This is a genomic window from Promicromonospora umidemergens, assembly GCF_024171995.1.
GTDB lineage: Bacteria > Actinomycetota > Actinomycetes > Actinomycetales > Cellulomonadaceae > Promicromonospora > Promicromonospora umidemergens.
On record NZ_JAMTCT010000009.1, the window covers coordinates 1 to 205480 of the forward strand.

The 205480-nt window shown below is 70.5% G+C and carries 173 protein-coding genes, 1 rRNA gene and 9 pseudogenes; 110 read left to right on the forward strand and 73 right to left on the reverse strand.

Annotated elements, in window-relative coordinates:
• Nucleotides 1-3: 3 nt before the first annotated feature.
• A complete protein-coding gene (locus APR04_RS15330) occupies nucleotides 4-1314 on the reverse strand; it encodes an ISL3 family transposase (protein ID WP_253871651.1) in 1311 nt (436 codons plus the stop codon).
• 185 nt (nucleotides 1315-1499) lie between these two features.
• On the opposite strand from APR04_RS15330, the pseudogene APR04_RS30575 reads away from it, so the two are divergent.
• The 3 genes and pseudogenes from APR04_RS30575 to APR04_RS15345 form a co-directional block, all read left to right on the forward strand.
• Nucleotides 1500-1697 (forward strand): annotated as a pseudogene (locus tag APR04_RS30575) (glutathione-dependent formaldehyde dehydrogenase); the annotation flags it as partial.
• Nucleotides 1698-1748: 51 nt separating this feature from the next.
• Nucleotides 1749-2441: a zinc-binding dehydrogenase gene (locus APR04_RS15340; RefSeq protein WP_253871652.1), complete on the forward strand. Its 693-nt coding sequence runs from the start codon at nucleotides 1749-1751 to the stop codon at nucleotides 2439-2441.
• A gap of 51 nt (nucleotides 2442-2492) precedes the next feature.
• Nucleotides 2493-3056, forward strand: coding sequence for a type 1 glutamine amidotransferase domain-containing protein (locus tag APR04_RS15345; RefSeq protein WP_253871653.1), 564 nt, complete (start codon nucleotides 2493-2495; stop codon nucleotides 3054-3056).
• A gap of 452 nt (nucleotides 3057-3508) precedes the next feature.
• Here APR04_RS15345 and APR04_RS15350 read toward each other — a convergent pair whose 3' ends face one another.
• The 4 genes from APR04_RS15350 to APR04_RS15365 all read right to left on the reverse strand — a co-directional run bounded on the left by APR04_RS15350 (nucleotide 3509) and on the right by APR04_RS15365 (nucleotide 8101).
• Nucleotides 3509-4123, reverse strand: coding sequence for a recombinase family protein (locus APR04_RS15350; RefSeq protein WP_253871654.1), 615 nt, complete (start codon nucleotides 4121-4123; stop codon nucleotides 3509-3511).
• A gap of 95 nt (nucleotides 4124-4218) precedes the next feature.
• The gene (locus APR04_RS15355) at nucleotides 4219-5472 is read right to left on the reverse strand and encodes a TniQ family protein (protein WP_253871655.1); all 1254 of its coding nucleotides are present in this window, start codon (nucleotides 5470-5472) and stop codon (nucleotides 4219-4221) included.
• Nucleotides 5469-6401, reverse strand: a complete 933-nt coding sequence (locus APR04_RS15360) for a TniB family NTP-binding protein (protein ID WP_443703148.1) — start codon at nucleotides 6399-6401, stop codon at nucleotides 5469-5471. Before APR04_RS15360 ends, APR04_RS15355 begins: the two co-directional genes overlap by 4 nt.
• Nucleotides 6398-8101 (reverse strand): TnsB C-terminal domain-containing protein, encoded by a 1704-nt coding sequence (locus tag APR04_RS15365; RefSeq protein WP_425569944.1) that lies wholly within the window; start codon nucleotides 8099-8101, stop codon nucleotides 6398-6400. Before APR04_RS15365 ends, APR04_RS15360 begins: the two co-directional genes overlap by 4 nt.
• Nucleotides 8102-8256: 155 nt before the next feature.
• On the opposite strand from APR04_RS15365, the gene APR04_RS15370 reads away from it, so the two are divergent.
• Nucleotides 8257-9147: an SDR family oxidoreductase gene (locus tag APR04_RS15370; RefSeq protein ID WP_253871658.1), complete on the forward strand. Its 891-nt coding sequence runs from the start codon at nucleotides 8257-8259 to the stop codon at nucleotides 9145-9147.
• 739 nt (nucleotides 9148-9886) lie between these two features.
• Here the strand turns inward: APR04_RS15370 and APR04_RS15375 are convergent.
• Both APR04_RS15375 and APR04_RS15380 read right to left on the reverse strand, forming a co-directional pair.
• Nucleotides 9887-10369 carry a ferritin-like domain-containing protein gene (locus tag APR04_RS15375; protein WP_253871659.1) on the reverse strand — a complete coding sequence of 161 codons (483 nt, stop codon included), beginning with the start codon at nucleotides 10367-10369 and terminating at the stop codon, nucleotides 9887-9889.
• Between the two features lie 809 nt (nucleotides 10370-11178).
• Nucleotides 11179-11580 (reverse strand): four-helix bundle copper-binding protein, encoded by a 402-nt coding sequence (locus APR04_RS15380; RefSeq protein ID WP_253871660.1) that lies wholly within the window; start codon nucleotides 11578-11580, stop codon nucleotides 11179-11181.
• A 642-nt stretch (nucleotides 11581-12222) separates the two neighbouring features.
• Between APR04_RS15380 and APR04_RS15385 the strand changes: the two genes are divergently transcribed.
• On the forward strand, nucleotides 12223-12534 hold the full coding sequence (locus tag APR04_RS15385) for a hypothetical protein (protein ID WP_253871661.1): 312 nt from the start codon (nucleotides 12223-12225) through the stop codon (nucleotides 12532-12534).
• A gap of 155 nt (nucleotides 12535-12689) precedes the next feature.
• Here APR04_RS15385 and APR04_RS31305 read toward each other — a convergent pair whose 3' ends face one another.
• From APR04_RS31305 to APR04_RS15395, 3 genes are read right to left on the reverse strand one after another with little or no spacing between them, the layout of a single operon-like run.
• Nucleotides 12690-13148: an NAD(P)-binding domain-containing protein gene (locus APR04_RS31305; RefSeq protein ID WP_372496121.1), complete on the reverse strand. Its 459-nt coding sequence runs from the start codon at nucleotides 13146-13148 to the stop codon at nucleotides 12690-12692.
• 7 nt (nucleotides 13149-13155) lie between these two features.
• Nucleotides 13156-14061: a glycosyltransferase family 2 protein gene (locus APR04_RS15390; protein WP_253871662.1), complete on the reverse strand. Its 906-nt coding sequence runs from the start codon at nucleotides 14059-14061 to the stop codon at nucleotides 13156-13158.
• A 54-nt stretch (nucleotides 14062-14115) separates the two neighbouring features.
• The gene (locus APR04_RS15395) at nucleotides 14116-15042 is read right to left on the reverse strand and encodes a glycosyltransferase family 2 protein (RefSeq protein WP_253871663.1); all 927 of its coding nucleotides are present in this window, start codon (nucleotides 15040-15042) and stop codon (nucleotides 14116-14118) included.
• Between the two features lie 850 nt (nucleotides 15043-15892).
• Here APR04_RS15395 and APR04_RS15400 point away from each other — a divergent pair.
• The 4 genes from APR04_RS15400 to APR04_RS15415 all read left to right on the forward strand — a co-directional run bounded on the left by APR04_RS15400 (nucleotide 15893) and on the right by APR04_RS15415 (nucleotide 18655).
• Nucleotides 15893-16312, forward strand: a complete 420-nt coding sequence (locus APR04_RS15400) for a CBS domain-containing protein (protein WP_253871664.1) — start codon at nucleotides 15893-15895, stop codon at nucleotides 16310-16312.
• 18 nt (nucleotides 16313-16330) lie between these two features.
• Complete coding sequence (locus APR04_RS15405; protein ID WP_253871665.1) at nucleotides 16331-17443, forward strand: FUSC family protein; 1113 nt, start codon at nucleotides 16331-16333, stop codon at nucleotides 17441-17443.
• A 107-nt stretch (nucleotides 17444-17550) separates the two neighbouring features.
• Nucleotides 17551-17703: a hypothetical protein gene (locus tag APR04_RS15410; RefSeq protein ID WP_253871666.1), complete on the forward strand. Its 153-nt coding sequence runs from the start codon at nucleotides 17551-17553 to the stop codon at nucleotides 17701-17703.
• A gap of 283 nt (nucleotides 17704-17986) precedes the next feature.
• Nucleotides 17987-18655: a PAS and ANTAR domain-containing protein gene (locus APR04_RS15415; RefSeq protein ID WP_253871667.1), complete on the forward strand. Its 669-nt coding sequence runs from the start codon at nucleotides 17987-17989 to the stop codon at nucleotides 18653-18655.
• Nucleotides 18656-18803: 148 nt separating this feature from the next.
• Here APR04_RS15415 and APR04_RS15420 read toward each other — a convergent pair whose 3' ends face one another.
• From APR04_RS15420 to APR04_RS15475, 11 genes and pseudogenes are all read right to left on the reverse strand, one after another.
• Entirely contained in the window at nucleotides 18804-19199 is a 396-nt protein-coding gene (locus APR04_RS15420) for a DUF6766 family protein (protein ID WP_253871668.1), read from the reverse strand.
• Nucleotides 19196-20203 (reverse strand): annotated as a pseudogene (locus tag APR04_RS15425) (IS5 family transposase). Before APR04_RS15425 ends, APR04_RS15420 begins: the two are co-directional and overlap by 4 nt.
• A 311-nt stretch (nucleotides 20204-20514) precedes the next feature.
• On the reverse strand, nucleotides 20515-20946 hold the full coding sequence (locus tag APR04_RS15435) for a zf-HC2 domain-containing protein (RefSeq protein ID WP_253871670.1): 432 nt from the start codon (nucleotides 20944-20946) through the stop codon (nucleotides 20515-20517).
• 1152 nt (nucleotides 20947-22098) lie between these two features.
• Nucleotides 22099-22752, reverse strand: a complete 654-nt coding sequence (locus APR04_RS15440; protein ID WP_253871672.1) for a dienelactone hydrolase family protein — start codon at nucleotides 22750-22752, stop codon at nucleotides 22099-22101.
• Nucleotides 22742-24052 (reverse strand): erythromycin esterase family protein, encoded by a 1311-nt coding sequence (locus APR04_RS15445; protein WP_253871674.1) that lies wholly within the window; start codon nucleotides 24050-24052, stop codon nucleotides 22742-22744. The genes APR04_RS15440 and APR04_RS15445 overlap by 11 nt, the downstream gene beginning before the upstream one ends.
• Nucleotides 24052-24732, reverse strand: a complete 681-nt coding sequence (locus APR04_RS15450) for a phosphoribosyltransferase (RefSeq protein ID WP_253871676.1) — start codon at nucleotides 24730-24732, stop codon at nucleotides 24052-24054. Before APR04_RS15450 ends, APR04_RS15445 begins: the two co-directional genes overlap by 1 nt.
• Nucleotides 24733-24914: 182 nt before the next feature.
• Nucleotides 24915-25148: a hypothetical protein gene (locus tag APR04_RS15455; protein WP_253871678.1), complete on the reverse strand. Its 234-nt coding sequence runs from the start codon at nucleotides 25146-25148 to the stop codon at nucleotides 24915-24917.
• A gap of 104 nt (nucleotides 25149-25252) precedes the next feature.
• Entirely contained in the window at nucleotides 25253-25621 is a 369-nt protein-coding gene (locus APR04_RS15460; protein ID WP_253871680.1) for a PRC-barrel domain-containing protein, read from the reverse strand.
• 131 nt (nucleotides 25622-25752) lie between these two features.
• Nucleotides 25753-25968: pseudogene (locus APR04_RS15465) on the reverse strand (glutamate-cysteine ligase family protein); the annotation flags it as partial.
• A 639-nt stretch (nucleotides 25969-26607) separates the two neighbouring features.
• Nucleotides 26608-27270, reverse strand: coding sequence for a hypothetical protein (locus tag APR04_RS15470; RefSeq protein ID WP_253871682.1), 663 nt, complete (start codon nucleotides 27268-27270; stop codon nucleotides 26608-26610).
• Nucleotides 27271-27721: 451 nt separating this feature from the next.
• The gene (locus tag APR04_RS15475) at nucleotides 27722-28252 is read right to left on the reverse strand and encodes a hypothetical protein (protein ID WP_253871684.1); all 531 of its coding nucleotides are present in this window, start codon (nucleotides 28250-28252) and stop codon (nucleotides 27722-27724) included.
• A gap of 389 nt (nucleotides 28253-28641) precedes the next feature.
• Between APR04_RS15475 and APR04_RS15480 the strand changes: the two genes are divergently transcribed.
• Entirely contained in the window at nucleotides 28642-28806 is a 165-nt protein-coding gene (locus tag APR04_RS15480; RefSeq protein WP_253871686.1) for a hypothetical protein, read from the forward strand.
• 583 nt (nucleotides 28807-29389) lie between these two features.
• On the opposite strand, the gene APR04_RS15485 is transcribed toward APR04_RS15480, so the two are convergent.
• From APR04_RS15485 to APR04_RS15515, 7 genes are all read right to left on the reverse strand, one after another.
• Complete coding sequence (locus APR04_RS15485) at nucleotides 29390-30847, reverse strand: neutral/alkaline non-lysosomal ceramidase N-terminal domain-containing protein (RefSeq protein WP_253871688.1); 1458 nt, start codon at nucleotides 30845-30847, stop codon at nucleotides 29390-29392.
• A 64-nt stretch (nucleotides 30848-30911) separates the two neighbouring features.
• Nucleotides 30912-31688 carry an SDR family NAD(P)-dependent oxidoreductase gene (locus APR04_RS15490; protein WP_253871690.1) on the reverse strand — a complete coding sequence of 259 codons (777 nt, stop codon included), beginning with the start codon at nucleotides 31686-31688 and terminating at the stop codon, nucleotides 30912-30914.
• Nucleotides 31689-31758: 70 nt separating this feature from the next.
• Entirely contained in the window at nucleotides 31759-32670 is a 912-nt protein-coding gene (locus APR04_RS15495) for an SMP-30/gluconolactonase/LRE family protein (RefSeq protein WP_253871692.1), read from the reverse strand.
• Between the two features lie 84 nt (nucleotides 32671-32754).
• Nucleotides 32755-33813, reverse strand: coding sequence for an ABC transporter permease (locus APR04_RS15500; protein ID WP_253871694.1), 1059 nt, complete (start codon nucleotides 33811-33813; stop codon nucleotides 32755-32757).
• Nucleotides 33810-34718: an ABC transporter permease gene (locus APR04_RS15505; RefSeq protein WP_253871697.1), complete on the reverse strand. Its 909-nt coding sequence runs from the start codon at nucleotides 34716-34718 to the stop codon at nucleotides 33810-33812. The genes APR04_RS15500 and APR04_RS15505 overlap by 4 nt, the downstream gene beginning before the upstream one ends.
• Before the next feature lie 113 nt (nucleotides 34719-34831).
• Entirely contained in the window at nucleotides 34832-36346 is a 1515-nt protein-coding gene (locus APR04_RS15510) for a sugar ABC transporter ATP-binding protein (RefSeq protein WP_253871699.1), read from the reverse strand.
• A 15-nt stretch (nucleotides 36347-36361) separates the two neighbouring features.
• Nucleotides 36362-37330: a substrate-binding domain-containing protein gene (locus APR04_RS15515; RefSeq protein ID WP_253871701.1), complete on the reverse strand. Its 969-nt coding sequence runs from the start codon at nucleotides 37328-37330 to the stop codon at nucleotides 36362-36364.
• Nucleotides 37331-37608: 278 nt separating this feature from the next.
• On the opposite strand from APR04_RS15515, the gene APR04_RS15520 reads away from it, so the two are divergent.
• Entirely contained in the window at nucleotides 37609-38340 is a 732-nt protein-coding gene (locus APR04_RS15520; RefSeq protein WP_253871703.1) for a FadR/GntR family transcriptional regulator, read from the forward strand.
• A 79-nt stretch (nucleotides 38341-38419) separates the two neighbouring features.
• On the opposite strand, the gene APR04_RS15525 is transcribed toward APR04_RS15520, so the two are convergent.
• Nucleotides 38420-39499, reverse strand: coding sequence for an NADH:flavin oxidoreductase/NADH oxidase (locus APR04_RS15525; protein ID WP_253871705.1), 1080 nt, complete (start codon nucleotides 39497-39499; stop codon nucleotides 38420-38422).
• Between the two features lie 176 nt (nucleotides 39500-39675).
• On the opposite strand from APR04_RS15525, the gene APR04_RS15530 reads away from it, so the two are divergent.
• Nucleotides 39676-39981 carry an ArsR/SmtB family transcription factor gene (locus APR04_RS15530; RefSeq protein ID WP_253871707.1) on the forward strand — a complete coding sequence of 102 codons (306 nt, stop codon included), beginning with the start codon at nucleotides 39676-39678 and terminating at the stop codon, nucleotides 39979-39981.
• A gap of 56 nt (nucleotides 39982-40037) precedes the next feature.
• A pseudogene (locus tag APR04_RS15535) lies at nucleotides 40038-40355 on the forward strand (aldehyde dehydrogenase family protein); the annotation flags it as partial.
• 53 nt (nucleotides 40356-40408) lie between these two features.
• Here the strand turns inward: APR04_RS15535 and APR04_RS15540 are convergent.
• Nucleotides 40409-41173: an SDR family NAD(P)-dependent oxidoreductase gene (locus tag APR04_RS15540; RefSeq protein ID WP_253871709.1), complete on the reverse strand. Its 765-nt coding sequence runs from the start codon at nucleotides 41171-41173 to the stop codon at nucleotides 40409-40411.
• A gap of 32 nt (nucleotides 41174-41205) precedes the next feature.
• Nucleotides 41206-42375 carry a mandelate racemase/muconate lactonizing enzyme family protein gene (locus APR04_RS15545; RefSeq protein WP_253871711.1) on the reverse strand — a complete coding sequence of 390 codons (1170 nt, stop codon included), beginning with the start codon at nucleotides 42373-42375 and terminating at the stop codon, nucleotides 41206-41208.
• Nucleotides 42376-42665: 290 nt separating this feature from the next.
• Between APR04_RS15545 and APR04_RS15550 the strand changes: the two genes are divergently transcribed.
• Nucleotides 42666-43994 carry a GntP family permease gene (locus APR04_RS15550; RefSeq protein ID WP_253871713.1) on the forward strand — a complete coding sequence of 443 codons (1329 nt, stop codon included), beginning with the start codon at nucleotides 42666-42668 and terminating at the stop codon, nucleotides 43992-43994.
• A gap of 61 nt (nucleotides 43995-44055) precedes the next feature.
• On the opposite strand, the gene APR04_RS15555 is transcribed toward APR04_RS15550, so the two are convergent.
• From APR04_RS15555 to APR04_RS31320, 5 genes and pseudogenes are all read right to left on the reverse strand, one after another.
• Nucleotides 44056-44856, reverse strand: a complete 801-nt coding sequence (locus APR04_RS15555) for an aldolase/citrate lyase family protein (RefSeq protein WP_253871716.1) — start codon at nucleotides 44854-44856, stop codon at nucleotides 44056-44058.
• Nucleotides 44841-45230: pseudogene (locus tag APR04_RS31310) on the reverse strand (FAA hydrolase family protein); the annotation flags it as partial. The gene APR04_RS15555 and the pseudogene APR04_RS31310, both read right to left, overlap by 16 nt.
• A gap of 60 nt (nucleotides 45231-45290) precedes the next feature.
• Nucleotides 45291-45485 (reverse strand): annotated as a pseudogene (locus APR04_RS31315) (alpha/beta hydrolase fold domain-containing protein); the annotation flags it as partial.
• A gap of 102 nt (nucleotides 45486-45587) precedes the next feature.
• Nucleotides 45588-45878 (reverse strand): hypothetical protein, encoded by a 291-nt coding sequence (locus tag APR04_RS15565; RefSeq protein WP_253871720.1) that lies wholly within the window; start codon nucleotides 45876-45878, stop codon nucleotides 45588-45590.
• A gap of 39 nt (nucleotides 45879-45917) precedes the next feature.
• Nucleotides 45918-46103: pseudogene (locus tag APR04_RS31320) on the reverse strand (HNH endonuclease); the annotation flags it as partial.
• 1353 nt (nucleotides 46104-47456) lie between these two features.
• Between APR04_RS31320 and APR04_RS15570 the strand changes: the two are divergent.
• Nucleotides 47457-48143, forward strand: a complete 687-nt coding sequence (locus APR04_RS15570; RefSeq protein ID WP_308292358.1) for a PAS and ANTAR domain-containing protein — start codon at nucleotides 47457-47459, stop codon at nucleotides 48141-48143.
• A 47-nt stretch (nucleotides 48144-48190) separates the two neighbouring features.
• Here APR04_RS15570 and APR04_RS15575 read toward each other — a convergent pair whose 3' ends face one another.
• Both APR04_RS15575 and APR04_RS15580 read right to left on the reverse strand, forming a co-directional pair.
• Nucleotides 48191-48391, reverse strand: coding sequence for a VOC family protein (locus APR04_RS15575; RefSeq protein WP_253871722.1), 201 nt, complete (start codon nucleotides 48389-48391; stop codon nucleotides 48191-48193).
• Between the two features lie 253 nt (nucleotides 48392-48644).
• Entirely contained in the window at nucleotides 48645-49667 is a 1023-nt protein-coding gene (locus APR04_RS15580; protein ID WP_253871724.1) for a LacI family DNA-binding transcriptional regulator, read from the reverse strand.
• 187 nt (nucleotides 49668-49854) lie between these two features.
• Between APR04_RS15580 and APR04_RS15585 the strand changes: the two genes are divergently transcribed.
• From APR04_RS15585 to APR04_RS15600, 4 genes are all read left to right on the forward strand, one after another.
• The gene (locus APR04_RS15585; RefSeq protein ID WP_253871727.1) at nucleotides 49855-51159 is read left to right on the forward strand and encodes an ABC transporter substrate-binding protein; all 1305 of its coding nucleotides are present in this window, start codon (nucleotides 49855-49857) and stop codon (nucleotides 51157-51159) included.
• 122 nt (nucleotides 51160-51281) lie between these two features.
• On the forward strand, nucleotides 51282-52190 hold the full coding sequence (locus tag APR04_RS15590) for a carbohydrate ABC transporter permease (protein ID WP_253871729.1): 909 nt from the start codon (nucleotides 51282-51284) through the stop codon (nucleotides 52188-52190).
• A gap of 7 nt (nucleotides 52191-52197) precedes the next feature.
• Nucleotides 52198-53085, forward strand: a complete 888-nt coding sequence (locus tag APR04_RS15595; protein WP_372496123.1) for a carbohydrate ABC transporter permease — start codon at nucleotides 52198-52200, stop codon at nucleotides 53083-53085.
• Between the two features lie 49 nt (nucleotides 53086-53134).
• The gene (locus APR04_RS15600; RefSeq protein ID WP_253871733.1) at nucleotides 53135-55060 is read left to right on the forward strand and encodes a glycoside hydrolase family 127 protein; all 1926 of its coding nucleotides are present in this window, start codon (nucleotides 53135-53137) and stop codon (nucleotides 55058-55060) included.
• A gap of 84 nt (nucleotides 55061-55144) precedes the next feature.
• On the opposite strand, the gene APR04_RS15605 is transcribed toward APR04_RS15600, so the two are convergent.
• On the reverse strand, nucleotides 55145-58279 hold the full coding sequence (locus tag APR04_RS15605; RefSeq protein WP_253871735.1) for a family 43 glycosylhydrolase: 3135 nt from the start codon (nucleotides 58277-58279) through the stop codon (nucleotides 55145-55147).
• 336 nt (nucleotides 58280-58615) lie between these two features.
• Here APR04_RS15605 and APR04_RS15610 point away from each other — a divergent pair, with 336 nt between their 5' ends.
• From APR04_RS15610 to APR04_RS15640, 7 genes are all read left to right on the forward strand, one after another.
• Nucleotides 58616-63343: a galactose-binding domain-containing protein gene (locus APR04_RS15610; protein WP_253871737.1), complete on the forward strand. Its 4728-nt coding sequence runs from the start codon at nucleotides 58616-58618 to the stop codon at nucleotides 63341-63343.
• Between the two features lie 14 nt (nucleotides 63344-63357).
• Nucleotides 63358-65607 (forward strand): glycoside hydrolase family 127 protein, encoded by a 2250-nt coding sequence (locus APR04_RS15615; protein ID WP_253871739.1) that lies wholly within the window; start codon nucleotides 63358-63360, stop codon nucleotides 65605-65607.
• Nucleotides 65604-67547 carry an Ig-like domain-containing protein gene (locus tag APR04_RS15620; RefSeq protein ID WP_253871742.1) on the forward strand — a complete coding sequence of 648 codons (1944 nt, stop codon included), beginning with the start codon at nucleotides 65604-65606 and terminating at the stop codon, nucleotides 67545-67547. The genes APR04_RS15615 and APR04_RS15620 overlap by 4 nt, the downstream gene beginning before the upstream one ends.
• 27 nt (nucleotides 67548-67574) lie before the next feature.
• Nucleotides 67575-68201, forward strand: a complete 627-nt coding sequence (locus APR04_RS15625) for a hypothetical protein (RefSeq protein ID WP_253871744.1) — start codon at nucleotides 67575-67577, stop codon at nucleotides 68199-68201.
• Nucleotides 68202-68295: 94 nt separating this feature from the next.
• Nucleotides 68296-69327: a WxL protein peptidoglycan domain-containing protein gene (locus tag APR04_RS15630; protein WP_253871747.1), complete on the forward strand. Its 1032-nt coding sequence runs from the start codon at nucleotides 68296-68298 to the stop codon at nucleotides 69325-69327.
• A gap of 130 nt (nucleotides 69328-69457) precedes the next feature.
• The gene (locus APR04_RS15635; RefSeq protein ID WP_253871750.1) at nucleotides 69458-70891 is read left to right on the forward strand and encodes a GntP family permease; all 1434 of its coding nucleotides are present in this window, start codon (nucleotides 69458-69460) and stop codon (nucleotides 70889-70891) included.
• A complete protein-coding gene (locus APR04_RS15640) occupies nucleotides 70888-71394 on the forward strand; it encodes a gluconokinase (RefSeq protein WP_253871752.1) in 507 nt (168 codons plus the stop codon). The genes APR04_RS15635 and APR04_RS15640 overlap by 4 nt, the downstream gene beginning before the upstream one ends.
• Before the next feature lie 22 nt (nucleotides 71395-71416).
• Here APR04_RS15640 and APR04_RS31055 read toward each other — a convergent pair whose 3' ends face one another.
• A complete protein-coding gene (locus APR04_RS31055; protein ID WP_253871755.1) occupies nucleotides 71417-72712 on the reverse strand; it encodes a cytochrome P450 in 1296 nt (431 codons plus the stop codon).
• Nucleotides 72713-72882: 170 nt separating this feature from the next.
• Between APR04_RS31055 and APR04_RS15650 the strand changes: the two genes are divergently transcribed.
• Nucleotides 72883-74082, forward strand: a complete 1200-nt coding sequence (locus tag APR04_RS15650) for a sulfotransferase family protein (protein ID WP_253871757.1) — start codon at nucleotides 72883-72885, stop codon at nucleotides 74080-74082.
• Between the two features lie 97 nt (nucleotides 74083-74179).
• On the opposite strand, the gene serA is transcribed toward APR04_RS15650, so the two are convergent.
• Complete coding sequence (gene serA, locus APR04_RS15655; RefSeq protein ID WP_253871758.1) at nucleotides 74180-75418, reverse strand: phosphoglycerate dehydrogenase; 1239 nt, start codon at nucleotides 75416-75418, stop codon at nucleotides 74180-74182.
• A 47-nt stretch (nucleotides 75419-75465) separates the two neighbouring features.
• Complete coding sequence (locus APR04_RS15660; RefSeq protein WP_253871759.1) at nucleotides 75466-77757, reverse strand: HelD family protein; 2292 nt, start codon at nucleotides 77755-77757, stop codon at nucleotides 75466-75468.
• Nucleotides 77758-77878: 121 nt separating this feature from the next.
• Here APR04_RS15660 and APR04_RS15665 point away from each other — a divergent pair, with 121 nt between their 5' ends.
• The 5 genes from APR04_RS15665 to APR04_RS15685 all read left to right on the forward strand — a co-directional run bounded on the left by APR04_RS15665 (nucleotide 77879) and on the right by APR04_RS15685 (nucleotide 83009).
• Entirely contained in the window at nucleotides 77879-79261 is a 1383-nt protein-coding gene (locus APR04_RS15665; RefSeq protein WP_253871760.1) for a PP2C family protein-serine/threonine phosphatase, read from the forward strand.
• The gene (locus APR04_RS15670; protein WP_253871761.1) at nucleotides 79258-80907 is read left to right on the forward strand and encodes a sensor histidine kinase; all 1650 of its coding nucleotides are present in this window, start codon (nucleotides 79258-79260) and stop codon (nucleotides 80905-80907) included. The genes APR04_RS15665 and APR04_RS15670 overlap by 4 nt, the downstream gene beginning before the upstream one ends.
• A gap of 93 nt (nucleotides 80908-81000) precedes the next feature.
• Nucleotides 81001-81420, forward strand: a complete 420-nt coding sequence (locus tag APR04_RS15675; protein WP_129783750.1) for a response regulator — start codon at nucleotides 81001-81003, stop codon at nucleotides 81418-81420.
• A gap of 166 nt (nucleotides 81421-81586) precedes the next feature.
• The gene (locus APR04_RS15680) at nucleotides 81587-82516 is read left to right on the forward strand and encodes a proteasome assembly chaperone family protein (RefSeq protein ID WP_253871762.1); all 930 of its coding nucleotides are present in this window, start codon (nucleotides 81587-81589) and stop codon (nucleotides 82514-82516) included.
• A gap of 289 nt (nucleotides 82517-82805) precedes the next feature.
• A complete protein-coding gene (locus APR04_RS15685) occupies nucleotides 82806-83009 on the forward strand; it encodes a cold-shock protein (protein WP_116674592.1) in 204 nt (67 codons plus the stop codon).
• A gap of 54 nt (nucleotides 83010-83063) precedes the next feature.
• On the opposite strand, the gene APR04_RS15690 is transcribed toward APR04_RS15685, so the two are convergent.
• On the reverse strand, nucleotides 83064-84041 hold the full coding sequence (locus APR04_RS15690) for a spermidine synthase (protein WP_253871763.1): 978 nt from the start codon (nucleotides 84039-84041) through the stop codon (nucleotides 83064-83066).
• A gap of 100 nt (nucleotides 84042-84141) precedes the next feature.
• Here APR04_RS15690 and APR04_RS15695 point away from each other — a divergent pair, with 100 nt between their 5' ends.
• The 3 genes from APR04_RS15695 to APR04_RS15705 all read left to right on the forward strand — a co-directional run bounded on the left by APR04_RS15695 (nucleotide 84142) and on the right by APR04_RS15705 (nucleotide 86462).
• The gene (locus APR04_RS15695) at nucleotides 84142-84609 is read left to right on the forward strand and encodes an SAV_6107 family HEPN domain-containing protein (RefSeq protein WP_253871765.1); all 468 of its coding nucleotides are present in this window, start codon (nucleotides 84142-84144) and stop codon (nucleotides 84607-84609) included.
• A 79-nt stretch (nucleotides 84610-84688) separates the two neighbouring features.
• The gene (locus APR04_RS15700; RefSeq protein WP_253871766.1) at nucleotides 84689-85930 is read left to right on the forward strand and encodes a DNA polymerase IV; all 1242 of its coding nucleotides are present in this window, start codon (nucleotides 84689-84691) and stop codon (nucleotides 85928-85930) included.
• Nucleotides 85931-86036: 106 nt separating this feature from the next.
• Nucleotides 86037-86462 carry an SCO2097 family morphological protein gene (locus APR04_RS15705; protein WP_253871769.1) on the forward strand — a complete coding sequence of 142 codons (426 nt, stop codon included), beginning with the start codon at nucleotides 86037-86039 and terminating at the stop codon, nucleotides 86460-86462.
• A gap of 180 nt (nucleotides 86463-86642) precedes the next feature.
• Here the strand turns inward: APR04_RS15705 and APR04_RS15710 are convergent, their stop codons facing one another.
• From APR04_RS15710 to APR04_RS15720, 3 genes are read right to left on the reverse strand one after another with little or no spacing between them, the layout of a single operon-like run.
• Complete coding sequence (locus APR04_RS15710; RefSeq protein ID WP_253871772.1) at nucleotides 86643-88937, reverse strand: transglutaminase TgpA family protein; 2295 nt, start codon at nucleotides 88935-88937, stop codon at nucleotides 86643-86645.
• Complete coding sequence (locus APR04_RS15715; protein WP_253871774.1) at nucleotides 88934-90247, reverse strand: DUF58 domain-containing protein; 1314 nt, start codon at nucleotides 90245-90247, stop codon at nucleotides 88934-88936. The genes APR04_RS15710 and APR04_RS15715 overlap by 4 nt, the downstream gene beginning before the upstream one ends.
• Nucleotides 90248-90267: 20 nt before the next feature.
• Nucleotides 90268-91317 (reverse strand): AAA family ATPase, encoded by a 1050-nt coding sequence (locus APR04_RS15720; RefSeq protein ID WP_372496116.1) that lies wholly within the window; start codon nucleotides 91315-91317, stop codon nucleotides 90268-90270.
• Between the two features lie 402 nt (nucleotides 91318-91719).
• Between APR04_RS15720 and mraZ the strand changes: the two genes are divergently transcribed.
• The 4 genes from mraZ to APR04_RS15740 all read left to right on the forward strand — a co-directional run bounded on the left by mraZ (nucleotide 91720) and on the right by APR04_RS15740 (nucleotide 95917).
• Nucleotides 91720-92190: a division/cell wall cluster transcriptional repressor MraZ gene (mraZ, locus tag APR04_RS15725; RefSeq protein WP_253871776.1), complete on the forward strand. Its 471-nt coding sequence runs from the start codon at nucleotides 91720-91722 to the stop codon at nucleotides 92188-92190.
• A 174-nt stretch (nucleotides 92191-92364) separates the two neighbouring features.
• On the forward strand, nucleotides 92365-93408 hold the full coding sequence (gene rsmH / locus APR04_RS15730; protein ID WP_253871777.1) for a 16S rRNA (cytosine(1402)-N(4))-methyltransferase RsmH: 1044 nt from the start codon (nucleotides 92365-92367) through the stop codon (nucleotides 93406-93408).
• On the forward strand, nucleotides 93405-93833 hold the full coding sequence (ftsL, locus tag APR04_RS15735) for a cell division protein FtsL (RefSeq protein WP_253871778.1): 429 nt from the start codon (nucleotides 93405-93407) through the stop codon (nucleotides 93831-93833). The genes rsmH and ftsL overlap by 4 nt, the downstream gene beginning before the upstream one ends.
• A complete protein-coding gene (locus tag APR04_RS15740) occupies nucleotides 93830-95917 on the forward strand; it encodes a peptidoglycan D,D-transpeptidase FtsI family protein (protein ID WP_253871779.1) in 2088 nt (695 codons plus the stop codon). Before ftsL ends, APR04_RS15740 begins: the two co-directional genes overlap by 4 nt.
• A gap of 12 nt (nucleotides 95918-95929) precedes the next feature.
• On the opposite strand, the gene APR04_RS15745 is transcribed toward APR04_RS15740, so the two are convergent.
• Entirely contained in the window at nucleotides 95930-96577 is a 648-nt protein-coding gene (locus tag APR04_RS15745; protein ID WP_253871781.1) for a TetR/AcrR family transcriptional regulator, read from the reverse strand.
• A gap of 90 nt (nucleotides 96578-96667) precedes the next feature.
• Between APR04_RS15745 and APR04_RS15750 the strand changes: the two genes are divergently transcribed.
• Genes APR04_RS15750 through APR04_RS15775 form a run of 6 tightly spaced genes read left to right on the forward strand, consistent with a single transcriptional unit; the run spans nucleotide 96668 to nucleotide 105023 of the window.
• Nucleotides 96668-99256 (forward strand): beta-d-glucosidase, encoded by a 2589-nt coding sequence (locus APR04_RS15750; RefSeq protein WP_253871783.1) that lies wholly within the window; start codon nucleotides 96668-96670, stop codon nucleotides 99254-99256.
• Between the two features lie 50 nt (nucleotides 99257-99306).
• Nucleotides 99307-100977, forward strand: coding sequence for an ABC transporter substrate-binding protein (locus tag APR04_RS15755; protein ID WP_253871786.1), 1671 nt, complete (start codon nucleotides 99307-99309; stop codon nucleotides 100975-100977).
• On the forward strand, nucleotides 100977-102050 hold the full coding sequence (locus APR04_RS15760) for an ABC transporter ATP-binding protein (protein ID WP_253871787.1): 1074 nt from the start codon (nucleotides 100977-100979) through the stop codon (nucleotides 102048-102050). The genes APR04_RS15755 and APR04_RS15760 overlap by 1 nt, the downstream gene beginning before the upstream one ends.
• Nucleotides 102047-103030: an ABC transporter permease gene (locus tag APR04_RS15765; protein ID WP_253871789.1), complete on the forward strand. Its 984-nt coding sequence runs from the start codon at nucleotides 102047-102049 to the stop codon at nucleotides 103028-103030. The genes APR04_RS15760 and APR04_RS15765 overlap by 4 nt, the downstream gene beginning before the upstream one ends.
• Nucleotides 103027-103944, forward strand: a complete 918-nt coding sequence (locus APR04_RS15770; protein ID WP_253871791.1) for an ABC transporter permease — start codon at nucleotides 103027-103029, stop codon at nucleotides 103942-103944. Before APR04_RS15765 ends, APR04_RS15770 begins: the two co-directional genes overlap by 4 nt.
• A complete protein-coding gene (locus APR04_RS15775; RefSeq protein ID WP_253871793.1) occupies nucleotides 103941-105023 on the forward strand; it encodes an ABC transporter ATP-binding protein in 1083 nt (360 codons plus the stop codon). The genes APR04_RS15770 and APR04_RS15775 overlap by 4 nt, the downstream gene beginning before the upstream one ends.
• A gap of 341 nt (nucleotides 105024-105364) precedes the next feature.
• On the opposite strand, the gene APR04_RS15780 is transcribed toward APR04_RS15775, so the two are convergent.
• Entirely contained in the window at nucleotides 105365-105835 is a 471-nt protein-coding gene (locus tag APR04_RS15780; RefSeq protein ID WP_253871795.1) for a hypothetical protein, read from the reverse strand.
• Nucleotides 105836-105955: 120 nt separating this feature from the next.
• Between APR04_RS15780 and APR04_RS15785 the strand changes: the two genes are divergently transcribed.
• The 19 genes from APR04_RS15785 to APR04_RS15875 all read left to right on the forward strand — a co-directional run bounded on the left by APR04_RS15785 (nucleotide 105956) and on the right by APR04_RS15875 (nucleotide 128768).
• Nucleotides 105956-107554: a UDP-N-acetylmuramoyl-L-alanyl-D-glutamate--2,6-diaminopimelate ligase gene (locus APR04_RS15785; protein ID WP_253871797.1), complete on the forward strand. Its 1599-nt coding sequence runs from the start codon at nucleotides 105956-105958 to the stop codon at nucleotides 107552-107554.
• A gap of 58 nt (nucleotides 107555-107612) precedes the next feature.
• Nucleotides 107613-109073, forward strand: a complete 1461-nt coding sequence (locus tag APR04_RS15790; RefSeq protein WP_253871799.1) for a UDP-N-acetylmuramoyl-tripeptide--D-alanyl-D-alanine ligase — start codon at nucleotides 107613-107615, stop codon at nucleotides 109071-109073.
• On the forward strand, nucleotides 109070-110152 hold the full coding sequence (gene mraY / locus APR04_RS15795; protein WP_253871801.1) for a phospho-N-acetylmuramoyl-pentapeptide-transferase: 1083 nt from the start codon (nucleotides 109070-109072) through the stop codon (nucleotides 110150-110152). The genes APR04_RS15790 and mraY overlap by 4 nt, the downstream gene beginning before the upstream one ends.
• Nucleotides 110149-111630, forward strand: coding sequence for a UDP-N-acetylmuramoyl-L-alanine--D-glutamate ligase (gene murD / locus APR04_RS15800; protein ID WP_253871803.1), 1482 nt, complete (start codon nucleotides 110149-110151; stop codon nucleotides 111628-111630). Before mraY ends, murD begins: the two co-directional genes overlap by 4 nt.
• A 36-nt stretch (nucleotides 111631-111666) precedes the next feature.
• Nucleotides 111667-112890: an FtsW/RodA/SpoVE family cell cycle protein gene (locus tag APR04_RS15805; RefSeq protein ID WP_253871805.1), complete on the forward strand. Its 1224-nt coding sequence runs from the start codon at nucleotides 111667-111669 to the stop codon at nucleotides 112888-112890.
• Nucleotides 112891-113003: 113 nt separating this feature from the next.
• Complete coding sequence (gene murG / locus APR04_RS15810) at nucleotides 113004-114167, forward strand: undecaprenyldiphospho-muramoylpentapeptide beta-N-acetylglucosaminyltransferase (protein ID WP_253871807.1); 1164 nt, start codon at nucleotides 113004-113006, stop codon at nucleotides 114165-114167.
• Nucleotides 114164-115684 carry a UDP-N-acetylmuramate--L-alanine ligase gene (murC, locus tag APR04_RS15815; RefSeq protein ID WP_253871809.1) on the forward strand — a complete coding sequence of 507 codons (1521 nt, stop codon included), beginning with the start codon at nucleotides 114164-114166 and terminating at the stop codon, nucleotides 115682-115684. Before murG ends, murC begins: the two co-directional genes overlap by 4 nt.
• Nucleotides 115684-116736, forward strand: coding sequence for a cell division protein FtsQ/DivIB (locus APR04_RS15820; protein WP_253871811.1), 1053 nt, complete (start codon nucleotides 115684-115686; stop codon nucleotides 116734-116736). The genes murC and APR04_RS15820 overlap by 1 nt, the downstream gene beginning before the upstream one ends.
• A 225-nt stretch (nucleotides 116737-116961) precedes the next feature.
• On the forward strand, nucleotides 116962-118314 hold the full coding sequence (gene ftsZ / locus APR04_RS15825) for a cell division protein FtsZ (RefSeq protein WP_253871813.1): 1353 nt from the start codon (nucleotides 116962-116964) through the stop codon (nucleotides 118312-118314).
• Between the two features lie 37 nt (nucleotides 118315-118351).
• Complete coding sequence (locus APR04_RS15830; protein WP_253871815.1) at nucleotides 118352-119143, forward strand: purine nucleoside phosphorylase YfiH/LACC1 family protein; 792 nt, start codon at nucleotides 118352-118354, stop codon at nucleotides 119141-119143.
• 269 nt (nucleotides 119144-119412) lie between these two features.
• Nucleotides 119413-119883, forward strand: a complete 471-nt coding sequence (locus tag APR04_RS15835; protein ID WP_253871817.1) for a cell division protein SepF — start codon at nucleotides 119413-119415, stop codon at nucleotides 119881-119883.
• Nucleotides 119884-120044: 161 nt separating this feature from the next.
• A complete protein-coding gene (locus tag APR04_RS15840; RefSeq protein ID WP_253871819.1) occupies nucleotides 120045-120323 on the forward strand; it encodes a YggT family protein in 279 nt (92 codons plus the stop codon).
• 265 nt (nucleotides 120324-120588) lie between these two features.
• Nucleotides 120589-121233: a DivIVA domain-containing protein gene (locus APR04_RS15845; RefSeq protein WP_253871821.1), complete on the forward strand. Its 645-nt coding sequence runs from the start codon at nucleotides 120589-120591 to the stop codon at nucleotides 121231-121233.
• A 181-nt stretch (nucleotides 121234-121414) separates the two neighbouring features.
• A complete protein-coding gene (locus tag APR04_RS15850; protein ID WP_253871823.1) occupies nucleotides 121415-121882 on the forward strand; it encodes a TraR/DksA family transcriptional regulator in 468 nt (155 codons plus the stop codon).
• 560 nt (nucleotides 121883-122442) lie between these two features.
• Complete coding sequence (locus tag APR04_RS15855; RefSeq protein ID WP_253871825.1) at nucleotides 122443-122820, forward strand: hypothetical protein; 378 nt, start codon at nucleotides 122443-122445, stop codon at nucleotides 122818-122820.
• Nucleotides 122821-123059: 239 nt separating this feature from the next.
• Nucleotides 123060-123686 (forward strand): signal peptidase II, encoded by a 627-nt coding sequence (locus tag APR04_RS15860; RefSeq protein WP_253871827.1) that lies wholly within the window; start codon nucleotides 123060-123062, stop codon nucleotides 123684-123686.
• Complete coding sequence (locus APR04_RS15865) at nucleotides 123686-124615, forward strand: RluA family pseudouridine synthase (RefSeq protein ID WP_253871829.1); 930 nt, start codon at nucleotides 123686-123688, stop codon at nucleotides 124613-124615. The genes APR04_RS15860 and APR04_RS15865 overlap by 1 nt, the downstream gene beginning before the upstream one ends.
• 62 nt (nucleotides 124616-124677) lie before the next feature.
• Complete coding sequence (gene dnaE, locus APR04_RS15870; RefSeq protein WP_253871831.1) at nucleotides 124678-128226, forward strand: DNA polymerase III subunit alpha; 3549 nt, start codon at nucleotides 124678-124680, stop codon at nucleotides 128224-128226.
• Nucleotides 128223-128768 carry an NUDIX hydrolase gene (locus APR04_RS15875; protein ID WP_253871832.1) on the forward strand — a complete coding sequence of 182 codons (546 nt, stop codon included), beginning with the start codon at nucleotides 128223-128225 and terminating at the stop codon, nucleotides 128766-128768. Before dnaE ends, APR04_RS15875 begins: the two co-directional genes overlap by 4 nt.
• Nucleotides 128769-128864: 96 nt before the next feature.
• Here the strand turns inward: APR04_RS15875 and APR04_RS15880 are convergent, their stop codons facing one another.
• The 4 genes from APR04_RS15880 to hisD form a co-directional block, all read right to left on the reverse strand.
• Nucleotides 128865-129518, reverse strand: a complete 654-nt coding sequence (locus tag APR04_RS15880) for a hypothetical protein (RefSeq protein WP_253871833.1) — start codon at nucleotides 129516-129518, stop codon at nucleotides 128865-128867.
• Between the two features lie 122 nt (nucleotides 129519-129640).
• Nucleotides 129641-130315 carry a hypothetical protein gene (locus APR04_RS15885; protein WP_253871834.1) on the reverse strand — a complete coding sequence of 225 codons (675 nt, stop codon included), beginning with the start codon at nucleotides 130313-130315 and terminating at the stop codon, nucleotides 129641-129643.
• A gap of 324 nt (nucleotides 130316-130639) precedes the next feature.
• Complete coding sequence (locus APR04_RS30585) at nucleotides 130640-135040, reverse strand: S8 family serine peptidase (RefSeq protein ID WP_301312573.1); 4401 nt, start codon at nucleotides 135038-135040, stop codon at nucleotides 130640-130642.
• Nucleotides 135041-135296: 256 nt separating this feature from the next.
• The gene (hisD, locus tag APR04_RS15900; protein ID WP_253871835.1) at nucleotides 135297-136622 is read right to left on the reverse strand and encodes a histidinol dehydrogenase; all 1326 of its coding nucleotides are present in this window, start codon (nucleotides 136620-136622) and stop codon (nucleotides 135297-135299) included.
• 39 nt (nucleotides 136623-136661) lie between these two features.
• Between hisD and APR04_RS15905 the strand changes: the two genes are divergently transcribed.
• A complete protein-coding gene (locus tag APR04_RS15905; protein ID WP_372496117.1) occupies nucleotides 136662-136910 on the forward strand; it encodes an RNA-binding S4 domain-containing protein in 249 nt (82 codons plus the stop codon).
• A gap of 3 nt (nucleotides 136911-136913) precedes the next feature.
• Here APR04_RS15905 and APR04_RS15910 read toward each other — a convergent pair whose 3' ends face one another.
• Nucleotides 136914-137318, reverse strand: a complete 405-nt coding sequence (locus APR04_RS15910; protein WP_253871837.1) for a pyridoxamine 5'-phosphate oxidase family protein — start codon at nucleotides 137316-137318, stop codon at nucleotides 136914-136916.
• 93 nt (nucleotides 137319-137411) lie between these two features.
• On the opposite strand from APR04_RS15910, the gene APR04_RS15915 reads away from it, so the two are divergent.
• Nucleotides 137412-138734 carry a carbohydrate-binding protein gene (locus APR04_RS15915; RefSeq protein ID WP_253871839.1) on the forward strand — a complete coding sequence of 441 codons (1323 nt, stop codon included), beginning with the start codon at nucleotides 137412-137414 and terminating at the stop codon, nucleotides 138732-138734.
• A gap of 91 nt (nucleotides 138735-138825) precedes the next feature.
• On the opposite strand, the gene APR04_RS15920 is transcribed toward APR04_RS15915, so the two are convergent.
• On the reverse strand, nucleotides 138826-139500 hold the full coding sequence (locus APR04_RS15920) for a class I SAM-dependent methyltransferase (protein ID WP_253871841.1): 675 nt from the start codon (nucleotides 139498-139500) through the stop codon (nucleotides 138826-138828).
• 82 nt (nucleotides 139501-139582) lie between these two features.
• Between APR04_RS15920 and APR04_RS15925 the strand changes: the two genes are divergently transcribed.
• From APR04_RS15925 to APR04_RS15955, 7 genes and pseudogenes are all read left to right on the forward strand, one after another.
• Nucleotides 139583-142117 carry a RecQ family ATP-dependent DNA helicase gene (locus APR04_RS15925; RefSeq protein WP_253871842.1) on the forward strand — a complete coding sequence of 845 codons (2535 nt, stop codon included), beginning with the start codon at nucleotides 139583-139585 and terminating at the stop codon, nucleotides 142115-142117.
• A gap of 81 nt (nucleotides 142118-142198) precedes the next feature.
• Nucleotides 142199-143392, forward strand: coding sequence for a histidinol-phosphate transaminase (locus APR04_RS15930; RefSeq protein ID WP_253871942.1), 1194 nt, complete (start codon nucleotides 142199-142201; stop codon nucleotides 143390-143392).
• Nucleotides 143389-143988: an imidazoleglycerol-phosphate dehydratase HisB gene (gene hisB / locus APR04_RS15935; RefSeq protein WP_253871843.1), complete on the forward strand. Its 600-nt coding sequence runs from the start codon at nucleotides 143389-143391 to the stop codon at nucleotides 143986-143988. The genes APR04_RS15930 and hisB overlap by 4 nt, the downstream gene beginning before the upstream one ends.
• Nucleotides 143989-143993: 5 nt before the next feature.
• The gene (locus tag APR04_RS15940; protein ID WP_253871844.1) at nucleotides 143994-144599 is read left to right on the forward strand and encodes a hypothetical protein; all 606 of its coding nucleotides are present in this window, start codon (nucleotides 143994-143996) and stop codon (nucleotides 144597-144599) included.
• A gap of 1 nt (nucleotide 144600) precedes the next feature.
• Nucleotides 144601-145245 (forward strand): imidazole glycerol phosphate synthase subunit HisH, encoded by a 645-nt coding sequence (gene hisH / locus APR04_RS15945; protein WP_253871845.1) that lies wholly within the window; start codon nucleotides 144601-144603, stop codon nucleotides 145243-145245.
• 93 nt (nucleotides 145246-145338) lie between these two features.
• Nucleotides 145339-146061 (forward strand): annotated as a pseudogene (gene priA / locus APR04_RS15950) (bifunctional 1-(5-phosphoribosyl)-5-((5-phosphoribosylamino)methylideneamino)imidazole-4-carboxamide isomerase/phosphoribosylanthranilate isomerase PriA); the annotation flags it as partial.
• A gap of 137 nt (nucleotides 146062-146198) precedes the next feature.
• Nucleotides 146199-146927, forward strand: coding sequence for an SseB family protein (locus tag APR04_RS15955; RefSeq protein WP_253871846.1), 729 nt, complete (start codon nucleotides 146199-146201; stop codon nucleotides 146925-146927).
• A 92-nt stretch (nucleotides 146928-147019) separates the two neighbouring features.
• On the opposite strand, the gene APR04_RS15960 is transcribed toward APR04_RS15955, so the two are convergent.
• The 3 genes from APR04_RS15960 to APR04_RS15970 are packed head-to-tail and all read right to left on the reverse strand — an operon-like array spanning nucleotide 147020 to nucleotide 148691.
• The gene (locus tag APR04_RS15960) at nucleotides 147020-147769 is read right to left on the reverse strand and encodes a S1C family serine protease (protein ID WP_253871847.1); all 750 of its coding nucleotides are present in this window, start codon (nucleotides 147767-147769) and stop codon (nucleotides 147020-147022) included.
• Nucleotides 147766-148314 (reverse strand): hypothetical protein, encoded by a 549-nt coding sequence (locus APR04_RS15965; protein ID WP_253871848.1) that lies wholly within the window; start codon nucleotides 148312-148314, stop codon nucleotides 147766-147768. Before APR04_RS15965 ends, APR04_RS15960 begins: the two co-directional genes overlap by 4 nt.
• The gene (locus APR04_RS15970) at nucleotides 148314-148691 is read right to left on the reverse strand and encodes a DUF1844 domain-containing protein (protein WP_253871849.1); all 378 of its coding nucleotides are present in this window, start codon (nucleotides 148689-148691) and stop codon (nucleotides 148314-148316) included. Before APR04_RS15970 ends, APR04_RS15965 begins: the two co-directional genes overlap by 1 nt.
• A 93-nt stretch (nucleotides 148692-148784) precedes the next feature.
• Between APR04_RS15970 and APR04_RS15975 the strand changes: the two genes are divergently transcribed.
• From APR04_RS15975 to APR04_RS15990, 4 genes are all read left to right on the forward strand, one after another.
• Nucleotides 148785-151841: an alpha-mannosidase gene (locus APR04_RS15975; RefSeq protein ID WP_253871851.1), complete on the forward strand. Its 3057-nt coding sequence runs from the start codon at nucleotides 148785-148787 to the stop codon at nucleotides 151839-151841.
• A 195-nt stretch (nucleotides 151842-152036) separates the two neighbouring features.
• Nucleotides 152037-153323 carry an ABC transporter substrate-binding protein gene (locus APR04_RS15980; protein ID WP_253871852.1) on the forward strand — a complete coding sequence of 429 codons (1287 nt, stop codon included), beginning with the start codon at nucleotides 152037-152039 and terminating at the stop codon, nucleotides 153321-153323.
• A 10-nt stretch (nucleotides 153324-153333) separates the two neighbouring features.
• Nucleotides 153334-153534 carry a hypothetical protein gene (locus APR04_RS15985; protein WP_253871854.1) on the forward strand — a complete coding sequence of 67 codons (201 nt, stop codon included), beginning with the start codon at nucleotides 153334-153336 and terminating at the stop codon, nucleotides 153532-153534.
• The gene (locus APR04_RS15990) at nucleotides 153531-156713 is read left to right on the forward strand and encodes a GH92 family glycosyl hydrolase (protein WP_253871857.1); all 3183 of its coding nucleotides are present in this window, start codon (nucleotides 153531-153533) and stop codon (nucleotides 156711-156713) included. The genes APR04_RS15985 and APR04_RS15990 overlap by 4 nt, the downstream gene beginning before the upstream one ends.
• Before the next feature lie 56 nt (nucleotides 156714-156769).
• On the opposite strand, the gene APR04_RS15995 is transcribed toward APR04_RS15990, so the two are convergent.
• Entirely contained in the window at nucleotides 156770-157690 is a 921-nt protein-coding gene (locus APR04_RS15995; RefSeq protein WP_253871859.1) for a zinc-binding dehydrogenase, read from the reverse strand.
• A gap of 52 nt (nucleotides 157691-157742) precedes the next feature.
• Here APR04_RS15995 and APR04_RS16000 point away from each other — a divergent pair, with 52 nt between their 5' ends.
• Nucleotides 157743-158381 (forward strand): TetR/AcrR family transcriptional regulator, encoded by a 639-nt coding sequence (locus tag APR04_RS16000; RefSeq protein ID WP_253871861.1) that lies wholly within the window; start codon nucleotides 157743-157745, stop codon nucleotides 158379-158381.
• 11 nt (nucleotides 158382-158392) lie between these two features.
• Here the strand turns inward: APR04_RS16000 and APR04_RS16005 are convergent, their stop codons facing one another.
• The 3 genes from APR04_RS16005 to APR04_RS16015 all read right to left on the reverse strand — a co-directional run bounded on the left by APR04_RS16005 (nucleotide 158393) and on the right by APR04_RS16015 (nucleotide 161520).
• On the reverse strand, nucleotides 158393-159346 hold the full coding sequence (locus tag APR04_RS16005) for a glycosyl hydrolase family 18 protein (protein ID WP_253871863.1): 954 nt from the start codon (nucleotides 159344-159346) through the stop codon (nucleotides 158393-158395).
• Between the two features lie 187 nt (nucleotides 159347-159533).
• Entirely contained in the window at nucleotides 159534-160991 is a 1458-nt protein-coding gene (locus APR04_RS16010; protein ID WP_253871864.1) for a catalase, read from the reverse strand.
• A 97-nt stretch (nucleotides 160992-161088) separates the two neighbouring features.
• Nucleotides 161089-161520: a Fur family transcriptional regulator gene (locus APR04_RS16015; RefSeq protein WP_253871866.1), complete on the reverse strand. Its 432-nt coding sequence runs from the start codon at nucleotides 161518-161520 to the stop codon at nucleotides 161089-161091.
• A 314-nt stretch (nucleotides 161521-161834) separates the two neighbouring features.
• Here APR04_RS16015 and infC point away from each other — a divergent pair, with 314 nt between their 5' ends.
• From infC to APR04_RS16060, 9 genes are all read left to right on the forward strand, one after another.
• A complete protein-coding gene (gene infC, locus APR04_RS16020; RefSeq protein ID WP_253871868.1) occupies nucleotides 161835-162944 on the forward strand; it encodes a translation initiation factor IF-3 in 1110 nt (369 codons plus the stop codon).
• A 104-nt stretch (nucleotides 162945-163048) separates the two neighbouring features.
• Nucleotides 163049-163243, forward strand: coding sequence for a 50S ribosomal protein L35 (rpmI, locus tag APR04_RS16025; protein ID WP_253871869.1), 195 nt, complete (start codon nucleotides 163049-163051; stop codon nucleotides 163241-163243).
• Between the two features lie 68 nt (nucleotides 163244-163311).
• The gene (rplT, locus tag APR04_RS16030) at nucleotides 163312-163695 is read left to right on the forward strand and encodes a 50S ribosomal protein L20 (RefSeq protein WP_253871871.1); all 384 of its coding nucleotides are present in this window, start codon (nucleotides 163312-163314) and stop codon (nucleotides 163693-163695) included.
• A 54-nt stretch (nucleotides 163696-163749) separates the two neighbouring features.
• The gene (locus tag APR04_RS16035) at nucleotides 163750-164595 is read left to right on the forward strand and encodes a TrmH family RNA methyltransferase (RefSeq protein WP_253871873.1); all 846 of its coding nucleotides are present in this window, start codon (nucleotides 163750-163752) and stop codon (nucleotides 164593-164595) included.
• Nucleotides 164596-164606: 11 nt separating this feature from the next.
• Nucleotides 164607-165152, forward strand: a complete 546-nt coding sequence (locus tag APR04_RS16040; RefSeq protein WP_253871875.1) for a VanZ family protein — start codon at nucleotides 164607-164609, stop codon at nucleotides 165150-165152.
• A gap of 72 nt (nucleotides 165153-165224) precedes the next feature.
• Nucleotides 165225-165821, forward strand: coding sequence for an RNA 2',3'-cyclic phosphodiesterase (gene thpR, locus APR04_RS16045; RefSeq protein WP_253871877.1), 597 nt, complete (start codon nucleotides 165225-165227; stop codon nucleotides 165819-165821).
• Between the two features lie 361 nt (nucleotides 165822-166182).
• Complete coding sequence (gene pheS / locus APR04_RS16050; protein WP_253871879.1) at nucleotides 166183-167250, forward strand: phenylalanine--tRNA ligase subunit alpha; 1068 nt, start codon at nucleotides 166183-166185, stop codon at nucleotides 167248-167250.
• A 1-nt stretch (nucleotide 167251) separates the two neighbouring features.
• Nucleotides 167252-169828, forward strand: coding sequence for a phenylalanine--tRNA ligase subunit beta (gene pheT, locus APR04_RS16055; protein ID WP_253871881.1), 2577 nt, complete (start codon nucleotides 167252-167254; stop codon nucleotides 169826-169828).
• On the forward strand, nucleotides 169821-170714 hold the full coding sequence (locus APR04_RS16060; RefSeq protein ID WP_253871883.1) for an SDR family NAD(P)-dependent oxidoreductase: 894 nt from the start codon (nucleotides 169821-169823) through the stop codon (nucleotides 170712-170714). The genes pheT and APR04_RS16060 overlap by 8 nt, the downstream gene beginning before the upstream one ends.
• Nucleotides 170715-170805: 91 nt before the next feature.
• Here the strand turns inward: APR04_RS16060 and APR04_RS16065 are convergent, their stop codons facing one another.
• Nucleotides 170806-172047: a GDSL-type esterase/lipase family protein gene (locus APR04_RS16065; RefSeq protein WP_253871885.1), complete on the reverse strand. Its 1242-nt coding sequence runs from the start codon at nucleotides 172045-172047 to the stop codon at nucleotides 170806-170808.
• A gap of 184 nt (nucleotides 172048-172231) precedes the next feature.
• Between APR04_RS16065 and APR04_RS16070 the strand changes: the two genes are divergently transcribed.
• Both APR04_RS16070 and APR04_RS16075 read left to right on the forward strand, forming a co-directional pair.
• Entirely contained in the window at nucleotides 172232-174115 is a 1884-nt protein-coding gene (locus APR04_RS16070; protein ID WP_253871887.1) for a glycoside hydrolase family 15 protein, read from the forward strand.
• The gene (locus tag APR04_RS16075; RefSeq protein WP_253871889.1) at nucleotides 174115-175161 is read left to right on the forward strand and encodes a glucose 1-dehydrogenase; all 1047 of its coding nucleotides are present in this window, start codon (nucleotides 174115-174117) and stop codon (nucleotides 175159-175161) included. Before APR04_RS16070 ends, APR04_RS16075 begins: the two co-directional genes overlap by 1 nt.
• 3 nt (nucleotides 175162-175164) lie before the next feature.
• Here APR04_RS16075 and APR04_RS16080 read toward each other — a convergent pair.
• Nucleotides 175165-175443, reverse strand: a pseudogene (locus APR04_RS16080) (LLM class F420-dependent oxidoreductase); the annotation flags it as partial.
• Nucleotides 175444-175556: 113 nt separating this feature from the next.
• Between APR04_RS16080 and APR04_RS16085 the strand changes: the two are divergent.
• Nucleotides 175557-176333, forward strand: coding sequence for an LLM class F420-dependent oxidoreductase (locus tag APR04_RS16085; RefSeq protein WP_253871891.1), 777 nt, complete (start codon nucleotides 175557-175559; stop codon nucleotides 176331-176333).
• Nucleotides 176334-176348: 15 nt separating this feature from the next.
• A complete protein-coding gene (locus tag APR04_RS16090) occupies nucleotides 176349-176888 on the forward strand; it encodes an HAD family hydrolase (protein ID WP_253871893.1) in 540 nt (179 codons plus the stop codon).
• A 265-nt stretch (nucleotides 176889-177153) separates the two neighbouring features.
• Here APR04_RS16090 and APR04_RS16095 read toward each other — a convergent pair whose 3' ends face one another.
• Nucleotides 177154-177633: a GNAT family N-acetyltransferase gene (locus APR04_RS16095; protein ID WP_253871895.1), complete on the reverse strand. Its 480-nt coding sequence runs from the start codon at nucleotides 177631-177633 to the stop codon at nucleotides 177154-177156.
• The gene (locus tag APR04_RS16100; protein ID WP_253871898.1) at nucleotides 177630-178184 is read right to left on the reverse strand and encodes an AAA family ATPase; all 555 of its coding nucleotides are present in this window, start codon (nucleotides 178182-178184) and stop codon (nucleotides 177630-177632) included. The genes APR04_RS16095 and APR04_RS16100 overlap by 4 nt, the downstream gene beginning before the upstream one ends.
• A gap of 280 nt (nucleotides 178185-178464) precedes the next feature.
• Here APR04_RS16100 and APR04_RS16105 point away from each other — a divergent pair, with 280 nt between their 5' ends.
• Nucleotides 178465-178896, forward strand: coding sequence for an SRPBCC family protein (locus APR04_RS16105; protein WP_253871900.1), 432 nt, complete (start codon nucleotides 178465-178467; stop codon nucleotides 178894-178896).
• A 9-nt stretch (nucleotides 178897-178905) separates the two neighbouring features.
• On the opposite strand, the gene APR04_RS16110 is transcribed toward APR04_RS16105, so the two are convergent.
• From APR04_RS16110 to APR04_RS16120, 3 genes are all read right to left on the reverse strand, one after another.
• Nucleotides 178906-179664 (reverse strand): methyltransferase domain-containing protein, encoded by a 759-nt coding sequence (locus tag APR04_RS16110; protein WP_253871902.1) that lies wholly within the window; start codon nucleotides 179662-179664, stop codon nucleotides 178906-178908.
• A 156-nt stretch (nucleotides 179665-179820) separates the two neighbouring features.
• Nucleotides 179821-181215 carry a family 43 glycosylhydrolase gene (locus APR04_RS16115; protein ID WP_253871904.1) on the reverse strand — a complete coding sequence of 465 codons (1395 nt, stop codon included), beginning with the start codon at nucleotides 181213-181215 and terminating at the stop codon, nucleotides 179821-179823.
• Between the two features lie 164 nt (nucleotides 181216-181379).
• Nucleotides 181380-182363, reverse strand: coding sequence for a quinone oxidoreductase family protein (locus APR04_RS16120; protein ID WP_253871906.1), 984 nt, complete (start codon nucleotides 182361-182363; stop codon nucleotides 181380-181382).
• Nucleotides 182364-182397: 34 nt separating this feature from the next.
• Between APR04_RS16120 and APR04_RS16125 the strand changes: the two genes are divergently transcribed.
• A complete protein-coding gene (locus APR04_RS16125) occupies nucleotides 182398-182898 on the forward strand; it encodes a GNAT family N-acetyltransferase (protein ID WP_308292359.1) in 501 nt (166 codons plus the stop codon).
• Nucleotides 182899-182928: 30 nt separating this feature from the next.
• Here the strand turns inward: APR04_RS16125 and APR04_RS16130 are convergent, their stop codons facing one another.
• The 3 genes from APR04_RS16130 to APR04_RS16140 form a co-directional block, all read right to left on the reverse strand.
• Nucleotides 182929-183189: a Txe/YoeB family addiction module toxin gene (locus APR04_RS16130; RefSeq protein WP_253871907.1), complete on the reverse strand. Its 261-nt coding sequence runs from the start codon at nucleotides 183187-183189 to the stop codon at nucleotides 182929-182931.
• Nucleotides 183186-183440, reverse strand: a complete 255-nt coding sequence (locus APR04_RS16135; RefSeq protein WP_253871908.1) for a type II toxin-antitoxin system Phd/YefM family antitoxin — start codon at nucleotides 183438-183440, stop codon at nucleotides 183186-183188. Before APR04_RS16135 ends, APR04_RS16130 begins: the two co-directional genes overlap by 4 nt.
• A 162-nt stretch (nucleotides 183441-183602) precedes the next feature.
• On the reverse strand, nucleotides 183603-184247 hold the full coding sequence (locus tag APR04_RS16140; protein ID WP_253871909.1) for a hypothetical protein: 645 nt from the start codon (nucleotides 184245-184247) through the stop codon (nucleotides 183603-183605).
• A 167-nt stretch (nucleotides 184248-184414) separates the two neighbouring features.
• Between APR04_RS16140 and argC the strand changes: the two genes are divergently transcribed.
• From argC to APR04_RS16205, 13 genes are all read left to right on the forward strand, one after another.
• A complete protein-coding gene (argC, locus tag APR04_RS16145) occupies nucleotides 184415-185497 on the forward strand; it encodes an N-acetyl-gamma-glutamyl-phosphate reductase (RefSeq protein ID WP_253871910.1) in 1083 nt (360 codons plus the stop codon).
• Nucleotides 185494-186678: a bifunctional glutamate N-acetyltransferase/amino-acid acetyltransferase ArgJ gene (gene argJ, locus APR04_RS16150; protein ID WP_253871911.1), complete on the forward strand. Its 1185-nt coding sequence runs from the start codon at nucleotides 185494-185496 to the stop codon at nucleotides 186676-186678. Before argC ends, argJ begins: the two co-directional genes overlap by 4 nt.
• Nucleotides 186675-187634 carry an acetylglutamate kinase gene (gene argB, locus APR04_RS16155; RefSeq protein WP_253871912.1) on the forward strand — a complete coding sequence of 320 codons (960 nt, stop codon included), beginning with the start codon at nucleotides 186675-186677 and terminating at the stop codon, nucleotides 187632-187634. The genes argJ and argB overlap by 4 nt, the downstream gene beginning before the upstream one ends.
• A complete protein-coding gene (locus APR04_RS16160) occupies nucleotides 187631-188911 on the forward strand; it encodes an acetylornithine transaminase (RefSeq protein WP_253871914.1) in 1281 nt (426 codons plus the stop codon). Before argB ends, APR04_RS16160 begins: the two co-directional genes overlap by 4 nt.
• Nucleotides 188908-189837 carry an ornithine carbamoyltransferase gene (argF, locus tag APR04_RS16165; RefSeq protein WP_253871916.1) on the forward strand — a complete coding sequence of 310 codons (930 nt, stop codon included), beginning with the start codon at nucleotides 188908-188910 and terminating at the stop codon, nucleotides 189835-189837. The genes APR04_RS16160 and argF overlap by 4 nt, the downstream gene beginning before the upstream one ends.
• Nucleotides 189837-190346 (forward strand): arginine repressor, encoded by a 510-nt coding sequence (locus tag APR04_RS16170; protein WP_253871918.1) that lies wholly within the window; start codon nucleotides 189837-189839, stop codon nucleotides 190344-190346. Before argF ends, APR04_RS16170 begins: the two co-directional genes overlap by 1 nt.
• A 50-nt stretch (nucleotides 190347-190396) precedes the next feature.
• Nucleotides 190397-191626 carry an argininosuccinate synthase gene (locus APR04_RS16175; protein WP_253871920.1) on the forward strand — a complete coding sequence of 410 codons (1230 nt, stop codon included), beginning with the start codon at nucleotides 190397-190399 and terminating at the stop codon, nucleotides 191624-191626.
• Between the two features lie 119 nt (nucleotides 191627-191745).
• Nucleotides 191746-193146 (forward strand): argininosuccinate lyase, encoded by a 1401-nt coding sequence (argH, locus tag APR04_RS16180; protein ID WP_253871945.1) that lies wholly within the window; start codon nucleotides 191746-191748, stop codon nucleotides 193144-193146.
• A 30-nt stretch (nucleotides 193147-193176) separates the two neighbouring features.
• Entirely contained in the window at nucleotides 193177-193731 is a 555-nt protein-coding gene (locus APR04_RS16185; protein ID WP_253871922.1) for a uridine kinase family protein, read from the forward strand.
• Nucleotides 193732-193795: 64 nt separating this feature from the next.
• Nucleotides 193796-195733, forward strand: a complete 1938-nt coding sequence (locus APR04_RS16190) for a protein kinase domain-containing protein (protein WP_253871924.1) — start codon at nucleotides 193796-193798, stop codon at nucleotides 195731-195733.
• A gap of 104 nt (nucleotides 195734-195837) precedes the next feature.
• Nucleotides 195838-196200 (forward strand): PadR family transcriptional regulator, encoded by a 363-nt coding sequence (locus tag APR04_RS16195; RefSeq protein WP_253871925.1) that lies wholly within the window; start codon nucleotides 195838-195840, stop codon nucleotides 196198-196200.
• On the forward strand, nucleotides 196200-197546 hold the full coding sequence (locus tag APR04_RS16200; protein ID WP_253871928.1) for a permease prefix domain 1-containing protein: 1347 nt from the start codon (nucleotides 196200-196202) through the stop codon (nucleotides 197544-197546). Before APR04_RS16195 ends, APR04_RS16200 begins: the two co-directional genes overlap by 1 nt.
• A gap of 22 nt (nucleotides 197547-197568) precedes the next feature.
• Nucleotides 197569-198231: a DNA-3-methyladenine glycosylase gene (locus tag APR04_RS16205; protein ID WP_253871930.1), complete on the forward strand. Its 663-nt coding sequence runs from the start codon at nucleotides 197569-197571 to the stop codon at nucleotides 198229-198231.
• 76 nt (nucleotides 198232-198307) lie between these two features.
• Here APR04_RS16205 and APR04_RS16210 read toward each other — a convergent pair whose 3' ends face one another.
• Together APR04_RS16210 and APR04_RS16215 are read right to left on the reverse strand one after the other, a co-directional pair.
• Nucleotides 198308-199285 (reverse strand): ATP-grasp domain-containing protein, encoded by a 978-nt coding sequence (locus APR04_RS16210; RefSeq protein WP_253871932.1) that lies wholly within the window; start codon nucleotides 199283-199285, stop codon nucleotides 198308-198310.
• Nucleotides 199286-199451: 166 nt separating this feature from the next.
• Complete coding sequence (locus tag APR04_RS16215; protein ID WP_253871934.1) at nucleotides 199452-200768, reverse strand: MFS transporter; 1317 nt, start codon at nucleotides 200766-200768, stop codon at nucleotides 199452-199454.
• 305 nt (nucleotides 200769-201073) lie between these two features.
• Between APR04_RS16215 and tyrS the strand changes: the two genes are divergently transcribed.
• The 4 genes from tyrS to APR04_RS16235 all read left to right on the forward strand — a co-directional run.
• On the forward strand, nucleotides 201074-202333 hold the full coding sequence (gene tyrS, locus APR04_RS16220; protein ID WP_253871935.1) for a tyrosine--tRNA ligase: 1260 nt from the start codon (nucleotides 201074-201076) through the stop codon (nucleotides 202331-202333).
• Between the two features lie 154 nt (nucleotides 202334-202487).
• Entirely contained in the window at nucleotides 202488-202751 is a 264-nt protein-coding gene (locus tag APR04_RS16225) for a hypothetical protein (RefSeq protein WP_253871936.1), read from the forward strand.
• A gap of 40 nt (nucleotides 202752-202791) precedes the next feature.
• On the forward strand, nucleotides 202792-204615 hold the full coding sequence (glmS, locus tag APR04_RS16230) for a glutamine--fructose-6-phosphate transaminase (isomerizing) (RefSeq protein ID WP_253871937.1): 1824 nt from the start codon (nucleotides 202792-202794) through the stop codon (nucleotides 204613-204615).
• Between the two features lie 758 nt (nucleotides 204616-205373).
• A 16S ribosomal RNA gene (locus tag APR04_RS16235) occupies nucleotides 205374-205480 on the forward strand; the annotation flags it as partial.

Sequence of the window (205480 nt, forward strand, 5' to 3'; positions counted from 1 at the left end):
GGCTCATCGCAATCGAGGGTGTAGGTGGGGTCTGAATCCTCCGCTTTCGAGCAGGCTGCGGGCAACATAGTTCGTGAGGTTTCGGAAGCCGAGAGCAGAGCCGCGGAGATGCTCGAGACGGCCGTTGATCGCCTCGGTGGGCCCATTACTGGTTCCGGGGCGGTCGAAGAACGCGAGTACGTCGGTGGCGCGTTGCTTCAGGGTTCGTCCGAGGCGACGGATCTCGACCAGCGCGGCGGGAACACCGCTGGTGACGGAGTCAATGACGGATCGCATCATCGCCTTCCCCTTGTGCTTGTCGGGTTCCCGGTAGGCAGCGATCATGCGCTGGTAGATGCCCCAGGTCGCTTCGACTTCCACGTGCTCCGCGATGACGAACACGGCCTCGAGTCGAGCGTGCTGCTTGTCGGTGAGCAGGTTCGCGCCGGTGTGGAGGGTGCGGCGGGCCTTGTAGAGCGGGTCGCCAGCGCGGCCACGATGCCCAACAGTGGCCTGTTGGACGCGTTGCCGGCAGCGATCCAATCCGTCGCCAGCGAGGCGGACGACATGGAACGGGTCCATCACCGGGACCGCGTCGGGAAGCTCTTCGGCGGTCGCGGTCTTGAACCCGGTGAACCCATCCATCGCGACGACCTCGATCCCGTCCCGCCAGGGTTTCGGACGACCAGCGAGCCATTGCTTGAACACGGCTTTGGAACGTCCTTCGACCATGTCCAACAGCCGCGCCGGGCCTGTCTTATTCCGTGTCGGGGTGAGATCGATGATCACAGTCACGTACTTGTCGCCGAACCTCGTGTGCCGCCAGACGTGTTCATCGACGCCGATCGTGGTGACCCCGTCGAACCGTGCGGGGTCATCGATCAGCCGGCGCTTGCCTTCAGTGATGATCGCGCTATTCGCGGTATGCCACGACACTCCGAGACCGGCAGCGGCCCGGGAGACGGTGAGATGGTCGACAACGATCGCTCCCAACGCCCACTCGATCCCGCCGCGAGAGATCTTCGCTCGCGGCGGTGCCGCCCTCGCCGTGTCCTGCCGCCACGCGCGTCGACAGTGATCGCATCGGTAGCGGCGCACCCGGACCAGCAGTGTTGTCGGCCGGTGCCCGAACGGCTCGTGTGCCAATCGGCGCATTACGGTGTCGCGCGGGACGCCCTCGGTCCCGCATTTGCGACACCATGGATCCGGCTCGGCGACGCGGCACTCGATCACCGCCCGATCCGGTTCGAGGTGCTGCCCGACGGCGACGAGGCCGAGCTCGTCGAGTCGGCAGAACATGGTCAGATCGGGCGCGGCGAAGGTAGCGTGGGACACGTCGAGGTCTTTCGGACGGTGAGTGTGAGAACTTCCATCCTGGAAGACCTCGACCCCTATCCGGAAACCGACGTCGCTACACCCTCATCTGCGAAGAGCCATTTATGGCACGGACTACAAGTCCCGTGGCAGGGCGACAAGATTTATGGCACGGACTACAGGATTAATGGCAACGGACAAAGGTCGGCGACCGCGTCGTCGTCTGCTCGTTCATCAGTTGCGGGAAGTGCTGGTACTGCCAGAACAAGCTGTTCTCGCTGTGCGACAACGGCAACCCGAATCCGGCGATTCCCGAGGCGCTGTGGGGTTACCCTCCCGGCGGCTGCTTCGGCTACTCCCACGCCCTCGGTGGGTACGCCGGCAGCCACGCCGACTACATCCGCGTTCCCTACGCCGACCAGGGGGCGTTCGCCGTCCCCGACGGCGTCGATGACATGACGGCCCTGTTCGCCTCCGATGCCGCCCCCACCGGGTGGACAGGCGCCGATCAGGCCGGGGTGAAACCCGGCGACGTGGTCGCCGTGTGGGGCGCCGGTGGTGTCGGGCAGATGGCTGCGGCCGCGGCGCAGCTGATGGGCGCCGAACGCGTCATCGTGATCGACCGGCTCGACAACCGGCTCAAGCAGGTCCAACAGCACATCGGTGCCGAGACACTGAACTACGAGCAGACCAACATCGCGGTCGAGCTACGCGAACTCACCGGCGGCCGCGGCCCGGATGTGTGCATCGAGGCGGTGGGAATGGAGGCCCACAGCGACGGCCCGGGCTACCTCTACGACCAGGTCAAGCAGCAGCTGCGCTTGCAGACCGACCGCCCCACCGCCGTGCGCCATGCCATTCATGCCTGCCGCAAGGGGGGAACCGTGTTCACTCTCGGCGTCTTCGCCGGAGTCGTGGACAAGTTCCCCCTCGGTGCGGTGATGAACAAAGCACTCACCCTGCGCGGCGCCCAGCAACACGGACACCGCTACATCCCCAGCATCCTCGAGCACATGGCCCGCGGCGAACTCAAAACCGACCACCTGGCCACCCATGTGATGCCGCTGGACCAGGGTCCGCGCGGCTACGAGATGTTCAAGAACAAGGACGACGGCTGCGTCCGAGCGGTCTTCCGGCCCGGCGGGTGACCTCGCCCGGCTTCCGCCCGTCCTGTACTCGAATCGATTTGGAGGCTTCCCATGGCACAGGAACTGCACGGCAAGAAGATCGCGATCCTCGCCGCCGACGGCGTCGAGCGCGTCGAACTTGAGCAGCCGCAAGGCGCGCTGCACGGCGCCGGCGCGACGACCGAGCTGCTCTCCATCCACTCCGGCGAAATCCAGGCGCGGCAGTTCGACCTCGTCTCGGCCGGCACCTTCCCGGTCGACAAGCAGGTGCAAGACGCCTCCGTCGACGACTACGACGCGCTGCTGCTGCCGGGCGGCACGGTCAACCCCGACCAGCTGCGCACGAACAGCGACGCGGTCGACTTCGTCAAGGCCTTCGTGGCCACCGGCAAGCCGGTCGCCAGCATCTGCCACGGTCCCTGGACGTTGGTCGAGGCCGACGTCGTGCGCGGGCACCGGCTGACGTCCTGGCCCAGCGTGCGCACCGATCTGCGCAACGCCGGAGCGGAGGTCGTCGACCAGGAGGTCGTCGTCGACGGCCAGTTCACCACCAGTCGGGGGCCACAGGACCTGCCGGCCTTCTGCCCCGCGATCGTCGAGCAGTTCGCAAAGGCCCCGCAGCCCGTGTCCGGCTGAACCGAGCGGCGACCCGCACGTTCATAGTCCAGACAGCGAATCCGTTGACCGGCGCCACCCGGTCCCCGTCCCCGCGCCCTGACATTGGGCATCGCCGGGGGCTTCCGCTCGCTGCCGCCACTGGCGTTCTGGCTCTCGCGTACGACTCTGCCCCGGTCAAGAGTCGCTACCGACGCCGGCCGGGTGTTCCGCAGCCCGTCGCCCTGGGCAAGTTCTCCCGCGGGAGTCCAGCGACACGGTGAGGTAACTTCCGGTGCTGCGCTGTGCATGACGTGGCCCGCGGGCACACTCGTCACCCGATCCGACGTCCCGTAAGACGAACGGGCGCCGGGATGCGCGCACATCTACGACCAGCACCGCACGAGCGCCCGGCCCCGGCGTCCCGGTTGCCCCGTCCGGTGAGTGTCGCCGGGACGGGGCCGGCATACGGCACCGACACGGATGGCATCGTTCTACCGGCGGCCGAGGATCTTCTTGCCGTCGTCTCGAAGCTCACCGGAGGGTGAGACGTGCCGGTAGAGGGTCTGGCGGGTGATGCCCAGCTCTTTGCACAAGGCGGCGACGTTGGTGTCGGGCTGGCCCATGGAGGCGGCGGCGAGACGGACCTTGGCAGGGGTCATCTTGAACGGGCGCCCGCCCTTGCGTCCCCGGGCGCGGGCGGAGGCCAGCCCGGCGACGGTGCGTTCGGAGATCAGGGCCCGTTCGTACTCGGACAGGGCGGCGAAGATTCCGAACACGAGCTTGCCTGCGGCCGTGGTGGTATCGATGGCCGCGCCCTGCCCCGTGAGGACCTGCAACCCGACGCCCCGGGCGGTGAGGTCATCGACGATGGTGACCAGGTGGCGCAGGTTCCGCCCGAGGCGGTCCAGCTTCCACACCAACAACGTGTCCCCCTCGCGCAGCCCCTTCAGGCAGGCGGCCAGCTGGGGCCGGTCATCCTTGGCGCCGGAGGCGTGGTCCTCATACACCCGCTCGGGGTCCACGCCGGCCGCGACCATCGCGTCGCGTTGCAGGTCCGTGGTCTGCGACCCGTCGGCCTTCGAGACCCGCACGTACCCCACCAGCATTCCGACTCCATCACGTATACGACCATTTACATGACAACACCGACTGGGCGTACAAGCCGGACGCGCGTGTTACGTAACCAATCACCTATTCTAAGTCACGCGAAGGGGCTGCGTCGGTCAAATGTGACAGCAGTCTTCCGGCCGGTCTGCGTCTCGCGAGCACGCACCTCGGCCAGCGTCGATGGGAGGTGTTTGCCGGGGATACCGAGGGCGATCAGGTCCTCGCGGGTGCGCTGAAAACTCGCCTCGCTGCGGGTCATAGAGGTGAGGATGGTCAGCAACTGCCTGCCTGCGGCGGGGTCGTCCTGTGCGAGGGCGATCGACCCGTTCATTGCGTCTCTGGCCTCCTTCCAGTAATCACGCGGTGCAGGGGCCGGTGGCGTGCCGTCGGGAACGGGCCGGTGGGGCTCGGGCGTCAGGAGCGGTGCCAGGGTGCCGTGAGCGGCGACCTCGCCGGCTTGGACCAGATGCAGGGCGGTGGCCGCGGCTTCGAGGAACATCTGCTGTTGGTTCCAGGGCAGCGCCTCGTACGAGCACCAGCGACCTACGAGGCCGGCGCGGACGGGTTGGCCGGTCGTCCGCCAGATGTATTGCAGGGTGCGCCGGGAGCGGGTCCGCAGCGTCGAGACGGGGGTGGATAGCTCGTCGATGAGCGTGCGTAGCAGCCGGAACCACACGCCGACGTGCACAGAGCGGCGGGGCACGGTGACCGTGCCTGTGCGAAGGCCCTGCTGGGTGCGCCGGTCCATGGCGATGACGGCTTCCGGTGCGGCCGTGGCCTGGGTGTTCGCCTCTTGCCACGCGAGGAACGTCCCCGCGGCGCCGATGGTCGGCACCAGTGTGCAGCCGTGCTTGGGACAGCTCAGCGTCAACGGGAGCTGGGAGACGAGGGTGAAGACCGGCGCGGCAGCCATGCAGAGTGGGCAGGCTCGGCGCAGGGGCTCGGCGGTGGGCACCCAGGCCCGCCAGCCGGGCACCCGCTGGCGACGTCGTTCCTTGGTGGTAAGGAGCACCGAGTCCTGGTGGACGTAGGTGTCGAACGCCGCCCCCGGTTCCGGCTCCGGGTCGAGCGTGTCCAGGAGCCAGGGCACCTGGCCGGCGATGGTCAGACGGTGCACGTCGCCGAGGGGCACGCCGGTGCGCTCGGCCAACGCGAGCAGCACTGCGGCCGGTGGGTCCAGGTCCAGAGCGCCGCGCTTCCGCAGGGGAGGGTCGGTTCCAGGTGGGGCGAGGTCATGCCGGAGCAGCTCTTCGACCTCCATTCTGTAGAGCTCGGCCAGCCGGGTCACCCAGGACGACAGCGCCTCGTCGTCGCGCGGTGGCGGGTGGAGCGGCCAGCGGCGCCTCATGCGAGTTCGCGCTCGAACATCCGCCGTCGTTCGGTGGGACCGACGTAAGGCGCCATGAGCAGAGTGCGCTGGTTGATCGCCTCCTCGCCGGACTCGATCGCGGCCACTGCAGCGTCAGTCAGCAGATGGGCGAGCTCGCCGATGGTGCCCTCGCTGCGGGTGAGCAGGTAGCGGGCCATGTCCTCGGTGGCGATGGTCGAGCGGCGGCGCAACGGAAAGGCAGCGGCGAAGCTGGCCAACAGCGAACGCGCCTCCTCATCCGGTTCCCACCGCGGCAGAGTGAAGGGCTCAAAGCGGTTCTCCAACTGGTCATCGGAGCGGATCGCCAGATACGCCTCCCGGGTACCGACCCCGACCAGCGGGATGCGCAGCTCGTTGCCCAGGAACCGGATCAGGTTGAGGAACTCCCGCCGGGCCTCACCGCGCCCGGCAAGGACGTTGTGCAGCTCGTCGATGACCAGCACCCGCACCTCGACCGCGCGCAGCAACGACAGCGCGGCCTGCTCCAGATCGGCCAGGCGCTGGCGCGTGCGCAGCGGTGCTCCCATCGCGGCCAGCAGCGCGACGTAGAACCTGATCACCGAGGGTTCCGAGGGCATCTGCACAGCCAGCACCGGCATCTGCTCACGATCGGAGTGAGATGTGGGCGGGTGGAGGCGGCGGAACTTCTCGATGATCATCGACTTGCCGTTGTTCGTCGGGCCGATCAGCAGCAGGTTCGGCATGCGCTGCTTGCCCGGCCACGCGTACAGCGTCTCCAGCCGGTCGAGGGCCGCGGTGGCGCGGGAGTAGCCGATCCACCGGTCAGCGCGGACGTGCCGTAGCCGCTCCTCCGCCGGTAGCCGGGCCACCGACCGGGTGCGGGCGTGCAGATGATCCAGGTTCTCACCCGCGGCCTCCTCGCCGGTCCAGTTCTGGCTCTCGCTCACCACTGCTCGATCTCCTCGAATGGAACCACGGAACCCGAGCCAGAGGCGCCGGCAGTGTCGTCAACGGGGGCCGGAGTGTCACCGGGCGGCGGCGCCACGGTGGGCTTGGCTCGTGGGGACGCGGGGCCCGCTTGGTTGCGGCGTTCGGCGTTGCGGCGGGCCTTGCGCGTGGTGGAGCGGGCGGTGTCGGTGACGGTGCGCATTTGCTCGACCATCCGGAACAGCGCCCCCTCGTCCACCTGTGCTCGGCCCTGGTCGCGGAGCCGCTGCAGTGCCGCGCGGTGCTCCCACACGCTCACCGCCGGGTACGACAGGGTCCGGTAGGGCACCGGCAGGTAAGACCCGCCCTCGGGATCGAGGACCCAGATGCGGCTGAGGTCGCGCGGGTCGCGGCGGATCATGAACCGGCCCAGTCGGTCGCGGCGGGCGATCCACGGCTTGAGGGCGTCGCTGAAGTAGTGCACGTGGTCGATGACGAACCCAGTCCGGGTCAGGGTTCGGCGGAACACCGGCAGGAAGTCCACCAGGAACACGCTCTCATTGGCCACCGTCACCGCAGACGTCGCGGCATTGCCGGCGGCCCAGCGGGCCTGCGGGGTCTGCCCGGTCGTGCCGTGGACTTCGCCGTGATAGCTCGCCACCGCCAGGGCCAGCCACTTCTCCAGTTCTGCGACCGTCAGCACGGCCTTGGCATTGGAGTCGTAGCTGCCACGCTGGGCCGGGTTGGAGAACGTCGTGCCGGGCAGCTCGTGAACCATCTCCATCAGCGTGCCGATGACCCGCTCGACGATGCCGCCGTAGTGCGGGCGTCCCAGGGGCCGGTAGCGCAAGGTGATGCCGTGCTCCTGACAGCCCCGCCGCAGGGCCTCGCTCTTGAACTCCGCGGCGTTGTCCAAGAACAGCTCGCCGGGCTTGCCGGCCATCGGCCACTCCACCTCGATCCCGAGGCGCTCCAGCCAGGTCCGCTTGTCGGTGACCATGTGCGCCAGACACAGCCCGACCGACAGCGACGAGGGCGCCTCCAAGGTGATCACCAGGCCCACGAGGGACCGAGAGAAAACGTCGATCGCGACTGTCACGTACGGCCGGCCGATCGGCAGGCGGTGCCGCTCGTCGACCACGATCAGGTCCACCACGGTGTGGTCGACCTGGACCTGCTCAAGGACGCCGGTCACCGGCGGCACCCGGCCACCGGCTGACTCCAGCGACCGGGCCGCGTCTGGCCCCTCGCGGGCCGCTGTCCCGGCGTGTGGGTCAAGGGCGTCGATGCGGCGCACGATCACGCCGCGTGAGGGAACAGGCAGGCCCCGGGTGCGGCACGTCCGCGTGATCTCGCGGTGGACTGCTGCGGTCTTCTTCCGCTGCCGCGTCAGGTAGTGCTTGCGCAGCGCCTCCCGGATCACCGCCTCAACCTCGGCCGGCAGTCGCTCCCCGCCGCGGCCGCCGCTGGAGCGACCCGGGATCAGGTCTGAGACCACGCCCTGTCCCTCGCGCCACCGCCGCAGCAGGACATAGACCTGCCGCCGCGAAATACCCAGCTGCTCGGCGACAGCCTCCACCGCTTCCCCGCCGGCCGTTCCGGCCTTCGCCAGCGGGCCGATCGCCTCGGCTCGGCGGACCGCCAGCGCCCACACCTCATCGGAGACGGTCAACAGACCGCGCTCCGGAATCAGGTCATCGTCGACCGTCTCGTCGTGCACAGGACTATGGAACAACGCACCGGTCATGCACACCTGTACGGACACGCCGGCAGATCGCACTCGTGTGCACAGAGTCCGAACATGCAGGTCACCTACGCAGACGACTTCGGACATTGACATGGATGTTCCGCTTGACGTCGACGGGGGAGTTGGACATGTCGGACCAGACCACGCCGCAGGATCCCAGCACCCAGTACCCGCGACCGGAGCAGCCTGCGGACGACCTGCAGCCGCCGGGTCGCACGGGCGACATGTCGCAGGAGCCGGATCACGGGGAGTCCACCTATCGGGGATCCGGCCGGCTGGACGGCAAGCGGGCGCTGATCACGGGTGGTGACTCCGGTATCGGGAGAGCGGTCGCGATCGCTTTCGCGCGCGAGGGCGCCGATATCGCGATCTCCTACCTGCCGGAGGAGGAGCCGGACGCCAGGACGACGGCGCACTGGGTCGAGGACGCGGGCCGCAAGGCCGTGCTGCTGCCGGGCGACATCCGGGACGAGGAGTTCTGCCGTCGGCTGGTCGCCGACGCGGTGGACGGGCTCGGTGGGCTCGACATCCTCGTGAACAACGCCGCGTACCAGATGTCCCAGGACGAGGGGCTGCGCGGCATCACGACGGACCAGCTCGACCGGGTGCTGAAGACCAACGTCTACGCGCTGTTCTGGATCACCAGGGCGGCGCTGGACCACCTGCCCGAGGGTGGGTCGATCATCAACACGACGTCGATCCAGGCGTTCGAGCCGAGCCCCCAGCTGCTCGACTACGCCACGACGAAGGCGGCGATCCTCAACTTCACGAAGGGGCTGGCGCAGCAGCTCGCGCCGGAAGGCATCCGCGTCAACGCGGTGGCGCCCGGGCCGATCTGGACGCCCCTGATCCCCGCCACGATGCCGGAGGAGAAGGTGGAGCAGTTCGGCGGCGACACGCCGTTGGGCCGCCCCGGCCAGCCCGCCGAGCTGGCGCCGGCGTACGTGTTCTTCGCGTCCCAGGAGTCCAGCTACATCACCGGGGACCGCATCGGTGTGACGGGCGGCCGGCCACTGTAGCGGGGCCGGGAATCGACGGCGGACCACCCGGCACGGTCCATACCCGCACAGCGGTGCACCCACGGGCGCGACACCGCTCTACTCGAGTGTCCGCTGTGGGCCGCGGTCGTCCCGCGCGGTCGCGGACGAATGCCATCGTCGAGTCGCGGACGTCCACCTCGCTGATGCGGGTGCCGCGGGTGGCCAGGTGCCGGTCATGACGTGCCGGTCGGCGACCGCCGTCGAGCGCCAGGTCTGCAACCCTTGCTGGCTCCAAGTCTTGTCGACGGCTACGGACATTGGCTGGAGCCAGCGCTGGCGCTGCTCGTCGCGGATCCCGAGGGCGAGGTGGCTGTGCGGCATGGCCGGTGACCGCCGAGCGACGTCGTGAACTGCGCAGGGCCGCCGAACACCTGGCCAGCCAGACGGCGACGTGCTCGACGTGGCGCTGGTTGAAGTTCGCGAACACCGGCGCCAGCGACTCGTCGGCAACGACCCGTTCATATAGAGCGTCGCTCAGTCGGCGCAGGACGGGCATCCCGCCCAGTGAGTCGTAGAGCGAGGGCTCTTTCTCCATGACGGTTTGCCTATCGAGCCAGACTGTGGGTCCTAGCGTGACGCCGGCCGGGGCCAGCCATGACGGCCGAACTAGGGCCGCATGAAGGCCATACAGGCACGGGAGTTCGGCTCGGGGCATCACCATGGCTCTGGTGCGGGCGATCTCGACGGAGGAACCGCGTTGTCCTAGTTTGCCGCCGGGCTACATGGCGTCAGCGAGCGCGCTGCGTACCGCGCCCGGCAGCTTCTGTTCGAGGAAGCGTGCCATGGCTTCTTCCTCGCGCAGGATGTCGGTCAGGCGGATGGCTACATCTTCCGCGCCGATCTGGTCGCATGCGTCGATGAGAGCTCGGTAGCAGGCGATCTCGAAGTGCTCGGCGGCGTAGTCGGCGAGTGCGTTCTTGACCATGGTGTCGTGCATGGGCCGGTTGGCCATGCCCTGCATCGTCCCGAACATCTTGGCGACGGTGTCCTTGCTGCCGGAGACCTCGCCGCCGAGTGATTCGATGCAGCCGCGTACTGTCTGCGCTTGTCGCCGGGTCTCCTCGGCGTGCTGTTCGATGCGGGTCTGGACCTCTGGGTCGCCCTCGGCGTCCTTCGCGTGGCGGACCAGGACTTCTTCCAGGGCCAGTTCCATCGCGTGGGCGTCGTTCAACCAGTCGATGACCTTCTCGCGTGCTGTCATGGCGTACCTCCGTGGTTACGGGCGGGGCTGCTGCCGTGCTCGGCGATTTGCGTCTCGCTGCGCGCACTGCGGGTGCCGGCCGTGTTCTGGGCCTGGTTCCACGCTAGGCAGAACACGCCCACTGGCAACCGCGATCCCGGCCACGCATGCTCGTCGTCGGGACGCGGTTACCTGGTGCGTTGAACGTGCCGGGTCCTGTCTGGTTGCGATCAAACCCCTACCGATGCAGACTCGACGGCGGGTCCCGTGAACCGCAGAATCTCAACGGTCTTGCGGTCGCGGGACTCACCAACACAGAAGCATGTCCAAGTTGCGCCGATTACACGAGGCGTCGTCGCGTAACCGTGGCTGTCGGCGGTTCGAGTTCGCCGCGACGATGCCCTGCCCGATCCCTGGCCGGACTTCTGGGCACCAGCGACACGAACGCGGCTACCTGGGTCTGGCTGCCCGCGACCGGGCTCTCCATCCAGCACTGCGCGGTTGACCCGGGTCTATCCAGCGGCACCATTCGCGACGGACAGCGGCTCGGTATCGGCCAGGGAGGGGCGCCATCTGATCTCGGGCGTCACGTCGACGTCGATTCCGTGGCGAGGCGGACTGCTATATGGCTAGCGACCACGTTCTCGGCTGACGCCTGCCGCCCTGGCAGCTTGCCCGGCATTGGGATCGGACAGGTGGCGCAGGGAAGGCAGATTAGAAGTAACGGAGCAAGCCGCTTCACGGTGATCGGCTCCGGGTCGGCGGCAGGACCAGATCTCGACCAGGCACTGCTGCGCCGGCTCGACCTCCGCCCGGGAAGATGAGCGAGGTCAGCCGATGGTCCTCAGCAATTCCCGGCAGGCGGCCTCGCATGTGCGGCATGCTTCAGCGCACACCCGGCAGTGCTCGTGCATGCTCGCGTGCTGCTCGCACTCGTCCCCGCACGCCTTGCACGCGGCGATGCATGCCTCCAGCAGCGCGCGACTGATGTTCGCGTCATAGCCGGTGTGCCGCGACAGCACACGAGCGGTCGCGTCGCAGACGTCGGCGCAGTCCATGTTGGTCCGGACGCACTTGCGCAGGTCAGCCACCGTGTCCTCGCTGAGACACGCGTCCGCGCACGCGGTACACGCCTGGGAGCACTCGACGATGGTCTCGATCGCGCTCGCCAGCAGCGTGCGGTCCAGGTTCATCGACTTCGGATAGGTTTCGAGCATCTCGCTGGTCTTCATGGCGTCTCTTCTCAGGATCCGATGAGGCGCCGCTACCGTCGGGCCACGTCGCCGCTTTCGTCTTCACGGTAAGAACGCACCTCGCGACTCGCAATCAGCGCAGCCTTGGGTCCAGCTTCAGGCTGCCCGGCCCGGGCGTCGGTCCCTGGACTCCGGTGCCGCGAGTTCCCGGGGCGTTCGTGTGCCAATGCCGGGGCCCCTTCCGGCGTGTATCTAGTCTGTCTGGTGCACTGGGGGCGCGGCTCATTTCTGCTTGAGCCGTGTCCCGGTCCCGGTCCTGACGCGGGTCGTCCGTCGCTTGCCCGAGCACCTCGGGTCCGGCCATCCAGTAGCGGTCGGGGTATGCCGCTACTATCTCCGCCGCTCTGGCCCCTGCGATCGCAGTACCCTGGATGCTGCTCACGCAGTGGTTCGGGTTCCGATGGGGGTCTTGTAATGGACCATCGCACGCCAGGACCCGGAGGCGCGTCGCTTCGACCGCGCCGTGCAGATGTACGCCAACCCCTGATCGCCACCACTCACCGTGCCTTAAAATCCGGTATATACCATTCTGAACCGGACGTACCTGGTCGAGCTCATGATGCCGGGAGCCGCTCGCTGCGGGTGGCGGAAGCAGTGCGCGAGTGTCTCGCACCGTTGAAGGTGTCGGAGGTCGTTGAGCTGGTGGTCGAGTACGTCCTGCTCGGCACGGCACCGGAGGTCCTGGCGACGGTGGGGGAGCAGCCGGTTGGCGCCGACATGGTCGCCAGGCCGCACGCCACCTGGCCGGCCGAACGCGTGAGCGCCGTCACCGACCTGCATTCCGGATGGACCGGGCCTGACGCCGAAGCTGCACGGCTGACCGTCTACCGAATCGCGCCGGCCGACGTGCTCGCCCGGTTCGGGCAAGTGCTGCACGCTGCCGCGGCACGCCGGTTCGACCGCGTCGCGGTGCAGATGTACGCCAACCTCTGACCGGCTCCGTGCTGACGTCGAAGTCGAAGCCACCGCGCAGCACCCGTCGCACGGTCCCGGGTCCGCGCGCAGCGACAGCGGGTGCTTGATGGCACGCACTCTCAGGTCGTGGAAGGGCTGGCCGATCGTGGTCAGCGGGGGAGGGGCGCTCCGGCTCAGTTGAACTGACCCGGCGTGCCTGTCTTGTGTCCCTCGACGTGGGGGCACAGTGCCTGGATGGTCGCGGCCCAAGGGGCGCTGCGGCACGCTGACGTTGTGCTGCCCCGTGACAGGTGCACGGTTCGGCCGCTGTGGACCAGCTCCAACGCGATCTGATAGCCCGAGTTTCCGCCACCGACGACCAGGACGGTCCCGTTGGGTAGTTGTGCCGGTCGCAGATACTCGCTGCTGTGGAGCTGGGCGACGTGGCCCGAGAGGTAGCGGGCGGCCTCCGGGACGGACGGGGTCTGGAACGGACCAGTGGCCACCAGACGTGAGCGGCTTCCCACGGTCCCGCGGTCGTCTCCGCGCTGAACCCGCGTCCTGTACAGCGCAGCGCCGCGACCCGCGTACGGCCTCCACCGGGAGGTGCACCCATCGGCAAAAACACGCCCTACGGAAGCTGACCAGTGAATCGCGGGCTCAGCTGACGTAGCTGCGAGCCGTCGACGACCGCTGGGCGTCCTCGAGCGCGAGGAACCTCTCCTCGGCGTGCGGGGGCAGCGGCGTGCGCTCCCGCAGGACCCATGATGCGCCGCGGAGCGCGTGCCAGATGCCGGCCGCGGAGACGCGGTCGCGGGGCAGGGATCGCAGGACGTTCCATGTCCGGCGCAGCGCGGCGGGTAGGGGACGCCGCAACCAGATGAACCACAGCGTGTTGCGGATGCCGTCCCGGCGTCGGCGGTGCGGGTCGCGGACCTTGGACGGGTGGTGGTGGATGGCGATGGTCTCGAGGAAGCACAGTTCCCAGCCGGCCACGGAGAGGTCAGCGGCGAGGAGCTCCTCCTCGCCGCCGAGCCAGATCCGGGGGTGGAATCCTCCGATGGCGCGAAACGCGTCCCGGCGGACGACGGAGGCGCCGGCGAGGAAGCTTCCCAGCGCGGGCCCGGGCAGGTCTGCGGCTGTGGGTACTGGCGAGTGGCGCAGCTCGGCGACGATCGGGTCCTCCTGTCCGCGTGGCTCCACGATGATGCGCCCGGTCAGCACGGCGGCGCGCGGGTGCGCCTGAAGCACGTCGGCCGCCTCGCGCAGGGAGCCGGGCTCCCACCACGTGTCGTCGTCGCAGAACGCGACGTAGGGGGTGTGGAGGCGGTCGACGCCGACATTGCGGCCCACGGCGCCGAGGTTCGTGGGGCTGGCGACGAGCTCCGCCCACGGGTGCTGGGAGCGGATGGCGTCCGCGGTCCCGTCGTGGGAGGCGTTGTCGACGACGAGGACGCGAGGCTGCTCGGGCAGCTCGCGGAGCCGGGCGAGTGCGCCCAGCACCTCGTCTCGCCGGTTGTGCGTGATGACGACGACGCCGATGCGGGCGTCGGGTTGCCGGGTCATGGGGTCCTCCAGGGACGAAGGGGCAAGCCGGGAGTGGACGGCGGCGCCGGCTGGTCAGGGGACCGTCGGCTCCCTCACGCCATCGGGGGTCACGCGGTTGAGCATCTCGATGTCAGCCAGTACGTCGGGTGGGAGCAGCCGCCGACGCCAGACGGCCTGCGGCAGCCGGGCGACGGCGTCGAGCACGCCGAGGCGCCCTGGAGCTCCCGCCCGTAACTCCGCCGTGACGCGCTCGGCCACTGCGTCCCACGGCAGGCGCATCGCCGCGGTGAGCACCCGCGACCGCGCCAGGCCTCGCTGGCGGCGCTCGGCGGCGTCGCGCCGCGGAGACGGGTGGTGGTGGACGGCGGGACCGGCCAGGTACACCAGCGCCCAGCCGCGGGCGGTGAGGTCCCACGCCAGGCGCTCCTCCTCGCCCGGGAACCGGATGACGTCGTCGAACCCGCCCGCCTCGAGGAACGCGGACCGACGGAGCATCACGGCGCACGCCATGAATCCGAGGATGCGGGGGCCGGGAAGCGTCCCGTCCCGATGTGGCAGCGGGGACGCGGAGAGCACGGCGGAGAAGGGGTCGGGGAGCTCCTCGTCTCCCACGAAGGTGTCCACGTTCGCGAGGGCGACGCGCGGCGCGGCCTCCAGCGCGTCCGCCGTCGCTCGTAGAGCCCCCGGCGCCCACCACGAGTCGTCGTCGGCGAAGGCGACGAACGGGGTGCAGGCGCGCAAGGCCCCGACCGTTCGTCCGGCCGCGGCGCGGTTCTCGCCAAGCTCGACCACCTCCACGTGGGGGTGGGTGCGGCGGACCGCGTCGGGAGTCCCGTCGGTCGACCCGTTGTCGACCAGGACCACGGGGGCCCGGTGGTGGCCGAGGCTGCGCAGCAGTTCCTTACGGCGGTTGCGGCTGGCGACGACGACCGTGACGCGCGCGTCCTCCATCGTCGGCCGGTCGCCTGCCAACCGGTGGTGGCGCTCAAGTCCGGGCATCCGGTTGTCCTCTCGTGGGTCGGCACGGCTGCGGGTGGGCGGGACCTGCGGAGGGCGCAGCACGGCGCCGGGGCCCAGGTCACTGCAGGTACCGTCGCTCGAGGCTCGCGACGCCGTCGTATACGGATGGCGTCCCCGAGGCAGTGACCGATCTGAGCCCAGCGTCTGATGAGCCTGACCTCGACCACCCTGCGTGCTTCGACGCCCCCGGTGTTCCTTCAAGTGGTGCGGCTGCGCGGTTGTGGAGAGCACCACGCCGCCGCACTTCGACGCTACGGAGGTCGTCTTGCACTCGCATCCAGAGGAGGCCCGCCACCGGCGTCAGGTGACGCCTTGCGGGAAGCATTGGTTCGGTGTGCGGTTCCGGGGTTCCCGTGACCGCGATGGCGAACCGTCTCCGGCCTAGCGTGACCGGGAGCGACGTTTCCCGGCGCTCGCGGTGTGAGCCTTGAGCAGTGGGACTCTCTCCAGCGCTCTGCCCCTCGCACGCTCGCCAAGCTCAACGTCTTCGATTTCGTGGTCACCGTCGCGCTGGGCTCGACGCTGCCGACGACCCTCCTCAGCGCCGACGTCGCCTGGGCAGAGAGGGTGACGGTGTTCTTCGTGCTCGTCCCGCTGCAGTTGCTCGTGTCCTGGAGCACCTCGCGCACCAGGCGCGGGCGGGAGAAGGCTCCGGGGGATTCGCGATACCTGGAGCGAAGCGCTCAGACGGTCCGCTGCGGCGACGATGATGCCGAGCCGCACCGACAGGATGCGAGCGTTGCCCCAGCGCGGCACGGTGGGAAAGTCGGCAAAGCAGCCCACCGTCGGCCCTACCCCAGGGACGTCGCACCGAGGGAAGGAGCGCGACATGGCGCAGCAGACCGTCGCCGATGTCATGACCCCCGAGCCGACCACCATCGGCATGTCCGAGACGCTCGAGACCGCCGCCCGGACGATGGCCGCACAGGACGTGGGCGCACTGGTCGTGCAGGCCGGGACCACGACCGTCGGCATCGTCACCGACCGGGACCTCGTCGTCCGCGGCCTGGCCGAAGGGCTCGGGCTCGAAGCGATGGTCGGCGAGGTGGCGAGCGAGGATCTGATCTCCGTCGGGCCCGACGTCCCGGTCGAGGTAGCGGTCGAGCTCATGCGCGCCGCCGCCGTCCGGCGGATCCCCGTGATGGACGACGACGTACCGATCGGGATCGTCTCGATCGGCGACCTCGCAGCCGAGCGGGACCCGATGTCGGCCCTGGCCGACATCTCCGAGGCACAACCGAACGCCTGAGCCGTGCGAGGCGTAGACGTGGTCGAGTTCCGGCAGACGCTGACGGTGCCCCGGCCGCGCGGCGTCGTCGCGGCCGCCCACCGCGCCTGGCTCAGCCACCCGCGATGGGCGCTCGCCGTCAAGGGAGCGTTCGCGGCGAGCCTGGCCTGGTCCGTGGGACTCGTCGCGCCCGCGCCGTTCGCCGACTACCCGTACTACGCGCCGCTGGGGGCCGTGCTCGCCACGACCAGCACCGTCGTGCGTTCCGTCCATGACTCCCTCCAGTCGGTCGCCGCGGTGCTGGTGGGCGCGATCATCGCCCGCGGTGTGGCCTTGCTGCCCCTTCCCGGACTGCTGGAGCTCACCGTGGTGGTGGGCATCGCGCTCCTGTGCGTGGGCTGGCGCATCTTCGGCGACATGGGCAGCTGGACCGTCATGTCCGCGATCTTCGTGCTCATCCTCGGCAGCGGTGATGCGGACTACATCGGTTCCTACGCGGGGCTGATCGTCGTGGGCGCTGCGATCGGCATCGGCGTCAACCTGCTGTTCCCGCCCCTGCCGCTCACCCCGTCGGAGCTCGCGCTCGGCCGCCTTCGCAGCGGGGTCGCCGAGCAGGTCGAGTCCCTGGCGAACTGGCTCGAGCAGCAGGGGCCCCTGGATCACGACGAGTGGGAACGCCGCCGCCAGGGGCTGTACCCGACCATCGAGAGCGCGCGTGCGGCGGTGGCCCAGACACGTGAGGCATCGCGCGCGAACCGGCGGGCACGGCGCAACAAAGGCTGGATGGCGTCCCAGACGCGCCGCGCCGGTGCGCTCGGGACCTCGGCAGAAGTGGTCGAGGAGATCGTGCGCCTGCTCGTTGTCTGGGAGAGCGAAGGGCTTAACGACCTAGCGCTCGGGCAGCAGCTACGACCGGAGCTCGCTGGCACGCTGCGCGCCTTCGCCTCCGCCGTGCACTCGGCTCAGGTCCGAGACAAGGAGGGCGACCCTGAGGCCGGCGCAGCGGCTGATGCGGTTCGCCGGCTCGACGAGTCGCTCGAAGAGTTTCGTGAGGCCGTCCGCGAGGCCCAACGCTCGTCGCAGTACGACTACTTCGTGGCGGGCGCGCTCATCATCAACCTCGACCGCGGCGCTGACGCCCTGCACATCTGACGGACACGAGGCGTCAGACAGCAAGCGAACCGACGCCTCGGTGTCGGCGGGGGACGGCTTGAGCGTGCAGCTGAAGAACTGGGCCCCTACGGAACACCTTGACGGGTTTGATCGGCAGCCGCTTCTGGACCTTTTCCAACGTAACGCGAGAGTTCCCGCGCGGCGCCCTTTCCGCGCAAGACCTGACCGAGCACGATGCCGTCGCTCGACCAGCCGGCACCGACCTCGCACAGCACTTCCTGGACGACGACGTCGCCTGATCCGAATAGACCGGAGTGGCCTAGTCGTGGGTACCAAACTGCGGAGGCAGGCCATCCGGCCTTTCGCCTACGCCATGGTGTGGAGACGCGCCCATCGCCGAGCCGATGTTCACGCACCTCTAGAAGCGCGCCGGCGGCCCGCGGTGGAACCGTTGCACCATGACGCACACACCCCGGCCGCCGATCTCTAAGAACGCCGGTGCCGTCCTCGTTGCCGCCCACTGCTATAGTCATCCGTGCGGTCAGGAAAGGGCCGTCGCGCAATGTTGTTGACGGAGGACTGATGAACCAGCCCTTGCACGACGTCCCGCTCGAACATGTTCTGGCACTCGGTGATCACACACAGACAGGCCAGTACCGCGTCGACCTGGCGACCGAACAATGGTGGTGGTCCGACGAGGCCTACCGCATCCACGGCTTCGAACCGGCGGAAGTCGACCCCACCACCGCCATGATCCTCGCGCACAAGCACCCCGATGACCGCGAGCGTGTCCGACACGTGCTCGAGGTCGCCTGGCGCACCGGCGAGCCGTTCGCGACCGCGCACCGCATCGTCGATGCCAACGGCCACGACCACGTCGTCTCGATCGTCGGCAAAGGCCAGCGCGACGACAGTGGTGACGTGGTCGAGCTAGTCGGATACTTCCTCGACCTGACCCGCAGCGTCAGCCGCTTGGCCGCCACAGAGGCAGACACCGCCATCCGCGCCGCGGCACGCAGCCGCCGCGACATCGAGCAGGCCAAGGCCGCCGTTGGGCAGGTGCTCGGCGTCGACGACGAGGAGGCCCTCAAGGTGCTGCGCCACCACTCGAACAACAGCAACGTCCCACTGAGAGACCTCTCCAGGTGGCTCGTCGCTCACTCCCGTACAGCGCCCCGCGCCGTCGCCTCGTCCCCCAGCTATCTGCTCGACCTGCTGCGTCATCCCCGACCGGCAGTGACCGGAGTCTGACCCTCGCTGCCCAGAGAGCAGCACACTTGGCGTCTGACGCCTTGGCGCCCACTCGCTGCCGCGCAAACTCTGGGCTCGCACCGTCGGAGGGAACGGTCGTCCGCCACCTGGCCCTCAACCGCGCCGGTCGACGTACGCGGCGGCGTCACTAGCTCTTGCCGTCCGCTCGGGCCCGCATGTCGCGGACGAATCGTGCGGGTTCGATACCCCTGTCCTCCAGAAGTGCGTCCACCTTTGCCTCGACCCGCTCCTCGCCCTCGCGAGACTGCGACGACCCCCAGAAGTAGAACAGCATGAGACCGGCTGCCTGCCATATGAGCTGGAGGAACTCCGACTGCCAGTTCTCGAACGTGGAGGACAGGAACTGAGGGAAGAACTCCGACCAGGAGAACGACGAGCCGTGCTGGTCGGCCTCGTTCCGGACCGCGATCGCCTGGAACACGAACTGGCCGGCCCACGACACGAGGAACAACCCGGCCGTCACGATCCCGAAGGAGTAGGCGCGGTGGAACCGCGGGCGGGACTTCGCTGAGCTGTCACTCATGGCGATCTCCTCTTCAACCACTCGTGACCGGCGAATACACCGCCGATCCGGCTGGAGAATCCCACTTCTCGAGACTCACGCCGTGAGCGTCCGCAGACGACGCGCCTCGTCACGCTAGGCCGGGCACAAACGGATCGCCACCGGAGATCACGGGAGCCGCCGTAGCCATAGCGTCGAAGCGCGGCAGCGTGGTGCTCTCCACAGCCATGCCGCCGCACCATCCGGTCGGCCGGTGGTCGCCCGCCGGCCGAGCCCTTGCGCTGTCGGGCGGCGGTCGTGTCCTTCTTCTCGGGGATCACGGTCTTGATGCCCCGCCCGCGTAGGTGCTTGCGGTCGGGCCGGTGGCGTAGGCCCGGTCCGCGAGCACCGCTTCGGGGCGGGTGCGTGGTCGGCCCGGCCCGGTGCGCGGGACGCGGATGTCGGCCAGGACCTCGAGCAGCATCGCGCCGTCGTTACGTTGCCCGCCGGTGACCACCGCGGCCAGCGACCTGCCACGTCCGTCGACCGCGTGGTGGATCTTGGTGCTCAGTCCGCCACGGGAGTGACCGATGCCGTGACCTGCCGGTTCGCGGTCCCCGCCCAGCGGGCTGTGGACGAAGTCAGTGGGGAGGTTCGTGTAGTTCGAGACCGCCCCCTGTGTCCTGCTCCGGGCGTGTGGTGTTCGTGCCGTGCTGGTGGGCCCGGTTGATCGTGGCGTCCACCGACACGGTCCAGTCAATCTTTCCGTCCGTGTCGGCCTGAGCGAGCAGCCGGGACAGCACGTTGTCCCAGGTGCCGTCTCCGGCATACCGGCGGTGTCGTTTCCAGACCGTGCGCCAGGATCCGAAGTGTTCGACGGGCAGGTCCCGCCACGGGATCCCGGTCCCGTACCGGTAGACGATCCCTTCGACCACGCGACGGTTGTTCCAGAACGGGTGTCCGCGCCGGCCCGTGTTCGACGGGAGCAGGGGCTCGATCAGTTCCCACTGCTCATCGGTCAGCGACTGGTATCGAGAAGACGTCACGTCCCGAGTCTGCCGCGCACCTCACCACACATATGGGAGACACGCCCTAGCTGAGCCAAGGCCGTGGCGTTCGCGTATGCCACGAAAGCGGCCAGGGCCAACTCAAGGAGTAGGCCCGCCCCGGACGCCTGAGCGGCCGGTGCGATCGCGGCGAAGACCCCGGTTCCGGTCATCGACCCCAGGCCGATGACCACCGCGTCGACCGTACCCAGTCGCCGGGCGAGCGCCTCGTGGCTGCTCACCTGTCGACCGACGCCGCGATCTTGGGTGAGCGGTGTTGCACGCGCCACCCAACCCAGCACCCGCTCGCGTCAGTGCTGCCACGCGGCCTCGGACTGGTTCTCGTAGTGCTCGTAGGTCGTGGCCAACGCCGTGCCGACGAGGTCTTCGGTGGGGCCGGCCCGAGTGATGGTCAGTGTTGAGGAGTTGGCCGGACTGCGACGTGTCCAGGAGGCTTCGCGGATGTCGATGAAGACGCGGATGCACTTGGCGCAGCCATCCATGTGAACTTCCAAGCGGTGCACGCGGCGGGGCGGGAGGCGTCTTGTGAGGTAGTCGTGCATGGCGGCACGTGTTAAGCGGCACTGTGGCTCGTTGATGCCGCGGACGTGAGCGGTGGGGGATGCGTCGTGATCGGGGGCCAGGTTGGACGGTGGGGCGTCGACCATGAAGACGTTGGTCTGGCCATCGACGTCAAGCACGGCGCACAGGTCGTCGATACTGAGATCACCTGTGATGGTCACGCGAACTGCCCCCTGTGCGCACAGCGTCCGGTTTCGACCGGCTAGGGCCTAGTTTTACCGTTGATGAGGATTCATCGCACTATGGCTGTGATATGCCGCTTGTTCGAGCCAGTCATGGACATCGGTCCTCCCCGACTCCGGTCTTTGCGGACGAGCTGCAGTCGGCGTGAATGCACGTGCCCGTGAGATGTCGCCGGGTGGAACAGCGATGGAGCCGAGCAGTCTGAACCGGAGCTGGGTCGTGCCGCCGTCAGCCACCTATGGGCGGACCAGAGCGGGAACAGGAACGCGACGAGCAGGGCGAGTGCGAGCGCGCCGACCATGAGGTCGAGCGTAAGGATGGCCTGGTGGGGTAGCAGCGCGCTGCCGGTCAGGTGCCGGTCCAGAGTCTTGGCGGCGCCGACGAATCTGCGGACCATGCCTACCACACACCACGCTTGCCCAGTCCGAGTCTCATGACGAGATTCTCGCGACCGGCCGGGCCGTGTCGACAACTGGTTCGAGGACGTTGTCATCCCGGATTTCCGGGAACTGCGGGGGAGGTGAGGAGGCCGTTTAGCTGTCACTGTCCGCGAGGGCCAGGTCGCCCAGCAAACTCGTCAGGTGATGGAGGTTCAGGTCCCGACCGTACTCGTCGCCGAGTTTTTGGTCCGGGTTGCTGTCCTCATTCCGGGCCGGGACCTCTCCAGGATCATCGTCGCCGGTGGGATTCGGGTGCATCTCGGGCGCGGGCGTAGAACCCGCAGGGGTGCCTGGTGGTGGCGTGCGACGAGGGTGTCCAGGAGGAACCGGTCCGCTGCGCCGACCCCGCCGGCCACGGCCACGGCCACGGCCATTCCGAGGGTGAGTGTGAGGGTGGTCATGGGCGTCGACGACGACGCGGGCATGGACGCCCCGACACAGCTCACCACCGGGATCTCGATACGCCGTGCGCCCGGGGTGGCCCCGTGACAGCGGCTCGACCGGCCGTCCGGGGCCGGGACTGACGGATCGCCGGGAACCGGCTGCGGCGCGCCTGGTGGAGAGCGGCTGGGCTAGGTGGCGAGGATTACGACGTTTTCGGTGTACTGCTGCGTGGTGCGGTCGAATGTTCCGCCGAGGTCACCGACCGCGCCTAAACAGAGAGAACTCCTGATCAGTACGCGACGTTGTTCACTGCGGCATCCAGCGTTCGAGCCACTCGACACTCGCCGTGATGACCTCGTCCAGAGCGCCCGGTTCCTCGAACAGGTGGGTGGCTCGGGGCACGATCCTCAACTCGTGGTCTGCTGCGAGCTGCGCGGCGGCCTGCTCGTTCAGTTCGATCACTACGTGATCCTCACCGCCCACGAGGAGCAGCGTGGGTGCCCTGACACGCGAGAGATCGTCGCCGGCGAGGTCCGGTCGGCCGCCACGGGAGATCACAGCGTGGATCTGCTGCGGTCGTGCTGCCGCTGCGCGCACCGCAGCAGCAGCGCCTGTGCTGGCCCCGAACGTGGCGATCGGGAAGCGGGCAGTCTCCTCCATGGTCCCGAGATGGTCGACAGCAGCGACGAGCCGCGCAGACAGCAGGGAGATGTCGAACCGCCACTGCCGGGTGATCAGGTCCACCTGCTCCTCGTGCGGGGTCAGCAGGTCCATGAGCAGGGTGGCGAAACCGGCCCGGTGCAGTCCTGCCGCGACATACTGGTTGCGGCTGCTGTGCCGGCTGCTGCCGCTGCCGTGGGCGAACACCACGGCGCCACGAACCACGGCAGGCACGACGAGGTCCCCGTCGACCGCCCCGCCGTCGGCTGGGAGGCGGACAGCACGTGCTTCAGCGTCCATGTGGCCAGGTCTCCATCTCTCCGGCCGCGACACGGGTGCCGCGGAGAGGTGACAGCGCGCGGGTGCGGTCGAACCAGCAGAAGGCGTCGTAGCGACGGCCGAGCACCGTCTGCACATAGTTGCCCCACCGCTCGGCGTCCGGGTGGTAGACGACACCGATGGCGCGGTGGTCGCGCGCCTCGCGCAGCCAGTCCGGAAGGTCGTCGGGAAAGACAAACAAGGCTGCCGGTTCCGCCAGTGCTTCATGCAGCAGGGCCTCGGTGCTCCCTGCCCTCGCCTCGGGCACCGTCATCGTCTCGGTGCGTGCGCCCCACTGACCGGCGGCGGTCACCGTCCCACGGTGGCTGCCGAAGCCGACCAGGACGACATCCTGCTCGCCGTACCTCTCCCGGACGAGCTGACCGACGTTGACCATCCCAGCAACTGCCATGTCCGTGTGGCGCGCATCGCCGATGTGCGTGTTGTGCTCCCAGACGACGGCCTTGACCGGCCGTCCATCGGCTCGGCCGCGGTGATGTGTCATGAGACGGTCCAACGTCTCGACCATGTGACGGTCGCGCACGTTCCACGACGACGAGCCGCCGCCAACCATCGCCCGGTAGTAGGCCTCCGCGCCAGCCACGACCGCAGCGTTCTGCTCCGCGTTGAACCGCTCGTCGCGCGAAGCCACGCCCTGCGGCGAACGGCCGGGGAGAAGGTCTGCGAGCATGGCCACCACCTCGTCCTGGCAGCTCGCCGGGACCAGCCGGGTCGCACGGGCGTAGGCCTGCGGGTCCTCGGCATAGGGACCGAAGCAGTCCAGGGCGGCCATCGCGGCGTCGACGTTGCCCGGCTCGTGCTCGTGCAAGTAGTCCAGCGTCGCGTACAGCGAGTCCCACAGGCTGTACACGTCGAGCCCGAAGAAGCCGACCCGTTGCGCGTCCGGGAGCGCCTGATTGTGCTCCCGCAGCCATCGGGTGAAGCCCACTACGTCGTCATTGGCCCACATCCACGTCGGCCAGCGCTCGAACGCGGCGAGGGCATCGGCGGGGTCCTTTGGCGCCTCGCTGGACCCGATGACGGAGAGGTTGACGCCGTAGCAGTCCGGCCAGTCGCCCTCGACGCCGACGAAGCTGAAGCCCTTCTCGCTGATGAGCCGGCGGGTGATCGCAGCACGCCAGTCGTAGAACTCGTGCGTGCCGTGCGACGCCTCACCGAGCAGCACGTAGGACGCGTCCCCGACGCGGTCCATCAACGGGTCGAGATCAGCCTCCGAGCGCAACGGGCCCGCCTGACGCTGGATGTCCTCGGCCACGCTCATCAAGGCGACCTTCCTGTGCTGTCGGAGGCGCCGGCCAGAGCGGCCCGCACCTCGTCGTCCTGCGTCTGACGGAAATTTAGATATCCCTGGCCGACGCCGTAGAAGGGCGAGGGCGTCTGGACGCAGACGACCTCGTCGGCCTCGCGCTCAAGCTCCGTACACGCCCTGGAGGAACCGATGGGGACCGCGACCACCACGCGGGCGGGATCGTGGTGGCGGATCGCGGTGATAGCTGCCAGTACGGTCGACCCTGTGGCAACACCGTCATCGACCAGGATGACGACCCGATCGCGGACGGCGGTCGCCGGCCGGCCGTCCCGGTAGACGCTCTCCCGCCGACGCAGCTCTTCGAGCTCCGACCGGTAGACGACATCGAAGTCCGCCTCGGAAATCTGCGCCTGGGTGAGCACCCGCTGGTTGTGGACGACCTCCACGTCGCCACCGACGCCTGCGATCGCGCCCATCGCCAGCTCGGGTTGCCCGGGCAGCCCGAGCTTGCGTACCACGACGATGTCCAGCGGGGCTCCCAGTGCTTCGGCGATGGGAACCGCGACCGGCACGCCACCGCGGGGCAGCGCGAGAACGACGACGTCCCTGCGGTCCGCGTACCCGGCCAGGCGACCGGCCAGCGCACGACCGGCCTCCTGGCGATCTACGTAGGGTCTCGCGTCGCTCGGCATGTGGTATCGCTCTCCTTCTGCGGTCACATTCACCGTTCGACCCGTTCCGGTAACCCAGCCCGCGCGCCCGCGCGTCAGAACAGGCGCCGAGGGAGGGCACCGCGCTCACCAGACAGGGGCGGCGGGCGGGCCAACCGCCGCGCGGGCCGACCACCGTCTGGTGGCGGCCCGCGCTCGAGTCGTCAGCCCTTGAGCCGGCTGAGCAGGAGTCGCTTGCCCTGCTCGGCCCCCTTGCGGCTCTCGCCCTGGGCACGGCGGAACAGCTCCGCGAGCTCGGTGTCGTTGTCTCGCTCGGCGTCCTGGATGTAGATCTCCAAACGCAGCGCGTTGTCCAGGCACGCCTGGGTGAACCACAGGATGTTGTAGTCCTTGTCCTTGGTTCCCGTGACGTTGCCGGTCTCTTCGTCGTTAGCCATGGTGGCGTTCCCTCCTCAGTGCTTCACTTCGACACGGACACAGCACACCGGCCAGCCGAGATCGTGTGCGAGATCGCGGCCGATCAGCGAGCGGCTCGGACGGCTCAGATACCTCGGCTGTACAGGCCGCCGTAGTAGCCCCCCAGCTGATCCTGGTAGGCCACGTCCTGCCCCCACCTGCGGTTCTCCAAAGGCGGGGAGTCCTTGATCTGGTCCTTCGTCAGGTCCACGTGGACAATCTGCGCGTCCCAGTCGATCCGGGTGATTGTCCCGGCCGGCAGGATGACCTTCTGCCCGAAGATCCACGGGCCGGTGTCGACCACCACGTGGCTGGTGTCCACATCGATGCTGGCGTCGTCGATCTTGCCGATGTCCCCGTCGGTGGCGTGCACCTCGAACCCGACCAGATTGCGATCTGCCGTCTCCAGCCCGGTGCGGTCGGTGAAGTTCCAGGGGTCCCAAGCCGTGCCCATCGTGTCCTCCCTAGGTAGAGCAGCGCTCTTGCCCCCACGCTGCCCTGCCTTTTCGAGGGTCGCAACTGGCGGCGCTGGGGCCTGCCTGGACGTGACCGCCTCGTCGGCCAGAAGCCGCCCTGGCGGATCACCGTCAGCTGCTCGGTCAGCGTCGCGCAGGGCGGTCCGACGACCTCGACCTGCTCCTGCTGGATCTCCACCGTCAGCCGGTGCGGCCCCGTCGACCCGGCCTGCTCCACCACACTCTCGCCGCACGCGAGCGGTCGCCGCGTCTCCGGGTCGACCACCAGCAACTCTTCTTCCACGCCGAACGTACGCACGGCAACACCTCCCCGAGTACGGGCCATCTTTGGCCCACAGGGCCGCACTCGCAGCACGACGGCGGTCGTAGGGAACCCGACGTCGCGCCGCTCGTCAGCCAGACAGCGTGCCGACCGCTCCAGGTGTGTTTGCACTGCGGCACGGGATCACCGAGACCGACCTGAGCTACTTCGCTCCGGACGCGCGCACGAACATCCCGGCACGAGCCCCGACCTCGAACCGGGCCAGCCTCGAGCCCGTCCCGACATCACCGTTACCCTGGACGAGTGCCCGACGATCGTCGCGCGCATCGGCGAGCAGTCCCACCCGGGCAACTCGCTACGTCGGCCATCCTCGGTCGGCGACTTCGAAGCCTCAACCGGTCCCAAGTCCCAGTGGAGTCCCAGCCGCTCGCGGCCAGGGATGAACCCCCAGGTCAGGACCGGTATGCACAGTTCAACAATATGAGGTGCGGTCATCGTGATGGTTCCGTTCGAGGGTTGCTGTGAAGGGTTGCTCTCGAAGGATCACGCGGTGGCCGCACTACGTCTCGTCGAAAACGACGATCCCGGCGACCGCGCTACACCACTATCAGGGACTCAACTGGTCAGGGGAACTTCCACGGTTTGCACCGTGGATGCGTCTTGCTTAGCCGCGCCGCTCTCCACGTCATCCGGCTGTATCGGTCAACCCCGATCAGCCCTTTCAAGCTCGTACACGACCCGCATCCGGTCCGTGACGTCGTTGAGGTCTTCAGTGTGGATGCTGAGGTAGCCACTGCGGTTCCTGAGGATTTGCTTGGCTTCGGTCTTGGCCCAGAAAAGTCTGTCGATCCAGCTCTGGAAGGTCCTGCCCGATGCACGGGCATAGGCGAGAGCTGCCTCAGCGGCGTCATGTTCGGCGCGGTCCTCCAGCACGACGTGAAGGTCGATGTCTCCGAAGTCTGTGGCTCCCTGGTCCAGTAGCGAGCCAAACAGTGAAATCCTCTCGATCCACACAGGCTTGCCTGGATCGGAGTTGTACGACGCTGCTCGGTCTAGCACGCCGGCGAGAAGCGCCTCTGCCTTTGCGCGGTTGATCGGCTTGAGGAACGAGGCTCCGGCCAGGCCGCTGCCAAGAAGTGTCGTGTTCCACCACGCTTCGGGCTCGCCGTCGTACTCGAGGGATTGGTGCGTGACGTACCCACCGGACTCGAGCTGGTGGAGAAGCCGGTCGGCCTCCGCGACGTCGACCTTGACGACGTGCGCGATGTATTCGGTGCGCGTCCAGTCGACCAAGCAGGCGCGCGCGAGTGCGCGTGCGACGCCGGGCTCGATCCCCGCTACGGTCACTCCGCGCTGCACTCGCATGGGCCAACGATGGCACGGGCGCTGGCGCCGAGCCGGAAACGAGAGGCTCGCGACTGGGCACCTCAATGCTGCCGACGTGGGGCACTCTCATGAAGTCGCAGGTCAGCACCCCATTCGTGCCATGCCCGCCGGTGTCCGCGCAGGTCAGGGGCTCGATTCGTGTCAATGTCCCGATCCGGATCCCGAACCCCTGGATCCTGACGCGAATGTGACACGAGTTGATACGCTGAGGTACGTCCAGCGATGTCTGGATACGGGAGTCCCGGGAATACGCTCGGTGCTCTAACCAGCAAGAATACGTCTGACCTGCTCGAGTGCCCGCACCCCAGAAGTCACACGGAGAAGTACTTCGCTTCTGCGTGATGGAGCACGATCGCGTCTGTCGTCATTGGGGTCTGGTGCGCGTCTTCTAGACCTACTGGTCCGCATAACGGCCGAATCGCTTCGGATCTCAAGACCGTCTCGGGACGATCACTGAGTGCCGCGTCTTGACATCGTCGCCTGTGCCGAGAGTGACCAACATTCGCACGTCCGGGCTGACGTCTGAATGGATCCCTTTGGTGGCGTGGATCAGTTTCCAGGCGTCCTGCATTCGCGCGTACCAGGTCTCGGTCTCGCCCGGAGGCAGACGGAACGGAAGATCCGGTCCGATGGAGTTGCCGAGCGGATGGAACGACACCCCACCTCGAACCAGTGCCACGCCGTACTTGTCGATCCTGACTGTCGCTCGTCCGACGTTCGTCACAGCGATGCCGATTACTTCCTCGCCAGCGAATCCGCCGGATGCCAACTGGTCGAGCCTTCTCGGCTGGCGGTCACCCCCGACCTTGCCGGTAGCTGCGAGACGGCCAGAGTGAAGCCCGTGGACGAGAGCGACCCGTACACGTCGGCCGTCATACACCCACGCGAACGCCTGCCAGCCCACAGAAAGGCTCGCGACGAGCAGGCCAAGGCTTCCTACGATGAACCCTGCGAGTTCCATAGCAGGGACCCTATGTTGAGCCACCGACATTGAATCGGTCCCCGGCTGAACGTCTGTCGAGGCGGCAGCCGACATAGAGCAGGACCTGGGCGCCGAGCAGCCGTGACGCGACGGCAAGCAGGGGGCGGAGATCAACTTCTGCGTCTGCTTCGAATTGGTTGTGGATTTCGCCCCCCGATCAGTCGCGGGGCCCGGTGATGTCCGCGCTCTACGAAGGCGTCCAATCGAGGTCGGCCTGACGGTCGCACTCGCGGGTCTGGTGTGTGTGACGCATCCGCCGGACGCGAACTAATGGACAAACCGCTGGCCTTCTCGACGTGCGCGATGCATTCGGTGCGGGTAACTAGAGAGGCAGCGCGCGGTCGACCACGACTTCCATCATTCTGGGGATGGTCCACATCGCCGGCTGCGCTGTCGTCTATCTCCTCGCCGGATACGGCGCGCGGCGCGTGCTGACTACCCGGCCGACTGCAGTTCGGGTGGTCACGCGCGCCTCCGGCGCGGCCATGATCCTGATCGGATCTCTCCTCATCGTCGAGAAGGTGCTGATGTGAATGAACGAAGAACGCAGGCGGCAGACGCCGCAGGAACGCTTGCAGCTGAGCCAGGCCGCGATCAAGCGAGTGCGGAGCAGCTGTGCCCGCCAGGGCCAGGCCCTAGCAGGTGGAGCAATGGAGGCGCACGAGCAGTCCCGTCTACGGGTGCCGAGATTTCCGCTCTCCTCGTGACTGGCGCTTCGGGCTGTCCACGACCTGACGTCGAGGTGAGAGGCCTGGCGGCACGGCGGTCGACTCGCGGGGGGGCTGGCAGTCGACGGCGGTTGACCCACTCTCCATCGGCGCCCACGCCAGGCCCGAACCCCGCATGGACTCGTGGAACGGGTCCTCCGGACCGATCTCGCCGCCCGGACGACCGTGCCGGTGAACGCGGGATCGGTAGATCGCGGCCCTCGTCTGCCGAAGGGCGACTACACCGTCCAGGTAACTGTGACCGGCGAGCAGCCTGCCTGGTTCAGGGAGAACAGCGAACGTTTCGGTCCGATGGACACGTTCGCGTTGATCAAGGAGCTGATAGTCCTGGAAAAACACCGTCGTGACGCTGGTCGCGCGATGGCGTTCCCAGCGTCACGGAGCGGTCTCAGCGGCTCTGGTCGGCGTACTGCTCGACGAGGCCGGTCACGCTCTGGACGAGTCCGTTCTCGGCGCAGCCGGGCTGAAGCTTGGAGGTCAACGCCTGGAACGTCTGGTGGTACTCGGACTCGTTGTCCAGGACGTAGCTGGAGGGGGCGTGACCGCCGCTGACGGTGACGACCATGGTCTTGGTCAGGGGCGACTCCTCTTTCACGCGCAACCCGATCTTGGTGTAGATCTCGGCGTTGACCGTGGTCAGGGCGACGTCACCGATACCGAGCAGACCGGTGCGCAGAGTGACGTCCGGTCCGTCGGTGTACTCTCCGGGAACGCCCTCGCGAGCGTCGTCGAGACGGGTGCGGCCCGGGCAGGTGACGCTGTCGGCAGTACCCCAGATCTCGGGTGTGGCAGTGTGCTCTGTAGTGGTCGACATCACGCGGATGGCTTCTTCGCCGAGGACCACGCCCAGGGAATCGATGTAGCGGAACAGGTCCCGCAGGACCTGGGTGTCCGCCGGTCGGCCCGGCCTGCTGCGCAGTGGTGCCTCGATGTCCTCCCGGACCAGCTCGTAGCCCGTGATCTCCGCGCCGCTGCGTGAGGCGAGCATGTTGGTCCCGGCCCGGAGCGAGCGGGGGTTCTGGTCGCCGGCGGCGCCCTGGTTGTACACCGCGACCATCTCGTCGCCGAATGCCTTCTCGATGTATCTGCTGGTCGCGGCGGGGAAGTCGCCGGTGGTGTGCGCGGCGAGGTAGGCGTTGACCGGGTGCATCGCATAGCTGAGGTAGGCCGCGATGGGTGAGCCGTCGGGGCGCACGAACGACAGCACGGCGAGCTCCGTGTCCGTCACCGCGTCCAGATTCGCCGCCTGGGTCCACTTCTTGGTGGCCGGGTTGATGGTGTCGCGGTTCACGTTGAGGTAGGCGTCGCCAGAGCCGTAACCCATCAGGGCGGGTTCCATCTTCGAGGAGGCATCCTTTACGGCCCGCACCATGACGTCGCCGACGAAGTCCTGCCCGTAGCGGCCACCACCCGGGTTCTCGACGGTTCCCGGCGGTCGGTCGCTGTGGGTGTGGGTGCTGGAGATTATGACGTTCTCAACCGGTGTCTTCAGCTCCCCGGCAACCCGCTTGACGGCGTCCTGCCAGACCGGGTCGGCGATGCCGCTGAGGTCGGCGCCGATCAGGGCGGCGCGCTTGCCCTTGTTCTCGAAGACGATGGCGCGCACAAAGAGCTTCTCGTGGTCGTACTCGTCCAGCGCCGGGAACTCGGGATCGGCTGCCGGCGAGATATCGATGCGCGCGGCGCCGGCCCGCAGCACGTTCTTGCCCTTGTCAGGGGCTGTCCGAGCCTGCTCGGTGGTGGTGGCGGGCACAGTGGCCGAAGCCGCCGTGAGCAACGGCGCCGTGCCAAGGGCTACTGCCGCGGCGGCGGCGACGTAGGCAGCGCGAACTCTCGAGATCCGCATGGATGGGTTCCTTTCTCGGGTCTGCCCGGAGGCAGAAGGAAGGTGCTGAGTGAGCCTGGCGGAGTCAGGTCATGATCTGGCCGCCGGTGACGTTCAAGGCTTGCCCCGTCATCGCGCTGCTCTCGTCGGATGCGAGGAAGCTCACGACTGCGGCGACCTCACCCGGCTCGATGAAGCGACCCATCGGGCTGCCCGCCTCCCATTCGCGGCGCACGTCCTCGACTGGCCTGCCTTCGGCCTCGGCGTGCGACTGCATGACCTTCTCGATCCTGTCCACCTCGACAGGTCCCGGGCATACGGCATTCACGCGGATCCCATCCTCGACGAGCTCCAGGGCGAGCGTCTGGGTGAGGCCGAGCAGCGCCCACTTGCTGGCCACGTAGTCGGCGCGGTACGGAAGCCCACGACGGGCCACGTTGCTCGCGATGTTGACGATTTGGCCACCGCCGTCCGCGGCGAGCAGCGGGATCAGCTCGCGGGTCACGAGCATCGTCCCGGTGAGGTTCGTGGCGATGGTGCGCTGCCAGCTCGCCAGCGGCATGTCTTGTACGAGCTGTGCCTCGCCGTTGATGCCCGCATTGTTCACCAGGACGTCGAGCGAGCCGCCGCAGATCTCGGCGACACGCTCGCCGAAGGAACGCACGCTGCCCTCGTCGGTGATGTCGCAGTGCACGTGGTGGGCCTCGGCCCCCGCCGCCTGTACCAACGTCAGCGTCTCGTCGACCGGCTGTACGTCGGCGAGGACCAGTCGCGCCCCGCTACGGGCGAAATCCGCGGCGATGTGCTGGCCGATGCCCGCTGCGCTGCCGGTGACGACCACTGTCCGGGTCTTGGTTGTCATGCTGTTCTACTCCTAGGTTCGAGGACGAGGTGCGTGCTGATGAGGACCCGTGGTCCCGGTCGTGCGCGGTCTAGCACATGTAGGCCGGGCGGTTGCCAGCAACCGTCGTCCGGATCCGGTACACCGAGGTCAGTGCGGTGATGTAGAGGGTCTTCCAGTCGTCGCCGCCCCAGTTCAGGTTCGCCGCCTGCTCGGGAACCTCGATCGTCCCGAGCCGTTCGCCGGACGGTGTGTAGACCCAGATGCCGCCCGGTGCGGTGACGTAGACGTTGCCCAGCTCGTCGACCTTCATGCCGTCTACATAGGCGTCGTCGCGGGCAGGGGTGAGGCTGATGCCCTCCGCGAACAATCCGGCGTCCCGCAGCGGCCCAGACCGGTTGGCCATGTCGAACGAGCGGATGTGTGCGCGGACGGTGTCGCCTACGTACAGGACAGACTGGTCGGGGGAGAGGCACAAGCCGTTCGGCTGCTCCACGTCGGCGACGAGCAGCTGTGGCTCGCCACCCTCCGGAGGTATCCGGTACACGCCACGGTGCTGCTGCGGGACGTCCCGGACCACTCCGACGGTCGGCAAGGTGCGGCCGAAGCTGGGGTCGGTGAACAGAATGCCGCCGTCACGCATGACCACCACGTCATTCGGACTGTTGAGCTCGGCACCTGACCAGTGCGCGGCGATCACCTCGCGCTCGCCGAGTGGAACAGCCGTTCGGGTCACGGTGCTCGTGGCATGTTCGCAGACGATCAGCCGTCCCTCGTTGTCGAGCGTCATTCCGTTGCCTTTGCCGTTGGGCGAACGGACGACCGACTGGCCGACGTCCGGACTCCAGCGCATGAGCCGGTCGGCGGTGATGTCGCTGAACAGCAACGCCCCGTCGGGCAGCCACACCGGGCCTTCGGTGAAGACGCAGCCGGTGACGATCTGTTCCATCTCGGCGGTGGGCTCGACGAGCTCGTCGATGCCCCTTGTCGGTCGGACGGTCATGCCTGCCTCACTGTTCCTATGAGCTGGAGGGGGTGGTGTGCGGGGATTGCGGTGGTGCACTCCGCGCACTGGGGCCACCTGGCGTCAGGGCGTGGCGCCACTGCGCCGTCCGAGCCGGAGGGTCGCGCCGACGGCCACGAGAATGATGACGCCCTGGACCGCGGTCTGCAGGTACTGGGAGACGCCCAAGATGTTCAGGAGGTTCCCCACCACCGCGAGCACGAGCACGCCGAGCACGACGTCGCGCACACGCCCGGCACCGCCTGCGAGGCTCAGCCCGCCGACGGCGACCGCGGCGATCGAGTCGAGCATGAAGCTCTCCCCGTCTGACGGCAGCACCGTGCCGGTCCGTGCCAGGAACAGCATCCCGGCAACCGCGGCGAACAAGCCGGCTGTCGCGTAGACTATGATCTTCACGCGGGGCACGCTCACGCCGCTCAGCCGCGCGGCCGTCTCGTTACCTCCCACGGCGTAGACCATGTGACCGTACTTCGTCCGGCCCAGCAGGACGGAGGCCAGGACGATGAAGAGGACCCAGACCAGCACGGGCGCGGGCACGAACAGCACGTTCGCGTCACCGAACCCCTGGATGCGCTCGTCTGGCTCGGTCACCGGCGCTGCGCCCGTGGCAAGGAAGGTGACGCCCACGACCAGCAGATAGGTCGAGAGGGTGACGATGAAGGGCGGGACGGGCGTGAACCCGACCACGAGCCCGTTGAGGACGCCGACGGACAGGCCCACCGCGAGACCGGCGAGGATCGCCAGGGGCAGTGGCAGGTGCGGCATGAAGGTCGCCTCGACCGAGCTTGCCCCACCGGTGACCATAGCTGCCAGGATCGCCGTCGCCCCGACGGACAGGTCGAGGCCCTTGCACAGCACGGCGAAGGCCTGGGCCAGAGCGAGAACACCGATCACCGAGCTCTGGAAGAGGACGGTTGTCAGGTTCGACGGTCGGATGAAGACACCATCGGTGAGAACTACGGAGACAACGACGAGGGCGCCGAGAACCCAGAGCATCGGGCCACCCGGCAGTGACCGGATGCGGGCCACACGCGCGGCGTGCTCGTCGCTGGTCGGCAGGTTGCCCTTGGTCTCGCTGCTGGAGCCCGGCCGGGCGGTGACGCCTGCGTTCGGTGCGCTCATGAGGCTCTCCTTGCCTGTCCTCGACGCTGCACGAAGAGGGGAATCGTCACGGCGGACAGGATCAGCACCGCCTTGAGCACGTTCTGCAGATAGGTGTCGACGTTCACCAGGTTCATCACGTTGGCGAGCATCAGGTAGATCAGCACGCCCAGCGCGACTCGCAGCACGTTGCCGGCCCCGCCGAGCAGGCTCACACCGCCGATCACGACGACGGCGATGCTGTCGAGCTCCCAGCCCGCGGCGATTCCCGGGCTACCGCTGCTGGATCGGGCGGCGAACAGCACGCCGGCCAGGCCGGCGAGGCACCCCGACAGCAAGTACGCCTTGAGCTGTACCCGCGCCACCGGGACGCCGGCCAGCCGGGCAGTCTCGAGATTGCCTCCGACGGCGTACCAGTGGGTGCCGGTGCGGGTGAACCGCAGCAGGAGATGGACGAGTACGACGATCGCCAGCCAGACGAGGGCGACCAGCGGCACTGGGCCGACATGGGCCGCGTGGAAGGCGACCAGCTGGGCGTCACTGATGACGATGCCCTGGTTGTCGATCGTGAACGCAAGCCCGCGCGCGATACCGAGCACGGCGAGCGTCGCCACGAACGGCGGTATCCGTGCCCAAGTCACGGCGAGGCCGCTGACCGCTCCCATCGCACCGCCCGCGAGGACGGCCACAGGGATGGAGAGCAGCCCGAACTCGGCGATCGTCGAGGCTGTGACCATGGTGCTGAGCGCGACCACGGACCCGACCGACAGGTCGAAGCCGCCCGAGATGATGACGACTGCCTGTCCGACCGCGAGGATGCCGAGCACCGCCGCCTGCTGCAGGATGCTGTTCACGTTGAAGGTGGTCAGGAAGTTCGGGCTGGCGATGAACCCGAGCAGGACGACGCCCACGAAAAGCGTCTCCACGGCGTGCTCTCCGAGGATGCGCCTGCTGCGCCCGGCGACCCGTGACCACGTTCCGCTGGTGGTCTCGGTCGTGGCTCGCTGGTCGCCAGGCGACGAGGTGGTCGTGCCGCCCATCATGCGACCGCCGCCGACGTGGGGACCGCAGCCTCCATGATTGCCTCCTGGGTTGCTTCGTTGCGGGAGAGCTCGGCGGTGACTCGGCCCTCGGACATGACGATCACCCGATCGCTCATCCCGAGGACCTCTGGCAGGTCGGAGGACACCATGACGATGGCGACACCGTCCTCGGCCAGCCGGTTCATGAGGGCATAGATCTCGCTCTTGGCCCCTACGTCCACACCGACTGTCGGCTCGTCAAGCAGGAGGACGGAGACTCCGCGAGCGAGCCACTTGGCCAGGACGACCTTCTGCTGGTTGCCGCCGCTGAGGAACCGCACGGGCTGAGCGGGTGACGGCGTCCGGATCGCGAAGTCGTCGATGAAGCGCCGGGTGACACGACGCATCGCACCGGGACGCAGGAACGGTCCCCAGGAGAGCGAGTCGATCGAGGGGAGGGTGACGTTGTCCTGCACCGAGCGGCCCAGGACCAGGCCCGCGCCACGTCGGTCCTCTGGCACGAGCCCGATCCCGTGGGCGATGCCCGCCCGGGCCGAACCGCCGGCCAGCCGCTGTCCCTCGACGGCGACCTCTCCGTCGTCGGGGGACAGGTCGCCGAAGATGCCCGACAGGAGCGAGCTCCGCCCCGCACCGACTAGTCCAGCGATGCCGAGGATCTCACCGTGTCGGACGTCGAAGGAGACGTCCTGGAACCGTCCCGCGGCCGTCAGGCCGCGTACCGAGAGCGCCACCGTCTCGCGTGCGGCGGGCACCTTCCCGAACTGGTCGGTCAGGTCGCGCCCGACCATCGACCGGATCATCGCCGGGATCGAGGTATCCCGGACCTCCGTGGTCTCCACACCCCGGCCGTCACGCAGCACCGTCACGCGGTCTCCGAGCTGGATCACCTCGTCGAGCCGGTGTGAGATGTAGATGATGCCGATGCCCCGGTCGCACAGCGTGCGGATGATCCCGAAAAGGCCGGACAGCTCGTGGTCACTGAGCACCGCGCTCGGCTCGTCCATGATGAGCACCCGGTTCTCGCGTGTGAGCGCCTTGGCGATCTGCACCAGCTGGGCGTTCGCGGCCGAGAGATCGGCCACGCGGAGGTCCACCGCAAGGCCGACGCCGAGATCGTCGAGCACATGGCGCGCCGATCGGCGCATGCCTCGCCGGTCGAGAGTGCCGTACCGGGTGCGCGGCTCATGGCCGAGGTACATGTTCTGCCAGACCGTGAGGTCGGGTACGAGGTCCGTCTCCTGGTAGATCGCTGATATCCCCAGCTCATGGGCCGCAGCCGGCCGGAGCTCGTTGTGCGTATGCCCGGCGACCTCAATCGTTCCCTGGGTGGGCTGTTCCGCACCGGTAAGGATGCGCGTCAGGGTCGACTTCCCCGCGCCGTTCTCGCCGATGAGGCAGTGCACCTCGCCCGCACGCAGGTCGAGGTCGACACCCTTGAGGGCTGCCACACCCGCATAGTTCTTGGTGATGCCCACCATCCGCACGAGCGCGTCGGGCACTGCTGAGTCCATGTGTTCCGTCATGAGTCAGCAGCAGTTCAGGTTCTGGGCGCGGAGCTCTTCGATCCGGGCCTTGATCTGCTCGGTCGCGTCTTTGGTGCCGATCTGGTACTCGGTCTTGGGCAGCAGGATCTTGGTGTCCTCGAGCGTGCCCTCCTGGGCCGCGCGCCAGGTCTCCATCGTGATAGCGCCGTACTGGGGCGGGGTCGAGATCGTGTAGTACATCTCGCCGGCGAGCATGGCCTCCAGCCCGGTGCGCTGGGCGTCCTTGCCCCAGACCCAGGGGAAGAGCTCGGTCCTGTCGGCGGCCTTGATCGCCTGGATCGCTCCGAGCGCGGACTCGTCGTTGTCCGCGACGACGCCGTCGATCGTGCCGGCGTCGAAACGCTGCAGGAGGTCCTCCATGCACTTGCGACCAGGCTCGGCGGCGTACAGACCGTCGCAGGAGCCGGCGATCTCGATGCCTGGGTTGTCGGCCAGCACCTCGTCGATGCCTTCCTGCATATCGATCACGGGGGAGGAGCCGGTGGTGCCGGTGATGTGGACGATGCGCCCCTTGGGAGCACCGTTCTTCTCGGTGAGGCCTGCGACGATGCTTTCCGCGACCTTCCTGCCGGACTCGACGAAGTCGATCGTGATCAGTGCCTCGTACTGGCCCTCGCCCGGCGTGCCGGGAAGTTCGCGGTCGACCACGATGAGCGGCACTCCGGCCGCGTCGGCCAGGCCCGGAACGGGCGCCAGCGGTTCGTACTGCACCGGTGCCACGACCAGCAAGTCGGGCTTGCGAGCCAGCAGGTCGTTGACGTCCTGGAGTTGCTTCGCGACGTCGTCGTTCGCCGAGGCCTGGATGAACGTGCATCCCGCCGCCTCGACCTGCTCCTGCATGTCGCGGGAGTTCTCCACGCGCCATTCACCGCTGAGTGATCCCTGTGAGTAGGCGACGGTGCAGTCTCCGCCACCGTCGGCTCCTGTACTGCTGCCGTCAAGGGCTTCCATGGCGTGGGATTCTGCAAGGAGCTGCAGCACTATGCGCCAGAAGGCGAGGAAGTGGCGCCGTCCACAGGCTAGGCTCACTCTGTAGCGGGGTGCCAGAAGAGATCAGAGGACTCTGTAACAGCTCAGGATTCCTGCCCCGGGCGGTACGGCGCTGTTGGCGCAGCGCTCGTTCGTACGGCTCCGTGGCCGTTCGTCTCTGCCCAGAGAGCCGGGCCTTCCCGTAGGCAACCCGCGCTAAACTCACCTAGGCGTCGTCGAGTGCACAGGAGCGAATCGAGTTGGCCACGAGTGAGCATCGAGTCCCGCGCAAGCGGCTGTCCGACCGGGTGGCCGACCAGCTGGAGGCACTGATCGTCGCCGGTGAGTTCCCGGTCGGGAGCAAGCTGCCTGCGGAGCCGGAGCTCGCGCAGCGGTTCGAGGTGGGTCGGAGCTCGATGCGCGAAGCGGTCCGTACGCTTGCAGCGGCGGGCTACCTGCGAAGCACGCACGGTAGCGGCGTGTACGTGACGAGCGACCGGTCCAGCCGGATTGGCCCGCTCGACCTGACGCTGGCCGGCGGGTACACGATGAGCGACCTGTTCGAGGTGCGTATCGCGATCGAGAGTACGACCGCCGAGCTGGCCGCTCGCCGGCTGACCGACCATCACCTGGAGCTGCTGCAGTCGATCCTGACCGCTGCCGGCGACGCGGAGGCGACCCAGGAAGAGTTCGTCCGGCTCGACGGCCGTTTTCACCGGCAGGTAGCCGAGGCGAGCGGCAACCCGCTGTTGCTGCTCGTATGGGACTCGTTCGCGGCGCAGCACGAGGAGTACTCGCTCAAGGTCATCGGCATGCCCGGCCGCCAGGAACGTGCGCACGCGGACCATGTGGCCATCGCGGAGGCCATCGCCGAGCGGGATCCCGAACGGGCTGGCCGGCTGGCCGGCGATCATGTGCGCACCGTCCAGGCCGAACTGAAGTCCCAGCCCGCAAGACCTGCCGTCGTGCGACAGCCCCGCTCGGCGGGATAGCCGGTCGAGGCTGTCATGGGGCTGCGTCGGGCGCGTGTTCGCGCACGGCGCATTCACTTCGCCGGCCGACGGGTCCGGGTCAGCGGTACGCGCGCTCGTACTGGGCGGGCTTATACGGCAGGTCGTAGCGGAGGGCCTCGGCTGCGCGGATCGGGAAGTTGGGATCGCGCAGCGACTCACGGCCGACGAGGACGACGTCTGCCTGCCCGAGCGCGACGATCTGCTCCGCCTGGAACGGGTTGTCGATCATCCCGACAGCGGCGACCGGCAGCCCGGTCGTCTGCTTGATGGAGGTCGCGAACGGGAGCTGATAGCCGGGTCCGACCGGGATTCGGGCGTCGGCGACGTTCCCGCCGGTCGAGACCGAGATGAGGTCGGTGCCGTGCTCGCCGAGCCACGCTGTCAGACGTTCGGTCTGCGACAGGTCCCAGCCGCCCTCTATCCAGTCGGTGGCGGAGAGGCGAACGACCAGCGGGACGTCTTGCCCCACCTCGGCACGGATGGCGTCGACGGTCTCGAGGAGCACGCGGGAGCGGTTCTCGAGCGACCCGCCGTACTCGTCGGCGCGCTGGTTCGACAGCGGGGAGAGGAACTCGTGCAGCAGGTAGCCGTGAGCGCCGTGGATCTCGAGAATGTCGAACCCGGCGTCGACGGCGCGGCGTGCCGCTGCGGCGAAGGCATCGACGACCTCTCGGATGTCATCGGTCGTGAGCTCGGTGGGTACGGCGAGCCCGCTGAATGCGATGGGGGAGGGGCCGACGGGCTGCCAGCCGCCGTGCTCGGCGGGGACGTTTCCGTCGGGGTGCGAGCCCCACTCGCGCCAGGTGGACGCCTTTCGGCCGGCGTGCGCGAGCTGGATGCCAGCCTTGGCGCCCTGGGAGCGGATCAAGTCGGTGACGCGCTGGAACGCGTCGCGCTGGGTGTCGTTCCACAGGCCGAGGTCCTGGGGGCTGATGCGCCCCTCTGGGACGACACCGGTGGCCTCGACGACGACAGCGCCGGCGCCCCCGCGAGCGAGTGATCCGAGGTGCATGAGGTGCCAGTCGGTGGGGACACCGTCTTGCGCATCGACGGCGTACTGGCACATCGGCGGGATCCAGATCCGGTTGCGGACCTCAAGCCCGCGGATGGTGATGGGGTCGAAGAGTGCGCGAGTCATGTGTCGCTTCCTGGTTGCGGTGGGGGTGCTCGACGAACGGGACGCACGATGAAACTCACGGTCACGCCCGGGTCTTTCGGTCAGCCGACTTGTACGGCACCAGCCGTAGTACGTTGGAGATCGTAGTATGATAGGTACCATACCAAGAAACCTTGCGGCTAACTGAGGAGAACATGGTGGTTCGGATCCTTGAGCACCCTGGGCGCGACGCGATCACGATCGACGGCGTGCTGTCCGCCCTTGCCGACCCTGTCCGGCGCTCGATCGTGTCGCAGCTCGCCGACGGGCACTCCGAGCAAGCGTGTATCGCGTTCGACCTGCCCGTGACAAAATCGACGTCCACCCACCACTTCCGGGTCCTGCGCGAAGCGGGGGTCATCACACAGCGCTACCGCGGCACGGCGATTCACAATGACCTGCGCAGGGAAGACCTCGACTGCCGGTTCCCTGGTCTCCTCGACTCGGTGCTCATGGCGGGCTGAGCGCGCGGACGCCCGGCGGGTGTCCGGCAGGTCGAGAGCCGCGGCGCGGCCTGCACACCGGTGGTGCGGCACTGGGTCGGTCCGGCTCGTTCTTCGTCGCCGCCGTACTGTCGAGCGTGCAGCAGGAGCGCGATCCTCCGCGAGGAGATCTTTGGCCCGGTGCTGGCGATCGTGCCGTTCGACGACGAGGACGAGGCCATCCGGCTAGCGAACGACGCCGAGTACGGCGCGTCTCCTACGTCTACACCCCTGACTTGGCCCGCGGGCAACGGATGATCGAACGGTTCGAGACTGGCATGACGGGTCTCAACACCGGCATCGTCTCGGACGCCGCTGCGCCGTGCTGTGGGTGGAAGTCGTCCGGCCTGGGCCGCCGCGCACCTCGGGCCATCTGGCCCGCTCCCGACCCGGTCGAGTCGAACCACGCTCAGTGGAAGTGCTGGGCACCATTGATGTCGATCACGGCTCCGCTGACGAACGCGGCATCGTCGGAAGCCAGCCAGCGCACGGCTCCGGCGACGTCGTCCGGGCGGCCAGGGCGGCCGAGCGGGATTCCGGCCACCGTGCGTGCCTTGGACTCGGGAGTCGTGAACGTGTCGTGGAACGGCGTCGCCTCGATGAAGCCGGGGGCCAGGGCGTTCGCCGTGATTCCCTGCGGGCCGAGCTCTGTGGCGAGCGCCCGCGTGAAGCCGAGCACGCCGGCCTTGGCGGTCGCGTAGGCGAGCGCGCCCGGGTGGCCGCCCGTGTGCCCGGCGAGCGAGGCGACATTGATCACGCGCCCGCTTTCGTGCCGTGGCAGGTGGTTCACGGCGTGGTGGGTGAACAGGAACATGCTGTCGAGGTTGACGGCCAGGACGGTGCGCCAACGCTCGAGATCCAGCTCTGCCAGCGTCGCCCGGCCGACCAGCCCGCCCACGTTGTTGACGAGCACGTCCAGCCGTCCCAGGTGGTCGACAGCGGCGTCGACAGCGCGGCGGACCTCCGGTTCTGACGTCGCGTCGACCTGGACCGCGAGCGGCTTGCCGCCGCCCCGCCCGAGCGCGGCCAGCACGTCGTCGTCCGGTACGTGCGTGCGGTAGGTGACCACGACGCTCGCGCCGGCCTCGGCGAGCGCGCGGGCGATCGCGGCGCCGATACCGACGCCGCCGCCCGTGACGAGCGCGGCGCGGCCGGAAAGGGGCGGGGTGCTCATGGTGATGCTCCTCGTGGGGTGGGTGCGGGCGGTCAGGCGGTCCGGTACCGCTCGACGACTTCCATGTTGACCTCGATCCCGAGGCCAGGTCCGGAAGGCACGGCGACGTGCCCGTCCTCAAGGATGGCCGGGTTGACCAGGAGATCGTCTCGGAGCGGGTTGGGGGTGCGGTCGAACTCGATGACGGGTTCGTTCTGCAGCGGTACGGCGCTGTACCCGTAAGGGGTGAGGGGGAGCGTCGCGCAGACGTGCAGCCCGGCGCTCAGTGCGACCCCGCTGCCCCACACGTGCGGCACCGTGCGCAGGTTGTACGTGGAGGCGAGCGTGGCGATCCGCTGCACCTCGGAGATACCGCCGGCCACGCAGATGTCGGGCTGGACGATGTCCACGCAACCACCCGTGATGAAGTCGCGGAACCCGTAGCGCGTGTACTCGGCCTCACCACCCGCGACGGGTACGTCGATCGCGGCGCGCACCCGGGCGTACCCGGCGCGGTCCTCCGGGGGCACAGGCTCCTCGAAGAACTCGAACCGGGCTTCCTCGAGCACCCGACCCATGGCTATCGCAGCGCTGGACGTGTAGGCGTGGTTGGCGTCGGCGAGCAGGCTGAAGTCGTCGCCGAGGGCTTCGCGGACGGCGGCGACGCGCAGGGCGTCCTCGCGTACGGGCAGCAGGCCGACCTTCATCTTGAGCATGGAGAACCCGGACTCGGCGTACCGCGACACCTCGTCCTGCAGCGCGGGAAGATCGCGAGCCGGGTCGAGTCCGGTGTGCCGGTAGTAGCCGCCCGTGCCGTAGGCGCGCACGCGCTCACGGAACCGCCCGCCCAGCAGGGTCGAGACGCTCACGCCCAGGTACTTGCCCGTGAGGTCCCAGAGCGCGATGTCGATCGCGCTGATGGCCTCGATGTACGTGCCCTTCTGGCCGTAGTCCCTGGTCGAGGCATAAAGGTGCTCCCACACCACCCCAGGGTCGGTGGTGTCGAGCTCGAGCAGACGCGGGCCCAGGACGGCGTCGACGGCCGCCTGCACGGGTTCGGCCGGGCCGTACTGACCGCCCTCGCCCCAGCCCACGACACCATCGGTGGTGGTGAGTCGCACCAGCAGGCTGTTGCGCTCGGGAAACTCCGCCTGCGAGGAATAGAAGCGCTCAGCTCCCAGGGGCACCTTCAGCACGAACGTCTCAACCCGGTCGATCTTCATCTCGCTCCTCTGCTCGAACGCCGCCAGCATTGTCCTGACGACCTCTCGAAGGACCCTAACAGGTCATCTGATGACTTGAGCCGGTCGTTGATGCGGACAATTCGTTCATAATTGGTGGAGGTCACGGAGTTGACCCGGGTATCGGACGCCCGCTACGGTGCGAGTCATCTGAGGAGTCGAAAGCGTCCAACGGCGGACCGCCCTGCAGCATCCATCGTCGCCCCGACCCTCAGAGCTCCTTCAGACCGGGGCCGCTCGCGCGGCCCCCACCCCGGAAGCAGGTGGCGATGATGTCGGCAGCATGGCTGATCATCGATTTCGTTCTGGTCTTCGTGGCGATCGCGTTGCTGATCGTCCGGCTCAAGCTCAACCCGGCGCTCGCGCTGCTCCTCGGGACGATCGTCCTGGGACTCACCACGGGCGTACCTGCCGCCGACGTGGTCGCCGGGATCAACGAGGGTTTCGGATCCCTCATGGCCGAGGTCGGCCTGCTGATCTCGCTCGGTGTGATCATGGGCCTGCTCATGTCGAGCTACGGAGCGGTCCAACGGATTGTGCGCGGAATCCTCAAGATCTTCGGGACCAGGGGATCGCCGTACGCCTTCGGGCTCACGCTCTCCACGCTCACCCCCGCGATCTACTTCGACGTCCTGCTTGTCCTCGTCGCCCCGATCGCGCGTCGCGTGGCCCGGATCACGGGCCGGCCCGTCGCGTCGCTGGCGGGCCCGGTAGCCATGGGTCTCGCTGCGGGTAACGCCCTCGTCATACCCGGCGCCGCAATGCTCGCGTACCTCGGGACGCTCTCCCTCTCGCCGAGCGACGTGCTGGTGCCAGGGTTCCTTGTCGCCGTCCCCGCCGTCGCGGTGTCGATCTTCCTTTATGTCGGGGCGATGGAGCGTCTGGGGTGGTGGGATGCCGCTCGGGACGAGGAGGTCGTCGACGAGCAGATCGAGGTCGAGGCTGAGGACACCCGTCTGCCGTCCATGGCGGTCGCCCTGGCGCCGGTGCTCGTGGTGCTCGTGCTCATTATCGCCGCGATCGTCGCGCCCCTGGCGGGGGTGGACAACGCGGTCGTCGAATTCGTCGGGAGCCCCGTCATCGCGCTCTTCGCAGGGGCCCTCACCGCTCTGGTCATCACTACACGGCGGTCTGGGCTCGCAGGCCAGGCCGACGTGGTGAACAAGGCGCTGGAGACGGTCGGCACCATCCTCGTGGTGACCGCTGTGTCGGGTTCACTCGGTCAGATCATCGCTGGCACCGGCATGCAGGACGTGCTGGCTAATCTCTTCGAGGCGAACTCCGCCCTGCCGCTGCTGGCCGTCTGGTTCGTCGCCGCGGTCATGCGCATGGCCATCGGCGGGCAGACCGTCGCGGGCATCACCGCGATCAGCATCATCGCCCCGCTGGTCGACGGGCTCGGCCTCAGCCCGGTGCTCGTGGTCCTCGCGGCCGGTGCCGGCGGGATCTTCGGCGGGCAGTTCAGCGACAACGCCTTCTGGATGCTGCGCAGCCTCTTCGGGCTGTCCACCCGCGGAACGCTCAAGACCTACACGCTGGGGCAGTCGACGCTGTCGGTCGTTGCACTCCTCCTCGTGCTGGCCGCCGACATCTTCGTCTGACGGACACCTCCGCGCACGGCCGTGGATACGGTCCTGACCGGAAGCGGTCCTGTGACGAGTGTCAGTAGCTGGCACGCCGAGGAACGGCCGAACCGTCGAAGCGCGCTGAGAGTGCCTCGGAGCCCCGGGCGAGCAGCGCGACGTCTGCACCGACGAGCACGAACGAGGCACCAGCCGCGAGGTAGGCGTCAGCGACGGCCGGGTCGAACGCGTTGACCCCGACCGGGACGCCGGCGCCGCGCACGATATCGAAAGTGCGCAGCACGGCAGCCATCACGTCCGGATGAGTCTGCTGTCCCAACAACCCCATCGAGGCCGCGAGGTCCGACGGCCCGACGAAGACGCCGTCCACGCCGTCGACGGCAGCGATCTCGGCTGCCGCCTCGACTCCGGCGACGTTCTCGATCTGGACGAACAGGGAGACGTGCTCGTCGGCGGAGGGGAGGTAGCCGTCGACCCGGTTCCAGCGGGCCGAGCGGGCGAGCGCCGAGCCGACGCCGCGGTGGCCGCGTGGTGGATAGCGCACAGCCTGGACGGCGGCGCGCGCCTCGTCAGCCGACGCCACCATGGGGACGAGCAGGTTCTGTGCGCCGAGGTCGAGCACCTGCTTGATGGTCACCGGATCGTTGGCGGGCACGCGCACCACGGGTACCGGCGGGTAGGCGGCAACCGCCTGGAGCTGGGCGAGCACGGAGCCGAGCCCGTTGGGTCCGTGCTCCATGTCGATCAGCAGCCAGTCGAGGCCGCCGCCGGCGCAGATCTCGGCGACGAGCGGGCTGCCGCTGCAGACCCACATCCCGGCGAGCGGGCGGGTTGCGTCCGTCAGGGCGGTGCGGAAGGTCAGGTTCAGACGAAGTGGCACGTAAGGGTTCCCATCTGTCCGTAGTCGCACAGGACGCTGCCGCCGGGGGTTACCCACATCGGCCGGGTGAACGAGCCCGACAGGATGATCTCGCCGGCTTCGAGCCGTGCCCCGTGCTGGTGGAGCTTGTTGGCGAGCCATGCGACACCGTTGGCGGGGTGGTTGAGTACCCCGGCGGCGACCCCTGTCTCCTCGATGGTCTCGTTGCGATAGAGCAGGGCGGAGACTCGCCGCAGGTCCACCCGGGCGGGCCGGGTCGGGTTGCCGCCCAGGATCATGCCGCCGTAGGCGGCGTTGTCTGCGATCGTGTCGACGATGGTCCGGCCCTCGAGCTCGATGTGCGAGTTGAGGATCTCCAGGGCGGGGGTCACGTACTCAAGGAGCGCGTTCCATCCGGTCTTGTTCGAGGAGCTGTCCCAGATGCCGACCCTGCGCATCTGCTGAGCAGACGGCGAGTCGTTGCGGTCGTCGACCATCGGCGTAAGGAGCAGCTGGGCCAGGACCGCCGGGCCGTTGCGGTCACGTGCCATCAGAGTGACGCCTGCCGCGAGGTCACCGCCGGCGCTCGCCCCACCGACGACGATGCGTTCGGGTCGATGTTGAGCTCCTCGGCGTGATCCGACACCCACACCAGACCCGCGTAGCAGTCCTCGACGGGACCCGGGTGGGGTGTCTCGGTGCGAGCCGGTACTCGACCGAGACCACGGTCATGCCCGCCACGAGACATGGGCTCAACTGCTGCCGAGCGGCTCGGCGGCGAGCCAGCGTTGAACGAATGCGCGGCCTTCGGCCGTCAGCCGGTACGGCTGCTCCATCATTCCCGGCGTTACGAACATCGCGGACTTCCTAGGCAACGGCTCAAGGAATCCGTCCCGAATGAGGTACATGAGCAGGATCTCTAAGTTGCCAAGGAGATCGATCGTGTCCTTGTCAGGTCGATCCGCGAAGTGGAGCAGCACGCGGCGTTCCAGGTCTCCGTACCGCTGGCTAATGACGCTGAGGTTCGCCTTGTACTGCTTCATTGCTTGCCGATCGATCGGCGACCTGGGGGCGTCGTACCGAGCGTGGCATGTTGGGCATAGTGCAATGAGGTTGTCGAACGAATGGTTCTTGACGACTGACCACGGCACGATGTGCGCGAGCTCGACGGGCACCTGTCGGCAGGTAGGAATCGCGCATCGATGACCAGCCTCGACTAGGAGGTCGCGCCGCATATGCGCTGGGATGTCGTCGCGACCGGCTGCCATGATCCGAAGGTATCCGAGGTCACCTGGATGTACCTCCACCTAAGCACTGGGTGCACGCCGGTGACCCCGCCACCGGATACGCGGCCACGGGCGACAATTTGCCACGACCCGTCCTGCGTCGAGGCGAGCAGGGGGACCGCTGCACGGATAGGTGACGGACGGATGGGGGCTGAGCACGGTCGACCCACGCCGTGCTCCTGACAAGCGCCGGCCACGCCAGGCTCTGACCTGCGGAAGTGCATGTGGGGCGCTACGATGAGAGCCGATCCAGCAGGGTGTGCTTTCCATTGGGTGCTGAGTCGAGCAACAGGAACACACCCGCGACTCCCGGCCGGGCGCGTCGGGGGAGGGGGGGTCGGCGTCCGACTCGGCGCATCGCGCGATCCGATGTCGGACCGGAACCCCGACGTCGTGAGAGTCATCTCGCCGGACGAGGCACTGCACCGTTTGTTGAACCACTCGGACCGAATCAGGAGATCGGCACGGCGAAGGTCGCCAGGACGCTTGGCCTCATCAACGCTCGTCGTTCTGCAATCTGTGCTCCGCTGGCTCTTGGCGTAGTGTCCATCTGGCGCCGCAACCTCGCGACGCCAACATCATCAGAACCCGCCGCTGTCGAGCTGATCCTCATCGGTGGGGGAGCGGTAACGCAGCTCTGATTCCCCCATGGTTCCCCCACAGCCCTCGGGCTGATAGCGAACCAGCAGGTCAGGGCAACAATGCACAGTTCAACGTCTGAAGCCCAGCATTCTCGGGCCCGGTCGGGTCTATCGACGAGGTTTCGGCGCCCAGGGGGTCTAACGCTCTGATGGTCCCGTTCCTGAGTGCGAGCTCTTGGCTTGGGGGAGCGGAACAGAATTGGCGCCGCGGACGCTCGCCGCCGGAGACAGTTGGCTGACACGGTTCGTGACACAGTTGCCCGCCTCCGTGCCCGCCTGACACGCGGAATGACACACTTGCAGCACCCATCGACGCTTACGGTTGCCCACTGTCGCGTCGGCGTGGCACTCTGGGTCTTCCAGTCCGGGAACGGCGGAATTTAGCCGTTCTGGCCGTCCAACTCGGCCGACAGCACGGATTCGAAACGCGCCTCGCGAGTGACAACGGCGGCTTCCTGCGGAACAGAAGATGTTCCGCCGCAAGTCCGGCTGATCCTCGGTGGAGGCCGCTGACCTGGTATCTGGCCAGGTCGGCGGCCTTTGTCGTGTCCCGTGCCGTACCTGGGGAAAGCGCGGTGCGACTTGGTCGGCAGGCGATCCGGACGGCCACGTCAGGCTATTCTGACCACCACCTGGTCCTGTGCCCCCGTCAGTAGGGGCATCGGCCGTACGACTCAGCCCCCAGAGGACCCCCGTGAACACCAAACCCGGCCCCGGCCAGCCGCCGATGGACAACGATATTGAGAAGGCGCTCGCCGGAGGTGCCAGGCAGCCGGTCGGGCGGTACCGGCTCGACCTGGCGACAGGCGAGTGGGCCTGGTCGGACGAGGTCTACGTGATGCACGGCTTCGAGCCGGGTGACATCGTGCCGACGACGCCTCTCATGCTCGCGCACAAGCACCCCGACGACCGGGCCCGGGTCGACGGTGTCCTGCGACGTGCGGCCGAGACAGGGCAGCCGTTCAGCTCGGTGCACCGCATCGTGGATGCCGCAGGCAGGACCCGCACGCTGGCCGTGACCGGTCAAGGGCGGCGTGATCCCACGACGGGCCGGGTGACCGAGCTGTTCGGGTACTTCATCGACGTCACCGAGTCACATCGTGAGGCGGCGGCGCGTGAGGCGACGGCGTCGATCCAGGCATCGGCGGAGCGGCGGGCCGATATCGAGCAGGCCAAGGGCGTGCTCATGGTCATCTACGGTCTGGCCGAGGAAGCGGCGTTCGACCTCTTGCGGGAGGCCTCCAACCAGACCAACGTGGCCGTCCGGGACATCGCGTACTCGCTGGTGAACCTGTTCTCCGGACCGGACGTCACGGAGTTCCCGACAACTGAGGCGATCGACAAGTTCCTGGCCGACCCGGTCCTGCCGAACGACATCTGACCAACGGTTCCGGCGGTGCGGCAGCGTGGGGGCTGCCCGGCCGATGCTCAGCGGCCGGTGTACGCGTCCGCGTGGTCGGGCGTGGGTGGGATCGGCTGGATCACGTCGAGCAGCACGCCGTCGGGTGCGGCGACGATGAAGTGCCGCTGCCCGAATTCCTCGTCCCGGAGCGGCAGGAGCGTCTCGAGGCCGGTGCGGCCTGTCAGGCGGGCGTGGACCTCATCGACGTCGTCGACCTTGAGGTTCACGACCACACCTAGCGGTAGCGCACGGTAGCCGTGCGGGACCGTGGTGTGGTCGTGGGCGAGCAGCGCGAGCTCGAACGTGGGTGGCTCAACGGCCGGAGAGCTTGGCCGCGCGGGACGCGGCCCACCGTGTGCTCGACCAGCTGTTGGTGGCCGTCGTCAGCTGACCCGCGACCTTGCACGCCGGGCACATCGCCTGGCAGGACAGCCCGCGGCTCGCGCCGGCGGCGGATCTCGTGAGTCGCTCCGAGGTGTATCAAGGAACCGGGATCGACGACTCCCGCGTCACGATCCGGCAGGGCAGCTCCTCGATGCCGGACGCCGCACGCCCCTCGATCGCCTCGAACAGGCGTCGCGCGGCGATCCGGCCCACCTGCTCCAGGTTCATGTCGACGCTGGTGAGCTGCGGCCGGGTGTTCGTCGTCAGTACCGCCCAGTTGTCGAACCCGATGACCGAGATGTCACGCGGGACGTCCCGCCCCGACTCGCGCAGAGAGTCCAGGACACCCCTGGCGATCTGGTCGCTGCCGCAGAAGAAGCCGTCCACGTCCGGGTACTGGTCGAGGATCATGCTGGCCACCCCGCGGCCCCAGCCCTCGCTCCACGACCCGAAGAACGTGCGCCCTCCCACGAGCTCCAGGCCGGCGTCCCGCATGGCCTGCTGCGCCCCGCTGGAGCGGTCCTGGGCGGCCTGGTAGGAAGCGTCGCCCGTGACGTGCGCGATCCGACGGCGGCCGCAGGCCAGCAGGTGGTCGATCGCGAGGCCGCCCGCCTCGACGTTGTTGGCGGTGATGGAGATGTCGGCCGGGTTCTCGGAGGGCGCGTACGCGTAGACGACGGGCACGGGGAGGTCACCCGTCAGTGGTGGCCGAGGATCGGTCCGGGACCCGACGACGATCAGCCCCTCGACCCGGCGGGACAGCAGAGCGCGGATGTGGTGCTGCTCCCGGATCGCGTCGCCACGGGCATCGCACAGGAACACGGAGACCTGGCCGGCGCCGAAAGCGTCCTCCGCGCCCATCAGCACGGGGATCGAGAAGCGGCCTTCCAGGTCGGACGTGAGCAGGCCGACGGTGCCGGTCCGGCCCTGGAGCAGTCCGCGCGCCACCGCGTTCGGAGCGAACGAGAGCTGCTCCGCGGCTTCCAGCACCCGGGTGCGGGTCTCGGCGCGGACCTGGGCGCGACCGTTGATGGCCTTGGAGGCGGTGGCGATCGAGACCCCCGCGAGGCGGGCGACGTCGGTCAGGGTGGCGGTGCGCGGGGTCTCGGCCGAAGCCATGGCTTCCTCCTGGAAAGTCGATGCCGAACCTTACCGAAAAGGTGTAACACAATCGTGACGGCTGTTCGTCCTTGACGTGGTGTGGCGCCCAGTCTACTGTCACAGAAAGCCTTTTCGGGCGGTTTCGGCAATGGAGCGCCACCGCTCACCAACCGGCCGACTGACGACGAAGTCAAGGAGACTGATGATGGCTACCCACCGCAGGGCGAGCGCGAGGCTCGTTGCCTCCTTCCTCGCAGCAGGGCTGGCGAGCACGGCGCTCGCCGCCTGCAGCGCGTCGGACGCGAACGGCGGTACGCAGGAGGCGGAGGTCACCGCCGAGGGCGTCGACGACGGCACGGAGCTCACGCTCTGGACCCGTGCACCGCTGGAGCAGCAGGCGAACCTGCTCGTCGAGGCGTACAACGCGTCGCACGAGAACCAGGTCGAGCTCACCGTCGTTCCGAACGACGACTACGTGGCGAAGGTGGGCGCAGCAGCGGGCAGCGACAGCCTGCCGGACCTCTTCGCCGCCGACATCGTGTACGTGCCCAACTGGGTGCAGCAGGGCCTCTTCGCCGACGTGACCGACGCCGTCGGCGAGCTGGACCACGCCGACCAGATCAACAAGGGCCACCTCGAGGGAGGCACGCTGGACGGCCGGCAGCACGTGCTGCCGTTCGTCCTCGACGTGTCGGTCATGTTCTACAACAAGGACCTCTACGAACAGGCCGGCCTGGACCCCGAGCAGGGTCCGACGACGCTGGCCGAGTTCAGCGACCACGCCAAGGCGGTCGACGGGCTCGGCGGCGACGTGTCCGGCACCTACTTCGGCGGAAACTGCGGCGGCTGCCTCGTCTTCACGTGGTTCCCCCAGGTCTGGGCCGGGGGAGAGGACGTGATGAACGCCGAGGGCACCGAGTCGCTGCTCGCCGGCGACGCCGCGCAGGAGGTGTACGGCGTCTGGCAGGACCTCGTGCAGTCCGGCGCGGTGGGCGAGGGGTCGAAGGAGGAGACCGGCGCGACGTGGACCGGTCCGTTCCTCGAGGGCGAGGTCGGCGTGATGCCGTTCCCCGCCACCATGCTCGCCACGGCGGACGAGGCGCTCGGTGAGGTGGGTGTCGCCCCCATCCCTGGGCCCGACGGCGGGGCGTCCACCTTCGTGGGCGGCGACGGCATCGGCATCTCCAAGGACTCGGAGCAGGCCGACCAGGCGTGGAACTTCATGTCCTGGCTCATGTCGGAGGAGGCGCAGGTCGAGGTGCTCGCGAAGAACGGCGACGTCGTCTCGCGGGGCGACCTGGCCGAGAACGAGTACTCCGCCAAGGACCCACGGGTCCTGGCGGTCAACGAGATCGCGTCGGAGGGCCGCACGCCCCTCGCGATCAACTTCCAGCAGGCGTTCAACGCTCCTGGCAGCCCGTGGGTGACCATGGTCCGCAACGAGGTGTTCGGCGAGGGCGGCGCCGTGGAGACGGACAACGAGGAGATCACCGCGGTGCTGGCGCAGTAGCCGCCCGCAGACGTCCGTCTGCGTGGTCCCGCCGCCGGAGAGGCCGGCGGGACCACGTACCGAAGTGAACGAGGAGCCACCCCGTGCCCGCGAACCTTTCAGTCCGCCCGTCCGTCAGACCCGTGAGAACCACCAGACCCGCCCTCGCCGCCGTAGCGCGGCGCCGGGCGCTGCACGGCTGGGCCTACGCCGCGCCGACCGCGGTGCTCGTGATCGGCCTCTTTGTCATCCCCGTCCTGCTCGTCGGCCAGATGTCGCTCTCCGACTGGCCGTTGCTGTCCGGGAACCAGGGGGTCAACGCACCACAGAACTACCTGGACGCCGTCGGGCACCGGTACTTCTGGGACTCGGTGGTCTTCACCGTGAAGTACACGGTGATCGCCACCGTGCTGCTCATCGGCCTCGGCCTGGGCTTCGCGCTCCTCGTGCAGGAGTCGAGCCGCTGGACCGCCGTGCTGCGCACGTCGATCCTGGTGCCCAGCGCGCTCGGGCTGGCGTCCGCCTCGCTGCTCTTCTACGCGCTGTACTCGCCACAGGTCGGCCCGCTCTCGCCGGTCCTGCAGACGCTCGGCCTCGCCGACGGCCCGGTGACCTTCCTCGGGACGCCGGACAGCGCGCTGTGGTCCACGGTGTTCCTCGTGGTCTGGCGGTTCGCCGGCTTCTACATGCTGCTGCTCATGGTGGGGCTCCAGGGCATCCCGCACGAGGTCCTCGAAGCCGCTCGGATGGACGGCGCGAACCGCTGGCAGACCTTCGTGAGCGTCACGCTGCCGCTGCTGCGCCCGTCGCTGGCCCTCTGCACGGTCCTGTGCGTCACGGGTTCGCTCCTGGCCTTCGACCAGTTCTACATCCTGACCAAGGGCGGGCCGGACAACAGCACGCTCACGGTCGTCCAGCTCATCTACAACGTGGCCTTCCAGGGCCAGAACGACCTCGGCGTCGCTGCCGCGCTGTCGATCGTCGTCCTGGTCGTGCTCGTCGTCGTGAACGTGGCCCAGCTGCGCGCCATGCGCACCGGCCGGGAGGACTGACATGACCATGACCGCACCCGCACCGACCTCCGCCCGCCCGCAGCCCCGCCGGCGCCCTGTCGCCCCACGGGCTCGCCTCGCCGGGATCGCTCTGCGGACCCCGTACTGGGTCCTCACCGGAGCGCTCGCCCTCGTCTTCGTCTTCCCGCTGATCTGGGCCGGGGTCGCGTCGGTGGCGCCGCAGCCCGGCAGCAGCCAGGTCGACGGCTGGGGCTTCGGCAACTACGTCACCCTGATGGAGTACCAGGCGGGGCTGCCCCAGTACCTGCTCAACTCCACGCTCGTGTCCGGCATGACCGTGCTCTTCACGCTGACGGCGTCGGTGCTTGGCGGCTACGCGTTCTCGCGCTTCCGGTTCCCGGGCCGGGACGTGCTGTTCCTGCTCACGCTCGCCATCCTCATGGTGCCGTACGCGACCCTGCTCATCCCCCTGTACGTGATGCTCAACGCCGTAGGCCTGCAGAACACGCTGGTCGGCCTGTCGCTCGTGCTCACGGTGTTCCAGCTCCCGTTCGCGACGTTCATGATGCGGATCTCCTTCGACGCCGTCCCGCGGGAGCTCGACGAGGCGGCGCTCGTGGACGGCTGCTCGTCGTTCCGCGCCCTGCGCACCGTGCTGCTGCCCGCGGTCAAGCCAGGGGTCATCACGGTCGGCCTGTTCGCGTTCCTCGCGGCCTGGAACGACTTCGTCGCGCCGCTCATCCTCATCTCGGACTCCGACAAGATCCCGCTCCCGCTGGCCGTGGCGAACCTCCGTGCGCAGGTCATGGGCATCGTGGACTACGGAGCCACCGAGGCGGGCGTCGTCGTGATGGCCCTGCCGTGCGTCGTGCTGTTCCTCCTGCTCCAGCGGCACTACGTCCGCGGCTTCATGTCCGGGGCGCTCAAGGGCTGACCGTCCGTTACCCCCAGTTCGTCCGTCCACCCCTCTCGGAGGTCTCCGCATGCTCTTTCCGACCGGACACCGTGGCGCGGCCACGCCCGCGCCAGTCGTGCCCTCGACCGGGCGGCTCCAACCACTCGGCCTCGACCAGGTACGCATCACCGGTGGCCCGTGGGCCCGCCGCCAGGAGGTGAACGCCGCAGCCACCCTCGCGCACATCGAGCACTGGCTCGAGCGGGAGGGCTGGCTCGGCAACTTCGACCTGGCGGCTGCCGGCGGGCCGGCGGCGGGCCGGCGCGGCCGGGAGTTCAGCGACTCGGAGGTGTACAAGCTCCTCGAGGCCATGGCCTGGGAGCTGGGCCGACGGCCCGACGCCGACCTGGAGCACCGGTTCGGCGCGATGGTGCGCAGGGTCGCCGCCGCCCAGGAGCCGGACGGCTACCTCGGCACGAGGTTCGGCAGGCCCGGGCAGGAGCCCCGCTACACCGACCTGGAGTGGGGGCACGAGCTCTACTGCCAGGGCCACCTCTACCAGGCGGCCGCCGCACGGGCCCGCACCGGGCGCCCCGGCGACCTCCTGGTCGAGGTCGCGCGGCGCAGCGCCGACCACGTGTGCGCGACCTTCGGTCCGGACGGCAACCAGGGGATCTGCGGTCACGCGGAGGTCGAGGTGGGCCTTGCCGAGCTCGGGCGCGCCCTCGGCGAGCCGCGCTACCTCGCCCAGGCGGCGCTGTTCCTCGACCGGCGCGGGCACGGCGTCCTGGCCGACATCGAGTTCGGCCGCTCCTACTACCAGGACGACGTCCCGGTGCGCGACGCCGAGGTGTTCCACGGGCACGCCGTGCGGGCCAACTACCTGGCCGCCGGCGCGGTCGACGTGGCGGTCGAGACCGGGGACGAGAAGCTGCTCGACGCCGTCGCCGGGCAGTGGGCTCGCACCCAGGCGCGCCGGACCTATCTGACCGGCGGGCAGGGGTCGCACCACCAGGACGAGGCGTTCGGCGACGACTGGGTGCTGCCCCCGGACCGCGCGTACTCCGAGACGTGCGCGAGCGTCGGCTCGGTCATGGTGTCGTGGCGGCTGCTGCTCGCGCGCGGCGGCGCCCAGTACGCCGACGCGATCGAGCGTGCGCTGACCAACGTGGTGGCGACCTCCCCGGCCCACGACGGGCGGTCCTTCTTCTACGCCAACACGCTGCACCAGCGGGTCCCGGCCGAGCACGTGGCCACGGACGAGGTGAGCAAGCGCGCCGAGGCGTCGCTGCGCGCACCGTGGTTCGAGGTTGCCTGCTGCCCGCCCAACGTGGCGCGCACGTTCGCGAGCGTTGCCGCCTACGTCGCGACGGTCGACGACGGCGGGGTCCAGCTCCACCAGTACGCGCCGGCCGAGATCCGGGCGACGCTCCCGTCGGGGGAGCAGGTGGCGCTCGACGTCGTGACCGGCTACCCGGACGACGGCCGCGTCGAGGTGCACGTCGTGGACGCGCCGTCGGGCGACTGGACGCTCACCCTGCGCGTGCCGTCCTGGTCGCCGTCGGCCCGGGTACGGGTGGACGACGGGTCCGACCGCGTGGTGGGCCCCGGCTTCGTCGAGGTGCCCGGCCCGCGTTCGGGTGCCGTCGTGACGCTGGATCTCGACGCCGCCCCGCGGTTCGTCGTGCCCGACCCCCACATCGACGCGGTCCGTGGCTGCGTGGCGGTCCAGCGCGGCCCGCAGGTGCTGTGCCTCGAGTCGGTCGACCTGGACGAGGGCGACGGCGTGGACGACGTCGTGGTGGATGCCTCGGTCCCGCCGTGGGAGGTGGACGGCACGGTGTACGTCCGGGCCGGGATCCTCGGGGCGAGCGACGGCGGATGGCCCTACGCGGCGACGGACGACGCGGCGCCGCGGCCCCGGCCCGAGCTGCGCGACGTGCCGCTCGTCGCATACCACGACTGGGCCAACCGCGGCCCGGCAACGATGCGCGTCTGGCTACCTGCGCTCTGACCCCCGACACGGGTGGTCGGTAAAACGTCAGGAGATCGGCAACCCGAGTTGCCGATCTCCTGACGTCTTACCGATCACATCGGGTTAGCAGCTCACCCCCACGTAGGGAGCCGTGATCTCGCGGGTCACCGCGTCGCCGTCGACCTCGCCGGTGACCCGGACCGTGACGCTGTCATCCTCGACCTGCCCAGCGCGGGTCGCGAAGGACTGGTACGCGGCCTGTCCTGGCGCGACGGCCGTGACCTCGCGGGTGCCGTACGGCGTGCCGATCCGGACGTCCACCGCGCTGTCGTGGTCGTTCACCGCACGGACCGCCAGGGTGGCGCTGCCTGCCAGGCAGCGTGCCTCTGCGGTGACCGTCACCGCCGGCTCGGCGGGCCCGCCCGCACCCGGATCGTCGGCGAGCACTCGCCACTCGGTCGCCGCGACCGCCGAGTAGGACGTCCCGTCGCCGTTCGCGTGGATCGTCGCCCGCAGGCGTGAGGTCGTGACCGGCTCGAACGTCATGCGGTTGAGCTGGTCCGTACTCGTGCCGCCCGGCGACGGGTCGGCCACCGGCGCCCAGTCCTGCGCGGTCTCGTCCCAGTAGGACAGCTCCCAGGAGTCGGGCCGGGCCACGCCCGCGCCGGTGCCCTGCGGCTGGTCGGCCCAGAACTTGATCTCCGCGGCGGTCAGCCTGATCGGCCGGGGCCAGGAGTACTGGGCCCACCGGGTCGCCGGGTTGCTGCCCGACCACGTGCCCCAGAGCTGAGCCTGCGGCGGGCTCGCCGGGTCCAGCTCGTCGTTGAGCGCCAGCACCGAGTTCCAGCCGGCCGTGTACGACGCCGTCGGCGTGGCCAGCGGTGCGACGTTGCCGGTGAGTGGCCCGCTGAGGTCGGCGGGGATCGTGATCGTCCGGGCGGGCTCCGTGTTGCCGGCCCGGTCCGCGGCGCGGTAGCGCACGTCGTGGCGGTCGGTGTTTCCGGCGGGCACCGGCCCCTCGTACGGTTCGAACGCCCCGCCGTCCACCGCGACCTCGATGAGCGCGACGCCGGAGGTGCCGTCCGTGGCGGTCACCGAGACGGTGCGGGCCCGCTCGTCGAGGGCCGCCGTGCTCCGCGGAGCCGTCGCGTCGATCCGGACGTCCAGCTCGGCCGGCGGTGACACGTTGCCGGCGCGGTCGGCGGCCGCCGCCGTGACGGTGTGCTCGCCGTCGCCCGCGACGTCGACGTCGGTGTACCGGACGGGATCGGTGACCACAGGGTCGCCGCCGTCGACCGAGGTCGTGAGGACCACCCGGCCACCGCCGTCGTCGGTGCCCGCGACGCGGGTGCGTACCGCGGACCGGAACCACCCGTCGCTCCCGGCGCTGCCGATCGGGGTGAGGGTCACCTCCGGCGGCGTCTCGTCTCCCGCGGTGTCGGCCGGGTCGACGACGGTCACGGTGGTGGTCACACGGCCCGCGGCGTGGCCGAGCACCGAGCCCTCCACGGTGATCTCACCCGGTGCGGCCACGTCCTCGGCAGCGAGCGCGTCCCAGTAGGCAGGTACCCGGAGGGTGTGCCCGCCGGGGTAGGTCGCCGTGACGGTGCCCGGCAGCTCCGTCTCGCCCACCTCGACGGTCATCCGCTCCGGCGTCACGTCGTCGGCCTGCTCGGCCAGGACCTTCCACTCCTCGACGGCGACGCCGGAGTAGGTGGAGCCGTTGGTCGACGCGTCGAAGACCGCCCGGAGCTGGGTGGTGGTCACGGCGTCGAAAGACGTCGGCTGGAAGCCGGAGGTGCCGGTCGGGTACCCGTCGGCCCCCGGCACGTCCGTCCAGGCGTCCGCGTCGGCGTCCCAGTACTGGAGGCGCCAGGCGTCCGGGGCCGCCACCCCGACGCCCGATCCCTTCGGCTGGTCGTTCCAGAACTCGATCTGCGACCCGGACACCCGGACCGGCTGGTCCCAGGTGTACTGGACCCACTGCTGCGGCGGGTTGTTCCCGGTCCACGTGCCCCACATGTCCGGCGGCAGCGGGTTGGGGCGCACGATCTCGTCGTTGAGCGCCTTGATCCAGTACTGCGTCGGCACCGGGTCGTTCGAGACGGTGACGCGTGCCTCCTGCGCGATGTTCGCCCGGGGCGTGCGGTCGGGCTGCTTCGGCGGAGTGGTGGTCACCGGCAGCATCCGCGGCGGGTCCTGGGTGTCGTCCCACTCGATCGGGTCGATCGCCACCGAGCGCCGGAAGTGGTTGCCGCCCTCGGCGTCGGCCGTGTGATAGGCGATCCACCACTCGCCGTTCAGCTCGACGATGCCGGGATGGCTCGTCGTCGACGAGACCGGCGGGAGGACGGTGCCCCGGTAGGTCCACGGGCCCTCGGCCGACGGCGCCGTCGCGTACGCGATGCACGCGTGGTAGTTCGCGGGCGTGCACCGGCTGGTGGGACCGGCGTCGTTGCCCGCGTACGCCAGGTAGTAGGTGTCGTCGCGCTCGAAGAGCCACGGCGCCTCGAAGAACCCGGTGAGGCCCGTGACAGGCCGGACGTCGCCGACGGGGGTCTTCATGTCCTGCCCCAGCTCGACCTGGCGCAGGTTGCCGAAGCTGCCCCAGTACATGTGCACGCGGCGGGCTTCGCCCACGCCGTCCACCAGCACCGTGGGGTCGATGTTGTGGATCGTGTTGGGGGCCGGGAGCCGCTGGGAGACGATCGGCCCGCCCGCGTGGTCGGTCCAGGGCCCGGTGGGAGAGTCCGACACCGCCACGCCGATGCCGAACTTGTCGCTCGCGCCGCTGGCCGCCTCGTGCACCGGGACGTACCAGTAGTACCGGCGGTCGACGCCCTGCTGGACCTCGCCCGCGTAGGCACGCCCCGGCGTCGCCCACGAGAAGACGTCCTCCGGACGCATCAGCGACGGGTGGTGCGTCCACTCGCCGGCGTCGACGTCCGAGGTCACGAACGCGCCCCACTCGTTCATGACGAAGTCGTTGCGCGTGGGTCCCGCCTCGTCGTGGCCCGTGTAGACGTAGAGCTGGTCCGCGCCGGTTTCGTTGCCGGGCGTACCTGCCGGGACGACCACCGGGGCCGGGTCCGCCGAGTAGTAGCTCCCGTCGGCCAGGATCGGGTTCTGCGTGCTGGTGATGCCGACCGGATCGGTCGTCTGCGCCGTCGCCGGCACGGCCGTCACGGCGAGCCCGGCGGCGAGGACCGCCGCGAGGGCGCCTGCCGTGGCCGGCCTTCCTGCTCGGATCTGTCTCATGCGTGTTCTCCTGTCGTGGCACTTCGTCGTGGCACTGCCGCACTGACGCGCCGACCCTGCCACAGCCTGGTGCCGCCAACAATGGGTTTCGGTAGTTTTCGGCGTGTGCACGGGCCGCACGGGTGATCGTGCACCGAAAACACCGAAAACCATTGCCGGAGCCGCCGGGTGATGCTTCACTGGTCCGCGCCGGGCTCCTCGATGGCGAGCGAGCCGGCGGGAACCACCTGGCGGACACCAACGCGAGCCGGGGTGGGGAGCGCAGCGATGCGCAGCCTCCGCCCGAGCGGCGCGCCGTCCGTCCGACTGCCTGGCCGTCGACGGAGAGGACATGTGATGTCGGCACGAACACGAAGGGGCGCGGTCGCAGCCACCGCGGTGGCGGCGCTGGTCGCCTGCGGGAGCCTGGCGCTGCTGCCGCCCGCCGCTCATGCGGCGTCGCCGGTCCTGCCGGGGAACGAGGGCGACGTCGGCGTCTACACCGACGGGCTCACGGACTCCCTGGACATCGGAGACCCGGTGTACCGCAACCTCGATACCGTCGAGGCCGCGCTCGACCCCGGTGTCCCGTACACGGCTGACAGCATGTACCAGTCGATCTTCGACGCCGACGTCGCCGCAGGCGGCACCGACTTCTACCTCGACCGCGTCCTGGGCGTGAGCGGGACGGCGGGCAACGCCGTGCTGCAGACCCGCGGTCGCACGCTCTACCTGCGCGGCGGGTCGAGCTGGAGCACCATGGGCTTCGCGGGGAACGCGTTCGCCGGCGGGCCGAACAACCTTGGTGACCTCTACACGATCACGGTTCCGGGGCAGACCGTCAGCGAGGAGGGCGGCGCCAGGTTCAACGCGCCCAGCCACGCCAAGGCCCGGTACTCGATCGGCTCGACCGGGGTGACCGCGGACCTGCGCAAGCTCATCACCCACGACAACACCGCGCTGTCGGCGCTCACGTTCACCAATCCCGGCAGCAGCGACGTCACCTTCACCGTCCGCGCCCAGTCGCCGGTCGCCCGGTCGGCTGCCGACGCCGACGACGAGCTGACCGGCACGCGCACCCTGACCAGCGGCGCCAACAACGGGCTGGTCGACACGCCGTGGTCGTCCGTGACCGTCGGCCTGAAGGCCGATGGCTTCACCCGTAGCGGCAGCGCCCTCGACCGCGAGGTCACGGTCCCGGCGGGCGGGTCGATCGACCTGTCGGTGGTCGGCGGCCTCTACTCCGACGCCCTGCCCGACGGCGAGGCGCAGCTGCGCGACCTCGCGGCGATGGAACCCAGCGCCGCGTTCCGGACCGGCGTGACCGCGTTCAACGAGCGGTGGGCGGCGGACATCCCGTACATCGACGTGCCCGACCCGGCCATCGAGAAGGCGATCGTGTACCGCTGGTGGGGCGAGCGGTACAACAGCCTGGACGCGAACGAGCCCGGCTACGTGTACCAGTACCCGACCACCATCGAGGGCGTGCACCTGTACCAGAACTCGGTGGTGCTCACGCAGCCGATGCATCTGCAGGACACCAAGTGGATCCGTAACCCCTACCTCGCGTACGGCCAGGTCCTGAACGTCGGTGAGCTGTCCGGGTCGTCCGCCCTGCTCGACAGCCCCGGGCACACGAGCTGGAACAACCACTACTCCCAGTACCTCGGCACGGCAGGGCTGGAGGCGTACAACGTGCACGGCGGCGGCCCCGACGTCGCCGAGCGGTTCGCCCACTACTTCGAGCAGGACGGCGTGGGCCAGCTCGAGCACTACGACGGGAACGACGACGGCCTGATCGCGTACGACACCAACTACATGCCGGGCAACGACTCGGACGCGATCACCTTCGGCTACCCGAAGGCGAACGCGGGCGCTCCCGGGGCGCGCACGATCGAGCGGCCGGAGTCGGCGTACGTGTGGGGCGCGTTCGACGCGGCAAGCAAGCTCTACGAGATCGCCGGCGCGGACCCCGCGAAGGTCTCCGGTACGGCCGCAGAGGCGGACCGCATCCAGCAGGCGGTGCTCGACAACCTCTGGAGCGAGGAGACCCAGATGTTCCTCGCCGGCACCTCGCACGGGGCGACGTCGGCGGCGTCGTCGGGCGGCAGCGCGAACCCGCTGCCCGAGGCGGAGCGGGACCTGATCCCGGCCAAGGAGTCGAACCTCTACGACGTCTACGCGCAGAACCTCATCCCGGAGGACGAGTGGGAGAAGTACGTCGACGGGTTCCGGTTCCTGCGCTACGGCGACAACTTTCCGATCTTCCCGTTCTACACGGCCAACCAGTACGACCGGGCGAAGTTCGACATCGGTGGTTCCAACAACTTCTCGAACATCAACTTCACGGTCCAGTACCGCGGCGTGCGCTCGGCGCTGCGCCACTACGACCCCGAGCAGCGGTACATCACCCCGGAGTACGCGGCCAAGCTGCTCGACTGGATGGCATGGAGCATCTATCCGAACGGTGACGCGCGCGTGGCCAACCAGGCCGAGTACTACTCGGGCTGGGACGCGGAGACGAAGACCTACAACCGCAACAACCCCAACCACGTGATGCTCGGCAACATGAGCTACATCTTCGTCGAGGACATGGGCGGCCTCCAGCCGCGCTCGGACGACAGACTCGAGCTCTCCCCGATCGACCTCGGCTACGAGCACTTCATGGTGAACAACCTGCGCTACCACGGTCACGACGTGTCGGTCGTCTGGGACCCGGACGGCACGCACTACGGTCTCGGCGCCGGCTACTCGCTATTCGTCGACGGCGAGCGCAAGGTGTCCGCCGAGAAGATCGGCGCCTTCGTGTACGACCCGGCCGCCAACGAGGTGGTCGAGGCCGACGCGGGCATCGGCGCCGTCGTCGTCGCCGACCAGGGCACCGACCTGCCGACGGCGGTCGACACCCCGATCGAGGACGAGCGCGTCGTGTCGTACCTGAAGACGGCGGGCATCGACCTCACCGAGGAGTCGGCGAACCTCGCCGAGGGCGCGACGTTCAGCTCGTCCGCCACCCAGGACGGCGCCCGCCCGACGCCGTGGCGCAACTTCCACACCCCCGGCTACTCCGGCAGCTCGATGAACCACACCCCGGGCGCGATCGCGGCCACCGAACGGCCCGTGTCGCTGGACGCCGTGACCGACGGCGTGACGGCGAACGAGCCCTATTGGGGCAACCACGGGACCGACGGCGACACCGGCTACGTCGAGCTCGACCTCGGCGAGCCGGTGCCGGTCGACAATGTCAAGGTCTGGTTCGTCAGCGACCGCCAGGAGGGCGGGTACGCGCAGCCGCAGCGCTACTCGATCCAGGTTCCGGACGGCCAAGGGGGCTGGACGGCCGTCCCTGAGCAGGCCAAGGCACCGAAGGTCCCGGGGCCCAAGCTGAACGAGGCGCTGTTCCCGACCACCACGACGGACCGCGTCCGGGTCGCCTTCACGAACGCGTCCGGCCACTGGACGGCGATCTCCGAGATCCAGGCGTTCGACTCCGGCCGGCCGGTGCCTCCGGTGGTGAACGACCCGCCGTCGGTCAGCGCGACGTTCGACGACAGCGCGGACGGCAACCTGTCCACGCAGCTCGTGGCCACCGCCACCGACGACGGGCTCCCGGACGACGGCGAGCTCACCTACGGCTGGGAGACCGTCTCGGCGCCCGACGGCGCCGGCGTGATCTTCGCCGACGACGGCGCGCTCACCACCCGGGTGACCGGCACCGTCCCGGGCGAGTACGTGTTCCGCTTCCGCGCGACGGACGGAGAGCTCACCACCGCCAGGGACGTCACGGTGACGCTCGCGGAACGCGAGACGACCGCCGAGTTCGGGCGGCTCGCCACGATCACGACCAGCGGCGCCTCCCCGTGGGAGAACCCGCAGCGGGTCAACGCCGAGTCGACGCCGGCGAGCTCGAGCCCCGGCGCGGGCAACGGCTGGGGCACCTGGGGCCAGGCACAGAACGGCACGAGCCAGGCGCAGGCCGCCTGGATCCAGTACGCGTGGAGCGCGCCGGTCCAGGTCAGCTCGACGGACATCTTCTGGTACGACGACACGGGCGGCACCAGGACCCCGCGCGCCGACACCTACGCCGTCGAGTACACGACCGACGGTGAGACGTGGAGCCCGGTCACGCTCGCGGACGGGGAGTCGTACGGCGACGCGCTCGCCCGGAACGAGTACAACCACCTCGCCTTCGAGCCCGTGGAGGCGAGCGCGCTGCGGGTCAGGATCTGGGGTGTGCAGACCGGCGGCGCGGGGACCGGCGTCCTGCGCTGGCGCGTCAACGGCGACACGGTCGACTCGGTGGCGAGCCCGGTGCTCCTGCGGACCACCACCGGCGTCGTCCCGGAGCTGCCCGCGCAGCTCGACGTCGTCTACTCGGGCGGTACCCGCGGGACGCTGCCGTTCACCTGGCAGGAGATCACGCCGGCGATGGTCGCCGAGACCAACGTCGAGCCGTTCGTGGTCCACGGCACCAACGCCGAGTACGGGCTGCTCGCCGAGGCGCGGGTGTACGTGCGACCCGAGACGGCGCAGGACGGCATCGCCATCCAGGGCGCCGAGAAGTTCGAGCGCGAGGTCCAGGTGGGCGAGCTGCCGGACCTGCCCACCCGGGTGGCCGTGTCGTACAACGACGGGTCGCGCGACAACCAGGCGATCGGCGTCGTGTGGGACTTCGACGAGTCGGTGGTCCAGGAGCCGGGCGTGCACGTCATCACCGGGCAGCTCGTCCTGCCCGACTACGTGAGCGAGGCGGGGACCACGCAGACCACGCTCACGCTCACCGTGCTGGGCGACCCCGCCGAGGGACCGGCGGTCACCGCGACCGCCGAACCCCGGTGCCTGGCCGGCAAGGTGACGCTAGCGGTCCGGGCGGTCAACGACGAGGACGGCCCGCTCGACGTCACGCTCGCCACCGCCTTCGGCACCAAGGAGGCCTCCGGCGTCGAACCCGGCGCGGCGGCCTACCAGTCGTTCGCCGCCCGCGCCGGTTCGGTCGACGCAGGGACCGCGACCGTGACGGCGGACGACGGCGCCGGCCGCACCTCCGAGACGAGCGTCGACTACCCCGCACTCACGTGCGGCTGACGGAAGGGACCACCATGCACGGTTCACCAGAGACCCCCGGCGTCTCGCGCCGGTCGCTGCTCCGGATCGGAGCAGCCGGCCTCGCCGGGGGCGCGACAGCCCTCGGCCTCGCCGGCGGGGTGGCCTCGGCCGCCCCGCCCGTGGCGGCGCAGCAGGCCGCCGCACGCCTGCCACGCCGCTACCTGCGCCTGCTGGACCGGTCCGCCGTCTCCGACCGGTGGCTCGCGACACCGTTCCCGCTCGCCGACGTCACCCTCGCGCCGAGCGTCGCCACCCGGTCCCAGGACCAGCTCCTGCACCTGCTCCGGGTCTATCCGGTGGACCGGGTCCTCGCGGTCTTCCGCCGCAACGCCGGCCTCGACACGTGGGGCGCCAACCCGCCCGGCGGCTGGGAGGGCTTCGGCCACGAGAACGAGGAGGCCTGGGGGCCGGACGACTACCCGGGCCGGGCCGACGTGCAGACCGCCAACCTGCTGCGCGGGCACTACGGCGGGCACTTCCTGTCCGCGCTCGCGCTCGCGTGGGCCTCCACCGGCGAGCAGGTGTTCAAGGACAAGGTCGACGAGGTGGTCGCCCGGCTGGGCGAGGTCCAGGCGGCGCTCGCGGCGACGGGCCGGTTCAGCCACCCCGGCTTCCTTGCCGCGTACGGGGAGTGGCAGTTCAGCCAGCTCGAGAAGTACGCGCCGTACGGTGAGATCTGGGCTCCCTACTACACGTGCCACAAGATCATGGCCGGCCTGCGGGACGCCTACCAGGTCGCCGACAGCGACCAGGCGCTGGAGATCCTGACGCCGATGGCGGACTGGGTCTCCGGCCGGCTCGACCCGCTGCCCGCCGACCAGCTGACGCGGATGTGGGGCATCTACATCGCGGGCGAGTACGGCGGCATGAACGAGGTGCTGTGCGACCTCGCGGCGATCACGGGGGAGGACCGGTACCTCGCCACCGCCCGGAAGTTCGACCTGACCCCGCTGGTCGACGCCTGCGCCGAGGGCACAGACACCCTGAACGGCAAGCACGCCAACCAGCACATCCCGCAGTTCCCCGGCTACCTCAAGGCCTACGAGCAGACGGGCGAGCAGCGCTACCTCGACGCCGTCACCGGGTTCTGGGGCATGGTCGTGCCCGGCCGCACCTACGCGCACGGCGGGCACGGGGAGGGCGAGCTGTTCGGCCCGCCCAGTACCGTCGCCGGCGACATCGGGGCCCGCAACGCCGAGACGTGCGGCACCTACAACATGCTCAAGCTGTCCCGGCTGCTGTACCTGCACACGCTCGACCCGAAGTACCTGGAGTACTACGAGCGCGGCCTGCTCAACCACATCGTCGGCTCCAAGCGGGACACGCAGTCCGACACCAGCCCCGACGTCACGTACATGTACGGCGTGAATCCCGGCACCCGCCGCGAGTACGGCAACACCGGCACCTGCTGCGGCGGCACAGGGCTCGAGAACCACGTCAAGTACGCCGACACCGTGTACCTCCGGTCCGCCGACGGCACCGCGCTGCACGTCAACCTCTACCTCGCCTCGACGCTGGACTGGCCGGAGCGGGGCCTGCGGGTGGTCCAGGAGACCGAGTACCCGAAGGCCGGCTCGACCCGCCTGACGTTCGAGGGCTCCGGCGAGCTCGACCTGCGCCTGCGCGTACCCGGCTGGGTGCGCAAGGGATTCACCGTCCAGGTCAACGGCGCGGTCCAGGACCTGGACGCGGTTCCGGGCACCTACGTGAGCATCGCCCGCACCTGGGCGTCCGGCGACGTGGTCGACGTCGACATGCCGTTCAGCGTCCGCGCCGTGCCGACCGTGGACGACCCTGCCGTCCAGAGCATCGAGTGGGGCCCGACGGTCCTGCTCGTGCGGGACCCGGCCACGAGCTACCTCGACATCTCCCTCTACAGCCACATGGGCCTCGACGGCACCCCTGACAGCGCATTCGAGGCCACCGGCGACGGCTACTTCCGGCTCGGGGACCGCGTCCTTGAACCCGCGTGGTCCGGCAACCACACCACGTACCACATGTACGTGCGCCGCACGGAGCCACGCGTCGTGTTCGCGGGCCTGGACAGCGGGGTGGCGAATGCCGCCCGCCCCGACGGCACCACCCTGCTCGACGCCGTCTGGGCCGACGGCGGCTTCGCCACCCGGGGGGACTTCCTCGCCCGCGTGCAGAGCACCACCGAACAGTTCACCGACCAGGGCCTGATCAGCCGGCGCGACGCCCAGCGCGTCCTGCTGACCGCGGGCAAGGCGAGGATGGCATGACCACACCACGCACAGCCGTCGCACGCCGCGCGACCTCCGTCCTCGGCGCGCTCGTCCTCGCCCTGACCGGCCTGAGCTCCGCGGTCGCGGTGCCGTCAGCTGCTCCGACGACGGCCGCCGGAGCCACCGCGGCGGAGCCGGCCAACGTCGCGCTCCTCGCCACGCCGAGCGCCAGCTACACCGCCTCCTGGAACCGCGTCGCCGCCGTGAACGACGGCGCGGGCGTCAGCACCGGCGGGTCGCACGAGGACACCTGGGCGACCTGGGGCGAGGACCCGCGCCCCGCGCGCCAGTGGCTCGAGCACACGTGGGAGGTGCCTGTCCGGGTTGACCGGTCGGCCGTGCGGTTCTGGTCGGACGGGACGGAGCCCAACGGCGACAACGTGCGCGTGCCCACGTCCTGGACGATCCAGTACTGGGACCAGGACGCCGAGGCGTTCGCTGACCTGCCCGCGCCGAGCGGCTTCCCCACGGACCGCCTAGGCCTGAACGAGACCAGCTTCGAGCCCGTCACGACCACCCGGCTGCGGGCCACGTTCCAGGCGCTCGCGGGCGGCCCGGAGGAGACCTACTCGGCGATCGCGGTGTCCGAGTGGGAGGTCTGGGGTACGGGCGGCGTCGTCGAGCCGGACCCGGAGGACCCGTTCGGCCCGATCGACCACACACCGGTGCACGTCCCGACGCAGGTCGGTGTGCTGCCGGAGCTACCAGCACGGATCGACGCCGTCTACGAGGATGGCCGGGTCGTGCGGGTCGCGGTGACCTGGGCGGACGTGACGGCGGACGACGTCACAGAGGCCGGGTCCTTCCCGGTCTCCGGCACGTCGCCCGACCTGGTGGAGCCGGTCGAGGGCACGGTGTACGTCAGGGACGGCGACCCAGGCCCCGTTGCCGCCGTCGACAACGTCGCGGTGGTCACCCTCGCAGGGACCGCGCCGCTGCTCCCGCCGACCGCCACAGCTCAGTACGAGGACGACTCGCGCGACAGCCGCATCCCGGTCACCTGGGACGACGTCGACGCGGCCGGCTACGCGGCGGCGGGCGGCATGTTTTTCGTCGCCGGCGACGTCGAGGGCACGGACGTGCCGGCGGAGGCCGTGGTGTTCGTGCTCGAGCCGGACACGGCGGGGGACACCACCCCGCCTTCGGTCACCCTGACCGCAGAGCCGGTCGCCGCGCCGTCCGGCTGGTACGTGCGGCCCGTCACGGTCACCGTGCGGGTGAGCGACAACCGGGACCCGGAGCCACGGGTCGAGGTGGCGGTCGACGGCGGGGAGCCGGTCCCGTACACGGGACCGTTCGCCCTGGACGGCGACGGCACGCACACCGTGCGCGTGCTGGCCACGGATGCGGCAGGCAACGTCGGCGAGGCGCAGCGGGACCTGCGGGTGGACACCACGGCGCCCGTGACCACCGCGAGCGTCGAGAACCTCGGTTCGAGCGTCGAGATCACGCTCGAGGCCACGGACGGCGACGGTTCCGGCGTCGACCGGATCCAGTGGGAGGGGCCGGGAACGTTCTGGGGCACCTACACCGGGCCGTTCACCCGGACGCTGACGGACACGGAACAGGTCATCGAGTTCGCGGCCACCGACGCGGCGGGCAACCCGGAGGAGCGCAGGTCGCTGACCCTGCCCGCCGCCGGGGCCGAGCTGCCCGTGACCGCAGAGGCCTCCGCCCGCTGTGTGGCGGGCACCGTGCATGTCGCCGTCCGGGCGGTCAACGCGTCGGACGTCCCCGTCGACGTCGTCCTGACCACCGAGCACGGCTCGCGCGAGGTGACCGGCGTCGAGCCGGGCGACAGCGCGTACCAGTCGTTCGCGACCCGTGCCGCGGCGGTACCGGAGGCCACCGCGTCGGTGACCGCCACCGGCACGGTGGACGGCTCCGCCGTCACTGTCCGGCACGACCTGGCGCTCGCCGCGCTGTCCTGCGTCTGACCAGAAACCACGGAGAGAAGAGACACCATGATGAACCGCCACACCACCCAGCGGATCGCAGCGGCAGCGGCGAGCCTGGCAGTCGCGACGGTCGGCGGCCTGGCGACCACCGCCATGGCCGCGGAGGGCGACGACACCGGCGTCGGCCTGTCCGTGACCATCGAGGACAACACCCCGGGCGCTCTGAGCATGTCGGTGGCGCCGAACGACGGCGTCGTCCTCGCAGAGGAGGGCTCCGACGCAGAGGCCCGCCAGTTCGTGGGCAGCCTGCCCACGGTCACGGTCGCCGACACCCGCGACGCCGAGGACGTGCCGGAGGGCTCGTACTGGGCGGTCGTCGGCCAGGCGAGCGAGTTCACCGCCGAGGGGCGCGAGCCGATCGGCCCCGAGTACCTCGGCTGGGCGCCGCGCCTGCTGACGCCGTCGCCGTCGGGCGACATCGCGGCGGGGGAGCCGGTGTCCAGCGTGCTCCCGGACGGCTCGGGCGGTGCCGCCGTCGGTCTTGAGGGCCAGGAGCTGCTCCTGTCCACGTGGGCGGCCGGCTCCGAGGCCGGTCCGTGGGACGTGACCGCGGACCTGACGCTGCGCACGCCCGCCGACGTGCCCCCCGGCGAGTACTCGTCGGTCCTGACCCTCTCCCTCTTCGAGGGCTGAGCCACCACCTCGTTGAGTGCTGGATATTTGCGCTCGATCGGTTCGAAAGACCGCAGATATTCAGCACTCAACGAAGTCCTCCGGAGGGTTTTGCATGTTCGTGTTCAGCGTGGTCAGGGGTGTTGTGGGGCTCGTCGCCGCGGTACTGGTGGTGACGGCGGTGCCGGTGTCCGCCCCGGCGCAAGCGGCCGACGACGACCGTGTCACCTGGTCGGTCGTGCCGGCGGACGCGTCGGGTCCGGACGGGCGTCGCGTCGTCGACCTGGAGCTCGAGCCCGGCGAGCGAGCGACGGAGCGCGTGGCCGTGACCAACCACTCGGCGGACGAGGTGACGTTCGCGCTGTCGGCCAACGACGGGTACCTGACCGAACGGGGCAGCTTCGACATGCGGCCGTCGGCGGTCCCGCCCACCGACGGCGGGGCGTGGATCACCGTGCCCTCCGAGGTGGTCGTCGGACCGGGGGAGACCGAGGTGGTGCCCTTCGAGGTCACGTCGCCGGCCGACGCCGTACCCGGTGACCACCCGGCGGGCGTCGCCGCCTCGGTGCTGTCGGGCGGCGAGATGCAGGTCGAGTCGCGGGTCGGGGTCCGCGTGAACCTCCGCACCCCCGGGGAGGTGGTCGCCTCGATGGACGCCAAGCTGCTCGACACGTCCTTCACCCAGGGGCGTGGCCTGCTCGAACCCGGCGAGCTCGTGGTGCGGTACGCCGTCGTCAACGACGGGGCGGTCGCGCTGCGCACCACGTCGCAGGTCCGCGCGGAGAGCACGTTCGGCGGTCCGGCCGCGGCCGCACCCACCGGTGAGACGCTCGAGGTGCTGCCCGGCGGCCGCCGCGAGGTGACCGTGACGGTGCGGGGTGTCTGGCCAGTGGGGCCGTTCGGCGTCGAGGCCGTCGTCAGCGCCGCCATGGCGGAGGGCGGCCCGGACGTGCCAGTGCCTGCCGACGTGACTCTCGCCGACACCGCGTGGGCCCTGCCGCTGCCGCACCTCCTGGTGCTGCTCGCCCTGACGCTCGTCGCGTGGGCGGTGCGCCGGGCGCTCCGCGTGCGCAGGGCCCGGCTCGACCGGCTGCTCGAGCGGGCCCGCGCGGAGGGGCGCGCGGAGGCCATGGCGCCGGCGGGCTGACGTCGGTCGGCCCACGGCGCACGGCAGCGACCTGGCAAGACACCCGGTCGTGCCGCCTTGCTGCCGCGATCTGCCCTGCTACTGTCGGGACGATCATGATGGACCAAGGAATGACCGCGAGGAGACGGCGATGACCGAGATAGAGCCGGTCTACGGGGCAGGCACCCTGCTTCTGATCGCAGCGGCGGCGGTCGCTGTGCTTCTGTTCCTGATCATCAAGCTCAAGCTGCACGCGTTCGTCGCGCTCGTGCTTGTCAGCCTCCTCACCGCGGTCGCCGCAGGGATCCCCGTGGCGGACATCCCCGATGCGCTGCTGAGCGGGTTCAGCGGGACGCTGGGCTCGGTGGCGCTGCTGGTGGGATTCGGCGTCATGGTCGGCAGGCTGCTGGAGACCACCGGCGGCGCGCAGGTCCTGGCCGACACGCTCATCGCCCGGTTCGGTGAGAAACACGCTCCGCTCGCCCTCGGCGTCGCCGCGCTCATCTTCGGCTTCCCGATCTTCTTCGACGCCGGCCTCGTGGTGTTCCTGCCGATCATCTTCACCGTCGCGCGACGGTTCGGTGGCGGCATCCTGCGCTACGGGCTGCCCACCGCCGGGGCGTTCGCGGTCATGCACGCCGTGGTGCCACCGCACCCCGGGCCGGTGGCTGCCGCGGACCTGATGGGCGGGAACATCGGCCTCACACTCCTCATGGGTGTGCCCGTCGCGGTCGGCGCCTGGTTCCTCGGCGTCCACTACGTGGCCCGCTACCTGGGCGCCCGGTACCGCGTCGACGTCCCCGACGCCGTCTTCGGCCGGATGAACGGCGGCCGGGACCAGGACGCTGACGGGGGCACCGGAACGGGCGGCGGGACGACAGCCACCGCCACCCAGGCACCGCCCCGGTTCGGCACCGTCCTGCTCATCCTGCTCCTGCCCCTGGTGCTGATCTCGCTCAACACCGTCGTCAGCACCCTCGTCACGGCTGGCACCATCGCGGACGACGCGGCCTGGGCGAACGCCCTGACGCTCATCGGGCAGACACCCATCGCCCTGCTCATCACCGTGCTGGTCGCGCTCGCCGCGCTGTCCCGCGGCCGGTTCTCGATGGCCCAGGCGACCAGCATCCTGGACGACTCGCTCGGCCCGATCTGCTCGATCATCCTCATCACCGGTGCCGGCGGGATGTTCGGCGGGGTGCTCCGGGCCAGCGGCATCGGCTCGGCGCTCACCGAGTCGTTGTCCGGCCTGGGCATCCCGATCCTCCTGCAGGCGTTCTTCATCGCGACGGTGCTCCGGGTCGCGCAGGGCTCCGCGACGGTCGCCCTGACGACGACGGCAGGACTGATCTCGGCACAGGTGGCGGCCGAGGGCCTCAGTGACGTGAAGATCACGCTGCTGGTGTTCGCGGTAGCCGCGGGTGCGACCGTCCTGTCCCACGTCAACGACTCCGGGTTCTGGCTCGTGAGCAGGTTCTTCGGCATGGACGTCAAGACGACGCTCAAGACCTGGACCGTGCTGGAGACGACGCTGGGCGTCGCCATCTTCCTGATCGCCGCGCTGCTCTGGCTCGTGACCGGATGAGCCAGCCGCGCCACCTCGTCGTCATGGGCGTCACCGCGACGGGCAAGACCACCGTCGGCCGCGCGCTCGCGGAGGCGATCGGCGGCTTGTTCGTCGAGGGCGACACGTTCCACCCGCCGGCGAACATCGAGAAGATGTCGGCAGGGATCCCCCTCGACGACGACGACCGGCGCCCGTGGCTGCGGGCGCTGGCCCACGAGATCGCTCGGGTCGACGCGGCCGGCGAGCTCTCGGTCACGGCCTGCTCGGCACTGCGCCGGCCGTACCGCGACTGGCTGCGCGAGGGTTATGCCGGTCTGTTCTTCGTGCATCTCGACTCGACGTTCGACGTCCTGCTCGACCGGATGAAGCGCCGGACCCACTTCATGCCGCCGTCGCTCCTGCAGTCCCAGCTCGACACCCTGGAACCGCTGGAGCCGGACGAGGCGGGTGCCGTCATCGACGACAACCAGACCGTCGACGCCGTGTTCGCGGACGCGCTCGCCGCGGTCCGGGCGGCCTGACGGTCCGGGTCGCTCCGAAGGCCTACCGCGCGAGCTCCGGCGACCCGGAGGGCCAGCTCCCTGGCGACGGCTGGCTGAGCGGAGACGGGAAGGTCACCGGCAGCCGAGCGGGGAAGCGCATCCAGGGGCTGGTCGCCCACTCGACCTTTTCGGGGTCGCCGACGAGGGTCACCTGCAGGCGCTGCAGCAGCTCCGCGACCGCGATCCGCGCGATGACGCGCCCGAGACGCGGTGCGGGGCATCGGTGCGGGCCCGCGCCGAACGACAGGTAGGCGCGGTTTCCTACCGTGTCCCACGGATCGGCGGACTGGACCAGCGGGTCGTGGTTGGCCGCATGCACCCCGACGATCACCGCCGCCCCGCGTTCGACCAGCTTGTCGCCGATCGTCACCTCGCGCGTGGCGAACCTCGGCATGAGGTTGGGGTTCGTCGTCGAGCGCCACAGGACCTCGTCGAGCGCGTCGTCGATGTGCAGCCGGCCCCCGGAGACGCGGTGGGAGAAGCGGGGGTCGCTCAGGACCAGCGCGAGCGTCTGCGCGATCCAGGCCATCAGCGCCTCGTTGGCAGCAAGGGTGATGGCGGTGAGGGTCTGAGCCCGTTCCAGGTCGCTCTCGAAGTTCTCGTGCACGGCCAGGACCCCCGCGATGTCCTGGGTGCCGAGCTTCCTGCTGTGGACGATGTGCCCGGTGACGATCTCCAGCAGCTCGGCGGTCCGCTCACGGGCCGCGGCGCCGGACTCGAAGATCGCCCGGGTGATCTCCTGCAGGCGCTGCGCCTGCCCTGGTTCGAGCCCGTCCAGCTCGGACAGCACGAGGAACGGGACGACCGCTGCGTACTCGGCGACCAGGTCGGCGCGTCCGCGGTCCTCGAACCGGTCGATCAGCATCCCGCACAGCCGACGGGTGATCGCGGCCGTGCGGGTCTCGTCGACCTGCGACAGCGCTTCGTCGACGGGTGGCCGCATGCGGCCGTGCTTGGCGCCGTCGGCGTCGGCGAGCGTGGGTTTCGGGGCGCGGGGGAGCATCAGATGGAGCGCCGACTGCGGGCCGAGCAGGTTCTCGGCATGCCCGTGCCAGATCGAGGGGTCCTTGATGAAGGTGCGGTCGTCCCGCAGCACGCCGACCGCCTCGTTGTGGCCGAGCACCAGCCACGCCGGTACGCCTGGCTCCAGGTCGACCGGGGCGACGGAGCCCCATCGCTCGCGCAGCCGCTCGTACACGGCGTTCGCGTCGGCTGCCGTGGTGGTCTCCACGAGAAGCGTGCGGTCGGTGGTGTCGCGCAGCCGCACCAGCGGTTCCGACGGCGGTCGTGCGGTCACGGTTCCCCTCTCGTCGGCGCCCTGAACCGGGCCATGTGACGCCGGGTACAAGTCCTCGTTCGGGATGCTAACGGACGAATGCTCGGGTGGCGCCACCAGTTGGGTCACGATACGGGTCAGCCGTGCGAGGGTGCTTGTCGCCGGGCGGCGGTCTCGGCAGGATGTGCGGCATGTCCAAGGCCACACCGCTGCTCCGACTCCTCAACGTGCTGCTCGCACCGGGTATGCGCACCCGCAAGGATCCCGACGCCGTCTTCGACCGCCTGCTCGAAGAGGTGCAGCGTGGCCGGGTGCCGCTCGGCGCCGACGACCTGGCCGAGGTCGACGGCCTGCGCCTGCTCCTCGCCGACCACGCCGGGAACCCGGACCTGAGCGGTCTCGGCTGGATGAGCACCCAGGACCAGATCCGCGACCGGCTCCGCAACCGGGCTGCCGTCCACGACATCCAGGCGAACCACCCCGAGGTGCGGGACGAGCCGGTGACGGCTCCCGTGTTCGTCGTCGGGCTGCCCAGGACCGGCACCACGCTGACCTACAACCTGATCGCTCGCAGCCCGGGCAACCGGGGCCCGAAGCTGTGGGAGATGAACAACCTCGGCCTTCCGCGCCCCGCGGCGGAGCGCGAGAAGCTGATCGCGGCGGCACGCAAGCGGTACGCGGTCGTCGGCAAGGTCAGCCCCGGGTGGGCGCACCTGCACCCCCTGATCGCCGACGGCGAGGAGGAGGACTTCATGCTGCGGGCCCACACCGAGATGTACGCCACGTGGGGACCAGCACCGCGCTACCTCGACTACGTGGCGGGCGCCGACCTCACCGACGACTTCCTGTTCCTCCGTGCCGCACTGCAGGTCATGGCCGCCGGCGAAGCCCCGGCACACTGGGTCCTCAAGCACCCGATGGACCTGTGGCGGATGCCCGAGATCCTGCGGGCCTTCCCGGACGCGCGGTTCGTCTGGACGCACCGCGCTCCCGCGGCCGCCGTCGCCTCCGGCTGCTCGATGGCCGAGGCGACGCACATGATGTACATCAAGCCCGGCCGCATCGACCTGGACCGGATCGGCAAGGAGTGGCTGGGGATCTCCGCCGGCGGCGTCGAGCGCGCGATCAAGCTCCGCCAGGAGGTGCCCGACGACGCGGTCGTCGACGTCGTCTACGACGACCTGCTCGCGGACCCGAAGACGGTCATGCACGGGGTCTTCGACCGCCTGGACCTCCCGTGGAGCGAGACCGACGACGCCAACCTCGCCGCGTCGCTCGACCGGACCGGCCATCGCCCCCACGCGTACACGCTGGAGCGCTACGGCCTGGACGAGACCCAGGTCGCGGAGGCGTTCTCGGCCTACCAGATCCCGCCGTCGGTACTCCGCTGACTGTTTGCCCGGACGGTCTGGCTCGAGGACGACCTGGGGTACCGACTCCACGCGGAATCGGTACCCCAGGTCGTTCTCGCGGCTGACTTTGCGCCGGTCAGCGGGCCGCAGGGCCCGGGGGGAACTCCGGGCGGTCGAAGGCGTCGCGGATGCGCAGCCTGATCGTCGCGTCCAGCGCCTGGAGCTTCTTCGAGGCGCCCCGCTCCGTCACGTCGGAGATATCGGTGACCACGTAGCCGATGTCGCCGCGCGTGGCGAGCATCTGGCCCTCGATGTTGGCGCCGTGGTCGGCGAAGATCTGGTTCACCGTGGCCAGGACGCCGGGCACGTTGCGGTGCAGGAGCTTGATGCGGCCGACGCCGGTGTGCTCGAGCTGGAGGTTCGGCAGGTTGACGCTGAGCATCGTCGAGCCGGTGGTCACGTAGTCGCTGAGCTTCTTGGCGACGAACTGGCCGATCGACTCCTGCGCCTCCTCTGTGGAGCCGCCCACGTGTGGCGTGAGGATCACGTTGGGCAGGCCGCGCAGCACCGACTCGAAGGCGTCACCGCGCTTCTTGGGCTCCGCCGGGAAGACGTCGACGGCGGCGCCCGAGAGGTGCCCCGACGTGATGTGCTCGGCCAGCGAGTCGACGTCGACCACGAACCCACGGCACAGGTTGAGGAAGATCGCGTCCTGCTTCATGCGGGCGAACTGCTTGGCCCCGAACAGGCCTGCGTTCCCGGAGCGCCCGTCGACGTGCAGCGTCACGATGTCCGACGTCTCGAGCAGCTCGTCGAGGGTCTCGGCGCGGCGCGCGTTGCCGAGCGCCAGCTTCTCCGCGGTGTCGTAGAAGATGACCGAGAGGCCGAGGTTCTCGGCGAGCACGGAGAGCTGCGAGCCGATGTTGCCGTAGCCGACGATGCCGAGCGTGCGGCCGCGCACCTCGTGCGAGCCCTCGGCCGACTTGTCCCACACGCCCGAGTGCAGGGAGCGGTCACGCTCCGTCATCCGGCGGGTGAGGGCGATGATCTCGGCGATGGCCAGCTCCACCACGGACCGGGTGTTGGAGAACGGCGCGTTGAACACGGCGACGCCCCGGTTGGCCGCAGCGGTCAGGTTGATCTGGTTGGTGCCGATGCTGAAGGCGCCCACGCCGACGAGGCTCGTCGCCTCGGAGAGCACGCGCGCCGTCACCTCGGACTTGGACCGGATGCCCAGCAGCTGGACGCCGTCGAGGGCGGAGATCAGCTCGTCCTCGTCAAGGGCACCCTTGCGGTAGTCGACCTCGTACCCGGCCGATTCCAGGATCGGCACGGAGGTCGGATGGACGTTCTCGAGGAGAAGGGCTCGCTGCACGAGCCCATGGTGCGCCAGGTCTCCCGGAAGCAACAGCCACGTTCCGCCTACTGGGACGCCCCGCGGTCGCAGAAGCCTTCCGGCAGGTCTCGGGCGTGCACGACGACGAGCCGCTGCGTCGGACGCGTCATCGCCACGTAGAGGTCGCTGGTCCCCCCGGCGCCCTCTGCGATGGCGGCCGGCTCCACCAGCACGACGGCGTCGAACTCCAGCCCCTTGGTCTGGCGCGGTGCGAGCACGGTGACCTGGGCGTCCTCCGGGCGCTGTGCCGCCAGCCGGGCGGCCTCCGCGGCCCCGACGGCGCCAGGCAGGGCCTCGGCGACGGCCTCGGCCAGCTGCCAGACCCCTGCCCCTGGCACCACGACGGCGACCCGGCCGGCGTCGGGCCCCACGAGCTCCTTGATGAGGCCGAGCGCCTCGGCGACCACAGCGGAGACGTCCGGCAGGCCGTCCGGGCCGGCGGTGGTGCGCACCGCGACGAGGGAGTCCTCGACGTCGCGCGCCGCGCGCAGCTCCGAGACGGGCAGCCCGGCGGCCCGCGCGACCCGCTGGGCGGTGTCGGCGACGGTGGACGGCGTCCGGTAGGAGACGGTGAGCTCGGACAGCCGCCATCCGTCGCGCAGCAGGGGGGTGAGCATGCGGTCCCAGTCGCGCGCACCTGCCGCGGAGGACGTCTGGGCGACGTCGCCGACGATGGTCATCGACCGGGTCGGCACCCGCCGCACCAGCGACCGCCAGGCCATGGGGGACAGCTCCTGCGCCTCGTCGACCACCACGTGGCCGTAGGTCCAGGCGCGGTCGCTCGCTGCGCGCTCGGCAGTCGTCAGGGACGGCCCGGTCGCCGTGAAGCGGGAGGCGAGCGTCTCGGCGTCGACCAGGCCGTCGCCAGCGCCGGTCGCGGAGAGCACGCTGCGGGCGTACTCGACCTCGCGCGCCTGCTCCGCCTCACGGTGGCGGGCCTCGGCCAGGGCCACGGAGTCGTCCTCACCGAGCAGCTCGTACGCCTCGTCGAGGATCGGCACGTCGGACTCCGTCCACGGAGCTCCGGCGTCCCGCTGCAGGAGGCGGCGCTCGCGCGCGGTGAGCTCCGGCGCGGCCTCGGCCAGCCGGTGCGGCTTGGCGTACAGGTCGCTGACCAGCCTCTCGGGGGTGATGGGCAGCCACGCGATGTTCAGCGCGACGCGGACGTCGCGGTCCGAGCGGAGGTCCTCGAACACCGACGCGCGGTCCTCGCCCGACAGCGGCGCGTCCGTGAAGTCGCGGTACTGGTCGGTGAGGCGGTCCAGCATGTCGCGCACGAACGCGCCCCGCGCCAGGTTGTGCGGCTTGTGCGTGCGGCGGGCGCGCGCGATCGCGTCGCCGATGTCCCTCGGCCGGATCACGAAGTCATGTCCCTCGACACGCACCGCGACCTCCCGCTCGGGCACCCGCTCCCTGGCGCGCACCGCGCGGCGGACTATCTTGCGCCACAGGAGCAGGCCCTTGAGCCGGGCCACCTGCCCCTCGTCGACGGCGGTCGCGCGGATCCCCGGGACGAGGTCGCCGATCGTCGTGGACACGACACCGGTCTCGCCCAGTGAGGGGAGCACCTGGTCGATGTAGCGCAGGAACGCGCTGGACGGGCCCACGACGAGCACGCCGGAGCGTTCCAGCAGGCGCCGGTGCGCGTACAGGAGGTAGGCGGCACGGTGCAGCGCCACCGCCGTCTTGCCGGTTCCCGGGCCGCCCTGGACCACGAGCGCGCCGGACAGGTCGGAGCGGATGATGCGGTCCTGCTCGGCCTGGATGGTCGCCACGATGTCCGACATCCGGCCCGTACGACCCTGGGCCATCGCCGCGAGCAGCGCGCCCTCGCCGGAGAGCGCGTCGGGGTCGATCTCGCTGTCGAGGTCCAGCACCTCGTCCTCGAGGCCGGTCACCGACCGGCCCTTCGTCACCAGGTGCCGCCGCCGGCGCACATCGGCCGGGTGCAGCGCAGTGGCCCGGTAGAACGCCTCGGCGGCCGGGGCGCGCCAGTCGGTCAGCATCGAGCGGTGCTCGGCGTCGGTCAGGCCGATGCGCCCGACGTACCGGGTCACGGTGCCGTCGGCAGACCCGTCCGAGAGGTCGAGGCGGCCGAAGACCAGCCGGTCCTCGACGGCGTCGAGCTGCGCGGCCCGGTCCTCGTAGAGCGTCGCGAACGCGTCCCGTTCGCTGCGGTTCTGGTGCGTGCCGGTGGAACCCGCCAGGCGGACGTCCCGTAGACGGTCCGCGGTCGTGCCCCTGAGGGTGTCCAACCGGACGTACATCGTGTCGACGACTGCCTGCTCGTGGGCGAGCTCGCCCGCGATTCCCGTCACGCCATACCTCCGTGGTTCACCAGCGAAAATGCATCGGTCGCAATCAACCGGCCGACCATTATCGCGCACCTGTCGGCCTGTCCGCTGACACAGCGTCATCTCGCTGGATAGGATCGCCGCCATGGCACTCGGCGGGGCAGGTACTGCGGGGCCCGGAAGAGGGCCCGGGCTCGAAGCGCGCCCGTCGTGGATCGACGGGCCCATCTCCGTCCTCCTCGTCGAGGACGACGACGCCGACGCGTTCCTCGTGAGCGAGCTGCTCGCCGACGCCGACGTGGAGGCCGACCTACGAGCCGACCTGCATCGGGCCCGGTCCGTCGACGAGGCCCTCGGGCTCCTGTCGATGGTGGCGGTGGACTGCCTGCTGCTCGACCTCGGCCTGCCCGACGCCGAGGGTCTTGGCGCCCTGCGCCGCATCATCGAGGGCATCGAGGTCCTGCCCGTCCAGCCCGCCGTCGTCGTCCTGACGGGGAACACGGCACACGACCTTGGCGCATCAGCCGTCGCCAACGGGGCCGACGACTACCTGGTCAAGGGCGACGTGGACGGCGACGGCCTCGCCCGCTGCCTCAGGTACGCGACGCTGCGGCGCCGGTCCGCCGCCCAGCAGATCGCGCTGTACCGCAGCGAGGTGCGCGCGGCGGAGACCACCCGCCTCGAGCGTGCTCTGCTGCCCAAGGAGCTGGTCACGGACGAGCGGGTCTCCGTCATGGTGGGCTACCTGCCCGGCGGGAACGGCCTGCTCGGCGGCGACTTCTTCGACACGGTCGAGCGCCCCGACGGCACGCTCGTCACGGTCATCGGCGACGTGGCGGGGCACGGTCCGGACGAGGCGGCGCTCGGTGCCGCGATGCGCACCGCGTGGCGCACGCTCGTGCTGGCGGACACCCCCGCCGACGACGTCCTGCCGCTGCTGGAACGGGTGCTCCTGGCCGAGCGCGGCCGACCGGAGGTGTTCGTCACGATCTGCCAGGTGGTGATCGCACCCGACCGGGGGCGCATGGACGTCTATCTCGCCGGGCACCTGCCGCCGCTGCTCGTGGTGCCGAGGACCTCGGCTGAGGCCGCTGCGCTGGTCACGCACCACTGCGAGGAGCTGTCCTCCGCGCGCCGCGGCCGCGCCCTCGGCATCCCCGTGGACGGCGGCTGGTCGGCGCACACCGTCGAGCTGCCCGAGGTGTGGACCGCCGTGCTCTACACGGACGGGCTCGTGGAGGCCGCTGTCGGCGCCGACCCGAAGGGCACGCCCATCCTGCCGCCCAGCGCGCACGGACGCATGCCGCGGCTCGGCGCGCACGGGCTGCGCAGCGTCGTGGAGCGCGAGATGGACCAGGGCACCGACGAGGTGGTGACCCGCGTGCTGCGCCGCGTGCGCGAGCTGCACGGCGGACCGCTGGTCGACGACGCGGCGCTGCTCTTCGTCGGCTGGGCAGGGGCCGGCGCGACGGGCCCTGCCGAACGCACCTCGACGCTCGCCGACTCGGTGGAGTGGTCGCGGGCATGACGCTCGTGCCCGCCGAGCACCGGTTCACCGGTGTGTCCATGCGCAGCCGGCTCGCGCGGCTCCTCGGCGCAGTGGCGGCCATGCTCGTGATCGCGCTCGCCGTGGCGGTGCTCGCCCTGATCCAGTCGCGGGGCCTCGACGCACGGGCGGACGGGCCGTACTACCGGGCGCTGGTCGACGGGGAACGTGCGTCGCTGGCGCTGGGTGACGCCGAGGCGTCGCTGCGTGCCTACCGGGCGACGTGCGACGAGGCCGCGCTGGAGCCCTGGACGCGCGCGGTGGGGTCCAGCGGCCGCATCACGCTCCTCGCCGACGTCGAGCGGCGCGAGCTCGAGCCCGATGCCGAGGTCGCGCTGGCCTACCAGGAGGCGCAGCTGCGCACGGACGCCTGGTTCGACGAGTACGCCGAGCCCGTGGTGGCGGCGGTCGAGACGGCGCCCGCCGGACAGACGGCGTGCCGGACGGAGCTCCTCGGCACCGCACCGACCACCGCGGAGGGGGACGCTCTGTACGAGAGCGCGCGCGCCGCCGTCGTGCACTACCTGGCGGAGCTGAGCGCGCAGCGGGACGAGATCGTGGCGACCCGGGCGGTCTGGGAGCAGCTGCTGCTGGGCGCGGTGATCACGCTGGTCTTCGTCGTCGTGCTCATGGGCACGATGATGTGGCTCGCGCTGGAGTCCTGGGTGATCCGCCCGCTGACCGAGCTGACCGCCGCCGTGCGGGTGGTGAGCAGCGGTGAGCTCCGGCGCGAGATCACGCCCGTCGGCGCCGGCGAGGTGGCACTGCTCGCCATGCACGTGGAGACGATGCGCCGGGACCTGGTGCACCAGGTGGAGGAGATCCGGCTCTCGCACCAGGAGGTCGAGAACGCGCGCAACCTGCTCAGCGACAAGACGCGCGAGCTGGAGCGCTCGAACCGGGACCTGGAGCAGTTCGCCTACGTGGCGTCGCACGACCTTCAGGAGCCGCTGCGCAAGGTCGCGAGCTTCACCCAGCTCCTGCAGAAGCGGTACGGCGGATCGCTCGACGACCGCGCCGACCAGTACATCGAGTTCGCCGTGGACGGCGCCAAGCGCATGCAGCGGCTCATCCAGGACCTGCTGAGCTTCTCCCGGGTGGGCCGGACGGGTGTGCCGCGCGAGGACGTGGACCTCGAGGGGGTGCTGACGACCGTGCTGTCCGAGCTGTCCGAGCGGGCCAAGGAGACGGGCGCCGAGATCGTCCACGACCCGATGCCGGAGGTGCACGGCGAGCGCGCCCTGCTGCAGCAGCTGTTCGTGAACCTTGTGGGAAACTCGCTGAAGTTCCGCGACCCCGGGCGCGCGCCCATGGTCCGGATCGAGGTGCGGAGCATGCGCGCGCACTGGGAGATCTCGGTGGTCGACAACGGCATCGGCATCGACGCCCAGTACGCGGAGCGGGTGTTCGTCATCTTCCAGCGGCTGCACGCGCGCGAGCAGTACCCGGGCACCGGCATCGGCCTCTCCCTGGTGAAACGCATCGTCGAGTACCACAAGGGCCGCATCTGGATCGAGCCGGCGGCCGGCGGTGGCACCATCGTGCGGTTCACCCTCGCCCGGCGGCAGGGCCAGCCGACGGGCGGCCGCCTTTCGACCGAACGCGCGCAGTCGACTACGCTCGGATGAGGCGGCCTGACCAGGGCCGACGGCGGGCGCGACGAAGGGTCCCGTCGCTGCCGAATCCAGGGGACAGGTACGGGCGTGAGCGGTCATAAGGTGATGGAGATCCTCCTGGTGGAGGACGATCCGGGCGATGTCCTGATGACCCGGGAGGCGTTCGAGGACCACCGCGTTCCCAACAACGTGTCGGTCGTCGGCGACGGCGTCAGCGCGCTCGAGTTCCTGCGCAAGCAGGGCCAGTACGCGAAGGCCCCCACACCCGACCTGGTGCTGCTCGACCTCAACCTGCCGAAGATGGACGGCATGGAGGTGCTCGCCGTGGCGAAGGGCGACCCCATGCTGCGGCACATCCCGGTAGTGGTGCTCACCACGTCGGACGCGCAGGAGGACGTCGTGGGCTCGTACTCGCTGCACGCGAACGCGTACGTGACCAAGCCGGTGGACTTCGACCGATTCATCGACGTGGTCCGCCAGATCGACGACTTCTTCGTCTCCGTGGTGCGCCTGCCCGGTCGATGACCCCGGTGGCCGGCCCGGTGACGATCACTCGGTGACGATGACTCGGTGACGACGCTGAGGGCGTAACGGGAAGACACCCGGCCGTCGTGATGTTGGACCTGAGCAGAGAACCTGGACGGTGTGTCCGGGTGATCGCGGAACCACTCCGACGAGCGAGGGAGCGCACGTGCTTGACCCCCAGGGCATCTACGACGTCGACGAAGCAGCGGTCGGGCGCACGCTGGGTCGCAGCGTGCCCGGAAGCGCCGACGGGCCTGTACTGCTGCACGCCGTCCGCGGGTTCGTGGACGCGGGCAGCGCGGGCGATCTCGCCGTCGAGCACCTCGTCGACGCGTTTCGTGTCGAGCGGCTCGTGACGTTCGACGTCGACCAGCTCCTCGACTACCGCTCCAAGCGGGCGACCATGACCTTCGACTCCGACCGGTGGGCGGACTACCAGGCGCCCTATCTCGCGATCGACCACGTGACCGACGCAGAGGGCACCGGATTCCTGCTGCTGCACGGCGCCGAGCCGGACCTGCAGTGGGAACGTGTGGTGGCCGGGGTGGTCCAGCTGGTCGAGCGGTTCGGCGTGAGCCTCGTGGTCGGCATCCAGGGCATCCCGATGGGCCTGCCGCACACCCGCCCGCTGTCCCTGACGGCGCACGCGACGCGGCCCGGCCTGGTCGACGACTACACGTCGTGGTTCGGCAGCGTGAAGGTGCCGGGCTCGCTGGCGGCGCTGCTCGAGTACCGGCTGGGCGAGGCAGGGCACGACGCGATGGGCTTCACGGTCCACGTGCCGCACTACCTCTCGCAGTCGCGGTACCCACCGGCCACGGTGGTGGCGCTGCGCCACACGGAGCGGGCCACGGGCCTCGACCTGGCGGTCCCGGCTCTCGAGGAGGCCGCGACGGACGCCAAGATCGAGGTCGAGAAGCAGGTCGCCGAGTCGGCAGAGGTCGCGGCCGTCGTGCAGGCGCTGGAGGAGCAGTACGACGCCTTCGCGCGCTCCGTCGGACGTCCGAGCCTGCTCGCCGAGACCACTCCGATCCCCAGCGCGGAGGAGCTCGGCGCCGAGTTCGAGCGGTTCCTCGCTCAGCAGAACGGCGACTAGCCTCCAGGGCCGGATCCCGGGTCGGGCCGCACAGTTCCGGCCCAAGTCGGAGGGTGAGACGCACACCAGCACCCGCTCGAACCGGGCATCTGAGGACCGATGTGTCATATCTGCGGCAGAAATGTGCCTGTTCCGTGGCACATCTGAGTGGTCCGTGCCACACTGGCGCACGTTGCAGTGAGTTACCAAGGCCACGTCCGCGTGTCGTGAGCAAGCGGGGAAAGCATTGCGGCACGGGGGTGGGCAACGGGCCCGCCGCCGGATCCCGGACGGAAGGTCGAAGGACAGCATGGCGCAGGGTTCTGTGAAGTGGTTCAACGCGGAGAAGGGCTTTGGGTTCATCGCCCAGGACGGCGGCGGCGCTGACGTCTTCGTCCACTACTCCGCGATCCAGTCCAACGGGTACCGGTCTCTCGAGGAGGCCCAGCGGGTCGAGTTCGAGATCACGCAGGGGCCCAAGGGTCCGCAGGCGGAAGCAGTAGTCCCGCTGTGAAGTAGCTCGTCAGAGGCCGTCCTCCCTCGGGAGGGCGGCCTCTTTCGTGTCCGGTCAGGGTTCGGGGGTCTCGAGCGGCGCCGCCGTGCCCGCGAACGCCACCGCGTCGTCGTCCGCGAGGAGCGTGGCCGGTACCGCCAGCGTGCGCAGGGCGCGTCCCAGCCGGGGGTCGCGGAGGTCGGGCCGCACCGTGTCCTCGTCGTGCCCTACAGGGCCCTGTGCGCCGTCCTGTGGGCCACCCGGCCGCTGGCCCTCCTGGTTGCCCGCCGGGGGGTCCTTCGGCAGCTCCCGGACGGCTGCGAGGACGAGGTTGCCGTACCGCCGGCCCTTGAGGATCCCTGGCTCGGCGACGGCGGCGAGCCGGCCGGAGGCGGCCGCGCCGGGTCCGAAAGCCATGGCGAGGCTCGCGACCTCGCGCCGGGCCGTCGCGAGGGGCGGCTTGTCGGCGCAGTTCACCAGCAGGATGCCCCCGGGGCGGAGTGCGCGGTGGGCCTGCGCGGCGAACCCGGTGCCGACGAGGTGTGCGGGCGTGCGGTCGCCGGCGAAGACGTCGCGGACCACCACGTCGTAGGACGCGTCCCGCGCTGACGCGAGGGCGCGGCCGGCGTCGTCCGCGCGCAGACGGAGCAGGGGCGAGCGCGGCAGGTCGAACCAGGTGCGGACCAGCTCGAGGAGCCGGGCGTCGAGGTCGACCCCGAGCTGACGAGAGCCAGGCCGCTCGTGCTCCACGTGCCGGGCGAAGGCGCTGCCGGCGGCGCCGAGGTGCAGCACCCGGAGGGGGCCGGGCGGCAGCAGGGCCACGAAGGCGGCCATCTGCTGCATGTACTCGAAGTCCAGGAACCCCGGGTCCGCGAGGTCGAGGCTGGAGCTCGGCACGCCGTTGACGTGCAGCGTCACCCGCTGCGGGAAGTCGGGGTCGCGAACCACCTCTGCGGTGCCGGTGCTGATCGGCACCGGGCCGGCGGGCAGCTCTGCGGGGAGTGTCAGTGGTGCGGAGGAGGATGGGCGGCGTCGGGCGGAGCGGCGGGCCATGAGGACAGTGTCTCCCGGGTCCCCGGAGCGCTTGACAGGATAGAACGTATGTTCGATAGTGTCGCACAAGGGGTTCGATCGGAGGTTCGAGATGGGCAGCATGCACTCTCAGGGCGCGCGGGACGTTGTCTCGGCGCGCATGCTCGTGCCGCGCGCGGTCCCGCCGGGCGTCAGCGCGCTGCTGCGCAAGGCGGACGCGGAGCTGGCCGAGGCGGCGCGTTCGGCCGACCCGGGGGACCGGTTCGTCCATGCGCACCTCGCGGCGATCCGCTCGGCGGCGGCCGTCGTGGCGCTCCGTGGGCGTCCGTCGGCGCGTTCCGGTGCGCGGACGGTGTGGGACATGCTCGCGCACGCCGAGCCGGACCTGGCGGCCTGGTCCGGCTACTTCGCCGCCGGGGCGCCACTGCGTGCGGCGGTCGACGCCGGCCGCCCGGAGCAGGTCGAGCCGGCGCGGGCGGACGAGCTGCTCGCCTGCGCGGAGGACTTCCGGGACGAGGTGGCGATGCTCGTGGACCCGCACGCCGGGTTCTCGGCGCAGCGCCTGACCCTGGTGCCAGAGGCGTCGTAGCGGACGCGTGCGGGGTCGGCCACGGTGTCCGCTCCGCACGACTCGGAGCACTGAGCTACAGCAAGGACGGAGCACGGTCGTGAGCAAGGGGCCGCGGTCAGCGGCGGCGAGACGAGACTGGGGGTCGGACGAGTCCGGCTGCTCGGTGCTGCACCTGGACATGGACGCGTTCTTCGCGTCGTGCGAGCTGGCCCGGCGGCCGGAGCTCCGCGGGCTGCCGGTGATCGTCGGCGGCCAGGAGCGCGGCGTGGTGCTGGCCGCCACCTACGAGGCACGCGCGTTCGGTGTGCGGTCCGCCATGCCGATGACGCGTGCGCGCCTGCTGTGCCCGCAGGCCACCGTGGTCCGGCCCGACCACAGCCTGTACCGCGACGTGTCCCGCTCGGTCATGGGCCTGCTCCAGGAGGTCACTCCGCTCGTGGAGCAGGTCAGCGTGGACGAGGCGTTTCTCGACGTGAGCGGCGCCCGTCGGCGGCTGGGTCCGCCGACGGTGATCGGGGCCGCGCTGCGCCGTCGCATCGAGGCCGAGCACGGTGTGACCGCCTCGGTGGGGATCGCACGGAACAAGTTCGTGGCGAAGCTGGCCTCGACCCACTCCAAGCCGGACGGCCTGATGCTCGTCCCCGTCCAGGCCACGGTGGACTTTCTGCACACGCTGCCCGTCGGCGCGCTGTGGGGCGTCGGGGAGAAGACGGAGAAGTCCCTCGCCGCGTGGGGCATCACCACGGTCGCCGAGCTGGCGCACACGGACCTGGCGAGCCTGCAGACCGCCGTCGGCCGGGTCGGCGGCGCCCACCTGCACGACCTGTCGTGGGGCCGCGACCCGCGCCCCGTGGTGCCTGAGCACCGTGAGCACAGCATCGGAGCCGAGACCACCTTCGGCACGGACCAGGACGACACGGTGGCGGTGAGCCGGCGGGTGCTCGAGCTGTCCGACCGGGTCGCCGCGCGTCTGCGGCACCAGGGCGTGATGGCGCGCACGGTGTCCGTGAAGGTTCGCTCCAGCGACTTCGCGACATTCACCCGATCGCGAACACTGGACGGTCCCACGGACGTCGCACGAGAGATCTACCTCGTCGCGCGCGAGCTCGTCGCGGGGGTGGACCTGGGTGGGCTGCCGGTGCGGCTGGTCGGTGTGCGGGCCGAGAATCTCCAGCAACGAGGCGGATCCGCGCAGCAGCCGACGCTCGAAGAATCGGTGGATCCGCGCTCCGGGGCACAGCGGGAGGCGGAGCTCGCGCTCGACGCGGTGCGTGAGAAGTTTGGAAAAACTGCGATCGACCTGGGTGTACATCACAAGAACGGCACGCATCTTTACTGATCTGCCCCTATAGTCGCTGGTATGCCCGGGATGTCGACTACCAACGACGGCCGGGTCGTCCTATCCTGGAAGGGACACTGTTCCTTTGCGAGATCCGGGGGTCTCGATGCCTCTGTCCGAGTACGAGCAGCGGGTGCTGGAGCAGATGGAGCGTGCTCTGACGTCAGACGACCCGCGGCTTGCTAATACGCTTCAGTCCACAGGTCGGGGTAACGCGCTGCGCTATGTGCTGTCCGGGGCCGGCGTTGTCGTCGGTCTGCTTCTTCTTGTCGTCGGTGCGGCGACTTCACAGACCTGGCTCGGTGCCATCGGCTTCGTGCTGATGTTCGCGGGCGTGGTCTTCGCGTTCCTCGGACCGCGCAAGAAGCGGCAGGACGGCCCGGTCGGCGTCGTCGGCGAAGACGGCACGGTCCAGCCGCCCGAGGGGAGAGCACGTAAGCCCCGAAAGCGGCAGGGTGGTGGCCGTTCCGGCGGCTTCCTCGCCCGTCTTGAGGAGCGCTGGGAGAACCGGCGCAACCAGGGCGGTCAGTAGGCCGCCCGGCCGATCGATCGACACCGGTGGTTCGAAGGCGGACCACCGGGTCCGTGTGCGTGACAGGCACAACGTGACGTGACTGACACAGCCACACGAACAGGAGCCGGGCCCCACGGGGCCCGGCTCCTGTCTTTGTGTCACGCGCGCCCTCGACAGGCTGGTCAGGGGACGGTCTGGTCAGGGCTTGCGGGCCAGCGCTTCCGTCAGCTCGGTGCTGATCGCCTCGGTGAGCTCCTCGAGCTCGGCGGCCGTCGGCGGAGTCGCATGGCGGGCATAGCGCTCCTCCTCGGCGGCTCCGGCGAGTGCGGTGAGGCGCTCCGCCGTGTCGTCGGGCAGGGGCGCGCCCGTGCGGGTGCGCACCTCGTCGGCGATGAACGCGGGAGCCCTGCGCAGGGTGACCGACGGGCCGAGTCGCACGTCCTGCTCCGCGAGCAGGGCCAGGACGCGGGACCAGGCCCGTTCCGGATCGAGCACCTCCGCCTCCGTGCGCCGCCGGAGCAGGAGCCATGCGGCCCCACCGAGCACGCCGAGCCCGATGATCACCGCCACCGCCCAGGCCCACCCGGGCAGCGTCCGGTCGGTCACGTCGCCGTCCTCGGACGAGCCTGCCGCCGAGGCGGCGGGGTCCGACTGCTCGGGTGCCTGGGTGGGCTGCTGCGTGGGCACCTCGTCGGCCCGCGTGGGCGTGGGTGAGGCGTTCGGGAGGTTGCCGAGACCCGGGTTCGCGTATGACGGCAGGGGGCCCGTCTGGACCTGGGGCGTCGGCTCGAACCGGACCCAACCGACCGTCGGGAAGTAGATCTCGGGCCAGGCGTGCGAGTCCTGGCCGGTGACCCGGTAGCCGCCCTGGCCGTCGGGCCGGCCGGGCAGCCAGCCGATGCCGATCCGGGCCGGGAGGTCGAGGCTGCGTGCCATGACCATCATCGAGAGGGCGTACTGCGTGCAGTACCCCTCCTTGTTCTGCAGGAAGTCCCAGACGGTGTCGGTCGAGCCACGGTAGTCGGCGTCCGGGTTGTACACGAAGCCCTCGCCGGAGCGCAGGTGGTTCTGCAGCGCGACGGCCGCGTCGAACCGGGTGGGCGCGTCTCCGGCGACCTCCTGCGCGTAGGCGGCGATCTGGTCCCGGTGCTCGGTGTCGGGCACCTCTGTGTAGCCGGCCGACCGGGGGTCCCCGGACGTCGGCGCGGCGCGGAGCCGTTCCGGCGTGAGCTCGCGGTCGAGGACGGTGACGCTGTACTCGGAGCCGGGCTCGGTGCCGTCGGGGCCGCGGACCTCGTCACGGATCGCGTCGTAGCCCCAGTCGCCGCCGACGTCGACCGAGCGGGGCTCGAGCGGCAGCGGGAGCTCGGTGCCGGTGAGCCGGCCGATCTCGATGTCCAGCTGTCGGCCCTCGCCGACCGCGCTCTCGCCGTCGGGTGCGAGGACCGTGGACGAGTCGAATTCGGGCAGGCCGCCGTCGGGCACCGCGCGGCGGGTCTGGACGCCGTCGAACGCCGTGAGGGTCATGACGCGCAGCGGGCCGACGGTCTCGTCCTCGCCCGTCGTGTACGTCAGCACGGTGCTGGACGAGCGCGCGCTCAACGGCTGGCGCATGTCGAGCTCCGAGGACAGCTCGACCGTGTCGGACGGCGTGGAGATGAGCTGGTTCCACGTCCCGGCCAGCGCGGGCAGCGCGGCCGTGCCCGTGGCGACGCCGAGCGACGCCGCCGCGACCGCCGCGGCCGTGGCCGCGGTGATCCAGGAGCGGAACCGCTGTGCGCGGCGGACCGCCGCGGAGTCGGACTCGCTGTGCCGGCCGGGTGTCACACCCACCGGGTCGACCGTGAGCAGCAGGAGCATCATGGTCACGCTGATGACGAAGACCGGCCACTGGACCTCACCGATCAGGGTGAGGGGCGGGGTCCACAGGAGCAGCAGGGGCACGCCGGCGAAGCCGGGCATCCGGGCGCCGGCGAGCGAGTCCGTCACGAGCAGCACCAGCAGGGTGCCGCCGACGGCGACCATGCTGATGGCCTCCCCAGGGCCGACCGGGGCGACCTGCGTGCTCATGGTCTCGGTGGCCTGGCGGAACCGCTCGATGACCTGGTCGAAGGAGTCCGGCCCGACGAACGGCTCGAAGCGCTGGCCGGGTCCGCCGTAGCGAGCCAGGACGAACCAGAACGCGACCACCACACCGGCCGCCGTCGCGACGAACGACGCACTGCCCGACGCGCGGTCGGCGGCCCGGTCGGCGCTCAAGCCCTGTCCGGCGGCCCGGCGGACGGCCGCGCGGTCGACGGCCGCGCGGATCAGGAAGTACCGCACCAGGCAGCTGGTCGCGGACACGAGGACGACGCCGGTCGTGCCGGCGGTGAGCCATGGTCCGGGGTCGATGACGAGGGTGAGCGCGTGCATGGACGCGATGACGGCGATGGCGACGAGGACGCCGGAGGCGACCGTGCGGACCAGCGGTCCGCGGTGGGCGGGGATCACAGGGCACCTTCCGCGAGCAGAGCCCAGGCGCGCTCTGGATCGGTCCGGGCTTCCGAGGTGCTGACGTGCCAGCCGGACGCGCGGAGCTCTGCGGCGGTCTCGTCCAGCTCGTGCTGGAACCCGGGGCCCCGTGGCGAGACGAGGAGTGCCCAGCAGGTCCCCTCCACGCCCAGGGCGGCGAGGGCGTGGCGGGCGTCGGGGTCGTGCGGGCCGAGCACCGCTATGACGATCTCGCCGGCCGTCCGGGCGAGCCGGAGCGCACGCGCGGTGGTGCTCGTCGCGTGGTGCCCTTCCGCGGCGCCGCGGTGCCCGCGGATGTCCACGCACGCGTCGAGCAGGGCTGCCCGGCTCGCTCGCGTGGTCGCGAACCGCAGGCCCTCGAGGCGGGGCGCGACGGCGGTGGTCAGCAGGCGGGTGGGGTGCCCGGCGTCGAGGAACGACGTGGCGATGGAGGCCGCCAGCTCGACCGCCCACTCGCCGTCGTCCACGGCGGCGGGGCGACGCGGGCTGCCGGCTTCCTGCCGGTGCGGGAGCAGCGAGCGGTCGAGCAGGACGGTCACCGGGCGCACCCCGGCGCTCTCGTCCGCCCGGACCATGAGCTGGCCCCGGCGAGCGGCGCTCGCCCAGTGGACGCGGCGCGGGTCGTCGCCCGCCACGTACTCGCGCAGCACGGAGTCGTCGCTCGACTGCAGCCGCGCTCCGGTGGCCGAGTGGTCGACGTCGCCCACCGACCGGGTGCGCACGGCGAGCTCGACGGTGCGCGGCCACACGGGCACGTGCGTCGCGCTGCCGAGCGGCTGGGTCGCGCGGACGAGGCCGAACACGTCGGTCCGGGTGGTCAGCAGCGGGCCGAGCGACCAGCGCCCGCGCCGCGTGGGGGTCAGCGAGTAGTGCACGGTGATCCGGTCGGCCCGCGCCGACACGCGGGCGCGGATCCCCTGGTGGCCCGCGAGCTCGTGTGCCGCCTGCTCGGAGAGTCGCAGCCGGGACAGCCGCTCGTACGCCGCACCGCTGGCCTGGTGTGCGGCGACGAGGAGGCTGACGTCCGCCGTCCGGTCGCGCACCACGGGATTCGGGGTCACCGCGCGGGTCACGTGCAGCGCGCCGCGCCCGGACTCGAGCCGCTGGGTGCCGATCGCCACCCAGGCCACCGTCACGGCGAGCAGCGCTGCCGCGCCCAGCCCGACGAGGTCGGGCAGCGTGAGCACGAGCCCGAGGGGGATCAGCGCACCACCCAGGCAGGCCGCTCCGATACCGCGCGGCGTCAGCCGGACCCTGCTGATCCGTGCGAGCGTGTCACGCCATCTCATGTGCTTGTCGCCCTGGCCGCTCAGAACTGACGCCGGTCGGCCGGCTCGAGCGCGGGCACGGGCGTGCGCTGGACGATCTCGTCGACGAGCGTCTCGGGGGTGACGCCGCTCAGGCGGGCCTCGGTGGTCAGGATGAGCCGGTGGGCCAGGACGGGCCGCGCGAGCCGCTGGATGTCGTCGGGCAGCACGTGGTCACGGCCGGCCATGGCCGCTATGGCCTTGGCCGCCCGCAGGAGCTGGAGCGACGCGCGAGGTGAGGCGCCCAGCCGCAGCCCGGCGTGCTCGCGGGTCGCCCCGACCAGGGCCACCACGTACCGCTTGACCGACGGCGACGCGTACAGGGACCGCACGACCCCGGAGAACCGCAGCATCGAGCGTCCGTCGGTGACGGGCTGCAGGTGCGCCAGCGGAGCGCTGGTCTCCTGCCGGTCGAGCATGAGGATCTCGGCGTCGGCGTCCGGGTAGCCCACCGTGATGCGCGCCATGAAGCGGTCACGCTGCGCCTCGGGCAGCGGGTAGGTGCCCTCCATCTCCACGGGGTTCTGCGTGGCGACCACGAGGAACGGCCGGGGGAGCTGGTGAGTGGTGCCGTCGACGGTGGTCTGGCCCTCCTCCATGCACTCGAGGAGCGCGGACTGCGTCTTGGGGGAGGCGCGGTTGATCTCGTCGCCGATCACGATGTTGCTGAACACCGGACCGGGGCGGAACTCGAACTCGTGGCTGCTGGTACGGAAGATGTTGACGCCGGTCAGGTCGCTCGGCAGCAGGTCGGGAGTGAACTGGATGCGCCCGACGTGGCAGTCGATGCTCCGGGCGATCGCCTTGGCGAGCGTCGTCTTGCCGACGCCCGGTACGTCCTCGACCAGGAGGTGGCCCTCGGCGAGCAGGACGGCGAGCGTGATGTCGGCCAGTCCTGGCCGGCCCGTCACCACCGACTCGACCGCTCCGCGGACACGGGCCATGGTCTCTACGAGCTCGTCGAGCGCGCCCGGCCCGGGCGCTGCCTGTGCGGCGGGCCCGCCGCTGTAGTGGTTGTCCGCGAGGCCGGGCGGAGCGGGTTCCGTGTGCACAGGGGGAGACCTCCATGAGGGCCGAGCTGACAGGCCGGTTTGCTGGCGCGTGGACGCACCGGGTCGGGACCGGGGCGGTAGGCGCTGCCCGGCTGGTCCAGCGTAGTAGAGATGTAAAGCACTCTGTTGTCTGCATCACGCGGTCTTCACAGATGCCAGAACTGGATTTGCCCTGCCGGATCGGCTCCCTGCCAGGTCTGGGGATGCTGACGAGAGCGCGGCTCAGCGCTGGTTGGTCCGACATTCCACACCACGCCGGACATGAATTTCCTCCACCTGCTCTTTACCTCTTTGACCTGCGCATTGAGGGCCGGTGGGTAGTTCTCCCCATCGTTTTTCCCAGTGTGGTGGTGGAAAGTGGAGTAGCGTGGAGTGTGCGGGAGCGAGAGGAGGTGTTGGCCCATGACTGCGATGGCAGAAGGTTTCGCGGGTCTGGGCCTGCTTCTCGGTACGTACACCCCGAAGCTGGACGAGAAGGGCCGACTGATCCTTCCTGCCAAGTTTCGGGGGCGTCTGTCCAGTGGTCTGGTCATGACCAAAGGGCAGGAGCGGTGCCTCTTTCTTCTCCCGATGGATGAGTTTCAGCAGATCTATACCCAGATCCGGCAGGCGCCGGTGACGAGCAAGGCTGCGCGGGACTACACGCGAAACTTCCTGGCGGGAGCGAGCGACGAAGTACCGGACAAGCAGGGGCGGGTCTCCATCCCGACACACCTGCGCGAGTACGCCGGCCTGGACCGCGAAGTGGTCGTGATCGGGGTCGGTACCCGCGTGGAGGTGTGGGACGCACCGGCCTGGTCCGCATATCAGGAACAGACCGAACCCGACTACATCGATCAGGCCGAGGAGATCTTCCCCGGGCTGAGCTTCTAGGCAGGCGGGGCAGGTGGCCGTACGGCCAGGCCTCCTCCCGCAGGATCCGGCGCACTTCCCCGCCGCCGGAACCGTGCGGAGGGAGACCTGACCGGACGGCCGGCCCTGCAGGCCGGTCCGGCAGCTTCAGCAGTACGGCAGGGTACGACGCACGAGGCACGAGAGGAGACACCGATGAACGCGACCGACAGCCGTCCCGGAAACCGCAGCGACGCTGCCGACCGCCACCTCCCGGTGCTGCTCCAGCGCTGCGTCGACCTGCTCGCACCGGCGCTCACGGAGCCCGGCTCCGTCCTGGTGGACTGCACGCTCGGCATGGGTGGCCACACCCAGGCCGTCCTCGAGCAGATCCCGACGGCCCGGGTGATCGGCATCGACCGGGACCCGCAGGCGCTGGCCCTTGCGGGCGAGCGGCTGGCCCGGTTCGGCGACCGCTTCACGCCGGTGCACGCCGTCTACGACGAGATCGTCTCCGTCGTCGACGAGCACGCCGGCGGAGCGGCGCAGGGCGTGCTCATGGACCTCGGCGTGTCGTCGCTGCAGCTCGACGAGGCCGAGCGGGGCTTCGCGTACGCGCAGGACGCGCCGCTCGACATGCGGATGGACTCCACCCAGGACCTGACCGCGGCCGACGTGCTCAACACGTACGACGAGCGTGCCCTCGCGCGGATCCTGCGGGAGTACGGCGAGGAGCGCTTCGCGAGCAGGATCGCGAAGAACATCGTCCGCCGTCGGGCGGAGCGGGAGTGGGACCGTAGCGGCGAGCTCGTCGACCTGCTGCGGGCCAGCATCCCCGCCGCCACCCGCAAGACGGGCGGCCACCCGGCCAAGCGCACGTTCCAGGCGCTGCGGATCGAGGTGAACGGCGAGCTCGAGGTTCTCGAGCGCGCCGTACCCGCCGCGATCGAGGCGCTCGCCGTGGGTGGCCGGATCGTCGTGGAGTCGTACCAGTCGCTGGAGGACCGGATCGTCAAGCGCGCCATCGCGCAGGGCACGACGTCGTCCGCGCCGGCCGGGCTGCCCGTCGAGCCGGAGACGCACAAGCCGTATCTCGAGCCGCTCACCCGGGGCGCCGAGGAGGCCGACGCCGAAGAGCTGGAGCGCAACCCGCGCTCCGCGTCGGTCCGGCTGCGTGCCGCACGGCGTCTGCGGCCCACACCCGACCACCTGATCGACCGCACCACCAAGCACCACACCGCGAAGGAGGACCGCCGATGAGCGCTTCCACTGCTGCGACGGCCCGCGCTGCCCGTCCGGCCGAGCTGCCCCGCACCCGCCGGGCTCCGCTGACCGCTGTCTCCGGGGGCGCCGCACAGCGCGGCAGCCGCCTTGACGTCGTCCGCGCGCCGCTGCGCTCGAAGAGCCGCGTGCCGTTCCTCGTGCTGTGCGCCACCCTGATGGTCGTCTCGCTCGTCGCGGTGCTGGTGCTGAACACCACGCTGGCCCGCGGGTCCTACGAGATGTCTGAGCTGCAGGGCGAGGTCGCACAGACCGCCCAGGACGTGCAGGGGCTCCAGGAGGACCTGAGCGCCGCCGAGACGAGCCTGCCGGACAAGGCGCGCAGCCTCGGCATGGTGCCGGCGGAGAACCCGACCATGGTCAGTCTCCGTACCGGCAAGGTGGTGAGGGGGACAGACCGATGACCCGGCCGGCGTCGGGCTCGGGCCGGCAGCGCACCCCGTCGGGGGGCGCTGCCGGACCACGTGCTGGCCAGCCGCGCGCGCAGCCTGCCCGGCAGGGCAAGCAAGCAGCGGCTCCGCGGCGCAAGCAGGGCGGCGTCCAGGCGGGAAAGCCTCAGCCCCGGCAAGCCAGGTCGCAGAAGCCGCAGCCCGAGCGGCAGCCGTCCACGAAGACCCAGCCACGTGCGACCAGCGCCCGGCTGGGTCTTCAGGCACCCCGGGGTGGGCGGACGCCGCCCGCCAAGGCCCGGCCCGCGCGGTCCCGGGTGGCGCGTCCGCTGCCGCCCCGTCCGGGCCGTCCGGAGGTGCGGCAGCGCTGGCTGGTCGGCCTCGCCGTGGTGGTGGTCCTCGTGTTCCTGGTGCGGCTCGTCCACGTGCAGCTCATCGAGGGGCCGAGCCTCGCCGCGAAGGCGGAGGCGGCGCGCACGGCCACCGCGGTGACCCCCGCGCACCGTGGCGACATCACCGACGCGAACGGCGTGACGCTCGCGACCTCGGTCGACCGCTACACGGTCGTCGCGGATCCCAAGGCGATCAAGGACTTCAGGGGCACCGGACGCCCGCACGTCGACGGAAGGAGGGTGGAGGACGGCGCCCTGGGCATCGCCCAGCTGCTCGCGCCGATCCTCGACCTGCCGAAGAACGAGCTGGCGGCGCGGCTCGTCGGCGACTCGCGCTACGAGGTGCTCGCCAAGAACGTGGTGCCCGAGGCGCAGCGCGCCATCTCCGACCTCGAGATCCGTGCGTACATCCGGACCGACCTCACCTCGCGGCGTACCTACCCGTCGCGCACGGTGGGGGGTTCGCTGGTGGGCTTCGTCGACCACGAGCAGACCGGCCGGGGCGGGATCGAGGCGGCGTACGACGACATCCTGTCCGGTACTGCTGGCTCGGACACGTACGAGCGCAGCCTCGACGGCCTGCGCATCCCGGCGGCAGGGCAGGAGTCGGTCCCGGCCGTGCCGGGCGACGACGTCGCGCTCACGCTGGTGCACGACATCCAGTGGAAGGCGCAGGACGCCATCGACGAGGCGCAGCGCACGTCCGGCTCGGAGTACGGCATAGCGATCGTCCAGGATGCGCGCACGGGCGAGATCGTCGCGCTCGCGGACTCCGGAGCGGTGGACCCGAACGACCGGTCCACTGCGGCGGTCGCGGGCGGGTCGCGTGCGGTGAAGGACGTGTTCGACCCCGGGTCGACGGGCAAGGTGATCACGATGGCCGCCGCCCTCGAGGGTGGCTACTGGAACCCGGACAGCCGGTTCACCGTGCCCGACACCTACACGACGCCCAACGGCCAGACGTTCCACGACTCCCATGACCACCCGGTGCAGCGGCTCACCCTGACCGGTGTCCTGGCCCAGTCGTCGAACACCGGGACCGTCATGGTGGGCGAGAAGATCCCGCTGGCGGAGCGGCAGGACTATCTGCAGGAGTTCGGCTTCGGCGAGCCGACCGGGCTCGGCCTGCCGGGCGAGTCGGTAGGCCTCATGCCACCGGACGACGTCGCCGACTGGGACGGCCGCACGCAGTACGCGGTGCTGTTCGGGCAGGGCCTGTCCGTCAACGCGATGCAGGCCACCAGCGTGTTCTCGACGGTGGCGAACGGCGGCGTGCGGATGGCGCCGACGCTGTTCAAGGGCACCACGAGCCCGGACGGCACGGTGACACCTGCCGAGCACGAGCCGGGGGAGCGGGTGGTCTCGGAGGAGACCGCCGACACCGTCGTCGAGATGATGGAGGCCGTGACCGAGGACGGTGGCACCGGCACCAACGCCGTCGTGCCCGGCTACCGGGTGGCGGGCAAGACCGGCACCGCGCAGATGCCTGCCGGCGACGGCTGGACGTACATGGCCTCGTTCATCGGGGTCGCCCCGGCGGACGATCCCCGGTACACCGTCTCCGTGTTCCTCAAGAGCCCGAGCACCTCGATCTTCGGCGGTGACGTCGCGGCTCCGGTGTTCAGCGACATCATGGGGTTCACGCTGCAGAAGATGGACGTGCCGCCCAGCAAGAACAACGATCGGCAGCTCAGGACCGAGTGGTGAGCCCTGCGTCGATCAGGCGCTCGCGATCTGCACGGGGCTGCCCAGCGTGGCGGTCAGGACCGACTCGATAGCGAACCGGGTGGCCTCGGCGAGGTCGACGGCTTCCGGGTCGAGCAGCCACTGCAGCTGAAGGCCGTCCATGACCGCGATGACGGCGTTGGCGGCGCGCTCGGCCTCGCCGTCGGGCAGCCGCACGTCGCGCTCGGTGGCCAGGTCGCGCACCGCCTGCGAGATCTCGCCGCGGAGCACCGCGAACCGCTGCGCCACCCAGCTGGAGGCCGGGTGGCCGTCGGTGACGGACTCCCCGGTGAGCACCGCGTACGCCTGTACGATGCCGCGCCGGTCGGCGTTCAGCCGTGCCGTGGTGACCAGGTGCCGGAACAGGTCCAGGCCGCCGGGGATGTGCTTGCCCTCCAGGTGCTGCACGTCCACGCGGTCCCGGTACTCCAGCACCTCCCACAGCAGCTTGTCCTTGCTGCCGAAGTGGTGCAGCACCCCGGCGTGGGTGATGCCGACCTGTGCGGCGACGTCGACCAGCGAGCCCTGGTGGTAGCCCTTGGACCCGAACACCCGCGTGGCCGCGGCGAGGATCTCCTCCCGCCGGTGGGCGCGGGTGGGTCGCTTGGCCTTCGGGGCAGCCTGCTCGGTCGCTTCGGACATGCCCATACGATACGGGTGAACGGGCTTACTAACCAGTTAGTAAGTGTGGTTGAATGCGTGGCAGCCGTCCGACGCTGAACGGAGATCACGTTGTCATCGCAGGCAATTACCACCCAGGCCATCGCCACGGAGCCCGAGCTGCTCCGCCTCCTCGACGAACTGTCCGCCGAGGAGAAGGTGTCGCTCGTCGTGGGCGCCTCCATGTGGGCGACCACGGCCGTGCCGCGCCTCGGGCTGGAGCCGGTGGTGATGTCCGACGGCCCGGTCGGCGTCCGCGGGCCCGGCGGCGGGACGTCGGCGATGTTCCCGGCGCCGTCCGCGCTGGCCGCCACCTGGGACCTGGACCTGGCCCGCCGGTCCGGCGCGCTGTTCGCGGCCGAGGCCAAGCGGCACGGCGTCGACGTCGTGCTCGCTCCGCAGGTCAACCTCCAGCGAACGCCGGTGGGCGGGCGGCACTTCGAGTGCTACTCCGAGGACCCGCACCTCACGGCCGAGATCGCGGTGGCGCTCGTGGGCGCCGCGCAGGAGCAGGGCGTCGGGATGTGCGTCAAGCACTACGTCGCCAACGACTCCGAGACCGAGCGCACGCGCTACCTCGCGCGCCTCGACGAGCGGACGCTGCGGGAGGCCTACCTGGCACCCTTCGAGCGCCTGGTGCGCGACGTCGTCCCGTGGTCCGTGATGGGCGCCTACAACGGCGCCGACACCGGCGGCGTCTCGGCCCGGCTCCTGGAGCACCGGCCGCTGGTGGTCGACCTGCTCAAGGAGGAGTGGGGCTACGACGGCCTGTTCGTCAGCGACTGGGTGGCCACCCAGTCCGTGGTGCCGGCCGTCCGCGGTGGTCTCGACCTGCAGATGCCCGGGCCCGATGGTGCGTGGGGCGACGGCCTGCTCGACGCCGTCCGCTCCGGCGAGGTCGCGGAGTCCGAGCTCGACGACAAGGTGCTGCGCCTGCTGCGCCTCGCCCGCCGCACGGGCCGGCTCGCGCTGCCCGACGACGGTGCCGGCCGGGGTGCCGGGGCGACGGCGGCCGGCGTCCACGCCGCGATCGACCTCGCCGCGGTGACCACCACCGAGCCGCCCGCCGAGCGGTTCCTGCGCGAGCTGGTCGCCCGCTCCGTCGTCGTGCTCAAGGACGACGCCGGGCTCGTGCCGTTCGTGCACGACCGGGCCCGCCCGCTGCGCGTCGCGCTGCTCGGCCCATCGGCCGTCGAGCCCTTCTTCCAGGGCGGCGGGTCGTCGTTCGTACACCCCGACCGCCTCACGTACCCCGCCGAGGAGCTGCGCGCCGCGCTGCCGCACGGCTCTGAGGTGAGCCTGCTGGCCGGCGCCCGCGCCCTGCACAACCCGCCGGAGCTCGACGTGGACCGGTGCACCGACTCGGTGACGGGCGAGCCAGGGCTGCACGTGACGCTGCTCGCCGCCGACGGCAGCACGCTCGAGGAGCACACGGCCCACGAGTGGACCGGCTGGCTCCACGACGTGCGGCCCGACGCCGATGCCGTCCGGCTGCGCGCCGAGGTCCGCCTCGACGAGCCGGGCGAGCACGAGCTGGGCGTCGGCACCGTCGGCGTGCACCAGGTCCGCATCGACGGCGCCCAGGTCGCCGCGGGCGGCACCCGAGTGGACGAGGGCATCGTGCTGTCCTCCGGGCACAACCACCCGATCGCTGCGCTCGCCACGGCGAGCGGCACGGCCGCGCTGGACGTGACCGCCCAGGTGGTGCACGCCGTGGGCTACGGGCACTTCGTCCGCGCGGCGCTCGTGCACCGGCTGCCGGGCCCGTCGGCAGAGGACGAGCTGGCCGCCGCGGTCGCGGCCGCGGCGGCCGCCGACGTCGCGGTGGTGCTGGTCGGCACCACCGCAGAGGTCGAGTCCGAGGGCTACGACCGCCCCGACCTGGACCTCCCGGGCAACCAGGACGAGCTCGTACGCCGCGTCGTGGCGGCCAACCCGCGCACCGTCGTCGTCGTCAATGCCGGCGCGCCGGTGCTGCTGCCCTGGCTCGACGATGTGCCGACGGTGCTGTGGGGCTGGCTGCCCGGCCAGGAGGCCGGCACGGCGCTCGCCGACGTCCTGACCGGCGCCACCGAGCCGTCCGGGCGACTGCCCTGGACGCTCCCCGCGCGGTTCGAGGACGTCCCGGTGCCGCACGCGCGGCCCGTGGACGGGGTCGTCGACTACGCCGAGGGGACCGACATCGGCTACCGGGCCTGGGAACGCCGGCTGGCGGCGGAGCCCGCCGGGCCCGCCCCGGCCGCGCCGTTCGGGCACGGCCTGGGCTGGACCACCTGGGAGTACGAGGACGCCGTCCTCGCCTGGGGCGAGGCGCACGACGCCGCAGCGACCCTGACCGTGTACGTGACCGTCCGGAACACCGGCCGGCGCGCGGGCCGCGAGGTCGTCCAGGTGTACGTCGAGGCGCCCGACGGCGGGCCGAGCCGCCCGGTGCGGTGGCTCGGTGGCTTCGCGGCGGCGGACGTCCCCGCCATGGGCAGCGCCACCGTCCGCGTACCCGTCCCGGCTCGGGCGCTGCAGGTCTGGGACCCGCAGGCCAAGGGCTGGACCACGCCGCCGGGCACCTACCGGCTGCGCACCGGCAGGTCCGTCGCGGACCTGCGCCTGACCAACGAGCTGACAGTCCGGCCAGGGGAAGAACCCGGCGCCGGAACCCAGTGATCACCCACCATCCGTCCCGCACGCGCGGGAGGAGTGCAAGGAGGCACACCGTGAGGATCCACAAGCACGTCGCCGCGGCCGCAGCCGCGGCAGCCATCGCCCTGCTGGCCACGGCCTGCAGCGGCGGAGGAGGCGGAAGCGCCACCCAGGCCGGCGGCGGGGAGACCCTGACCGTCGGCATGCCGAACGGCGTCCAGACCGAGAACCACAGCCCGTTCGCCACCGGCTCGTCCGCGCTCTCGCTCGGCTACGCCTTCACGATCTACGAGCCGCTCATGATGCGTAACCAGGCCCGGCCGTCGGAGGAGCCGTCCCCCTGGCTCGCCGAGAGCGTCGAGTGGAACGAGGACTACACGGAGGCGGTCATCACGCCCCGCGAGGGCGTCACCTGGTCGGACGGCGAGGAGTTCACCGCCGACGACGTCGCGTTCTCCATCCAGCTGCGCAAGGACTTCGAGGCGCTCAACACCGGCGCCCTGCCCTACGACACGGTCGAGACCGACGGCGCCGCCGTCACCGTGGCGTTCACCGCAGGGCAGTTCGTCAACCAGTCCAAGCTCTACGACCTGGTCATGGTGCCGGAGCACGTCTGGGCCGACGTCGAGGACCCGACCACGGACACCAACCCCGACCCGGTCGGCACGGGCCCGTACACGCTCGACTCGTGGACCCCGCAGGCGGCCACCGTCGTGGCCCGCGACGACTACTGGGGCGGCGAGCCTGCCGTCCCCGAGATCCGCTACTCGTCGTACAACGACAACAACGCCCTGACCACGGCGCTGACCACCGGTGAGGCGCAGTGGGGCTGGACGTTCATCGCCGACTTCGAGAACGTCTACATCGCCCAGGACCCCGAGCACTACAACCAGTACGCCGCCGGCGGCCTCGGCATCGACGTCCTCTACCTGAACAACGAGACCAAGCCGTTCGACGACAAGGCGTTCCGGCAGGCGCTCAACATGGTGATCGACCGCCAGCAGCTCGTCGACGTCGCGACGTCCGGTGTCAACCCGGCGCTCACCAGCGTCACCGGCCTGCCGCTGCCCGCCGGCGAGGAGTTCCTGTCGCCCGAGTACGCCGGCCAGGAGTTCGCGGTCGACGTCGAGGGCGCCCGCACCCTGCTCGAGGACGCCGGGTACACGTGGGAGGACGAGAAGCTCGTCGACCCCGACGGTGAGGAGGTCACGTTCGAGCTGGTGAACCCCGCCGGCTGGAACGACTACCTGACGGCGCTCGACCTCATCAAGAACTCGGCCGCCGAGCTCGGCGCCACCGCCACGGTCAACCCCGTCAACCAGGACGGCTGGTTCGCCGACATCATCCCCGGCGGCGACTTCCAGGCCACCCTGCACTGGACCGACGGCGGCGCCACCCCCTGGGACCTGTACTCGGACATCATGGACGGCGCGCACTACGCGAAGCTGGGCGAGCCGGCCACCTGGAACTTCGGCCGCTTCCGGAACGACGACGCCACCGCGGCGCTCGCCGACTACGCCGCCGCCTCCGACGACGCGACGCGCACCGAGGCGCTCGCCACCATCCAGGACGTGTTCGTCGAGGAGGTGCCGGGCATCGCCATCTGGACCCGCCCGGCCACCGCGCAGTACTCGACGCAGAACTACGTGGGCTGGCCCTCCGAGGAGGACCCGTACAACCAGCCCCAGCCCACCGGGGTGCAGGCCGCCCAGATCCTGATGAACCTCGAGCCTGCGGACGGCTGATGAGTCAGAGCACACCGGTGCTGGCCGCGCACGGCCTCACCAAACATTTTCGAGCAGGGCACTTCCGGGCGGGCGGACGCCGCGTCAACGGGCGTCCGCCCGCCCGGGCGATCCACGCGGTGGACGGCGTGGACCTCGAGCTCCACCGCGGCCAGGTACTGGCCGTGGTGGGGGAGTCGGGTTCCGGCAAGTCCACCGTCGCCCGCCTGCTGGCCCAGCTGATCCCGTTCACGGGCGGGCAGGTGCTGCTGGACGGCACCGACGCGCGGGTGCGCGGCCGGCGGGCGTTCCGCGCGTACGTGCGACGCGTGCAGATGATCTTCCAGGACCCGTTCGCCTCCCTGAACCCGGTGCACCCCGTGCGCTACACGCTGACCCGGGCGCTGCGGCTGCACCGTCGTCAGACAGAAGGGGGCAAGCTGCGCGGCGCGGAGCTGGAGGCGGCGCTGACCGAGCTGCTGGAACGGGTGCATCTCACGCCCGCCGCGCGCTACGTCGACTCCTACCCGCACGAGCTGTCCGGCGGGCAGCGGCAGCGCATCGCCATCGCGCGGGCGCTCGCCGCCGAGCCGGAGGTGCTGCTCGCGGACGAGCCCGTCTCGATGCTGGACGTCTCGATCCGCCTGGGCATCCTCAACCTCCTGGCGGACCTGCGCGACCGGCTCGGGATCGCCATCCTGTACATCACCCACGACATCGCCTCCGCGCGCTACTTCGCCGACCGGACCACCGTGCTGTACGCGGGGCAGGTGATGGAGAACGGGGACAGCGAGTCGGTCACCCAGGAGCCGCTGCACCCGTACACGCGGCTGCTCGTGGCGTCCGCCCCCGACCCCGACGACCTGGCGGGCGCCGGCGCGGCGGCCGTGCGGGACCAGGGGACCGGCGGCGAGCCGCCGAGTCTCGTGGACCCGCCGCCCGGCTGCCGCTTCGCGCCGCGCTGCCCGTACGCGAGAGACCTGTGCCGGAGCGAGACGCCGGCGCTGATCGAGGTCGCGCCGGGGCGGTCGGCGGCCTGCTGGGGCTACAGCGACCGGGACGACCGGCCCGACGTCGGGGAGGTCGCCGCATGAGGTTCCTGCTGCGCAGGGTCGTGTTCTACGCGCTGACGGCGTGGGCGGCGATCACCATCAACTTCTTCATCCCCCGGATGCTGCCGGGCGACCCCGTGACGGCCCTCTTGGGCCGCATGCAGGGTCGCATCGACTCCGGGGCCGAGCAGTCGCTGCGCGTCCTGTTCGGCCTGGACCAGGACCTGGGCCTGTGGGAGCAGTACGTCGAGTACTGGCGCATGCTCCTGCGGGGCGACCTGGGCCTGTCGTTCACGCACTTCCCCACGCCCGTGGCCGACATCGTGAACCAGTCGCTGCCCTGGACGGTGGGCCTGGTCGGCGTCGCGACGGTCATCGCGTTCGTGATCGGCACGCTGGCCGGCTCGATCCTCGGCTGGCGGCGCGGGACCTGGGCCGACTCTCTGCTGCCGGTCGCGACGTTCTTCCAGGCCGTGCCGTACTTCTGGCTGGGTCTGATCACGATCGCCGTGCTCTCGGTGAACCTTGGCTGGTTCCCGTCCAGCGGCAGCTACGACCGTGGTCTGGTACCCGCGTTCACCGGCGAGTTCATCGGCTCGGTGATCTACTACGGCTTCCTGCCCGCTCTCACCGTTGTGGTGTCGTCCGTGGCGGGCTGGGTGCTCGGGATGCGCAACATGATGGTGACCGTCTCCTCGGAGGACTACGTCACCGTCGCGCATGCCAAGGGCCTCCCGGAGCGCCAGGTCATGCTCGGCTACGCGGCTCGCAACGCGGTGCTGCCGCAGGTCTCCAGCTTCGCCCTGTCCCTGGGCTTCGTGGTCGGTGGCACGCTGATCATGGAGATGGTCTTCTCCTACCAGGGCATCGGCTACACGCTCTACCAGGCGGTCTCCACCCACGACTACCCGCTGATGCAGGGCTGCTTCCTGGTCATCACGCTGGCCGTCCTCGTGGCGAACATGGTGGCCGACCTCGCCTACGCCCTGCTCGACCCCCGCACCCGGACGGAGGACCGATGAACAACCGGCTGATGTTCCTGCGCAACGGCAAGGTGATCACCGGCCTGGTCATCCTCGCGTTCTTCACGCTGCTCGCCCTGCTGGGCCCGTGGATCGCGCCGTACGACCCGAACCAGGTGAGCGACTCGCTGCTCAGCCCGCCGTCCATGGCGCACTGGCTGGGCACCGACCACACCGGCCGCGACATCCTGTCGCAGATCGTCGTCGGCGCGCGCGGCGTGCTGGTGGTCGGGCTGGTCGCCGGGGTGAGCGCCACCGTCGTGGGGGTGCTCGTCGGCGTGACCGCCGGTTTCGTCGGCGGTATCGGCGACGAGTCGCTGTCCGCGCTGTCGAACATGTTCCTCGTGATCCCGCAGCTGCCGCTGATCATCCTGATCGCCGCGCAGCTGCCGTCCGCCGGCGGGCTCACCGTCGCCCTGGTCATCGGTGCCACCGGCTGGGCCTGGGGTGCGCGCGTGCTGCGCGCCCAGACGCTGTCGCTGCGCAAGCGGGACTTCGTGGAGGCGGCCCGGGCCAACGGGGAGCGCACGTGGCGCCTCATCCTCGCGGAGGTGCTGCCCAACCTGACGGCGGTGATCGCCTCCGGATTCGTCGGCACGGTGCTGTTCGCCGTGCTGTCCCAGGTCACGCTGTCGTTCATCGGCATAACACCGGTCAGCGACTGGAACTGGGGCACCATCCTGTTCTGGGCGCAGAACAACCTCGCGCTGCAGCGTGGCGCGTGGTGGTGGTTCGTGCCGGCGGGTGCGTGCATCGCCCTGCTGGGCATGGCCCTGACGCTGGTCAACTTCGGTATCGACGAGATCGTCAACCCCCGCCTGCGGTCCACCGGCCAGCATGCGCGCTCGCTGCGTCGCCGGGGTATCCGGCCGCGCGTGGGGTTCACCCCGGTGGTGCGGGAGGCACGGACATGAGCCCGACGGACACGAGCACGCAGACCAGCACACCCACACCGGCGGCGACGCCGTCGGACCCCGTGCTGGAGATCCGGAACCTCAGCGTCGACTACGGGTTCGGCGACGACCCGACGCACGTGCTCCGGGAGGTCTCGCTCACCCTGAACCGCGGCGAGGTGCTGGGGCTGGCGGGGGAGTCGGGGTGCGGCAAGTCGACGCTCGCCTACGCGGCGACGCGGCTGCTGCCGCCGCCCGGTCTCATCACGGGCGGCGAGGTGTGGCTCACCGGCCGGGACGGCAAGCGGGCAGACCTGCTCGCCCTGTCCGACGCCGAGCTGCGGGCCGCCCGCTGGCGCGACATCGCCATCGTGTTCCAGGGTGCGATGAGCTCGCTCAACCCGGTGTACCGGATCGAGCGGCAGCTCATCGACGGCATCCTGGCGCACCGGCCGCGCACGCGCCGGGCGGAGGCCAGGGAGCGGGCGGCCGAGCTGCTGCGGCTCGTCGGCATCTCTGCCGACCGGCTGCGGTCCTACCCGCACCAGCTCTCCGGCGGCATGCGGCAGCGCGTCATGATCGCGATGGCGCTCGCCCTGGAGCCACAGGTGCTCATCATGGACGAGCCCACCACGGCGCTCGACGTCGTGATGCAGCGCCAGATCCTCGAGCAGGTGATGGAGCTGCGCGAGCGGCTGGGCTTCTCCGTGGTGCTCATCACGCACGACGTGTCCCTGCTGGTCGAGGTCGCCGACCGCATCGCAGTCATGTACGCGGGCGAGATCGTGGAGACGGCGGTGGCCCGGGACGTGTACGCGAAGCCGCGGCATCCGTACTCGGCGGGGCTGCTCGGGTCGTTCCCGCCGCTGCACGGGCCGCGGAGGGAGCTGACCGGCATCCCCGGTGCGCCGCCCGACCTGTCGAAGCGGCCCCCGGGGTGCCCCTTCGCGCCGCGGTGCCCGCACGCCATGGACGTGTGCCGGGTCGAGCTGCCCGTGCTGGGGCGGACGGCGCAGGCCGAGGAGGGGCGGCTGGTGGCCTGCCACCTGCACACCTCAGGGCTCGTGGACGGAGAGCTGCCGGAGCTCCTGGCGCGGTAGTGCGGGGGCAGAGAGCGGCCGGCCGGGCGGAATCCGGTCGGCCGCCCTCTGCCGGAGAGGTCAGGCGTGGGAGCCCCCGGTCCCGAGCGCGGGTCCCGAACGTGCGGTCAGTCCGTCAGCTTCGGATGGCTCGTGCTCGCGAACTTGATCCAGCAGACGCTGTCGGCTTGTGGGCGGGTTGGGGCGCGGTGTGGACTCGATCGCGTCAAAGGCCGTGCGTACGTTGGACGGTGCCTGGCGGCAGAGATCTTCCCAGCCCTTGGCGGCGTCGTTCGTGGCGAACCTGATCGTGTACCCGCCCAGGTGTGGTGGAGGAGCTGCCCGGTCGCCTCGCTTCGCGCTCATCCTTCGGTGGGGCGGTCGACGGGGCCGAAGTCACCCAGTTCCGGATCAGCAAGGGCCCGTCGAAGGTCGGGGTCGGCGTGCACCTCGGCAGTGTGGCGCCACTCGACGACGAGGCGGTTGATCGCGGCAGTGTTGCCCAGAGCGGCCGCGGCCTCGGCGGCATCGATGAACTCGGCGGTCATCGTCTCCGCATCGGCGTGCGGGAGGAACCGCATCCACGGTAGCGCTCCGGGGAGGAGGTCGGCGAGGCTGGCTCGCTGGGACTGGGCGATAGTGACGAGAAGCCGGGCCACGAGCTCGATAACTTCGTGTTCTGCGTCAGCACGGTCTGCCGACATGAGTACGAGATCACCCGCGCCGCGCCGGCGGAGCCGGACCGCGCGCGACGTCCGGAGACGGTCTGCCGTTTCTGTCGGATGGCGCAGGAGGTCCGAGAACGGGACGGAGTCGTCATGCAGCGCGGTCATACTTCAATAGTAGTTCAGAAGTCCATCACGTGGCCCACAGACCCGGACCGCCCCACAACCGCCACGCGAGTCGCACAGACGCGACAGGCCCCTCCCCTCGGACGCGGTAGGTTCTACTCCGTGACATCCCCGTTCGACCGGATCCGCCCGGCGGCCACTACCGCGCGCCAGGTCTCCGACCTCGCCGCCGCGTTCGGCCTCACCATCGCCCCAGGTCATCCCGCCCATGCCGCGGTCACCTGCGTGGCATCGGACAACCGGGTCGTCAGGCCGGGAGACCTCTTCGTGGCAGTCCCCGGTGCCCGCGCGCACGGCGCGCAGTTCGCCGCCGACGCCGTCGGGCGCGGTGCGGCCGCCATCCTCACGGACGCGCGCGGGGCCGAGCTGATCGAGGGAGCGGGCGTCCCCGTGCTCGTCGCCGACGAGGATCCCCGCGCCTTCCTCGGCCAGGTCGCCGCCTGGGTGCTCGGCAACCCCGCTGCCGACCTGATGACCTTCGGCGTCACGGGCACCAACGGCAAGACCACCACGACCTACCAGCTCGACCACCTGCTCCGGGCGCTCGGCTGGAAGGGCGGCCTGATCGGCACCGTCGAGACCCGCTCCGGCGACCGCGTCATCCCGAGCGTCCTGACCACGCCAGAGGCCGCGGACCTGCAGGCCCTGCTCGCCGCGATGCGCGAGGACCACGTGCGCACGCTCGCCATGGAGGTCTCCTCCCACGCGCTCGCGCAGCACCGCGTCGACGGCGTCGTGTTCGGCGTGGCCGGGTTCACCAACCTGACCCAGGACCACCTCGACTTCCACGGCGACTTCGAGTCGTACTTCGCCACCAAGGCCGACCTGTTCACGCCCGCCCGCGCCCGCCGGGGCGTCGTCACCGTCGACGACATGTGGGGCGAGCGCATGGCCGAGGCCGCGCAGATCCCGGTCGCGACACTCACCACGCTCCCCGGCAAGGCCGCCGACTGGACCGTGACCGACGTCGCGCCGTCGGGCACCGGGTCGGCCTTCACCCTCACCCACCGCGACGGGCGCACCCTGCGCACCTCCACCTCGCTGCCCGGCGGCTACAACGTGGCCAACGCGGCGCTCGCGGTGACGATGGTGCTGGAGGGCGGCTCGGACATCCGCGACGTGACCGAGGCGCTGGCCACCGGCCAGGGCCTGAGCGCCACCGTCCCCGGGCGCATGGAGGTGCTCGCCACCGCGCCGCGCGTGGTGGTGGACTTCGCGCACAACACGGAGGCGCTGCAGCTCAGCCTCGCGGCCCTGCGCCCGACGACGTCCGGCCGGCTGGCCGTGGTGTTCGGCGCCACGGGCGACCGCGACCCCGGCAAGCGGCCGTTCATGGGTGCCGCCGCCGTCCGCGGCGCGGACGTGGTCTACGTGACCGACGACGACCCCCACGACGAGGACCCGGCGAAGGTGCGCGCCGAGGTGCTCGCTGGCACAGGCCCTGGCGCCGCGCCCGAGCGGACCGTCGAGGCCGTGGACGGCGGTGGTTCGCGTACCGTCGAGGTCCACGAGGTCGCCCCGCGCGCCGAGGCCATCCGCGCGGCGATCGCCGCAGCTGATCCGGAGGACACCGTGCTGGTCGCGGGCCGTGGGCACGAGACCGTCCAGGAGATCGCGGGCGTGGATCATCTGCTCGATGACCGCGTCGAGGCGCGCGCCGCGCTGGCGGCCCGGACGGTGCGACCTCAGCACGACGTGTAGCCCCAGCAGCGGTACGTAGACCCGAGCAGGACCCCATGCAGGAGAGGACACCACAGGCATGATCGAGCTGACTGCGGCGCAGGTCGCTGCAGCCACCGGCGGGCGGCTGCACGCGGACCCGGACGTGACGGTCACGGGGGCGGTGATCGTGGACTCGCGTCAGGCGGGGCCCGGTGCGCTGTTCGTGGCGCTGCCGGGCGAGCGGGTGGACGGACATGACTTCGCGGCCACCGCGGTGGAGGCGGGCGCCGCACTGGTGCTCGCCGCCCGTGCGCTGGACGGTCTGCCGACCGTCGTGGTGGACGACCCCCAGGCAGCCCTCGGCGACCTGGCCCGGCACGTCCTCGCGACGGTACGGGGCCGAGCGGACGGCGCGGTCGTGCCACGGGTCGTAGCCGTGACCGGCTCGGTCGGCAAGACCACCACCAAGGACCTGCTCGGCCAGCTCCTCGGCCCGGAGGCCGGCGGTGAGCACGCGATCATCGTCCCCAAGGGCTCGTTCAACAACGAGATCGGCCTGCCGCTGACCGTGCTGCGGGTCACCACCGCGACGCGCTACCTGGTGCTCGAGATGGGCGCCGACCGGATCGGCAACATCGCCTACCTCACGCGCATAGCGCCGCCCGACGTCGGCGTCGTGCTGGCCGTCGGTGTCGCGCACGTCGGTCACTTCGGCAGCGTCGAGGCCATCGCGCAGACCAAGGGTGAGATGGTCGAGGGCGTCGTCGACGGCGGCACCGTGGTGCTCAACGCCGACGACCTGCGGGTCACCGCCATGGCGGGCCGGGCCATGCCCGGTACGACGGTCCAGACCTTCGGCACCATCCCGTCGGCCGACGTCCGTGCGGAGGACATCACCGTCGACCCCGCCGGCCGCGCGAGCTTCACGTTGCGCGTCGCCAGGGCCGACGGCGCCGACGAGCAACGCGCCGACGTCGCGCTGCAGCTCGTCGGACCGCACCACGTCAGCAACGCGCTCGCGGCCGCGACGGTGGCGCTGCGCCTCGGCGTGACCGCGTCCGACGTCGCGCGGCGGCTCTCCGGCGCCACCGCGCTGAGCCCGCACCGGATGGCCGTCACCGAGCGGCCCGACGGCGTCACCGTGATCGACGACGCGTACAACGCGAACCCCGACTCGATGAAGGCCGCACTGCGCACGCTCGCCGTCATGTCGGGCCGCACCCGCCGCTCGGTCGCGGTGCTCGGCGAGATGCTCGAGCTTGGCGACGGGGCGCGCGCCGCGCACGACGAGATAGGCCGCCTCGTGGTACGGCTGAACATCAAGCAGCTGATCGTGGTCGGCGACGGCGCCTATCACATCCACGAGGGCGCCATGCAGGAAGGGTCCTGGGGGTCGGAGTCGATCTTCGTGCCCGACCTGGCGGCCGCCCGCTCGATGCTGGACGAGTCGCTGGAGCCCGGCGACGTCGTGCTCGTGAAGTCGTCCCTCGGTGCCGGGCTGGCCGAGCTCGGGGACCACCTGTCGATGGCTCTGACACCTAAGGACAACAACAAGTGATCGCGATCCTGGTCAGCGCCGCAGTGGCGCTGCTCGTCGCCCTGCTGGGCACGCCGGTCTTCATCCGGTTCCTGGTCCACAAGAACTACGGCCAGTTCGTCCGCCAGGACGGCCCGACGGGGCACTTCATCAAGCGCGGTACGCCCACCATGGGCGGCGTCGTCATCATCGCGGCGACCCTGATCGGGTTCGCGGCCTCGATGCTCGTGTCGGGGCGGCTGCCGAGCGTGTCGGCGCTGCTCGCGATCTACCTCATGGCAGGTCTCGGCCTGGTCGGCTTCCTCGACGACTTCACCAAGATCCGTAAGCAGCGGTCGCTGGGCCTGACCGCGCGGGCCAAGCTGCTCGGCCAGGGCATCGTCGGCATCTCCTTCGCCGTGCTCGCGCTGCAGTTCCCCAACGAGAACTCGCGCACCCCTGCGTCGACCAAGATCTCGTTCCTGCGCGACACCGAGATCGACCTGGCGTTCGCCGGTGCCACCCTCGGCGTCATCCTCTTCGTGATCTGGGCCAACCTGCTGGTGTCGGCCTGGTCCAACGCGGTGAACCTGACCGACGGCCTGGACGGTCTGGCCACCGGCGTCTCGATCATCACCTTCGGCGCGTACGTGCTGGTCGGCATCTGGCAGCTCAACCAGTCGTGCCAGTTCCTGGCCACAGCGGGACCACGCTGCTACGAGGTGCGCGACCCGCAGGACCTCGCGATCGTCGCGGCCGCCGTCACGGGCGCCTGCGTCGGCTTCCTCTGGTGGAACGCGAACCCCGCCAAGATCTTCATGGGCGACACCGGCTCGCTCGCCCTGGGCGGCGCCCTGGCCGGCCTGTCGATCCTGAGCCGCACCGAGCTGCTGGCCGTGATCATCGGCGGCATGTTCGTGCTCATCGTCTCGTCCGTGGTGATCCAGGTCGGGTTCTTCAAGATGACCGGCAAGCGGGTGTTCAAGATGACGCCACTGCACCACCACTTCGAGCTGTCCGGGTGGGGCGAGGTCACGATCGTCATCCGGTTCTGGCTCATCGCCGGCCTGCTCGCGGGCCTGGGCATGGGCATCTTCTACGCCGAGTGGGTCGCTTCGTGACGCAAGGCCCTGGCGCGTCCGGGAACCTGTACGGCACGGTCGAGCCGCGTGTCCCCCTGGCCGGGGCCCGGGTCGTCCTGGCGGGGCTCGGTGTCACCGGGCGGTCGCTCCAGCGGGTCCTCGAGCCGCGGGTGGCCACCCTGGTCACCGTCGACGACAAGGCCGACGACGCCGACCACTCCGGTCTCGACGACACCGCTGCGGCCGCGGTGCTGGCGCAGACCGACCTGCTGGTCGCCTCGCCGGGCTTCGCGCCGCACCACCCGGTCGTCGCGGCGGCGCTGGCCGCTGGCGTTCCCGTGTGGAGCGAGGTCGAGCTCGCCTGGCGCCTGCGGGTCGACCGTGCGGGGTCGGACAAGCCTGCTCCGTGGCTCGGCATCACCGGCTCCAACGGTAAGACGACCACCGTCGAGATGCTGGCGGCGATCCTGCGCGCGGCAGGCCTGCGCACCGCCGCAGTGGGGAACGTCGGCCGCTCCCTCGTGGAGGCGGCGCTCGACCCGGCCCTCGACGTCGTGGCGGTGGAGCTCTCCAGCTTCCAGCTCCACTTCACCCACACGATGTCCCTTGAGGCCGGCGCGGTCCTGAACGTCTCGCCCGACCACCTCGACTGGCACGGCTCGGTCGACGCGTACACGCGCGACAAGGGCCGCGTCTACGGAGGCGTCCGGGTGGCCTGCGTCTACAACGTCGCCGATCCCACGACCGAGGACCTGGTACGCGAGGCCGACGTCGTCGAGGGCGCGCGCGCCGTCGGCTTCGCGGTCGGCGCGCCCCGCCCCGGCGACCTCGGGCTGGTCGACGACGTGCTCGTGGACCGCGCCTTCCACGCCGCGGACGACGACCCCGACCGCCGCAAGAGCGCTGCAGAGCTCGGCACCCTCGCCGACCTGAAGCAGCTGGGCGACCAGAACGGTGTGGTGCCCACCCACATCGTCGCGGACGCCCTGGCCGCCGCCGCGCTGGCCCGTGCCCACGGCGTGCCGGCCGCCGCCGTCCGCGACGGCCTGCGGTCGTTCGGCCCGAGCGAGCACCGCATCCAGCGGGTGGCCACGGCGGACGACGTCACGTACGTGAACGACTCGAAGGCGACGAACGCGCACTCCGCTGCCGCCTCGCTGGCGGGTCTCGCCCACGGCACGGTGGTCTGGATCGCCGGTGGACTGGCCAAGGGGGCCACGTTCGACGAGCTGGTGACGTCCCGTGCCGACCGCCTGCGCGCCGCCGTCGTCATCGGGGCCGACCCGGGTCCGCTGGCCGACACGCTTGCCCGACACGCCCCGCAGATCCCGGTTGTCGTGATAGATCCCGGTGACACTGAGTCCGTGATGCGCCGGGCGGTAGCCGCAGCGCGGGACCTGGCACAGCCGGGAGACACCGTTCTGCTGGCCCCGGCGGGCGCCTCTCAGGACCAGTTCGTCTCGTACGCCCAGCGCGGCGAGGAGTTCGCACGTGTGGTGCGTGAGCTCACCACCTGAGCCGGAGGGCTCGCCGAGCCGCAGGAGGGGTAGGGGATGGCCACGACGGGTACGAGCCGCGGGTCCTACCAGCCCGTGACCTGGAACTCCAACGTCTCCAGCTACTACCTCCTGGTGGGCACCACCGGCCTGCTGACCGTGATCGGCCTGATCATGGTGCTGTCCAGCTCGACGGTGACGTCGATCGCAGCGGACGAGTCCCCGTACGCGGCGTTCCTCGTCCAGGCGCAGTACGCCCTGATCGGCCTGCCCGTGCTGGTCGCCGCCGCGCACCTGCCCGTCCGCTGGTACAAGCGGCTCGCGCTGCCGGGGCTCGCGGTGGCGCTGGCCCTGCTCGTGGCGGTCATCTTCCTTGGCGAGATCAGGAACGGTCAGCAGAACTGGCTTCCGCTCGGCTCGTTCGCGTTCCAGCCGTCCGAGCTCGCCAAGCTCGCCCTCGCGATCTGGCTCGGCACCGTGCTGGGCCGCAAGCAGCCGCTGCTGGGCAGGTGGTCGCACGCGATGATGCCGGCAGTGCCCGGCGCGGTCGTGGTGCTCGGCCTGGTGCTCGCCGGCGGAGACCTTGGCACGGCGCTCGTGATGGGCCTCCTGGTGGCGGGGGCCTTCTTCGTGGCGGGCGTGCCCCTGTCCTTCATGGCTCTCGGCAGCGCACTGGCGGCGTTCGTCGTGGGCTACGTGTTCATCCTGCAGCAGGACGGCGGGGACCGGCTGCAGCGCATCATCGCGACCTACGGCGCCGAGTGCGACGAGGCGTCGGAGTGCTACCAGTCCCTGCACGGTCTGTTCGGGCTGGGTACCGGCGGGCTGTTCGGGGTAGGCCTGGGCGGCAGCCGCGAGAAGTGGAGCTATCTGCCCGAGGCGCACAACGACTTCATCTTCGCGGTGATCGGCGAGGAGCTCGGCCTGTTCGGCACGGTGCTGGTCCTGACGCTGATCGCCGTGCTCGGGCTCGCGATGAGCCGGGTGATCCAGCGGCACACCGACCCGTTCGTCAAGGTCGCCACGGCCGCCGTCGGCTGCTGGGTCGTGGGTCAGGCCTTCGTGAACATCGGCGTGGTGATCGGCGTCCTGCCGGTGATCGGCGTGCCGCTCCCGCTGGTGTCCGCCGGCGGTTCCGCGCTGATCACCACGATGGCCGCCCTCGGGATGGTGATCTCCTTCGCCCGGACGGAGCCCGGGGCTGCCAAGGCACTGGCTGCACGCGGTAGCGTCGTCCGCAAGTCACTGGCTGTGCTGGGCGGCGCGGTCCGTAGACGGTAGAAATGTGCACGGTGGCTCCATCCATGGCGAGATCCGGCACCTCAGGTCGCGTTCATGGGGCCCCAGCGCACCGATCCGCCCGGAACGTACGTCCGGGCGACGACGAGAAGGTGATGATGAGCTCAGCAGTTGTGTCGGTGGTGCTCGCCGGTGGCGGTAGCGCGGGACACGTGAACCCCTTGCTCGCGGTGGCCGACGAGGTGCGACGCCGGGAGCCCGGCGCGCGCGTGCTCGCGCTCGGTACCACGACCGGCCTTGAGGCCGAGCTCGTGCCCGCACGTGGCTACGAGCTGCGGCCCGTCCCGCGCGTGCCCATGCCGCGCCGGCCCAGCCCTGACCTGCTGCGTCTGCCGGGCAGGCTGGCCGCCGCCGTGAAGGTGGCGGAGGACGCTATCGACGAGATCGACGCGCAGGCCGTCATCGGTTTCGGCGGGTACGTGGCCACACCGGCGTACCTCGCGGCCAAGCGCAAGGGCGTGCCGATCGTGATCCACGAGCAGAACGCCCGGCCGGGTCTGGCCAACCGGCTCGGCGCTCGGTGGGCGGCCCGCGTGGGTCTCACGTTCGCGGGCACGCCCCTGCGCGGCGGAGTCCTGACGGGCCTGCCGCTGCGACAGGCCATCGCGGCCCTCGTGCACGAGCGCGAGGCCGACGCGCCGGGCGCGCGTGCCCGGGCCGCCGCGGAGCTGGGCCTGGACCCGGCGCTGCCGACCCTCGTCGTCACGGGCGGCTCCCTCGGTGCGCTGAACCTGAACCGCGCGGTGTCCGGTGCCGCGGCCCAGATCCTCGCCGCGGGCGCGCAGGTGCTGCACCTGACCGGCAAGGGCAAGAGCGACGAGGTGCGCGAGACGCTGGCGGCGGTCCCCGCCCTCGACGACCGGCGCTACCAGGTCCGCGAGTACCTGGAGCAGATGGAGCTCGCCTACGCGGTCGCGGACCTGGTGGTCTGCCGCTCCGGCGCGGGCTCGGTGGCCGAGCACGCGGCGCTCGGCATCCCCGCCGTCTACGTGCCGCTGCCGATCGGGAACGGCGAGCAGCGGCTCAACGCGGCCCCGCTGGTGGAGGCGGGTGGTGGTCTGCTGGTGGACGACGCGGACCTCACACCCGACTGGGTGTCCAGCAACGTTCCTACGCTGCTCGCGGACCGCGAGCGGCTCGGTGTCATGGCGAAGGCCGCACGGTCGGCCGGCACCAGCGACGGCGCGGCACGCGTCGTCGATCTCGTCGAGCAAGCCGTACGGTCAGCAGGAACCGACACCACGGAGGTCAGGTCATGAGCACCACGGTCACGGATCAGATGACGGGTCAGGTCGCACGGCTCGGACGCGTGCACATGATCGGCATAGGCGGGGCGGGCATGTCCGTCGTCGCCCGGCTGCTCGCCGGACGCGGTGTGTCCGTGCAGGGCTCGGACGCCGCCGAGTCGGAGACGCTGGAGGCCCTGCGCGCCGCTGGCGTCAAGGTGTGGGTCGGCCATGATCCGGCCCATCTCACGGGGGTGGACTCCGTGGTGATCTCCAGCGCCGTCCACGAGGACAACCCGGAGCTCGCCGCCGCACGCGCCCGCCGCCTGAACGTGCTGCACCGCTCGCAGGCGCTGGCGGCCCTGATGGAGGGGTCGCGCGGTGTCGCCGTGGCCGGCGCGCACGGCAAGACGACCACGTCGGCGATGATCGCGACGATCCTGCGCGAGGCGGGCCTCGACCCGTCGTACGCGATCGGCAGCACCGTGCGCACCGCGACAGGGTCGACGCCTGGCGGTCACCTGGGTGCGTCCGACGTGCTCGTGGCCGAGGCCGACGAGTCGGACGGCTCGTTCCTGAACTACACGCCCACCATCGCGGTGGTGACGAACGTCGAGGCGGACCACCTGGACCACTACGGGACGCCGGAGGCGTTCAACGGTGCGTTCATCCGGTTCGCGCGTCGCCTGGTGTCCGACGGCTGGCTCATCGCGTGCGCCGACGACGAGGGCTCGCTCTCGGTGGGCGCCACGATCTGCGCCACGGGCGGCCACGTCATCACCTACGGCACCAACGACACCGCACGCGTGCGGGTCACGGACATCTCGACCACGGCAGAGGGCACCACGGCCGTGCTGCGCGGCGACATCCTCGGCACGAACGAGCAGGTGGCCGACGGCGCCGGCGTGTCCGGCACGGTGCCGGGCATCCCCATGCGGCTTTCGGTCCCCGGAAAGCACAACGTGCTCAACGCGACCGCCGCCGTCATCGTCGCGGTGAAGCTGGGCGTCGCGCCCGAGCAGGCAGTCGCCGGTGTCGAGGCGTTCGTCGGCACGGGCCGCCGCTTCGAGGAGAAGGGCACCGCCGACGGCGTGCGCGTCATCGACGACTACGGGCACCACCCCACGGAGATCCGGGCGGTCCTCACGGCGGCGCGCGAGATCGCCGACGGCGGCCGCGTGCTCGTCCTGTTCCAGCCGCACCTGTACTCGCGCACCAAGACCTTCGCCGAGAGCTTCGCCAAGGAGCTGTCCGCCGCCGACGAGGTGGTGGTCACGGACATCTACGGGGCCCGCGAGGAGCGCGACCCGTCGATCACGGCGAACACGATCGTCGACCTGATGACCGATCACGGCGCTGCCTACGCGGTGCCGGACCGCCTCGATGCCGCGCACGCGATCGCCGATCTCGCCCGACCGGGTGACGTGGTGCTCACGGTCGGCGCCGGTGACGTGACGCAGCTCGGCCCCGCCGTCCTGGCGCGCCTGACCGGCCGTGTGGCGGGTCTCGACTCGACGGTCGCCCCGACCTCGGGGCTGGGCGAGGACTGATGCGCCCGCCCGCGCGTCCTCGCGCCGCGGGCACGGCACGGCCGCGCCCCGCAGGCCAGGGTCCGGCACAGCAAGGAAAGAAGGGCCGGGAGGCCAAGGGCTCTGCTGCCCGAGGCGCCCCGGCGCAGGAGCCCGCCCAGCGGGCCCCTGCGCCGGCCCGGCCCGGCCGCACGGCCCCCGGCACGAGAGTGCCTGCCCAGCGGCCTCCGGCCGGCGAGCCGGTGCGGCAGCTGCCCTCGGCACCGGCGAAGCGCCCGCAGGCCCGGCCCGGCCCGGGCCGCCCGGCGCCGTCGGGCACCCGCGACGACGTGGTCTCGGACCGGCTGGCCGATCGCCTCGCCGAGCGCACGGCGATGGCCCGCTACCGCGTGTGGCGGCGCATCGGCTGGACCGTCGCGGCGGTAGCGGCCGCCGCGGGGCTGGTGTGGGTGGCGTTCTTCTCGCCGCTGCTCGCGCTCGACCCGGAGCAGGTGCGGATCTCCGGGCAGGGCACGACCGTCGACGTCGGGGAGGTGCGCGAGGCCGTGACGGACGAGGCGGGCGTGCCGCTGCCCCGGATCGACACGGTGCACCTGCGCGAGGAGATCCTCGCGATGAACGCCGTCAAGGACGTGGAGATCACTCGGTCCTGGCCGGACGGCCTCGCAGTGGTCCTCACGTCCAGGGAGCCGGTGGCGGCGGTACCGCAGGCGGGCGACGTCTACGCCCTGATGGACGCAGAGGGAGTGCGGGTGGGCACGGCCGAGGACGCTCCCGACGATCTGCCCTCGATCGTGGTCTCGCTCGCCGACGGTGCGGCCGGCCGCCGCGCCATGGACGCGGCCCTCGAGGTGCTGGGCGCCCTGCCACCGCGACTGACCGCCGACATCCAGACGGTGAGCGCGGCGACGCAGGACGACGTGCGCACCACGCTGTCGGACGGGCGCGTGATCCGGTGGGGGAGCGGAGCGCAGGTCGAGCTCAAGACCAAGGTGGCGCAGACGCTGCTGCGCGCAGAGCCTTCGGCGAAGACGATCGACGTGTCGTCGCCCGGCCTGCCGGTCACGAACTGATACCGGGTCCGCCGCTGTTCGAGCTTGTCGGGACCAAAAATGACATCCATGTAATTTCTCGCGTGCATCGTTGCGCGACACGCGCGACGATGTCGTCGACACACCACGGCGGCACACCTACCGTCGAACACAGCAGCAACCTGACATAACTCTAACCCTCTACCTCAACTTGAAGGTCTTAGGGATGAGAGTCGGGGCTCGGGACCCGAATCGAAAGGCGACGACGTGGCAACTCCGCAGAACTACCTGGCAGTAATCAAGGTGGTCGGTATCGGCGGCGGTGGTGTGAACGCCGTCAACCGCATGATCGAGGTCGGCCTCAAGGGCGTCGAGTTCATCGCGATCAACACTGACGCACAGGCACTCCTGATGTCGGACGCCGACGTCAAGCTCGACGTCGGCCGGGAGCTCACGCGCGGCCTCGGCGCCGGCGCGGACCCGGAGGTCGGCAAGAAGGCCGCCGAGGACCACGCGGAAGAGATCGAGGACGTCCTCCGTGGCGCCGACATGGTCTTCGTCACCGCGGGCGAGGGCGGCGGCACCGGCACGGGCGGCGCACCCGTCGTGGCGCGCATCGCGCGCTCGCTCGGCGCGCTGACCGTCGGGGTCGTGACCCGGCCGTTCACGTTCGAGGGCCGCCGCCGCGCGGTGCAGGCCGACAGCGGTATCGAGAACCTGCGCGACGAGGTCGACACGCTGATCGTCATCCCGAACGACCGGCTCCTGTCGATGTCGGACCGGAACGTGTCCGCGATCGCGGCGTTCCACTCCGCCGACCAGGTCCTGCACTCCGGTGTCCAGGGCATCACCGACCTCATCACCACGCCCGGCCTGATCAACCTGGACTTCGCGGACGTGAAGTCGGTCATGCAGGGTGCCGGTTCCGCGCTCATGGGTATCGGCTCGGCACGGGGCGAGGACCGCGCGGTGCAAGCAGCGGAGCTGGCGATATCGTCGCCGCTGCTCGAGGCCTCGATCGACGGCGCGCACGGTGTGCTGCTGTCGATCCAGGGTGGTAGCGACCTCGGTCTCTTCGAGGTGCACGAGGCCGCGCGGCTGGTACAGGAGGCCGCCCACCCGGAGGCGAACATCATCTTCGGGACGGTCATCGACGACGCCCTGGGCGACGAGGTCCGCGTCACGGTCATCGCCGCGGGCTTCGACGGTGGTCTGCCCAAGGAGCGGAAGGACAACCGCGCGCTCGGTCAGGTGGCCGGCGCGGTCGCCGCCCCCGCCCCCGCGGCGACCCGGAGCCCGGCCACGGCGCCGGTGCCGCTGCCCGACGTGTCGGACGCGGCGCGCCGCGCACCCGAGTACGTCGGCGGGAACGGGATGCCGCCGTCGGTCCCGCCGACGCAGCAGCCGTCGCCGGTGTCGACGCTGCCCCGCGTGATCGACGACGAGGGCTCGGACGACGTGCCGCGCACGCTGGACGAGCCGGCCGTCGTGGTGCAGGGCTCGTTCAACCGGCAGGAGGTCGGCCGGGAGCAGGGTGAGCGTGTCGAGGTCCCGCCGCTGTACGACGAGAACCCTCGCCGCACCTCGGAGGACCTGGACGTCCCCGACTTCCTGAAGTGACCGGCTCGGAGTTTGTCCGCCGGGTACTCTCGCACACGTGAGCGACACCCGGACCCTTGCAGGCGTGCACCCCGTCGATCTAGGCGACGGGGTGCACGCCTTCTTCACGACCGCCACGGGCGGCGTGTCGCCGGCCCCGTGGTCGACGTCGGGCAGCGGCGGCCTGAACCTCGGCCTGAACGTGTCCGACTCCGCCGAGCGCGTGGCGGTCAACCGTTCCCTGGCCGCCGAGCGGCTCGGCGCGCCCGTCGCCTTCGCCACCCAGGTGCACGGCGACCGCGTGCTCGAGCTCGGTCCTGCCGAGCGCACCCGGTGGGCAGCCCGCCGGGCACCGGCGTCGGCGGGGGAGGCCGACGCGCTCGTCACCGCCGAGCGCGGCCTTGGCCTCGGCGTCCTGGTGGCCGACTGCGTGCCGGTCCTCCTTGCCGACCCGGGAGCGCGGGTGGTCGGGGTGGCGCACGCCGGCCGTAACGGTGTGCTGTCCGGTGTGGTGCACCGCGCCATGGACGCGCTCGTCGCGCGGGGTGCCGACCCCGCGCGGGTGCGCGCCGTCGTGGGGCCGGCGGTCTGCGGACGGTGCTACGAGGTTCCTGCCACGATGCGCGACGAGGTCGCCGCGGCCGTGCCCGCGACCTTCGCGACCACGAGGGAGGGCACGCCGGGGCTGGACCTGCCGTCCGGGGTGGTCGCGCAGCTCGCCGCCCGTGGTGTCGAGGCGATGCGCGTCGAGCGCTGCACGCTCGAGGACCCGGACCTGTTCTCGCACCGCCGGGCCAGTGCGGCAGGTACCACAACAGGACGGCAAGCTGGCATCATCGCGCTCATTTGACCGCCACCTGCCCCGTTCCGGTGTCTGCGACACGCCGATAACAACGCTCTGACCTGCGAAATTACACTGATGTCGTTTTTAGCGAGCAATCGCTGAACAACTTTGGCAAAGTTGTTCGTGGCACGGCGTGTCGCGCTTCCGGGTCGGATTGCGCCGGGCTACTTTTGTCAAGGCGACCTCGACCAGGGGTCAAGGTCGGACCTGTTGTACGGGCCCGCTGGACACCGAGACAGAAGGACGCGCAGCAGGCGACGAACGGAGAAAGAGCGATGGCCGGAGCACTTCGCAAGACCATGCTGTATCTGGGCCTCGCCGACGATCAGGGCGAGCAGGAGTACCTCGACGACTACGACGAGGGCCTGGAGGAAAACGTGGAGGATCACCGGCACGCGCAGGTCACGCCGCTGCACCGCGACGGCGTGCCGCGTGAGGCGCTGTCTTCCTCGGACCTCCGCCGGATCACGACGGTGCACCCGCGGTCGTACAACGACGCGCGGAGCATCGGCGAGGCCTTCCGCGCCGGAACCCCCGTCATCATGAATCTCTCCGACATGGACGACGCCGACGCCAAGCGCCTGGTCGATTTCTCCGCCGGCCTGATCTTCGGTCTGCACGGCTCGATCGAGCGGGTGACCAACAAGGTCTTCCTGCTCTCGCCCGAGCACGTGGAGATCGCGGCCGAGGAGCAGGTTCCCGCCGAGAAGCCGAACGGACGCGGCGGCTTCTACAACCAGAGCTGAGCCCGACACATCGGGACGATGACTGAGGGGCGGTCGCCGCGGCGGCCGCCCCTCACTCGTGTCCGCGCGCGGGTGTCTCCGTGTGCCGGCCGTCGGACTCGCAGGGCGCACAGCCGGGCAGTTCGCGCTACTCCCAGCCGGGACAGGTTAGGTTGTTCCTTGTGATCTGGGACTTCATCGGCTTCCTCCTGTGGCTCTTCCTGCTGTTCCTCATCGGACGGCTCATCTTCGACTGGGTGCAGTTCTTTGCCCGGGACTGGCGGCCTCGTGGTGTGCTGCTCGTGATCGCCGAGGCGATCTACACGGTCACCGACCCGCCTCTCCGGTTCCTGCGCCGACTGATCCCGCCGTTGCGGCTGGGCCAGGTCCAGCTGGACCTGGCGTTCATCGTCCTGTTCTTCGGCGTCTCGCTGCTCTCGTCACTGGTCGGTCAGCTCTAGTGCGGACCGGTCACGTGCTGAATCTGTGCTGGTTCGATGCGTGCCTGGTCGGCGGCAGGTGGCGAGGTCCGCGGAAACATTGACCGATGCATGGATACGGCCTGGGGTGACACGGCACACTCTGTGAGGAAATCGTGCCCGGGGGTGCTCCCGGTGTCCCGCGCCGATGTCGTCCGCTACCGTGGGCTTCGGCGGAGGGCGCGCGGCTTGGCAGCGCCGGCGTCCGTGTTCTGCGTTCCTACGTTCTAACTTTCGAGGTGACACGATGGCACTGCTTACTGCAGAGGACATCCTCAACAAGAAGTTCTCCGCGACGAAGTTCCGCGAAGGCTACGACGTCGAGGAGGTCGACGACTTCCTCGACGAGGTCGTGCGGACCCTGACCAACGTCCAGGAGGAGAACGAGGGCCTCCGGCAGAAGGTCGCGGCCGCCGAGCGGCGGATCGCCGAGCTCTCGCGCAACGACGCTGCCAGCCCGGCCCGCGCTCAGTCTGCGCCCGTCGCCGCGCCGGTCATGCCGGCGGGCCCTGCTGCAGGGCTCAAGGGGAACGGTCCGGAGCCGGAGTCCGCGACAGGAATGCTCCAGCTGGCGCAGAAGCTGCACGACGACTACGTGCGCTCGGGCCAGGAGGAGGGCGACCGCCTCATCACGGAGGCCAAGACCGAGGGCGCGCGCATCGTGCGCGACGCCGAGGAGGCCTCGCACCGCACGCTCTCCCAGCTCGAGCAGGAGCGCTCGCTCCTCGAGCGCAAGATCGACGAGCTGCGCGTCTTCGAGCGTGACTACCGCACGCGTCTGAAGAGCTTCCTGCAGAACCTGCTGGGTGACCTCGACGCGCGCGGCTCGGCTCTGCCGCCGCAGAACAGCCAGCGGTCAGGCCGTCCGGCCGAGATGGCCCAGGGCATCTGACAGCAGCACTCGTCGAGCGAGGCGGCCGGGCGTCCCCACCTCACGCCCGGCCGCCGCGCGCGATGCGCCAGACGCACCCATGATTGGGGCACGCCACGTCGGCGTGCCCCGTTGTGCGTCTGGCTGCTTGTGCTTACGCTTCGTGCACTTGACCACCGGGGGCGACCGTGAAGGGGAATTCATGACCAAGATCTCGACTGCGACGCGAGCCGCGATCAAGCAAGAGTTCCCGAACCTGACGCGTGACGTGAAGAAGTTTCCCGTCCGTGAAGGCGAAGAACCTTGGACGGCGCGTGAGGCCGAAGAGCTGGCCGCGCTCCTCCTCGAAGACAAGGAGCGCCTGGAACGCGAGCTGGAGACGGCGGACCGCGAGCTGTCCGACCTGTTGCGGAACTCCGGCGACGGCGCCGGCGACGACCAGGCCGACTACGGCTCGAGCGCCCTGGAGCGCGAGCAGGAGCTCACGCTCGTCAACAACATGCGTGACCTGCTGGACCAGACCAACCACGCGCTCGACCGTATCCGGAAGGGTACGTACGCCACGTGCGAGGTCACGGACCTGCCGATCGGCAAGGCACGGCTCCAGGCCTTCCCGCGGGCCACGCTGTCGGTCGAGGCCAAGGCGCGCGAGGAGCGTCGCGGGGCCTGAGTCCGTTGGCCACGGCGGTGGAGAGGCTCGTGATCGGGTCGCGTCCTGACCGGCGTCGTCGCCGGTCATAGACAAGCTTCGGCAGATAGCGCACAGGTCCATCACTCGGTTCGACCAGGTCGTCCAGACCAGTTCGAGCCGAGTGGTGGACCTGTGCGCTATCGCTCTGCGTACGGGCTGACGTCTGCCCGGACGGCCGGGCTGGTAGCGCGTGCGCGGCAGGCCCACCAAGCCAGGCCCGCGAGCGATCGATCGAGCTTCCGGATGCCGTTCGGACGCCCGGTCACAGTGGCGAAGACAAGCGACCCGAATTCCCGATATCAACCCTGTGATGTCCGGCTTACGGGTATTCCTACCGCAATAGTGTGGGGTTCGGTCCTGGAATGTCTGATTCCCGTGCCTCTGCCCCTGCCACGTTCCGATTGACAGGGTGAATCTCCCGTCAGATGCTCATCCAGGTGAAACACACATGTGTGGTTCACCTCAATTCCGACTGAGTTATTCGAGGGGGAAACACAATGATCCGAGGATTCCGTGCAGCCTGCCGTGCAGGGGCAGCCGTGGTTGTGTCGGCCGGTATGGTCGTCGCTGCGGCATCGGGTGCGAGCGCGCTGGGCGAGACGCCCGAGCTGCTCGACACGATCGACGCTACCAGCGTGACGGAGACGGTCCACAGCGCGACCGACGTGCTCGGCACCACGACCACCCCGGTGCTCACCACCGGCGGCTACGGCGACGACTGGGACCACGGCCACGGCCACGGTGACAAGGACCGCCACGGCCACCACGGTGACGACACGGACGTCGACGTCGACTACGACGAGGACCGGGTCGGCGACGAGTCGATCAACGTCCTGAACGACGTCGAGGTCGAGGTTCTGAGCGACATCCTGAGTGGCATCCTGAACGAGAACTGCCTCGTCGTCGCCTGCAACTGACTCATTCGTCAGTTGACTGCCGTCGTGCGGTGACACGAAGGTAATGTTGCATCAGGTGGGGCCCTTTCCCGGATCTTCGGGAAAGGGCCCCACTGCTCTGTCTGGCCATATCGCTTTTTGATCAAGAATCAGTTGCCGAACGTTGCCAATCCCGCCGGTGGCGCGGACGTGGCCGCCCAGACGTCCGGCCACCGGGCGTGCGGACCCGGTACCGCCCGCGGCATGGGAGACTTTTCCTGATGTCTACTCCCGCTGAACCTTCCGCCGTGGCCGGCGGCGAGACGGATCCCGCAGCAGCCACGCCCCCGCCCTCGGGCAGCCGTGTGCTGATCATCTGGACCGCTGTGCTCGCGGCCGTCGTCCTGGCCGCCGACCAGCTGACCAAGTGGTGGGCCGAGTCCGCGCTGGTCGCGAACGCGCCCACCATCCCGGTCCTGGGCGACCTGCTCGGGATCCGGCTGATCTACAACCCAGGAGCGGCGCTGTCGATCGCCTCGGGCTACACGTGGATCCTGACTATCGTCGTGACCGTCGTCGTGGTGTTCATCGTCCGGGCGATCGGGCGGATCGGGTCGCGCGGCTGGGCGGTCGCGCTCGGCCTGCTGCTCGGCGGCGCCCTCGGGAACCTCGTGGACCGCCTGGCGCGGGAGCCCGGGTTCGCGCGCGGCCATGTCGTGGACTTCATCGACTACGCGGGCTTCTTCGTCGGCAACGTCGCCGACATCGCCGTCGTCTCCGCCGCGGTGCTGATCGCATGGATGTCGTTGCGGGGGATCGGCCTCGACGGCAAGCGGCACACGGACGAAGAGCCGGCCGACAAGGTGGACGACGACTCGCCCCGCGGCGACCAGGGCGACCCTGCCTGATGGCCCTACGGACGCTGCCCGTCCCCGACGGGCTCGCGGGCGACCGCGTCGATGCCGCGCTGGCCCGCATGCTGGGCCTCTCCAGGACCCGGGCGGCGGAGCTCGCCGAAGCCGGTGCCGTGCACCTCGACGGGCGCCAGGTGGGCAAGTCGGACCGCGTGCTCCCCGGTGGCTGGCTCGAGGTGGACATGCCGGAGGAGCGGCCCGCCGTCGAGGTGGTGCCGGAGCCGGTACCCGGCATGGGCATCGTGTACGACGACGACGACCTGGTCGTGATCGACAAACCGGTCGGCGTGGCGGCGCACCCCTCACCGGGCTGGACCGGCCCGACCGTGGTGGGCGCGCTGGTGGCGGCGGGCTACCGCGTGTCGACGTCGGGCGCTGCCGAACGCCAGGGCATCGTGCACCGCCTCGACGTCGGGACGTCAGGGCTGATGGTCGTGGCGAAGTCGGAGCTCGCGTACACCGGGCTCAAGCGTGCCTTCAAGGAGCGCACCGTCGACAAGATCTACCACGCGCTCGCCCAGGGCCACCCCGACCCGACGTCGGGCACCGTCGACGCGCCCATCGGCAGGCACCCGAGCTCGGACTGGAAGTTCGCGGTGGTCTCGGACGGCAAGCCGTCGGTGACGCACTACGAGACGTTGGAGATGCTGTCGGCGGCCTCCCTGCTGGAGGTGCGCCTCGAGACCGGGCGGACCCACCAGATCCGGGTGCACCTCGCCGCGCTGCGCCACCCGCTCGTCGGCGACCTGACCTATGGCGCGGACCCTGTGCTGGCCTCCAAGGTCGGGCTGACGCGACAGTGGCTGCACGCGCACCGGCTCGGCTTCGAGCACCCGACGACGGGGCGGCGGGTCGAGGTCGAGTCCGACTACCCGGCCGATCTGGAGGCGGCTCTCGAAGTCGTGCGGGGCGCGTACCGGTGATGTGACCTTCTGCTCGGCGTTGCTGGGCAGGAGTGTCGGTGACCGCTCTTAGACTCGTGGGCATGCCGACCGCCACCGCTTCGAAGAGCGACGACTTCGTCCATCTCCACGTCCACACCGAGTTCTCGATGCTGGACGGCGCGGCGCGGATCGGCGACCTCATGGAGGAGGTCGGGCGGCAGGGGCAGAGCGCCATCGCGACGACCGACCATGGGTATCTGTTCGGTGCGCACGAGTTCTGGGCACAGGCGCAGAAGGCGGGCATCAAGCCGATCATCGGCATCGAGGCCTACGTCACGCCCGGCACCAGCCGGTTCGACCAGACCCGGGTGCGGTATGGCGAGGCGGGCCAGGAGTCCGACGACGTCTCGGCGCGTGGTGCGTACACCCACATGACGCTGCTGAGCAAGAACAACACCGGCATGCACAACCTGTTCCGGGCGTCGTCGCTGGCCTCCCTGGAGGGCCAGATGGGCAAGTGGCCCCGCATGGACCGGGACCTGCTGGAGCGGTACTCCGAGGGGCTCATCGCGACGACCGGCTGCCCGTCGAGCGAGATCCAGGTGCGGCTCCGGCTGGGCCAGTGGGACGAGGCGGTCCGGCAGGCGGGCGAGCTGCAGGAGATCTTCGGCAAGGAGAACTACTTCGTCGAGCTGATGGACCACGGGCTCGACATCGAGACCCGGGTGACCAAGCAGCTGATCGAGCTGAGCAAGACGATCGGTGCGCCGCTGGTGGCCACCAACGACCTGCACTACGTGCGGGAGGAGGACGCGACCAGCCAGGAGGCGCTGCTCGCGATCAACTCCGGGTCCACCCTGGACGACCCGAACCGCTTCCGGTTCGGCGGGACGGGCTACTACGTGAAGTCGGCCGCCGAGATGCGGAAGGTCTTCAAGGAGCTTCCCGAGGCGTGCGACAACACGCTGCTCATCGCCGAGCAGTGCGAGGTCTCGTTCAACACGTCGGCCAACTACATGCCACGGTTCCCCGTCCCCGAGGGGGAGGACGAGATCTCGTGGTTCATCAAGGAGGTCGAGGCAGGGCTGCTCCGCCGGTATCCGAACGGGTACTCGGACGCGGTGCGCACGCAGGCCGACTACGAGGTCGGGGTCATCATCCAGATGGGCTTCCCTGGGTACTTCCTCGTGGTCGCCGACTTCATCAACTGGTCCAAGCAGCAGGGCATCCGCGTGGGGCCTGGGCGCGGGTCGGCCGCCGGGTCGATGGTGTCCTACCTGATGGGCATCACCGAGCTGGACCCGCTGGTGCACGGCCTCATCTTCGAGCGCTTCCTCAACCCTGAGCGCGTCTCCATGCCCGACGTCGACGTGGACTTCGACGAGCGTCGGCGCGGTGAGGCCATCCGGTACGTCACGGAGAAGTACGGCGACGACCGCGTGGCGATGATCGTCACCTACGGCACCATCAAGGCCAAGCAGGCCGTCAAGGACTCGGCGCGGCTGCTCGGCTTCCCCTTCGCCATGGGGGAGAAGCTGACCAAGGCGATGCCTCCCGCCGTGATGGGCAAGGACATCCCGCTGTCGGGCATCTTCGACCCGAAGCACGAGCGGTACTCGGAGGCGTCGGAGTTCCGCCAGGTGCACGACACCGACCCCGAGGCGCAGCGCGTCGTCGAGCTGGCACGCGGTATCGAGGGCCTGAAGCGGCAGTGGGGCGTCCACGCGGCCGGCGTCATCATGTCGAGCGACCCGCTGATCGACATCATCCCGATCATGAAGCGCCCGCAGGACGGCGCGATCATCACGCAGTTCGACTACCCCACGTCCGAGGGCCTAGGCCTCATCAAGATGGACTTCCTGGGCCTGCGCAACCTCACGATCCTCGACGACGCGCTCGAGAACATCGTGATGAACGGCAAGGACCCGGTCGACATCGAGCACGTGGAGCTCGACGACAAGGCCACCTACGAGCTGCTCGCCAGCGGCAACACGCTCGGCGTGTTCCAGCTCGACGGCGGGGCCATGCGCTCCCTGCTGCGGCAGATGCGACCCGACAACTTCGAGGACGTCTCCGCCGTCATCGCCCTGTACCGGCCAGGGCCGATGGGCATGAACTCGCACATCAACTACGCCCTGCGCAAGAACGGGCAGCAGAAGATCGAGGCGATCCACCCTGAGGTCGTGGAGCCGTTCGCGGAGATCCTGGACGAGACGTACGGCCTGATCGTCTACCAGGAGCAGGTGCAGCGCGCCGCCCAGATCATGGCCGGCTATACGCTCGGCCAGGCCGACCTGCTGCGCAGGGCCATGGGCAAGAAGAAGCCCGAGGTGCTGGCCAAGGAGTACGTCAACTTCGAGAAGGGCGCCAAGGAGAAGGGGTACAGCGCCGCCGCCATCAAGGCGGTCTGGGACACGCTCGTCCCGTTCGCCGGCTATGCCTTCAACAAGGCGCACTCCGCCGGCTACGGCCTCGTCGCGTACTGGACCGCCTACCTCAAGGCGAACTACCCGGCCGAGTACATGGCCGGCCTGCTTCAGTCGGTGGGCGACAACAAGGACAAGATGGCGCTCTACCTCAACGAGTGCCGTCGCATGGGCATCACCGTTCTCCCGCCTGACGTCAACGACTCCGCCGCCAAGTTCACGGCGGTCAAGGGCGACATCCGCTTCGGGCTCACCGGCGTGCGCAACGTCGGCCGCAACGTCGTCGACGCGATCGTGGAGAGCCGCGAGGCCAAGGGCGCCTTCACGTCGTTCCAGGACTTCCTCGACAAGGTCCCGGCGCCCGTCTGCAACAAGCGCACCATCGAGTCGCTCATCAAGGCGGGGGCCTTTGACTCGCTCGGGCACACGCGGCGCTCGCTGCTCGTGGTGCACGAGCAGGCCGTCGACTCCGTGATCAGCGTGAAGCGCAAGGAGGCAGAGGGCCAGTTCGACCTGTTCGCGGACTTCGGCGGTTCGGACGACGAGGCGGGCATGGGCTTCTCCGTCGAGGTCCCGGACCTGCCGGACTGGGAGAAGAAGCAGAAGCTTCAGTTCGAGCGCGAGATGCTCGGGCTGTACGTGAGCGACCACCCGCTGTCCGGGCTGGAGCACGTGCTGCAGCGGGCCGCCGACACCTCGATCGCTTCGCTCCTCACCGACGAGCACCGGCCGGACAACTCCGTGGTGACCGTGGCGGGCCTCCTGACCTCGGTGCAGCGCAAGATGAGCAAGAACGGCAACCCGTGGGCCGCGGTGACGGTCGAGGACCTGGAGGGCGCCGTCGAGGTGATGTTCTTCGGGGAGACGTACCTCGCGTACTCGACGATGCTCGCGGAGGACCAGGTGGTCGTGCTGCGCGGCAAGGTGCGCCGCCGCGACGAGTCGATGCAGCTACAGGCCATGGAGGTGGCCCTGCCGGACATCACCGTCGGGTCCGACTCGCCGCTGGCCGTGACAGTGCCGCACAGCCGGGCGGTCGAGCCCGTCATCGTGAAGCTGCGGGAGGTGCTCGCGACGCACCCGGGTTCGGCGGAGGTGCACGTCGTCGTGGCCGAGCCGGGCAAGAAGACGCTGGTGCGGGCCTCCGACAGCCTGCGGGTGGAGAAGTCGCCGGCCCTGTTCGGTGACCTCAAGGCGCTGCTCGGGCAGGGCTGCCTCTCATGACGAAAGCTCCGGGCACCACCTCCCGGCACGTCCCGGAACCGCCGGCCGACACGGACCGCTATCGCGATGGTGACCACGCACGCTTCGCCCTCGTGCCCGCCGCGTACCTGTACTTCCGGCGTGAGGGGCAGGTGCTGCTCCAGCTGCGGCAGGGCACCGGCTACCGCGACGGGTTCTGGGCCTGCGCGGCAGCGGGGCACGTCGAGGAGGGGGAGTCGGTGATCGACACCGCCGTGCGTGAGGCCCACGAGGAGCTCGGGGTGGTCGTGGCGCCCGAGGACGTCCGTCCGCTGACGGTGCTGCACCGGGGGGAACCGGGCGGGCCGGCGATCGAGCAGCGCGTGGACTTCATGTTCGAGGTGACCCGCTGGACCGGGACGCCGACGATCCAGGAACCCGAGAAGGCTGCCGACCTGGCCTGGTTCCCGTTCGTCGCGCTGCCGGAGCCGGTGGTGCCGCACGAGCTGGCTGTGCTGCGAGCGGTGCACGACGCCGGGCGGCATGGCACGGAGATGCCGCGGATCCTGCCGTACGGGTTCTGACGCGGTGCCCCCGGGGTACAGGTGGACAGCTTCACCTCGCGCGACGCGCGTCGCCCACCGTCATGAGGGCGGAGTTTGTCGGCCGCCCCGGTCTCGTCAGGTATCGCTCTCCTGATCCCGTGCCCGCCGGGAGGTGAGCGCGAGCGCCGCCAGAGGTAGCCCTCCGAGAAGCAGCACCGAGGCTCCGATGAGTGGGCGGGGGGCTAGGTCGGAGAGTGCCGACCATCCTGCGAGCGCGCTCACGACGGCAGCCCACGAGGCAACCACGTAGCGGTTTTTCCGGACGAGCAGGAGATTCACACCCCGATCGGCCGGCGCAGTATCTGTTTGTTCAGCGCTGCTGCTGCCCTCGGCTGCAGTCCACCCTTGAGGTCGAGAGTATCGCTGGGCGGTCACTCCGCTGAGTATCAACATCGCACCAAACGACAACAGGACTTCTGGAAGGTGTCCGACGGCTTCTGGGATGGCAATTAGCAGGACCCCTCCGACCGTGGTCGAGGCCGCTCCGACGGTAGCGCCCCTGAAACCCAGCCGCAGTCCCATGGCGCGCTTCTCGGCGCTGCTGCGTGGAGGCGTCCGACGCTCGATCCCCCAGGCAATGAGGGCGACCGGAAGGCCGCCAAGGAAGCACACGGCTGACGCGATCAGGAGGCGGTCGATGGCGGCGAGCACCATCGCGGCAGCAATCGTCCCCACCGTGACGACCCACAGGGCCACCGTGAGCTCACGCACAATAACGCGGTTGTTCATGGGCTCTCCAGGGATTTCGGGATCTGTAAGAACATAGTCCGCACACTAGATCGTGCATGACCGTTTTCCACGCTGGGCGCGGAAAACGGTCATGCCTTGAGTGGGTTAGGACGAGTTGGCTGCTAGCACTTGCTGCTCACCCAGGCGAAGAATACGGAAACGCCCATGCTGTAAATGAAGGCCATGGCGGCGGCGCCCGGTGCGCCTGCAGCAAATATTATTCCCACCGCAACTTGCCAAGCGTATTGATGGAGTACCCCAACGGCCCACACGAGAACCCAGCACGCAGCACCAGCGGCCATCGCTTGGTTCGAGGCGCCAGCGGTTGGATTCTCGACCACCGTCTCCGTGCCGGTGGGGTCGGTGATGGTTGTGGTACCCGCTTCGGTGTCGACGGACGCGGTGTAGACCTCGCCACCGACCACGTATTGGAAGTCGCCGTTGCTGAGGTCGGTGATGTCGAACGCATCACGGCTGATCTTGTCAACGTTGCTGTAAAAGTCTTCGCTGACGAGCTGGAGTTCGAGGCGCTGCCTGGGCGTGATGTCGGTGATGGCACCACCGGATCCTAGATGCACGACAGCGAAGTTATGCAGCAGTTCCGGGTCGACGGCGGGGTCCTCCAGTGCTGCACCGTAAGAGAGCACACCGCCTTGAAAGTGCGCGAGGAGCGCATCCGACTGCTCGTCCGCCGGTGCTGCGATCGACTGATCTTCTCCGGACCGAACCTCGGCCATGGTGACCGGCGGATAGGACTCGCTTGCGTTCGCTGTGGAGACCGGCATGACTGCCGCCATGATCGCCGCGACGACCGTAATGATCCCCGTGAGACATCCGGCTACCGTGTCACGCCGCAGACCCGGCGAGAGCCTCACTAGGGCAAGGAACGGCGTCCGGCGAACGCGGCGTGAGGATCAAGGCATGTCAATGTAGTTCGCCCGGGCGTTTGGCAGGCGCGGCAGTCCTAGGCGTCCGGTCGGCAGTGGTTCCCACAGTAAGGATTGCAGTATTTCTGGGTAGGCCAGGCACTGGTTCATCGTGAATCAGAGCTCCGGCAGGGGACGTAGGGCGCCTGTCGTTTTCCGGACAGGCGCCCTACGTCGTGTTCGTCGGCCGTCAGGTCAGCAGGCGCCCGCATCCTCCCAGGGGCCCCACGGCGCTCCCGGCTCCTGGTTGCGGGTCCACCACCGCGCCTCCCAGAGCCGGCCGTCGTGCGCTACCGTCTCGCCACCCGTGTAGATCCACGAGCTGGTCCAGGCCTGGTAGGTGTCCGACTCGCAGACGACCTCGGCGCCGATCTCGGCCCACGGGCCCCACGGCGAGGCGCTCGGGCGATCCCCCTTGCTCCACCACTGGGCCACGTACACCGCACCGTCGTACGAGGCCGACTCACCTGCCCGGTAGGTGGTGCGTGCCCCCCAGGCGGGCGCTGCCAGGCCGGTCACGGTGACGTCGGTCGACGCGACGACGGGCGCGGCGTACGGGTCGGACGTGACGTGCTCGGCGGAGTTGGTGTACGTGCCGGTGGTGGCGTCCTGATCCACCGTGACCTCGTACGACAGGGTTGCCGGCTCGACGTCGGGCGCCACGTAGTCGAAACAGATGGTGGCACCGTCAGCGAGGACGTCGGCAGGGCTGCCCGCATTCGTCACTGCGGTGCCGAGGGTCCCTCCCAGGTCCTCGACGCCGATCGTGGCGGACGCCGGAAGCGTGCCGATGTCGCCGTACTCGAACCGGATCTCCGGCCGTGAGTCACTGACGTCCTTGTAGATCCAGGCTTGGAAGGTGCCCACGGAGTTCGAGAGGTCGGCAGGGTCGCCGCCGTACGGGAAGGGGTCGTCCCACTGCGCCACGGCAACCTGTCCGCCCGAGGTAGCGAGCCGCACGCCGCGCCCGTTCTCCAGCGAGAGCTGATAGTCCGACCAGAGCGGCGCGATGACGCCGTTCGGGGCGGCGGTGGCCGGCAGCTCCTGGGGAGTCCATGGGTCCCCGCCGTACCCGCCGGTCACGGTGATCAGCCCGTCGTCGCCCACGGTGAGGCCGGGATAGGCGCTGCCGTAGTGCGTGAAGGGACCGATCTCGCTGAACGCGTCGATCGCGACGGTGTCACCGTCCAGAGCGGCGAATCCGATGCCCGCTGCTTCGAGGTCCACGAACCCCGCCGCCGCGGCACACTGCGGTTCCGTGTCGGGCGTCGACGCCTCGTAGGCGCCCGCCACGCCCACCGGGGTGGGCATGTCGACCTCCCACGTGATGGTCTGGCCGTCGACCACGCCACCGCCGGTCACCGACTCCGGGTCGATGCTCAGCCCCTCGGGCACGGTGTCCGTGACGGTGTAGGTGAGGTCCTCCGGCGTCACGTTGGGCTCGACGGTGAGGTCGTACCCGATCGTGTCGCCCACACCTGCGGACTCCACCGAAGCAGTCTTGGTCACGTCGTCGGCCACGCGGGACAGGCGGACGGGGATCTCCCCGATGTCGCCGGGGCTGTCCGGCGAGGTGCCGAGCACCGCGGTGCCGAAGAACAGGTCACCCTCTGCGGCGTCGGGCAGGTCCCAGTGCACGCGGACGTCGTACGGCTCGCCCGCCGGCACCTGGCCTTCCGGCCCGGCCACGCCCGCGTTGCCGAGATCCTCGGACGGGACCACTGCGGTCGCCAGCACATGCTCGTCTGGCTGGTCCTCGCTGCCGCCCCAGTTCTGGACCAGCACCCACCAGGTCCCGGCGTCCGGGTCGGGGACGTCGCAGGCCTCTGCCGAGGCCGACGTGGTGGAGGCGCACATCTGGGTCTCCGCGCTCGGCGTGTCCCCGGTGCCCACGAACATGTCGAGGTCCGGCGCCTCCGCCTCGGCGACCTCCGCCACGAGCCGCGCCGCGCCGTCGGGCACCTCCAGCGTGGTGACGTGCACCTGGCTCAGGTCGTCGAAGGCCGAGTCGTTGGTCGGGTCCTGGCTGAGCGAGCCCTCGTGGAGGTCGGCCTCGACCAGGCCACGCACCGAGCCGGTGAAGTCGGTGACCTCGATGGAGCTGATATCGGTCACGGCCTGCGAGCCGGCGTCGCGCCGGGTGGTGATCTCCACCTCGGCGGGCAGGATCGCCACAGCCGGGACGACGGCGACCGGCAGGGTCACCACCGGAACGTCCGGGTTGCTCGGCGTGAGCGTGATGCGCCCGAACAGCGTCTCGCCCTCCGGCGCGCCCACCACGTCGGCGGAGACGGCGAGGTCGAGGGAGTCACCCGGCGACACGGCGGCGTCGGCCAGGTCCACCGACACGGTCAGGCCCTCGTCGGAGTCGACCGACGCTGTCCACGTGACGTCTGCCGGGGCGGACGGCGGAACCTGTGCTGTGCGCTCCCACGAGCACGTGGCCAGGCACTGCGAGTCGGCGAAGGACGGCAGGTTGAGCGTCTTGGGGTCGCCGCCCGCCTCCGGGTCGGCGGCCAGGTAGTTGGCGTGGGTCTCGTCGAACAGCAGGCCCGCCTGCGCGGCGAGCCCGATGTCCATGTGGCCGCTGCCCTGCTCGTACGGGGTGGCGGGGGAGCCGTCGAAGTCCACCACGCTGGTGCGCGCCGTGGTCATGAGCGCCGACTGCTGCTGCGCCGGGCTCCAGTCGGGGCGGGCCTGCGTGAGCAGGGCTCCGGCGCCGGCCACGTGCGGGCTCGACATCGACGTGCCCGAGATGATGCCGTACTCGACGTGGTCGTACGCGCCGTCGGCCACGCCGTACGCGGCGAGGATGTCGACGCCGGGGGCGGTGATGGACGGCACGATCGTGTCGACGGCCCGGTTCGGGCCGCGCGAGGAGAAGCTGGACATCGTGTCGCCGAGGGCGTCGTCCTGCGTGAACGTGGTGCCGGAGATCGCGGCGGTGTGCCCGGAGCCCTCGGCCAGCCAGGCCCGCAGCGTCTCGCCGTCGGCGAACCCGACGGCGACGCCCGGGACGACGAACGCGTCGCCGAGCAGGGAGCCGGCGTTGGCCTCGTCGTTCGTCAGCACGAAGCCGGTGGCGCCCTGTGCCGCCACGTTGGCCGACTTCTCCACGCGGCCGTTGCCGCCGCGGGCGCAGACCACGATCTTGTCGGCGTAGTCCGCTTCATGGCCCGTCGTCGTGGTGCACTGCGGGTCGCCCAGGGCGCCCGCGTCGACAATCCCGGTGGCCGGCAGGGGGCCCGTCAGAGACTTCCCGGTGAGGTCGCCGAGGTCGCCGCCGTCGCTGGTCAGGTTCGTGAGGGAGTTCACGGCGTGCCGGTTGTGCGTCGAGGCGCCGACCGACGTGATCCACGGCGCGTCGGAGGGGGAGCCGGTCGTGGCGAACCCGGGACCGTCGTTGCCGTTCGAGGTCGCCACGAAGATGCCCGCCGCGCGCGCGTTGAGGAACCCGAGCGCGTCGAAGTCGTTCCACAGGTCCGATGGCGAGGACGAGCCGATCGAGTAGTTGATGACGTCGACGCCGTCGGCGATGGCCTGGTCGATCGAGGCGGTCAGGCCCGCGGAGGTGCAGCAGCCGCGGTAGCTGATCACGTTCGCGTGCGGGGCCACACCCGAGATGTCGAACGTCGGCGGGTTCGTGCCCTCAGGGGCGGTGGGCGTCACGTCGTCGACGACGTTGCCGCCGGACGTCGAGGCGGTGTGCGAGCCGTGCCCGTCCTCGTCCAGGGCGCTCCGGTCGTCGGCGGTGAGGAACCCGTAGGCGCCGATCAGCTTGCCGTTGCACGGGAAGTCGGGGTCGTACTGGTCGGTGTTCGCCGGGTCGCACGCGCCCAGGTAGTTGCCGGCGCCGAGCGGGTTGGTGTGCGTGTAGCCGTCGTCGCCGGTCTCGGCGAACGACGGGCTGCTCGGGTGGATACCGGTGTCGATGGTGCCGATGACGACACCCTCGCCCTGGTAGTCCTCGGGCAGGCCCAGCTCCTCGACGGCGTTCCACAGCGCGTCCGCGTTGCTCCAGACCGGGCCGGAGTCGGTGTGCAGCTCGTGCTCCTTGTCGAGCGCGATGTGCTCGACGGCCGGGTCCTTGGCGACCTCGGCCGCCTCTTTCGGGGTGAGGACGGCGGAGACACCGTTGACGGCGTACTGGTACGTGAACGGCACCTCGACGTCGTGCCCTACCGTGCGCTCCATGCGGGTGACGAAGTCGCCCTGCTCCGCCTCGAGGAACTCGGTGTACTCACGGACGCGGGGAGCCGACGGGTCGAGCGTCCGGCCGGACCGGGGCGCGGTCGCGTCCAGGCCGGCGACGCCGCCGTCGTAGGTGGGTACCGCGGCGTCGGCCAGCCGGATCAGGTAGGTGCGTTCCGCCTTCCCGCGTCCGAGCGCCAGCTTCTGCATGGCCGGCGTGCGCTCGACGCCGGGCTGTGGCGTGGTCTCGGCCGGTACGAGGTTCTCGGCGAGGGCGTCCCGCGGATCGACCTTGTCCGCTGCGGGTGGGGCGGCGGGCACGGCGACGGCCGCCGGCGTGGCTAACGTCGCTAATGCCGTGACGGCCGCTATGACGAGCATGGACGTTCTGGACCGGTGAGACATCTACGGCTCCCTCGATACGGCAGCGATGGAACGAGCTCCAGCAGTGCTCGCTATTCCTTCGCAGGTCAGGAGTCCGTGTCAATGATTCCGCACAGGATTCACCCGCTCCCGGCTCCGCGGCGGTGCCCTGATCCGGCCCTCGCCGTCTTGCCCGGCCACCAACCCCCTTCGAGGCCTAAGCTTCTTCGCTTTGGGACCCGCCAGAGCGAAGAAACTTAGGCCTCGAAGGAGATCGGAGCAGCCGGGACAGCAGGAGTCAGTGGAAGCGGCCCCGCACCGCCTCGCCGTGCGCGGGCAGGTCCTCGTCGTTGGCGATGGCGACGATGCGGTCGGCAAGCTCCTCGAGGGCGTCCCGCGTGTACTCGACCTGCTGCACCGACTTCAGGAAGCTGTGCACGCCCAGGCCGCTCGCGAAGTGCGCGGTGCCTCCGGTGGGCAGCACGTGGTTGGACCCGGCCATGTAGTCGCCCAGCGACACCGGCGACCACGGGCCGACGAAGATCGCGCCGGCGCTGTGCACACGCGAGGCGACCCTGGCGGCGTCGGCCGTCTGGACCTCGAGGTGCTCCGCGCCGTAGGCGTTGACGACGGCCACGCCGGCGTCGATGTCGTCCACCAGGACGATCGCGGACTGCGGGCCCTCCAGGGCGCGCGCCACGCGCGTGGAGTGCTTGGTGGCGGACGCCAGGTCCTGGGCCCGGGCCTCGACCGCTGCTGCCAGCTCGACCGAGTCGGTGACCAGCACGGACGCCGCCATCGGGTCGTGCTCGGCCTGGCTGATCAGGTCGAGGGCCACGTGCCCGGCGTCGGCGGTGGCGTCGGCGAGGACGGCGATCTCGGTGGGGCCGGCCTCCGCGTCGATCCCGACGATCCCCCGCACCAGCCGCTTCGCCGCGGCGACGTACACGTTGCCCGGTCCGGTGATGACGTCGACGGGCTCGCACAGCGTCTCGCCGTCCTGCGGCTCGGTGCCCGCGGCCCCGTAGGCGAACATCGCCACCGCCTGCGCGCCACCCACGGCGTAGACCTCGCCCACGCCGAGCAGCGCGCACGCCGCGAGGATCGTCGGGTGCGGCAGCCCGCCGTTGTCCTTCTGCGGCGGGGACGTCACCGCGAGACCGGGCACGCCCGCCTCCTGCGCCGCGACGACGCTCATCACGACCGACGACGGGTACACCGCGAGCCCACCGGGCACGTACAGGCCCACCCGCTGGACGGGGATCCAGCGCTGCCGCACGACGGCGCCAGGTGCGACGTCGGTCACGTGGTCGGCGGGGAGCTGTTCGGCGTGCACCCGGCGGACGCGGCGGATCGACTCCTCGAGGGCACGGCGCACCAGCGGTGTGAGGCTGTCGAGGGCGTCGGTCAGGGCCGTGGCGGGAACACGCAGGTGCTCGGGCGCTATCCCGTCCAACCGCAGCGATATCTCGCGCAGCGCGGCCGCGCCGCCCTCGCGCACCTGGCGCAGCAGCGGCTCGACCACATGGACGGCCTCGTCCACTCCGACCTCGGCACGGGGTAGGACGTCGAGGAGGGCGCGGCGCCCGAGTGACTGGCCGCGCAGGTCGATGCGTTGGATCACCCTGCCAGTCTATGGCGGCAGTCGGGAGACAATGCAGTGGTGTCCAACTCTGCCTTCGAATCCGAGTCTGTTCCCGAGGTCCCGATCCGGGACGACGTCATCCGGCTGGGCCAGTTCCTCAAGCTCGCCGACCTCGCCGAGGACGGCGCGCAGGCCCGCGACCTCATCGCCGACGGCGAGGTGCGCGTCAACGGCGAGGTCGAGCAGCGCCGGGGCCGCCAGCTGGTCCGCGGCGACGTGGTGAGCGTCCTGATGCCCGCCGGAGAGCAGACGGCCCAGGTCGGCTGACCGTCAGGACGCCATATAGGTCGAGGCCATCACCTTGTCGACCGTCACGCGCAGCACCACGCGCTCCGGGTTCGGCTCCAGCTGGCGGTAGCGGCGCGCGTACCGCTCGACGGCGCCGGCGACCTCTGCCTCGTCCGTGCTGACGGCGATGGTGCCCTCGAGCGTGATCCAGCGGCCGCCCAACACCTGGCAGAGAGCGGCACGCGGAGCGCCGCCGTCGGGTGCGGGCACCGCGTTGCGCGCCTTGTACGAGGTGCGGTTCGTGGTGATCCGCGCGACTCCGGCGTCGGCGTCCCAGGTGAAGGCGACCGGGACCACGTGCGGCGTCCCGTCGGGACGCAGGGTGCTGAGGGTCGCGAGGTGGCGCTCGGTGACGAAGACGAGCTGCTCGGGGTTGAGTCGGATCACCCCGCGAGTCTAGGTGTGGGTTCCCCGTATTCCCCGCCGCACGGCATTTGGCTAGCGTTCCTGACAAATGCCCGTGTCCCCGAAGGAGTGGTCATGAGACGGCGTACCTCGTTCCTGGCGGCCGGAGTCGCCGCCCTGCTCGTCACCGGACCGGCGATCCCCGCCGTCGTCGCGTACTCCGGCCCCGTCGCCCAGGCGGCCGCCGACTGCGCCGCTCCGACGTGGGCCGAGGGCAGCACCTATGCCGCCGGCGACCGCGTGACCCACCTGGGCCGCGGCTACACCGCACTCGTTGGGCACACGGCGCACGTGGGCGCCGGCTGGACGCCGGACGCCACGCCGAGCCTGTGGACCGACGACGGCGCGTGCGCCACCGAGCCGGACCCGAACCCCACGGACCCGACGCCGGACCCCGAGCCGGATCCCACGGACCCGACGCCTGACCCTGAGCCCACGCCGACCGACTGCAGCCAGCGGCCGCGCCCGTCGGGCAAGGTGCTGCAGGGCTACTGGGAGAACTGGGACGGCGCGAGCAACGGCGTGCACCCAGGGATGGGCTGGATCCCGATCACGGACGCACGGATCACGCAGCACGGCTACAACGTGGCGACGCTGGCGTTCCCCGTGATCCTGCCGGACGGCACGGTCCTGTGGGAGGACGGCATGGACTCCGGCGTGCAGGTGCCGTCACCGGAGGAGATGTGCGCCGCGAAGGAGAGCGGCCTGACGATCCTGATGTCGATCGGCGGGGCGACGGCGGGGATCGACCTGTCCTCGCAGGCGGTGGCGGACCGGTTCGTCGAGACCATCGTGCCGATCCTGCGGGAGCACAACTTCGACGGGATCGACATCGACATCGAGACGGGCCTGACGGGCAGCGGCTCGATCACGCAGCCGTCGACGTCGCAGGCCAACCTGATCCGGATCATCGACGGGGTGCTCGCAGGCATGCCCGCGGGGTTCGGGCTGACCATGGCGCCCGAGACGGCGTACGTCACCGGCGGCAGCGTCGTCTACGGCTCGATCTGGGGCTCGTACCTGCCCATCATCAAGAAGTACGCCGACAACGGCCGGCTCTGGTGGCTCAACATGCAGTACTACAACGGGAGCATGTACGACTGCTCCGGCAACTCCTACGCCGCGGGCACCGTCGAAGGGTTCCGGGCGCAGACAGACTGCCTCGACGACGGGCTCGTCATCCAGGGCACCACGATCCGGGTGCCCTACGAGAAGCAGGTGCCGGGCTTGCCGGCCCAGGTGGGCGCGGGCGGCGGGTACATGGCGCCGTCGCTCGTGTCGCAGGCGTACGGGTCGTACGACGGGGCGCTCAAGGGCCTCATGACCTGGTCCATCAACTGGGACGGGTCCCGCGGCTGGACCTTCGGCGACAACGTGAAGGCACTGCAGGGGCGGTAGCGATGGCGGGGAGGGCCGAGCCTCAGCCCTCCCCGGAGTTCCCGGGGCTGACGACGGGCAGGACGCGTCGCGGTGCCCTGCGGGCCAGGTGTCAGCCGCCCGCGCCGGGAGTGCGCACCACGGCGTACTGGTAGCGGTGGCCGCTGTCCGGCCTGCTCGGCCGTGTCCACCAGGACTCGACCTCGCCGCGCTCGCCGAGGCGCTCGTGGACCATCGGGTCGGTGCGGCGGTGAAAGTAGCGCGGTGGCCCGTAGTCCTGGTCGGGCTCGGCCAGGGCGCCGACGGTCAGCTCCTGCGCGCCCCACATCCCTACGGCGAACACCCCTCCGGGCACGAGCACGCGCGTGATCTCGGCCAGCGCAGTGTCCAGCTCGGCGTCGTCGAGATGCATCAGCGTGCTCATGGACCATGCGGCGTCGAAGGTGTGGTCGTCGAACGGGAGGCCGGTCGCTGACGCGACCCGCGCGTCCAGACCCGCCGCCCGGGCGACCTCGATCATGCCGGGGGAGAGGTCCGTCCCCGTGTACTCGAAGCCTGCCGCGACGATCGCCTCGCCGTCGAGGCCCGGGCCGCAGCCGATCTCCAGCACGGTGTGCCGTCGCTCGTCGGCGAGCAGGGCGAGGAACTCCTCCCGTGCGGCCGTGCGCCATGGCGGGATCGGCCGGCGGGCGCGGTCCGCGGCCTCTGCGTCGTAGTAGGCCAGGAAGTCCGCGCGGCGCGCTTCCTGGTCCGCCTGCGGATCGGGCGCGTTCGTGGTGGAGGTCACGGGCTGAGATTCTAGGGATCTCCGGCGCGAATCTGTGGATAACTCGCTCGCGGTGTCGGTGGCGCCTTCTAGGATCGATGACGTGACCAAGGACCCCTTCGCAGATCTGCCCTTCAACGTGGAGGAGCCGCCGGACGACGCAGCGTTCCTGACCGAGGTCGGTGATCCGGCGCCCCCGCCCTCCGCCCGGAACACGCCCGAGGCGCAGGCCGCCAAGCTCCAGATGCTGCGTGGCCTGCTGGACGAGGGGGCCGCGACCATCCCCGCACCGCCGGCCCCGGAGCTCGCGTCCGCACCGGATCTGGCACCGGACGCACCCGTCGCGCAGGCTGCACCCGTCGCGCAGGCCGCGCCCGTCGCGCCGCCCGTCACGCCCGAGCCGGTCGAGCGGCCGGTCACGGTCGCCACGCCAGGCGCCTCGCTGCGGGAAGAGGCAGAGAGCGCGCTGCGCGAGCTGGTCGGCCGCGACGACGCCCGGCTGCGCGACGACCAGTGGACGGCGATCGAGGCGCTGGCCGCGTTCCGCCGCCGGGCGCTGGTGGTGCAGCGCACCGGGTGGGGCAAGTCGGCCGTGTACTTCGTCGCGACCAGGCTCCTGCGCGCCCGTGGCGCGGGGCCGACGGTGATCGTGTCGCCGCTGCTGGCTCTCATGCGCGACCAGATCTCGGCGGCCTCGCGTGCGGGCATCCGCGCCGTGACCATCAACTCGGCCAACATGACCGAGTGGGAGGAGGTGCACGCGTCCATAGCGCGCGGTGAGGTCGACGTGCTGCTGTGCTCGCCGGAGCGCCTGAACAACCCCGCCTTCCGGGACGAGGTGCTTCCGCGCCTGGCCGCCGACGCAGGGCTCGTGGTCATCGACGAGGCGCACTGCATCTCCGACTGGGGCCATGACTTCCGGCCCGACTACCGGCGTATCCGCACGCTCCTGGCAGACCTGCCCACCGGCATCCCCGTGCTCGCCACGACGGCCACCGCGAACGAGCGCGTCACGCAGGACGTGGCCGAGCAGCTCGCGGTGCACGCGGACGGCGCGAGCCACGAGGACGTGCTGGTGCTGCGCGGCGGACTCGACCGCGAGTCGCTGCACCTGGCCGTGCTGGAGCTCGGCGACCAGCCCACGCGCGTGGCGTGGCTGGCCGAGGCCCTGCAGGACATCGAGGGCTCCGGCATCGTCTACTGCCTCACCGTGTCGGCGGCGGAGCAGGTCGCCGAGCAGTTGCGCGGCTACGGCCTCGGGGTCGCCGCGTACACCGGCCGGACCGAGCCTGCGCAGCGCGAGCAGCTGGAGGCCGACCTCAAGAACAACGATGTCAAGGCGCTGATCGCGACGTCGGCGCTGGGCATGGGCTTCGACAAGCCGGACCTGGCGTTCGTCGTGCACCTGGGCGCGCCGTCCTCGCCGATCGCGTACTACCAGCAGGTGGGCCGTGCCGGCCGTGGTGTCGACCAGGCGCTGGTGGTGCTGCTCCCGGGTGTCGAGGACAAGGCGATCTGGGACTGGTTCGGCGAGCAGGCGTTCCCTGCCGAGGGGCAGGTTCGGGCAACGCTCGACGCCCTGCGCGACGGCGGCACCATGTCGACGGCGGTGCTGGAGACGCAGGTGGACCTGCGCCGGTCCCGCCTGGAGACCATGCTCAAGGTGCTCGACGTCGACGGGGCTGTCCGGAGGGTGCGCGGCGGCTGGGAGTCCACGGGACAGGCGTGGTCGTACGACGCCGAGCGGTACGCCCGGGTCGCCGCCAACCGCGCCGCGGAGCAGCAGTCGATGGTGGACTACGTGGGCACCCAGGGCTGCCGCATGGCGTACCTGCGCGCCCAGCTCGACGACCCGGAGCTGACGCCGGGCTGGCAGTGCGGGCGGTGCGACCGGTGCAGCGCGGTGGACCTGCCCGAGGCGCCGGACACCGAGGCGGTCGCCGCGGCCCGCGCCGAGATGGACCGCCCGGGCGTCGAGGTCGAGACCCGCAAGATGTGGCCGACCGGGCTGGCGTCCATCGGCCTGGACCTGAAGGGGAAGATCGCGCCGGCCGAGCTGGCCGAGCCGGGGCGGGCCGTCGCCCGGCTCGACGGCCTCGGCTGGTCCGGCCCGCTGCGCGAGCTGCTCGCCCCGACGGCGAGCGACGGCGAGCTTCCGGTACCGCTGCGCCGGGCCGCCGCGCGGGTGCTCGACGAGTGGAGCGCGCTCCGCCCGGTCGTCGTGCCCGCAGGGGCCGAGGCCGACGACGGTGAGCCCGGCACGGGCGCCCCGGAGCCCGGCCCGCTGGTGATCGAGGCCGTCGTGGCGGTCCGGTCCATCAAGCGGCCGCAGCTGTCGTACCACCTGGCCACCGGGCTGGCGAAGTACCTCGGCGTACCGATGATCGGCGCGATCGGTCCGGTAGCGGGGCAGGAGGAGCCGGGCCGCCACGACGTGAACTCCGCCATGCGGCTCGCCGGGGTGGCCCGTCGGTTGCAGCTGCAGCTCGGCGAGGGCGCGCTCCGGGGTCTGCCGGGCCGCACCGTCCTGCTCGTGGACGACTACACCGACTCCGGCTGGACGCTCACGGTCGCGGCCCGGCTGCTCCGCCAGGCCGGTGCGGCCGCCGTGTACCCGTTCGTGCTCGGTGTGCGGTGATCGTGCGGTGACGATGCCCACTCGCCCGGTGGGCGGACTCACACGAGGTCCGTGCCGCGCGGTTCGTAGACTGGTGCGGTGATGACCCACGCCGTCGACCAGCACAGCGCAAAGCACAGCGCACCCGCGCCCTCGGTGCGGCTGCCGCTACGCCCCGAGCTGGCGGACGAGAAGCCCTACGGCGCGCCCCAGCTCGACGTCCCGGTGCTGCTGAACGTCAACGAGAACCCGTACCCGCCGGGCGAGGACGTGGTCGCGACCATCGCAGAGGAGGTGGCGCGCGCCGCTCGCGGGATGAACCGCTACCCGGACCGCGACGCGACGGACCTGCGCCGGGACCTGGCGGACTATCTCGCGGTGGAGACCGGCGTCAGCCTGGAGCATCTCGACGTATGGGCGGCGAACGGGTCCAACGAGGTGATGCTGCACGTGCTGCAGGCCTTCGGCGGCCCGGGCCGCACGGCCCTGTCGTTCGCGCCCACGTACTCCATGTATCCCGAGTACGCGCGCGACACGCACACGGCCTGGGTGGTCGGCCGACGGGAGGACGACTTCACGCTCGACCCGGCCTACGCCGCCGAGACGATCCGCGAGGTGCGGCCGTCGGTGATCCTGCTGGCCAGCCCCAACAACCCGACCGGCACCGCGCTGCCAGCTGCCACCGTCGAGGCGGTGTGCGAGGCCGCGCTCGGCGTCGACATCGACGGGGCGCACCCCGTCGTCGTGGTCGACGAGGCGTACGCGGAGTTCCGGCGTCCTGGTACGCCGTCGGCGGTGGCGCTCCTGGAGCGGTACCCGAACCTCGCCGTGTCCCGCACCATGTCCAAGGCGTTCGCAGCGGCCGGAGCCCGGGTCGGGTACCTGGTCGCGTCCGCTGACTTCGTGGACGCGCTGCGGATCGTGCGCCTCCCGTACCACCTGAGCGCCATCACCCAGGCCGCGGCGGGCGCCGCGCTGCGTCACCGCGAGTCCCTCATGGCGCAGGTCGCCACGCTGCGCGCCGAGCGCGACAGATGCGTCGCCTGGCTGCGCGAGCAGCGGCTCCCGGGCGGCCTCCCGTTCGACGTGGCCGACACGGACGCCAACTTCGTGCTGTTCGGCACGTTCGGCGACCGGCACGCGGTATGGCAGGGTCTCCTGGACCGCGGTGTCCTGATCCGCGAGACCGGCCCCGACGGCTGGCTGCGGGTGTCGATCGGCACGTCCGCAGAGATGGCCGCGTTCCGCGCGGCGCTCACCGAGGTCCTGCAGGTGCAGGGAGAGGAACAGGCATGAGCAGGACTGCACGCGTCGAGCGCGCCACCTCCGAGTCGAAGGTGCTGGTCGAGCTGGATCTCGATGGCACAGGGCGGACCGAGATCAGCACGAGCGTGCCGTTCTACGACCACATGCTCACCGCCCTCGGCAAGCACTCGCTGATCGACCTGCGGGTGCAGGCGACCGGCGACACCCACATCGACGTCCACCACACGGTCGAGGACGTGGCCATCAGCATCGGCGAGGCGCTGCGTCAGGCGCTCGGCGACAAGGCCGGGATCTCTCGGTTCGGCGACGCGCTCGTACCGCTCGACGAGGCGCTGGCCCAGGCGGTCGTCGACGTGTCCGGCAGGCCGTACCTTGTGCACGAGGGCGAGCCCGCCGGCCAGGAGTACCACCTCATCGGCGGCCACTTCACCGGTTCGCTGACGCGGCACGTCCTGGAGTCGATAGCCCACCACGCGAGCATCTGCCTGCACGTGCGGGTGCTCGCAGGCAGGGACCCGCACCACATCGTCGAAGCTCAGTTCAAGGCGCTGGCGCGTGCGCTGCGCGCCGCCGTCGCCGTGGACCCCCGGGTCGACGGCATCCCGTCCACGAAGGGTGCGCTCTAGCAGCCATGTCCGACAGCACCAGGCCCGAGAACGACGGGTCCAGCAGCAGCAGCACGCCGACCGGCGACGACCTGCCCGACTTCGATCTCGACGACCTCGAGATCCCGGACGACCTGTCGTCCCTGACCGGTAGCGGCGAGCCGGACTTCGCCGCGCTCATCACCCAGATCGCCGGCGCTGAGCCGCTCGCCGCCGCCAGCTCCCTCGCGCAGCTCGACCTCGACGCGGTACCCACCGCCGTCGGCGCCGTCGGCGTGCTCAAGGACCTCTCTGGTGACGCGCCAGAGCAGGCCGCCGCGGCTGTCTCCCAGCTGGTGCGGGGTGTCCCGCTCGTCCTGGTGACCCGTACGGGCGAGCAGCTGACGGCGGTCCGGTTCGCCGACGGCGTCCGCGGCGACGAGCTCGCCCCTGGCCTCGTGCTGGGCGGTGCTCCCGAGGAGGTGGTCGACCTGCTGACGGGCGCCACCAGCGTGGCAGACCTCGACGGCGTGGTCGGCTCGACCTCGATCAGCAAGTTCAAGGCGGTGCGGATGCTGACGTCCGCCGCGCGCAAGGCACGCAAGGGCATGGGCAAGGGCGAGCCGGGTCCGGACAGCACGGACGGGGCCTGAGGTGGCCGCGAGGATCGTCGTCCTCGACTACGGCTTCGGCAACGTCCGGTCCGCCGTGCGCTCGCTGGAACGGGTGGGCGCCGACGTCACGCTGACCGCCGACCGGGCCACCGCGCAGGAGGCCGACGGTCTCGTGGTGCCGGGTGTCGGTGCGTTCGCGGCGTGCATGGCGGGGCTCAAGGCCGTCCGAGGGCACGAGGTGGTCGGCCGCAGGCTGGCCGGCAACCGACCGGTGCTCGGCATCTGCGTGGGCATGCAGGTCATGTTCGACGTCGGCGTGGAGCACGGTGAGCGTGCCGACGGCATCGGCGAGTGGCCCGGCGTCGTCGAGCGGCTGCAGGCCGAGGTGGTGCCGCACATGGGCTGGTCGCCGGTCGAGGCGCCCGAAGGCTCGGTCCTCTTCGACGGGATCGCCGACGAGCGGTTCTACTTCGTGCACTCGTACGCCGCCCAGACCTTCACCAAGGGGCACGACGAGAACGCCGTGGGGGTCTTCTCGCCGCCCAAGGTCACCTGGGCCGACCACGGCGGGCGCTTCGTCGCGGCCGTCGAGGACGGCCCCTTGGCGGCCACCCAGTTCCACCCGGAGAAGTCGGGCGACGCGGGCGCGCGTCTCCTGGAGAACTGGGTCAGCTCGCTCGCCTAGCCTTCCGTCGAGTGGAGATTCGCCCTGCTGAGCGTCCCGCAAGGGCGGATCTCCAGCACTCGGCCCATCGAACAGAACGATCTTTGGAGAGACATGACCGACCGCCTCGTGCTCCTGCCCGCCGTCGACGTCGCCGACGGCCAGGCCGTCCGCCTCGTCCAGGGGGAGGCCGGCTCCGAGACCTCGTACGGCGACCCGTTGACGGCCGCCCTTGACTGGCAGTCCGGCGGCGCCGAGTGGGTCCACCTCGTGGACCTGGACGCTGCCTTCGGGCGCGGCTCCAACGCCGAGCTCCTGGCGCGCGTGGTCGGTGAGCTGGACGTGCAGGTGGAGCTGTCGGGTGGCATCCGCGACGACGAGTCGCTGGAGCGCGCGCTCGCGACCGGCGCGCGGCGCGTCAACCTCGGCACCGCCGCGCTCGAGGACCCGGCCTGGACGGCCAAGGTCATCGCAGAGCACGGCGACCGCGTCGCCGTCGGCCTCGACGTGCGCGGCACCACGCTGGCCGCACGCGGCTGGACCAAGGAGGGCGGCGACCTCTGGGAGGTCCTCGGGCGCCTCGACGAGGCGGGCTGCGTCCGCTACGTGGTCACCGACGTCACCAAGGACGGCACGCTGCGCGGCCCCAACCTCGACCTGCTGTCCGACGTCGCCGCGCGCACCTCCGCGCACGTCGTCGCCTCTGGCGGCATCTCGTCGCTCGACGACCTGACCGCGCTGCGCGCGCTGGGCACGATCGAGGGCGCTGTGGTCGGCAAGGCGCTGTACGCGGGCGCGTTCACCCTGCCCGAGGCGCTCGACGTCGCCGGCCGCCCGGCCGACGAGGCCACAGGGCACGCGGGCGACGAGGCCACAGGGCACGCGGGCGACGAGGCCACAGGTCGCCCGGGCGACGAGGCCACAGGGCACGCGGGCGACGGAGTCGCAGGGCACGCGGGCGACGAGGTCACCAAGTGAAGTCGATCCAGCCGTCCAGCCAGTTCGCGGACGACGACGGCTCGGCCGACGCCGAGCTGACCCGGCTGCTGGCCGGCTACACGACCGGGACGGTCCAGCTGCGCGACGTCGTCGCCCGGCTGGCCGAGACCAGGGTGCTGGTACCGGTCCTGGCCGAGCTCGGTGTCGCGGAGCAGAACCCGGACGGGCTGACCGTCGACAAGGAGGCGTCCTCGGGCGTCGTGGCGCTCGAAGCACCGGACGGGCGCCGGGCGCTGCCCGTCTTCACGTCGGTCGCGGCCATGCAGGCCTGGCGGCTCGATGCGCGCCCGGTCCCGGTCGAGGCGACGCGCGCCGCTCTCTCGGCGGTCAACGAGAACTGGGCGCTCATCGTCGTCGACCCCGCCGGGCCGTCGACGGCGCTCGTGCCACGCCCCGCCGTGTGGGCGCTGGCGCAGGGCGAGGAGTGGCGCCCGGCGCTGGTACCGCACGAGGACGGTCTGGCCGTGGACCCCGAGGTCGCATCGGAGATCGCGGTCGCGGCCGCGCCCGTGCAGCACGTGGTGCGGGCGCACGCCGAGCCCGGCCGCAAGGCCGAGGTCGCGGTGGTGCTCGGCCTCGACCCGGGACTGGACCGCGCCGGGCTCGACACCGTCCTTGGCCAGGTCAACGCCCGGCTCGCGGCGTCACAGGTGATCTCGGCCCGGGTGGACTCGCTGGAGCTACGGATCGGCGCGGCGCGCTGACCTGGCCGCACCACGAGAGATGACCATGTATCTGCTGCCAGGACGGAACCCGTCCTGGCAGCAGGTACATGGTCATCTGGGGGCCTGGGCGGTCAACAGCCCTTCGCCGGGGTGAACGCCGTGTCGTCGGCCAGCATGTCCTGGAGCGTCGACAGCGGCACGAGCAGGCTGTTGTCGTCGGCCGTCTTCGCGTAGACGACGCCGATCACCCGCCCCTTGTCGTCCAGCGCGGCCGAACCGGACGAGCCTGGCTCGACCGGGGCGTCCGTGAGCAGCACCTCACCGAGGTTCGCGTTCAGCGGGTCCCGTGTCGTACTCATGACCTTGCCCTCCGTCACGGTGAGCTCGCCGCCCGCCGGATAGCCCACCACGGTGACGGGGTCGCCCGGCTTCGGGTCGGTCTTCGCCAGCTCCGGGAACGACGGCAAGGGGTCCGTGGTCCGGACGACGGCGAGGTCCGCGAGCCCCGCCGTCGCCGTGGCACCGACGGTGATGTCGTGCCCGTCGTACGTGCTGACCTCGAGCTCCTTCGAGTCCGCGACGACGTGCTTGTTGGTGATCAGCGTGTGATCGTCGACGGCGAACCCCGACCCCGTCGACAGTTCCTCGCAGCCGACGTTGCGGATACGGACCGCCATCCGCTCCACGGCGTCGAACCCGTCAGGACTCAGGGCGCCACCGCCGGCCGCGGGGGAGAGGTCCGGCGGCGCGGACGGCACGATGTCGCTCGGGACCGGCTCAGGCAGGGGCGGCAGCACACCGCAGCCACCCAGCGACCCGGTCAGGAAGAGCGCTCCGACGAGGAGCGCGCGGCCCGCGAGCGAACGGGCTGGCGACGTCACGGTCGCAGCTCCTGCTGCAGCGAGTCGTTGGCCCGCTCGGCGTCCGCGCACAGCGCGTTGACCTGCCGCTCGTAGCGGCGCAGGTCCGCGGCCTCGTACTGGTCGGAGTCCTTGAGGTAGCCGACGAGCTGCTCCTGGCCCGACACGCACTGCCCGAGCGCAGAGGCCACCGTGGCCGCGGCCCCGCTGACCTGCGTCTGGTAGTCGAGGTACTGCTGCGAGGCTACGTTCTCGTCACCGAGCTGGGCCTTCTCGTTCGCCAGGTCCGTGATGCGCGCCGTCGCGGTGGACAGCTGGTCGCGGGCGGCCGCCAGCTCCGAGTTGGCGCCGTCGAGCTGCATCTGCAGCGACGCCACCTCCTCGGCGTACTCGTGGGCCTTCTCCTCCCACTCGGCGGAGTTGCGCTGCCAACGGACGGTGGTCACCCACAGGTAGGCACCGACGGCGATCGTGGCGACCAGCAGGATGGCGAGCACGCGAGAACCGCGGCCACGACCGGGTGCAGGCGCCGGAGCGGGCGTCGCTACGGCGAGAGCTTCGGTCATCAGACGACGGAACCCGTGTACTTCTCGCCCGGCCCCTCGCCCGGCGCGTCGGGGATCACCGACGCCTCCCGGAACGCGAGCTGGAGGCTGCGCAGGCCGTCGCGCAGCGATCGGGCGTGCTGGTTGCCGATGTCCGGCGCGCTCGCGACCACCAGCGCGGCCAGCGCCGTGATCAGCTTGCGGGCCTCGTCGAGGTCCTTGAGCTCCTCGGCGTCCTCGCCCTCGGCCAGCCCGCACTTCACGGCGGCGGCGCTCATGAGGTGCACGGCGGCGGTCGTGATGACCTCGACGGCCGCGACCTCGGCGATGTCGCGGGTGGCCTGGTCAGTGCCTACCGGAGCCTGGATGTCGGCAGGGGTCTCGTCGCTGGAGCTCATGGAGACCATCTTTCCATCCCGACAGGGTGCGGGTGAACATCTCTTCTGGGCTAGCCTGCCACCGTTCAACGGTGACACAGGGGAGGCCTTTCGATGCATGACGACATCACACTGACCACCGGACGCGCGCGACGCGTGCTGACGGAGCGCATCTGGCCGGCGGTCCACGGGACGTCCGTACCGCTCGACGTCGAGTGGCACGTGCTCCCGGGGGAGCCGGTCTCCCCGCAGGAGGGCCTTGCCCTCGCGATGGAACCCCACGAGGTGGGCACCCCGTGGGGCCGGGCCTGGGGCACCACGTGGTTCCGGCTGACGGGCACGGTCCCCGCCGACTGGGCCGGGCGGGCCGTTGAGGCGGTGATCGACCTGGGCTTCGACGCGAGCATGCCCGGCTTCCAGTCCGAGGCGCTCGTGTACCGCCCCGACGGCAGCCCGGTGAAGTCGATCAACCCCCGCAACCAGCACGTCCCGGTGGCCGACGCCGCGACCGGCGGCGAGCGGGTCGAGCTGTTCCTTGAGGGCGCCTCTAACCCGGTGCTGCTCGGCCACGACCTGTTCCAGCAGACCCAGGAGGGCGACACCAGGACGTCCTCGCCGCGCCCGCTGTACGCCACCCGGCGCATGGACCTCGCGATCTTCGAGGCCGAGGTGCACAGCCTCGCGCTCGACGTCGAGGTGCTGGTCGAGCTGCAGGCCGAGCTGCCGACGGGCCCGCGCCGCATGCGGATCCTGCAGGCCCTCGACGACGCCCTCGACGTGCTCGACCTGCAGCGCATCCCTGAGACGGCCGCCGGCGCCCGCGCGGCGCTCGCGGACGTGCTCGCCAGCCCGGCGGAGCCGAGCGCGCACGAGATCTCCGCCGTCGGGCACGCGCACATCGACTCGGCCTGGTTGTGGCCCGTGCGGGAGACGATCCGCAAGGTCGCGCGCACGACGTCGTCCATGGCCGACCTCATCGACCGTACCGACGACTTCGTGTACGGCATGTCGTCCGCGCAGCAGTACGCGTGGGTCAAGGAGCACCGGCCCGAGGTGTGGGCCCGGATCAAGGCCGCTGTAGCGTCCGGACGGTTCCTGCCGCTGGGCGGCATGTGGGTCGAGTCCGACACCGTGATGCCCTCCGGGGAGGCGCTCGCGCGCCAGTTCTCGCAGGGTCAGCGGTTCTTCGAGCGTGAGTTCGGCCTGCGCACCCACGGCGTCTGGCTGCCCGACTCGTTCGGCTACTCGCCGGCGCTGCCGCAGCTCGTACGCCGCGCCGGGTTCGACTGGTTCTTCACGCAGAAGATCTCCTGGAACCAGGTCAACAAGTTCCCGCACCACACCTTCTGGTGGGAGGGCATCGACGGCTCCCGGGTCCTGACGCACTTCCCGCCGATGGACACGTACAACTCGCAGCTCTCGGGCGAGGAGGTCGCCAAGGCGGCGCACCAGTTCCGCGAGTCGCGGTACGCCACCGGTTCGATAGCTCCCGTCGGGTGGGGCGACGGCGGCGGCGGCACCACCCGCGAGATGACCGGCAAGGCAGACCGCCTGGCCGACCTCGAGGGCAGCGCGAAGGTCCGCTGGGAGCACCCGGACGCGTTCTTCGAGCGTGCTCGTGCGGAGCTGGTCGCGTCCGGACATGGTGACAGCGCTGTCTGGGTGGGCGAGCTCTACCTGGAGCTGCACCGGGCCACGCTGACCTCGCAGCACCGGACCAAGCAGGGCAACCGGCGCAACGAGCAGCTGCTGGTCGAGGCCGAGGCGTGGGCGGCGACGGCGTCGGCCCGCACGGGGGCGGACTACCCGTACGACGAGCTGGACGCCCTGTGGCAGCAGGTCCTCCTGCTGCAGTTCCACGACATCCTGCCGGGCACGTCGATCGCCTGGGTGCACCGCGAGACCGTCGCGCAGCACGCGGCGATCACCGCAGGCGCGCAGGAGGTCATCGAGCGCTCCCTGCGGACGCTGGTGGGCGAGGGCGACACCGTCCTGCGGGCCAACCCCGCGGTGTTCGCCCAGGCGGGCGTCCCCGCGCTGGGCGTCGGCCCGGCAACGAGCCCGACGGCGGCGCCGAGCACCCTGATCGAGCTGCCCGGCGGCGGGTACGTCCTGGCGAACGTCCTCGTCCAGGTCACGCTGGACGCGGCGGGCCACGTGACGTCAGCGATCGACCTGGCGACGGGTCGCGACGCGGTGGCGCCCGGCAGGCAGGCGAACGTGCTGCAGCTGCACCAGGACTTCCCGAACAAGTGGGACGCCTGGGACGTGGACCGGTTCTACCGCAACTCGGTGACCGACCTGCGCGCCGCCGAGAAGGTGACCGCCACCGTGGACGACGGCGTGGCCGTGGTGACCGTGCACCGCACGTTCTCCGCGTCGAGCCTCGACCAGGTGATCACGCTCGCGCCGGGCAGCCGCACGCTCGAGGTCAGCATGGAGACCGACTGGCACGAGGCCGAGAAGTTCCTCAAGGTCGCCTTCCCCCTCGACGTGCGTGCCGAGCAGATCGCGGCGGAGACCCAGTTCGGCTTCACCAAGCGGGTCACGCACACCAACACCAGCTGGGAGGCGGCCAAGTTCGAGACCTCCATGCACAGGTGGGTGCTCGCGGAGGAGCCGGGCTTCGGCGTCGGGCTCGTCAACGACTCGGTCTACGGGTACGACGTGACCCGCGAGGTGTCCGACGACGGTGTGGCGCCGGCGTCGGGAGCGCCCGAGGTGACGACCACCGTGCGTCTGTCGCTGCTGCGGGCCCCGCGGTTCCCGGACCCGGAGACGGACCAGGGGGTCCAGACCCACCGCTACGGCCTGGTGGTGGGCGTGGACACCGCCGCGGCGACCGAGGCGGGCGCGACGTTCGGCGCACGGCCGCGCGAGCTGCGCGGCGCGTCCGGTGTCGAGCCGCTGGTCAGCGTGTCGGGCGGCGTGACGCTGTCGGCGGTCAAGCTCGCCGACGACCGGTCGGGCGATCTCGTGGTGCGGGTCTACGAGGCGCTGGGCCGCCGCGCGTCGGGCACCGTCACGGTCGCGGCTCCGGTGGCCGGCGCACGCACCGTGAGCCTGATCGAGGACGACGTCGAGGGTGGCCCGGCGGACCTGACGGGGCACGGCGTCGCGGTCGAGCTGAGCCCGTTCGAGGTCCGCACCCTGCGGTTCACGCGGGCCTGAGGCTCGTTCCTGACCCGCCGGACCGACAGTTCACCCGCGTGACCTGTCGGTCCGGCACGCCAGGAGGAGCTCGTCTTGACACCATCGGGGGCACGCGACAGCCTGCTGGGGCTCAAGCGCTTGAGAGGTGCTGGCCCGGGCAGCACCAGCATGGACGACCAGGACGCGACGAAGCATCTGCTGGAAGGAACTGTCATGAAGCTCAGGAGGATCGGGGCGGCCGGAGCGGCCCTGACCGTGCTGGCTGCCCTCGGCAGCTGTTCCTTCAGCGGTACGGACGGCACGGAGACGGCCACCGGTGTGCAACCGGTGAGCGGGGTGACCGGTGCGGTCACGCTCCAGACCTGGGCGCTCGAACCCAGCTTCACCCAGTACGTCGAGGGTGTGATCGACGACTTCGAGCGGGAGTACCCCGGCACGACGGTGACGTGGCTCGACCAGCCGGGCGACGGCTACTCGGAGAAGGTGCTCTCGCAGGCCGCGGCCGGCGAGCTGCCCGACGTCACGAACCTGCCCCCGGACTTCGCCCTCCAGCTGGCCCGCGAAGGGCTCCTCACGGACATCGCGGGAGTCGACGAGACCCTCGCGGACACCTACGTGCCCGGCGCGCTGGAGGCGTACCGGTACGCGGGTGTCGACGGCACGTTCGGATACCCGTGGTACCTGACCACGGACCTGAACTACTGGAACACCGAGATGTTCGAGAACGCCGGCCTCGACCCGGCGGCGCCGCCCACCACCCTCGTCGAGCTCGTCGAGCAGGCGCGCACCATGATGGACACCACCGGCGACTACCTCATGAGCCGTACGCCCGGCCTGGGCGACTTCGCGGCCGCCGGCCTCCCGGTGCTGTCCGACGACGGCACCGAGTTCACGTTCAACACGCCCGAGGCGGCCGAGCTGCTCGACGTCTACCGCGCCGCGTACGCCGACGGGCTCCTACCGGACGACGTGCTCACCGACGCCTACCTCGGCAACAGCAGGCTCTTCATCGAGGGCAGGGTGGCGTGGTCGACGGGCGGCGGCAACTTCATCAACAGGGTGATCAAGACCAACCCGGCGCTGGAGGGCAAGATCGCCTCGTCGCCGTACCTGGGCGCCACCCCGCTGTACGTGCAGGGACTGTCAGTCTCGGAGGAGTCGGCGAACCGGCCGGCGGCGATCGCGCTGGCGCGGTTCATGACGAACGCCGCCAACCAAGAGGCGTTCGCCGCCGAGGTGCCCGGCGTCTTCCCGTCGACCACCGCCTCGCAGGAGAACCCTGACCTCGCCCAGAGCGACGGCACCCCGCAGGGCGCCGCCAAGGAGATCGCGTTCAGCAGCCTCCCCACGGCCGAGGTGCTCCAGCCGATGGAGGTCGACGAGGCGATGACCACCGTCATCAACCAGCAGCTCGTGGCGGCGATCGCGGGGGACAAGACCTCGCGGGACGCCCTCGACGCGGCGGTGGAGGAGTGCAACAAGCTGCTCGCCGACCTCTGACAGCACGACAGTGCCGACGGACGTCTCGCAGGTCGAGGCCGCGGCAGCCACCCGGGCGCTCGTCGCCCGCGACGAAAGGCCTACTGCAATCGCCTACGACTCCGACGTCGCCGCGCTCGCGGGCGTCACCGTACTGACAGAAGCCCGGCTCGGCGAGCTCGTGGCGACGACGTCGCCGTCGCTGGTCGGCGTCCGGGAGGGGGTGGCATGACCGGGCCCGCACACGTCCCGGCAGGCCGACCCGGGGTCGGCCTGACCAGCGTGGACGCACAACGGATCAGCCACAGCGGCGAGGGTCGCACGGTGGTGCTCGACGGGCTGGACGTACCGCTCGAGGCCGGCGTCACCCTGCGTTACACCCTCCTGCCGGTGCTCGACACCGACCTCACCTACCGCTCGACCTACGTCGCGATCGACCTGCTGCTCGACGACGGCACGTGGCTCTCGCAGACCGACCCCGGGCGCGCGCTCACCGACCAGCACGGGATGCTCGCGACCGCCGTCGGGCAGGGGGACGCGCGGATCCTGGTGCCCGACCACTGGAACCTGGTCCGCGTCGACCTGGACCGCGTGGCCGAACGGGTGCCCGGTCGGCGCGTCCGCGCGGCCGCCGTCGTCACCGCACCGCCGGACGGCGGCGGCACGGAGGTATGGCTCGACGCCGTGACCGTGGCGCCACGCGCCGTCCGTACCGTGACCGGCCGGACGGACCTCGTCGACACCCGGCGCGGCACCCACTCGTCGAGCGAGTACTCGCGCGGGAACACCGTGCCCGCGGCGGCGGTGCCGAACGGCTTCACGATGTGGGTGCCGCTGACCGACGCGTCGTCGGCGAGCTGGCTGTACTCCTGGGCCGCGCACAACGGGCCGGACAACCGGCCGCGCCTGCAGGGCGTCGGCATCTCGCACGAGCCCAGCCCGTGGATGGGGGACCGCGACCAGCTCGCGTTCCACCTCGTCCCCGTCCGGCCCGACGACGAAGGGGTGCCCGACGCCGGCCTGGAGTCCCGTGCCATCGGGTTCTCGCACGACGACGAGACGGCCCGCCCGCACCGGTACACCGTCGACCTGGACGACGGCGCCCGGGTCGACGTCGCGGCGTCCGACCACGGCGGCATGCTCCGGTTCACCTTCCCGCCGGGGGCCACGTCCGGGCACCTGATCATCGACGCGGTGAGCGACGCGGGCGCGGACGGCCCGCCCGCTGCGGTGACGGTCCACGACGACGGCACGCTCACCGGCTGGAGCGACCACGGGAGCGTGCTCTCGGTCGGCCGCAGCCGCATGTACGTCGTGGGCCAGGTGTCCCGGCCGGTGCTGCGCACGGGCCGGGCCAACGGCCGGGACCACGCCACCTTCGCGACCGTCGCTCTGGACCCCGCCGGCGGCGACGACCTGGCGAGCCGCACGGTCGAGGTCCGCGTGGCGACGTCGTACATCAGCGAGGACCTGGCCTGGCGCGCCCTGGAGCGCGAGGTCAGCGGGTCCTTCTCCGAGGTCGCCGAGCACACACGGGCGCAGTGGGAGGAGCGCCTCGGCGTGCTCGACGTCGAGGGCGCCACCGAGGAGCAGCAGGTCACGCTCTACTCGAACCTCTACCGGCTGAACCTGTACCCGTCGTCATACACGGAGGTGGGGACCGACGGGACACCCGTGCACGCCTCGCCCGTGCTCGACGGCGCACCCGTCCTGCCCGGCGAGATGTTCGTCAACCACGGGTTCTGGGACACCTACCGCACCTGCTGGCCCGCCTACGCGCTGCTGTACCCGGACGTCGCGGCGCGCCTCGCGGACGGGTTCGTGCAGCAGTACCGCGAGGGTGGCTGGGTGGCCCGGTGGTCGTCGCCGGGCTACGCCGACCTGATGACCGGCACCTCGTCCGACGTCGCCTTCGCCGACCTCTACCTCCGCGGCGTCACCCTGCCCGACCCGCTCGCCACCTACGACGCTGGCCTGCGCAACGCGACGGCCCTGCCCACCCGGTCCGGCGTCGGCCGCAAGGGCCAGGACTTCGCGCTCACCCACGGCTGGGTGCCGCGCGACGTCGACGAGTCCGTGTCCTGGAGCCTCGAGGGCTACATCAACGACGCCGGGCTGGCCCGGATGGCCGAGGCGCTCGCGGACGCGCCCGGCACTCCCGAGAAGCGTCGGCGCGCCCTGCGCGACGATGCCGCCTACCTGCGGCAGAGCTCGCTCGGGTACGTGCACCTCTTCGACCCGGGGGCGGCGTTCTTCCGGGGGCGCGACCGGGACGGCTCGTTCGGTGCGGGACCGTTCGACCCGGGGGAGTGGGGCGGGGACTACACGGAGTCCGACGCCTGGAACTTCCTCTTCCACCCGGTGCACGACGGCGCGGGCCTGGCCGGCCTGCACGGCGGGCGAGCCGGGCTCGAGCGACTGCTGGAGCGGTTCTCCGCAACCCCCGAGCGGGCGGACAGGCCGGGCACCTACGGGTTCGTGATCCACGAGATGGTCGAGGCGCGCGACGTGCGCCTGGGCCAGCTGGGACAGTCCAACCAGGTGTCGCACCACATCCCGTACACGTGGCTGGTCGCCGGACGGCCGGACCGCACGCAGGAGACGGTGCGCGAGATCCTCGCGCGGCTGTGGACCGGCAACGAGATCGGGCAGGGGTACCACGGCGACGAGGACAACGGCGAGATGTCCGCCTGGTACGTGCTGTCGGCGCTGGGCCTGTACCCGCTGGAGATCGGTTCGTCGCGCTGGGCCGTCACCTCGCCGCTCTTCGAGCGGGTAGTGGTGCACCGGCCCGACGGCGACCTGGTGGTCGAGGCGCCCGACGCCGCCGACCGCTGGTACGTGGCGGGTCTGGACGTGTCGGACGCCGACGGGGTGACGCGGGCGGTCACCGCCCCGTCGGTGGACCAGAGCGACCTGACCGGCGGGGCGACGCTGCGGTTCGCGCTGTCCGGTACGCCGACCGGCTGGGGTGTCCCGGTGGACAGCTCCGCGCGGGGCGGCGGTGCGGACGCACCCGGCCGGTCGGTGCTCGGGCGTCCGTGGCGGCGGGCGGTGGGCACCTGGCACGGTGCCGGGGGCGCGCTGCCGCACCTGACGGACGGAGAGCTCGCGACGTCGGCCGGTGTCGACGGCGCTGTCGAGTGGCGGTCTGCGGGCGACGTCCCGCCGGGTGCGACGCTGCGCGCCTACACACTGATCTCCGGGCTACAGGACGAACCGGCGCCGCCGTCGGCATGGCGGCTGGTCGCCGACGACGGGCGCGTGCTCGACGAGCGGAGCGGCGAGGAGTGGGCCTGGCCGAGCCAGCTGCGGCCCTTCGTGCTCGACGAACCCGTACCGCTGACGGGCCTCCGGCTGGAGGTGCTCGGCGGGGGCAGCCTCGCGCAGATCGAGGTGCTCCTGGACTAGCGCCGGGTGCCCGGAGTCGCCCGGCGGCGGCTCCGGGCGGAGGTCGCCGCCGGGCCTCAGTCCACCAGGAGCACCGTCTTGCCGGCCGCTCGCCGAGCGCCGGGCCCGACTGCGTCGGCGAGCTCCCGCCACGGCCGGACGGCGCCGACCGCCGGATCGAGCCGCCCGGCGTGGATCTCGTGCGCGAGCCACGTCATGTCGGGGCCCAGGTCCGTCTCCGCCCCGAGGAAGAAGGTGCTCAGGGAGCGGTCGTGCCGGCCGTCGTCGCCATACAGGTCGCCGAGAACGAAGCGCTCCTCCTCCCCGGCCGCATGACCGAGGGCGACGAGGGTGCCGCCCGGCTCGAGCCGCGCGAACGCGCGCACCAGGTGCGGGCCGCCCAGCAGGTCCAGCGCCCCGGCCACGTCCGCACGCAGCTCTTCCGGGGAGGCGACGACCTCGTGCGCGCCGAGGGCGCGCAGACGCTCGTGCGCGGCCGGGTCCCGGGTGGTGGCGACGACCTCTGCCCCGCCGCGGGCGGCGAGCTGCACGGCGAACAGGCCGACGGCGCTGGTCCCGCCCACGATCAGCACCCGGCGGCCCAGGACGGGGCCGAGCCGGCGGAGCCCGCGCAGCGCACTGGTGGCGGCGACCGGTACGACGCTCAGCGGCCCGAGGTCGGCGCCCCGGGGAGCGAGTCCTACGGACTCCGCGGTCACGAGCCGGCGCCGGGCCCAAGCGCCGGGCGTGCCGAGCGAGACCACCTCCTGCCCGAGCCGTGGGCCCGTCCCGTCGGCGGCCTCCGCCACGACGACACCCGCGGCGTCCCAGCCGGGGATCGTGCCGTCGGGGTGCTGCGCCAGCATCTCGAGGTCGCCGTGGTTGGGGGCGAAGGCCCGCACCTCGATGACCGCGTCGTGCGGTCCGGGGACGGGGTCAGCCACCTCACGCAGGGCGAGGTGGCCGGGGGACGAGTGGTCTACGGTCCATGCGAGCATGGCGCTACTGTATGCCAAGTGCCACTGAGTGCCAGTTTGGTAGGCTCGCCGCATGACGACGCAGCCCGGAAGCGGCACGCTCCGTAGCAGGCGCATCGCGCGCAGCAGGCAGCGGCTGGTGGAGACGGCGCTGCCGGCCTTCACCGAGCGCGGGTACGAGGCGGTGACCGTCGACTGGCTGTGCGACCAGGCCGAAGTGTCCAAGCGGAGCTTCTTCCGCTACTTCGACGGCAAGGAGGACCTCGCGCTCACCCCGCTGAACGACGTCTGGCGCCTCCTGATCGCGGACCTCGACACGGTGCTCGACCGGAGCGGGCCCCTGCTGGAGGTGCTGGGCGAGGCGCTCGTCGCCGTCGTCGAGCAGATGCCGCCCGGGTGGGAGCGGCTGGCGGTCCTGAGCGCCCGCCTCAGCGGCACCACGCCGGCAGTCGACGCCGCCGGGCTGCTCGTGTGCGAGGGCTTCACGGACCAGGTGGTCGGTGCGATCACGCAGAGGCTGCCGGGCTCGTCCGGCGCCGAGCTCTCCGCGCGGGTCGTGTGCGCCGTTGCGGTCGCCGGGCACCGGGCCGCCGTGGACGCCTGGCAGTCCGAGCCCGGCGCCGAGACCACGGCGACCCGCGGTGAGCTGTGCGCACTGCTGCGGGAGTCGTTCGCTGCGGCCCCGGCGGCCCTGGAGATCCGGCTTCCGTGACGGCCGGCCCGTCAGGACCCGACGACGTCGGACGCGTGCGCGAACCAGCTGGCACGCCCGCCGCCGTCGTGCCCGACGGAGTTGAAGTACTCCCAGCCGAAGACGCCGCCGAAGTCCGGGTGCCGCGCCGCCAGGGTGCCGACCGTGGCGTCGAAGGTGGGCCAGTCCACGTACCCGCTGCAGTTGGCCGGGTTGGTGACCGTGCCCGCCACGACGCGGTCCGGGGCGAAGCCGTTGGCGAGGATCTGGTCGTACACCCTGGTGGACGACAGGTCGCCCCAGCCGCAGTAGAACTGGGTGTTGTACCAGTCGATCTTGTCGCCGGCCCGGCGCTCGAGCTCCGCGTAGGAGAAACCGCCGGAGAAGCTGGTCCGGCCGGCCATGTCGGTGGCGACGGGTGTGAGCGTGACGACGAAGTCCGGCCCGAAGTCGGCCCGCAGCGTGTCGACCAGGTGGATCGTGTCCGCCAGCGAGAACGTCTCCTCGATGTCGAGGTCCACGCCGTCGAGGCCGTAGGCGCGCAGGAAGTCCCGCAGCACCGGGTAGAAGCGGTCGAAGTCCTCGCGCAGGTACCGGTACGTGCCCGGTGCGGCGCCGCCGACGAACGCGCTGACCGTGACGCCCTGGTCCTGCATGGTCGCCAGGTCGTCCCACATCACGCCCAGCTCGGGGTGGTCGGCCGGGATGTCGTTGACCGTGAGGGAGGCGTCGGCGTTCAGGTGGATGGCGCCCACGTTGACGTCCGTGACCGAGCCGAGCAGCGGCTTGGGGTCGACGTAGCGGCGGACGCCGTCGGAGCCGGTCTCGTAGATCGTCTGGTAGAAGGCGAGCACCCGGTGGGAAGCGGCGGCCGACTCGGGCTTCTGATCGTGCTCGGGCGCTGAGCTGGCCGGCCCTGCCGATGCGGTCAGTGCCAGCAGGCCGGCCGCGAGGGCGGCGCCGATTCGTACGAGCGAGCGAGACATCGTTGGCTCCCTTGGTCCCGATGCGGTGTCGTGAGCGAGCCGTCGCGACGGTAGCGGGGCAGAACGCCGTCGGGCAAGGAATCCCACCAGATCTTGCGGAGATCCCTGATGCGTTCTCGGGCAGCACGAAGGCCGGGCCCCAGTGGGACCCGGCCTTCCTACTGCCGTGCTGGAGTGCTGTGCTGGATCAGGCAGCGACGGACGCGCGGAGCTTGGCGCCCAGCTCCTGGTCCACGTTCGTCCAGTACTGGAAGAAGCGCTCACGGATCTCGTCGATCGTGATGGACCGCCCCTGACCCGTCAGGTTCTCCAGGAAGCGTGCCTTGGCGTCGTCGTCGAAGACGTCGCGGTACAGCGTGCCCGCCTGGCCGAAGTCGTCGTCCTCGGAGTGGAGCGTCTGCGCCGAGCGCACGAGCTCGCCGTCCGCCTCCCACGAGGCCTCGACGCCGCGCGTCGGGTCGGCCACAGGGCCACCCTGCTCGCCGAAGGAGTTCGGCGTGTAGACCCGCTGCTCCGGACCGTTGAAGTGGTACTGCATCGCGCCCTCGTGCATGTAGTTCGCGACGGGGGCCGCGTGCGGCTGGTTGACCGGCAGCTGGTTGAAGTTCGTGCCGATCCGGTGACGCTGCGCGTCGGGGTACGCGAACACGCGCGCCATGAGCATCTTGTCGGGGGAGATACCGGTGCCCGGCACCTGGTTGCCCGGCGAGAACGCTGCCTGCTCGATCTCGGCGAAGAAGTTGCGCGGGTTGCGGTTCAGCGTGAACGTACCGACCTTGATCAGCGGGTAGTCGGCGTGCGGCCACACCTTCGTCATGTCGAACGGGTTGAACCGGTAGCTCTTGGCGTCCTCGTACGGCATGACCTGGACCTTGACGTCCCAGGAGGGGTACTCGCCACGGTCGATCGCCTCGTACAGGTCGCGACGGTAGTAGTCGGCGTCCTCGCCGGCGATCCGCTCGGCCTCGGCGGCGGGCATGTTCACGACGCCCTGCTGCGAGATGAAGTGGTACTGCACCCAGAACCGCTCGCCCTCGGCGTTGATCCACTGGTAGGTGTGCGAGCCGTAGCCGTTGAGGTGGCGCCACGACTTCGACAGGCCGCGGTCGCCCATCACGTAGGTGACCTGGTGCGCCGTCTCGGGCGACAGGGTCCAGAAGTCCCACTGCATGTCGGCGTTGCGCAGGCCCGATGCGCCGAGGCGCTTCTGCGAGTGGATGAAGTCAGGGAACTTCATCGCGTCACGCAGGAAGAAGACCGGCGTGTTGTTGCCGACGATGTCGAGGTTGCCCTCTTCTGTGTAGAAGCGCAGGGAGAAGCCGCGCACGTCGCGCCAGGTGTCGGGCGAGCCCTGCTCACCGGCGACGGAGGAGAAGCGCAGCAGCGTCTCGCTCGTCGCGCCCTGCTGGAACGCCGCGGCACGCGTGTACTGGGAGACGTCCTCTGTCACGACGAACTCGCCGAACGCGCCGCCGCCCTTGGCGTGGGGGTTGCGCTCCGGCACGCGCTCACGGTTGAACGAGGCGAGCTTCTCGACCAGGTAGCGGTCGTGGAGGACGGTCGCGCCGTCCGCACCGACGCTCAGCGAGCGTGCGTCGCTGGCGACCGGGGTGCCGGTCTGCGTGGTGGTGTAAGGGGTAGTCATCTCAGACGTGCCTTCCTTTGCTGCTGCTTGCGGGGGTTCTGGCGGGGTTCCGGCATGGGTCGACGACGTCTCGGTGCTCGGCTCGCTGCGGTGCGCCTCAGGCGCTGCAGCCAGGGCACAGCCCCCAGTAGGTGACCTCGGCGGTCTCGATCACGAACCCATGGTCGTCGTTCGGGGTCAGGCACGGTGCGTGACCGACCGTGCAGTCCACGTCGCCGATGGTGCCGCACACACGGCAGACGACGTGGTGGTGGTTGTCGCCGGTGCGGCGCTCGTAGCGCGCTGGATGGCCGGCCGGCTCGATCCGGCGCAGGAGGTGCGCGTCGGTCAGGGCGTGCAGCACGTCGTAGACCGCCTGGACGGACACCGTGCCGAGCTCGTCGCGGACCGAGCTCAGGACGTCGTCAGCCGTGGCGTGCTGCTGGTCGCCCACCGCGCGCAGCGCCGCGATGCGGGCGGCGGTCACGCGCAGGCCGACGCCGCGGAGGAGATCCTCGGGCGTCGTGGCAGCGGGGGCGGTCGACGTCATGCTCCGAAGCCTAGACCCTAAACTGGAATCATTCCAGTTGTGTGAGGTACTCGGCGTTGCGCCTGCCGCCGGGGGTGGCAGACGGGGTAGCAGACCGGGCGGCCGGCCTCACACCGACCGGAATGGCGTGGGCCGTCGTCGTGCTGCTATCGTTGAGCCACGACCGACCCGGTGCGAGCTGGGTGCACAAAAGTGGATTCCCATCCCACCCGAGTCACGACCGAGCGCCGACAAGGTGCCGACAGAGTCCGGGTCCTAGGTCGGGTGCAGAGGTTTGGTGTCGTTCGTGCCAAGCTCCGCACCCTTTCCTTGTGATGGCTTCCACCTGTGTTCAGGGCGGGAGCCATTTCTCGTTCCTGGTGGTCGATCAACGACTTCCAAGGAGCATCACCATCACCGAGCCTCGCATCAACGACCGGATCCGTGTCCCCGAGGTCCGACTCATCGGTCCTGGCGGGGAACAGGTCGGCGTGGTTGCCACGGCGGTCGCCCTGAAGCTCGCCCAGGACGCTGACCTTGACCTCGTCGAGGTTGCACCGGACGCCCGCCCGCCCGTCGCCAAGCTCATGGACTTCGGCAAGTTCAAGTACGAGTCCGACATGAAGGCACGAGAGGCACGGCGCAACCAGGCGAACACGGTCCTCAAGGAGATCCGGTTCCGTCTCAAGATCGATCCGCACGACTACGGCACCAAGAAGGGCCATGTCGTTCGCTTCCTGTCGGCCGGCGACAAGGTCAAGGTCATGATCATGTTCCGCGGCCGCGAGCAGTCGCGTCCGGAGATGGGTCGTCGCCTGCTGGAGCGCCTGGCGGAGGACGTCGCCGACCTCGGCTTCGTCGAGTCGATGCCCAAGCAGGACGGTCGTAACATGACCATGGTCCTCGGGCCGGTCAAGAAGAAGGCCGACGCGAAGGTCGAGCAGCGCAAGCGCGCGGACGAGGTCAACGCTGGTCGGATGACCAAGTCTGAGGCCAAGGCGCGGGCGCGTGCGGCCGACGATCCCGAGAGCTCGGACCTGGCCGACGACCAGGTGGACGAGCTCGACCTGGTCGACGACCAGGTGGACGAGACGGTCGAGACCTCGGTCGAGGAGCCTGCCGAAGCGCCGGCCCCTGAGCCTGTCGTCGAGGAGCCCGTCGCGGAGCCCGAGCCCGTCGTCGAGCCGGAGAAGGCCGTCGAGCCTGAGCCCGTCGTCGAGCCCGAGCCGGTCGTCGAGCCTGAGCCCGTCGCGGAAGCCAAGCCGGAGCCCGTCGTCGAGACGCCTGCTCCTGCCGAGCCGAAGCCGGCCACCAAGCCCGCGGCCAAGACTGCCTCGAAGCCGGCAGCGAAGCCGGCCGCCAAGGCGGCTCCCAAGCCCGTACCGGCCCCCAAGCCGACGCCGAAGCCCGTGGCCCCCAAGCCGCGTGCACCGCGCAAGGCCTGAGGCCACGGTCCCCAAGACCACTACGACACCGGGTCGGCCTACCGGCCCAGGTACAACGTCGCCGCTCCAACAGCGGTCGACCGACATGAGGAGACACGGCAGTCATGCCGAAGAACAAGACGCACTCCGGCTCGAAGAAGCGGTTCAGGGTCACGGGTAGCGGCAAGATCATGCGCGAGCAGACCAACGCGCGCCACTACCTCGAGCACAAGTCCAGCCGCCGCACGCGTCGTCTGGCCATGGACCAGGCCGTTGCACCGGCCGACGTCAAGAAGGTCAAGAAGCTGCTCGGTATGTGACCTTTATGGCGTGCGCCTGACGGGCGTCGCCAAGAACCCTTCCAGCCCCGAAGTACAAGGAGTCTCACGTGGCACGCGTGAAGCGGGCAGTAAATGCCCAGAAGAAGCGCCGTACAACACTCGAGCGCGCCGCCGGTTACCGCGGCCAGCGCTCGCGTCTCTATCGCAAGGCGAAGGAGCAGGTTACCCACTCGCTCGTCTACGCCTACCGTGACCGGAAGGCGCGCAAGGGTGACTTCCGCAAGCTGTGGATCCAGCGCATCAACGCTGCGTCCCGCGCGCAGGGTCTGACCTACAACCGCCTCATCCAGGGCCTCAAGGCCGCTGGTGTCGAGGTCGACCGCCGCATGCTCGCGGAGCTTGCGGTCAACGACGTCGCGGCGTTCAACGCCCTCGTCCAGGTCGCCAAGGGCGCGCTGCCGGCGGATGTCAACGCCCCGGCCGCTGCCTGAGGTTGAGCAGTTCACCGGACGCCCGGACAGTTTCCTCTTTCGGAGGCCCCGTCGATGCTTGATGTGACGCTCGCGAACCCGCGAGCCGACCGCGTCAAGCAGGTACGGGCACTGGCCGGGCGTTCGGCGCGCTCCCGGCACGAGCTGTACCTGGTCGAAGGTCCCCAGGGCGTGCGGGAGGCAGTGCGGCATGCGGCGTCGTCGGTTCGTGACGTCTACCTGACGCCGGCGGCCGCCTCGCGGTACTCCGAGATCGTCGACGACGCGCGCGCTGCCGGCCTGTTCCTGCACCTCGGCACGCCCGAGGTGCTCGAGGCGATGAGCGCCGACGCCCAGGGCGTGCTCGCCGTCCTCCGGTCCGTCGCGCCGACGCTGCGCGAGGCGCTGGACGCGCGGGATCCTGAACGAGCCGGCCGGCCGCTGCTGGTCGCCGTGCTCGCTACCGTCCGCGACCCCGGCAACGCCGGTACCGTCATCCGCGCTTCCGACGCAGCGGGTGCCGACCTCGTGGTTCTCGCGGGAGAGAGCGTGGACGTGCACAACCCCAAGGTGGTGCGCTCCACCGCCGGCTCGTTGTTCCACCTGCCCGTCGTCACCGGGCTCTCGCTCGATGCCGTACTGACGGAGCTGCGCGCGGCCGGGTGCCACGTCCTGGCCGCCGACGGCACGGGACCGCTCGACCTGGACGAGCTGCTGGACGACGCAGGGAGCGGCACCATCCCGGATCTCGCGGGCCCGACGGCCTGGGTGTTCGGCAACGAGGCCTGGGGGCTTCCCGAGGAGGACCGCGCCCTGGCCGACGCCGTCGTCCGGGTGCCGATCCGCGGCAAGGCGGAATCCCTCAACCTGGCGACAGCGGCGACCGTCTGCCTGTACGCGAGCAGCCGGGCCCAGCGCTGAGGCTGTTGTCCGTGGCGGCCGGGGTGTGGGGCGAGTGGGGTCACCTGGTGCGCCCTGTCCTGCTCGGTCTCCTGGCCGCGGGTCTGACGATCCGCCTCCTCGTGCGGGTGCGGAGGCTGCGAGGCGTCCCGCGCGTGCGCGCCTGGCGCTACTCCGTGGCAGAGGTCGGCATGGTCGCAGGGACGGCGCCCTGGGTCTGGATGATCCTCACGCCCAAGCCCGGCGACCGCGCCCTCTCGCTCGTCCCCTTCCGGGACCTCGCGGCACAGCTCGACGGCCCGGTCGCCGGAGCGGTGGTCCAGGTGGGCGGCAATCTCCTGGTGCTGGCCGCGCTCGGCTTCTTCCTGCCCCTCCGCATCCGGCTCGCGCCCGACGCCGGACGGAGCACCGTGGCGGTCCTCGTCCGGGTGGCCGTGGTCGCGGCCGGGATCTCGACGACCGTCGAGGTCCTGCAGTACCTGCTGGACCTCGGCCGGGTGAGCTCGGTGGACGACGTCCTGGTCAACACCCTGGGTGCCGTGCTGGCGGCGCTGTGCTCGCGCAGCTGGTGGCGCTAGCCGCCGTACGGCCTGCTGGCCGCTGGCGAGATCGTCTCCCGTTCGGCCCCGCCGCGAGCATAGGATCGTGACGTGCGGTTGTTCACGGCGGTCATCCCGCCCACGAGTGTCAAGGACCATCTAGGGCTCGCCATCGACGGCGTACCCGCCTCGCCCCGCTGGGTCCCCCGGGAGAACCTGCACATCACCCTGGCGTTCTACGCGGACCTCCCTGAGGGGACGATCCCCGAGCTGAGCGAGGAGCTGTCCGACGTCGCGCGCAAGCACGGGCCGATCGACCTGCGCCTGCGCGGTGCCGGCTCGTACGGCGCCAGGGTCCTCTGGATCGGCGTCGACGGGGCGACGCGTGCCCTGCACGATCTGGCGACCGACTGCCTGGCCGCCTCGCCCCGCGAGGTGCCTGAGGACGTCAGGCCGCACCGCGCGCACGTCACCGTCGCCCGCGCCCGCGCCGGCCAGGTCAGGCCGCCGAGCGGGCGGGACCGCTGGGGCAAGCGCTCGGGGGCCGAGCCGAGGTCGGCGCTGCAGCCCGCCGCCCAGGCGCTGTCCGTATACGCAGGACCCGACTGGACGGCGGACTCGTTCGCGCTCCTGGCGTCATTCCCTGGCGAAGGGGCGCAGGGCGGGCCACGGTACGAGGTCCTGGAGACCTGGGATCTCGAGGGCTGATCCGGGCGCGGTCGGCTCGGGCTGTCGTCTCCACGACCGGGACCAGGGCCGCCCCGGTCGTGGAGACATCGCAGACGGTACGCCGACCCGCTGACACTCGAAAAAGTGTGCCAAGCGCGCGACGCCGATCGCAGGGAACTACGTTGCCGCTCCGTGCTCGTTCATGGAATGATGCCGCGATGCAGCCACTTACCCGCCGATTTACGCGGCCCGCCATGGGCCGTGCGGCGAGCGCTGCGCGCGGGCACTGAGCTGCCCTGTGGACAACGCGTCCTGAGCCCTGGCGGGCACCTAGACTTCAGATGCCGACGCTGGTCCCCACTGGACCGGGCCGGCTCCCGAATCCGCCAGGAAGGCAAGCATGTCCACGCCCGATGAGAAGGCACCCATCGATCCGCTCGACGAGGCTGCGCTCGACGCCGCGGTCCAGGCCGCCCTCGACGACATCGCCAAGGCCGTCGACCTCGACGCGCTGAAGGCCGTCCGTACCCAGCACACGGGGGACCGCAGCTCGCTGGCCCTCGCCAACCGGGGGATCGGGGCCCTGCCGGGCCCGGACAAGGCGAAGGCCGGCAAGCTCGTGGGCCCGCGTCGCGGGCGGATCAACCAGGCGATCGCCACCCGTCAGACGGAGCTCGAGGCAGAACGCGACGCACGCGTGCTGGCCGAGGAGACGGTAGACGTCACCCTCCCGGTCCAGCGCACGACGGCGGGCGCCCGGCACCCGATCGAGCTCGTCCAGGAGCGCATCGCCGACTTCTTCGTCGGCCTCGGCTGGGAGATCGCCGACGGCCCCGAGGTGGAGGCCGAGTGGTTCAACTTCGACGCGCTGAACTTCGGCCCCGACCACCCGGCTCGTCAGATGCAGGACACGTTCTACGTCGCCGGCGACGGTGGCAGCGACTCCAACCTCGTGCTGCGCACGCATACCTCGCCGGTCCAGGCCCGTTCGCTGCTGGAGCGTGGCGTGCCCCTGTACATCGCGTGCCCCGGCCGGACCTTCCGCACGGATGCGCTCGACCAGACCCACACACCGGTGTTCCACCAGGTCGAGGGCCTCGCGGTTGACAAGGGCCTGACCATGGCGAACCTGGTCGGCACGCTGGACGCGTTCGCCAGGGCGATGTTCGGTCCTGAGGCGAAGACGCGGCTGCGCCCGGCGTTCTTCCCGTTCACGGAGCCGTCCGCCGAGATGGACCTGTGGTTCCCCCAGAAGAAGGGTGGCGCGGGCTGGATCGAGTGGGGTGGCTGCGGGATGGTCAACCCCAACGTCCTGCGCGCCGCCGGAGTCGACCCGGAGGAGTACACGGGCTTCGCGTTCGGCATGGGCATCGAGCGCACGCTCATGCTGCGCCACTCGATCGCGGACATGCACGACATCGTGGAGGGCGACGTGCGCTTCTCCACCCAGTTCGGGACGGAGATCTGAAGTGCCCCTCATCGTGAAGGACTGGCTCGCTGACCACGTCGAGGTGCCCGCGGGCCTCACCGCCGAGCAGCTCGCCGCAGACCTCGTCAAGGTGGGCCTGGAAGAAGAGGCGATCCACGGGGCGGCCGTCACCGGTCCGCTCGTCGTCGGCCGCGTGCTCGAGATGCACCCCGAGCCGCAGAAGAACGGCAAGACGATCAACTGGTGCCAGGTCGACGTCGGCCCGGAGCACAACGTCGACGGGTCCCGCGGGATCGTCTGCGGCGCGCACAACTTCGCGCCCGGCGACCTCGTGGCCGTCGCGCTGCCCGGCACCGTGCTGCCCGGACCGTTCCCTATCGCCGCGCGCAAGACCTACGGTCACGTGTCGGACGGCATGATCTGCTCCAGCGCGGAGCTCGGCCTGGGCGACGACGGCGAGCACGGCATCATCGTGCTGCCCCGGGACATGGGCTTCGCCGCCGAGGATCTCACCCCCGGCCAGGACGCGACAGCGCTCCTCGGCCTCGGTGAGGAGGTCCTGGAGATCAACGTGACCCCTGACCGCGGGTACGCGTTCAGCTACCGCGGCGTGGCGCGCGAGTACGCCCATTCCACGGGAGCGAAGTTCACGGACCGCGGCCTGGCCACGGGCGCGGAGCCGTCCCCGACGGCCGACGGGTTCGAGGTGCGGGTGCAGGACGACGCGCCGATCAACGGCGTCGTGGGCTGCGACCGGTTCGTGACGCGCATCGTGCGCCGTATCGACCCGTCCGCGCCCACGCCCGCGTGGATGAAGCACCGCCTCGAGGGCGCCGGCATGCGGTCGATCTCCCTGGCCGTCGACATCACGAACTACGTGATGCTCGACCTGGGGCAGCCGTTGCACGCCTACGACCTCGCCAAGGTCTCCGCCCCGATAGTGGTTCGCCGCGCCGCGGCAGGCGAGCGCCTCACCACGCTGGACGACACCGACCGCGCGCTCGGCACCGAGGACCTCCTCATCACGGACTCGCCCGACGGCGCAGGCAGCCGCGTGCTCGGTCTCGCCGGCGTCATGGGCGGCGCTTCCTCGGAGGTCAGCGGCACCACGACCGACGTGCTCGTCGAGGCGGCGCACTTCGACCAGATCACGGTCGCCCGAACGGCCCGGCGGCACAAGCTCTCGAGCGAGGCCGCCAAGCGGTTCGAGCGTGGTGTCGACCCGCTCCTGCCCGCGGTCGCGGCACAGCGCGTGGTCGACCTCCTGGTCGAGCTGGGCGGCGGAACCTCCGACGCCGCGGTGAGCGACCTCGACACCACCGCTGAGGCGACCCTGCAGAAGCCGATCCAGCTCAAGGTCACCGAGCCCACCCGTCTCTCGGGCGTCGAGTACACCCCAGAGCAGGTGCGCAGCACGCTCGAGGAGATCGGCGCGACGGTCGAGGCCACCTCGGTGGTCGAGCCCGTCGAGGTACTCACGGTCACCCCGCCTACCTGGCGCCCCGACCTCACGGATCCGGCCGACCTGGTCGAGGAGGTCGTGCGCATCCATGGGTACGACCAGATTCCGTCGGTGCTCCCGTCGGCGCCGGGCGGCCGCGGTCTCACGACCGAGCAGCGGACACGCCGCGCCGTCGCTCGGGCCCTGGCCGAGGCCGGGTTCGTGGAGACGCTCAGCTACCCGTTCGTCGGCGCACCGGAGTACGACGCTCTCGGGCTGCCCGACGACGACCCGCGACGCGTCTCGCTCCGCCTCGTCAACCCGATGGCGGACGACAAGCCGCTGATGCGGTCCAATCTGCTGGTCACGCTGCTCGACACCGTGCGACGCAACGTGTCACGTGGGATCACCGACCTCGCGGTGTACGAGATCGGCCTGGTCACCCGCCCGGCCGCCGGAGCTCCTGCTGCTCCGGTGCTGCCCGGCGGTGTGCGACCCACCGCAGAGCAGCTCGCGGCGCTGGCCGCGGCGGTCCCGGACCAGCCGCGCCGGGTTGCCGGGGTCCTGACCGGCAAGCGCGAGCTCGCCGGCTGGTGGGGCAGCGGACGTGCCGCGGGCTGGGCGGACGCTCTCGCGGCCGCCCGCCTGGTGGCCGAGCGGGCGGGGGTCGACGTCGTCGTCTCCGCGGACCCCGACCACATGCCGTGGCACCCGGGCCGTTGCGCACGCCTCGAGCTCGCGGACGGCACGCTCATCGGTCATGCGGGCGAGCTGCACCCGAAGGTCGTCGAGACCCTTGGTCTGCCCGCTCGTGCCGCGGCGTTCGAGGTGGACCTGAGCGTCCTGGTCGCCGCCGCATCGGGCGAACCGGTCGTGGCGCAGTCCGTGTCGGCGTTCCCTGCGGCCAAGGAGGACTTCGCCTTCGTGGTCGACGGCGACGTGCCCGCCGAGGCGGTGCGCTCGGCGATCGTCGCAGGGGCCGGCGAGCTGCTCGAGGACCTCGCTCTGTTCGACGTCTTCACGGGCGAGCAGGTGGGCGAGGGCAAGAAGTCGCTCGCATACTCGCTCCGCCTACGAGCAGCGGACCGCACGCTGTCGGCCAAGGAGGTCCGTGCGGTACGCGATGCCGTGGTGGATTCCGCGGCGGACAAGGTCGGGGCGGTGCTGCGTGGCTGACGCGCCTGCGGCGGGCGCACCTCGCGACGCGCAGGTGCGTTCCGCCGTTCCCTCGCCGGCTCGCACGGCGCTCGTGACGGGCGCCTCACGCGGTATCGGGCGAGAGGTCGCGCTGAGCCTGGCGCGGCTCGGTGTGGACGTGGCCCTGCTGGCGCGGGACGCGGCGCGGCTCGAGTCCGTGGCCGAGGAGGTCCGCGCTACGGGATCGACCGCCGTCGTCCTCGCCACGGACGTGTCCGACCCGGTGGCGGTGCGCGCCGCCGTCGGGCAGGCCGAGGAAGTGCTCGGCTCGATCGACCTGCTCGTCAACAACGCGGGCGCCCTGGAGTCGGAGCACCCGCTGTGGGAGGCCGACCCCGAGGAGTGGTGGTCGGTGTTCGAGACCAACGTGCGGGCGCCGTTCCTGTTCAACCGCTATGCGGTGCCCGGCATGATCGAGCGTGGCGGGGGACGGGTCATCGATCTTGCCTCCGGGGCGAGCTCGCACGAGATGGCGAGTGCCAGCTCGGCGTACAACGCGAGCAAGACCGCCCTCCTCCGGATGGGCGCCAAGCTGCACGACGAAGGCTTCGAGCACGGGATCCGCGTCTTCGAGCTCGCGCCAGGGGTCGTCAAGACCGACATGTCGACCAGCATGTCGCTGCACGAGGGGCGCACCGACTGGACGCCGGCCGAGCGGGTCACCGACGTCGTGAACGCGATCGCGGCCGGGGAGCTCGACATGTGCTCGGGCTGGTTCCTGCGTGTCTCCCACGACACCCCGGCGTCGCTCAGGGCATGCGCCGAGCAGGTCGCCGCCGAGGGGACGGGACGAACAGCGCGACGGCTGCGTGTGCTCCCTGCGGGGAGCGACGACCCGCTGGCGGACGCCCTGACCCAGCGCTGACCCAGCGCTGACCCAGCGCTGGCCGACGGCCCCGCCGGCGACACGCTCACGCGTCGCCGGCGGGGCCGTCGGCCTGCCGGGGTGTGTCTCGTCAGAGGCGACCCAGCGGGATGGACCGGGCGATCGCCGTCTGGCCCGCGATGTTGGCGTGGACGCCGTCCCCGGTGTCGTAGGCAGGCTTGATGGAGTTCGGGTTCGCGGGGTCCCGGAGCACCCGGTCGAAGTCGAAGACCCCGTCACAGGTCCCGGAGCAGTTGTCACCGGCCCGGACGAACTCGTTCACCGCCGCGCGCTGCGCGTTCTGTTCGGTCGTGTAACCGGGCCGCGGGGTGATCGGGGTGACGAAGACCTTGATCCCGGCTGCGCGCAGGCGGGCGAACGTGTCCCGATAGGCTGCCACGATCGCCTCGGCGCTGCAGTTGTTGCCGATGTCGTTGGTGCCGTAGTAGTAGATGACCGACTTCACGTTGTGCAGTGCGAGAACGTCCCGGTCGAGGCGCGAGACCCCGTCCAGGCCGCCGCCCCCGCACGCGGGCGATGCCGTGGTGCCCGAGATCCCCTCGTTCACGACCGCGACCTGGCGCTTGTCCGGCCGCTTGTCGACGATCCGCTCCGCGAGAGTGTCCGTCCAGCGCTGGAACACGGCGGGCCGCGTGCAGTCAGCGCCGCAGTTGTCCGCGCCGACCCCGTCGACCACAGAGCTGCCGTAGGCGACGACCGTGCCGGAGAGGTCGGGGTCGTAGACGTCCACCGCGCTGACCAGGTAGGTCCACCCGTGCGCTTCGGGGAAATCAGCGCCCGAGGTGTCGGCGGTGGTGTTCCCGCCGCCCTGCGCCGAGAAGTAGTTGGTGCGGCCGGCCAGGTCGTGGAGCATCATCCGCGTCGGGTTCGCCAGGTAGAAGCTCACCACCAGGTCGTCCATGGCCGTGGTGGCAAGGTCCACCGGGTCGCTCCAGACGTCGCCGCCGGCCGGGATCGACACGGACCCCGAACCGCCGAAGGTCACGGTGCGCAGGCTCTCCGGCCGGATGGCCGCGCCACCGGCGCTCAGGCCCGCCGTCGTGGCGTCCACCACCAGGGGCTCGGTGCCGAACTGGTTCTGCAGCCGGACGCGCAGCGACGATCCGCCCTGCGTGAGGCGGGTGATGGTGCGAACCGACCGGTTCTCGAACGTCTCGGGACTCAGCCCGGAGCTGCGTTGCTGCGACTGCGTCCACGACGTCGACCAGCCGTCGTCCGGCGTGCTCACTGTGGCCGTGGCGGTCCCTCCGGCGGTAGCGCCCAACGCGACGACAAGGGTGATCAGGGCACGTGCGAGTTTACGGAACGTCATCGGTCCACCCGTTTCGCTGTTTCGCTGCTCGAGTCTTCGTCGATCGAGTTCGTGGCGTGACGTCAGGTGCCGCGCCAGATGGAACCTAAGGTCCGCACGTCGGACTGTCAACGTTGCCGGCATCAGGGCGAGCGGGTGGCATCACGTCTGGTAGGGATCGGCCCTCGCCCCTACCCTGAGAGCGATGACGAGCCGAATTGAAGACTACGGAATTGTCGGAGACCTCCAGACTGCGGCGCTGATCGGTCGTGATGGCGCGGTCGACTGGATGTGCCTGCCACAGTTCGACTCCCCGGCCTGTTTTGCCGCGCTCCTCGGGGACGAGCAGCACGGGTCGTGGCGTCTCGGACCGGAGTCGGGCGGCGAGTGCACCAGCCGGCGCTACCGGGACGGCACGCTGATCCTCGAGACGGAGTGGGACCTGCCGGAAGGCCGGGTCCGGGTCATCGACCTGATGCCGCCGCGTGGCGACCAGGCCGACCTCGTCCGGATCGTCGAGGGGATCAGCGGGAACGTCCCGATGAGCACCGAGCTGCGGCTCCGGTTCGACTACGGACATGTCGTGCCGTGGGTCACCCAGGAGCGTGGCGGCCTGCGTGCGGTGGCCGGACCCGACTCGGTCCACATCGACGCGGGCGTCGCCCTCACGCACGGCGTCGCCGACGGCGCTGTCCACCGTGCCCACTTCACCGTCGGGCCGGGCGACCGGGTGCCGTTCGTCCTGACCCACCACGCTTCTCACCTACCGATCAAGCCGCCCGTCGAGGCGGAGGCGGCGCTGCGGGAGACCGAGGAGTTCTGGCGGTCCTGGATCGCGAAGTCCACCTACGACGGACCGTGGGCCGACGCCGTGCACCGGTCCCTCATCACGCTCAAGGCACTGACCTACGCCCCGACGGGCGCCATCGCCGCAGCGGCCACCACCTCTCTCCCCGAGGAGATCGGCGGCTCGAGGAACTGGGACTACCGGTTCTGCTGGCTGCGGGACGCCGCGTTCACGCTGCAGGCCCTTGTCGGGACCGGTTTCATCGACGAGGCGCGGGCGTGGCGGGCGTGGCTCCTGCGCGCGGTGGCCGGCGACCCGGCGGACCTGCAGATCATGTACGGCCTCGACGGACGGCGGCGGCTGCCCGAGTACACGCTCGACTGGCTGCCGGGCTACGAGGACTCGGGTCCGGTGCGGATCGGCAACGGCGCCGCAGGCCAGCTCCAGATCGACGTCTGGGGCGAGACTCTTGACGCCCTGCACCTCGCGCGGGAGGCAGGGCTCGAGAGCGACGAGGAGGCTTGGGCCCTCCAGAAGGCGCTCCTGGACTACCTCGAGGAGCACTGGGACGACCTCGACAACGGGCTCTGGGAGGTGCGCGGTCCGCGGCGTGCGTTCGTGCACTCTCGCGTCATGGCGTGGGCAGGGTTCGACCGGGCGGTGCGTGCCGTCGAGGAGGGCGGGCTGGACGGGCCGGTCGAGCGGTGGCGGGCCGTGCGCGACCGCATCCACGCCGACGTGTGCATGCACGGGTTCGACGCCGAGCGGAACACGTTCACGCAGTTCTACGGCTCGGAGGGCCTGGACGCCGCCCTGCTGCTGATCGGACAGGTCGGGTTCCTGCCCTGGGACGACCCGCGCGTCGTGGGTACCGTCGATGCAGTCCAGCGGGAGCTCAGCCAGGACGGGCTGCTGTTGCGTTATCACACGGACGCCGACGACCGGGTGGACGGCCTGCCGGGCGAGGAGGCCACGTTCCTGGTGTGCAGCTTCTGGCTGGTCGACGCCCTGCACGGGATCGGCCGGGTGGACGAGGCCGTCGCGCTGTTCGAGCGCCTGCTCTCGCTGCGGAACGACCTCGGGTTGCTCAGCGAGGAGTACGACGTGCACACGGGGCGCCACCTCGGCAACACACCCCAGGCGTTCAGCCATCTCGGTCTGGTCAACAGCGCGCTGCGGCTCGCTCAGGGCGTCACGGTTCGCGACGTGGAGTCCGGCGTGGAGTCCGGCGTGACCGAACGCATTGCCGTGCCGGCCGCCGCCCCGCCGTCCGCCCCGCCCGCCGCGGGGGAGATCGCCTGATGCGCGCGCTGACGGTCGTCCCGCAGACTTCGGGGAGCCTGGCGGTCACCGACGTCGACGAGCCGGTTCCCGGCCCCGGCGAGCTCCTGGTCGACGGCCTGGCCGTCGGCGTGTGCGCCACGGACCGGGAGATCGCCGCCGGCGAGTACGGCTGGGCTCCGCCGGGGCGTGAGCGGCTGGTGCTCGGGCACGAGTCGCTCGGCCGGGTGCTGACAGCACCGGACGGCTCCGGCTTCGCGCCGGGTGACCTCGTGGTGGGCGTCGTGCGCCGTCCGGACCCTGAACCGTGCGGCGCGTGCGCTCGCGGGCAGTTCGACATGTGCCGCAACGGCAAGTACACCGAGCGGGGAATCAAGGCGATCGACGGGTTCGCCTCCGAGCGGTGGACCGTCGAGGCCGACTACGCGGTCCGCCTCGACCCGTCGCTCGCCGACGTCGGCATGCTGCTCGAGCCGACCACCGTCGTCGCCAAGGCGTGGGAGCAGATCGAGCTGGTCGGGCAGCGTGCGTGGTTCGAGCCGAAGGTGGCCCTCGTGGCCGGCGCGGGCCCGATCGGCCTGCTGGCCGCGCTCCTCGGTGTCCAGCGCGGCCTCGAGGTGCACGTTCTCGACCGCGTCACCGACGGACCCAAGCCTGAGCTGGTCGCCCAGCTCGGTGCCGAATACCACACCGATCCCGTGGCCGACGTCGCCGGCGCGCTCCACCCCGACATCGTGATCGAGGCGACAGGAGCAACCCAGGTCGTGGTCGACGTCCTCTCCGCGAGCGGCAGCTACGGCGTCACGTGCCTCACGGGCGTCACGTCGGCGGGGCGCACGCTCTCGTTCGACGTCGGCGCGATGAACCGGCGGATCGTGCTGGAGAACGACGCGGTGATCGGCTCGGTGAACGCGAACCTGACGCACTACCGGGACGGTGCGGAAGCGCTGGCCCGGGCCGACGCCGAGTGGCTCGGCCGCATCGTGACCCGCCGGGTGCCGCTCGAGGACGCCGTCGAGGCGTTCGCGAGCGACCCGGACGGGATCAAGACGGTGCTGGAGCTGTAGTTCTCAGCGGCGCTCGTCGCGCCAGTCGAGCCATACCTTGAGGGTGCTCAGGTCGTAGTCCGGCCCGGTGCTGCTCGTCGTGAGGAGCGTCGCCCCGGCGGCCACCAGCGCTTCGCCTGCTACTTCCGGTGCGCCGCTGACCTCGACGGACCGCTCCACGAGCCTGGCGGTGTCACGCCCGACGGCGGCGCCGTGCTCGGCGACGATGCGCAGCGTCTTCTTCACGCCGCCACCGCCGATCAGGATCGGGATCTCCCGCGTGGGCGCTGGGTTGCCCGCGGCGTTCGGTCCGGCCGGCGCCGATGAGTAGCCGGGAGATGAGATCGCGGTCCTGTGCTGTCGCGGTTCTGCGTCGAGGGCAGGAGCGCACGTGGTCTGCGGCATAGGCTGCGGGCATGACCAACGGGAACCTTCGCATCGCCGTCCAGCTCCAGCCGCAGCATGCCGAGTACTCCCAGATCCGGGACGCGGTGCTGCGCGCGGAGGACCTGGGCGTCGATGTTCTGTTCACCTGGGATCACTTCTTTCCGCTCTACGGCGATCCGGACGGCAAGCACTTCGAGTGCTGGACCGTGCTTGGTGCGTGGGCCGAGCAGACCGAGCGTGTGGAGATCGGCGCGCTGGTGACGTGCAACTCGTACCGGAACCCGGAGCTGCTGGCCGACATGGCTCGCACCGTCGACCACATCTCGGGCGGGCGGCTCATCCTCGGGATCGGGGCCGGCTGGTTCGAGAAGGACTACGACCAGTTTGGCTACGAGTTCGGCACGGCCGGCTCGCGGATCGCGCAGCTGGCGGAGGATATGCCGCGGATCAAGGCCCGGCTTGCGGCGGGCAACCCTGCCCCCGTCCGCGAGATCCCGGTCATGATCGGCGGTGGCGGAGAGAAGAAGACGTTGCGGATCGTGGCCGAGCACGCGGACATCTGGCACAGCTTCGGGGACGTCGAGACGCTGACCCGCAAGTCGGGCATCCTCGACGAGCACGGCGCCGAAGTGGGCCGAGACACGGCGAAGCTCGTGGAGCGCTCGGTCGGCGTGGACGGAGACCCCGCCGAGACCGGGGAGAAGCTCGTCGCCGCGGGCGCCACGCTCCTCACGGTGGGCACGAGCGGCCCGGACTACGACCTGTCGACGCTGAAGAAGTGGCTCGCCTGGCGCGACGCGCGCTGAGGTCTGGCGGCCCGGTTGCGCAAGACCCTCCTCGACGTGCAGATCGCTGTCGAAGAGGTCGGCTGGGGTTACCACGTGACTCGCCTGTTCGGGGCGGGCGAGGTGAACGGCGCCCAGCGCATCGCGACGGTCGACCAGATTGCCCGCTACCGCACCCCGCGGATGATCCTGCGCGCTCCCGCGATCCTCGACCTGGCCGGTGACCTGCGCCGCCTCGGCCTGACCGCGACGCCCGCCGACGGCGACTGGCTCGACGTCACCCCCGGCAGCGTGTCCAAGGCGTCCGCACTCGAACACGTCCGCGACACCTTGGGTGTCGCGCGGGAGTTCACGATCGGGGTCGGGGACGGGCTGAACGACCTCCCTATGTTCGCCTGGGCCGCCCGAGCCGTGGCCATGGGGCAGGCCTGTGACGTGGTCATCGAGGCTGCCGATCACGTCACCGGGACCATCGACGAGCAGGGCCTGGTGGCCGTGCTGCGCGCCCTCGCGCCCACCCCGGTCGCTCCTCATCTCTCGTCGCCTGCGACGCACGTCGTGTCGCGCGTCGGGTAACGGACTTCGCCGCATCCGCGGCGGGGAGGGCCCGGGAATCAGTCTCGGATGTTGTTGGCGTCCCACGCCTCGTGGATGGACTCCCAGTGCACGTCAATGGCCATGGGCCCATGGAAAACGATCTGCGACACGGGTGCGTGGGGGCGTATCCCTCCACGCACCCGCCGCCAGGACGACCTCCGCGTGCGTCACAGCGGAGTACCCATGTTTCACGCTCGTACAGCTCGGTATGGATGTCCTGGAGCGACACGGTTTTCGCCGAACGCTAGATCAACAGTTCATAGACCGCGCGGTCCTTGCCAGGCCCCTTGAAGTTCGATTTGACCTCCACGCCGTCGACCTCCTGGTCACCAGGCAGGTTCGTCCACACCCGCGCCCGCCAGGAGGCGTCAGCAGCCCGGTTGCCCGGCTCCGAGGTGAGCCACAGCCGCGTGCAACCCCACGTGCGCGCCTGCACGACGACGGAGTCGAGCAGCGCGGTGGCCACTCCCTGGCGACGATGGTCCGGGTGGACCATGACGTCCTGCACGTACACCCCGCTGGGATCGTCTTGGCTTCGGAATGCCGTCACGGCGCCGGCGAGGACGCCGTCGACGAACGCTACCGGGCATGTGGAGGAGAAGAGCGTCGCGTACGCCCAGTAGTCCGAAGCGGTCCGCGCCCTGATGAACGGATCGCCCTGGTCCATCAGGCTGATCACGCCATCGATCATTGGGACGGATAGCGAGGAGATGGTGATGGTCATGGCTCCCTGCCGGTCGTCTGGGGCGATGCGTAGGCAGAGCACGTGTCATCGAGTGCGGTCACGAGCAGGTCGGCGGTCTGGCTGGCTGTGGACCTCGGACCGATCACGACCTCGCCGTCGAGCCCGAGACGATCATCGGGCGCCCACCACGTGGCCATCTGCTCGGGTGTGAACTCGGTGGCCTGGGGACGGCCGGCGTGTCGGCGAACTGTCTCCTCGAAGGACACATCCAGGTAGGCGACCACGGTGGAGCCCGCATGATGAGCAACCAGAGCTCGCAACATGTCGCCGTACCTGGGCTCGTGGAGGATGCCCTCCACGACGGCGTCGTAGCCGGCGTCCAGCACGTGACGGGCGACAGCGTCGATCAGCGAGATGTTCAAGGCTCCGGGAGTGTCCTTCTCCCACAGCAGCTTGCGCCGCAGATAGTCCTGCTCGACCAGCGCTGTGCCGCGGCCCATTCGCTCTCGCAGGTCCCGAGCGACGGTGCTCTTCCCCGACCCGGAAGGCCCGCGCACGATCACCAATCGGGTCCGTGCGCTACCTGTCATCGTGCTTGCTGCACCTGAGCTCACGCGGTCAGCGTAGCGACAGGGCTCGTCAGCCGCCGCCGACAGTTGCCGTCGGTGATGCCGTTGAACGATCGCTGACCAGGGCGTGAAGATGACCTCCACCCCCGGGTCCTCGGCGCGGAGCACCGCGTAGCGGATGGTGTCGCACCCGCCCGAGCGGATCCCCCGGACGTGTGTCGTCACGTCGCAGGGGGTGCCATGGGCCGAGACTATGGGTGCGACGCCGGTCGGCGACCACCCGAAGATGACAGGAGCCCACATGCCGAACTACAGCACGTCCGCGGAGATCGACGCCTCACCGGAGGCCGTGTGGGCCGTCCTGTCCGACATCGAGCACATGCCGGACTGGACGCCCTCCATAACGTCCGTGGCGATCATCGACGGACCGAACCCGCCGGACGTCGGCACGCAGGTGCGGATCGAGCAGCCGAGGCTGCCCCTGGCGGTCTGGCTCATCGACGAGTGGGACCCGCCGCGGCACTTCGCGTGGATCAGCGAAGCGCCGGGCGTGACCACGCAGGCGGAGCACCTGGTGGAGCGGCTGCCCGACGGCCGGTCCCTGGTGACGCTCGCGATCACGCAGACCGGCGGCCTGGCATGGCTGCTCGGCAGGCTGGTGATGGGCCGCACGCGGGAGTACGTCGACACCGAGCTCAGCAGTCTGCGTGCCCGGGTGACGGCAGAGGGCTGACCCGCCGGCTCAGGCCCGCGTGGCGACCGCGAACACACGGCGGAACGCCAGGGGCGTGCCGTGGGCCCGCTGCGGGTAGGCCGCGCGCAGCGCCGCGCCGAACTCCTGCTCGAACCGGGCGCGCAGCCCGGGGTCCTCTGCCTCCAGCGCCTGGAGCGTGGGCTGGGCGCCCGTCGCCGAGATCCAGCGCAGCACCGGATCTGGCCCGTGCAGCAGGTGCGTGTACGTGGTCTCCCACACGTCCACCGTCCAGCCCGGCCGGGCCAGGAGGTCCAGGTACTCGGCGGGGTCGGCAGCGGCTCGCCGTTCGACCGGCCCGACGACGTCGGCGTACGGCGCCCGGGCAGCGACCTTCCGCAGCAACGTGTGCGACGGCGCGTCCTGGTTGCCCGGGACCTGGAAGGCGAAGGTCTGCGTGGCGCGGTCGGCGAGCGCCGGGAGCAGCTCGCGGTGCCCGGGGACCCACTGGAGTGCGGCGTTGCTGATGACGAGGTCGGCGGTGTGCTCGTCCGTGCTCAGGTCGGCCAGCACGTACTCGGTGTCCGGGTCGGCGGCGCGGGCCTTCTCGATCATGGCGGGGGAGGCGTCCACGCCGGTCACGTGGGCCTCTGGCCAGCGGGCACGGAGCACGGCGGTGAGGTGGCCGGGGCCGCACCCCAGGTCGACGACGGTGGAAGGCGTCCCGGGCACCCGGGCGACGAGCTCTGTGAAGGGTCGGGACCGCTCGTCCGTGTACTGCAGGTATGCGCCGGGGTTCCAGTCGGCCATGGCAACTCCTCGTCGTCGAGTATCTTGATGTCAAGATACATCACCGGGCCCCGGATCGCTGATCCCCGCCGCAGCCCAGCGATTGCGCCCGGAACGCTGACTGTTCCGGGCGCAATCGCTGGGCTGCGGGGGATTGTCTGGACCGCCGCTCAGCGGTTACGCCACCTCGATGAAGTCGAGCTCCGCGAACGCGATCCCCTTGCCCAGCCGGATCGTGTTCCAGCCGGCCCGCAGAGTGACGTCCTTCGACGCCTGCGACCAGCTGTCCCAGCCGGTGACGGGGTAGCTGATGGACCCGGCGGACGCCCCGTTCACGGCGACCGTGTGCGTGGCGGTCTCCACGGAGCCGTTGGCGTAGCCGACGTGCAGCGAGTAGCTGCCGCTCGTCGGTACGTAGATGGAGCCGACGTCGACCGAGCTGTCGGCGTGGTCGATGTACGCGACGACCTTGCCGTCCGACGCGCCGGCGGCGTTCTCGCGCACCGAGCAGTTGTTGAGCGTCCCGCGCTCGGCCTCGTAGCGCACGCGGCTGCCCCGCACCACGGGGTTGCCGTTGGCCCAGCCGAGGTCGGCGACGTACATGCCACGGCCGCCCGCGTCCCGGTGGCCGTGGAAGACGAGCTTGTCGCCCCCGGTGTCGCGCAGCACGTCCGCGCCGCCGGGCCCGCCCACCGCGCCGTCGAGCGATTCGGTGGTCATGAGGAAGCGGAACGCCTTGGTGTACGGCCCGGTGATCGAGCTCGACACGGCGTAGCTCGTGCCGTACTGGTTGGTCGTGTACGGGCCGGCCGAGTAGAAGAGCACGTACCTGTCGCCCACCTTGGTGATGACCGGCGCCTCGATGATGCCTGCCTCGTCGGCCCGGTCGTTGCGCAGCACCTGGGTGGCGCCGCCCTCGAACGTGATGCCGTCCGCGGCCACCCGCTGGACATGGATCCAGGTGGTGGCGCCGATGGCGTTGCCGTCGTTCTTCCAGACCAGGTACCGGGCGCCGTCGGTGTCGGTAAAGCTGGAGGCGTCGATCGCGCCGCCGTCCGTCAGCGGGCAGACGAGCGGCTGGGTGCCGACCGGCGCGAACGGGCCGCCGGGAGAGTCGGCGAGCGCGGCGCCGATGCACTGCCGTCCGGACGCGGCATGCCAGGCCGTGTAGTAGAGCAGGTAGCGCCCGTCGGCACGGCGGGAGACATCCGGGGCCCAGGTGCGTCCCTCCTGCGCCCAGGCCCCGAGGTTCGGCAGGGCGTCGGTGGACCGGTACGTCCAGGATCCGTCCGGGTCGGGCGCGGTGGCCCAGGGCAGGTTCTTGCCCTCGTTGGTCGCGTACGCGTAGTAGGTGTCGCCGAACTTGGACACGTCGGGGTCGGGGAAGTCGCGGTCGAGCACCAGGCTCGGCCGCACGGCGGCCTGAGCGGAGAGCTCACCTGCGGCGGCGGGGGCGGGGGCCGACGCCGGGGTGCCTGCGCCGTCTGCGGGCCTGGCTGCGGCGGGGCCGGTCGTGAGGAGCCCGAGCGCCAGAGCGGCGACGGCCGGACCTGTGACGAGAGCACGGGACAAGCGAGGAAGTACCACGTTGAACCTCCGGGCGAGAGAGAACTCGACGGGTGAAGTCTCGCGACGTGGCCACTTTCTGTAAAGGGTGCGCCCCAAGGCGTGGTTGCTGCCCGCGCCATCAGTCCAACGTGGGACCGAACTCACGCCACTGCTGGGGCAACCACCCGTCAGGGCACCAGCAGCACCTTGCCGGTCGTGGCCCGGCCCTCCAGCGCCTCGTGCGCGGACCCGGCGTCGGCCAGCGAGAACGTGGCCCCGACATGGACGTCGAGGTCGCCCGACGCAGCGGCCCCGAGCACCTCGGAGGTGCGCCACTCGAGCTCGTCCCGGCTGAGCGTGTAGTGCGTGATCGTCGGCCGCGTGAGGAACAGGGAGCCGCCCTTGTTGAGGCGCTGCGGGTCGAACGGTGGTACCTGGCCGGACGCCCCGCCGAACAGCACCAGCATCCCGCGCGGCCGCAGGGAGGCGAGGGACGCCTCGAAGGTGGCCTTGCCGACGCCGTCGTACACGACGTGCACGCCCTTGCCGTCGGTGAGCTCGCGCACGGCCGCCGTCAGCTCGCTCGTGAGGTCGGACATTGCCGCGTAGTCGATGGTGTGCGCCGCCCCGGCCGCTGACGAGAGTGCCGCCTTCTCGGGCGTCGACACCGTCGTGAGGACCCGGCCCCCGTTCGCGACGGCGAGCTGGGTGGCCAGCAGGCCGACGCCGCCCGCGCCCGCGGTCAGCAGCACGTCGTGCCCGGGCCGCACCTCGAACGTGGACCGGACGAGGTAGTGCGCGGTGATGCCCTGCAGGGGGAGGGCGGCGGCGGTGGTGAGGTCCAGCCCTTCGGGTACCGGAACGACGCCGGCGGCGTCCACCGCGACCAGCTCGGCGTACGAGCCGGGCCCGGCGTGCCAGGCGACGCGGTCGCCCACGGCGAATCCGCTGACGCCGTCGCCGAGCGCCTCCACGGTGCCTGCACCCTCGGCACCCACCACGTGCGGGTACTCCATCGGGTAGACGCCGGAGCGCCGGTAGGTGTCGATGAAGTTGACGCCCGCCGCGGCGACGCGGACCAGGAGCTGCCCAGGGCCCGGCGTCGGGTCGGGGAGCTCGGTGTACTGCAGGACCTCGGGACCGCCCGCTTCACGGGCTACGACTGCGTGCATGGAACGAGCCTATGCCGCGGGTAGCGTGCTCCGCGTGACCCGAACCATCCGTCCCCTCACCGAGCCTGACTGGCCCGACGTCTGGCCCGTCATCGACGCCGTCTGCCGGGAGGGCGAGACCTACACCTACCCGGTCGAGATCTCCGAGGCGGACGCCCGCGCGTACTGGATCGAGCGGCCGCCCGGCGCCACGGTGGTGCTGGAGGAGGACGGCGTGGTGCTCGGCACCGCCAAGATGGGTCCCAACAAGCCGGGCAACGGTGCCCACGTCGGTACGGCGTCGTTCATGGTGTCCGACGCCGCCCGTGGACGCGGGGTCGGCCGCGCGCTGGGCGAGCACGTGATCGCCTGGCACCGGGAGCAGGGCTTCCGCGGCATCCAGTTCAACGCGGTGGTGGAGTCGAACACGGCCGCGGTGCGCCTGTGGCAGTCGCTCGGGTTCGAGATCGTCGGCACGGTGCCGGGCGCGTTCCGCTCGCCGACGCACGGGTACACAGGGCTGCACGTGATGTATCTGCCGCTGGCTGGGTCGTGAACTCGAGGGCTCGGTCCGGCAGAGGCGATCTCAGGACGAGTAGTGATACCTGGCCTGGACGATCACCAAGTCCTCACCCTTGACCGCGTACACGAGCCGGTGCTCGTCGGTGATGCGGCGGGACCAATACCCGGTCAGGTTGGCCTTCAGCTGCTCCGGCTTCCCGATGCCTTCAAACGGGTCGTCTCGGGTGATGTCCTTGATCAGCAGGTTGATCCGCTTGAGGGTCTTGTCCGTGGCCTGCCAGTAGCAGTAGTCCTCCCAGGCCAGGGTGTGGAACACGATGTTCACTCGTCGAGATCCAGTTCCACGGACCTGAGCTCGTGGCCGGATTCAACGTCAGCAACGGCCGTGTTCAGCCGGTTGAAGTTGACCGGGGAGCGCAGCAGGTAAGCCGTCTCCTGGATGGCGTCCCATTCGTCCTTCGCCACCAGTACGGCGCTGCCGGCCTTGGAGACGATCTCTACCTGGTTCCGGTCGTCGTTCACCTGCTTGATCAGGCCGAACAGGTTGGCCCGGGCCTCGCTCGCGGTCATCGACATGATGCCCTCCCTTCACTGGTACCACATTACGGTACCGGTTCGACCGAGGTTCCCATAGTTCGAATCGTTGCTGATCGGCGGCCATCTTCTCGTCGGCCTTCAGGACACCCGCGCGATCACTGACCGGCGCGCGGGGTCGAAGCCTGCGGAGTGACCGTTGGGTCAGAACGTCATCTCGACCGCCAGGTTGTTCTTGACGAACTCTCGCATCGAGTCCTCATGGTCGGGGAAGTCGCCTTGGCCGCACAATGCGAACACGGCCAGCCCGACGTCGCTGTTGTCTCGGAATCCCAGCGAAAATCCTTCGAGCTCCCCGGACGCGTCGGTGACGTGCGTGGTCGCGAAGGCTGTCTGGCCGTCGGCCGCGCCTTCGTCAGTGATGACGCGTAACGGAAACGGCTGGTCCGGTTCGTCGGTGAATCTCGGCTCGGAGCCGATGCCCTCCACCAGGCGTCCGATGAACTCTCGCGCGACCTCTCTCGACTGAGGGTTCTCGCTGGTGCCGTACCCACCGACATTCACTACGTTGACCGAGCAGGCGGAGTCGCCCACATGCCACACCGTGGTCCCGGGATCGCCCTCTACCTGCTGCCAGTCCGTCGGCGTGCCCGTCATGAGCCAGGTCAGCGTCTCCGGCCTCCCCGCGATCAGCAGTGCTTGGACGTCGGTCTCGGAAAGCGTGTCGCTCGCTTGATCGTGCGACGTGGTTCCCGTCGGCGTCGCTGTGGGAGCCACGCTCGACCCATCAGGTGTCGCGCTCGACGCACAACCGGGCGCGGCAAGCAGAAGTGCTGCCGCTGCGAGCACTCTGGTGACTGATCTCATGACTCTCCTGTGAGGGTGGTGGTCCGGCAAGACGCTGCCAGGGCTGATCGGTGACGCTAGCGTCTTGTCGGCCAGGTCGGGGGCCATTCGACAGCGGTCATGGGTCGCCCTGCTGTCGCACCGCTGCATAGTTATGTACACTACCGAATATGTCCAGCAGTCAGCTCATCCGCGTCGCCGTCGCCGGCGCGTCCGGTTACGCGGGCGGGGAGGCCCTCCGCCTCCTCGCGGCGCACCCCTTCGTCGAGATCGGCACGCTCACCGCGCACTCGAACGCCGGGACGAGCCTCGGTGAGGTCCAGCCGCACCTGCGCGGCCTCGCCCACCGCATCCTGGAGCCCACCACGCCCGACACCCTGCTGGGGCACGACGTCGTGCTGCTCGGCCTGCCGCACGGGGCGTCGGCCCAGGTGGCGGCCCAGCTGCCGGACGACGTCCTCGTCGTGGACCTCGGGGCCGACCACCGGCTGGAGTCGGCGAGCGACTGGGAGCAGTTCTACGGCTCGACGCACGCGGGTACCTGGCCCTACGGGCTGCCCGAGCTGATCCACGCCGAGGCGCCCGGGGTCGACGTCGCCACCGCGGCCCGGCAGCGCGACAAGCTGCCCGGCGCGCGCCGCATCGCGGTGCCCGGCTGCAACGTCACGGCGGTGACCCTGGGCCTGCAGCCCGGCGTCGCTGCGGGCCTGATCGAGACGAACGACATCGTCGCCGTGCTGGCCAACGGGTACTCCGGCGCCGGCAAGGCGCTCAAGCCGCACCTCCTTGCAAGCGAGGCCCTCGGCTCCGCACAGCCGTACGGGGTGGGCGGCACGCACCGGCACATTCCGGAGATCCTGCAGAACCTGCGGGCCGCGGGGGCGGCGGGGCCGAGCATCAGCTTCACGCCCACCCTCGTGCCGATGTCGCGCGGGATCCTCGCGACGGCGACCGCCCCGCTGGTCAAGGGTGTCGACCCGGAGCAGGTCCGCGCCGCGTGGGAGGCCGCGTACGCGGACGAGCCGTTCGTGCACCTCCTCCCGGAGGGCCAGTGGCCCAGCACCGCGATGACGCTGGGCGCCAACACGGCGTGCGTGCAGGTCGCGGTCGACGCCGCGGCGCGCCGGGTCGTCACCGTCACCGCCATCGACAACCTCGTCAAGGGGACGGCCGGCGCAGCGATCCAGTCCATGAACCTCGCCCTCGGCCTGCGGGAGACCGCCGGCCTCATCACCGAAGGAGTAGCACCGTGAGCGTCACCGCGGCACACGGGTTCCGGGCGGCCGGGATCACCGCAGGCCTCAAGGCCTCCGGCACGCCGGACCTGGCCCTCGTCGTCAACGACGGCCCCGAGCACACCGCCGCCGCGGTGTTCACGAGCAACCGTGTGGTCGGCGCGCCCGTCATGTGGTCGCGCCAGGCGGTGAAGGACGGCGTCGCCCGCGCCGTGGTGCTCAACTCCGGTGGTGCCAACGTGTGCACAGGACCCGGTGGGTTCCAGGACGCGCACGCCACCGCCGAGAAGGTCGCCGACGAGCTCGGCATCGGCGCCATCGACGTGCTGGTCGGATCGACCGGCCTGATCGGCGTGCGGCTGGCCGCGGACAAGCTGCTCGCTGGCGTACCCGTCGCGGTCGGTGCGCTCTCTGCCGACGACGCCGGGGGACAGGCCGCGGCGACCGCGATCATGACCACCGACACCGTGCCGAAGACCGCTGTGCGCACCGTCGGGACGTCGCAGGGCGGGTCCTTCACCGTCGGCGGCATGGCCAAGGGCGCGGGCATGCTCGCGCCCGCCCTCGCCACGATGCTCTGCGTGATCACCACGGACGCCGTCGTCGACGCGGCAACGGCGGACGCCGCCCTGCGCGCCGCTACCCGGGTCACCTTCGACCGCGTCGACTCCGACGGCGCCATGTCCACCTCGGACACCGTGGTGCTGATGGCCTCGGGCGCCTCCCGCGTGACCCCGGACCTGGACGCGCTCACCGAGGCCGTCACGGCCATCTGCGCGGACCTGGCCCGGCAGCTCGTCGCCGACGCCGAGGGCGCGTCCCACGACATCGCCATCACCGTCACCAACGCGACCAGCGAGGACGCGGCGCTCGCCGTCGCACGGGCCGTGAGCCGGTCCAACCTGGTCAAGGCCGCGGTCTTCGGCAACGACCCCAACTGGGGACGCATCCTCTCCCAGGTCGGCACCGTGCCCGAGGCGGTCGCCCCGTTCGACCCCGCAGAGCTCGACGTCAGCGTCAACGGCGTCATGGTCTGCAAGGCCGGCGGCGCCCACGAGCCGCCCGAGAAGGTCGACATGGCCGCGGCACGTGACGTCACGTTCACCATCGACCTGCACGCCGGAGACGCCGAGATCACGCTCTGGACCAACGACCTCACGCACGACTACGTCCACGAGAACAGCGCGTACAGCTCATGAGCAGCGACATCGTCAACGGGCTGCGCCCCGACCAGAAGGCCGAGGTGCTCATCGAGGCCCTGCCCTGGCTGCAGGAGTTCTCCGGCGCCCTCGTCGTCGTCAAGTACGGCGGCAACGCGATGATCGACGCACGCCTCAAGGCGGCGTTCGCCCAGGACATGGTGTTCCTGCGACAGGTAGGGCTGCGGCCCGTCGTCGTGCACGGCGGGGGACCGCAGATCAACGCCATGCTCGACCGCCTCGGCATCGCCTCGGAGTTCAAGGGCGGCCTGCGCGTCACCACGCCGGAGGCGATGGAGGTGGTGCGCATGGTCCTGACCGGGCAGGTCAGCCGGGAGCTGGTGGGCCTGATCAACGCGCACGGCCCGGTCGCCGTCGGCCTGTCGGGGGAGGACGGCGGCCTGTTCGGCGCCGAGCGTCGCCACGCCGTCGTGGACGGCGAACCGGTCGACGTCGGCCTCGTCGGCGACGTCGTGCAGGTGGACCCGCGCGCTGTGGAGGACCTGCTGCAGGCCGGCCGCATCCCCGTGGTCTCCACGATCGCGCCCGACAAGGACGACCCGACCCAGGTGCTGAACGTCAACGCGGACACCGCCGCCTCGGCGCTCGCGGTCGCGCTCGGTGCCAAGAAGCTCATCGTCCTGACCGACGTCGAGGGGCTGTACACGGCCTGGCCGGACAAGGGCTCGCTGGTGCAGCGGATCTCGGCCCCGGAGCTGGCGGAGCTGCTGCCGAGCCTCGAGTCCGGGATGGTGCCGAAGATGGAGGCGTGCCTGCGCGCCGTCGAGGGCGGGGTGCCCGCCGCGACGGTCATCGACGGCCGCCAGCCGCACAGCGCGCTGCTGGAGGTCTTCACCACGCAGGGCAACGGGACGATGGTCGTCCCGGCGCCGGCAGAGACCACGCCGGCAGAGACCACGCCGGCAGAGACCACGAAGGAAGGTGTGAGCGCATGAGCACGGTGATCCCGGCCGAGGACGGCTCGGCGCTGGCGGCGAACGGCTCGGTCGCCGCGTGGACCGAGCGGTACACGGGCGCGGTGATGGACACGTTCGGCCCGCCGCAGCGGGTGCTGGTGCGCGGTGAGGGCTCGTACGTGTGGGACGCGGACGGCAAGCGGTACCTCGACCTGCTCGGCGGTATCGCCGTGAACGCGCTGGGCCACGCCCACCCGACGCTCACGGCGGCGATCAGTGCCCAGCTCGGCACGCTCGGGCACGTCTCGAACTTCTTCGGCACACCTGCCCAGATCGCGCTGGCCGAGACGCTGCAGCGCGTGGCAGAGGCGCCGGACGGCTCGCGCGTGTTCCTGACCAGCTCGGGCACCGAGGCGATCGAGGCGGCGTTCAAGATGACGCGCCGCGTCGCGACGTCGTCCGGGACAGGGACCCGCACGCGGGTCCTCGCCCTGGAGGGCGCCTTCCACGGCCGGTCGATGGGCGCCCTCGCGCTGACGGCGAAGGCCGCCTACCGGGAGCCGTTCGAGCCGCTGCCCGGCGGCGTGGAGCACCTGCCGTTCGGCGATCTCGCCGCACTGGAGGCCGCGTTCACGCCGCAGTCCGTCGCCGAGCACGGCGAGGTGGCGGCCCTGGTGGTCGAGCCGGTGCAGGGCGAGGCCGGCGTGCGCCCCCTGCCGCCGGGCTACCTCGCGGCCGCCCGCCGGCTGACCACTGCGCACGGTGCGCTGCTCGTCCTGGACGAGATCCAGACCGGCATGGGCCGGTGCGGGTCCTGGTTCGCCTACCAGCAGCCGGAGCTCGGTGGCGGCATCGTGCCCGACGTCGTCACGGTCGCCAAGGGCCTCGGCGGCGGCTTCCCCGTCGGTGCGGTCATCGCCTACGGCGCGGCAGCCGGCCTGCTTGGCCGCGGCCAGCACGGCAGCACCTTCGGCGGCAACCCCGTCGCGGCGGCGGCGGCGCTCGCGACGATCGGCGTGATCGAGCGCGACGGGCTGCTCACGAACGTGCGGGAGACCGGGGCGCTGCTGCGCCAGGAGATCGAGATGAGCGGCAGCCCGCTCGTCAAGGAGGTTCGCGGGCGCGGCCTGCTGCTCGCCGTCGTGCTGAACGAGCCGGTAGCTGCGCAGGTGGCCGCCGCGGCGCTGGAGGCAGGGTTCATCGTGAACGCCGTGGCACCCGACGCGATCCGGCTCGCCCCGCCCCTGATCCTGACTGCTGAGCAGGCGATGGACGCCGCCCGCTTCTTCGCATCCCTTCCGGAGGACCTCGCATGACCCGCCACTTCCTGCGCGACGACGACCTCGCGCCGGCCGAGCAGAAGGCAGTCCTGGAGCTCGGCCTCGCCCTGCGCGCGGACCGGTTCGCCCGCCGCCCCCTGGAGGGCCCGCGCGCCGTCGCGTTCATCACGGACAAGCCGACCCTGCGTACCCAGGTGTCGTTCGCCACGGGCATCGCAGAGCTCGGCGGTTTCCCCCTCCTGGTGGACGGCAACCTCGCCAAGATCGGCGTGCGCGAGTCCATCGCGGACACCACACGGGTCCTGGACCGTCAGGTCTCCGCCATCGTGTGGCGCACGTTCGGCCAGGAACGCATCGACGAGATGGCCGCCGTCTCACGCGTGCCCGTCGTCAACGCGCTCACCGACGAGTTCCACCCGTGCCAGATCCTCGCGGACCTGCTCACGGTGGCGCAGCACCGCGGCCTCGACGCCCTGCCCGGCACCACGTTCGCCTACGTGGGCGACGCCGCGAACAACATGGGCAGCTCCTACCTGCTGGGCGGCGTCACGGCCGGCCTGCACGTACGGATCGCGGGCCCCGAGGGCTATCTGCCCGACGGCGCCGTGGTCGCCCGCGCCCGCGAGATCGCCGCGGCGACGGGCGGCTCGGTCACCGTGACGACGTCGGCGAAGGAAGCCGTCGCGGGCGCCGACGTCGTGGCCACCGACACCTGGGTCTCGATGGGTGACGAGGCGGAGGCCGCGGAGCGGGCCAAGCCGTTCTGGGACTTCCAGCTGAACGCGGAGCTGCTCGCGAGCGCCGCCGACGGCGCGCTGGTGCTGCACTGCCTGCCCGCGTACCGCGGCAAGGAGATCACCGCCGAGGTCATCGACGGCCCGCGGTCCGTGGTCTGGGACGAGGCGGAGAACCGCCTGCACGCCCAGAAGGCGCTGCTGGCCTGGCTGCTGGAGCAGGGCTGATGGTCACCAAGCAGACGGCGACGACCGCGACGACGAAGGCGGCCCGGCACGCCCGGATCACCGAGATCGTGCTCCGCAACGCCATCCACTCGCAGGCGGAGCTGGCCGACGCCCTGGCGGCCGACGGCGTGAGCGTCACGCAGGGCACGCTCTCGCGTGACCTCATCGAGCTGCAGGCCGAGAAGGTACGCGGCTCGGACGGCACGCTCGTCTACGCGGTCCCTGGTGAGGGCGGGGACCGCAGCGCGCAGTCGGACGCGAGCGAGGAGTACTTGTCCGCACGGCTGGCCCGGCTGGCCAAGGAGCTGCTGGTCTCGGCCGAGTCGTCGGGCAACCTCGTGGTCCTCCGCACCCCGCCGGGGGCGGCGAACCTGCTGGCCTCGGCGATCGACCACTCCGTCTTTCCCGGGATGCTCGGCACCATCGCGGGGGACGACACGATCCTCGTCATAGCGCGGGACGCCGACGGCGCCGCGCTGGCGGGACGCTTCCTCGCGCTCAGCGCCTGAGAACACTTCACAATCGCACTGACACCACCACCGGAAAGAGATCGTCAATCATGACTGAACGCGTCGTGCTCGCCTACTCGGGCGGCCTGGACACCTCCGTCGCCATCGGCTGGATCGCTGAGGCCACCGGGGCCGAGGTGGTCGCCGTGGCCGTCGACGTCGGCCAGGGCGGCGAGGACATGAACGTCATCCGCAAGCGTGCGCTGGACTGCGGCGCCGTCGAGGCGTACGTCGCCGATGCGCGCGACGAGTTCGCGGCGGAGTACTGCATGCCCGCGCTGCGGGCCAACGGCATGTACCTCGACCGCTACCCGCTGGTCTCCGCCATCTCGCGCCCCGTCATCGTGAAGCACATGGTGCGCGCTGCCCGCCAGTTCGGCGCCTCGACCGTGGCGCACGGCTGCACGGGCAAGGGCAACGACCAGGTCCGCTTCGAGGTGGCCACCACCTCGCTCGCGCCCGACCTCAAGTCGATCGCGCCGGTGCGTGACCTCGCCCTGACCCGCGAGAAGGCCATCGACTACGCGGAGAAGCACGACCTGCCGATCGCGACCACGAAGAACAACCCGTTCTCGATCGACCAGAACGTGTGGGGCCGCGCCGTGGAGACGGGCTTCCTCGAGGACATCTGGAACGAGCCGACCAAGGACGTCTACTCCTACACGGACGACCCGACGTTCCCGCCGGTGGCGGACGAGGTCGTCCTCACCTTCGAGCAGGGCGTGCCCGTGGCGATCGACGGCGTCGCCGTCACCCCGCTGCAGGCGATCCAGGAGATGAACCGCCGCGCCGGCGCGCAGGGCGTCGGCCGCATCGACATCGTCGAGGACCGGCTCGTGGGCATCAAGTCCCGCGAGATCTACGAGGCCCCCGGCGCGATCGCGCTCATCGCCGCGCACCAGGAGCTGGAGAACGTCACCATCGAGCGCGAGCAGGCCCGGTTCAAGCGCCAGGTGGAGCAGCGCTGGAGCGAGCTCGTGTACGACGGCATGTGGTTCTCGCCGCTGAAGAAGTCGCTCGACGTCTTCATCGACGACACGCAGAAGTACGTCTCCGGAGAGATCCGCATGGTGCTGCACGGCGGCCGGGCCACCGTGACCGGGCGCCGCTCGGAGCAGTCGCTGTACGACTTCAACCTCGCCACCTACGACGAGGGCGACTCGTTCGACCAGTCGCAGGCCCGCGGGTTCATCGAGATCTACGGCCTCACGGCCAAGCTCGCCGCGGCGCGCGACGAGAAGTTCGGCAACGGCGTGGACCTGGGGGTCGGTGCACTGTGACGGGGCACGACGACACAGGGGTGGACGGTGCGGGGCAGGACGGTGCTGGGCTGGACCGTGCGGGGCAGGACGTCGAGCAGTCGGCGTCCGGCACCGTCGGGGCACACACCGGCGAGAAGGTGGCCCTCTGGGGCGGCCGGTTCGCCGGCGGGCCGGCCCCTGAGCTGGCCGCGCTCTCGCAGTCGACGCACTTCGACTGGAAGCTCGCGCCCTACGACATCGCCGGTTCGAAGGCGCACGCCCGCGTGCTGGCCGGCGCGGGCCTGCTCACCCAGCCGGAGCTCGCGCGGATGATCGACGCCCTGGACATGCTGGAGCAGGACGTCGCCTCTGGCGCGTTCCTCCCCGTGCTGGACGACGAGGACGTGCACACCGCGCTCGAGCGCGGCCTGCTGGAGCGGGCCGGGGACGAGCTGGGCGGCAAGCTGCGCGCCGGCCGGTCCCGCAACGACCAGATCGCCACGCTGGTGCGGCTCTACCTGCGCGACCAGGCGCGCACGATCGGTGTGCAGGTCCTGGACCTCGTGGACGAGCTGATCACCCAGGCGATCGCCGCCGGCGACGCCCCCATGCCAGGGCGTACGCACCTGCAGCACGCCCAGCCCGTCCTGCTGGCGCATCATCTGCTGGCGCACGCCTGGCCCCTGCTGCGCGACGTCGACCGCTTCCTCGACTGGGACGTGCGGGCGTCGAAGTCGCCCTACGGTTCCGGGGCGCTCGCGGGCTCGTCGCTGGGCCTCGACCCGGCCGCGGTGGCCGCGGACCTGGGACTGGAGGGCGGCCCGGTCGAGAACTCGATCGACGGCACGGCGTCACGCGACGTCGCGGCGGAGTTCGCGTTCGTCGCGGCGATGATCGCGGTGGACCTGTCGCGGATCGCGGAGGAGGTCATCCTCTGGAACACCAAGGAGTTCGGGTTCGTCCGCCTCGACGACGCGTACTCCACTGGCTCGTCGATCATGCCGCAGAAGAAGAACCCGGACATCGCCGAGCTCGCGCGCGGCAAGGCAGGGCGCGTGATCGGGGACCTGGTGGGCCTCATGACCACGCTCAAGGGCCTCCCGCTCGCGTACAACCGCGACCTGCAGGAGGACAAGGAGCCGGTGTTCGACCAGGTGGCGACGCTCACGACCGTGCTGCCCGCGTTCTCGGGCATGGTGCGGACGATGGTCTTCGACACGGACCGCATGGCCGAGCTCGCCCCGCAGGGCTTCTCGCTCGCCACCGACATCGCCGAGTGGCTCGTGCGGCAGGGCGTCCCGTTCCGGGTCGCGCACGAGGTGGCCGGCACCTGCGTGCAGGAGTGCGAGGCGCGTGGCATCGAGCTCTGGGACCTGTCCGACGATGACCTCGCCAAGATCTCGGAGCACCTCACGCCCGAGGTGCGCGGCGTGCTGTCGGTCGAGGGCTCGCTCTCGTCGCGCGACGCGGTAGGCGGCACGGCCCCGGTTCGTGTCCGGGAACAGATCGAGCTGGCGAAGGAACGCTCGACGGAGTACCGCTTCTGGGCCGAGCCGTGACCCCCCACAACACAGCGGGAAGGGCTCACGATGAGCGTGTCGCCTGCCGTTCTCGGTGAGCTGCTGCACCGCATCCGGTCCGCCGACGCACGCCTCGTGTGCGTCGACGGACCGGCCGGCTCCGGCAAGACGACGCTCGCCGCCCAGCTGGGTGACGCGCTGGAGGCCCCGGTCATCCACATGGACGACCTCTACGAGGGCTGGGCCGCTGGCCCGGACGGCGGCGCGGCGAACCTCCGCCGGTGGGTGCTGGACCCGCTGGCCGCGGGGGAGCGGGTGCGCTACCGGCGCTACGACTGGGTCGACGGCGACTGGGCCGAGTGGCACGACGTCCCGCCGTCGACCCACCTCGTGGTGGAGGGCTGCGGTGCGGCAGCGCAGCAGGTGGACGCGCTGGGCGCCTTCCGGGTCTGGGTCGAGGCCGACGACGCCGAACGGTTGCGCCGGGGCCTGGAGCGCGACGGCGCCGACGCCCGTGACCACTGGCTGCAGTGGATGCGGGACGAGGCCGCCCACTACGAGCAGGAGCACACCCGCGCCCGCGCGGACATCCGCCTGGACGGCTCGGGCAAGCTCACGCCGTAGTCAGCGCCCGCAGCTTGCGGGTCGGACCGTCAAACATATCGGCATGTTTCGGTAGATTTGCCCGGTGACATACCTGGAACCGCTGGATCCGGCCGCCGACCCTCGCGAGATCGGCCCGTATCGACTGCTCGGCCGCTTGGGACGTGGCGGGATGGGAGCCGTATACCTCGGCCGTTCCCGCGGTGGTCGCGAGGTCGCGCTCAAGGTGATCCGGGGCGATCTTGCTGCCGACCCGCACTTCAGGCAGCGCTTCGAGCGGGAGGTCGCCGCTGCGCGACGGGTGGGCGGTTTCTACGCCGCCGAGGTGGTCGACGCGGACACCGACTCCGCCCGGCCCTGGATGGCCACCAGCTACATCAACGGCCCCTCGCTCCAGGCCGCCGTCGACGCGCACGGCCCGCTGCCGATCGAAGCCGTCCTGGCGATCGGTGCCGGTCTGGCCGAAGGGCTTCAGGCCGTCCACGCCGCTGGACTGGTGCATCGCGACCTGAAGCCCGCCAACATCATCGTTGCGGCCGACGGCCCGCGCGTCATCGACTTCGGTATCACCAGGGCTCTCGACGCGACCTCGTTCACCAGTGCTGACGCCCTGATGGGGACGCCCGCGTACATGCCGCCGGAGCAGGCGCTCGGGCACCCCGTCGAGGCGGCCGGCGACGTGTTCGCGTTCGGTGGCGTCCTGACCTTCGCTGTCTCGGGTCACAACCCGTTCGGCTCCGGTCGGCTGGAGACCATGGTCTACAGGGTGGTGCACGGCGAACCGGACATGACCGGGGTCCCCGACGAGCTGAGGCCCATGGTGCTGGCCTGCCTCGCCAAGGATCCGGCGGCCAGGCCTCAGGTGCCGCAGGTGCTGGACTGGCTCGCCGACTCGGGCGACGCGGCCACGGTGCTGGCCGGAGCGGCACCGAACCGGCCGTGGCTCACCGACGGGATCGCCACGATGATCGCGGAGCGCAACGGGACAGGCGCGACCGGGCCGCTGTCGCTCGCGCAGCCTGGGCAGTCCGCGACCGGGCAGGTCCGTTCCGCAGCTCCGGAGCCGATTCCGGCACGGTCGGCCGGCCCGCTGCGTGAACAGGCCGTTTCGCCACCGGTGTCGGACCTCCCGATCGCCGTAGCGGAGACCCATCTCCGGGGGGAGGCGGACGCGACCGAGCTGCGTCGGCCCGCTGCGCAGTCGCCCGCGCCGGTGACGGAGCCCGGCTCGAGCAGACGCAGGTGGATCTGGTCCGCCGTGGCCGTCGCGGGCGTTCTTGTGCTCGCCGTCGGCGGGTTCTTCCTGCTGCCGACGCTGCTTCCGGGGGGTGACGACCCTCTGGTAGGGGCGGGCGGAGGTGCGAGTCCCGGCGTCACCGACGCCAACGCCAACGCGGACACGGTCACGGACACGGACGCCGACCCGTCCGAGGCCGCCGACAGCGCTCCAGCGAACGAGGGTCAGCTCGTCGCGGCCGACTGTCCGGACCCGGTGCAGGAGCCTCGGGCGACCTATTCGCTTCCCGACGACGAGTCGGCCTCCGAGTACCGGAAGTGGCACGCCACGCTGAAGACCTGCGTGGGCGACATCGAAGTCGAGCTCGACGGGGCCTCCGCGCCGATCGCCGTCGCGGTCTTCGTGGAGCTCGCCCGAGGTGGCTACTACGACGGCACCGGATGCCACGAGCTCAAGACTGCCGGCCCGTACCGCCTGAAGTGCGGGGACCCCACCTTCAGCGGTGAGGGATATCCAGGCTTCGTGTTCGGGCCGCCGGAGAACGTCCCGCACGACGGCGTGTATCCGGCAGGCAGCCTCGTCATGGCATTCAACGGCGATGGATACTCGAACGCTCAGTTCTCCCTCGTGCACGACGACTCGGCGATCCCCAGCCCTGAAGGGCAGACCGTGTTCGGCAAGGTCACCACGGGTATGGAGATCCTGAAGTCGGTCGCGGAGCAAGGGAGCAAGGGCAACGAGCAACCGGAGCAACCGGTGACGATCACCAGCATCGAGCTGAAGTAGCCCCATCGGCAGAGCCGGATGCGCGGCCGTCCACACCTAGATCAACCATGCCTTGCAGTGCTAGGGTTCCAACCCCTAGCACTCCTAGGCATTGGAGAATCTGAGTGCACATCGACAAGGATCTGGTGGCGGCCTCGGCCACACCCCTCGTCCTCGGCATCCTGGCCGACGGCGAGTCGTACGGCTACGCGATCGTCAAGCGCGTCAACGAGCTCTCCGGCGGGCGCATGCAGTGGACCGACGGCATGCTCTACCCCCTCCTGCACCGGCTCGAGCGGTTCGGGTACGTGGAGGCGAGCTGGGGCACGTCCGACGCCGGACGCCGCCGCAAGCACTACGCGATCACGCAGGCCGGCCGGGAGACGCTCGCCGACCGGCAGCAGCAGTGGTCGGTTGTCGCCGACGCCCTCAAGCAGGTGTGGCAGGACGCCCAGCGCCCGCCCGCAGTCGCAGAAGGGTGGGCATGATGAGCACCAACCCCGAGCTCGAAGCACAGATCGACCAGTGGCGCGGCTACGTCCAGCGCCGTCGGGCCATCTCGGCAGGCGACGTCGAGGAGATGGAGGACCACCTTCGCGAGCAGGTGACCGACCTGACCAGCACCGGGCTCGACGACGACGAGGCCTTCCTGGTCTCGGTCAAGCGCATGGGCAACCTCGACGAGGTCTCCCGCGAGTTCGCCCGCGAGCACTCCGACCGGCTCTGGAAGCAGCTCGTGCTGGTCCCCGACGAGCCCGACGCCGGTGCGAAGCCCTGGCGCGAGCTCGGCGTCGTCCTGGCGCTCGCCCTCGGGGCTGGAGCAGCGGTCAAGATCGGCACCGAGCTGTTCGCCGACGAGCTGGTGGTCCTGCGCAACATCGGGCTGCTCGTGCTCCCGTTCCTCGCCGGCTACTTCGCCTGGAAGCGCAAGCTCACCTGGCGGGTGGGCGCGGCGCTCCTGGTCCCGTTCGCCCTGCTCGCCGTGGTGCTGAACGTCTACCCGTTCGACCCGGACGGCTCGACCCTGTTCCTCGCCGCCAGCCACTCGATCGTCGCCCTCTGGGCGCTGATCTCCGTCGCCTACGCGGGCGGGCGGTGGCGGTCGGACGCCCGCCGCATGGACTACGTCCGCTTCACCGGCGAGCTCGCCATCTACTTCGTCCTGATCGCGCTCGGCGGGGGAGTGCTCATCGGGCTCACCCTCGGCACCCTCGGCCTGGTCGGCGTCGACTTCGAGCCCGTCCTCGAGTCCTGGATCCTGCCGTTCTGTGTGCCCGGCGCCCTCATCGTCGCGGCCTGGCTGGTCGAGGCCAAACAGAACGTCGTCGAGAACATCGCACCGGTCCTGACTCGCGTCTTCACACCGCTGACCATCGTGATGCTGCTCGTGTTCCTCGGCGTCTTCGCGACCACCGGCGGGCTGCTCGACGTCGACCGCGAGCTGCTCATCCTCATGGACATGGTGCTCGTGCTCGTGCTGTGCCTGCTGCTCTACTCAATCTCCGCCCGCGACTCGCTCGCGCCGCCCGGGCTGTTCGACGTGCTCCAGCTCGTCCTCGTGGTCGCGGCGCTCGCCGTCGACACGGTCACCCTGAGCGCGATGCTGACCCGCATCGCCGAGTTCGGGTTCAGCGCCAACAAGGTGGCGGCCCTCGGGTTGAACCTGGTGCTGCTGGTGCACCTGGCCTGGTCGGCCTGGCTGTCCGTCGAGTTCCTGCGGGGCAAGCGCCCGTTCGGACCGGTCGAGCGCTGGCAGACCAGGTACCTGCCCGCCTACGCCGTGTGGGCGCTGGTCGTGGTCGTGATCTTCCCGCCGGTCTTCGCGTTCGCGTAGCAGGTCTGTGCATGATCGGGGCATGAACGTTCCCGACACCGTGCCCAGCAGCGTCCCGGGCAGGGACTGGTACGCGCGACCAGTTCTCGACGTCGCCAGGGACCTGCTGGGGGCCACACTCACCACCCGCACGCCCGACGGCATCGTCGGTCTGCGCCTCACCGAGGTGGAGGCGTACGACGGCACCACCGACCCCGGTTCGCACGCCTACCGCGGCCCCAGCCGGCGCAACGCGACGATGTTCGGCGAGCCCGGGCGGCTGTACGTCTACCGGCACCTGGGTCTGCACCACTGCGTGAACGTGGTGTGCGGGCCGGAGGGGGAGGCGTCGGCGGTGCTGGTCCGGGCGGGGGAGGTGGTCGACGGCGCGGACCTGGCCCGCTCGCGCCGCCTCGCCTCCGGCGTCGCCCGGACCGACCGCGACCTCGCGCGCGGCCCGGCCCGCCTGGCCGTCGCCCTGGGGCTCGACCTGTCCGACGACGGCGCCGACGTCACCGCTCCGGAGGGCCACGTGGTGCTGCGCCACCCGTTGGTCGAGCCTGTCGAGACCCCCGCCGTCATCCGCACCGGCCCACGCGTAGGCGTGAGCGGCGACGGCGGCCGCGCAGACCTCTTCCCCTGGCGCTTCTGGCTGGACGCGGAGCCGACCGTCTCGGCCTACCGTGCAGCACCCGCGCGCACCTGAGACCGGTCGGATGCGTCCCGCAGGCGAGGAGTCCGGTCGATCGGCGGACCGAGCGCACGCCGTCGGAACCGGACCGTCAGACCGGGTAGGTCTCCCGCAGCACCCGGGCCAGGTGCCGCGCGATCTCGCGCGGCCCCGACCTCGCGGTGCGTCGCTCCACTTCGCTGTTGTAGTTCGTGTTGGTGTTCACGTCGTACGTCAGGACGCGGCCGTCGGCGGTCCGGATGTTCTCGATTCCCGCCACCTCGATCCCGTGCCGCCGTGTGAACTCAAGGTACTTGGCGACCACCGGGTCGTCATAGCCCTCACGCTCGGAGAACAGGCCCCACTCCTCGTCGGGCGCCATGGAGATGGTCGCGCCGACCGGCGGGACGGGCCGGCCCGTCTCGGGGTCGATCGCGCACGCGTCGGCGGGGCAGAGCTGGAACCCGCCGCGCTCCGTGTCGCCGCGCACGGCGTAGACCATCTCGCCGCCGACGATCTCGACGCGGGTGATGCCGCCGTCGGCCGCGATCACGTACTCCTGGATCAGGGTGATCCCGTCCACCGGCTCCTCGTACTCGTCGGACCGGACGTAGTCGGCGAGGTCGTCGAACGAGTCGAACTTGCGCACCCCCAGGCCCTTGCCGCCCTGGTTGTGCTTGGTGACGAACGGGGTGGGGAAACCCTGCGCTGCCTTCAGCACCTGGTCCCGCCCGACGGCGGCCACCGTGCGCGGCGTGTCGATCCCGGCGGCCCGCAGCGCCGTGAGCTGGTCCACCTTGCTGACCTCGAGCTCGAGCACACGGCGGCCGTTGACCGTGCGCCGGCCGTAGGCCTCGAGCCAGGACAGCACGGCGCGCGAGTAGTCCTTGGTGAGCCCGTGGTCCCGCGTGTGGCTGCTCGCCGAGATGCGGGACCAGAAGATTCCCTCCGGTGGCGCGTCGTCGAGGTCGAGCACGCCGTCGGTCAGCACCCACTCCACGTACTCGACGCCCTCGGCCGCGAAGGCCTCGGCGAACGGGGGGAACCACTCGGGGTTCTCGTGCAGGGCATAGATCTTGGGGGTGCTCACAGGGACCTTCCGAACGCATGACAGCCATCGATGGAACCCCGCAATACTGGCACGCGGTCCTGGGCGCTCGTCTGTGTCCTGCGGCACAGGACCGCGGACGCAGGGGTGTGGCGGAGGCCGGCCCGTGACCACCCGGGACCGGCCTCCACCCTGTGTGCTGCCCGGGCTACCGGTGGTCGACGCGGGCTGCTCCGGCCACTTCGACCGGCTTGTCAGCAGGCTCGCCGACGGCCTCGCCGACGGGTTCCGGCGCCACGTCGACCTGCGCCAGGGAACGCCGGGCCGCGGGGACGGCGAGGATCGTGCCCAGCACGACGACCAGGAGGACCCCGGCCAGGATCAGGAGCGACTCCACGGAGAACTGGTCGGCCAGCGGGCCGAACACGATCATGGACAGCGGCATCGCGACGGTGATGACGATGCCGACGAAGCCGAACACCCGGCCCTGCATCTCAGGTTCCACGCGCTCCTGGATGATCGTGAACGCCGGCGTGTTGAGGGTGGCGAACGTGATGCCGATCAGCAGCCCGAGCCCGAAGAACACCCACATGTTCGTCGACAGACCCAGGCCGGTGACCAGCACGCCGGTGACGATCACGGAGCCCACCATGAGCCGCACCCGCCGCTTGATCCGTGGGCCGAAGCTCGCCATGAGCAGCCCGCCCAGCAGCATGCCGCCGCCCCAGAACAGCTCGTTCGCGGTCAGCTTCCACACCTCGTCGCCGAACGTGCGGGTGACCATCAGCGGTGTCAGGTAGCTCGGTGCTCCGACGAGGAACATCACGAGCGCGAACAGCGCGATCAGCCACTTCAGGGGGGCGTTCGAGCCGATGTACCGCACGCCCGCCACGAGGTCGCCGAAGTAGCTGACCGGACCGTCCTCGGTGGCGGCCCGCACCAGTCGCGGCACCCGGACCAGCGCGAGCATGCCGACGCCGATCAGCGCGGTCGCCGCATCCACGAAGAACACGGCGACGATGTCGAACGACGCGTAGACCACGGCGGCCAGGGCCGGGGCGAGCAGCATCATCCCGGACTGGATCGACTGGAACATCCCGTTGACACGCATCAGCTGATCGGCCGGCGCGATCTGAGGGATCATCGCGCTCACGGCGGGCGTCTGGATCCCCGCGAACACCGACCGGACGGCCAGCGCCAGGTAGATGACCCACAGGTCGTCGACGCCGCTCGCCATGAGCAGGGCCAGACCCAGCGTCACGACCGCGATCGTGGTGTCGGCTCCCATGATCAAGAGCTTGCGGGAGTGCCGGTCGGCCCAGACACCGCCGAAGATCGACATGAACGCCTGCGGCAGCATGCCGAACACGATGCTCAGCATGAGGACCGACCCGGACCGGGTCTCGATGGTCAGGTGCCACATGACCGCGAACATCACCAGCATCGAACCGAGCAGGGAGATGGTCTGCCCGGTCAGGAACAGCCCGACGTTCCGCTTCCAGCCGGGCATCTCTTCGTTGCTCATGGTTCAACCCTGCCCGACGGGACGGTAGAACGCGGAAGCTTTTCTGTGTCCATGGAACGTTCGACGACGGCGCGCGCCAGAACTCATCGGGGGACGGAGGCCCGGGGCGCGCCCCGAGAAGTCAGATCTCATGCCCCTGATCGTTGTTCCTCAACCTTGGTCGAGGTCAAGGGGTCTCTGCACGCCGGACGGGTGCGCGTCCACGGGCCGCCGTCGGGCAGACTAGGACCAGCGGGCCGCTAACAGCGGGCCGCTCCGTACCACGGGCCCACGACGACGGGCCAGAGCACCCAAAGGAGCACACGGTGACAGACATCTTCGACGAGCTGCAATGGCGAGGCCTGGTGGCACAGTCCACCGACGAGCCCGCGCTGCGTTCTGCACTGTCGGAGGGCACCGTGGACTATTACGTGGGCTTTGACCCCACGGCGCCGTCGCTGCACATCGGCAACCTGGTGCAGGTCCTGACCGCACGCCGGCTGCAGGACGCCGGGCACCGGCCGTACCTTCTGGTCGGCGGCGCGACGGGCCTCATCGGTGACCCCCGCGACTCGGGCGAGCGCACGCTCAACTCGCCCGAGACCGTCGCGAGCTGGGTGGAGCGCATCCGCGCGCAGATCGAGCCGCACCTGTCCTTCGACGGCGACAACGCCGCGCAGATGGTGAACAACCTGGACTGGACCGGCCCGATGACGGCCATCGAGTTCCTGCGCGACATCGGCAAGCACTTCCGCCTCGGCACCATGCTGTCCAAGGACATCGTCGCGCGGCGGCTCAGCTCGGACGAGGGCATCAGCTTCACCGAGTTCAGCTACCAGGTGCTGCAGGGCATGGACTACCGCGAGCTGTACCGGCGGCACGGCATCACCCTGCAGCTGGGCGGAAACGACCAGTGGGGCAACCTGCTGGCCGGCGTCGAGCTGCTGCGCAAGGCCGAAGGCGTGAGTGCCCACGCGCTCACGACGCCGCTCATCACCAAGGCCGACGGCACCAAGTTCGGGAAGTCCGAGGGCGGGTCCATCTGGCTCGACCCGGAGATGACCAGCCCGTACGCGTTCTACCAGTTCTGGCTCAACCAGGCTGACGCGGACGTCGTGAACTACCTCAAGGTGTTCACGTTCCGCAGCCAAGAGGAGATCGCCGAGCTCGAGCGCGAGGTGGCCGAGCGGCCCTTCGCGCGGGAGGCCCAGAAGGCGCTCGCGGGTGACGTCACCACCCTGGTGCACGGCGCCGGCGCCACGGAGGCGGTCATCGCGGCGAGCCAGGCCCTGTTCGGCCGTGGTTCGCTCGACGAGCTCGACGCGCGGACGCTCTCCGGGGCGGTGTCCGAGCTGCCGCGAGTGACGGCCAAGGCCGGGGACCTGGTCGCGGACCTCCTGGTCGGGTCAGGGCTCGTGGCATCGAAGGGTGCCGCGCGCCGTGCGATCGCCGAGGGCGGCGCCTACGTGAACAACGTGAAGGTGACGTCGGACGAGGCGGCTCTCGCCCCCGAGGACCTGCTGCACGGCAAGCACGCGGTGCTGCGCCGCGGCAAGAAGACGCTGGCGGTCGCGACGTCGGAGTGACGCTTCCCTGACCGGCTGCACCGGTACGCGACGGCGGTCGCTCGCTGACAAGCGGGCGGCCGCCGTCCGCATGTCCGGACACTTCTGGCGTCCGTCCTGCCCGATTACGGGCAAGAAATTGCTCCCCGTCGTCGAAGGGGCGAGTCTCTTGGTCATGAAGACGTCTTCCGATCTCGTCGCGCACGTGGCGGCGAGCACAGGGCTCACCCCCGCAGAGGCGGCGCGGGTGGTCGGCGACGTCGTGGCGTACTTCGCCACGCCGGTCGAGGACGTCGTCCGACGGCGGCACGCCGAGCTGAAGACCTATGGGGCGAAGAACCCCGAGATCTTCGCGCGGATCGCCGCCGAGCTGGAGCACCGGGTCGTCGCGGCTCCGCAGCTCAGCGAACGGCAGCTGCGCCGGATGATCTACGGCTGACCGGGCTCGGACCTGATACTTTCCCCGAAGGAGCACCAGCATGTGCGGAATCGTCGGTTACGTCGGCGGCCAGAACGCGGCCCCGTTGCTCGTGGAGGCGCTCGGGCGGCTCGAACACCGGGGCTACGACTCGGCGGGTGTCGCCGTCGTCGGCTCCCAGCTCCGCGTGACCAAGCGCGCCGGGCGCGTGCGCGACCTCGCCGAGGTCCTGCCCAAGCGGATGCCGGGGCGGGTGGGCATCGGCCACACCCGGTGGGCGACGCACGGTCCCGCGACCGACGCCAACGCCCACCCGCACACGGACGAGAGCGGTGCGGTGGCGGTGGTGCACAACGGCATCATCGACAACGCCGCGGCGCTGCGCGCGCGGCTCGTCGACCAGGGCGTGTCGCTCGTGAGCGACACAGACACCGAGGTGTTCGCCCACCTCGTCGCCCTGTCCGACGCCGACACGCTCGAGGGAAAGGTCGTGGACGCGCTGGACGCGGTGGAGGGAACCTACGGGCTGGCCGTCGTGCACGCCGGCTTCCCTGACCGCGTGGTGGTGGCCAGGAACGGCAGCCCGCTGCTGGTCGGTGTGGGGGACAAGGAGATGTTCGTGGCCTCCGACCTGGCGGCGCTCGTACGCCACACCACCACCGTCGCGCACCTGGCCGACGGCGAGCTGGCGACCGTCACGGCGTCGGGCTTCACGACGTTCCGCCGGGACCTGACGCGCACCCAGACCACCGCTCGTGAGGTCGACGTCGACCCCAGCGCCTACGAGCACGGTCCGATCGACGGCCGTCCGCGCATGTATACCGAGATGCTCGAGCAGCCGGCGAGCGTGGAGCGGGCGCTGCGCGGTCGGCTGGACGAGCGGTTCGCGACCGCGCACCTGGGCGGGCTCGAGATGGACGCCCGCGAGCTGCGTGCCGTCCGCAGGGTCAAGATCCTGGGCTGCGGGTCCGCGTACTACGTAGGGCAGATGGGTGCGTCGCTCATCGAGGAGCTCGCTCGTGTCCCCGCCGACGCCGAGGCCGCGAGCGAGTTCCGCTACCGCAGCCCGGTGATCGAGCCGGACACGCTGTACGTGGCGGTGAGCCAGTCCGGCGAGACCATCGACACGCTGCTGGCGGTCGAGGAGATCCGCCGCAAGGGAGGCCGCGTCATCGGGCTGGTCAACGTGGTCGGCTCCGCGATCGCCCGGGCCTGCGACGGCGGCATCTATCTGCACGCGGGGCCCGAGATCGCCGTCGCCTCCACGAAGGCGCTCACCACGATGTTCGTGGGCTTCGCACTCCTTGCGCTCCAGCTGGGGCGCGTACGAGACCTGTCCGTCGCCGACGGACGCCGGCTGGTAGCCGGGCTGCAGAACCTGCCGGCCCAGATCGAGCAGGTGCTCGACGGCGAGGAGCGGATCGCCCAGGCGGCGAAGGCGCTCGCGGAGGCCGAGAGCCTGTTCTTCGTGGGCAGGGTCAGGGGATTCCCGGTGGCGCGAGAGGGCGCCCAGAAGTTCAAGGAGATCAGCTACCGGCACGCCGAGGCGTACCAGATGTCGGAGCTCAAGCACGGCCCGCTGGCGCTCATCTCGCCCGAGGTGCCCACCGTTGCCATCGTGCCTGACGACGAGCTGACCGACCGCAACGTGGCGGCGCTGCACGAGATCGATGCCCGGGGCGGACCGCTCGTCGTGGTGACGCACGCCGGCGTGGACCTGGGGGACCTGCGGGTGGAGCGCATCGACGTGCCGCGCAGCGAACGGGAGCTCGACCCGCTGCTGCTCACCGTGCCGCTGCAGCTGCTGGCGTACCACGCGGCGCTTGCGCTCGGGCACGACGTCGACAAGCCGAGGAACCTGGCGAAGTCGGTCACCGTGGAGTGACGACGGCACAGGCGGGTCCCCGACGCGTGCGCCGGGGACCCGCGGTTTCTGGCCCCTTGCGGTCCGGATGGAACGCCGATTTGGCGTGGGTGCCGATCGCTGTGTACTGTTCCCGTTGTTCGCCCGACAGGGAGATACGGACAGGAAGCGCGACAAGCGTGACTGGCCGGTCCCGGGGCGGAAACCAAACCAGATCTGAGAGTGGCTTCGTGCGCTTCGGAACTGGGGAGGGCTTGCCGGACAGGCATCCCGATGTAGGAACCCTCACCAGGGTCCTTGCGCCGGGGAGCGTGGTAGGGTAAGTTACACAGGTTGCCTCCGAACGTTGATCAAGCGGCTAGCGCCGCGATCGACCGGGAGGCGTCCCAACCTTCGCAAGTCGCTGAAGTTCATTCTTCTGACGATGGCGTAAATGGGAATCAGAATTCATTCGGATGGTCGAAGAATTCTCGCTGGCCGACAGGCTGGAGAGGATTTGGAAAAGTCCGAAAGGGCCTGGTAAGTTACAGGCACTGCCCCGGACAGGGAAGCGATCGGAAAGATTGCGGATCTGACGGTGTGCGTCGGTTGTTTGAGAACTCAACAGTGTGCTTGATAGTCAATGCCAATGTTTTAACCCTTGTGGGTGTGGCTGTGCTGACCGTTCGGTTGGTGTGGTCATGTGCTGTGAGGGGTTGTTTGGACAGACTTAATCATCAGATTGGTCTGGCCGGTATCATTGTTCGCACTCGTCTTCGGGTGGGTGTGGATGTTTCTCTTTTATGGAGAGTTTGATCCTGGCTCAGGACGAACGCTGGTGGCGTGCTTAACACATGCAAGTCGAACGGTGAAGCTCAGCTTGCTGGGTGGATCAGTGGCGAACGGG

Coding starts and splice junctions, on each gene's coding strand:
- APR04_RS15340 (WP_253871652.1), top strand. CDS start 1,749: ATGACGGCCCTGTTCGCCTCCGATGCCGCCCCCACCGGGTGGACAGGC.
- APR04_RS15345 (WP_253871653.1), top strand. CDS start 2,493: ATGGCACAGGAACTGCACGGCAAGAAGATCGCGATCCTCGCCGCCGAC.
- APR04_RS15350 (WP_253871654.1), bottom strand. CDS start 4,123: ATGCTGGTGGGGTACGTGCGGGTCTCGAAGGCCGACGGGTCGCAGACC.
- APR04_RS15355 (WP_253871655.1), bottom strand. CDS start 5,472: ATGAGGCGCCGCTGGCCGCTCCACCCGCCACCGCGCGACGACGAGGCG.
- APR04_RS15370 (WP_253871658.1), top strand. CDS start 8,257: ATGTCGGACCAGACCACGCCGCAGGATCCCAGCACCCAGTACCCGCGA.
- APR04_RS15375 (WP_253871659.1), bottom strand. CDS start 10,369: ATGACAGCACGCGAGAAGGTCATCGACTGGTTGAACGACGCCCACGCG.
- APR04_RS15380 (WP_253871660.1), bottom strand. CDS start 11,580: ATGAAGACCAGCGAGATGCTCGAAACCTATCCGAAGTCGATGAACCTG.
- APR04_RS15390 (WP_253871662.1), bottom strand. CDS start 14,061: ATGACCCGGCAACCCGACGCCCGCATCGGCGTCGTCGTCATCACGCAC.
- APR04_RS15395 (WP_253871663.1), bottom strand. CDS start 15,042: ATGCCCGGACTTGAGCGCCACCACCGGTTGGCAGGCGACCGGCCGACG.
- APR04_RS15400 (WP_253871664.1), top strand. CDS start 15,893: ATGGCGCAGCAGACCGTCGCCGATGTCATGACCCCCGAGCCGACCACC.
- APR04_RS15415 (WP_253871667.1), top strand. CDS start 17,987: ATGAACCAGCCCTTGCACGACGTCCCGCTCGAACATGTTCTGGCACTC.
- APR04_RS15420 (WP_253871668.1), bottom strand. CDS start 19,199: ATGAGTGACAGCTCAGCGAAGTCCCGCCCGCGGTTCCACCGCGCCTAC.
- APR04_RS15440 (WP_253871672.1), bottom strand. CDS start 22,752: ATGGACGCTGAAGCACGTGCTGTCCGCCTCCCAGCCGACGGCGGGGCG.
- APR04_RS15445 (WP_253871674.1), bottom strand. CDS start 24,052: ATGAGCGTGGCCGAGGACATCCAGCGTCAGGCGGGCCCGTTGCGCTCG.
- APR04_RS15450 (WP_253871676.1), bottom strand. CDS start 24,732: ATGCCGAGCGACGCGAGACCCTACGTAGATCGCCAGGAGGCCGGTCGT.
- APR04_RS15455 (WP_253871678.1), bottom strand. CDS start 25,148: ATGGCTAACGACGAAGAGACCGGCAACGTCACGGGAACCAAGGACAAG.
- APR04_RS15460 (WP_253871680.1), bottom strand. CDS start 25,621: ATGGGCACGGCTTGGGACCCCTGGAACTTCACCGACCGCACCGGGCTG.
- APR04_RS15470 (WP_253871682.1), bottom strand. CDS start 27,270: ATGCGAGTGCAGCGCGGAGTGACCGTAGCGGGGATCGAGCCCGGCGTC.
- APR04_RS15475 (WP_253871684.1), bottom strand. CDS start 28,252: ATGGAACTCGCAGGGTTCATCGTAGGAAGCCTTGGCCTGCTCGTCGCG.
- APR04_RS15480 (WP_253871686.1), top strand. CDS start 28,642: ATGGTCCACATCGCCGGCTGCGCTGTCGTCTATCTCCTCGCCGGATAC.
- APR04_RS15485 (WP_253871688.1), bottom strand. CDS start 30,847: ATGCGGATCTCGAGAGTTCGCGCTGCCTACGTCGCCGCCGCCGCGGCA.
- APR04_RS15490 (WP_253871690.1), bottom strand. CDS start 31,688: ATGACAACCAAGACCCGGACAGTGGTCGTCACCGGCAGCGCAGCGGGC.
- APR04_RS15495 (WP_253871692.1), bottom strand. CDS start 32,670: ATGACCGTCCGACCGACAAGGGGCATCGACGAGCTCGTCGAGCCCACC.
- APR04_RS15500 (WP_253871694.1), bottom strand. CDS start 33,813: ATGAGCGCACCGAACGCAGGCGTCACCGCCCGGCCGGGCTCCAGCAGC.
- APR04_RS15510 (WP_253871699.1), bottom strand. CDS start 36,346: ATGGACTCAGCAGTGCCCGACGCGCTCGTGCGGATGGTGGGCATCACC.
- APR04_RS15515 (WP_253871701.1), bottom strand. CDS start 37,330: ATGGAAGCCCTTGACGGCAGCAGTACAGGAGCCGACGGTGGCGGAGAC.
- APR04_RS15525 (WP_253871705.1), bottom strand. CDS start 39,499: ATGACTCGCGCACTCTTCGACCCCATCACCATCCGCGGGCTTGAGGTC.
- APR04_RS15540 (WP_253871709.1), bottom strand. CDS start 41,173: ATGAGCACCCCGCCCCTTTCCGGCCGCGCCGCGCTCGTCACGGGCGGC.
- APR04_RS15545 (WP_253871711.1), bottom strand. CDS start 42,375: ATGAAGATCGACCGGGTTGAGACGTTCGTGCTGAAGGTGCCCCTGGGA.
- APR04_RS15550 (WP_253871713.1), top strand. CDS start 42,666: ATGTCGGCAGCATGGCTGATCATCGATTTCGTTCTGGTCTTCGTGGCG.
- APR04_RS15565 (WP_253871720.1), bottom strand. CDS start 45,878: ATGAAGCAGTACAAGGCGAACCTCAGCGTCATTAGCCAGCGGTACGGA.
- APR04_RS15580 (WP_253871724.1), bottom strand. CDS start 49,667: ATGGCTTCGGCCGAGACCCCGCGCACCGCCACCCTGACCGACGTCGCC.
- APR04_RS15585 (WP_253871727.1), top strand. CDS start 49,855: ATGGCTACCCACCGCAGGGCGAGCGCGAGGCTCGTTGCCTCCTTCCTC.
- APR04_RS15595 (WP_372496123.1), top strand. CDS start 52,198: ATGACCGCACCCGCACCGACCTCCGCCCGCCCGCAGCCCCGCCGGCGC.
- APR04_RS15600 (WP_253871733.1), top strand. CDS start 53,135: ATGCTCTTTCCGACCGGACACCGTGGCGCGGCCACGCCCGCGCCAGTC.
- APR04_RS15605 (WP_253871735.1), bottom strand. CDS start 58,279: ATGAGACAGATCCGAGCAGGAAGGCCGGCCACGGCAGGCGCCCTCGCG.
- APR04_RS15610 (WP_253871737.1), top strand. CDS start 58,616: ATGTCGGCACGAACACGAAGGGGCGCGGTCGCAGCCACCGCGGTGGCG.
- APR04_RS15615 (WP_253871739.1), top strand. CDS start 63,358: ATGCACGGTTCACCAGAGACCCCCGGCGTCTCGCGCCGGTCGCTGCTC.
- APR04_RS15620 (WP_253871742.1), top strand. CDS start 65,604: ATGACCACACCACGCACAGCCGTCGCACGCCGCGCGACCTCCGTCCTC.
- APR04_RS15625 (WP_253871744.1), top strand. CDS start 67,575: ATGATGAACCGCCACACCACCCAGCGGATCGCAGCGGCAGCGGCGAGC.
- APR04_RS15630 (WP_253871747.1), top strand. CDS start 68,296: ATGTTCGTGTTCAGCGTGGTCAGGGGTGTTGTGGGGCTCGTCGCCGCG.
- APR04_RS15635 (WP_253871750.1), top strand. CDS start 69,458: ATGACCGAGATAGAGCCGGTCTACGGGGCAGGCACCCTGCTTCTGATC.
- APR04_RS15640 (WP_253871752.1), top strand. CDS start 70,888: ATGAGCCAGCCGCGCCACCTCGTCGTCATGGGCGTCACCGCGACGGGC.
- APR04_RS15650 (WP_253871757.1), top strand. CDS start 72,883: ATGTCCAAGGCCACACCGCTGCTCCGACTCCTCAACGTGCTGCTCGCA.
- APR04_RS15665 (WP_253871760.1), top strand. CDS start 77,879: ATGGCACTCGGCGGGGCAGGTACTGCGGGGCCCGGAAGAGGGCCCGGG.
- APR04_RS15670 (WP_253871761.1), top strand. CDS start 79,258: ATGACGCTCGTGCCCGCCGAGCACCGGTTCACCGGTGTGTCCATGCGC.
- APR04_RS15675 (WP_129783750.1), top strand. CDS start 81,001: ATGGAGATCCTCCTGGTGGAGGACGATCCGGGCGATGTCCTGATGACC.
- APR04_RS15685 (WP_116674592.1), top strand. CDS start 82,806: ATGGCGCAGGGTTCTGTGAAGTGGTTCAACGCGGAGAAGGGCTTTGGG.
- APR04_RS15690 (WP_253871763.1), bottom strand. CDS start 84,041: ATGGCCCGCCGCTCCGCCCGACGCCGCCCATCCTCCTCCGCACCACTG.
- APR04_RS15695 (WP_253871765.1), top strand. CDS start 84,142: ATGCACTCTCAGGGCGCGCGGGACGTTGTCTCGGCGCGCATGCTCGTG.
- APR04_RS15705 (WP_253871769.1), top strand. CDS start 86,037: ATGCCTCTGTCCGAGTACGAGCAGCGGGTGCTGGAGCAGATGGAGCGT.
- APR04_RS15715 (WP_253871774.1), bottom strand. CDS start 90,247: ATGAGATGGCGTGACACGCTCGCACGGATCAGCAGGGTCCGGCTGACG.
- mraZ (WP_253871776.1), top strand. CDS start 91,720: ATGACTGCGATGGCAGAAGGTTTCGCGGGTCTGGGCCTGCTTCTCGGT.
- rsmH (WP_253871777.1), top strand. CDS start 92,365: ATGAACGCGACCGACAGCCGTCCCGGAAACCGCAGCGACGCTGCCGAC.
- ftsL (WP_253871778.1), top strand. CDS start 93,405: ATGAGCGCTTCCACTGCTGCGACGGCCCGCGCTGCCCGTCCGGCCGAG.
- APR04_RS15740 (WP_253871779.1), top strand. CDS start 93,830: ATGACCCGGCCGGCGTCGGGCTCGGGCCGGCAGCGCACCCCGTCGGGG.
- APR04_RS15745 (WP_253871781.1), bottom strand. CDS start 96,577: ATGTCCGAAGCGACCGAGCAGGCTGCCCCGAAGGCCAAGCGACCCACC.
- APR04_RS15760 (WP_253871787.1), top strand. CDS start 100,977: ATGAGTCAGAGCACACCGGTGCTGGCCGCGCACGGCCTCACCAAACAT.
- APR04_RS15765 (WP_253871789.1), top strand. CDS start 102,047: ATGAGGTTCCTGCTGCGCAGGGTCGTGTTCTACGCGCTGACGGCGTGG.
- APR04_RS15770 (WP_253871791.1), top strand. CDS start 103,027: ATGAACAACCGGCTGATGTTCCTGCGCAACGGCAAGGTGATCACCGGC.
- APR04_RS15775 (WP_253871793.1), top strand. CDS start 103,941: ATGAGCCCGACGGACACGAGCACGCAGACCAGCACACCCACACCGGCG.
- APR04_RS15780 (WP_253871795.1), bottom strand. CDS start 105,835: ATGACCGCGCTGCATGACGACTCCGTCCCGTTCTCGGACCTCCTGCGC.
- APR04_RS15790 (WP_253871799.1), top strand. CDS start 107,613: ATGATCGAGCTGACTGCGGCGCAGGTCGCTGCAGCCACCGGCGGGCGG.
- APR04_RS15805 (WP_253871805.1), top strand. CDS start 111,667: ATGGCCACGACGGGTACGAGCCGCGGGTCCTACCAGCCCGTGACCTGG.
- murG (WP_253871807.1), top strand. CDS start 113,004: ATGATGAGCTCAGCAGTTGTGTCGGTGGTGCTCGCCGGTGGCGGTAGC.
- murC (WP_253871809.1), top strand. CDS start 114,164: ATGAGCACCACGGTCACGGATCAGATGACGGGTCAGGTCGCACGGCTC.
- APR04_RS15820 (WP_253871811.1), top strand. CDS start 115,684: ATGCGCCCGCCCGCGCGTCCTCGCGCCGCGGGCACGGCACGGCCGCGC.
- APR04_RS15835 (WP_253871817.1), top strand. CDS start 119,413: ATGGCCGGAGCACTTCGCAAGACCATGCTGTATCTGGGCCTCGCCGAC.
- APR04_RS15845 (WP_253871821.1), top strand. CDS start 120,589: ATGGCACTGCTTACTGCAGAGGACATCCTCAACAAGAAGTTCTCCGCG.
- APR04_RS15850 (WP_253871823.1), top strand. CDS start 121,415: ATGACCAAGATCTCGACTGCGACGCGAGCCGCGATCAAGCAAGAGTTC.
- APR04_RS15860 (WP_253871827.1), top strand. CDS start 123,060: ATGTCTACTCCCGCTGAACCTTCCGCCGTGGCCGGCGGCGAGACGGAT.
- APR04_RS15865 (WP_253871829.1), top strand. CDS start 123,686: ATGGCCCTACGGACGCTGCCCGTCCCCGACGGGCTCGCGGGCGACCGC.
- dnaE (WP_253871831.1), top strand. CDS start 124,678: ATGCCGACCGCCACCGCTTCGAAGAGCGACGACTTCGTCCATCTCCAC.
- APR04_RS15875 (WP_253871832.1), top strand. CDS start 128,223: ATGACGAAAGCTCCGGGCACCACCTCCCGGCACGTCCCGGAACCGCCG.
- APR04_RS15880 (WP_253871833.1), bottom strand. CDS start 129,518: ATGAACAACCGCGTTATTGTGCGTGAGCTCACGGTGGCCCTGTGGGTC.
- APR04_RS15885 (WP_253871834.1), bottom strand. CDS start 130,315: ATGGCGGCAGTCATGCCGGTCTCCACAGCGAACGCAAGCGAGTCCTAT.
- APR04_RS30585 (WP_301312573.1), bottom strand. CDS start 135,040: ATGTCTCACCGGTCCAGAACGTCCATGCTCGTCATAGCGGCCGTCACG.
- APR04_RS15915 (WP_253871839.1), top strand. CDS start 137,412: ATGAGACGGCGTACCTCGTTCCTGGCGGCCGGAGTCGCCGCCCTGCTC.
- APR04_RS15930 (WP_253871942.1), top strand. CDS start 142,199: ATGACCCACGCCGTCGACCAGCACAGCGCAAAGCACAGCGCACCCGCG.
- hisB (WP_253871843.1), top strand. CDS start 143,389: ATGAGCAGGACTGCACGCGTCGAGCGCGCCACCTCCGAGTCGAAGGTG.
- APR04_RS15940 (WP_253871844.1), top strand. CDS start 143,994: ATGTCCGACAGCACCAGGCCCGAGAACGACGGGTCCAGCAGCAGCAGC.
- APR04_RS15965 (WP_253871848.1), bottom strand. CDS start 148,314: ATGACCGAAGCTCTCGCCGTAGCGACGCCCGCTCCGGCGCCTGCACCC.
- APR04_RS15970 (WP_253871849.1), bottom strand. CDS start 148,691: ATGAGCTCCAGCGACGAGACCCCTGCCGACATCCAGGCTCCGGTAGGC.
- APR04_RS15975 (WP_253871851.1), top strand. CDS start 148,785: ATGCATGACGACATCACACTGACCACCGGACGCGCGCGACGCGTGCTG.
- APR04_RS15980 (WP_253871852.1), top strand. CDS start 152,037: ATGAAGCTCAGGAGGATCGGGGCGGCCGGAGCGGCCCTGACCGTGCTG.
- APR04_RS15990 (WP_253871857.1), top strand. CDS start 153,531: ATGACCGGGCCCGCACACGTCCCGGCAGGCCGACCCGGGGTCGGCCTG.
- APR04_RS15995 (WP_253871859.1), bottom strand. CDS start 157,690: ATGCTCGCATGGACCGTAGACCACTCGTCCCCCGGCCACCTCGCCCTG.
- APR04_RS16000 (WP_253871861.1), top strand. CDS start 157,743: ATGACGACGCAGCCCGGAAGCGGCACGCTCCGTAGCAGGCGCATCGCG.
- APR04_RS16005 (WP_253871863.1), bottom strand. CDS start 159,346: ATGTCTCGCTCGCTCGTACGAATCGGCGCCGCCCTCGCGGCCGGCCTG.
- APR04_RS16010 (WP_253871864.1), bottom strand. CDS start 160,991: ATGACTACCCCTTACACCACCACGCAGACCGGCACCCCGGTCGCCAGC.
- APR04_RS16015 (WP_253871866.1), bottom strand. CDS start 161,520: ATGACGTCGACCGCCCCCGCTGCCACGACGCCCGAGGATCTCCTCCGC.
- infC (WP_253871868.1), top strand. CDS start 161,835: ATGGCTTCCACCTGTGTTCAGGGCGGGAGCCATTTCTCGTTCCTGGTG.
- rpmI (WP_253871869.1), top strand. CDS start 163,049: ATGCCGAAGAACAAGACGCACTCCGGCTCGAAGAAGCGGTTCAGGGTC.
- APR04_RS16035 (WP_253871873.1), top strand. CDS start 163,750: ATGCTTGATGTGACGCTCGCGAACCCGCGAGCCGACCGCGTCAAGCAG.
- pheS (WP_253871879.1), top strand. CDS start 166,183: ATGTCCACGCCCGATGAGAAGGCACCCATCGATCCGCTCGACGAGGCT.
- APR04_RS16065 (WP_253871885.1), bottom strand. CDS start 172,047: ATGACGTTCCGTAAACTCGCACGTGCCCTGATCACCCTTGTCGTCGCG.
- APR04_RS16070 (WP_253871887.1), top strand. CDS start 172,232: ATGACGAGCCGAATTGAAGACTACGGAATTGTCGGAGACCTCCAGACT.
- APR04_RS16075 (WP_253871889.1), top strand. CDS start 174,115: ATGCGCGCGCTGACGGTCGTCCCGCAGACTTCGGGGAGCCTGGCGGTC.
- APR04_RS16085 (WP_253871891.1), top strand. CDS start 175,557: ATGACCAACGGGAACCTTCGCATCGCCGTCCAGCTCCAGCCGCAGCAT.
- APR04_RS16095 (WP_253871895.1), bottom strand. CDS start 177,633: ATGACCATCACCATCTCCTCGCTATCCGTCCCAATGATCGATGGCGTG.
- APR04_RS16100 (WP_253871898.1), bottom strand. CDS start 178,184: ATGACAGGTAGCGCACGGACCCGATTGGTGATCGTGCGCGGGCCTTCC.
- APR04_RS16105 (WP_253871900.1), top strand. CDS start 178,465: ATGCCGAACTACAGCACGTCCGCGGAGATCGACGCCTCACCGGAGGCC.
- APR04_RS16110 (WP_253871902.1), bottom strand. CDS start 179,664: ATGGCCGACTGGAACCCCGGCGCATACCTGCAGTACACGGACGAGCGG.
- APR04_RS16120 (WP_253871906.1), bottom strand. CDS start 182,363: ATGCACGCAGTCGTAGCCCGTGAAGCGGGCGGTCCCGAGGTCCTGCAG.
- APR04_RS16135 (WP_253871908.1), bottom strand. CDS start 183,440: ATGTCGATGACCGCGAGCGAGGCCCGGGCCAACCTGTTCGGCCTGATC.
- argC (WP_253871910.1), top strand. CDS start 184,415: ATGTCCAGCAGTCAGCTCATCCGCGTCGCCGTCGCCGGCGCGTCCGGT.
- argB (WP_253871912.1), top strand. CDS start 186,675: ATGAGCAGCGACATCGTCAACGGGCTGCGCCCCGACCAGAAGGCCGAG.
- APR04_RS16160 (WP_253871914.1), top strand. CDS start 187,631: ATGAGCACGGTGATCCCGGCCGAGGACGGCTCGGCGCTGGCGGCGAAC.
- argF (WP_253871916.1), top strand. CDS start 188,908: ATGACCCGCCACTTCCTGCGCGACGACGACCTCGCGCCGGCCGAGCAG.
- APR04_RS16170 (WP_253871918.1), top strand. CDS start 189,837: ATGGTCACCAAGCAGACGGCGACGACCGCGACGACGAAGGCGGCCCGG.
- APR04_RS16175 (WP_253871920.1), top strand. CDS start 190,397: ATGACTGAACGCGTCGTGCTCGCCTACTCGGGCGGCCTGGACACCTCC.
- APR04_RS16185 (WP_253871922.1), top strand. CDS start 193,177: ATGAGCGTGTCGCCTGCCGTTCTCGGTGAGCTGCTGCACCGCATCCGG.
- APR04_RS16200 (WP_253871928.1), top strand. CDS start 196,200: ATGAGCACCAACCCCGAGCTCGAAGCACAGATCGACCAGTGGCGCGGC.
- APR04_RS16205 (WP_253871930.1), top strand. CDS start 197,569: ATGAACGTTCCCGACACCGTGCCCAGCAGCGTCCCGGGCAGGGACTGG.
- APR04_RS16215 (WP_253871934.1), bottom strand. CDS start 200,768: ATGAGCAACGAAGAGATGCCCGGCTGGAAGCGGAACGTCGGGCTGTTC.
- APR04_RS16225 (WP_253871936.1), top strand. CDS start 202,488: ATGAAGACGTCTTCCGATCTCGTCGCGCACGTGGCGGCGAGCACAGGG.
- glmS (WP_253871937.1), top strand. CDS start 202,792: ATGTGCGGAATCGTCGGTTACGTCGGCGGCCAGAACGCGGCCCCGTTG.